The sequence below is a fragment of the Streptomyces sp. NPDC004838 genome (genome assembly GCF_053600955.1).
This window is the reverse complement of sequence record NZ_JBSGAW010000015.1, coordinates 1-192,616: the sequence shown is the minus strand read 5'-3', so window position 1 is coordinate 192,616 and position 192,616 is coordinate 1. Positions and strand designations below refer to the sequence as shown.

The 192,616-nt window shown below is 71.0% G+C and carries 161 protein-coding genes and 9 pseudogenes; 99 read left to right on the top strand and 71 right to left on the bottom strand.

Annotation, left to right across the window (positions count from 1 at the left end; translation table 11 throughout):
• Nucleotides 1-194 precede the first annotated feature (194 nt).
• Nucleotides 195-1,142: pseudogene (locus ACWEFL_RS19250) on the bottom strand (RNA polymerase sigma-70 factor).
• 198 nt (nucleotides 1,143-1,340) lie between these two features.
• On the opposite strand from ACWEFL_RS19250, the gene ACWEFL_RS19245 reads away from it, so the two are divergent.
• Together ACWEFL_RS19245 and ACWEFL_RS19240 are read left to right on the top strand one after the other, a co-directional pair.
• Nucleotides 1,341-1,466, top strand: coding sequence for a hypothetical protein (locus tag ACWEFL_RS19245; protein ID WP_451713808.1), 126 nt, complete (start codon nucleotides 1,341-1,343; stop codon nucleotides 1,464-1,466).
• A gap of 222 nt (nucleotides 1,467-1,688) precedes the next feature.
• Complete coding sequence (locus ACWEFL_RS19240) at nucleotides 1,689-2,075, top strand: MFS transporter (RefSeq protein ID WP_451713805.1); 387 nt, start codon at nucleotides 1,689-1,691, stop codon at nucleotides 2,073-2,075.
• Nucleotides 2,076-2,131: 56 nt separating this feature from the next.
• Here the strand turns inward: ACWEFL_RS19240 and ACWEFL_RS19235 are convergent, their stop codons facing one another.
• Both ACWEFL_RS19235 and ACWEFL_RS19230 read right to left on the bottom strand, forming a co-directional pair.
• Entirely contained in the window at nucleotides 2,132-2,641 is a 510-nt protein-coding gene (locus ACWEFL_RS19235; protein WP_451713802.1) for a hypothetical protein, read from the bottom strand.
• Complete coding sequence (locus ACWEFL_RS19230) at nucleotides 2,638-3,741, bottom strand: DNA polymerase III subunit beta family protein (RefSeq protein WP_451713799.1); 1,104 nt, start codon at nucleotides 3,739-3,741, stop codon at nucleotides 2,638-2,640. The genes ACWEFL_RS19235 and ACWEFL_RS19230 overlap by 4 nt, the downstream gene beginning before the upstream one ends.
• A 466-nt stretch (nucleotides 3,742-4,207) precedes the next feature.
• Between ACWEFL_RS19230 and ACWEFL_RS19225 the strand changes: the two genes are divergently transcribed.
• Nucleotides 4,208-5,230, top strand: coding sequence for a Gfo/Idh/MocA family protein (locus ACWEFL_RS19225; protein WP_451713796.1), 1,023 nt, complete (start codon nucleotides 4,208-4,210; stop codon nucleotides 5,228-5,230).
• A 279-nt stretch (nucleotides 5,231-5,509) separates the two neighbouring features.
• Nucleotides 5,510-7,138, top strand: coding sequence for a PucR family transcriptional regulator (locus ACWEFL_RS19220; protein ID WP_451713793.1), 1,629 nt, complete (start codon nucleotides 5,510-5,512; stop codon nucleotides 7,136-7,138).
• On the opposite strand, the gene gabT is transcribed toward ACWEFL_RS19220, so the two are convergent.
• A complete protein-coding gene (gene gabT, locus ACWEFL_RS19215; protein ID WP_451713791.1) occupies nucleotides 7,024-8,400 on the bottom strand; it encodes a 4-aminobutyrate--2-oxoglutarate transaminase in 1,377 nt (458 codons plus the stop codon). The two genes, ACWEFL_RS19220 and gabT, sit on opposite strands and share 115 nt — an antisense overlap.
• A 209-nt stretch (nucleotides 8,401-8,609) precedes the next feature.
• On the opposite strand from gabT, the gene ACWEFL_RS19210 reads away from it, so the two are divergent.
• A complete protein-coding gene (locus ACWEFL_RS19210) occupies nucleotides 8,610-10,118 on the top strand; it encodes an aldehyde dehydrogenase family protein (protein WP_451713788.1) in 1,509 nt (502 codons plus the stop codon).
• A pseudogene (locus tag ACWEFL_RS19205) lies at nucleotides 10,106-10,564 on the top strand (CoA transferase); the annotation flags it as partial. The gene ACWEFL_RS19210 and the pseudogene ACWEFL_RS19205, both read left to right, overlap by 13 nt.
• A gap of 106 nt (nucleotides 10,565-10,670) precedes the next feature.
• On the opposite strand, the gene ACWEFL_RS19200 reads toward ACWEFL_RS19205, so the two are convergent.
• Together ACWEFL_RS19200 and ACWEFL_RS19195 are read right to left on the bottom strand one after the other, a co-directional pair.
• Complete coding sequence (locus ACWEFL_RS19200) at nucleotides 10,671-11,750, bottom strand: flavin-containing monooxygenase (protein ID WP_451713785.1); 1,080 nt, start codon at nucleotides 11,748-11,750, stop codon at nucleotides 10,671-10,673.
• A gap of 177 nt (nucleotides 11,751-11,927) precedes the next feature.
• Nucleotides 11,928-12,593 (bottom strand): TetR/AcrR family transcriptional regulator, encoded by a 666-nt coding sequence (locus ACWEFL_RS19195; protein WP_451713782.1) that lies wholly within the window; start codon nucleotides 12,591-12,593, stop codon nucleotides 11,928-11,930.
• A gap of 751 nt (nucleotides 12,594-13,344) precedes the next feature.
• Here ACWEFL_RS19195 and ACWEFL_RS19190 point away from each other — a divergent pair.
• The 10 genes from ACWEFL_RS19190 to ACWEFL_RS19145 all read left to right on the top strand — a co-directional run bounded on the left by ACWEFL_RS19190 (nucleotide 13,345) and on the right by ACWEFL_RS19145 (nucleotide 26,309).
• The gene (locus tag ACWEFL_RS19190) at nucleotides 13,345-14,163 is read left to right on the top strand and encodes an ABC transporter ATP-binding protein (protein ID WP_451713780.1); all 819 of its coding nucleotides are present in this window, start codon (nucleotides 13,345-13,347) and stop codon (nucleotides 14,161-14,163) included.
• The gene (locus ACWEFL_RS19185; RefSeq protein ID WP_451713777.1) at nucleotides 14,160-16,697 is read left to right on the top strand and encodes an FtsX-like permease family protein; all 2,538 of its coding nucleotides are present in this window, start codon (nucleotides 14,160-14,162) and stop codon (nucleotides 16,695-16,697) included. Before ACWEFL_RS19190 ends, ACWEFL_RS19185 begins: the two co-directional genes overlap by 4 nt.
• Before the next feature lie 168 nt (nucleotides 16,698-16,865).
• Entirely contained in the window at nucleotides 16,866-17,525 is a 660-nt protein-coding gene (locus ACWEFL_RS19180) for an RraA family protein (protein ID WP_451713774.1), read from the top strand.
• Between the two features lie 5 nt (nucleotides 17,526-17,530).
• Nucleotides 17,531-18,670, top strand: coding sequence for a pyridoxal phosphate-dependent aminotransferase (locus ACWEFL_RS19175; RefSeq protein WP_451713837.1), 1,140 nt, complete (start codon nucleotides 17,531-17,533; stop codon nucleotides 18,668-18,670).
• 155 nt (nucleotides 18,671-18,825) lie between these two features.
• The gene (locus ACWEFL_RS19170; protein WP_451713771.1) at nucleotides 18,826-19,443 is read left to right on the top strand and encodes a TetR/AcrR family transcriptional regulator; all 618 of its coding nucleotides are present in this window, start codon (nucleotides 18,826-18,828) and stop codon (nucleotides 19,441-19,443) included.
• A 246-nt stretch (nucleotides 19,444-19,689) separates the two neighbouring features.
• Nucleotides 19,690-20,496, top strand: coding sequence for an alpha/beta fold hydrolase (locus ACWEFL_RS19165; RefSeq protein WP_451713769.1), 807 nt, complete (start codon nucleotides 19,690-19,692; stop codon nucleotides 20,494-20,496).
• 56 nt (nucleotides 20,497-20,552) lie between these two features.
• Nucleotides 20,553-21,665 (top strand): DUF3500 domain-containing protein, encoded by a 1,113-nt coding sequence (locus ACWEFL_RS19160; protein WP_451713834.1) that lies wholly within the window; start codon nucleotides 20,553-20,555, stop codon nucleotides 21,663-21,665.
• 46 nt (nucleotides 21,666-21,711) lie between these two features.
• A complete protein-coding gene (locus ACWEFL_RS19155) occupies nucleotides 21,712-23,550 on the top strand; it encodes a gamma-glutamyltransferase family protein (protein WP_451713767.1) in 1,839 nt (612 codons plus the stop codon).
• Nucleotides 23,551-23,697: 147 nt separating this feature from the next.
• Nucleotides 23,698-25,095: an MFS transporter gene (locus ACWEFL_RS19150; RefSeq protein ID WP_451713764.1), complete on the top strand. Its 1,398-nt coding sequence runs from the start codon at nucleotides 23,698-23,700 to the stop codon at nucleotides 25,093-25,095.
• Nucleotides 25,092-26,309 carry an FAD-dependent monooxygenase gene (locus ACWEFL_RS19145; protein WP_451713762.1) on the top strand — a complete coding sequence of 406 codons (1,218 nt, stop codon included), beginning with the start codon at nucleotides 25,092-25,094 and terminating at the stop codon, nucleotides 26,307-26,309. Before ACWEFL_RS19150 ends, ACWEFL_RS19145 begins: the two co-directional genes overlap by 4 nt.
• 146 nt (nucleotides 26,310-26,455) lie before the next feature.
• On the opposite strand, the pseudogene ACWEFL_RS19140 reads toward ACWEFL_RS19145, so the two are convergent.
• Nucleotides 26,456-27,001: pseudogene (locus ACWEFL_RS19140) on the bottom strand (ATP-binding cassette domain-containing protein); the annotation flags it as partial.
• A 381-nt stretch (nucleotides 27,002-27,382) separates the two neighbouring features.
• Between ACWEFL_RS19140 and rsgA the strand changes: the two are divergent.
• Entirely contained in the window at nucleotides 27,383-28,501 is a 1,119-nt protein-coding gene (rsgA, locus tag ACWEFL_RS19135) for a ribosome small subunit-dependent GTPase A (RefSeq protein ID WP_451713760.1), read from the top strand.
• A gap of 86 nt (nucleotides 28,502-28,587) precedes the next feature.
• Here the strand turns inward: rsgA and ACWEFL_RS19130 are convergent, their stop codons facing one another.
• From ACWEFL_RS19130 to ACWEFL_RS19120, 3 genes are all read right to left on the bottom strand, one after another.
• On the bottom strand, nucleotides 28,588-28,956 hold the full coding sequence (locus tag ACWEFL_RS19130) for a PPOX class F420-dependent oxidoreductase (RefSeq protein ID WP_451713759.1): 369 nt from the start codon (nucleotides 28,954-28,956) through the stop codon (nucleotides 28,588-28,590).
• A gap of 167 nt (nucleotides 28,957-29,123) precedes the next feature.
• Nucleotides 29,124-29,609, bottom strand: coding sequence for a DUF456 domain-containing protein (locus tag ACWEFL_RS19125; RefSeq protein ID WP_451713757.1), 486 nt, complete (start codon nucleotides 29,607-29,609; stop codon nucleotides 29,124-29,126).
• Between the two features lie 53 nt (nucleotides 29,610-29,662).
• Nucleotides 29,663-30,667, bottom strand: coding sequence for a helix-turn-helix domain-containing protein (locus ACWEFL_RS19120; RefSeq protein WP_451713755.1), 1,005 nt, complete (start codon nucleotides 30,665-30,667; stop codon nucleotides 29,663-29,665).
• 533 nt (nucleotides 30,668-31,200) lie between these two features.
• Between ACWEFL_RS19120 and ACWEFL_RS19115 the strand changes: the two genes are divergently transcribed.
• The 3 genes from ACWEFL_RS19115 to ACWEFL_RS19105 all read left to right on the top strand — a co-directional run bounded on the left by ACWEFL_RS19115 (nucleotide 31,201) and on the right by ACWEFL_RS19105 (nucleotide 35,961).
• Entirely contained in the window at nucleotides 31,201-33,201 is a 2,001-nt protein-coding gene (locus ACWEFL_RS19115) for a protein phosphatase 2C domain-containing protein (protein ID WP_451713753.1), read from the top strand.
• A 230-nt stretch (nucleotides 33,202-33,431) separates the two neighbouring features.
• Complete coding sequence (locus tag ACWEFL_RS19110; protein WP_451713750.1) at nucleotides 33,432-35,174, top strand: pyruvate dehydrogenase; 1,743 nt, start codon at nucleotides 33,432-33,434, stop codon at nucleotides 35,172-35,174.
• Nucleotides 35,175-35,601: 427 nt separating this feature from the next.
• On the top strand, nucleotides 35,602-35,961 hold the full coding sequence (locus ACWEFL_RS19105; RefSeq protein WP_451713747.1) for an ATP-binding protein: 360 nt from the start codon (nucleotides 35,602-35,604) through the stop codon (nucleotides 35,959-35,961).
• A gap of 141 nt (nucleotides 35,962-36,102) precedes the next feature.
• On the opposite strand, the gene ACWEFL_RS19100 is transcribed toward ACWEFL_RS19105, so the two are convergent.
• Both ACWEFL_RS19100 and ACWEFL_RS19095 read right to left on the bottom strand, forming a co-directional pair.
• On the bottom strand, nucleotides 36,103-37,188 hold the full coding sequence (locus ACWEFL_RS19100; RefSeq protein WP_451713746.1) for a DUF2637 domain-containing protein: 1,086 nt from the start codon (nucleotides 37,186-37,188) through the stop codon (nucleotides 36,103-36,105).
• Nucleotides 37,189-37,425: 237 nt separating this feature from the next.
• Nucleotides 37,426-38,271 (bottom strand): (2Fe-2S)-binding protein, encoded by an 846-nt coding sequence (locus ACWEFL_RS19095; RefSeq protein ID WP_451713831.1) that lies wholly within the window; start codon nucleotides 38,269-38,271, stop codon nucleotides 37,426-37,428.
• 301 nt (nucleotides 38,272-38,572) lie between these two features.
• On the opposite strand from ACWEFL_RS19095, the gene ACWEFL_RS19090 reads away from it, so the two are divergent.
• A complete protein-coding gene (locus tag ACWEFL_RS19090) occupies nucleotides 38,573-39,385 on the top strand; it encodes a GntR family transcriptional regulator (protein WP_451713828.1) in 813 nt (270 codons plus the stop codon).
• 289 nt (nucleotides 39,386-39,674) lie between these two features.
• On the opposite strand, the gene ACWEFL_RS19085 is transcribed toward ACWEFL_RS19090, so the two are convergent.
• The 6 genes from ACWEFL_RS19085 to ACWEFL_RS19060 all read right to left on the bottom strand — a co-directional run bounded on the left by ACWEFL_RS19085 (nucleotide 39,675) and on the right by ACWEFL_RS19060 (nucleotide 47,984).
• Nucleotides 39,675-40,193: a protein-tyrosine phosphatase family protein gene (locus ACWEFL_RS19085; protein WP_451713744.1), complete on the bottom strand. Its 519-nt coding sequence runs from the start codon at nucleotides 40,191-40,193 to the stop codon at nucleotides 39,675-39,677.
• 25 nt (nucleotides 40,194-40,218) lie between these two features.
• Nucleotides 40,219-41,010 (bottom strand): hypothetical protein, encoded by a 792-nt coding sequence (locus ACWEFL_RS19080; RefSeq protein ID WP_451713742.1) that lies wholly within the window; start codon nucleotides 41,008-41,010, stop codon nucleotides 40,219-40,221.
• 1,122 nt (nucleotides 41,011-42,132) lie between these two features.
• A complete protein-coding gene (locus tag ACWEFL_RS19075) occupies nucleotides 42,133-43,179 on the bottom strand; it encodes an ABC transporter ATP-binding protein (RefSeq protein ID WP_451713739.1) in 1,047 nt (348 codons plus the stop codon).
• Nucleotides 43,176-44,738 (bottom strand): ABC transporter permease, encoded by a 1,563-nt coding sequence (locus ACWEFL_RS19070; protein WP_451713736.1) that lies wholly within the window; start codon nucleotides 44,736-44,738, stop codon nucleotides 43,176-43,178. The genes ACWEFL_RS19075 and ACWEFL_RS19070 overlap by 4 nt, the downstream gene beginning before the upstream one ends.
• A gap of 44 nt (nucleotides 44,739-44,782) precedes the next feature.
• Nucleotides 44,783-45,844, bottom strand: coding sequence for an iron ABC transporter substrate-binding protein (locus tag ACWEFL_RS19065; protein WP_451713734.1), 1,062 nt, complete (start codon nucleotides 45,842-45,844; stop codon nucleotides 44,783-44,785).
• Nucleotides 45,845-46,292: 448 nt separating this feature from the next.
• Nucleotides 46,293-47,984, bottom strand: coding sequence for a PucR family transcriptional regulator (locus ACWEFL_RS19060; RefSeq protein WP_451713826.1), 1,692 nt, complete (start codon nucleotides 47,982-47,984; stop codon nucleotides 46,293-46,295).
• Nucleotides 47,985-48,323: 339 nt separating this feature from the next.
• Here ACWEFL_RS19060 and ACWEFL_RS19055 point away from each other — a divergent pair, with 339 nt between their 5' ends.
• From ACWEFL_RS19055 to ACWEFL_RS19035, 5 genes are all read left to right on the top strand, one after another.
• Nucleotides 48,324-49,214 carry an FAD binding domain-containing protein gene (locus ACWEFL_RS19055; RefSeq protein ID WP_451713732.1) on the top strand — a complete coding sequence of 297 codons (891 nt, stop codon included), beginning with the start codon at nucleotides 48,324-48,326 and terminating at the stop codon, nucleotides 49,212-49,214.
• Nucleotides 49,214-49,924 (top strand): (2Fe-2S)-binding protein, encoded by a 711-nt coding sequence (locus ACWEFL_RS19050; RefSeq protein WP_451713729.1) that lies wholly within the window; start codon nucleotides 49,214-49,216, stop codon nucleotides 49,922-49,924. The genes ACWEFL_RS19055 and ACWEFL_RS19050 overlap by 1 nt, the downstream gene beginning before the upstream one ends.
• Nucleotides 49,924-52,332 (top strand): xanthine dehydrogenase subunit D, encoded by a 2,409-nt coding sequence (gene pucD / locus ACWEFL_RS19045; protein WP_451713727.1) that lies wholly within the window; start codon nucleotides 49,924-49,926, stop codon nucleotides 52,330-52,332. The genes ACWEFL_RS19050 and pucD overlap by 1 nt, the downstream gene beginning before the upstream one ends.
• A 10-nt stretch (nucleotides 52,333-52,342) precedes the next feature.
• A complete protein-coding gene (locus ACWEFL_RS19040) occupies nucleotides 52,343-53,956 on the top strand; it encodes an XdhC family protein (RefSeq protein ID WP_451713724.1) in 1,614 nt (537 codons plus the stop codon).
• A 243-nt stretch (nucleotides 53,957-54,199) separates the two neighbouring features.
• Nucleotides 54,200-54,574, top strand: coding sequence for an RNHCP domain-containing protein (locus ACWEFL_RS19035; RefSeq protein WP_451713722.1), 375 nt, complete (start codon nucleotides 54,200-54,202; stop codon nucleotides 54,572-54,574).
• 91 nt (nucleotides 54,575-54,665) lie between these two features.
• On the opposite strand, the gene ACWEFL_RS19030 is transcribed toward ACWEFL_RS19035, so the two are convergent.
• Both ACWEFL_RS19030 and ACWEFL_RS19025 read right to left on the bottom strand, forming a co-directional pair.
• Nucleotides 54,666-55,049 carry a CU044_2847 family protein gene (locus ACWEFL_RS19030; RefSeq protein WP_451713720.1) on the bottom strand — a complete coding sequence of 128 codons (384 nt, stop codon included), beginning with the start codon at nucleotides 55,047-55,049 and terminating at the stop codon, nucleotides 54,666-54,668.
• Between the two features lie 113 nt (nucleotides 55,050-55,162).
• Entirely contained in the window at nucleotides 55,163-55,921 is a 759-nt protein-coding gene (locus ACWEFL_RS19025) for a class I SAM-dependent methyltransferase (RefSeq protein WP_451713718.1), read from the bottom strand.
• A 121-nt stretch (nucleotides 55,922-56,042) separates the two neighbouring features.
• Here ACWEFL_RS19025 and ACWEFL_RS19020 point away from each other — a divergent pair, with 121 nt between their 5' ends.
• Complete coding sequence (locus tag ACWEFL_RS19020; RefSeq protein WP_451713716.1) at nucleotides 56,043-57,557, top strand: pyridoxal phosphate-dependent aminotransferase; 1,515 nt, start codon at nucleotides 56,043-56,045, stop codon at nucleotides 57,555-57,557.
• Nucleotides 57,558-57,660: 103 nt separating this feature from the next.
• Here ACWEFL_RS19020 and ACWEFL_RS19015 read toward each other — a convergent pair whose 3' ends face one another.
• Entirely contained in the window at nucleotides 57,661-59,115 is a 1,455-nt protein-coding gene (locus ACWEFL_RS19015; RefSeq protein ID WP_451713714.1) for an MFS transporter, read from the bottom strand.
• A gap of 50 nt (nucleotides 59,116-59,165) precedes the next feature.
• Between ACWEFL_RS19015 and soxR the strand changes: the two genes are divergently transcribed.
• Together soxR and ACWEFL_RS19005 are read left to right on the top strand one after the other, a co-directional pair.
• Nucleotides 59,166-59,612: a redox-sensitive transcriptional activator SoxR gene (gene soxR, locus ACWEFL_RS19010; protein WP_451713713.1), complete on the top strand. Its 447-nt coding sequence runs from the start codon at nucleotides 59,166-59,168 to the stop codon at nucleotides 59,610-59,612.
• A 790-nt stretch (nucleotides 59,613-60,402) separates the two neighbouring features.
• On the top strand, nucleotides 60,403-61,068 hold the full coding sequence (locus ACWEFL_RS19005) for a hypothetical protein (RefSeq protein WP_451713711.1): 666 nt from the start codon (nucleotides 60,403-60,405) through the stop codon (nucleotides 61,066-61,068).
• A 101-nt stretch (nucleotides 61,069-61,169) separates the two neighbouring features.
• On the opposite strand, the gene ACWEFL_RS19000 is transcribed toward ACWEFL_RS19005, so the two are convergent.
• The gene (locus ACWEFL_RS19000; protein ID WP_451713708.1) at nucleotides 61,170-61,334 is read right to left on the bottom strand and encodes a hypothetical protein; all 165 of its coding nucleotides are present in this window, start codon (nucleotides 61,332-61,334) and stop codon (nucleotides 61,170-61,172) included.
• A 470-nt stretch (nucleotides 61,335-61,804) separates the two neighbouring features.
• Here ACWEFL_RS19000 and ACWEFL_RS18995 point away from each other — a divergent pair, with 470 nt between their 5' ends.
• Together ACWEFL_RS18995 and ACWEFL_RS18990 are read left to right on the top strand one after the other, a co-directional pair.
• Nucleotides 61,805-63,013: an AAA family ATPase gene (locus ACWEFL_RS18995; protein WP_451713706.1), complete on the top strand. Its 1,209-nt coding sequence runs from the start codon at nucleotides 61,805-61,807 to the stop codon at nucleotides 63,011-63,013.
• An 18-nt stretch (nucleotides 63,014-63,031) separates the two neighbouring features.
• Nucleotides 63,032-64,696, top strand: a complete 1,665-nt coding sequence (locus ACWEFL_RS18990) for a VWA domain-containing protein (protein ID WP_451713703.1) — start codon at nucleotides 63,032-63,034, stop codon at nucleotides 64,694-64,696.
• Between the two features lie 330 nt (nucleotides 64,697-65,026).
• On the opposite strand, the gene ACWEFL_RS18985 is transcribed toward ACWEFL_RS18990, so the two are convergent.
• Nucleotides 65,027-65,686, bottom strand: a complete 660-nt coding sequence (locus tag ACWEFL_RS18985) for a TetR/AcrR family transcriptional regulator (protein WP_451713700.1) — start codon at nucleotides 65,684-65,686, stop codon at nucleotides 65,027-65,029.
• 304 nt (nucleotides 65,687-65,990) lie between these two features.
• Nucleotides 65,991-67,025 carry an MBL fold metallo-hydrolase gene (locus ACWEFL_RS18980; RefSeq protein WP_451713697.1) on the bottom strand — a complete coding sequence of 345 codons (1,035 nt, stop codon included), beginning with the start codon at nucleotides 67,023-67,025 and terminating at the stop codon, nucleotides 65,991-65,993.
• Between the two features lie 183 nt (nucleotides 67,026-67,208).
• Here ACWEFL_RS18980 and ACWEFL_RS18975 point away from each other — a divergent pair.
• Nucleotides 67,209-67,484, top strand: a pseudogene (locus tag ACWEFL_RS18975) (oxidoreductase C-terminal domain-containing protein); the annotation flags it as partial.
• 120 nt (nucleotides 67,485-67,604) lie between these two features.
• On the opposite strand, the gene ACWEFL_RS18970 reads toward ACWEFL_RS18975, so the two are convergent.
• Nucleotides 67,605-69,845: an MMPL family transporter gene (locus tag ACWEFL_RS18970; RefSeq protein WP_451713696.1), complete on the bottom strand. Its 2,241-nt coding sequence runs from the start codon at nucleotides 69,843-69,845 to the stop codon at nucleotides 67,605-67,607.
• Between the two features lie 256 nt (nucleotides 69,846-70,101).
• Here ACWEFL_RS18970 and ACWEFL_RS18965 point away from each other — a divergent pair, with 256 nt between their 5' ends.
• Nucleotides 70,102-70,857 carry a TetR/AcrR family transcriptional regulator gene (locus ACWEFL_RS18965; RefSeq protein ID WP_451713694.1) on the top strand — a complete coding sequence of 252 codons (756 nt, stop codon included), beginning with the start codon at nucleotides 70,102-70,104 and terminating at the stop codon, nucleotides 70,855-70,857.
• Nucleotides 70,858-71,313: 456 nt separating this feature from the next.
• Here ACWEFL_RS18965 and ACWEFL_RS18960 read toward each other — a convergent pair whose 3' ends face one another.
• The 6 genes from ACWEFL_RS18960 to ACWEFL_RS18935 form a co-directional block, all read right to left on the bottom strand.
• Nucleotides 71,314-72,186, bottom strand: a complete 873-nt coding sequence (locus ACWEFL_RS18960) for an LLM class flavin-dependent oxidoreductase (protein WP_451713692.1) — start codon at nucleotides 72,184-72,186, stop codon at nucleotides 71,314-71,316.
• Between the two features lie 22 nt (nucleotides 72,187-72,208).
• On the bottom strand, nucleotides 72,209-72,646 hold the full coding sequence (locus ACWEFL_RS18955; RefSeq protein ID WP_451713689.1) for an ester cyclase: 438 nt from the start codon (nucleotides 72,644-72,646) through the stop codon (nucleotides 72,209-72,211).
• Nucleotides 72,647-72,683: 37 nt separating this feature from the next.
• Entirely contained in the window at nucleotides 72,684-73,574 is an 891-nt protein-coding gene (locus ACWEFL_RS18950; protein ID WP_451713687.1) for a proline iminopeptidase-family hydrolase, read from the bottom strand.
• On the bottom strand, nucleotides 73,571-74,074 hold the full coding sequence (locus ACWEFL_RS18945; protein WP_451713684.1) for a nuclear transport factor 2 family protein: 504 nt from the start codon (nucleotides 74,072-74,074) through the stop codon (nucleotides 73,571-73,573). The genes ACWEFL_RS18950 and ACWEFL_RS18945 overlap by 4 nt, the downstream gene beginning before the upstream one ends.
• 178 nt (nucleotides 74,075-74,252) lie before the next feature.
• On the bottom strand, nucleotides 74,253-74,384 hold the full coding sequence (locus ACWEFL_RS18940) for an S-methyl thiohydantoin desulfurase domain-containing protein (protein WP_451713681.1): 132 nt from the start codon (nucleotides 74,382-74,384) through the stop codon (nucleotides 74,253-74,255).
• Nucleotides 74,385-74,769: 385 nt separating this feature from the next.
• Entirely contained in the window at nucleotides 74,770-75,552 is a 783-nt protein-coding gene (locus ACWEFL_RS18935; RefSeq protein WP_451713678.1) for a DUF3152 domain-containing protein, read from the bottom strand.
• 309 nt (nucleotides 75,553-75,861) lie between these two features.
• On the opposite strand from ACWEFL_RS18935, the gene ACWEFL_RS18930 reads away from it, so the two are divergent.
• Both ACWEFL_RS18930 and ACWEFL_RS18925 read left to right on the top strand, forming a co-directional pair.
• Nucleotides 75,862-76,518: a response regulator transcription factor gene (locus tag ACWEFL_RS18930; RefSeq protein WP_451713676.1), complete on the top strand. Its 657-nt coding sequence runs from the start codon at nucleotides 75,862-75,864 to the stop codon at nucleotides 76,516-76,518.
• Nucleotides 76,515-77,846: a sensor histidine kinase gene (locus ACWEFL_RS18925; RefSeq protein WP_451713673.1), complete on the top strand. Its 1,332-nt coding sequence runs from the start codon at nucleotides 76,515-76,517 to the stop codon at nucleotides 77,844-77,846. The genes ACWEFL_RS18930 and ACWEFL_RS18925 overlap by 4 nt, the downstream gene beginning before the upstream one ends.
• Nucleotides 77,847-78,055: 209 nt before the next feature.
• Here ACWEFL_RS18925 and ACWEFL_RS18920 read toward each other — a convergent pair whose 3' ends face one another.
• The gene (locus tag ACWEFL_RS18920; protein ID WP_451713671.1) at nucleotides 78,056-79,606 is read right to left on the bottom strand and encodes an SDR family oxidoreductase; all 1,551 of its coding nucleotides are present in this window, start codon (nucleotides 79,604-79,606) and stop codon (nucleotides 78,056-78,058) included.
• Nucleotides 79,607-79,886: 280 nt separating this feature from the next.
• The gene (locus ACWEFL_RS18915; protein ID WP_451713669.1) at nucleotides 79,887-80,258 is read right to left on the bottom strand and encodes a VOC family protein; all 372 of its coding nucleotides are present in this window, start codon (nucleotides 80,256-80,258) and stop codon (nucleotides 79,887-79,889) included.
• Between the two features lie 281 nt (nucleotides 80,259-80,539).
• Here ACWEFL_RS18915 and ACWEFL_RS18910 point away from each other — a divergent pair, with 281 nt between their 5' ends.
• Nucleotides 80,540-81,874 (top strand): amidohydrolase family protein, encoded by a 1,335-nt coding sequence (locus ACWEFL_RS18910; protein ID WP_451713666.1) that lies wholly within the window; start codon nucleotides 80,540-80,542, stop codon nucleotides 81,872-81,874.
• 88 nt (nucleotides 81,875-81,962) lie between these two features.
• On the opposite strand, the gene ACWEFL_RS18905 is transcribed toward ACWEFL_RS18910, so the two are convergent.
• Entirely contained in the window at nucleotides 81,963-82,613 is a 651-nt protein-coding gene (locus ACWEFL_RS18905; RefSeq protein WP_451713663.1) for a hypothetical protein, read from the bottom strand.
• A gap of 601 nt (nucleotides 82,614-83,214) precedes the next feature.
• Between ACWEFL_RS18905 and ACWEFL_RS18900 the strand changes: the two genes are divergently transcribed.
• On the top strand, nucleotides 83,215-84,333 hold the full coding sequence (locus tag ACWEFL_RS18900; protein ID WP_451713661.1) for a winged helix DNA-binding domain-containing protein: 1,119 nt from the start codon (nucleotides 83,215-83,217) through the stop codon (nucleotides 84,331-84,333).
• A gap of 191 nt (nucleotides 84,334-84,524) precedes the next feature.
• On the opposite strand, the gene lysA is transcribed toward ACWEFL_RS18900, so the two are convergent.
• From lysA to ACWEFL_RS18880, 4 genes are all read right to left on the bottom strand, one after another.
• Nucleotides 84,525-85,868: a diaminopimelate decarboxylase gene (gene lysA, locus ACWEFL_RS18895; protein WP_451713658.1), complete on the bottom strand. Its 1,344-nt coding sequence runs from the start codon at nucleotides 85,866-85,868 to the stop codon at nucleotides 84,525-84,527.
• A 52-nt stretch (nucleotides 85,869-85,920) separates the two neighbouring features.
• The gene (locus tag ACWEFL_RS18890) at nucleotides 85,921-86,415 is read right to left on the bottom strand and encodes an SAV_915 family protein (protein ID WP_451713656.1); all 495 of its coding nucleotides are present in this window, start codon (nucleotides 86,413-86,415) and stop codon (nucleotides 85,921-85,923) included.
• 268 nt (nucleotides 86,416-86,683) lie between these two features.
• Nucleotides 86,684-87,331 carry a LysE family translocator gene (locus tag ACWEFL_RS18885; protein ID WP_451713653.1) on the bottom strand — a complete coding sequence of 216 codons (648 nt, stop codon included), beginning with the start codon at nucleotides 87,329-87,331 and terminating at the stop codon, nucleotides 86,684-86,686.
• A 404-nt stretch (nucleotides 87,332-87,735) separates the two neighbouring features.
• Nucleotides 87,736-88,566, bottom strand: a complete 831-nt coding sequence (locus tag ACWEFL_RS18880; RefSeq protein WP_451713650.1) for a response regulator transcription factor — start codon at nucleotides 88,564-88,566, stop codon at nucleotides 87,736-87,738.
• A 99-nt stretch (nucleotides 88,567-88,665) separates the two neighbouring features.
• Between ACWEFL_RS18880 and ACWEFL_RS18875 the strand changes: the two genes are divergently transcribed.
• Nucleotides 88,666-90,345: an AMP-binding protein gene (locus ACWEFL_RS18875; RefSeq protein ID WP_451713648.1), complete on the top strand. Its 1,680-nt coding sequence runs from the start codon at nucleotides 88,666-88,668 to the stop codon at nucleotides 90,343-90,345.
• Entirely contained in the window at nucleotides 90,342-91,964 is a 1,623-nt protein-coding gene (locus ACWEFL_RS18870; RefSeq protein ID WP_451713645.1) for an AMP-binding protein, read from the top strand. The genes ACWEFL_RS18875 and ACWEFL_RS18870 overlap by 4 nt, the downstream gene beginning before the upstream one ends.
• 100 nt (nucleotides 91,965-92,064) lie before the next feature.
• Here the strand turns inward: ACWEFL_RS18870 and ACWEFL_RS18865 are convergent, their stop codons facing one another.
• Both ACWEFL_RS18865 and ACWEFL_RS18860 read right to left on the bottom strand, forming a co-directional pair.
• The gene (locus ACWEFL_RS18865; RefSeq protein WP_451713642.1) at nucleotides 92,065-92,580 is read right to left on the bottom strand and encodes a GNAT family N-acetyltransferase; all 516 of its coding nucleotides are present in this window, start codon (nucleotides 92,578-92,580) and stop codon (nucleotides 92,065-92,067) included.
• A 36-nt stretch (nucleotides 92,581-92,616) separates the two neighbouring features.
• A complete protein-coding gene (locus ACWEFL_RS18860; RefSeq protein ID WP_451713824.1) occupies nucleotides 92,617-93,438 on the bottom strand; it encodes a hypothetical protein in 822 nt (273 codons plus the stop codon).
• 478 nt (nucleotides 93,439-93,916) lie between these two features.
• On the opposite strand from ACWEFL_RS18860, the gene ACWEFL_RS18855 reads away from it, so the two are divergent.
• The 9 genes and pseudogenes from ACWEFL_RS18855 to ACWEFL_RS18815 all read left to right on the top strand — a co-directional run bounded on the left by ACWEFL_RS18855 (nucleotide 93,917) and on the right by ACWEFL_RS18815 (nucleotide 102,018).
• Entirely contained in the window at nucleotides 93,917-94,186 is a 270-nt protein-coding gene (locus ACWEFL_RS18855) for a hypothetical protein (RefSeq protein ID WP_451713640.1), read from the top strand.
• A 74-nt stretch (nucleotides 94,187-94,260) separates the two neighbouring features.
• Nucleotides 94,261-94,581, top strand: coding sequence for a helix-turn-helix domain-containing protein (locus tag ACWEFL_RS18850; protein WP_451713822.1), 321 nt, complete (start codon nucleotides 94,261-94,263; stop codon nucleotides 94,579-94,581).
• 204 nt (nucleotides 94,582-94,785) lie between these two features.
• On the top strand, nucleotides 94,786-95,340 hold the full coding sequence (gene uraD / locus ACWEFL_RS18845) for a 2-oxo-4-hydroxy-4-carboxy-5-ureidoimidazoline decarboxylase (RefSeq protein ID WP_451713637.1): 555 nt from the start codon (nucleotides 94,786-94,788) through the stop codon (nucleotides 95,338-95,340).
• A gap of 25 nt (nucleotides 95,341-95,365) precedes the next feature.
• Nucleotides 95,366-95,764, top strand: a complete 399-nt coding sequence (uraH, locus tag ACWEFL_RS18840; protein WP_451713634.1) for a hydroxyisourate hydrolase — start codon at nucleotides 95,366-95,368, stop codon at nucleotides 95,762-95,764.
• Nucleotides 95,765-95,772: 8 nt separating this feature from the next.
• Nucleotides 95,773-96,747: a factor-independent urate hydroxylase gene (gene pucL / locus ACWEFL_RS18835; protein WP_451713631.1), complete on the top strand. Its 975-nt coding sequence runs from the start codon at nucleotides 95,773-95,775 to the stop codon at nucleotides 96,745-96,747.
• Between the two features lie 85 nt (nucleotides 96,748-96,832).
• Nucleotides 96,833-98,209 carry an 8-oxoguanine deaminase gene (locus ACWEFL_RS18830; RefSeq protein WP_451713628.1) on the top strand — a complete coding sequence of 459 codons (1,377 nt, stop codon included), beginning with the start codon at nucleotides 96,833-96,835 and terminating at the stop codon, nucleotides 98,207-98,209.
• 81 nt (nucleotides 98,210-98,290) lie between these two features.
• A pseudogene (locus tag ACWEFL_RS18825) lies at nucleotides 98,291-98,581 on the top strand (helix-turn-helix domain-containing protein); the annotation flags it as partial.
• Nucleotides 98,582-98,788: 207 nt separating this feature from the next.
• Nucleotides 98,789-100,921: a HEAT repeat domain-containing protein gene (locus ACWEFL_RS18820; protein ID WP_451713625.1), complete on the top strand. Its 2,133-nt coding sequence runs from the start codon at nucleotides 98,789-98,791 to the stop codon at nucleotides 100,919-100,921.
• A gap of 146 nt (nucleotides 100,922-101,067) precedes the next feature.
• Nucleotides 101,068-102,018: a fibronectin type III domain-containing protein gene (locus tag ACWEFL_RS18815; protein WP_451713623.1), complete on the top strand. Its 951-nt coding sequence runs from the start codon at nucleotides 101,068-101,070 to the stop codon at nucleotides 102,016-102,018.
• Between the two features lie 369 nt (nucleotides 102,019-102,387).
• Here the strand turns inward: ACWEFL_RS18815 and ACWEFL_RS18810 are convergent, their stop codons facing one another.
• The 4 genes from ACWEFL_RS18810 to ACWEFL_RS18795 form a co-directional block, all read right to left on the bottom strand.
• Entirely contained in the window at nucleotides 102,388-103,362 is a 975-nt protein-coding gene (locus ACWEFL_RS18810) for an alpha/beta fold hydrolase (protein ID WP_451713621.1), read from the bottom strand.
• A gap of 378 nt (nucleotides 103,363-103,740) precedes the next feature.
• Entirely contained in the window at nucleotides 103,741-106,029 is a 2,289-nt protein-coding gene (locus tag ACWEFL_RS18805; RefSeq protein WP_451713619.1) for an ATP-binding cassette domain-containing protein, read from the bottom strand.
• Between the two features lie 326 nt (nucleotides 106,030-106,355).
• Nucleotides 106,356-107,984: a malate synthase A gene (gene aceB / locus ACWEFL_RS18800; protein WP_451713617.1), complete on the bottom strand. Its 1,629-nt coding sequence runs from the start codon at nucleotides 107,982-107,984 to the stop codon at nucleotides 106,356-106,358.
• A 168-nt stretch (nucleotides 107,985-108,152) separates the two neighbouring features.
• Entirely contained in the window at nucleotides 108,153-108,743 is a 591-nt protein-coding gene (locus ACWEFL_RS18795; RefSeq protein WP_451713820.1) for a nucleotidyltransferase family protein, read from the bottom strand.
• Nucleotides 108,744-109,240: 497 nt separating this feature from the next.
• On the opposite strand from ACWEFL_RS18795, the gene ACWEFL_RS18790 reads away from it, so the two are divergent.
• A complete protein-coding gene (locus tag ACWEFL_RS18790; RefSeq protein ID WP_451713615.1) occupies nucleotides 109,241-109,558 on the top strand; it encodes a DUF5955 family protein in 318 nt (105 codons plus the stop codon).
• A gap of 173 nt (nucleotides 109,559-109,731) precedes the next feature.
• Here ACWEFL_RS18790 and ACWEFL_RS18785 read toward each other — a convergent pair whose 3' ends face one another.
• The gene (locus tag ACWEFL_RS18785) at nucleotides 109,732-110,529 is read right to left on the bottom strand and encodes an IclR family transcriptional regulator (RefSeq protein ID WP_451713612.1); all 798 of its coding nucleotides are present in this window, start codon (nucleotides 110,527-110,529) and stop codon (nucleotides 109,732-109,734) included.
• Nucleotides 110,530-110,849: 320 nt separating this feature from the next.
• Here ACWEFL_RS18785 and allB point away from each other — a divergent pair, with 320 nt between their 5' ends.
• The 3 genes from allB (at nucleotide 110,850) to ACWEFL_RS18770 (ending at nucleotide 114,116) form a co-directional block, all read left to right on the top strand.
• Entirely contained in the window at nucleotides 110,850-112,181 is a 1,332-nt protein-coding gene (allB, locus tag ACWEFL_RS18780; protein ID WP_451713610.1) for an allantoinase AllB, read from the top strand.
• 2 nt (nucleotides 112,182-112,183) lie between these two features.
• Complete coding sequence (alc, locus tag ACWEFL_RS18775) at nucleotides 112,184-113,350, top strand: allantoicase (RefSeq protein ID WP_451713608.1); 1,167 nt, start codon at nucleotides 112,184-112,186, stop codon at nucleotides 113,348-113,350.
• Between the two features lie 160 nt (nucleotides 113,351-113,510).
• The gene (locus ACWEFL_RS18770; protein ID WP_451713606.1) at nucleotides 113,511-114,116 is read left to right on the top strand and encodes a dihydrofolate reductase family protein; all 606 of its coding nucleotides are present in this window, start codon (nucleotides 113,511-113,513) and stop codon (nucleotides 114,114-114,116) included.
• A gap of 42 nt (nucleotides 114,117-114,158) precedes the next feature.
• Here the strand turns inward: ACWEFL_RS18770 and ACWEFL_RS18765 are convergent, their stop codons facing one another.
• Nucleotides 114,159-114,371, bottom strand: coding sequence for a hypothetical protein (locus tag ACWEFL_RS18765; RefSeq protein ID WP_451713603.1), 213 nt, complete (start codon nucleotides 114,369-114,371; stop codon nucleotides 114,159-114,161).
• Nucleotides 114,372-114,517: 146 nt separating this feature from the next.
• On the opposite strand from ACWEFL_RS18765, the gene ACWEFL_RS18760 reads away from it, so the two are divergent.
• A complete protein-coding gene (locus ACWEFL_RS18760; protein ID WP_451713600.1) occupies nucleotides 114,518-115,774 on the top strand; it encodes a sensor histidine kinase in 1,257 nt (418 codons plus the stop codon).
• Nucleotides 115,771-116,472, top strand: a complete 702-nt coding sequence (locus ACWEFL_RS18755; protein ID WP_451713597.1) for a response regulator transcription factor — start codon at nucleotides 115,771-115,773, stop codon at nucleotides 116,470-116,472. Before ACWEFL_RS18760 ends, ACWEFL_RS18755 begins: the two co-directional genes overlap by 4 nt.
• Nucleotides 116,473-116,629: 157 nt before the next feature.
• Here ACWEFL_RS18755 and ACWEFL_RS18750 read toward each other — a convergent pair whose 3' ends face one another.
• A complete protein-coding gene (locus tag ACWEFL_RS18750; protein ID WP_451713595.1) occupies nucleotides 116,630-117,634 on the bottom strand; it encodes a Gfo/Idh/MocA family protein in 1,005 nt (334 codons plus the stop codon).
• Nucleotides 117,635-117,789: 155 nt separating this feature from the next.
• On the opposite strand from ACWEFL_RS18750, the gene ACWEFL_RS18745 reads away from it, so the two are divergent.
• The 11 genes from ACWEFL_RS18745 to ACWEFL_RS18695 all read left to right on the top strand — a co-directional run bounded on the left by ACWEFL_RS18745 (nucleotide 117,790) and on the right by ACWEFL_RS18695 (nucleotide 128,822).
• Nucleotides 117,790-118,509 carry a GntR family transcriptional regulator gene (locus tag ACWEFL_RS18745; protein WP_451713817.1) on the top strand — a complete coding sequence of 240 codons (720 nt, stop codon included), beginning with the start codon at nucleotides 117,790-117,792 and terminating at the stop codon, nucleotides 118,507-118,509.
• A gap of 552 nt (nucleotides 118,510-119,061) precedes the next feature.
• Nucleotides 119,062-120,222, top strand: coding sequence for an ROK family glucokinase (locus ACWEFL_RS18740; RefSeq protein ID WP_451713592.1), 1,161 nt, complete (start codon nucleotides 119,062-119,064; stop codon nucleotides 120,220-120,222).
• 243 nt (nucleotides 120,223-120,465) lie between these two features.
• Complete coding sequence (locus tag ACWEFL_RS18735; protein ID WP_451713589.1) at nucleotides 120,466-121,044, top strand: hypothetical protein; 579 nt, start codon at nucleotides 120,466-120,468, stop codon at nucleotides 121,042-121,044.
• Between the two features lie 792 nt (nucleotides 121,045-121,836).
• Nucleotides 121,837-123,129, top strand: coding sequence for a bifunctional 3-oxoadipate enol-lactonase/4-carboxymuconolactone decarboxylase PcaDC (gene pcaDC / locus ACWEFL_RS18730; RefSeq protein WP_451713586.1), 1,293 nt, complete (start codon nucleotides 121,837-121,839; stop codon nucleotides 123,127-123,129).
• 12 nt (nucleotides 123,130-123,141) lie between these two features.
• Nucleotides 123,142-123,768 (top strand): MBL fold metallo-hydrolase, encoded by a 627-nt coding sequence (locus ACWEFL_RS18725; RefSeq protein WP_451713583.1) that lies wholly within the window; start codon nucleotides 123,142-123,144, stop codon nucleotides 123,766-123,768.
• 110 nt (nucleotides 123,769-123,878) lie between these two features.
• Entirely contained in the window at nucleotides 123,879-124,658 is a 780-nt protein-coding gene (locus ACWEFL_RS18720; RefSeq protein ID WP_451713580.1) for an exodeoxyribonuclease III, read from the top strand.
• Nucleotides 124,659-124,735: 77 nt separating this feature from the next.
• Nucleotides 124,736-125,182, top strand: a complete 447-nt coding sequence (locus tag ACWEFL_RS18715; RefSeq protein ID WP_451713578.1) for a DUF6278 family protein — start codon at nucleotides 124,736-124,738, stop codon at nucleotides 125,180-125,182.
• Between the two features lie 415 nt (nucleotides 125,183-125,597).
• Nucleotides 125,598-126,344, top strand: coding sequence for an amino acid ABC transporter ATP-binding protein (locus ACWEFL_RS18710; protein ID WP_451713575.1), 747 nt, complete (start codon nucleotides 125,598-125,600; stop codon nucleotides 126,342-126,344).
• A gap of 28 nt (nucleotides 126,345-126,372) precedes the next feature.
• Nucleotides 126,373-127,272, top strand: a complete 900-nt coding sequence (locus ACWEFL_RS18705; protein ID WP_451713814.1) for a glutamate ABC transporter substrate-binding protein — start codon at nucleotides 126,373-126,375, stop codon at nucleotides 127,270-127,272.
• A 33-nt stretch (nucleotides 127,273-127,305) separates the two neighbouring features.
• Nucleotides 127,306-127,950, top strand: a complete 645-nt coding sequence (locus ACWEFL_RS18700; RefSeq protein WP_451713573.1) for an amino acid ABC transporter permease — start codon at nucleotides 127,306-127,308, stop codon at nucleotides 127,948-127,950.
• Complete coding sequence (locus tag ACWEFL_RS18695) at nucleotides 127,947-128,822, top strand: amino acid ABC transporter permease (RefSeq protein ID WP_451713570.1); 876 nt, start codon at nucleotides 127,947-127,949, stop codon at nucleotides 128,820-128,822. The genes ACWEFL_RS18700 and ACWEFL_RS18695 overlap by 4 nt, the downstream gene beginning before the upstream one ends.
• 460 nt (nucleotides 128,823-129,282) lie before the next feature.
• Here ACWEFL_RS18695 and ACWEFL_RS18690 read toward each other — a convergent pair whose 3' ends face one another.
• The gene (locus ACWEFL_RS18690) at nucleotides 129,283-130,017 is read right to left on the bottom strand and encodes a hypothetical protein (RefSeq protein WP_451713569.1); all 735 of its coding nucleotides are present in this window, start codon (nucleotides 130,015-130,017) and stop codon (nucleotides 129,283-129,285) included.
• A 434-nt stretch (nucleotides 130,018-130,451) separates the two neighbouring features.
• Between ACWEFL_RS18690 and ACWEFL_RS18685 the strand changes: the two genes are divergently transcribed.
• From ACWEFL_RS18685 to ACWEFL_RS18665, 5 genes are all read left to right on the top strand, one after another.
• A complete protein-coding gene (locus ACWEFL_RS18685; protein ID WP_451713567.1) occupies nucleotides 130,452-130,748 on the top strand; it encodes a hypothetical protein in 297 nt (98 codons plus the stop codon).
• Between the two features lie 768 nt (nucleotides 130,749-131,516).
• Nucleotides 131,517-133,325 (top strand): gamma-glutamyltransferase, encoded by a 1,809-nt coding sequence (gene ggt, locus ACWEFL_RS18680; protein WP_451713565.1) that lies wholly within the window; start codon nucleotides 131,517-131,519, stop codon nucleotides 133,323-133,325.
• Between the two features lie 178 nt (nucleotides 133,326-133,503).
• A complete protein-coding gene (locus tag ACWEFL_RS18675) occupies nucleotides 133,504-134,214 on the top strand; it encodes a glycoside hydrolase family 75 protein (protein ID WP_451713563.1) in 711 nt (236 codons plus the stop codon).
• A 48-nt stretch (nucleotides 134,215-134,262) separates the two neighbouring features.
• Nucleotides 134,263-137,475: a trypsin-like peptidase domain-containing protein gene (locus ACWEFL_RS18670; protein WP_451713560.1), complete on the top strand. Its 3,213-nt coding sequence runs from the start codon at nucleotides 134,263-134,265 to the stop codon at nucleotides 137,473-137,475.
• 19 nt (nucleotides 137,476-137,494) lie between these two features.
• Nucleotides 137,495-138,160 carry an NUDIX hydrolase gene (locus ACWEFL_RS18665; RefSeq protein ID WP_451713557.1) on the top strand — a complete coding sequence of 222 codons (666 nt, stop codon included), beginning with the start codon at nucleotides 137,495-137,497 and terminating at the stop codon, nucleotides 138,158-138,160.
• Here ACWEFL_RS18665 and ACWEFL_RS18660 read toward each other — a convergent pair.
• Entirely contained in the window at nucleotides 138,146-139,441 is a 1,296-nt protein-coding gene (locus ACWEFL_RS18660) for a hypothetical protein (RefSeq protein ID WP_451713554.1), read from the bottom strand. The two genes, ACWEFL_RS18665 and ACWEFL_RS18660, sit on opposite strands and share 15 nt — an antisense overlap.
• Nucleotides 139,442-139,483: 42 nt before the next feature.
• On the opposite strand from ACWEFL_RS18660, the gene ACWEFL_RS18655 reads away from it, so the two are divergent.
• Nucleotides 139,484-139,825 carry a CU044_2847 family protein gene (locus ACWEFL_RS18655; protein WP_451713552.1) on the top strand — a complete coding sequence of 114 codons (342 nt, stop codon included), beginning with the start codon at nucleotides 139,484-139,486 and terminating at the stop codon, nucleotides 139,823-139,825.
• 318 nt (nucleotides 139,826-140,143) lie between these two features.
• Here the strand turns inward: ACWEFL_RS18655 and map are convergent, their stop codons facing one another.
• Nucleotides 140,144-140,911, bottom strand: coding sequence for a type I methionyl aminopeptidase (gene map, locus ACWEFL_RS18650; RefSeq protein WP_451713550.1), 768 nt, complete (start codon nucleotides 140,909-140,911; stop codon nucleotides 140,144-140,146).
• Nucleotides 140,912-140,966: 55 nt separating this feature from the next.
• On the opposite strand from map, the gene ACWEFL_RS18645 reads away from it, so the two are divergent.
• The 7 genes from ACWEFL_RS18645 (at nucleotide 140,967) to ACWEFL_RS18615 (ending at nucleotide 148,532) form a co-directional block, all read left to right on the top strand.
• Nucleotides 140,967-141,221 (top strand): helix-turn-helix domain-containing protein, encoded by a 255-nt coding sequence (locus ACWEFL_RS18645; protein ID WP_451713548.1) that lies wholly within the window; start codon nucleotides 140,967-140,969, stop codon nucleotides 141,219-141,221.
• A gap of 282 nt (nucleotides 141,222-141,503) precedes the next feature.
• A complete protein-coding gene (locus tag ACWEFL_RS18640) occupies nucleotides 141,504-141,896 on the top strand; it encodes a PPOX class F420-dependent oxidoreductase (RefSeq protein WP_451713546.1) in 393 nt (130 codons plus the stop codon).
• Between the two features lie 94 nt (nucleotides 141,897-141,990).
• Nucleotides 141,991-143,676 carry a hypothetical protein gene (locus tag ACWEFL_RS18635; RefSeq protein ID WP_451713544.1) on the top strand — a complete coding sequence of 562 codons (1,686 nt, stop codon included), beginning with the start codon at nucleotides 141,991-141,993 and terminating at the stop codon, nucleotides 143,674-143,676.
• 149 nt (nucleotides 143,677-143,825) lie between these two features.
• Nucleotides 143,826-144,668 (top strand): nitrilase-related carbon-nitrogen hydrolase, encoded by an 843-nt coding sequence (locus ACWEFL_RS18630; RefSeq protein ID WP_451713543.1) that lies wholly within the window; start codon nucleotides 143,826-143,828, stop codon nucleotides 144,666-144,668.
• Nucleotides 144,665-145,945 (top strand): aspartate aminotransferase family protein, encoded by a 1,281-nt coding sequence (locus ACWEFL_RS18625; protein WP_451713541.1) that lies wholly within the window; start codon nucleotides 144,665-144,667, stop codon nucleotides 145,943-145,945. The genes ACWEFL_RS18630 and ACWEFL_RS18625 overlap by 4 nt, the downstream gene beginning before the upstream one ends.
• Nucleotides 145,946-146,116: 171 nt before the next feature.
• Entirely contained in the window at nucleotides 146,117-147,520 is a 1,404-nt protein-coding gene (gene hydA, locus ACWEFL_RS18620) for a dihydropyrimidinase (RefSeq protein WP_451713538.1), read from the top strand.
• 13 nt (nucleotides 147,521-147,533) lie between these two features.
• The gene (locus ACWEFL_RS18615) at nucleotides 147,534-148,532 is read left to right on the top strand and encodes a TIGR03842 family LLM class F420-dependent oxidoreductase (RefSeq protein ID WP_451713537.1); all 999 of its coding nucleotides are present in this window, start codon (nucleotides 147,534-147,536) and stop codon (nucleotides 148,530-148,532) included.
• A gap of 169 nt (nucleotides 148,533-148,701) precedes the next feature.
• On the opposite strand, the gene ACWEFL_RS18610 is transcribed toward ACWEFL_RS18615, so the two are convergent.
• Together ACWEFL_RS18610 and ACWEFL_RS18605 are read right to left on the bottom strand one after the other, a co-directional pair.
• Nucleotides 148,702-150,693, bottom strand: a complete 1,992-nt coding sequence (locus tag ACWEFL_RS18610) for a sulfatase-like hydrolase/transferase (protein ID WP_451713535.1) — start codon at nucleotides 150,691-150,693, stop codon at nucleotides 148,702-148,704.
• A gap of 203 nt (nucleotides 150,694-150,896) precedes the next feature.
• The gene (locus tag ACWEFL_RS18605) at nucleotides 150,897-151,073 is read right to left on the bottom strand and encodes a hypothetical protein (RefSeq protein WP_451713533.1); all 177 of its coding nucleotides are present in this window, start codon (nucleotides 151,071-151,073) and stop codon (nucleotides 150,897-150,899) included.
• Between the two features lie 252 nt (nucleotides 151,074-151,325).
• Here ACWEFL_RS18605 and ACWEFL_RS18600 point away from each other — a divergent pair, with 252 nt between their 5' ends.
• Together ACWEFL_RS18600 and ACWEFL_RS18595 are read left to right on the top strand one after the other, a co-directional pair.
• Nucleotides 151,326-152,051 carry a response regulator transcription factor gene (locus ACWEFL_RS18600; protein ID WP_451713530.1) on the top strand — a complete coding sequence of 242 codons (726 nt, stop codon included), beginning with the start codon at nucleotides 151,326-151,328 and terminating at the stop codon, nucleotides 152,049-152,051.
• Nucleotides 152,052-152,086: 35 nt separating this feature from the next.
• Nucleotides 152,087-153,598 (top strand): sensor histidine kinase, encoded by a 1,512-nt coding sequence (locus ACWEFL_RS18595; RefSeq protein WP_451713528.1) that lies wholly within the window; start codon nucleotides 152,087-152,089, stop codon nucleotides 153,596-153,598.
• A 93-nt stretch (nucleotides 153,599-153,691) separates the two neighbouring features.
• Here ACWEFL_RS18595 and ACWEFL_RS18590 read toward each other — a convergent pair whose 3' ends face one another.
• The 6 genes from ACWEFL_RS18590 to ACWEFL_RS18565 all read right to left on the bottom strand — a co-directional run bounded on the left by ACWEFL_RS18590 (nucleotide 153,692) and on the right by ACWEFL_RS18565 (nucleotide 162,157).
• Entirely contained in the window at nucleotides 153,692-154,714 is a 1,023-nt protein-coding gene (locus ACWEFL_RS18590) for a formylglycine-generating enzyme family protein (RefSeq protein WP_451713526.1), read from the bottom strand.
• A 596-nt stretch (nucleotides 154,715-155,310) separates the two neighbouring features.
• The gene (locus ACWEFL_RS18585; protein ID WP_451713524.1) at nucleotides 155,311-156,177 is read right to left on the bottom strand and encodes an ABC transporter ATP-binding protein; all 867 of its coding nucleotides are present in this window, start codon (nucleotides 156,175-156,177) and stop codon (nucleotides 155,311-155,313) included.
• Nucleotides 156,174-157,298, bottom strand: coding sequence for a FecCD family ABC transporter permease (locus ACWEFL_RS18580; protein ID WP_451713522.1), 1,125 nt, complete (start codon nucleotides 157,296-157,298; stop codon nucleotides 156,174-156,176). Before ACWEFL_RS18580 ends, ACWEFL_RS18585 begins: the two co-directional genes overlap by 4 nt.
• A 9-nt stretch (nucleotides 157,299-157,307) precedes the next feature.
• Nucleotides 157,308-158,141, bottom strand: coding sequence for an ABC transporter substrate-binding protein (locus tag ACWEFL_RS18575; protein WP_451713519.1), 834 nt, complete (start codon nucleotides 158,139-158,141; stop codon nucleotides 157,308-157,310).
• A 465-nt stretch (nucleotides 158,142-158,606) separates the two neighbouring features.
• Nucleotides 158,607-160,352, bottom strand: coding sequence for an ABC transporter ATP-binding protein (locus tag ACWEFL_RS18570; RefSeq protein ID WP_451713516.1), 1,746 nt, complete (start codon nucleotides 160,350-160,352; stop codon nucleotides 158,607-158,609).
• Nucleotides 160,349-162,157 (bottom strand): ABC transporter ATP-binding protein, encoded by a 1,809-nt coding sequence (locus tag ACWEFL_RS18565; RefSeq protein WP_451713513.1) that lies wholly within the window; start codon nucleotides 162,155-162,157, stop codon nucleotides 160,349-160,351. Before ACWEFL_RS18565 ends, ACWEFL_RS18570 begins: the two co-directional genes overlap by 4 nt.
• Before the next feature lie 152 nt (nucleotides 162,158-162,309).
• Here ACWEFL_RS18565 and ACWEFL_RS18560 point away from each other — a divergent pair, with 152 nt between their 5' ends.
• A complete protein-coding gene (locus ACWEFL_RS18560) occupies nucleotides 162,310-162,951 on the top strand; it encodes a MerR family transcriptional regulator (protein ID WP_451713511.1) in 642 nt (213 codons plus the stop codon).
• A 165-nt stretch (nucleotides 162,952-163,116) separates the two neighbouring features.
• Here the strand turns inward: ACWEFL_RS18560 and ACWEFL_RS18555 are convergent, their stop codons facing one another.
• Nucleotides 163,117-163,929, bottom strand: coding sequence for a Ku protein (locus ACWEFL_RS18555; protein WP_451713508.1), 813 nt, complete (start codon nucleotides 163,927-163,929; stop codon nucleotides 163,117-163,119).
• 9 nt (nucleotides 163,930-163,938) lie between these two features.
• Complete coding sequence (locus ACWEFL_RS18550) at nucleotides 163,939-164,706, bottom strand: SDR family NAD(P)-dependent oxidoreductase (protein ID WP_451713506.1); 768 nt, start codon at nucleotides 164,704-164,706, stop codon at nucleotides 163,939-163,941.
• A gap of 133 nt (nucleotides 164,707-164,839) precedes the next feature.
• On the opposite strand from ACWEFL_RS18550, the gene ACWEFL_RS18545 reads away from it, so the two are divergent.
• The 13 genes from ACWEFL_RS18545 (at nucleotide 164,840) to ACWEFL_RS18485 (ending at nucleotide 179,755) form a co-directional block, all read left to right on the top strand.
• The gene (locus ACWEFL_RS18545) at nucleotides 164,840-165,511 is read left to right on the top strand and encodes a TetR family transcriptional regulator (protein WP_451713503.1); all 672 of its coding nucleotides are present in this window, start codon (nucleotides 164,840-164,842) and stop codon (nucleotides 165,509-165,511) included.
• Between the two features lie 133 nt (nucleotides 165,512-165,644).
• Entirely contained in the window at nucleotides 165,645-165,884 is a 240-nt protein-coding gene (locus ACWEFL_RS18540; protein ID WP_451713500.1) for a hypothetical protein, read from the top strand.
• A gap of 569 nt (nucleotides 165,885-166,453) precedes the next feature.
• The gene (locus tag ACWEFL_RS18535) at nucleotides 166,454-167,866 is read left to right on the top strand and encodes an ABC transporter substrate-binding protein (protein WP_451713813.1); all 1,413 of its coding nucleotides are present in this window, start codon (nucleotides 166,454-166,456) and stop codon (nucleotides 167,864-167,866) included.
• On the top strand, nucleotides 167,863-168,885 hold the full coding sequence (locus ACWEFL_RS18530; RefSeq protein WP_451713498.1) for an ABC transporter permease: 1,023 nt from the start codon (nucleotides 167,863-167,865) through the stop codon (nucleotides 168,883-168,885). The genes ACWEFL_RS18535 and ACWEFL_RS18530 overlap by 4 nt, the downstream gene beginning before the upstream one ends.
• Nucleotides 168,882-169,706 carry an ABC transporter permease gene (locus ACWEFL_RS18525; protein ID WP_451713496.1) on the top strand — a complete coding sequence of 275 codons (825 nt, stop codon included), beginning with the start codon at nucleotides 168,882-168,884 and terminating at the stop codon, nucleotides 169,704-169,706. Before ACWEFL_RS18530 ends, ACWEFL_RS18525 begins: the two co-directional genes overlap by 4 nt.
• The gene (locus ACWEFL_RS18520; RefSeq protein WP_451713494.1) at nucleotides 169,703-171,493 is read left to right on the top strand and encodes an ABC transporter ATP-binding protein; all 1,791 of its coding nucleotides are present in this window, start codon (nucleotides 169,703-169,705) and stop codon (nucleotides 171,491-171,493) included. Before ACWEFL_RS18525 ends, ACWEFL_RS18520 begins: the two co-directional genes overlap by 4 nt.
• Nucleotides 171,490-171,642 (top strand): hypothetical protein, encoded by a 153-nt coding sequence (locus ACWEFL_RS18515; RefSeq protein ID WP_451713493.1) that lies wholly within the window; start codon nucleotides 171,490-171,492, stop codon nucleotides 171,640-171,642. Before ACWEFL_RS18520 ends, ACWEFL_RS18515 begins: the two co-directional genes overlap by 4 nt.
• The gene (locus ACWEFL_RS18510) at nucleotides 171,632-172,519 is read left to right on the top strand and encodes an alpha/beta fold hydrolase (protein ID WP_451713492.1); all 888 of its coding nucleotides are present in this window, start codon (nucleotides 171,632-171,634) and stop codon (nucleotides 172,517-172,519) included. The genes ACWEFL_RS18515 and ACWEFL_RS18510 overlap by 11 nt, the downstream gene beginning before the upstream one ends.
• Nucleotides 172,519-173,688 (top strand): aromatic ring-hydroxylating oxygenase subunit alpha, encoded by a 1,170-nt coding sequence (locus tag ACWEFL_RS18505; RefSeq protein WP_451713489.1) that lies wholly within the window; start codon nucleotides 172,519-172,521, stop codon nucleotides 173,686-173,688. Before ACWEFL_RS18510 ends, ACWEFL_RS18505 begins: the two co-directional genes overlap by 1 nt.
• Nucleotides 173,689-173,723: 35 nt before the next feature.
• Nucleotides 173,724-174,938, top strand: coding sequence for an NAD(P)/FAD-dependent oxidoreductase (locus ACWEFL_RS18500; protein WP_451713487.1), 1,215 nt, complete (start codon nucleotides 173,724-173,726; stop codon nucleotides 174,936-174,938).
• On the top strand, nucleotides 174,935-176,902 hold the full coding sequence (locus tag ACWEFL_RS18495; protein ID WP_451713485.1) for a prolyl oligopeptidase family serine peptidase: 1,968 nt from the start codon (nucleotides 174,935-174,937) through the stop codon (nucleotides 176,900-176,902). The genes ACWEFL_RS18500 and ACWEFL_RS18495 overlap by 4 nt, the downstream gene beginning before the upstream one ends.
• 227 nt (nucleotides 176,903-177,129) lie before the next feature.
• Nucleotides 177,130-178,209, top strand: a complete 1,080-nt coding sequence (locus ACWEFL_RS18490; RefSeq protein ID WP_451713483.1) for a PucR family transcriptional regulator — start codon at nucleotides 177,130-177,132, stop codon at nucleotides 178,207-178,209.
• A gap of 250 nt (nucleotides 178,210-178,459) precedes the next feature.
• On the top strand, nucleotides 178,460-179,755 hold the full coding sequence (locus tag ACWEFL_RS18485) for an NAD(P)/FAD-dependent oxidoreductase (protein ID WP_451713480.1): 1,296 nt from the start codon (nucleotides 178,460-178,462) through the stop codon (nucleotides 179,753-179,755).
• Nucleotides 179,756-179,850: 95 nt separating this feature from the next.
• Here the strand turns inward: ACWEFL_RS18485 and ACWEFL_RS18480 are convergent.
• The 8 genes and pseudogenes from ACWEFL_RS18480 to solA form a co-directional block, all read right to left on the bottom strand.
• Nucleotides 179,851-180,093: pseudogene (locus tag ACWEFL_RS18480) on the bottom strand (integrase core domain-containing protein); the annotation flags it as partial.
• A 64-nt stretch (nucleotides 180,094-180,157) separates the two neighbouring features.
• Nucleotides 180,158-181,314, bottom strand: a pseudogene (locus tag ACWEFL_RS18475) (IS30 family transposase); the annotation flags it as partial.
• A gap of 14 nt (nucleotides 181,315-181,328) precedes the next feature.
• Nucleotides 181,329-182,306, bottom strand: a complete 978-nt coding sequence (locus tag ACWEFL_RS18470; protein WP_451713478.1) for a pyridoxal-phosphate dependent enzyme — start codon at nucleotides 182,304-182,306, stop codon at nucleotides 181,329-181,331.
• A complete protein-coding gene (locus ACWEFL_RS18465) occupies nucleotides 182,303-182,713 on the bottom strand; it encodes a RidA family protein (protein WP_451713475.1) in 411 nt (136 codons plus the stop codon). The genes ACWEFL_RS18470 and ACWEFL_RS18465 overlap by 4 nt, the downstream gene beginning before the upstream one ends.
• A gap of 17 nt (nucleotides 182,714-182,730) precedes the next feature.
• Entirely contained in the window at nucleotides 182,731-182,985 is a 255-nt protein-coding gene (locus ACWEFL_RS18460; RefSeq protein ID WP_451713472.1) for a hypothetical protein, read from the bottom strand.
• A 35-nt stretch (nucleotides 182,986-183,020) separates the two neighbouring features.
• Nucleotides 183,021-183,554: an amino acid ABC transporter permease gene (locus ACWEFL_RS18455; RefSeq protein WP_451713469.1), complete on the bottom strand. Its 534-nt coding sequence runs from the start codon at nucleotides 183,552-183,554 to the stop codon at nucleotides 183,021-183,023.
• Between the two features lies 1 nt (nucleotide 183,555).
• The gene (locus ACWEFL_RS18450) at nucleotides 183,556-184,248 is read right to left on the bottom strand and encodes an amino acid ABC transporter ATP-binding protein (protein ID WP_451713466.1); all 693 of its coding nucleotides are present in this window, start codon (nucleotides 184,246-184,248) and stop codon (nucleotides 183,556-183,558) included.
• 140 nt (nucleotides 184,249-184,388) lie between these two features.
• Complete coding sequence (gene solA / locus ACWEFL_RS18445; protein WP_451713463.1) at nucleotides 184,389-185,564, bottom strand: N-methyl-L-tryptophan oxidase; 1,176 nt, start codon at nucleotides 185,562-185,564, stop codon at nucleotides 184,389-184,391.
• A gap of 313 nt (nucleotides 185,565-185,877) precedes the next feature.
• Between solA and ACWEFL_RS18440 the strand changes: the two genes are divergently transcribed.
• Complete coding sequence (locus ACWEFL_RS18440) at nucleotides 185,878-186,024, top strand: helix-turn-helix domain-containing protein (RefSeq protein WP_451713810.1); 147 nt, start codon at nucleotides 185,878-185,880, stop codon at nucleotides 186,022-186,024.
• Here ACWEFL_RS18440 and ACWEFL_RS18435 read toward each other — a convergent pair.
• Together ACWEFL_RS18435 and ACWEFL_RS18430 are read right to left on the bottom strand one after the other, a co-directional pair.
• Nucleotides 186,002-186,526: a hypothetical protein gene (locus tag ACWEFL_RS18435; RefSeq protein ID WP_451713840.1), complete on the bottom strand. Its 525-nt coding sequence runs from the start codon at nucleotides 186,524-186,526 to the stop codon at nucleotides 186,002-186,004. The two genes, ACWEFL_RS18440 and ACWEFL_RS18435, sit on opposite strands and share 23 nt — an antisense overlap.
• 53 nt (nucleotides 186,527-186,579) lie before the next feature.
• Nucleotides 186,580-186,657, bottom strand: a pseudogene (locus ACWEFL_RS18430) (TetR/AcrR family transcriptional regulator); the annotation flags it as partial.
• Nucleotides 186,658-186,778: 121 nt separating this feature from the next.
• Between ACWEFL_RS18430 and ACWEFL_RS18425 the strand changes: the two are divergent.
• From ACWEFL_RS18425 to ACWEFL_RS18410, 4 genes are all read left to right on the top strand, one after another.
• Nucleotides 186,779-188,641, top strand: a complete 1,863-nt coding sequence (locus ACWEFL_RS18425) for a prolyl oligopeptidase family serine peptidase (protein WP_451713461.1) — start codon at nucleotides 186,779-186,781, stop codon at nucleotides 188,639-188,641.
• Nucleotides 188,635-189,858: a metal-dependent hydrolase family protein gene (locus ACWEFL_RS18420; RefSeq protein ID WP_451713458.1), complete on the top strand. Its 1,224-nt coding sequence runs from the start codon at nucleotides 188,635-188,637 to the stop codon at nucleotides 189,856-189,858. The genes ACWEFL_RS18425 and ACWEFL_RS18420 overlap by 7 nt, the downstream gene beginning before the upstream one ends.
• Before the next feature lie 177 nt (nucleotides 189,859-190,035).
• Complete coding sequence (locus ACWEFL_RS18415) at nucleotides 190,036-190,209, top strand: hypothetical protein (RefSeq protein WP_451713456.1); 174 nt, start codon at nucleotides 190,036-190,038, stop codon at nucleotides 190,207-190,209.
• Between the two features lie 286 nt (nucleotides 190,210-190,495).
• Complete coding sequence (locus ACWEFL_RS18410) at nucleotides 190,496-192,019, top strand: AMP-binding protein (protein WP_451713453.1); 1,524 nt, start codon at nucleotides 190,496-190,498, stop codon at nucleotides 192,017-192,019.
• Nucleotides 192,020-192,099: 80 nt separating this feature from the next.
• On the opposite strand, the pseudogene ACWEFL_RS18405 reads toward ACWEFL_RS18410, so the two are convergent.
• A pseudogene (locus ACWEFL_RS18405) lies at nucleotides 192,100-192,336 on the bottom strand (hypothetical protein); the annotation flags it as partial.
• Nucleotides 192,337-192,616: the final 280 nt, after the last annotated feature.

Sequence of the window (192,616 nt, the reverse complement as noted above, 5' to 3'; positions counted from 1 at the left end):
ACAACCCGAGGCCCTTCGTCTGGACGAAGTCCGCTGACGAGATCTTCGAACGCCTCACTGGATATCTGAACCGAATCAAAGACTCAGGACACTAGCGAGGCAATTGAGGAAGCCAAAACAAAGCGGGGCCCTTCCTACTGCCAGGACCGTGCCTGGCACGCCCCACACCTTGATCCCAGCACGCAGCCCGGACGCTATCCGGCGATGCGGCTCAGCCTGGTCTCCTGCTCCACACGCGACAGTTTCTCGGGATTGCGTACGAAGTAGAACCCGGTGATGAGGCCGTCCTCGACCCGCATCGCCACGACACTGTCGATCCGTCCGTCGCGCAGCACGACCAGCCCCGGATAGCCGTTGATCCGGGCCGGATCGAGCGATGTGCCGGCGTCGAACATGTTCAGGCCGGCGGCCAGCAGGCGTGCCACATCGTCGGCTCCCACGACGGGCTCCGGCATGGCCTGCGCGACTCCGCCGCCGTCGCCCAGGTAGACCACGTCCGGCGCGAGGATGTCGAGCAGGTCCCGCAGGTCACCGGAGTCGATCGCCCGCCGAAATGCCCGGAGCGCGGCTCGGGTATCGGCCGCGGAGACCACGGCACGCGACCGGCGCGCCGCGACGTGCGCCCGTGCCCGGTAGGCGATCTGGCGGACCGCGGCGGGGCTCTTGCCGACGGCGTCGGCGATCTCGTCGTACCCGAAGTCGAACAGCTCGCGTAGCACGAACACGGCCCGTTCGGTCGGCGTGAGCGCCTCCAGCACCAGCAGCATTGCCATCGAGACGCTCTCGGCCAACTCGAAGTCCTCGGCCGCGTCCGGCGCGGTCAGCAGCGGCTCCGGCAGCCAGGGGCCGACATAGGACTCTCTGCGTCGGCCGAGCGTATGCAGTCGGTCCACCGCCTTCCGCATAACGATCCGCACCAGGAACGCGCGGTGATCCTGGACCGAGCCGAGATCGTCTCCCACCCACCTCAGCCAGGTCTCCTGCAGGACGTCTTCGGCGTCGTCGGCTCAGCCGATCATCTCGTAGGCGACGGTGAACAGCAGGTCGCGGTGGGCGACGAACGCCTCGGTGGCCACGTCGACATGGCCACCTCCAGCGGTCGGATCAGCCCTTTCCGTCGCCCGATCGCCCTGCTGGCTCATAGTTCGGCTCCTGTCTGTTCTCATCTCACCCGCGCTACACGTATACGACGCCGGTCCCCACCGTTGTGTAACACCCGTGAGCGGTGGCGCACCTCACACGCCCGCCGTTGTCACAGGGATCGGGTCGCGGACGTCCTGTGACTGTCAGGACGCCGCAGACGATACGCGGCACGCAGCACCACGAGTGAGGTGGAAGTCATGGCAACCACGAAGATGCAGGCCACAGGGGCCCATTCGCGCCGCTGGGCCGCACTGTTCTTCATCGGGCTGGCCCAACTCGTTGTCGTTCTTGACGGCACCGTCGTGAACATCGCGCTGCCGTGACTCCAAGGAGACCTGGGATCTCCGACGGCGACCGGCAGTGGATCACCACCGCGTACACCCTCGCGTTGGGCAGCCTGCTGCTGGGCGGCCGGATCGCCGACTACACCGGCCGCAAGTGGAGCTGCCTGATCGGATTGATCGGCTTCGCCGACGCGTCGGCGCTCGGCGGCGCGGCGGACGACTTCGAGATGCTGCTGATCGCCCGCGCTGTCGCTGCTGACCGTGACGTTCACGCAGGCCATGGAGCGCGCCAAGGCGTTCGGGATCTGGGGTGCCATCTCCGCCGCGGGCGGCGCGATCGGGCTGCTGGCTGGCGGGGCGCTGACCGACTACCTGGACTGGCGCTGGTGCCTGGACATCAACATCCAGATCGCCCTGATCGCGGCGATCGGCTGGTACGCGATGCTGACCGAGTCGTGGCACGCGGGCCGCGCCCGGTTCGACATGCCCGGTGTGCTGCCGGTGACCGGCGGCCTGGTCGCGATCGTGTACGGCACCAGCCGGGCCGAGTCCGAGGGCTGGGGGTCGGCGCAGGTCGTCGGTCCGCCGTGCTGCTCGCCGCCTTCGCCGAGAGCCGGGTGCCGCAGCCGCTGCTGCCCTCGCGCGTGATCGCCGACCGTACCCGCGACGGCGCCCCTCGACGGTGAGGGGCGCGTTCCTCTGCGTCATGCGGTGGGACCGGGTGCGGAGGGCCGTTGGCCGGTGTCCCGCTGGGAGATGGCCTCTGCCACCTCGTCGAGGGCAGTGCGCAGGAAGGCGCCGTATGCGTCCTGAGGGAGGTTAGGGGCGTGTTCTTTGGCCGCGTTCATGTGCTCGGTGGCCGCGTCGAAGGATCCGAGTCGGCGGTAGGCGTCGGCGAGGTTGAGGTGGAGGGAGGGGTAGAACCCGGCGATATGGAGGCCGGCGTGGTGCTCCTTGACGCGCTGCTCGGTCACGGCGTCGGCAGCGTCCAGGGCCCGGATGTCCCAGGCGAGGGCCTGGGCGGGATCCTCATAGAGATCCGCGAGATAGTGGGCGAGGGAGCAACGGTGCAGCGGGTCACCGGTGACTCCTATCGCCGACCACAGGCTCAGGAGCTTGTGGCGGGCGGAAGCGATGTCGCCCGTTCGGCCTTCGGCGACGGCTTGGCCGATGGCTTCCATGGTCGGGTCAGGGCTGGCGGGCGCGGTGGTCATGGGAGTTTCCTTGTTGTCGTTCTTCGTTCTCGGGCTGGGTGGTCGAATTTCACGGGCATGGCCAGGGAGGTGAGATCGCCGCGGTCGGCGGAACGGATCGTGACGGGCCGGTCGTTTCCCCTCAGGTCGAGCATCACGTCGGGGCCGATCGCCGTGCTCACGGCGGGATAGAGCGTGGTCGTCTTGAACCAGATCCGGAGAGCCTCGCCCGTCACGGTGGCCGGGAGCGGGAAGCCGGGGTGCTCGTCGTCCGGTGTCGGGACGTTCACTCCGTGATCGGCGACGTGCAGCATGATGCGTTCGCCAGGGTGTTCTTCCAGGGCTCGCAGGAGCAGATCCTTCGAGACCGTCGCGCGGGTGGTGACTTCGCCCAGTGACGCGAGCATCAGCCGATAGTCGGGAAAGTCCTCGGACAGCATCCGGCAATGCCTGTCCTCCCTGTCTGCCGTGCGGAGCCAGATCCCGTGTGGCACCGCTTCGAGTCGGACCATCGGACTGCGGCGGATCTCGGCGATCGCCGCCCGCAGATCGTCGCCGTTGACCGTGCCGGCCCACGTCTGCCCCGGTTCGGCCGGCACCAGGGTCCGGCTGGAGAGCCGGTACCGGTCAGTCGCAGTCAGAACGACCGCCTCATCGCTCGCCTCGATGTGCAGGCCGGCGAGTACCGGCATCCCCGGCTCATGTGCGGTCGCGGTCAGGACCTGCTCGACCGCATCCGCGAGCACGGGACCCTTCAGCGTGGCAAACAGCAGACCGGGCGCGTTGCCGCCGAGTACGGACTTGATGACAGCGGCCTTCCGCAGCGCCGCTGCCGCATCCCCGACGATCTTCGCGACATGCTCATCGAGCAGCCGGGACGCCTCTTCGGCACCGGAGGCGAGGACCGCCTCGACAGCCGCGAGGGGCATAGCGATCTCGCGGAGCTGACGCAGTACCCTCGCCCGCGCCACCTGGTCAGCGCCGTAGTAGCGGTAGCCCGAGACCGGGTCCACTTCGGCAGGAGGCAGCAGCCCGGAGTCGGCGTAGAACCGCAACGCACTGGAGGTCAGACCACTGCATTGGGCAAAGACCCCGATCGGCATCAACTCGGAATTCGGCACCTCGCCATCATCGAGCTTCAACCAACTCGAAGGTCAACGTCGACGTCCGAGCTCACCAACCTCATGGACGGCAACACCCAGGGCGTGTCCGGTCGATCATGCTCGGAGTCAGATGGTGAGAGCTGCGGCGATCGCGGTGCCGAGATGGACGTGACGACCTTGACGTGTCGGCGACTCGGAGAGAACGGCACAGGGAGCTGGTTCACTCGTTCATCACGCTGGAGATCGAATCGGCACCGATCGCGGCCCGGTGCCGTCGGTGGTACATCCGGCCTCGCTGCCCGCCCCATGGGACTGGCGCACACCCTCCCGCGAGGTGTGACAGCTCCTCACCGCTCCGCTGGCGGCTGAGGAGTCCGGCCTATGCTCTCAGCTCACACGTGGTGGTCGAGACCTTTGTTCCGTGGTTCGGACAGGGCTCGGCCGGGGCCGGTCCGGGTGGGGCCGGGGGTGAGGGGGTGGTGGCATGAGCGGGACCGTGCGCTGGGGTGTCGTGGCGACCGGGGGCATAGCCGGCAGGTTCGCCTCGGATCTGCTCCGTATGCGGGAGGACGGTGAGAAGGTGGAGGTCGTGGCGGTGGCGTCGCGGTCCGCGGCGTCCGCGAGGGCCTTCGCGGACCGGTTCGGGATACCCCGGTCGTACGGGGACTGGGCCTCGCTCGCCGCGGACGGCGAGGTGGACGTGGTGTACGTCGCGACGCCCCACTCCGCGCACCGCGCGGTGGCCGCCCTGTGCCTGGAGGCCGGGAAGGCGGTGCTCTGCGAGAAGGCGTTCACCCTGAACGCGGCGGAGGCCGTGGAGCTGGTCGCTCTCGCCAGGCGCCGGAAGGTGTTCCTGATGGAGGCGATGTGGACGTACTGCAATCCGGTCGTCCGCAGGCTGGCCGAGATGGTGGGAGACGGCGCGATCGGTGATGTGCGGGTGATCCACGCGGACTTCGGCCTTCAGGGGCCGTTCGGCGCGGGCCACCGGTTGCGGGATCCCGCGCTCGGCGGCGGCGCGCTGCTGGACCTCGGCGTGTATCCGGTCTCCTTCGCCCAGTTGCTGCTGGGCGAGCCCGACCGGGTCCAGGCGCACGCCCGGCTCTCCCCCGAGGGCGTCGACCTGACCACCGGGGTCCTGCTCGGCTGGGACTCGGGCGCCACCGCGCTGCTCTCCTGTTCCGTCGAGGCCGCCACCCCGGTGACGGCCTCGGTGACGGGCACGACGGGCCGGATCGAGATCCCGCACGGCTTCTTCTACCCGGAGCGTTTTGTGCTGCACCGGGAGGGGCGGGAGCCGGAGGAGTACGCGGTCGGGGGCGACCGTCATTCGCTGCGGCACGAAGCGGCCGAGGTGGTCCGCTGTCTGCGGGCCGGTGAGACGGAGTCGCCGCTGGTGCCGCTGGACGGTTCGCTGGCGGTCATGCGCACGCTGGACGCGGTACGGGACAGGATCGGGGTCCGCTACCCCGGCGAGGAGAACCGGCCGAACCGGCAAGGCGGGTGACCGGCCCCGCGTGGGCGGGCACCTGGGGGGCCGATCCTGACGGCGGCCTACGCGGCCGGTGTCTACGCCGCCCTGCGCGCGGCGACCGGCGCGAAGGGCTCCCGGACGGCCGCCGAGACCGACGCGGTGACGACCGCGGTCTGAGGGCACGGATACGGGCTGAGGGCACGGACGCACCCGGAAGTCGACTCTGCCGGGTGCATACCCTTATGCGGACGGGGCGGCACCACAAGGCGGCCGGCCCAGCGCCGGACCCATGCACGGAGCGAGGTGAATGCCATGGGAGTACCGCTCACCTGGCTGCTACGGCGCCCGGACCTGCGCCTGATGGCGCTGGCCGGGCGCGACGGCCTGGAGCGCGACGTGGAGTGGGCACACAGCATCGAACTCGCCGACCCGGCCAAGTGGCTCAGCGGGGGAGAACTCGTGCTCACCACTGGACTCCGGCTGCCGGAGTCGTCCGAGGCCCGCAGGAACTACGTCCGGCAACTGGCGAAGGCCCGGGTGGCCGCGGTCGGGTTCGGCGTGGGCCTGTCGCACGAGCGCGTACCGGAAGCACTGGTCGAGGCGGCGGAGGAGACCGGGCTGCCCCTCCTCGAAGTGCCCCTGCCCACCCCGTTCGCGGCCGTCACCAAGGCGGTCATGGAACGGCTGGCCGAGCAGCAGTACGAAGGGGTCGTCCAGGCGTCCCGGATCCAGCCCCGGATGACCCGGGCCGCACTGCACGGTGGCGCACAGGCCGTCGTGCGGGAACTCGCCGTCTCCACCGGGACATCGGTCCTCTTCCTGGACCGGGACGGCACACCGCACGCCTCGCACCCACCCGGCACCAGTACGCCGGGCCCCGGCGTGCTCGCCGGGCTGCGTCCCGCGGACCAGGCAGCGGCGGCGGTGAGCTCCGGCCCCGAAGGGGTGGTGGCCGTGCACCAGGTGCGGGTGGGCCCCCGGGCGCACGGACGTCTGGTCCTGGTCACGGACCGGCCCCTCACACCGGTCGACCACCTCCTGCTCGGGCACGCCGCGTCGCTGATCGCCCTGGAGGCGGAGAAACCGCGGCGGTTGCGCGACGAACACAGCCGCGTGTACGGCATGTTCCTGCGGATGCTGCTGGAGGGGGCCGTCCCGACGGCCGCTGCGGTGGAGTACTTCACCGAGGCGGGCTTCCCGGCCCGGGACGGCGTGCGCGTGCTGGCGCTGCGGGGCGGGAACCCGCGCCGTGACCTGGAATCGGCGGGGGAGGAGCTTGACCGGCGTGGCCTGCCCCTGTTCGGCACCGTGCGGGAGGGGGACGCGGTGCTCCTGCTGCCGGCCGGGCACACGGACACGGCACGTACCGTCGCGGACGGCCTGCGCTCCCGCACCTGGGCCGGGCTGAGCACCGTACGGGACGCGGGGGACGTACCGGCGGCCTTCCGTGAGGCCATGAACGCCGCGTCGGCGGCGCGGGCGCGCGGCAGCAGGGACCTCGTCTCCTTCGAGTCGCTGGCCGGGCAGACCCTGATCACCAGCCCCGGGACGAGGGACGTGCTTCGAGCACTCGCCGACGCCCGGCTCGGCCCCCTCGCGGCGTACGACGCCCGGCACGGCAGCGACCTGGTCGCCTCCCTGCGCGCGTTCCTGGAACACAACGGCCAGTGGGAGGCGGCCTCGGCGGCGCTGGGAGTGCACCGCCACACCCTGCGCAACCGCATGGACCGGATCCAGGGAATCCTCGGGGCGGACCTGGAGTCGGCCCATGTCCGAGCCGAACTCCTGCTGGGACTGTCGGTGTGGCAGGAGTCCGGCCGAACCTGTCATACGGCGGACGCGGCCTCCTTGGCGAATGCCTCGCCGATGACGGTGAGCCCCTCGTCCAGCAGGGCGTCGGAGATCGACAGCGGCGGAAGGAACCGCAGGACGTTGCCGTAGCTGCCGGCGGTGAGCACCAGCAGCCCTTCCGCGTGGCAGCGCCTGGCGATCCGGGCGGTGAGTTCGGGGGCCGGGATTCGGTCGCCGAACGGCTCGACCAGCTCGATCGCGATCATCGCGCCTTTGCCGCGCACCTCCCCGATCACCGGGTGCGCGTCACTCAGTTCCCCGAGCCGCTCCCTCATGGTGTCGCCGATCACCAGCGCCCGTTTTGTCAGGTCGCCCGCCTCGATCTCGGCGAAGACACCGAGCGCGGCCTCGCAGGCCACCGGATTGCCGCTGAAGGTGCCGCCGAGGCCGCCGGCCGGTACCGCGTCCATCAGTTCCGCGCGGCCGGTCACCGCGCCGAGCGGCAGCCCGCCCGCGAGGCCCTTCGCCGTGGTGATCAGGTCGGGCCGGACGCCTTCGTGCTCGCAGGCGAACATCCGCCCGGTGCGCGCGATGCCGGTCTGGATCTCGTCGACGATCAGCAGAATGCCCCGGCTCCGGCAGATCTCGGCGACCCTCGGGAGAAATCCGGGAGCCGGCACCACGAAGCCGCCCTCGCCCTGGATGGGCTCCACCAGAACGGCGGCCACGTTGTCGGCGCCGACCTGGCGGTCCAGCAGGTCCGCCAGTGCGTCGGCGGCCTCCTCCGCGCAGTTCTCCGGACCGGTGGGCCAGCGGTAGGGGTACGCCATGGGAGCGCGGTGGACCTCGGAGGCGAACGGCCCGAAGCCCTGCTTGTAGGGCGTGTTCTTGGCCGTGAGGGACATCGTGAGCAGCGTGCGTCCGTGGAAGGCGTGGTCGAAGACGACGATGCCGGGGCGACCGGTGGCGGCACGGGCGATCTTGACGGCGTTCTCCACGGCCTCGGCACCGGAGTTCACCAGGATGCTGCGCTTCTCACCGGGGACGGGAGCGAGCTCGTTGAGCTTCTCGCATACGTCCAGATACGACTCGTACGGGTTGACGAGGAAACACGTGTGGGTGAACCGGCGCAGCTGCGCCGCCGCGCGCTCCGCCACGGCCGGGGCGGAGTTGCCGACCGTCGTCACGGCGATGCCGCTGCCGAAGTCGATGAAGGAGTTGCCGTCCGCGTCGACGATCACACCGCCGCCCGCGGCCTCCACGAACACGGGCAGGGCCGGGCCGACTCCGGCCGGGACCAGGGTCCGCTGACGGGCCAGCAACTCACGCGAGCGCGGGCCGGGGATCTCGCTGACGATCCGCCGTACCTGGGCCAGGTCGGGACCGCCGACAGGCCGGGAAGCACCGGGCATGGGACGTCCTCCGGAATGTGCGGGGATGGGAGGCCGAGCCAAGCACCGCCCCGACCCGCGGGACATGGCCGTAACGGCGTGCCCCCTCCTCCGGCGGCGGGACATTCCGTCCAGTGCGCCGTCCTCCGCACGGTCCCCACAATGACGGCCTCATGAGGCGCGAGCGCCTTGATGGACAGCCCTCGCGGGTCCACGGAAAGGGAAGACCGATGCGAAACAGCACGGACGGCAGCGTGAAGACGGACGCGGTCTCCCGGCCGCCACGGTCCCTGCGCCATCTGGTGGCGGGCGAGTGGCGGCCCGGTGACGGCGATGAGCTGCTCGACATCAACCCGGCACGCCCCCGCGAGACGGTCGCGGTCGGGCGGCTCGCCGGGGAACACGACCTCGACAGCGCCGTCGCCGCGGCACGCGACGCCTTTCCCCGCTGGGCCGCGACCCCGCACCACGCGCGCGGCCGGATCCTCGACCGGGCCGCCGACGTCCTCGACGCGCACGCCGAGGAGTGGGGCGAGGAACTGTCCTGGGAGGAGGGAAAAACCCGGGCCGAGGGTGTCGGCGAGGTGCGGCGGGCCGCGGAGATCTTCCGCTACTACGCGGGTGAGGCGGCCCGTCCCGTCGGTGAGGTGTTCGCGTCACCGCGGCCCGGCGAGCAGATCCAGGTGATCCACCGCCCGGTCGGAGTGGTGGCGGTCGTGACCCCGTTCAACTTCCCCATCGCGATCCCGGCCTGGAAGATCGCCCCCGCCCTCGGCTATGGCAACACCGTGGTGTGGAAACCCGCGAGTGTGGTGCCGCTGCTGGCGATGCGGCTGACCGAGGCACTGGTCGAGGCCGGGCTGCCGGAGGGCGTCCTGTCGCTGCTCATCGGCGGCGGGGGCCTCGGTGGCCGGCTCGTCGAGCACCCGGGGGTGGACGCGGTGACGTTCACCGGGTCGACCTCCGTCGGCCGGGGCCTGATCGCCGCCTGCGGCCGACTGGCGCGGCCCGTGCAGACCGAGATGGGTGGCAAGAACGCGGCCGTCGTCCTCGCCGACGCCGACCTCGAACTGGCCACGAACGAGGTGCTGGCCGGAGCCTTCCGGTCCACCGGCCAGAAGTGCACCGCCACCTCACGCCTCGTCGTGGCGGAACCCGTCGCCGACGAGTTCCTGGCCCTGCTCACCAAGCGAGCCGCCGCGCTCCGGGTCGGTGACCCCCTCGACCAGGACACCGACATGGGCCCGGTGATCTCACTCGGGGCCAGGGACGAGATCCAGCGGGCCGTGGACGCCGCCATCGCCCGCCCCGGCGTCGATGTCCTCACCGGCGGCCGCGCCTACGACGACGACCGCATGGACGGCGCGTTCCTGCGGCCCACCGTGGTCGAACTCACCGGGGACGACCCGCTGTGGCGGGAGGAACTGTTCGGCCCCGTACTCTCCGTCCGGCGCGCCCGCGACCTCCAGGAAGCTCTCCGGCTGGCCGAGGACAGCGAGTTCGGGCTGTCCGCGGCCGTCTTCACCGACGACCTGCGCGCGGTGACCGCCGCCATCGAGCACATCGACGTGGGCGTGCTGCACATCAACTCCGAGACCGCCGGGGCCGATCCGCACGTCCCCTTCGGCGGCGCGAAGCAGAGTGCGTACGGACCGAAGGAACAGGGTCGCGCCGCCCGCGAGTTCTTCACCCGGACCAAGACCGTCTACCTGCGCGGCTCGGGAGGATGGGAACGGTGAGTGGGGCACCCCGGCTACCGCTGTCCGGCGTGCTGGTCGCCGACTTCGGACGCGTGCTGGCTGCCCCGTACGCCACCATGCTCCTCGCCGACCTCGGCGCCGACGTCATCAAGGTCGAGCACCCCGCCCGCGGCGACGACACCCGGGCACGGGGTACCCCGGCCTCGTCTACTGCTCGGTGACCGGCTTCGGGGCGGGGGCGGAGGCGGGGGCGGGAGCCGCCCTGCCCGGCTAGCTACGACCTGCTGATCCAGGCGGTCGGCGGCCTGATGAGCGTGACGGGGCCGGCCCCGGGGGAGCCCGTGAAGACGGGCGTGGCCCTCGTGGACGTCCTGACCGGACTGCACGCGGCGATCGGGGTCCTGGCCGCCCTGCGCCACCGCGAGGCGACCGGCGAAGGACAGCACGTCCAGGTCAACCTCCTCTCATGTCTCCTGTCTGCTGTCCAGCCTGGTCAACCAGGCAGGCGGGTACACCCTGGCCGGGGATGGTCCGGGTGATGTGAGGGGCGGCCCGCCGGAACCGTGGTCGCGGCGGGCCCCCGCGTCCTGGTCAGACCGCCGGGCGGCACCAGGCTGGTTCCGTGGAGGCGATCCAGCGGCGCAGCCTGCGGGCGACATGGATGGCGTCCGTGCCGACGCCGTGGATACCGCCGGAGAGCAGGGACCGCTGGCCTTCGAGGCCCACGAAGGCCAGCCCGGGGTGGATCGTGGACATGCCCGACCGCTGCCGGGGCACACCGCGCTGGTCGAGCGCGCCGATCGGCCGCAGATACTCCACCGCCGGACGGTAGCCGGTGGCGAGGACGACGGTGTCGACGTGCTCGGTGCTGCCGTCGGCCCAGCGGATGTCGGTGCCGTCGGCGGACGTGAACAGTTCGCGGTGGTCCAGGATGCCGCTGTCCAGGGCCTTGCGGTACCGGTCGTCGTTGTCGACGATCACCGCGGACTCGTGCCCCAGCGGTATCAGGGCGCCGATGGGCAACAGCAGTCCGGTTTCGAGGGCCTTCCAGCCCGCCGGACTTTTGGGGGGCCGGAGTTTGGTGTACCTGATCGGGCGTCGGCTGGTCAGGGTGACCCGCGCCTCCCCGGCCAGTTCATGGGCGATCTGCATCGCCGAGTTGGCGCCGCCGACCACGACGATCCGCTGTCCCGCGAACGGTTCGGGGGAGCGGTACTCGGCGGAGTGCAGCACCTTTCCGGTGTACGCGGCGAAGCCGGGTATCTCCGGGCGGTTCGGGTTGCCGAAGGTGCCGGTGGCGGCCACGACGACCGGGGCGTGCAGCACCTCGCCGGTCTCCGTCGTCACGGCGTAGCCCTCGGGTGTGGTGTGGACGGCGGAGACCCGGGTGCTGGTACGGATCTCGCAGTCGAGCCGGGCGGCGTACGCCCGCAGATAGGCCACCATCTCGTCGCGGCGGGGAAGGTGGTCGGCCCGGGCGGGGAACGGCATTCCGGGCAGACACGAGAGCCGGGCGGGGGTGAAGATGGTCAGGCTGTCGTAGTAGTGCGGCCAGGATCCGACCGGCGCGGTACCGGCTTCGAGCACGATCGGTTTGAATCCCTGGTTCCGTAAGGCGTAGGCGGCCCCGAGTCCGTACTGTCCGCCGCCGATGACGATCGCTGTGTCCATGGTCCTCCGCTCCTTCGTACCGGGCCCACGGCACGGGCGGCCCCCGGGCGGGTCCGTCGTGGTCCCGTCCGCCGTCGCGCCGTGGTCCCGCCGGTTGGCGTTGTCGTTGTGGTGTCGCTGTGGTGAGGTTCCGGTGTCGCCGCGGTGAGGTCGCGGTGTCGTGACCCGGCGGCCGGTTCAGCCGCCGGGTGGCCGGGCCGCTCGGTCCGGGGCGGGCAGCCCGGCCTCGACGGCGGCCACCGCGTCGTCGACGAGGCCGGGGAGCGGGGTCGCACCTCCCAGCCGGTGCCAGAGCGCCATGCTGGCCTCCATCACCCCCCAGACCACGTGGAATACGAGTTCGGGGTACGGGTCGTCGGGCGGCAGGCCGGTCCGGTAGGCCAGGGCCTTGACGGCGATGCGCCTCTCCTCGGTCATGTGCCCGGCGAGCCGGGCGGCCAGCGCCGGATGCTCCGTTATCGCCGTGAGCCGGGTGAGCCATTCGTCCCGGTCGGCGTCCCACCGGGCCAGATCGCCCCGCCAGGCGTGGGCCATGGCGCGCGGCGGCGAGAGCCCGGCCGGGGCCGTGACGATCCGGTCCGGCAGGGCCGCCATCCGCTCCTCGTCGTCCGGGTACGGCACCAGAAGAGCGTCCTCCTTCACCGCGAAATAGTTGAAGAAAGTGCGTGCGGAGACTCCGGCCTCCGCGCTGATGTCCTCCACGGTCACCCCATCTAGACCGTGCTCGGTCACCAGCCGCAGGGCCGTGGTCACCAGCAACCGGTGGGTCTGCCGCCGTTTGCGCTCACGAAGACCCGGGGTGCCGTCGCCGGTCCGGCCGCGGGCGCGTTCTTCCGTCGTCACCGTTCCACCGTACGAGCAAGAATGCAGTATCTGCAAGATTTCAGGCTCTGCAATTTTTTCAAATCCCCTACAGAGCAGCCGCGTTGGGCGGCGTCGCCGACACCGGACAGGTGGCCTGCACGCTCTTCGCCGCCGGTCCAGCCGACTTCGCGGAGGCGGACCGCCCATCGCTGTCCGCGAGCGGTTCGGCCGGGTGGACCGCCCGGGTACGAGAACGCCGACGCCTCAAGCCTTGCCGGAGCTGACGCAAGCAGCCCGGATCGACCCTGGCGGATGGAGCCGAGGCCGACTGCGGCGCTGGCATGTGGCTTCGGGTCCAGCAGGGCTCGGCTGTCGGCAGGGCGGAGTATGGCGCAAGTCCCCGCGGCCATGCCGATGAGCGGTGTGCTCCGTCGGCGCATGCCGGGCTTTTCGGCACGGCACGCGGTGCGGCTCAGTCGGTTGTCTTGGGGGCGAGTCCGCCGTAGACGTGGATCTCGGTCGTGGGGATTTGTTCGGTGTCGCGCGGGTCGGCCTGGGCGGCGGCTGTGGCGTCGGGCCGGTGGGAACCCGTACACCCACTTCCCAGGGACTCCACCCCGGGCGCGGAGGGAGTTCCACTCCGTATGCCGTCCGCCTGTTTCCGATGACGCGTCATGTGCACCCCCTACCGCGGTAGCACCCCCACATTGGCTCCCCGGTATGACGCCTGGCGCCCAGCCGAGCGCGCACCCTCACTTCGTCAGCACGAGGCGAACGGGAAGGGCAGAACGTGAGGCTGCGCAACGGCAAGCGGCAGAAGGCGGACCACCGACGGGAGGCTCCCGCGGCTACACCCGGTGTGGCCGTTGAACTGCGCGGCGTCCGGCGGCAGTACGGCCGCGGCTCAGGCGCCGTACACGCACTCGCGGGTGTCGACCTGGCCCTCGCGCGCGGCACATTCACCGCGATCATGGGCCCCTCCGGGTCCGGCAAGTCCACCTTCCTGCAGTGCGCCGCCGGGCTCGACCGGCCGTCGGCGGGGTCCGTTCGGCTCGGTGGCACGGAGATCACAGGTATGAGCGAGAACGAGCTGACCGAGCTGCGCCGCAGCCGCCTCGGCTTCGTCTTCCAGGCGTTCAACCTGCTGCCGTCGTTGACCGTGGAGCAGAATGTCCTGCTGCCCATGCGCCTGGCCGGGCAGCGGCAGGACCGCCGCCGGGCTGCGGCGGTCCTCACGCGGGTGGGGCTGGCCGACAAGGCGCGGCGCCGGCCCGGCGAGCTCTCCGGTGGCCAGCAGCAGCGCGTGGCGGTCGCCCGCGCCCTGGTCACCAGTCCCGACGTGGTGTTCGCCGACGAGCCCACCGGCGCCCTCGACACCGGCACCGCGGCCGAGGTTCTCGGCCTGCTCCGGCACGCGGTCGACTCCCTCGGCGCCACCGTCGTCATGGTCACCCACGACCCGGTCGCGGCCGCCTGGGCAGACCGGGTGCTGTTCCTCGCCGACGGCTCCTTCGCCGACGGACTGGAACGCGGTTCGGCGGAGCAGATCGCGCAGCGGATGAGGGCACTCACCGCCCGTGCGAGCAGGACGGCGGGTGCGGCGGCATGACGCGTCCCAACGGACTCGCCCGCGCGGCCGTCCGCTTCAAGCCCGCGTCCTTCGCGGGGACCTTCGTCGCACTGTTGATGTCCGCACTGATCGTCACGGCCTGCGGAGTCCTGCTGGAGACCGGCATACGCGCGTCGGTGCCGCCGGAGCGATACGCGAAGGCGCCGGTCGTCGCGGCGGCCGACCAGTATGTGCGGGTGGTCACGGGCAGCGGAGAGGACCGCGAGGAGGAGGCGACTCCGCTGCCGGACACGGCACGAGTCGACGCCGATCTGGCGACGAAGGCCGCCCGGACACCCGGCGCGGCCAACGCCATAGCGGACTTCACCTTTCCGGTGCGCCCGGCCGTCGGAGGGGCAAGCGACGGCGAACAGGTCGTCCTGAGCGGTGCGCTGACCGCGCACGGATGGGGCTCGCACGCCTTCACCGGAACCGCGCTCACCGCCGGCTCCGCACCCGGCGAGGGCGAAGTGGTGCTCGACGCGCGTACCGCCCGAACCGCGAAGGCCGCCGTCGGCGACACCGTCACGCTGGACACCGCCGCAGGGCAACGGGAGTTCCGCGTCGCGGGTCTCGCCGAGCCCGGACCCGGTGACACCCCCCGGAAGACCGGCTCCGCAGGCGCCCTCGCCTGGTTCGCCGACGCCCAGGCACCTACGCTCGCCGGCCACCCCGGCAAGGCGGACGCCATCGCCGTGCTCGCGAAGCATGGCACCGACGCCGGCGCCCTCGCCGAATCCGTGAAGAAGTCCCTGGAGGGCTCCGGCGCCCAGGTGCACGTCGGCGACGACCGAGGCGCCATCGAGGACCCGGGCCTCGGCTACGCCAAGGAGACGCTCTTCGGTATCGGTGGATCCTTCGGCGGCATCGCCACCATCGTCGCGATCTTCACTGCGGCGGGGACCGTGGCCCTGTCCGTATCCCAGCGTGCCCGAGAGTTCGCGCTGCTGCGCGCCATCGGAGCGACCCCGCGGCAGATCCGCCGCGCGGTCGCCTCCGAAGCGCTCCTCGTCGCCCCGCTCGCCGGACTCCTCGGCTGCCTGCCCGGCATCGGGCTCGCGCACTGGTGGTTCGGGCAGCTACAGGACCGTGGAGCGATCCCGCAGGCGGTGCGGGTGCACGTCTCGGCGTTCCCCCTGCTCGCCGCCGTCGGCATCGGGCTGCTCACCGCGCTCGGGGCCGGCTGGGCGGCCGGCCGCAGGCCCGCGAAGATCAAGCCGGGGCAGGCGCTGTCCGAGGCATCCGTGGAGCGGCTGCGCCCGGGCGTGATCCGTACCGTTCTGGGCATCGCCGCCCTCGTCGGCGGCACGTTCCTCACCGGCCTCTCCGCCGGCTCCGCAGGCGACGACGCGGCCGGCGCGGCCCTCGGGGTCGTCATGTGCTTCATGCTCGCCGTCGCGCTGCTCGGCCCCCTGGTCGCACGGCTGTGCGCCGGCCTCTTCGGTCTCCCGCTGCGCGGCGCGGGTCCGGCCGCCCAGCTCGCCGCCGCCAACTCCCGCGCCAACTCGCGCCGCCTTGCCTCCGCGATCACACCGATCGTGCTCGCCATGGCCTTCGCCTCGACGCTCGTCTTCATGAACACGAGCGAGACCCATGTCGCCGATGAGCAACTGCGCTCGGGCATCACCGCGGACCACGTGGTCACGGACCCGGCCGGGCTTCCGCTCGACGCGGCCGCCCGTGCCGCCCGCGCACCGGGTGTGGAAGCGGCCGTCGGCCTGCTCGACACCCAGGTGCTGGTCCCGGTGGGCTCCGGAGAGTTCACGTCGCTTCAGGGAGCCAGGACCCAGGGTTTCAGCGGCTCGGGCGCCGAGTTCACGAAGGTGCAGGACCTCGACGTACGTGACGGCAGCCTCGACCGGATCGGCCCGGGCCGGATCGCCGTCGACACAACACTGGCGACCACAGCGGACGTGGGCGTCGGCGACCGGCTTCCGCTCCACCTCCCCGACGGCACCAGAGCCGCCCCCGAGATCGTCGCCGTCTACAACCGCGGCCTCGGCCTGGCCACGGTGACCATGGACCGGGCATCCCTGGCCGAGCACGTCACCTCAGGCTTCGACAGCACCCTCCTGGTCCGCGGCGGCTCGGAGAAGTCGCTCACCGCCCTGGGCGAGGTCACCGACGCCTCCGGCTACGCCACCGAGAAGAATCTCGACGCGAGGCTGGGCGCCTGGACCAACAACACCATGGCCGCGGTCCTCGGCGGCTTCGCCGCCATCGCTGCCGTCAACACCCTGGTGATGACGGTCCTCGACCGTCGCCGCGAGCTGGGCACACTCCGCCTCGTCGGCACCACCCGGCGCCAGGTCCTGACCATGCTCCGGTGGGAGAGCCTGCTGGTCGCCGTCATCGGTATCGTCCTCGGCTCCGCGATCGCCGCGGCCACGCTGATCCCGATGATGCGCGGCATGACCGGCGCCATGCCCTACGTACCACCCCTGGTGTACGGCGCGTTCGCGAGCGCCGCCGGCAGCCTGGCACTGCTCGCGGTCATGCTGCCCGCCTGGGGTGTGCTGCGTCGTCGACCGTAGCCCGTCCGCGACGGGCGGCTCGAGCCGACTCCCCTCAGAGAGCCCGATACCGCCCCGCGCCGGCTCACACCGTCCTCGGCGAGCAGCCCGTCCGCCCGAACCATTGTGGCCGGACAGCTAAGAAGCTATCGTTTGAGAAAGATTTCTCATTTAAGAAAGGAATCTATTGTGTTCATTGCTGCGGCGACGGACGGCGTGTCCGTCGCTCCGGGCTGGGACCGCGTGGCGGCGGCGGAGACCCGCCGTCTGGGGGAGGTGCCGGCCGCCCACGTCGGCGACGCGCTGCGGCGGATGACCGTCATGGACGGCGGCATCCGGCTGATGACCGAGTGCGCCTCATTCCTGGGAAACGCCCTCACGGTGGACGTGCGGTCGGGCGACAACCTCGCCGTCCACCGCGCGCTCGACGAAGCCCGGCCGGGCGACGTCCTGGTCGTCAACGGGCACGGGGACACGACCCGCGCGCTGATCGGCGACCTCATCGGCGAAATCATGGTGAACACCGGGGTCACCGGCGCAGTGGTCGACGGCGCGGTCCGCGACGTCCGGGCGCTGTCCGAGATGGGCCTGACCGTCTATGCGCGGGCGATCACCCCCGCCGGACCCTTCAAGGCCGGGCCCGGCGCCGTCGGAGCCCCGGTGGCGGTCGGCGGCATGGTGGTGGCCGCGGGTGACGTGCTCGTCGGTGACGCCGACGGCGTCGTCGTGGTCCCGCGCCGGCGGGTGACGGAGGTCGTGGACGCGGTCGACGGGATCGGCGAGAAGGAGGACGCGCTCCGCAGGCGTATCCTCGCCGCGCGCCCCGACCATGCGGCGGCGGACCGGTGACCGCCATGGTGCCCGCCTTCCGTATCGAGGAACTGCGCCGCCGTTCGCGGCGCCCGGCGCTCGCCCCGGCGCCGCCGGGGGCCGTCTCCCTGGCCATGGGCGAGCCGGACTTCCCGACACCGCCGGCGGTGATCGGGGCCGCCGTGACCGCCTTGCGCGAGGGCCACACCCAGTACGCCGACCAGAAGGGGTTGCGGGAGCTGCGCGCCGCGCTCGCCGCAGGGCTGCCGGGCCACCCCGGGCGGACGTGGAGCGAGGACGACGTCGTGGTCACTCACGGTGCCACCGCCGCGCTGGCGGCGGTGGTGCTCGCGATGGTCGGCCCCGGAGACCGCGTGGTCATCCCGGAGCCCGCCTACTCGCTCTACGCCGACCTGGTCGTCCTGGCCGGCGGCACCGTGGACTTCGTCCCGCTCGCCCCGGACCTGCACTGGGATCTCGACGCGCTCGCGGCCGTGCTCCCCGGTGCCGCGATGATGATCTTCTCGAACCCGTCGAACCCGACCGGCATCGTGCACCGCAGGGACGAGCTGGAGGCCCTCGGCAAGGTCCTCGACGGCTCCGACACCCTGGTCGTCAGCGACGAGGCGTACCACCGGCTGGTCTACCCGGGGCACGAACCGGCCTCGGCGCTGGAGGTCGAGTCGCTGCGAGACCGGACGGTGTACGTGCAGACGTTCTCCAAGACGTATGCGATGACCGGCTGGCGGGTGGGGTACCTGGCCGGGCCGCGCGCGGTGGTGGACGCGGCGGCGCACGCGCACCGGACCTGCAACGGCTCGTTGAACACGGCGGTTCAGCACGCGGCCCTCGCGGCCCTCGGCCTGCCGGACGGCGTCGTTGAGGCCATGGTCGACAGATACCGGCAGCGGCGCGAGTTCGTGGTCGCGCAACTGTCCGATGTGCCCGGCCTGCACCTGGTCGCGCCGGAGGGAGCCTTCTACGCGTTCCTCCGCTACGACACCGGCCGGCCCTCCGAGACGGTCGCCCGCGAACTCGCCGAGCGGGGGGTGATGGTGCGGGCCGGAGCCGAGTACGGGCCCTCGGGCGAGGGGCACGTGCGGATCTCGTTCGCGGCCTCCGAGGACGATCTGTGGCTCGGGCTGGAACGCCTCGTCCGCTACTTCGGTGCGGTGGGGCCCTGAGATGCCGTGGAGAGGGGCGAGGCGCGGTGCCAGGGCGCGCGAGCCCAGCGAGATCCATCAGAAGCGGCCCAGGCGTGCTGCCTGTGGACGCCTCGGCCGGAGGTGAACCCCGAGGCGATACCCTTTGCCTGCGGTTCGACGAGCGGAGGAGGCCCGTGACCGATCAGCAGGCCGCCCCACGCGGACGGCGCAACCCGCGCAGTGACACCCGGCGCAATCACCGCCGCCTCCTCCAGGCCGTCGGCGAGCTTGCCCGGGAGGCGCCCGACCAGCTCACCATGCAGGCGATCGCGTCCCGCGCGGAGATCGGTCCGGCCACCGCCTACCGCTACTACTCCTCGATGGACGATGTGCTGGCGGCCTATGTGCTCAGTGTCGTGGAGGAGCTCCGGGACTTCAGCGTCACGTCGACCGCCCAGGGGCGGCCGCTGTTCGACGCACTCGTGGACAAGTGGGTGGACCTCCTCGCCGAGCACGGCCCGGCGTTGGTGCAGCTTCGCTCCCGGCGGGGCTACCTGGAGCGGCTGCACGGCGGGAACGAGATCATCGTCGCCCTGCGGGACGCCTGGAGCGAGCCCGTGCGCGGACTGCTCGACGACATCGGCCTCTCGGACGAGACGCTCGAACACGCCCTGTTCCTCAGCAACATGATCTTCGACCCGCGGGAGATCCAGGATCTGCTGCGGGAAACGGGCTTGTCCCGCCGAGAGGTCATCGCCCGGCTGACCGAGGCGTACTGCGGCGCCTTGCGCGGGTGGACGCGGGCAGGCTGACCGCCCCGCCCCGGGTGCCGATGGAGCACCCGTGACTTCCCACCCCCTACCCCGATAGCGCCTTCACATCGGCTCCCGGGTACGACGCCCGGCGCACAGCCGCCCCCGCCCCCCGCACCCTGTACCCCGTCGCCTCACGCCATCGCACCGCCGGCAGCGCCTTCCGTCGGGCGGCCCCATGAAGCGATAAAGATCTCTCAAATTAGAGAGTTATTTCACTTTCGTTGCTTGGATAAGGAGGTCCTGGTGACCACACAAGAACAACGCGAACCCGGCGGAACGGCTGATGCGACCATACGGGCGGGTGATCTCGAAGTCGGGTTGATCGATACCGGTGACGGTGTGCCGCTCGTGCTCGTCCACGGCGGCGAGAGCGATCGCACCCAGTTCGCCACGCTCCGCGCACGACTCGGCACGGGAATTCGGGCGATCTCGTATGATCAACGTGATTCGGGGATCACTGTCAACCCGCCGATCCCCTACACGCTGGGCGTCCTCGCCGACGACCTCGCCGCCCTCCTGGACGCGCTGGGGCTGCGGCGTGCGCACCTGCTGGGTACTTCCTTCGGCGGCGCCGTCGCGCAGCACGCCGCGCTCCTGCACCCCGAACGGGTCCAGTCCCTCATCCTGGTCGCCACCACGCCGAGCTACGCGATGGGCGGCGAGGCGGTCGACGAGCTCCTGGAGATGTCCCACGATGACCGGCAGCACACGGTCGCGGACTTCTTCTTCACACCCGAAGGCCAGGCCGAGCAGCGTGCCCGGCCGGCCCGGACGCTCACCCGCCGCGATCCCGAGCAGAGCTCCCGCCGCCACGACGTCGCCCGACAGCACGAGGTCCGGGACAGCCTCGGGAAGATCACCGCACCCACCCTGATCGTGCACGGCACGGAGGACCGGCTGGCCCCCTACGCCGGCGCACTCCTGATGGAGCAACGGATCCCCAACGCCGAACTGCGTGCGATCGAGGGCGGACGCCACGGGATCGCCGTGGAGTTCGCGGACCGGATCGCTCACTGGGTGCGCGAGTTCCTCCAGGTGGACGCGTCATGAGCGGCAACGCGGCAGACCGCCCCACCCGCCCGGCCGGCCAACGCGGCTCCGTGGCCATGACCGACGGCAGCCGCGAGGTCGCGGACCGGATGGCCGAGGCGGCACGGGCGTGGCTGGACTCCCTGGACGCGGACCAGCGCGAGGTGGCGGTCGGACCTCCACCCGGCGCCGACGGCGAGGCCGAGGCCGAACGCACCCGCTGGTTCTACACACCCACCGACCACGGCGGCCTGACCCTGCACCAGCAGCGCCCGGCCCAGCACCGGTTGGTCATGCGGCTGGTCGCGAGCGGGCTGTCCGAAGCCGGGTACGTCACCGTCGCGACCGTGCTCGGCCTGGAGAACGTACTCGACCACGTCGAGGGCTTCTCGGTGAACTGGGGCAGGGAGCGGACCCGCGATCCCGGCATGTACTACCTGCGGGTCTTCGGCGAGCCCGGCGGGACACGGCCGTGGGGATGGCGGTTCGGCGGCCACCACGTCTCGCTCAACAACCTCGTCGTGGACGGACACGTCGCCGCCACCACGCCCTGCTTCCTGGGCGCCGACCCCGCCGCCTCACCCCTGCTGGGCGGTACGACGCTGCGCCCGCTGGGGGCGGCCGAAGACAAGGCCCGCGAGCTGGTTCGCTCCCTGCGCCCCGAGTCCGCCGCCCGTGCGCTGCTGCTGCCCCGCGCCCCGAACGACATCGTGGCGGGCAACAGCACCCGGATCCACGACCGCGTGATCAAGCGCCGCGAACTGTGGCGCCCCGGCACACACACCCCCGACCGCGCCGAGCACCCTGCCACCGGCCTCGACGGCACGGACCGGCGGGCGCTTGCCCTCACCTCCACACCCACGGGCGTGCCGGGCTCGGAACTCGACGCGGAGCAAAGGGAGTTGCTGCGTTCCCTGCTCGGCAGTCACCTCGGCCGCGTCCCGGACGGGGTCTCCCAGCTGCCCCGCTACGACGACCCCGCGGCGCTGGACGCCGTACACCTCTCCTGGGCCGGCTCGACCACGGCGGGTGAACCGCACTACTACCGCTTGCAGGGTCCGCGGCTGCTCATCGAGTGGACCAACGTCCACCGCGGCGCCAACCACGCCCACGCCGTGTGGCGAGACCCCGAGACCGACTTCGGCGGCGACGTCCTGGCCGCCCACCACGCCGCCCACCACACGCCGTGAGCCGACACGGGGCCACCCTTCGCCATAGGAACGGAATGTGACAGACATGGCCGGTCAACACCCGTCACCGACCGACGCTCCCCCTCACAAGACACGCCCCACGCTGCGCGGCTCCTTCGGCATGTGCGCGTCGACACACTGGCTGGCCTCCGCGACGGCCCAGTCCGTACTGGAGCGGGGCGGCAACGCCTTCGACGCGGCCACCGCCGGCGCCTTCGTGCTGCACGTGGCCGAACCTCACCTCAACGGGCCGGGCGGCGACCTCGTCGCCGTACTCGCGACCGCGGCGGACCCGTCGCCGCGCGTGCTGGCGGGACAGGGCCACGCCCCGCGAGGCGCCACGATCGAGCACTTCCACGCCGAAGGGCTCGACCACGTCCCCGGCGCAGGCGCCCTGGCCGCCGCCGTCCCGGGCGCCGTCGACTCCTGGCTCTGGCTGCTCGCCGAGTTCGGCACCTGGGAACTCGCCGACATCCTGGCCTACGCCGTCGAATACGCGGAGCGCGGTGTTCCCGTCGTACCCCAGCTGGCACGCGTCCTGGCCACGGTGGAGGACCTCTTCCGCCTGCACTGGCCGACGTCGTACGCGCTGTGGATGCCCGAAGGACGAGTCCCCGAACCGGACGCCACCCTCGGCAACCCCGCCTACGCCCGCACCCTGCGCAGGCTGTGCGACGCCGGCACGGCGGACACGACGGAAGCCGCGGGTACCGGAGGGACGAGAGCCGCACGCATCGACGCCGCACGCCGCGCCTGGCGAACCGGGTTCGTGGCGACCGCCGTGGCGCAGTTCGCGGCCGTACCCCACCGGCACTCCTCGGGCGGAGACCACGCCGGAGTCATCACCGCCGCCGACTTCACCGACTTCCACCCGTCCCTCGAGCCCGCGGTCACCGCGGAGTTCAGGGGGGTCACGGTGGCGAAGGCGGGCCTGTGGTCCCAGGGCCCCGTGCTGCTGCAGGCCCTCACCCTCCTTGATCACTTCAACGACGAGCAGATCGATCCGTCGACCGCCGAGGGCGTCCACACCATCACCGAGGCTCTGAAACTGGCCATGGCCGACCGAGAGGCGTACTACGGGCACCTCGATCCGGCAGCCGCGGAAACCGTGGTGCGCCGACTTCTGTCCCCCCGGTACAGCAAGGCGCGCGCCGCTCTGATCGGCGCAGGAGCCTCGACCGCCTTCAAGCCCGGCGACATCGGCGTCGCGCCGTACACACCACCGCTCATCACCCGGGGGCCCGCCCGACAGGCCGACGGCGTGGGAGAACCCACCGTGCAGCAGACCGGGGAGACGCGAGGCGACACCTGTCACATCGACGTCGTCGACCGCTGGGGAAACATCATCTCCGCCACGCCCTCGGGAGGGTGGCTCCAGTCCTCGCCCACCGTGCCGGAGCTCGGATTCGCGCTGGGTACACGACTCCAGATGACCTGGCTGGACCCGGCCGCGCCGTCGCGCCTGGCACCGGGTCGGCGGCCGCGGACGACACTGACGCCGACCCTGCTGCTGCGCGACGGCAGTCCCGTGGCAGCGCTGGGCACACCCGGGGGCGACCAGCAGGACCAGTGGCAACTGCTCTACCTGGTGCGCACGCTGGCGCTGGGCATGGACCCGCAGGAGGCGATCGACGCACCCGCGTTCCACACCACCGCGGTACCCAGCTCCTTCTGGCCGCGGACCTGGACACCCAGGGGACTGGTGATCGAGGAACGGGCCGGCGAGGCGGTCGTCGACGCGTTGCGTGAACGCGGTCACGACGTGACCGTCTCCGGACCCTGGAGCCAGGGCCGCCTGTCCGTCGTCACGCGTGACCCGGACAGCGGCGTCCTGCGGGCGGCCGCGAACCCGCGCGGCGCCCAGGGCTACGCGGCAGGACGATGAGCGGCCGCGCGGCCCGCATCCGCCTCGGTCTGTACACCCGTCGCCGGCTCGGGCCGGCGCGACGGCGACGAGCGGTTCAGCGACGACGGCTGGTTCCGCGACCGCTCCATCGACGGCCCTCACTCGGCAATGACGGAAAGGACCCTCATGACGACAAGTCTGGCTCCCTCACCCCCCATCGGGAAGGCCGCTGTCGGGGCGCTCGGCCTCCTGGCCCTGTCCACCGGCGCCCTGGAGTCGGTCGTGTCACCGACGATCCCGCTCCTGGAGCGCGAACTGGACATGAGCCAGTCCGAAGGGGCGCTGCTCAGCATCGTGCTCCTCATCGCCGGCGCGCTCATCACACCGTTGGCGGGCAAGTTCGGCGACCGCTACGGCGGGAAGAAGGTCCTGATCCGGCTGATGGCGGTGGTCTCGGTCGGCGGCACGGTGTCCGCCCTGGCACCGAACCTCCCCGTGCTGCTGCTCGGCCAGGTGCTGCAAGGGGCGATGGTGGGTGCGCTGCCCCTGTCGTTCATCGTGGTGCGCAAACACCTTCCCGCAGGCGAGTCCAAAGTGGCCATCGGCGTGGTCAGCGGACTCTTCGTAGGGGGAGGGATGGCCGGCATGCTGTCAGCCGGGCCGGTGGCGGAACAGCTCTCCCGGCACTGGATGTTCGCGCTGCCGACGATCGCGGTCGTCGGAGCCACCCTGCTCGTGAACAGGCTGATGCCCTCCGATCCTCCGGGCCCCTCTCGCGACGCCGGGATCGACTGGCCCGGCCTGCTGCTCCTGAGCGGAATGCTGATCACGCTCATGCTCGTACTGGCGCTGGCCCCCGAGGCCGGCTCGCAACCACTCGTACTCGGCGCCCTCGTCGTGGTCCTCGCCGCCTTCGTCACCGGATGGGTGTCCGTGGAACGGCGCGCGGCCTCGCCGATGATCGATCTGCGCATGCTGGCACGGCCCGAGATCTGGAAGGCGTGCGTGCTGACGTTCGTCATCTGCCTCGGCACGTCGACCGCGGTCTTCCTCGTTCCGCAGTTGCTCGACGAGCGCGGCGACGGATACGGATTCGGAGCCAGCGCCACCGAGATCGGCTTTCTCCTGCTTCCCGGCGCCATCGCCGCGACGCTGGCAGGGCCGCTCGGCGGGATCGGCGACCGGCGGTTCGGCTCGCGCGCCGTCGTCAACGCCGGCGTCGTCATGATGGCCGTCTCCCTGGTCGCCCTGGCGGCCGTGCACACCGAGGTCTGGCACCTCGTCGTCGGCAAGGCCCTGATCGCGCTGGCCAACGGCCTGTGCGTCACGGCCATGATGACCAGCACCGCCACCGCCGTCGACTCGGGCGACACCGGCATCGCCACCAGCCTGATCCTGGTGAGCCGCGTGCTCGGCTACGCCGTGGGCGGCCAGCTCGGCGGCGCCCTCCTCACCGCCGCAACCCCCTCCGGGTCGGAGACCGCGGCCGAATCGGCCTACGTCACCGGCTTCGTCCTGGCCGGCGTCGTCACGTCGCTGGCCCTGTTCGTCACCCGCACCATGCACAAAGGAGTCAAGGCATGACCCGCACCCAGCAGCCGACGAGCACACGCGCCACACCCGGGCGCAGCGTCCTGATCTCCGGGGCCAGCATCGCGGGGCCCGCCCTGGCCTTCTGGCTCAACCGCTACGGCTACGCGGTCACGGTCGTGGAGAAGGCCGGCACGCTCCGCAGCGGCGGCTACCCCATCGACGTACGCGGCACCGCACTCGACGTCGTGAAGAGGATGGGGATCCTGCCGCAACTGCGGGACGCACACATCGACCTGCGCCGCCTCACCTTCCTCGAGGGGGACGGCAGGGAGGTGGTCTCGCTCCACCCGCACGCCGTCACCGGCGGTGTCGCGGGACGGGACCTGGAGATACGGCGCGGAGATCTGACCGACGCTCTGTACACGGCCATCCGTGACGACGTGGAGTTCCTGTTCAACGACTCCATCGCCACCCTCGACCAGTCCGACCGCGGAGTCGACGTCACCTTCCACAGCGGCGGTGGCCGTACGTTCGACATGGTGTTCGGCGCGGACGGCATGCACTCACGCACCCGGGAGATGCTGTTCGGCCCGGAAGAACAGTTCCACCGCCACCTCGGCTACTGCTTCGCCATCTTCACCATGCGCAACACACTGGGTCTTTCCCACGAGACCGTGATGTGGAACACCCCGGGCAGGGCCGCGGCCCTCTACGCCGTGGGGGAGGACGACGAAGTACACGCCTTCCTGAACTTCGTCCAACCGGATCCACCCCTCGACGCGTTCGGCGACCTGGAAGCCCAACGGGACCTGCTTGCCGAGGCGTTCGCCGACGCCGGATGGGAGGTTCCGGGTTTCCTGGCCGCCTTGCGCGACGCGGACGACGTCTTCTTCGACGCGGTCGGCCAGATACGCATGCCCCGCTGGACCAGCGGCAGGGTCGCCCTCCTGGGCGACGCCGCCTACGCGCCCTCGTTCCTCACCGGCCAGGGCACCAGCCTTGCCCTCGTGGGCGCCTACATGCTCGCGGGTTCCCTGGCCGATGGGAACCACGCCGAGGGCTTCGCCGCCTACGAACACACCACCCGTGACTTCGTGACCCTGAACCAGAACCTCGTCGGCGAGGGCGGCGCCACCCTCTTCCCGACCACCGCCCAGGCCCTGGAACAGCGCAACGACCGCCTGCGCGACCTCAGCACCATGCCCACCCCGGAACCCCGCCCGGCCCATTCGGCTCTCACCCTGCCCGACTTCGGCGCCCACTGACTCCGCTCGGTCGTACAGCGCCGTTGCCCGAGCGGAAGGTCCCCGGCCACCCCACAAGGGCGGCCGGGGACCGCTCCCGTCGTCAGGTCCGGCTGAGGTCCGGCCGCCGGGCGCCAGGGGCTGAATCCCCGGACCAGCCAGACGGGGGCGTTGCGATGGAAGGCGCGGGCGAACGCGATGCGTTGCCACTGTCCGCCGGACAGGTCGTGTCCTCCCCACCAGGAACGGGCCAGTGAGATGTCCAGGCCATGGGGCAGGTTGGCGATGACGCTGTCGGCGCCGGCGGCCTCGGCGGCGGTGTGTACGGCGGTGTCGCCTTCGGGGCGGGGCCGGCCGAGGGTGATGTTCTCGCGTGCGGCGAGCGGCCAGCGGGTGTAGTCCTGCGGGACGAGCGCGACCTGGGCGAGTGCATTGGCCGGGTCGGCGTCCGCCAGGTCCACCCCGTCCCACCGCACGGACCCCGTCGTGGGGAGGAAGAGGCCGGTCAGGATGCGGGCGAGGGTGCTCTTGCCGGCGCCGTTCTCGCCGACCAGGGCGATGACCTCGCCGCGCTCGAGACCCAGGTCGATGCCGTCGAGCGCGGGGGTGTCGGTGCCGGGGTAGGTGAAGGAGACGTCCGTGGCGGTGATGACCTGCGGCCCGTCCTCGGCGACGGCGGCGCTGCCGCGTCGGGTCGTCCACGGCTTGGCCACGGTGAGAAAGCGGGCCCAGTCCTCCAGGGACAGCGAGGTGCGGTACAGCCGCGCCCCGGCCCGCACCGTCGTCGCAAGAGCTGCCCCGGAGGTCCGTACCGCCAAGGCCGCGGTCCCCGCGACCGCGAGCTAATCGGTGGTGGCGTGCCCTGAGCGGGGTTATGCTGCTGCTCGTTCCAAGGTGCCGCTGTGTGTCGTGGCCGGGGGCGATGTTGGTTCGTTGAGGTGAAGCAGGAGGTGAGGACGTTGATGACGGTCATGGTGACGGGCGCTGCCCGCGTTCAGGAGTTCATCGCTTCCACCCCTGTGGCCTCCGGCTGACACCACTCGACGTTCCGCGCGCAGAGCGCGCTGCCGGGGTCACCCTTCGAAGGGTTTCCCTTGTTCAACGCTTCGTTCAACACTTCTTCCCTTTCTGATGCTCAGCACGCGCCTGCCGTTTACGGCTGGGATGAGGGCTGGGCTGCCGAGTTCGCTCCGTACGCCGCGCAGGGGCTGGTGCCCGGCCGTGTGGTACGGGTCGACCGTGGTCAGTGTGACGTCGCCACCCCCGACGGGGTGATCCGGGCCGACACCGAGTTCGTCGTTCCCCGTGACCCTATGAAGGTCGTGTGCACGGGGGACTGGGTCGCCGTCGATCCCGAGGGCGGTGATCCGCGGTACGCGCGCACGATCCTCCCTCGCCGTACGGCCTTCGTGCGGTCGACGTCGTCCAAGCGTTCCGAAGGTCAGGTCCTGGCCGCCAACGTCGACCACGTCGTCATCTGTGTGTCGCTCGCGGTCGAACTCGACCTCGGGCGGATCGAGCGGTTCCTCGCCCTCGCCTGGGAGAGCGGGGCGCAGCCGGCCGTCGTGCTCACCAAGGCGGACGTGGTGCCGGACGTCACCGGGCTCTCGTATCTCGTGCAGGACGTGGAGACCACCGCGCCCGGTGTGCCGGTGCTGCCCGTCAGCTCTCTGACGGGCGAGGGGATGGACGTACTCGCCGCGATCGTCTCCGGTGGGACGAGCGTTCTGCTCGGTGTGTCGGGTGCGGGCAAGTCCACGCTCGCCAACACACTCCTCGGCCTGGACGTCATGGACGTCCAGGCCGCGAGGGACACCGATGGCAAGGGACGGCACACGACGACGACCCGGAACCTCGTCGTCATGCCCGGCGGAGGGGTGCTCATCGACACCCCCGGACTCCGGGGCGTCGGCCTCTGGGACGCCGGAACCGGTGTGGGGCAGGTCTTCTCGGAGATCGAGGAACTCGCCGCGCGGTGCCGGTTCCACGACTGCGCGCACGACGCGGAGCCGGGCTGTGCGGTCCTCGCTGCCGTCGAGGACGGCTCGCTGCCGCAGCGCAGGCTGGAGAGCTACCGCAAGCTCCTGCGGGAGAACAAGTACATCGTCGCCAAGACGGACGCCCGGGTCCGGAACGAACTGCGCAGGGAGGGGCGGATGCGGGGCGCGATCGGCCGGGCGGCGATCGAGGCGAAGCGCGGCCGGCCGCGGTGAGTCCGGGAGATCGCTGACCGTGGCGCGGGAAACCCGGGTCCCGCGCCGCGGTCGTCCTCCGCGGCCGCGGTGAGGCGCGGAGCGGACTACGGCTCCAGGCCCCAGCTGTGGATCTTCCTCGGGTGGATCCGGATCAGCTCCTCGCTGAAGTGCGGGCCCAAGTCGTGCGGGCCCGTCAGCAGTTCCGCCTCGCCCCGGATGTCCACTCCGCGGACCTTCCACGGACTGATGCTCACGATGTCGTCGACGACGAGCGCGACCTTCGGGTTCGCCTGGAGGTTGCGCCACTTCTTCGTGCTCGCCAGGGAGTGTCCCCCGACGAGGATGGTCCCGTCCGGCTGCGGGAAGAAGCCGACCGGGTTCGCCTGCGGCTGCCCCTTCACATCGACGGTGGCCAGCCGCCCCAGCCGCTGGGACGCGAGATAGTCACGCTCGGCCTCACTGAATTCGGTCATCCGCCAAGCCTCACACGTCACACCGGGTCCCGCATCGGGCCAAGGACCCGGGACGGAGCATTGAAGGGGAGGATTCGGGGCGGAGGATTCGGGGTTGGCGGCGGTGGTCCGGGTCTGCGGGCGGTCCGGGGTACGGAGTATCGGGGCCGGCGGTGCCTCCGGGGCCCTCAGCCCCAGATGACGGCCCCCATCCACGCCCCCATCACCAGCAGACACGCGAACAGCTCCACCAGCACACTCGTCCCCGCCCCCCGCATCGCCGTGCGCGTGGAGGCGGCCGCTTGGCCGTGGCCGCCGAGACGTTGCCGTTCGCAGAGGTAGATCCCACCGACGAACCCCGGAATCGCGCCGATCACGGGCACTGCGAAGAAGCCCACGATCGCCCCCACGCCCGCGAAGGCGGCCATCCGGACAGTGGCGCCGGACTCGCGTATGAGGCGGGTCGGCATCAGCCACAGGATCACCTGGACGACCAGGAACAGCGCCGTGGAGGCGACCAGGAGCACCCAGGCGAGCCGGGTCTGCTCCTGTAGCGACCACCAGAGCATGGCCGCCCATATGAGCCAGCGCCCCGGGACCCCCGGAACGATCACTCCCACCACGCCCAGCCCCATGACCAGGCCGACCAACAGGAGCTGCCATATGCCGCCCATCTGACAAGGGTGCAGTATCCACGCGAATCCCGCAGGTCGCGCGGATACGCCCGTCACCGTGTCTCCCGGATCACCCAGCCCTTCGCGTACGCCTGCCAGCCCAGTTGCAGACGGGTGGTCACGCCCGTGAGTTCCATCAGACCCTTCACCCGGCGCTGAACCGTACGGAGACCGAGGTCCAGCTGCTTGGCGACCCTGACGTCCGTCATGCCCGCGAGCAGCAAGGAGAGGATCTCCAGATCGGTGGCGTCGGGCCCGCCCGGAACCTCCTCGTACCCCGTGACCGCGCCGGACGGCGTCCCCGTGCCCAGGCGCAGCGGCAGCGCCTCGCGCCAGACCGCCTCGAAGAGGCTCAGCAGGGACTCCAGGAGACCGCTGCCGTGGACGACGAGAGCGGAGGGAGCGGTGCCGTGGGCCGTGAGGGGAACCATCGCGAGGGCCCGGTCGGCGACCACGAGCCCGCTGGGGACCCGGTCCACGACCCGCACCTGTTCGTCGCGGCCGAGGGCCGCGATCAGCTCGCCGACGCCTCCCGGCGCGGACAGCGCCGCGCGTTCGATGACGACACGGTGGACGACCCCCCGCGCGGACGCCTGCTCCTCCGACTCGTCTCCCCGGCCGGCATCGGCGGCCGGGTGACCGGCGACGAGGGCACAGACCTCCGCCACGGCCCCCCGCCGGAGCTGGAGAGAGCGGTGCGCCACCGCGCTCTCGCCGGTCACCACCTCCACCAGATCGTGCGCGGCCGACTCGGCCGCCTCGGCGCGGTACTCCTTCACCAGCAGCGAGGCCGCCAGCTCCGCCCGCTCCAGTTCATGGCGCTGCCGAGTGAGCAGTACACCCAGCGCGACGCCGGGAGGCGCCGCCACCCACCGCCCGAGCCGTGCGGACGACCGTGCGGCGAGTCCCTGCCGCTCCAGCCGCCGCAGCGCCCTCTCCGTGTCCGTCTCCGGCAGCTCCAGCCGGTGCGCCAGATCGGAGATCTCGGCCGCCCCCAGTGCGACCAGCGCGCGATACGCCGACTCCTGTCTCTCGTCAAGACCTATAGCTCCCAGCACCAGATCCCTCCCAGCACCAGACCTCCTCAGACCCGCGACTGCTTGCGACCGCCGTCGAACCCCTGTGTCGACCGCGTGTACATGGCCCCTGTGGGATCGCCGTGACGCGTACCGGTCACGGCGGCTTCCCGCCGCGCACATCATCCCCGTATCCCTTGGCGCTCCGCCAAGGTGACATCACGACAGCACCGACACGCCCCGGTTACGGCGCATTCGACGGGTACGGGCACTCGTGCTCGGAGGCGGCCGGGAGGGAATGGGCCCGGAGACGTTTCTCACGAAGTCTCCCCGCCCACGTCCGCGTTCGGCGGTCGCGCGAGTCCCGGACGGTGACGTCCGGGACGTCCGCGACCCGGACTCGCCCCCGCCGTGATCACCGGATACGCCCTGTGCCGGCCACGAGCGGGTCCGCCGGGGGTCCGTTTCCCCTCCGGGTGAACGGGGCCCGGTGGAGCCCTGTTCGGGGGTCTGGCCGCTCATAGGTTTTCGGAAGGCCCCGTTTTCATACGGCCCTCGCGGTGGACAATAAGGGCATGAGTCAGCAGGGGGAGAAGCCCACCACCGGCGAAGACGACTGGTGGAACCGGCTGTACGACGAGTCCGCCCCGGACACGGGTCCGGCGGCGAGTGCGGGGGACACGCTGGACACGCGGTTCGACTCGGCGTCCGACGCCGTGACCGGGCCGGGTCGGCGGTCGGCGCCCGAGGCGGGTCCGTCCGGCTCCGGGGCTTGGTGGGAGGCGGCCCCGGCGGACGACATCGAGGCTCCGGACGACATCCCGGGCCCCCGGACCGCGCCGGAGCCGCCCGCCGCGCGGAGCGGTCCGGCTGATCCCCGGCAGCCCGACGGCGTGGGTGCCCCGGCCCGGTCCGAACAGCCGGGCCCGGATTCCGGGCCGTCGGCGTCGGGCCTGCCCGGCGCGTCCGCCCAGTCGGCCTCCGGTCCGCCCGACGCGTCCGCCCCGCCGCTCGGGTACCGAGCGCCCGAGCCCGGACCGCCGCCTGCCTCCGCCGGGTCGCCCGCCGGTTCCGCCGACCCGCCACGGGCTTCGAGCCCGCCGGACCCGCCGCCGACCGCACCACCGACCGCGCCCGAGGCCGCCGCCCCGGAAGCCGCGCCCCAGGCCGCACCGGAAGCCGCGCCTCAAGCCGCTCCGGAAGCCCCACCTGCCGCCCCGAAGACCGCCCCGAAGACCGCACCGAACGTCCCTCCTCCGGCCCCTCCGGCGGCTCCCGCACCCCCTCCCGCGGCCCACGCGGGCCCCCCGCCGGATCGGCCGCGCACCGAGAGCGCTCCCCGCCCGGCGGCCGAGCCCGGCGCAGCCATCGGCGCGGCGCCCGCACCCGGTGCTCCCTGGGAGCCGCACCCCGCTGCCGCGCCGCCACCCGAACGGCCGGTCGCACCGCCGCCCGCACCGATGGAACCGCCCCCGACGCCGCCCCCGCCCCCGGTGCGGCCTCCACCGCGCGGAACGCCCCACGCGCCCGCGGATCCGCCGCGAGCCACCGCTCCTGCCGCCACCGTCGTCGGCGCGTCGTCCCACCCCGGTTACATCGGGGCCGGTCCGCCCACCTACGACGCCGATCCGACCGCTCTGCCGCCCGCCGACGCGGAGCGGCTGGAGGAACTCGTCGCGGACACCGTGCTCGACGGCGCGCGGTACGGCTCGTACACACTGCGCGCGGCGTCCGTACGAGGGGACTCCGCGCGCTACCGGGGAGAGCCGCGCCGGGACGCGCTGCTGACCGCCCGGTTCGGCACCGGGACCGCCGCACTCGTACTGGTGGCCGTGGCGAGTGGGGCGCGGGCCGCCGAAGGGGCGCATCTCGCCGCGGCCGACGTCTGCCGGTGGATCGGCGGAGCCGTCGGGCGCAGCCACGCGCGGCTCTCGGAGGACATCAGGGCGGGACGGCGCGGGGACCTGAAGTCAGGGCTGCACCGGCTCACCGACCGCAGCTTCGGCAAGCTGCGGGCCGCCGCCGCCGACATGGGGGTGGCTCCGCAGGAGTACACGGCGGGGCTGCGGTGTCTGCTGCTCTCCGCCGACCCCGAATGCCGTACGCGGATCTTCTTCGGCGTCGGTCCCGGCGGCCTCTTCCGGCTCAGGGACGGCGTCTGGCAGGACATCGAGCCCTCGCTTCCCGGCCCGGATTCGGTCTCCGGCGCCCCCGTCGTCGGGTACGGCTCCGCGCGGGCGGGGGACGGCGTTCCGTCAGAGACCCCCGAGGGGGACCGGCTGACCATGAACCTCGGGATCCCGACGCCCCCGTCCCCCTATATGGAGGCAGAGCCTCCGCCGGTTGCCGAACCGTTCCGCTTCCGGGCCTCCGTCGCCCGCCCCGGTGACACCCTTCTGCTCTGCGGTCCGGGGCTCGCCGACCCGATGCGCGGGGAGCCCGCCCTCGCGGGAGAACTGGCCGAGCGCTGGCGGGCCGTCGAGCCGCCGGGCCTGTCCGAGTTCCTCTCCGACGCCACACTGCGCGTGAAGGGGTACGCGGACGACCGCACGGCCGTCGGAATCTGGGAGGCGTGACCGGCACGGGCCCGATCGGCGGCGCGACGGGTACGGGCCCGATCGGCGGGCGAGCCTCCCGGGGCTGCGGGGCTGCGAGCCTCCCGGGGCCGCGGGGGGCGGCCGGGCGGCGGCTCCTTCCCGCCGTGGGGCGGACCACTGGGCGTAACGGGGAGGCGCGATCGCGCCAGGCGTGAATTGATGGAAGTTCAGGCCGTAGGCCGTCCATGCCGAGAAAGGGTGCGCATCCCATGGCCAAGCAGAACGTCGCGGAGCAGTTCGTCGACATCCTCGTCCGCGCCGGTGTCCAGCGGCTGTACGGAGTCGTCGGCGACAGCCTCAACCCCGTCGTCGACGCCATCCGCCGCAACTCCGCCATCGACTGGATCCAGGTCCGGCACGAGGAGACCGCCGCGTTCGCGGCCGGCGCCGAGGCCCAGCTCACCGGCAGGCTCGCGGCCTGCGCCGGATCCTGCGGCCCCGGCAATCTCCATCTGATCAACGGGCTCTACGACGCCCACCGCTCCATGGCCCCCGTGCTCGCCCTCGCTTCGCACATCCCCTCCAGCGAGATCGGCCTCGGCTACTTCCAGGAGACCCATCCCGATCAGCTGTTCCGGGAGTGCTCCCACTACAGCGAGCTGATCTCCAACCCCCGGCAGATGCCGCGGCTGCTCCAGACGGCGATTCAGCACGCGATCGGCCGCAGCGGCGTCAGCGTCGTCTCGCTGCCGGGGGACATCGCCGCCCAGCAGGCACCCGAGAAGTCGATCGAGCACGCGCTGGTCACCTCCCGGCCCTCCGTACGTCCGGGGGACGGCGAGATCGACAAGCTCGTCCGGATGATCGACGAGGCCGAACGGGTCACCCTCTTCTGCGGCAGCGGCACGGCGGGCGCGCACGCCGAGGTGATGGAGTTCGCGGAGCGGGTGAAGTCGCCGGTGGGACACGCACTGCGCGGAAAGGAGTGGATTCAGTACGACAATCCGTTCGATGTCGGCATGAGCGGTCTGCTCGGCTACGGCGCGGCGTACGAGGCCACCCATGAGTGCGATCTGCTGATCCTGCTCGGCACGGACTTCCCGTACAACGCCTTCCTCCCCGACGATGTGAAGATCGTGCAGATCGATGTGCGGCCCGAGCACCTCGGCCGCCGGTCCAAGCTGGATCTCGCGGTCTGGGGCGATGTGCGCGAGACGCTGCGCTGTCTCGTTCCCCGGGTACAGGAGAAGACGGACCGCAGGTTCCTCGACAAGATGCTGAAGAAGCACGCCGACGCGCTGGAGGGCGTGGTCAAGGCGTACACCCGCAAGGTGGAGAAGCACGTACCCATCCACCCGGAGTACGTCGCGTCGGTCCTCGACGAACTCGCCGACGAGGACGCCGTGTTCACCGTCGACACCGGAATGTGCAATGTGTGGGCGGCGCGCTACATCTCGCCCAACGGCCGCCGCAGGATCATCGGTTCCTTCAGCCACGGCTCGATGGCCAACGCCCTGCCCCAGGCGATCGGCGCCCAGTTCATCGACCGGAACCGGCAGGTCGTCTCGATGTCCGGCGACGGCGGATTCTCCATGCTGATGGGCGACTTCCTCACACTGGTCCAGTACGACCTCCCGGTGAAGGTGGTGCTCTTCAACAACTCCTCGCTGGGCATGGTCGAGCTGGAGATGCTCGTGTCGGGACTTCCCTCGTACGGAACCACCAACAAGAACCCCGACTTCGCGGCGATCGCGCGGGCGTCCGGGGCCTTTGGCGTACGGGTCGAGAAGCCGAGGTACCTCGCGGGCGCGCTGAAGGAGGCGTTGAAGCACAAGGGACCGGCTCTCGTCGACGTGGTCACCGACCCGAACGCGCTCTCCATCCCACCGAAGATCAGCGCCGAGATGGTGACGGGATTCGCGCTCTCCGCCAGCAAGATGGTGCTCGACGGCGGTGTCGGCCGGATGGTGCAGATGGCGCGTTCCAATCTGCGCCATGTGCCCCGGCGTTGAGACCCGGGTTGGACCCCCGGCTTGGACCCCAGGCTTGGACTCCCGGCCTTGAAGCTTCCGCCCTGAGACCGCTACTTGGACACGCCGGTCCGAAGCCGATTGCCGTGAGACGCCGACCTCCGGCAATTGGCGTAGACCACATCCGTCCGCTGGGGGAAAAATCCGGCCCCGGCGCGACTTGACCATTTCGTCATGCGTGGCGTGGGCCCGCAGGGGGCAGGGCTCTCCGTGACGGTGTCCGATACGGACAGTGGCACGCGGATAGTCGTGACAGAGGATCCGACGTAAACGGGTGGGGATGATGATAGGGCGTCAGGGAGGGGCCGGGTCCGGGACGGAAGGACACGGCCGACACGGGGGACAGCCTGGAGCGGCCCATGGAAGGGAGCGGCTGCACCGGTACATGGGGTGCGGCGATCTGAAGTCCGTGCCGGAAGTACGGCATGGACTGCGGGAGTTGCTGGGACAGTGGGGCGGCCGGGATACGGCCGACGTGGCGGAGCTGCTGGCGAGCGAACTGGTCACCAACGCCCTGATCCACACGGATCACGGCGCGGTGGTCACGGCGACCGTCGCCTCGGCCACGCTCCGGGTCGAGGTGCGGGACTTCATGGAGGGGCTGCCGGAGCCGCCGGACGGCCGTCCGGACACCGGCGCCGCCGATGTGCTCGACATTCACGGCCGGGGCCTCGCACTGGTGCAGAGCCTCGCGGACTCTTGGGGCGTACGGACGCAGAGCGCGGGCAAAGTGATCTGGTTCGAACTCAACGGCAGGCCCGCCGCCTGACCCGGCGAGTAAGCCGCCGGGCCGCGCGGGCAGGGCGCGTCGGGGGAGTCTCCCTGGCGAGTGAGAACCGAGCCACAAGAAGAAGGGGCCGGTCCGGGGTGTCCCGGACCGGCCTTCTTGGTATGCGTGCGCGTCCGGCGCTCAGCCGAACTGCTGCTCCAGGTCCTTCAGTTTCCGCTCCAGCGAGTCGAGGCGCGGCAGCGTCATCGTGTCGTCCTCGGCGGTGAGGTCGACCATCCGGGGCTCAGCGGAGGCCGGACCCTCGGCCTGACGGGAAGACATGGACCGAAGCGGCGATTGTCCGGGTTCTATGGCAGGCTCCGCTACGGATTTGGAACCCTCCGTAAGGGCCTGGGCGGAACTCCCCGAATTGCTGGAGCCGGAGCCCCCGCCGGAGGCGAGCGCCGGCAGTGCCGGCTCCCGCAGGACGCGGCCGCGGCCCCAGGCGCGGTGCTGCCGGTTCAGGGCCTTGATGCGCGCCCGCTCCAGCTTGGCCTGGTCGCGCGAGCGGACACGGTTCTCCTTCTTCGCCGCCTGGTCCTCGCGAACCTCCTCGACCGCCTCGTCCAGCGTGCGGACGCCCTCCAGGAGCATCAGCGACCAGGCGTTGAAGGTCTCACGCGGAGCCCGCAGCCACCGGACCACACGGATCTGCGGCAGTGGGCGGGGCACCAGGCCCTGCTCCCGGAGGGCGGCCCGGCGGGTCTGCTTCAGGGCGCGGTCGAAGAGGACGGCGGCCGAGAGCGACATGCCCGCGAAGAACTGCGGAGCGCCCGCGTGGTCCAGCCCGCGGGGAGCGTGGACCCAGTTGAACCAGGCGGCGGCCCCGGCGAACGTCCAGACCAGGAGGCGGGAGCCGAGGGCGGCGTCACCGTGGCTGGCCTCGCGGACGGCGAGCACCGAGCAGAACATGGCGGCACCGTCGAGGCCGAACGGGACCAGGTACTCCCAGCCCCCGGAAAGGTTCAGGTTCTGCCGGCCGAAGCCGACCAGACCGTGGAAGGAGAGAGCGGCGGCAACCGCGGCGCAGCAGAAGAGGAGTACGTAGGAAGCCGTGCCGTACAGGGCCTCCTTGCGCCGGCGGCGCTCCTCACTGCGCTCCCAGGAATCCTCGATTTCCGGCTTGCCGGCGGCCTTCTTGCCGCGCTGGAGCACAGCGATCGCGACCAGGACTCCCACGAGCATCACGCCGCCGGGAAGCAGCCAGGTAAGCGATATGTCTCTCATGTATTGGCGTCCCTTACATCTGCATCGCGGTAGGGCGTTTCGGCCGCCATAGTGACCGAAGTCCCGGCGATCCCAGGGGGTTTCGTCGCAAGAGAACGCCAATGGGGCCATACGGCATACGGATAGGTGCGTTTTACTCGAACTGCCGTACGGGCAGCGGGAGTTGCGTACGATTTATATCACCCGGACGGGGTGGCGTGACATCCGCTGCGTGACATTGGTCCCGCGATAGTGGTTTTAGACGCTCGGGAGCAGTCTCGTCACGCGGTCCGTGTCGCGGGTGCGCGGGCACGTGACGCAGGTGTCGTCCGGTCGCAGTGTATAGAACAGGCAGCAGCTCGCCCTGTCGCGGGTGGGCAGTCGCTCACCTTCGGGCCCGGTCAGGACGCGGAAGCCGGGCGCTCCGACGAACGGCTCGACCCTGCCGGGCAGTAGCTCCCGCAGCTCCGCCATGGCCCGCTCCTCCTCGCCGAGGAGGCCGCCGATGTACCAGAGGCTTTCGACGACTTCGTCCGTCACCATGCCCCACAGCGCGCGCCTGCCGCGCCGCATGCGCGGGCCGAAGCCGTCCAGGAGGGGGCCGAGATGATCGGCGACGGCCCCGCGCACCTCTTCGCGCAGTGCCTCTTCGTCCGGTACGACTCGCGCTCCGGGCAGTTGGGCGGCTGGGTCGCCCGGCAGACAGGCGAACTCCGTGACGCGGACCGTCATCCGGCCCGACGCCCGGTGGAAGGCGACCTGCCCCGGCGGCACCCTCGGCACCCGGCGGCACAGAAACCAGGGGACGGTGATCAGCAGGCAGGCGGGCCAGGCGTAGCGGTGCAGTCCGAAGGTGGCGACGACATCCGGGCGGGCCTCCTGGCCGTAGTCCCGGACGATCTGGGCCTCGTCCCAGGAGAGGTACGCGTCGAGTGCCCCGCCGCCGGCCGCCAGTTCGTCCGCGCCCGCCCAGCCGTCGCCCGCGGGCGTCCTCTCGCCCGGCTTCAGCTCCAGGACGCGCAGCGCCGGGTAGACCTCGGCGAGGCGGGCGTACGCGTCCTCGACGGGCGAGGGCGGGGCGGGCAGCAGTGCGGGCAGGGTCATTCCGGGGACCACCGAATCACGATCGTCGTCAGGTAAGGCTTACCTTACCCTGTGCGGCCGATGTTTGAACTGAGGTCCGGTCCGCCTATCGTGCACCCAGGGCCTCGGGCGCAGACATCCGGGCCCGGTACCCCCCGGCCGGAGGAGGACCCGAGTGGAGCAGGCCCCCGCGCGCGACGCCACAGCGCCGCCTCAGCCGTACGCGTCCGAGCCGCCCTCGCCGTATCCCGCCGCCCTCCAGCCCCCCGCGCCTGCCCCGGCGTACGCCGCCCGGTCCTATGCGCAGCGGCCGTACGCCTCCATGCGTCCAACGCCCGCAACGGACGCCGGCCGGTCGTCCGCACCCTCCGGTGCCCCGGTCTCCTCCCCGGTGTCGCCGGGGCGCGTCGGCGCCGGCGGCGAGCCCCGCGTACCGGAACAGGCCCGTGGCGAGCACACTCACAGCGAGCCGCCCGCGCTCTCCATACGCGAGGCGTCCGCCCCGCGCACCGTCCAGCGCCACTCGGTGCGAGGCCAGATCCTGCAAGCCCTGCGTACCGCCCTCGCCGACGGCGAGTTGGCACCCGGCGAGGTCTACTCCGCCCCCGCCCTCGCCGTGCGCTTCGGCGTCTCGGCGACCCCCGTCCGCGAGGCGATGCAGCGGCTGGCGGCCGAGGGCGCGGTGGAGGTGGTCCCCAACCGGGGCTTCCGCGTCACCGTCCGCAGCAGCCGCGAACTCGCCGAACTCGCCGAGGTCCGCGCGCTGATCGAGATCCCGGTCGTGCTCCGGCTCTCCCGTACCGTGTCCGCCGCCCGCTGGGTCGAACTGCGCCCCCTCGCGGACGCGGCGGCGGCCGTCGCGGCGACCGGGGACCGGGCCGCCTACGCCGAGAGGGACCGTGCCTTCCATCACGCCGTGCTCGCCCTGGCGGGCAACGACCAGTTGGTGGAGATCGCGGACGACCTCCACCGCCGCTCCCGGTGGCCCCTGGCGAGCGGCTCCGCCGCGTGCCGCGCCGAACTGATCGCCGACGCGTCGGAACACAAGGCGCTGCTGGACGCGTTGATCGCCCAGGATCCGGCGATCGTGCGCGCTCTGGTCGGGAAGCACTTCAGCGGCCAGTCAGGCACCTGACGCGCCCGCCGCCCGGTCCTCACGGGCAGCCGCCCTGCCCGTGGGCCTGCGTCCGTCGGGGCCGTGCTTGTCGGTCCGTTGCCCGACCTGTGCTTGTCGGTCCGCTCGTTGGTCCGTGTACGTGCCGGTCCGTGTACGTGAGCCTCTGGCCGTGGATCCCGCGCCCGTCGGCTCTCAGAGGCATCCGCACTCAGAGGCAGCCGGCACTCAGGGGCAGTCGGCTCGGAGGGACAGTCGGCACTCAGGGGCAGCCGGCTCGGAAAGACAGTCGGCCCGGACGGCATCGCGTTCACAGCATCGTCGGCGGCTCCAGATCGGTCAGCAGCGCGGCGACATGCAGTCCCGTCAGCAGATACTGTTCGAAGATCTCGTTGTGCAGCGCCCACGGTGAGCGCCGCTGCCGCACCCGGTCGATCGAGTCCGCCGCGTCCAGCCCCATCTCGACCAGGGTCTGCGCGACCACCAGACCCGACCCGTTGTACCCGGTGTAGCACCGTACGAGAACGCTGCGCCCGTCCCGTAACGCCCCGGCGCTCACCAGCGCGAGATCCCGTACGCGGTCGATCTCCCGCGCCGTCAGCGCGTCGTCGGGGATGGGGAGCATCCGGTGCTCGACACCCGCCGGCGGGCCGTGGCCCTGGCGGGTGAACAGGCTGATGACCAGGTCGAATTCATGATTCACGACCACGGGCCGCTTGCGCTCGTCACCGTCGATCCAGATATGGCCGCCCATCCAGAGGCCCCCGGTGATCTCGTCCCAGCGTGAACGCGGGTCCGGTACTTCCCCCTCCTCGCGGCGTGTTCTCACCCGCCACGCACCCCCCTCACTCTCCTCAGGCAGCGGGCTCCGATGGCTCCGCTTGCGGTGACGGGACCGTGGTGGCCAGCCGGCCGGCGAGCCACACCGGCACCCCGCCCAGCAGCCGGTACAGCCTTGTGGCCTCGGCCCGCAGCCGGGCGGCCTCCGGCTCGGGCTCGCAGTCGGCGAGGGCCGCGAGCGCCGGGGCCGCGCCGATCAGATAGCCCAGTTCGACCCGGATGCGCAGTGCTTCGGAGAAGCCGTGCCGCGCCTCCGCCAACTCCCCGTCCCGCAGGGCGAGTCCGGCCTGATGATGCCAGGTGAAGGAGAGCAGCAGCGCGTCGCCCTGCGCGGCGGCCCCGTCGTGCGCACGCCGGTAGGCGGCACGGGCCGCCTGGGGCGCGTCGGCGATGTGTTCGGCGAGCAGACCCCGGCGGAAGTCGAGCAGCGGCCGTCTCGGCGACGTGGGCGGCAACAGGGCCGCCGCCCGGCCGAGCGCGGAGCGGGCCTCGTCGGCCCGGTCGCGTACGCCCAGCTTGGTCGCGGCATAGGCCAGCCTGCCGCGTTCGCCCGCCGCGCCGCCGCGCTCCTCGTCGTCACGGGCCACGGCCTCGGCCGTACGGAGGGCGTCCTCCGCGTCGGCCCAGCCCTCGCCTGTGAACAGACACCGCTCCCCGAGCAGTCCCGCTCTTTGCAGGGCGGCCGCTGGGTCCGCCGTGAACGGAGTCAGCAGAGCCGCCGCGTCGGTCCAGCAGCCGCGCGAGCGCAGCCGCCATACCGCGGTCTGGAGCGGATCGTCACCTGCTGTGGTGCCAGAACCAGACATGGCGGTATGCGCCACTATGCCCTCCCGAGCGCGCCGTTGAGCTGTTGAGTATGGGGAATCTCAGCATGGATAGGCATGCCTGGCCAAGGGTTCTGGTGAATTAATTCACAAACTTTCATCCGTGGGCCGGATCGTGATCGTGTCCGTGGCGGGGGAGATCCACCGGGTGAGTCCGGCCGGAGAGGGGCCGCGGCACCGGGCTGTGGGGGTGCGATCCGCGTCACCGCAGGCCGCCGTGTTTCGGATCCCGGAGCGCCGTCGGCCCGTCTCGCGCGGAGCCGCCGCGACTGGCGCGCCCGCGCGCCGACGGCCTCGTGCCTGCCCGCGCGGCCGGGGCCGCGCGGGCGCGAGGAGAACGCCGCACGGCCTCCGTGACGCCCGAATCCGGTGGTGACGGCGGTCATTCGCCCGGCGCGTCCGCGCTACCGGCGAACCGGCGGTGGGGCGCGGTGGGCTGGGGCGCGGTGCCTGGCGTCGAGCCGTATCGCCCGGAAGGCCGGCCTGGGCCCGACCTCCGTCTCGGCCGGCTGAGAAGGTCCCGGACGGGGTCGCCCCGGGCCCTCCGGCCGGGTCTCATGGCTTCCCGACGGGGGCGACTTCCGGCCGCACCGGTGTGAGGCGCGGGGGCGGGGCGGTGCTCCGGGGGGTCCGGGCCCGACGCGGCTGGGAACCGGCGCGTGGTTTCTTACGGTGTCGTGGTCGGGCGGGACGTGTGTTTCCGGCCATGCGGGTGTGTGAGGTGCGATGGTGCTCTTGCGGGTCAGGCGGTCGGTTGCGGTCGCCCCGGCAATCCGGCCGGACGGACCTCACGGCCTTCCGACGGGGGCGACTTCCGGCCGCACCGGTGTGTGAGCTGCCGGGGGCGGGCGGTGCACGGCAGGTCAGGGCCCGGACGCGGCTGGGAATCGGCGCGTGCGTTTCTCACGGTGCCGGGGTCGGACGGGTCCCGCGCTTCCGGGCGCGCCGGTACGTCACACGCCGGGGTTCGGGGCGGAGCCCGCGACGGCGGCGGAGCCCCGGCGGGCACGGAAGGCCGGCGGGGCGTGGAGTCACGGCACTTCGCGGACGTCCCGGCGAGGCGGACCGCCCCGAGGTCAGCCCGTCGGCACCCGGTGGAACAGGTCAGTCCGTCGGCACCCGGTGGAACGTCGCCTCGCCCGTGACCCGGACCCCCGTCTCGTCACCCGGCGTCACCCCCACCGGCCCCGAGGTGCGTACCGTCACCGTCGCTCCCACCGCGGCGACGTCCACCAGGATCAGCGCGTCGTGGCCGTGGAAGCGGACCTCCGTCACCCGGCCCCTGGCGGCCTCCTCGTCCGTGGAAGGGACCAGCCGCAGCTGCTCGGGGCGCAGCACCACCGTGCCGTCGCCGGCCGGGGCGTCCGCGAGACGGACCGTGCCGAGCGCGGTCTTCGCCCGTGCGCCGTCCGCCGAGCCCGGCAGCAGCACCGCCTCGCCCACGAAGGAGGCGACCCAGGTGTCGGCGGGACGGGCGTACAGCTCCTGGGGTGTGCCCGACTGGACCACCCGGCCGTCGCGGATGACCGCGACCCGGTCCGCCGACGACAGCGCCTCCTCCTGGTCGTGCGTGACCAGCAGCGCCGTCGCCCCGGCCGCGCGCAGAGCGGCGCGGATGTCGGAGCGAAGGCCCGCCCGCAGACCGCTGTCGAGCGCGTTGAAGGGCTCGTCGAGGAGGACGAGCGCCGGCCGGGGCGCCAGCGCGCGGGCCAGGGCCACCCGCTGCTGCTGCCCCCCGGACAGTTCATGCGGCATCCGGTCGCCGAAGTCGCCGAGCCCGACGAGTTCCAGCATCTCGGCCGTACGGGCCCGGCGTTCGGCACGCCCCGCGCCCAGCAGTCCGAAGGCCACGTTCCGGGCCACGCTCATATGCGGGAAGAGCGCGCCTTCCTGCGCGACGATGCCCACGCCCCGCCGCTCGGGCGGCACCTGGACTCCCGGTCCGCTGACCGTGCGCCCGCCGACGACGACCTCGCCGGAGTCCGGCGCGAGAAAGCCGGCGATGACCCGGAGCAGGGTCGTCTTACCGCAGCCCGACGGCCCGAGGACCGCCGCCAGTTCGCCCTCGGGGACGGTGAGGCCGAGGCCGTCGAGCACCCGTGCGCCGCGCCCGTACGAGGTGGTCACCGCGGTCACGCGCAGTCCGGTCATGAGCGCCTTCCGAGCAGGTAGGAGGGGATCGCGGCGATCAGGACGATGGCCGCCGCGTACGGCGCGGCGCCGGCGAAGGCGCCCGCGCCGGTCTCGGTCCACAGCCGGGTGGCGAGGGTGTCCGTCCCGGTGGGGCGGAGCAGCAGCGTCGCCGGGAGTTCCTTCATGATCACGACGAAGGTGAGCGCCGCGCCCGCCCCGATGCCGGGCGCGGCCAGCGGAACGGTGATCTCGCGCAGCACCCGCAGCGGTGAGCGGCCCAGCGAGCGGGCCATGTCCTCCAGCACCGGCGGGGCCTGTAGCACGGCCGCGCGGGCCGAGGCCACGGCGACCGGCAGGAACAGGACGACGTACGCCACGATGAGGAGCGGCAGCTCCTGGTACAGGGGATAGGCGTAGCGGACGGAGAAGAACACCAGGGCGAGCCCCACGGTGATGCCCGGTACGGCGTGCCCCGCGTACACGGACTGTTCGAGCAGCCCGGCGAGCCGCCCCCGGTGACGCGCCGACAGCACGCCCACCGGCAGGGCGAGCAGGGTGGTGACGGCGGCTCCGGCCGCGGCCACCGTGACCGTGGCGAGGGTCGCGGACCACAGGTTCTCCGGGTCCCAGCCGGAGTTGCCGACCGTCAGCCAGTAGCCGAGGGTCGCGAGGGGGAAGGCGACGGCCGCCGCCGCGACCGCGCCGCACCAGGCGAGCGCGGGCACGGTCCACCGGCCGAGCCGGAGCGTGGCGGCGGGGCGGGCCGAGCCCCGGCCCGTGCGGGCGTGTCCGGCGCGGCCACGGGTGCGGTTCTCCGCCAGTACGAGGAGCACGGTCATCGCCACCAGCACACAGCCGAGCACTGCAGCCGGGGTGCGGTCGAAACTGGCCTGGTACGAGGAGTGGATGGCGCGGGTGAAGGTGTCGTACCGGGTGATCGACACCGATCCGAAGTCGGAGAGCACGTACAGCGCGACGAGGATCGCGCCCCCGGCCGCCGCGGGCCGCACCTGGGGAAGGGTGATCCGCAGGAAGGCGCGGAACGGCCCGTTCCCCAGGGACCGCGCCGCCTCCTCCTGCGCCGGGTCGATCCCGCGCAGGGTCGCCGCCACCGGCAGGAAGACATAGGGGAAACAGGCGAAGGTGAGGGTGATCGCCGCGCCGGGCAGCCCCGCCAGCGACGGCGCGGCCGAGATCCAGGTGAAGGCGGCGACATAGCTGGGCACGGCCAGCGGCAGGGTCGCCAGCACGGCCCAGACCCGACGGCCCGGCAGGTCGGTGCGGACGGTCAGCCAGGCCAGCGAGACGCCGATCACCAGACAGCCGGCGACGACGATCGCGGTCAGACCGAGGCTGCGGCCGAGCAGTTCGAGGGTGCGCGGCTCGGAGACGATGTCCCACGCGTAGCCCCAGCCGTGCTCCATGGCGCGTACGCCGAGATAGCCGAGCGGCAGCAGCGCGATGAGCGCCGCCGCCGTGGCGGGGAGCAGCAGAACGAGCGGGGGCCGACGCCGACCGGCCGCCGCGCGGGGCGCGGCAGCCGGGGTGCCCACGGACGGTGGACTTTTCGTGCTCATACGGGTGTCTCTGAACGGTCTCTACGGGTTCTCCGCGCGACCGGTCAGACCATCCCTGCTTCCTTGAGCATCTCCAGAGTCTGCTGGAGGGACTCCAGCTTCCCGAGGTCGATCTCCGGGGCGTCGAGGGAGTCGAGCGCCGGGAGGTCCTTCACCGACGAGGTGACGCCGGCCGCGAGCGGGTACTCCTTGGTCTCGTCGGCGAAGTACGTCTGCGCCTCGCTGGAGAGCAGGAACTCGACGGCCTTCTCGGCGGCGGCGCTCTGGCCGCCGTTCTTCAGGACGCCGACGCCGGCCGCGTTGATCAGCGCGCCCGAGTCGCCGCCGGGCAGGAAGTGGATCTTCGCGGTGAGCTTGTCGGCGCCGACCTCGGCGGCCTTCTCGTACCAGTAGTAGTGGTTGATCAGTCCGAGGGAGACCTCACCGGAGTCCACGGCGTCGAGGACCGCGCCGTTCTTCTCGTACGGCTTGGCTCCGTTCGCCTTGAAGTCCTTGAGCCACTTCAGGGTGGCGTCCTCGCCCTCCAGCACGCGCATGCCGGTGACGAACGCCTGGAAGGAGGCGTTGGTGGGCGCGTAGCCGACCTTGCCCTTCCACTCGGGCTTCGTCAGGTCCTTGACGGTGTCCGGGGCCTTCGGGGCCTTCGTCGGGTTGTACGCGATGACGCGGGCCCGGCCGGAGACGCCGACCCAGTCGCCCTCGCCGCCGCGGTAGGCCGCGTCCACCTTGTCGAGGGACTTCTGGGGGAGCTTCGCGAGCACCTTGGCCTGGGAGAGCGCGCCGAGCGCGCCGGCGTCCTGGGAGAAGAACAGGCCCGCCTTCGTGCGGTCGCCCTCCTCCAGGATCTGGGCGGCCAGCTCGGCGCTGTCGCCGTAGCGGACCTGGACCTTGGTGCCGGTCGCCGTCTCCAGCTTCTCGACGAGCGGGGAGATCAGCTTCTCGTTGCGGCCGGAGTAGATCACGAGTTCGTCAGCGCTCTCCGCCTTGGAGTCGCCCTTCGCCTTCTCGTCCTTCTTGTCGTCCGAACCGCCGCAGGCGGCGAGGACGGGGATGAGCAGCGCGGATATGGCGAGTGCGGTGCCGCGGCGGACGAGCGGACGTCGCATGTGAGCCTCCTGAACAACCCGCGGGGCTCGGGGGAACCGGTTGCGGGGAACAAATACGGACGCCCTAATAAATATGGTGAGGCTTGCCTAACTGTCAATTCCGGGTCAAGTGCGGGTCAATTTCATGTCCAAGTCGTTATCGACCGATAGGGCGCGGACGGGTCGGGGCGTGGTAAATCGCGGAGTCCTGCGGGCGCCGGGAGGAGAGAGGGGAGGAAACGGCTGGAAGGGGGTGAAGGAGCACGGGAGGGGGTGTGGTCGTCGTATCGGGCGCGGCCGAGCCGCGCGGTGTTGAACGGGCGGAGGGTCGCAGAGCCGCGTGGTGTTGAACGGGCGGAGGGTCGCAGAGCCGCGCGGTGTTGAACGGAGGTGCGCCCGACGGAGGCGTCGAACGCGGGAGCACCCGACGGAAGGTGTTGTTCGGTCGGCTCATCCGGAGCGCTGGCGGTCAGCTCATCCGGAGCGCCAGGAAGAAGTCCAGCTTGTCCTCGAGCCGGGCCAGATCGCGGCCGGTGAGCTGCTCGATCCGGCCCACCCGGTACCGCAGCGTGTTCACATGCAGATGCAGCCGGGCCGCGCACCGCGTCCAGGAGCCGTCGGACTCGAGGAACGCCTCCAGCGTCGGGATCAGCTCGGCGCGGTGGCGGCGGTCGTACTCCCGGAGCGGGTCGAGGAGCCTCGCCGTGAACGCGCGGCGCACATCGTCGGGGACGAAGGGCAGCAGCAGCACATGGGACGCCAGCTCGTGGTGTCCGGCGGCGCAGACCCGGCCGGGGCGTGCCGCGGCGACCCGGCGCGCGTGGCGGGCCTCCTCCAGCGCGCCGCGCAGGCCCTCCGCCGAGCTGACCGCGGCGCTGACCCCGAGGGTGAGCCGCCCGTCGTCGCCGAGTCCGGCCGACAGCGGGCCGCGTACCGCCTTCAGGAGCGCGTCCGCGTGGAGGCCGTCCTCCGTGGCGGGCGTGTCCCCGGTGGGCGGCAGAGCCGACAGCGGTACGAGGGCGATCGCCTCACCGCCCGCGTGGGCGACGGCGATCCGGTCCGAGGAGTCGGGACCGGCCGCGGGCTGGCCGGCGAGAATCTCCTCCAGTAGGGACTGGGCGACCGGCCCGGCCTCGAACGCCGGGGCGTCCCGGCCCTCGGCCGCGCCCCACTCGACCCGCGCGACCACGACCTGCCAGTGCGGCGCGTTGCCGACCCCCGGCAGCAGGACCGGAGCGGCGACCCGCAGCCGGGCGGCGATCTCCGCGGGCGCGGCGCCCGTCTGGACCAGTTCGAGGACCTCCTGGGCGAGGCGTCTGCGTACCGTGCGGGCCGCGTCACGCCGGTCCCGTTCCACGGCGATCAGCTGAGTGACGCCCTGGAGCAGGTCGAGACGGGCGGCGGGCCAGTCGCCCGCGTCCGCCTCCACCGCGAGCAGCCAGTCCGACAGCACACCCTCACGCGGATCGCGGGAATCCGTCGCGCCGTTGAGATCGGCGTTCCGGATCGGGAAGAGCGAGTACACGGTCTTCTCCACCGTCGCGCGGTACGGCCCGCGCCGCCCGCCACGGGTGGCCGCCAGATGCTCACCCGCGAGCGCGGCGCTCACCCGGTCCGGCAGACGCACTCCGGGACCGGCGATACGGCGCCCGGTGGGGGAGAGCACCCAGGCGCGAAGATCGAGGTCGGAGCAGAGGAGGTCCAGGACGGCCTCCGGTCCGCCGCCCGCGGGACCCGACGTCATCAGCCGCCGGTGCCGGTCCACGACCGCGGCCAGATCACCGGCCCGCTCGCCCGAGACCCGACGTACGACATACTCGGTGATCGTTGCGAACGCAACGGATTCGCCGACTGCGAACAGTGGCATCTGATGGCGAGAACACGCCGCCACCAGATCCTCCGGAACACTGCCGAGTTCCGCCTCGCCCGCCGCGAGCCCCGCGACCTGCGCGCCCGCGAGAATCCGTACGAACGGCTCCGAGTCCTCGGGCGAGCGCCGCCAGGCGAGGCCGGTCAGCACCAGCTCGCCGCCCGAGAGATAGCGGCTCGGGTCACGCAGGTCGGTGGTCATCACCCCGCGCACCCCGCGCTCCAGCTCATCCCCGCCGGCGAGCAGCCGCAGCCCCAGCGCATCGTTCTCCAGCAGTGCGCGCAGCCGCATTTCGTCGCCGCCGATCTGTCTCGTTCTGTCGTGTCGCAGCCGGTGGCGCATGGCCACGGTTTCCATGGGAGAACAGTGGAGTCACCGGTCTCCGCATTTCGGCATTTCGTCTGAATCTACAAGACGGGGGAGGAGACCAGCCAACTCCTTCATGGTTTCGGTGGCTGCACCGGCCGGAGCACACCAGGTGTACTTGACCGGCATGGCGTGAACTGGACAGGAACAGGTGCGTGAACCGGCGCGGACGGCATTCCGTGCGCGGGAACGGTCCGACGGGACCGACGGAGTCGCGCCGGCCGGGAACCCGGCCGGAGACGCAGCGAGGAGAGAGAGCCGCCCATGGAGTTCCTTCGCCCCGCCGACTGGGACGAGGCGCTCGCCGCCAAGGCCGAGCACCCCGCCGCCGTGCCCATCGCGGGCGGCACCGATGTGATGGTCGAGATCAACTTCGACCACCGGCGGCCCGAGTACCTCATGGACCTGAACCGCATCGGCGAGCTGAGCGAATGGGAGACCGGCGAGAAGACCGTCCGGCTGGGGGCCTCCGTCCCCTACACGGCGATCATGGAGAACCTCCGGGCCGAGCTGCCCGGACTGGCCCTCGCCTCGCACACCGTCGCCTCCCCGCAGATCCGCAACCGCGGCGGCGTGGGCGGCAACCTCGGCACCGCGTCCCCGGCCGGCGACGCCCACCCCGCGCTGCTCGCCGCGGGCGCCGAGGTCGAGGTCGCCTCGGTGCGCGGCAGCCGCCGCATCCCCATCGACGCCTTCTACACCGGGGTCAAACGGAACGCGCTGGCGCCCGACGAGCTGATCCGGGCCGTGCACATCGACAAGGCCGACGGGCCGCAGCAGTACTCCAAAGTGGGCACCCGCAACGCCATGGTGATCGCGGTCTGCGCCTTCGGACTGGCGCTGCACCCGAGGACCCGCACGGTACGGACCGGCATCGGCTCCGCCGCGCCCACACCCGTACGGGCGAAGGCCGCCGAGGAATTCCTGAACGCGGCGCTCGACGAGGACGGGTACTGGGAGAGCGGGAAGGCCATCACGCCGTCCATCGCCGGGCAGTTCGCGCGGCTCGCCGCCGCCGGCTGCCGTCCGATCGACGACGTCCGGGGCACGGCGGGCTACCGCCGCCACGCGGTCGGCGTCATGGCCCGCCGCACGCTGGCGTGGACCTGGGAGTCCTACCGCGGCGAAGTCCGCACGACCGGGGGAGCCCTCTGATGCGTGTCACCTTCACGGTCAACGGCCGCCTGCGGGAGGCCGACGACGTGTGGGAGGGCGAGAGCCTTCTCCATGTGCTGCGGGAACGCCTGGGCCTGCCGGGGTCCAAGAACGCGTGCGAGCAGGGCGAGTGCGGCTCCTGCACCGTCCGACTCGACGGTGTCCCGGTCTGCGCCTGCCTTGTCGCCGCGGGCCAGGCCGAGGGGCGCGAGGTCATGACGGTCGAGGGCCTCGCCGACCATGCCCGGCGGCGCGCCGCGGGCCGCTCCGCCGGGGCCCGCGGGACCCCGTTCCCGGACGCCCGGCGGTCGAGCGCCGCCGCCACCGACGCCGATGCCGCCCTCGGCGCCACCGCCGACACGGGCACGGATCCGGGTCCGGTGCCGACTCCGGGTACGGCGGCTTCCGCGGCCACCGGAACCGGTGCGCCCACCGAAACCGGCGCGACCACCAGGGGCGGCACGCCCACCGGGGACGGCGTCACGCTCTCCCCGATCCAGCGGGCGTTCATCGACGCCGGAGCCGTCCAGTGCGGCTTCTGCACCCCCGGCCTGCTCGTCGCCGCGGACGAACTGCTGGAGCGCGAGACCGGCCCCTCCGACGCCGACATCCGCGAGGCGCTCTCCGGCAACCTCTGCCGCTGCACCGGCTACGAGAAGATCCTCGACGCGGTCCGCCTCGCGGCCGCACGCCAGGAAGGAGCCGGCTGATGGCCCCCACAGGCGCCGCGGGCTCCCCGGCCGGCACCCCCACAGGCATCACCCAGGGCTCCGGCACCAGAGGCGGCATCGGCGAGTCCACGCTCCGCCCCGACGGAATCCTCAAGGTCACCGGAGAGTTCGCGTACTCCTCCGACATGTGGCACGAGGACATGCTCTGGGGCCATACGCTCCGCTCCACCGTCGCCCATGCCGAGATCCGGTCCATCGACGTCTCCGAAGCCCTCGCGACCCCCGGCGTCCACGCGGTGCTGACCCATGACGACCTTCCCGCGCCCGTGACGTACTACGGACTGGAGATACGGGACACTCCCGCGCTCGCCCACGGCAAGGTCCGCCACCACGGCGAACCCGTCGCCGTCGTCGCCGCCGACCACCCGGAGACCGCACGCCGCGCGGCGGCGAGGATCCGCGTCGACTACGCCGAACTGCCGCTGATCACCGACGAGGCGTCCGCCACCGCGCCCGGCGCGGTCCTCGTCCACGAGAACCGTTCCGACCACCACAGCGGCCATGTGCCGCACCCCAACATCGTGCACCGCCAGCCCATCGTGCGCGGCGACGCCGCACGGGCCGCCCGGCGCGCCGATGTGATCGTCAGGGGTGAGTACGTCTTCGGCATGCAGGACCAGGCGTTCCTCGGCCCCGAGTCCGGGCTCGCCGTCCCCGCCGACGACGGCGGAGTGGAGCTGTACGTGGCCACCCAGTGGCTGCACTCCGACCTCCGCCAGATCGCGCCCGTGCTCGGCCTGCCCGAGGACAAGGTGCGCATGACGCTCTCCGGCGTCGGCGGCGCGTTCGGCGGACGCGAGGACCTGTCGATGCAGATCCACGCCTGCCTCCTCGCCCTGCGCACCGGCAGACCCGTCAAGATGGTCTACAACCGGTTCGAGTCCTTCTTCGGCCATGTCCACCGCCACCCCGCGAAGCTCTTCTACGAGCACGGCGCGACCCGCGACGGCAAGCTGACCCACATCAGGTGCCGCATCGTCCTGGACGGCGGCGCGTACGCCTCCTCCTCCCCGGCCGTCGTCGGCAACGCGTCCTCGCTGAGCGTCGGCCCGTACGCCGTCGACGACGTCGACATCGAGGCCCTCGCGCTCTACACCAACAATCCGCCCTGCGGCGCGATGCGCGGCTTCGGCGCGGTCCAGGCGTGCTTCGCGTACGAGGCCCAGATGGACAAGGTCGCCGCGGCACTCGGCATGGATCCGGTCGAGTTCCGGCGGCTGAACGCCATGGAAGAGGGCACGATCATGCCCACGGGCCAGCGCGTCGACTCCCCGGCCCCCGTCGCCGAACTGCTGCGCCGCGTCAAGGCACGCCCGCTGCCGCCCGAGCGCCAGTGGGAGGCGGCGGGCCGCCCGGCCGATGTGCGCGCCCTGCCGGGCGGGCTCTCGAACACCACACACGGCGAAGGCGTCGTCCGGGGCGTCGGCTACGCCGTCGGCATCAAGAACGTCGGCTTCTCCGAGGGATTTGACGACTACTCCACCGCCCGGGTGCGCGTGGAGGCCGTCGGCGGGATCCCGGTGGCGACCGTGCACACAGCGATGGCCGAGGTCGGACAGGGCGGCGTCACCGTCCACGCCCAGATCGCCCGTACCGAACTGGGCGTCACCCAGGTCACCATCCAGCCCGCGGACACCACGATCGGCTCGGCGGGCTCCACCTCCGCGTCCCGGCAGACGTACGTCACCGGAGGCGCGGTCAAGAGCGCCTGCGAGGCCGTCCGCGCGAAGGTCCTGGAGATGGGCCGCCGCAAGTTCGGCACCTACCACCCCGCGTGGGCCACCGCCGAACTGCTACTCGAAGACGGCAAGGTCGTCACCGACGGCGGGGAGGCGCTCGCCGATCTCGCCGATGTGCTGGAGGACGAGGCGGTCGAGGCCGAAGTGGAGTGGCGGCACCGGCCGACGCAGGCGCTGGACCGGGTCACCGGACAGGGCGACGGCCATGTCCAGTACTCCTTCGCCGCCCACCGGGCGGTCGTCGAGGTGGACATCGAACTGGGCCTGGTGAAGGTGGTCGAACTGGCCTGTGCACAGGATGTCGGCAAGGCGCTCAATCCGCAGTCCGTCGTCGGCCAGATCCAGGGCGGCACCACACAGGGGCTGGGCGTCGCCGTCATGGAGGAGATCATCGTCGACCCGGAGACCGCCAAGGTGCGCAATCCGTCCTTCACCGACTATCTGATCCCCACGATCCTCGACACCCCGGCGATCCCCGTCGACGTGCTCGAACTCGCCGACGACCACGCGCCGTACGGGCTCCGAGGCGTCGGCGAAGCCCCCACCCTGTCGTCGACCCCGGCGGTCCTCGCGGCGATCCGGAACGCCACGGGCCTCGAGCTGAACCGGACCCCGGTCCGCCCCGAGCACCTGACCGGCACATGGTGAGGAGACCGGCATGCTGGACATCGCCGAGGAGCTGAACCGGTGGGTCGGACAGGGCCGCCGGTTCGCCGTCGCGACCGTGGTGGCCGTCGGCGGCAGCGCGCCCCGGCAGGCGGGCGCGGCCCTGGCCGTGGACGGCGACGGCACGGCGATCGGATCGGTCTCAGGGGGGTGCGTGGAGGGCGCGGTGTACGAGCTGTGCCGCCAGGCGCTCGAAGACGGCCGGACCGTGCTGGAGAGCTTCGGCTACAGCGACGAGGACGCGTTCGCCGTGGGCCTGACGTGCGGAGGCGTGATCGATGTCCTCGTGACTCCGCTGCCCGCGCGGGCAGCCGCCGCGCCGGGCGTGGATACGCCGGATCCTGTCGTGCCGGGTGCGGATGTGCCCGATGTCGGCATGCCGGGTGTGGATGTGCCCGGCGTCGGCATGCCGGGTGTGGATGTGCCCGGCGTCGGCGTGCCTGACGAAGGCGTGCCCGGTGCCGGTGCGCCGGATCCGCCCGCGCCGACCGGAGGCGTCGAGGCGCTCGGCCGTGGCCCCGGCGCTGTGCCGGACCGTGCACCCGGCCCCGCGCCGGCAGCCACCGTGCCGCGTACGGCCGCCGAGTCGCCGCCGGTCGCCGCCCCGGCCGGACACCGCGAAGTGCTCGCCGCCGCCCTCGCCGCCGCCGCGCGGGGCGAGGCGGCCGCCCTGGCCAGGATCGTCGCGGGGCCGGACAGGCTGCTGGGCCGCGCCCTTCTCGTACGCCCGGACGGCTCGTACGACGGCACCCTCGGCGGACGTCCGGCACTGGACCGGACGGCCGCGGCCGAGGCCGGGGCGCTGCTCCACACGGGCCGTACCGGCACGGTCGTCCTCGGCGAGGACGGCGGCCGCTGCGGCAGTCCGCTGACGCTGCTGGTGGAGTCCAGCGTTCCGCCGCCGCGCATGATCGTCTTCGGCGCGGTCGACTTCGCGTCGGCCCTGGTGAAGGCGGGCAGATTCCTCGGGCACCATGTCACCGTGTGCGACGCCCGTCCCGTCTTCGCCACCAGGGCCCGCTTCCCCGAGGCCGACGAGATCGTCGTGGACTGGCCGCACCGCTATCTCCAGGGCACACGGGTCGACTCCCGTACGGCCTTGTGCGTGCTCACCCACGACCCCAAGTTCGATGTACCCCTCCTCGAACTGGCCCTGCGGCTGCCCGTCGCCTATGTCGGCGCGATGGGATCCCGCCGTACGCACGAGGACCGCGAGCGGCGGCTGCGCGAGGCCGGGGTCGGCGAGCGAGAACTGGCCAGGCTGCACAGTCCCATCGGCCTCGACCTCGGAGCCCGTACGCCCGAGGAGACGGCCCTCTCGATCGCCGCGGAGATCGTCGCCGACCGGCGCGGCGGCAGCGGGGTCCCCCTGTCGGGCGCGCGGATCCCGATCCACCACGACGTCCCGGCCGGGCACGACACTCCGGACCACCACCACACCCCGGCCGGGCACGACACTCCGGACCACCACCACACCCCGGCCGGGCACGACACTCCGGACCACCACCACACCCCAGTCGGGCACGACACTGCGATCCAGCACGACACCCCGGCCGGGCACGACGGCGGGGGACGCCCCACGGGCCGGATCGGGTCCGGTGTCTGACACGGGAAAACCGGTTGCCGGACCCGGCTCGGACGTTGTCTCATGGCCGGGTCGACCAGACACACGTGTGAATGACGCACGCCCTGTAGGTGTTGGAGAGTGGTGCTTGTATGGACCGGTCCGCGCGGAACCGTTCTCGCGACAGAGGAGCGAACTCCGCGCCAGCGGTATGAACTCCCCTGATGCGAGACGGCGTCGAGAGCTGACCCCGTACCCGCGCATCACTCAGGAGTCGTGTCCACCATGTCACGCAACAGATCCCGGCGCGCCCGCACCGAGGCACGCGCCGAGTCCTTCCGCTGCCTCAACTGCGGTCTCGACGTCTCGATGACCGCCGCCGGCACCGGACACCGCAACCACTGTCCGACCTGTCTGTGGAGCCGTCACCTCGACGACACCCCCGGCGACCGGGCGGCCGACTGCGGAGCCCGGATGGAACCTCTCGCCATCTCCGTACGCGGGGACGGCGAATGGGTGATCGTCCACCGCTGCACCGGCTGCGGCGTGCTCCACGCCAACCGCACGGCGGGCGACGACAACGCCCTTCCGCTGACCAGGCTCGCGGTACGCCCGCTGGCACAGCCGCCGTTCCCGCTGGAGCGCCTCGCCGCGCTCTGAGCCCGTGACGGCAGACCCCGGATACCGCGACCGCCGCCCCGGACGGCGGTCGCGGGATCTTTGGCACGGGCGACGGCGACCGGGCGGCGGTTCAGCCGCCGACGGTCTCGTCCGGCCGCTGTTCCGCGGCTCGCTCCCACTCCATCGTGACGGTCAGATTGGCGTCGACGGAGCCCTTGGTGATGAGGGCGATGAGACCGCCCGTCTCCACCCCCACCTGGCAGCCGAACTCCACCGTGAGCCGGTGCGGCTGTGCTCTGCGGAGTGCCGAGGTCACCCCTTCGGCGAAGGCGCCCAGCGCGCCCGTGACCTGTTCGAGGTCGAAGTCGAGGAGGCCGGCCTCCTCCTCGCTCTGCTCGCTGTGCCAGTCCGCCCCACCGGGCCGCGCCGTCCGCGGTCCCACACCGACCGCCTGCACCATCAACCGTGTGCCGTCCGGCAGTTGAATCGCCGTGAGAACATCGTCACCGGCCATCGGATCCCCCCTAGTGTGTCCGTGAATGTGCGGCAGGGTAGCGGGTCGTCGCACCCGCTGTACGCACCGGGCAGCCGGGGGCGTCGGGGGCGTCGGGAGCGTCGCGGCCGAGGTCAGTCGCGCCGCCTCGCCACCACCAGCCGGCAGCGCGGGCTCCCGTCCGCGAGCCGACCCAGCTCCTCCATCGGCCGAAGCTCCACCGTGAACCCGGTCCGCGTGAGCTCCTCGCGAACCTCGGAGAGGGGGAAGGTGCGGTAGTACATGACGAACGCGGGCCGCCACAGCAGATTCCGTACGCGCATGACCGCGTCGAATCCCCACAGCGTCCAGTAGTCGCGCGAGCCGACCCGAGGGGGAGCGGGCAGCGGGAAGGCGAAGACCCCGCCGGGGCGCAGGGAACGGTGGATCTGGGCGAACAGGGCCGGGCGCTCGTGGGGCAGGAAGTGGCCGAACGCGCCGAAGCTCACGGCCAGATCGAAGGCCGGGGCGAACGGCAGGGCGCGGGCGTCGGCCCGTACCCAGGTGACGGCGGGCGACATCGGGACGCCAGGCGACATCGGGCCGCCGGGCAGGGACTCGGCCGTCGCTCTCGCCTCGGCGAGCATGCCCGCGCTGAAGTCGACGCCCGTGACCCGCTCGTCGCACAGCTGCCGCAGCACTCCGACGCCCGCCCCGGTGCCGCAGCAGACGTCCAGCCCGGACCGGAACGGTCCGAGCGGCCGGACGGCCCGGACGAACGGGTCGAGGAGCCGGTCCGGGGTGCGGAACGGGGTCTGGTCGAACTTGGGCGCCAGCAGGTCGTAGCCGTGCTCGACGGAGGAGAGCGCCTGCTCGGACAGCTCTCGGAAAGTGGGGCCGGTTGAGGTGAACATCACCTTCACAGTACCGGCACACCCGCCCCGGGGGTTGAACATCACCTCACCAGAATCCGTACTCGGTGAGGGTCCCTGCGCACCGTGAGGGCCACGACAGGCAGGCAGGGAGGCAGATTTCATGGCCGGCGGCAATGTCACCGCTCTTTTCCGCGCGTCCACGGCGCACAGCCCCTCGTACGCGATGCTCAACCAGGCGGGCGGCGGGCAGGCCGGGGAGATCACCGACTTCTGCGTCCCGCGCAATCCGTACTTCCCGACCCCGGCGATGTTCGACGAGCTGAGCGGGCGGCTGCGGGAGATCCTCACCTCCTACCCGAGCGGCGCGGACGCCGTCACGGCCGAGCTGTGCCAGGTGCTCGGGCTCAATCCACAGACCGTCGCCATGGGCAACGGCTCCACCGAGCTGATCACCTGGATCGATCATCTGCTGGTACGTGAATCGCTGGCAGTCCCGGTGCCGACGTTCGGGCGGTGGACGGAGCAGCCGATGGAGACCGGCAAGCGGGTCGACATGCTGCTGCTGCCGGAGGCGCACGGATTCGCGCTCGACCCGGCGTCGTTCGTACGGTTCGTCAGGAGCCGGGGCTCGCGGGTGGCCGTGATCTGCAACCCGAACAACCCCGACGGCGGCTTTCTGCCCCAGCAGAAGGTCATCGCCCTCCTCGACGAGCTACGGGATCTGGATCTCGTCGTCGTGGACGAGTCGTTCCTGGAGTTCGCGGACGCGGAGCCCGAGCCGAGCGTCGCGGCCGAGGCCGTGCTGCGGACGAATGTGATCGTGCTGCGCAGTCTGGGCGAGAACTTCGGACTGCACGGAGTCCGCTTCGGCTACCTCGTGTCGAACCCGGCGCTCGCCGCGAAGGTGCGGGCCGCGCTGCCCAAGTGGAATATCAACTCCTTCGCCGAGACCGTGGTGTTCATGCTGCGCGAGCACCGCCGGGAGTACGCGCGGAGCCTCCGGCAGGCGCGCCGGGACCGGCAGGAGATGATGTGGCGGCTCTCCCAGCTGCCGGGGCTGACCGTCTACCCCTCGCAGGGGAACTTTCTGTACGTACGCCTGCCGGAGGGCGTCGACGGGATCGTCCTGCGCGACAGACTGCTCGCCGAGCACGGGGTGCTGGTGCGGGAGTGCGGTGACAAGGTGGGCAGTTCGAGCCGGTTCCTGCGGCTGGTGGTCAGGCCGCAGGAGGATGTGGTGCGGCTGATCTCGGCGATGGAGCAGGTGCTGTACGGGCGGAGTGTCCAGATGCCCGAGCCGCCTCCCCAGCCGATGGCGCCGATGCTCTCGGAGGCGTCCGTGGACTCCGCGCCGTCGGTCCAGCCTCCGTTCTCGCCTTCGGCGCGGAGCGTGCAGCAGCAGCACCATCCGGGAAACCGTCCGCAGGCGGTGCCGATGCTGGCGCTGGCGCAGGAGCCCGCCCAGACGCAGGGGCCTGCCCAGACGCAGGGGCCGGCCTCCGTGGGGACCCATGCCGCGCAATTCGTGCATTCCGTGCAGGTGGCGCAGGCCGCGGAGAACGGGCCGTCCGCGGGGGCAGGGCACTTTCCGCCGGGGGCCGCGCGGGCTGTCGCCATGGTCCCCGGCTACACCTCGGGGACGGCGGCGGTCGACCGCCTCGTCGCCGGGGCGTGAGGCGACGGCCCGCGCAGCCGCCGACGCGCCGGGCCGGGCCGGTTCACGCAGTGCCCGTACCACCCCTGGAGGCGAGGACCGAGGGGCCGTGACCGATCCGTCCTCAGACGCGGGATCCGGCCGTCGCGCGGGCTCCCGTGAACGCGCCGACCGCCGTGATGACCGCCACGCCGAAGATCATGTACCGGGCCGAGTCGAGCAGTGCCGAGCCGCCCAGACTGACCAGCGTGCCCGCGATCGCGGAGGTGACGGAGTAGGCGATGAGCTGGGTGGTGTTCAGGGCGGCCGCCGCTTTGCCGCCCTCCCGCTCGTCCCGGGTGCTGCGCAGCGCCGCCACGCTCAGATGAGGGAACGCCACGCCGATGCCCGTTCCCGCGATGAAGAGGAGCACCGCGTGGGCGACGAGGAGCGCGGTGGACGCGTCGTCGGCCTGGAGCGCGCCGTACGCCATCAGGCCCGCGGTGAGGACGACGGGGCCGAGCCGGATGGCCAGGCTCCGGGCCCTCTCCGTGACCAGGTTGACGCTGAACAACTGGGCGACGACCCAGCCGATCGAGAGCGCGGCGCCGAGGAGCCCGGCGGTCAGCGGGCCGAGGCCGCCGAGTTCCTGTCCGAACAGCGGGATGAAGGTCTCCGTCATCACGCCCGCGCAGACGACGGCGACCGTCAGATAGACCCACTTGAGGTTGTTCCCCGCACGGTAGGTGAGCCGGGGGAGCACGGTCGCCGTCCCGCGCCTCTCCCGCACGACGAACAGCGCGATCAGCGCCGCGCCGACCAGGATGGAGGCGACGGTCGCGAAGCCCCGGGGCAGCGTCGAGCTGAGGCTGAAGGAGGCGGCCGCGAGGGTGAGGAGCGCCAGCGAGGACCAGGGGACCGGCGCGGGCTTCCCGGCGGCCGGCTTCTCCCGGGGCAACGCTTTGGGTGCGAGCGCGGCGAGGGCGAGCGCGGCGACGAGCAGGAGCCCGTAGGCCCATCGCCAGGCGCCGAGTTCGGCGAAGACCCCGCCGAGCGCCGGCCCCACCAGGGTTCCGATGCCCCACATCGCCGAGATCAGCCCCGCCGCGAGCGTCCACAGCCGCTCGGGCAGCGCGCCGCGGATCACGGCGTAGCCGAGCCCCGCGAGCAGACCGCCGCCGAAGCCCTGCACCACCCGGCCGAGGATCAGCGTCTCCATCGACGGGCTGACCGCGTTCAGGGCCGCTCCGAGGGCGAAGACGACGAAACCGGTCACATAGGCGCGGGCGGCCCCCATCGATCCCAGGAATCGGCTGACCAGCATCGAGGCGATGACGGCGGCCATGAGGAATCCGGTGGCGACCCACGCGTAGTAGTCGGCGCCCTGGATGTCGTCCACGATGGACGGCATGAGCGCGGCCGTGAAGTAGAGGTTCATCGCGTAGAGCGCGACACCGCCGGCCAGGATGAGAACGGCGGCCAGATGCGGAGGCTTGAAGAGGGCGCCCCAGCCGCCTTCCGTGCGTTCCTGCTGCTCGGAGCTGGTTTCCGGGGGCTCTGACGGCCGTGCCGTCGCCTCGGGATTCGGTGAGTCGGTCATGGCGACCTACGCTATGAGTTCAAGCGAACTTGAAGTCAAGGCGGATGACGGTGAAGGCTCCGACAGACCTGCTGACCGTCGGGGACGTGGCCCGCCGGGCGGGGATCGCCACCTCCGCGGTGCGCTTCTACGAGGACCGGGGGCTGATCGCCTCCGAGCGGACGGAGGGCAATCAGCGGCGCTACCGGCGGCATGTGCTGAGGCGCATCTCGCTGATCATGGTGGCCAAGCGGATGGGCATCCCCCTCTCCGAGGTGGGAGAGGTGTTCGCGTCGCTGCCGGACGGCCGTATGCCTGCCAAACGGGACTGGGACCGTATCTCCCGTCGCTGGGCCGGTCTGCTGGAGGCGCGGAAGCGGGCGATCGAGGAACTCCAGCGCGAGATCAACGGCTGCATCGGCTGTGGCTGTCTCTCCCTCCAGCGGTGCCGGGTGCTGAACCCGGAGGACGAACTGAGCGCGGAGGGCTCGGGCCCGCGCCGCCTGCCCCCGGACTGACCCACGGCCGCCGTGAAGGTCTCTGTCGACGCCCGAGAACGCCTGAGAACGTCGGTGAACGTTCCGTTGCCCTTGCCGGAATCCGGAACCGGATTCCCTTGTTCCTGGCGGGCCGGTAGGCTCCGCCTCGCTCGCGTATCCGACGATCCGTCAACCACGTTTGCCCGTACATGAATTCAGGCCGGACGGGAGATGGCGGATGGGTAAACGATGAGCAAATGCGAACACGGACTCGATGCCTGGGGATACCTTGCACCCCATGAGTCCGACTGACGTCACTCCTACCCCCTCACGCCGCCCGGCGGCGCGCCCCGCGAGCCGCCGCGAGGCACCCCTCACGCGGTCGCCCCGCGCCACCGCCCCGGTCACGTCCGGCCGCCCGGCCCCGGTGGCACACACGGCCCGCTGAGGCCGCGACAGACTCGGTGACCACCTCGCGATCACGCGATCTTTCACGTCATTCTCCACGACGGACAATCCCCCCATGGTGCTGCGCATGCTCTTTCCCATCAGTGACACAACTCGATTCCGGACCAATGGAGAAGCATTCGGAAGAGAAGTCCGGCTCGGTTCCGGAACCCTCGGTACTCAATCCGACGATCGATCCACAGGCCGCGCATATCCCGGTGAATACACCATTCGACCGCTCGTCGGCGGAAGCGCTCACGCCACCGCCACCGCTGAAGGAAGCGCCCCGCGAACCATTGGCGCGACCGCTCTGTCCGGTCGTATGGTTCGGTAGCACTGAATGTTCGGTTGGCATCACACAGCGTTGACACCAGGGACAGAGATGACCAATGAGCCGGAAATTCCAGCGCAGCTGGGCAGGCCCGAGCGCATGTGGCAACGCGCCGTCGTACTCGTACTGATCGCTGTCACCAGAACCGCGAGGCCCGTATTCCGGTTGGGTGACTGTGAACTGTCCTGTTCCCATTCCAACGGCGGCTGGACCCTCGCTCTACGGCCCGACGGAAAGGCGATCTTCTACGGTCAGGACGTCGACTGCAGCGACACCACCTACCGGGGCGACAAGCCCGTCGATCTGTTGGTGAACGCGCCCGACTGGCTGCCCCTGGAACAGCTCAGGGAACTCAACGAAAGCTATGAGCTGGGTTATCTGTACTGGTGGGAGCGGGGCCAGTGGGGCCGCGCGCCTTATCCCGGATTCGTCGCGGACGACGGTCTCGCCGCCTCCTGCGACGGATACGCGGGCATCTTCGACGACCAGTCCCTCGCCGACAGCTTCGCCGACGCCGGTTACCGGGACCCGGAGGCCGCCGGCCGTTTCGTCGAACGGGTCGCCGAGGGCACGGTGAACGCGTCCGTGCTGAAGGAGTTGATGGACTCCGCCTCCGAGCCGAGCCCCCTCCCGAGGGAGTCACGGGTGCCCAACGCCCTGGAATGGGCGGCGCGTCTGGGAGTCGCGGAGCGCCCGCCCGCCGATAGTTCCCGCTGAGGCTGCTCCCTCGGTCACCCCGCGCCGACGGTCCCTCGGTCACCCCGCGCGCCGGTCGGCCGCCCCCGTTCCATAGGGGGCGGCCGCCTTCGGCGTACGGGTCAGGACTGGACGGCGGCCCCCGAGGAGAGCAGCGCCTCGGCGTCCTCCACTCCCCACGCGGCGAGCACCTCTGCGGTGTCCCGGCCGGGCGGCGGCACGCCGGGGCCGGGGCCAGGCGGACCGGACCGGACCGAATCGGGTACCGGGGGTGTCCAATCGGACATCGCACGTTTCGCCTCGGCGCACCGACGGCCGTGGGGCGGCCGGCGCGACGCCTGACTTTCGTCGGTCGACCACCGCCCGGCGTCATGCCCCGCCGGAGAGTACGGCCACCGCCGGGACGGAGCCGAAAGACGCATGTCCGCCTGTTGTGATCTCATAGGGCGAACCCATCGGTTGGCCAACGGCCAGGGAGATCACCCATCAGCCTCGCAGTGCCGCCGTCCCGCCACGGTCTCCCTGTCTCCGGAGCAGGCGGACACGACGAGGTGAGACATTCGTCGGCAGCCGATCCGCGCGGGCGCGATGAGGCGCGATGAGAGGGGACACGGGCACGTTCCCTCTCATGTCTCAGCACGTCCTCGCCGGTCGGAAGGCCAGGTGAAGGCGGGATCCAAGGAGACGGGAAAGTCATGGCGCCGGAGGGAAGGGCCGTCTCGTCGGTCGGCCGGGCGTCGTAGGGAGGGATTCGAACGTGGACGTACGGGACGCACAGGACGCGCAGGACACGGCCAAGAGGCTGCGGGCGATCGGCGACGAGCTGTCGGACCGTTTCTACGAGCGTGCCGACGTGGTGCGGACGCTGGTGGTGACGCTGCTGGCCGGGCAGCACTCGTTGGTGCTCGGCCCGCCCGGAACCGCGAAGTCCGAGATGGCGCGGGAGCTCACGGGCAGGATCGAGGGGGCGGCCTACTGGGAGATCCTCCTGTCGAAGTTCACCGCGCCGACGAGGATGTTCGGTCCCATCGACGTCGCCGCGCTGGCCCGTGGTGAGTACCGCCAGGTCTACGACGGCCGCGCCACGACCGCGCACATCGCGTTCATCGACGAGATCTTCAAGTGCTCCACGGCCGCGCTGAACGAGACGCTGGGCTACCTCAACGAGCGGATCTACCACCCGGAGAGCGGCGGCCAGCCGATCCACTGCCCCCTGATCGGGGCCATCACGGCGAGCAACGAACTGCCCGGCGGCGAGGATTCGGCCGCGATCTACGACCGGCTGCTGGTACGGATCGAGGTCGGATACCTGGCCGACCCCTCGAACTTCGCCGCGCTGGTACGCTCCGCCGTCAGCCGCCCGGCGGCACCGGCACGGACCACCGTTGAGCTGGCCGCGCTGCAGCGCGCCGTGACCGAAGCCGTCCCGGCCGTGGACGTCCCCGACGCGATCGTGGACGCGGTGTGCACGCTGAGGGCCGCCCTGCGACGCAGGGAACTCATCGCCTCCGACCGCCGCTGGCGGCAGGCGGTGGGCCTGCTCCAGGCGTCCGCGTACCTCGACGGCCGCCCGGCGGTCGCCGAGACCGACCTGTCCGTGCTGACTCATGTGCTCTGGGATTCCCCCGCCGAACGCCCGGCCGTCGAGCGCGAGGTGCTGCAACTGGTCAACCCCGACGCCAAGGAGGCGCTCGACCTGGCCGACGCCATCGAGGAGCTGGAGGCCCAGCTGGACGCCATGGCCGGGCAGTCCCGCGAGGCGCTGAGCGACTGGGTCATCAAGAAGGCCCACAACAAGCTCGCCATGGCGGGGAAGCGGCTGGAGAAGCTGCGCGAGGAGGCGGCGAGCGCGGGCCGCTCCACCGCCGCCATCGACCGGATCACCGGCCGCCAGCGCGCGGTCCGCGCCCGCGTACTCACCGAGGCCCTCGGCGTGGACGCGAGCATGATGCAGGCCCAGCTCTGACCCCGGAGGGACAGGACCATGGGCAGGACACCGAGCGAGCCCGACGAGCCGTCGAGCCGGTCCGGGAAGCGGCCGGACCCGTCCGCCGCCGCTCCCGAGCGGCACAAAGCGGCCGTGGTCGCGGACCGGTTCGACCGGATCACCTGGCGCGACACCTACGAACAGTCGGCCGGACTGCGCGAGCTGGCGGAGGAACTGAACGAGCGCCACGCCTATGCCACCGACCTGCTGACCGACGCGTTCCTGGCCGCCTACAAGGTCCGCCCGCGGGTGCGCGAGCGCGAGGAGATGGACCCCACCCGGCTGGTCAACCACCAGGTCATCAGCTCACTGGTCGAGTCACCGGAGTTCGCCGGACTGCACAGGGAGACGGCCGGCGACCCCTACGCCGCCGCCATGGCCGTACTCGCCCAGGCCGCCGCGCTGCGCCGGATCCTGGAGCGCTCCAGGGACGCCCGGGAACGGGCCGAGGAGGCGAAGAAGGCCCGGCAGGACGCCGAAGGCGCGGCCGCCGCCGCGGGCGAGGCGCTCCAGCGGGCCGCCGATGAGGGCGGCGAGGGCGGTGAGGGCGGTGAGGGCGGTGAGGACGGTGAGGATGACGCGGGCGGCGAGGACGGCACCGCAGCGGACCCGGCCGCCGACGCCGCACGACAGGCCGCCGAGTCCGCCGAGTCCGCCGCGCGGCGGGCCGCCGAGGACGCTTCACAGGCCCTCGCTGCGGCGGCCCCCGGTATCCGTGCCGCCGCACGGAACGCGGCGGCGAAGGCAGCCGAGGCCGTACGGGAGGAGGCGGCGATGATGCGGGCATGGGGCGTCGGCCCCGGCGAGCTGGAGCGGATGCCGTTCGACCGGCGCGCCCGTCTCGCGGAGCGGCTGCGCGGCGGCCGTCTCGCCCAGTGGACCGAGCTGATCGGTCGCTTCCGGCAGATGGCCGGCGGCGAGCGCGCCCGCAAGGTGGAGAACACCGCCGGGGAACTGGTCGGCGTCACGCTCGGCGATGACCTCTCCCGCGTCATCCCCTCCGAGCTGGCCAACCTCGGCCTGCCCGAGCTGCGTGCGGTGTTCGCCGCGCGCTACGCCGCCGGGGAGCTGATGCTCTACGACAGCCAGGGAGAGCAGACCACCGGCCAGGGCGCCGTCATCGCGTGCGTGGACACCTCGCACTCCATGTACGTGGAAGGGCCCGGCGGAGTCACCCGCGAGGCGTGGGCCAAGGCGTGCGCCTTGGCGCTGCTGGATCAGGCCCGCCGCGCCAAGCGCGACTTCGTCGGCATCCTGTTCTCCTCCGCCGACCGGCTCCAGGTCTTCCGCTTCCCGGCCGACCGGCCCGCCGACATCGCCGCGACCCTCGACTTCGCGGAGACCTTCCTCGGCGGCGGCACCAGCTATCAGGCGCCGCTGACAGCCGCCCGTGAACTGCTGGAGGAGGAGTTCGACGACGCCGCCCGCGCACGCGGTGACATCGTGATGATCACCGACGACGAATGCGGCGTCACCGAGGAGTGGATGCGCGGCTGGAAGGAGGCCAAGCACCGGTTGGGCTTCCGGGTCTTCGGCGTGGCCATCGGCGCCCCGCAGGCCGCCGGAGCGGTCTCGGTTCTGGAGGCCCTGTGCGACAACCTGCGCTCCATCGAGGACCTCACCGACGTCCACGCCGCCGCGGATCTTTTCCGTGTGATCTGACCCTTCCTCCTCCCGGAGCGGAGCGCCGGGGCCTCGGCCGGGGCCGGGTGGGAACCCGTACCCGACACCGGAGGGCCGTCCCCTTCCCGGAGAGGGGCCCATCCCTTTCGCGCAGAGGCGGATTCCCGAAGGGGTGGATGCCCGAAGGGGCGGATTCCCGAAGAGGCGGACGCGTACCGCCGCCCGCTCCTCGTCGCCGGTGTCCTCGCCGGAATCCCGTCGCTCGGCGCGCGGACCCGGCGTCGGGCGGCCGGTCGGCGGCCGGTCGGCGTCCGGTGGTCCGCGAAGGCCAGACCACGGTCAGCGCGGCCCCCCGGCGGCGTGGCCGGATCAGACGTCGGCCGGTGTTCCCGTCAGCCGCGATCTGCTGCTCAGCCCGTGCCGTACGAGGGACTGGGCCGTGCGCACCGTCACCTCGATCGAGTCACGCCCCGGATTCCACCACTCCGCCGCCCAGTTCAGCGCGCCGATCACCAGTCGCTGGGCGGTGCGCCGGTCGAGGTCGGCCCGGATCTCGCCCGCCTCGTCCGCCGCCTGGATGAGCCCGCGCCACAGGGTGCCGTACTTGGCGTCCTCACTGCTCTGCCGGGAACGGATCTCCTCCGGGATCTGGCCGGAGTTGCGGATGATCGCCGTCGCGAAGTCCGAGAGTTCCAGGGCGACTTGGAGATGGGCCTCAATGGCCGTGGCGATCCGGTCCATGGGAGCGGTGTCGCCGGGCAGGTTCTCCAGTGTGTCGGCCACGTGCTGGTGGAGCCGCTGGATGCCGACCCACATGACCTCTTCGATCAGCTGCTCGCGCGAGGGCCAGTAGTAGTAGATCGCCGGAGCCTGCAACTGGGCTTCCACGGCGATGTCGCTCAGCCGGGTCCCCGCGTAACCCTTCTTGCTCAGGACATGAGCCGCGGCGTCAAGGATGCGCTCCCGGGTCCGGTTCGACTTGAGGTCGTCGCCGCTTCTCGTCTTCGACTTCGTGGCTTTTCTGGACACGGCCCGATCGTACGGGGCGCGGCTCCGCCTGTTTCGTGGCCGTTGTACGTCGGCGGCTTCCGGTGCGGCGGGTTCGGCTGTCACGGGTCCGGGCTCCTCCACGGCTCTGCTGCACACCCCTTATCTTAATATAGATTAACCCGCAGAGGTGTCGGGGTGCGGCATCCCGAGGCGGCCGGGGCGGGCCGACCGAGGCCCGTTGGCGCGCCTGCGTCCCGCTCGCCTGGGAGCGTTGCCCGGAGCGACCCACGGATCCTTCGTACGTCGGCCCCGAGCCCCGGACCCGCCCCTCGGCGTCCCGCGCTCAGGCCGCCGCCGAGTAACTCCGTACGCCGTCCGCCGCTTCGTCCGTGACGAGCATCCCCTGGTCCGCCAGGAGGTCCAGATGCGCGTCCGTCTCGATCACGGCGAGCATCTGGCTCATGGTGTCCAGTTCGTCGAGCTTGCGCAGCCGGCGGGTCCAGGGCAGGGCGCGGGCCACCGCGTACGCGGTGTCCGCGCCGTCGCGGACCTCCTTCAGAGCCGCGTCGAGGCGCTGTTCGTGATGGACGAGGAGTTCGTCCACGCGCGTGTGCACGCTCGCGGTCACGGGGCCGTGGGCGGGCAGCAGCAGGGTGTCGGGCATGTCCTGGACGAGCCGCAGGGATTCCAGATAGCTGCGGAGCGGCTTGGGCTCGGGCACGGACTCCAGCGCGAGCGACGGGGTGATGTGCGGCAGGACGTGGTCGCCCGCGAAGAGGAGTTCGCCGACGGCGTCGCGCAGCACGATGTGCCCGGCGGTGTGGCCGGGGGTGGCCAGGACGTCGAGGGCGCGTACGCCGAGGTCGACCCGCTCGCGGTCGTCCAGCCAGGAGTCGGGCGACCCCCAGGGCATCGCCTTCTCCTCCTCGGTGAGTTCGATGGCGTCGACGCGGTCGGCGATGTCGGACGCTCCGCAGCGGCGCAACTGCGCGGTCTGCGGCCGGAACAGGCCGTCTTCGGGGGAGTAGCGCTCCAGCGAGGCGCGTGACCCCCGGCCGAGCAGGACCGGTATGCCATGGGCGTCCCGCAGAGCCACGGCGTTGCTGTAGTGGTCCCAGTGGACATGGGTGACCACGATGCGGCTGATGTCGGAGATCTTGTGGCCGAGGGAGCCGAGCGCGCCGGAGAGGTGCTTCGTCGTATCCTCGCCCGCCCAGCCGGGGTCGACCAGGACGAGGCCGTCGTCCGCCGCGACGAGAAAGGCGTTGACCGCGCGCAGCGAGTCGCCCGGAAGGGGAAGCGGGATCCGGTGGACTCCCGTCCGCACGAAGTGGGCGCCGGGCTCCGTCCAGTCGTCGGGCTGTTCCGGGATCGTCATCTGCCAGCTCCTCGTGCTGTTCAACCGGTGTTCTTTCCGCCCCAGTCTATGTTTGAATTTATTTTCGAAAAAAGAGGGGTCCGTGTCCGGTGAGGATCTCCGGGCCGAGAACGCCGAGGTGGACCGGCTACTTTCGGTCGATCGCGATGCCGTTCATACGGCTGCGTCCCCTACTTCTGGTCCGACTGGTACGGGACCCGGATCCAGTTCGTCGGAGCGATCGCGTCCGACGAGGTCAGGGTGGTGGGCGGCAGCCCCGACGACGGGCGGTTCGTCGCCCTGTACCGCGAGGGCGGCCGGCTGGCCGGCGCTCTCACGATGAACGGCCAGACCGAGATCGTGAAGTACCGGAGGCTGATCCTCGGCGCGGCCTCCTGGGACGAGGCGCTCGCCTTCGCCGCCGGGCGGCGATTCGGGGGCGCGGTCCTCGGCGAAGCCGTCGGCAGGCTCTCCGCGTGAGCCGTCCCGTCCGGCCGGTTGCCGTCCCGTCCGGCCGGGATCCGGCGGCGTGCCGCGTGACCGTGCCCGCCTCCGGCGTGGTGGAGGCGGGCACAGAACGGGGGCGCGATCCCTGGGGGGTCAGACCTCCGTCCGGTCCTTCGTGTACGGCGGCACGGCTGTGAGTCCGGGCGCGGTCGAGGGCTCCGCGGGGCCGCTCTCGCTGAGGCCGAACCGATCGTGGAACTTCCGCAGGGCGGGGGGCGCGTACCAGGCCGAGCGGCCGAGCAGGCGCATCGCTGCGGGGACGAGTACACCGCGTACGGCGACGGCGTCGATGAGGATGGCCAGTCCGCTGCCCAGGCCGAACATCTGCATGAAGCTGATCTCGGCCGTGCCGAAGGCGAAGAAGCTGACCGCGAGCAGGCAGGCGGCGGCGCTGACGATGCGTCCGGTGTGCCCGAGGCCGTTGGCCACGGCGGACTCGTTGTCCTCGCCCAGGTCGTGGAGTTCCTTGATGCGGCTGGTGACGAACACCTCGTAGTCCATCGAGAGACCGAAGGCGATGCAGAACATCAGCACGGTCATCGAGATCTCCATCGGCTGTGCGGTGAAGCCCAGCAGGGAGGAGAGGTGACCGTCCTGGAAGATCCACGTCATGACGCCGAGGGTCGCCCCCAGGCTGATCATATTCAGGACCAGCGCACGCAGCGGCTGCACGATGCTGCCGGTGAAGAGGAAGAGCAGCAGGAAGGTGGTGAGGGCGACCAGGGCCACGGCGATCGGGAGCCGACTGCCGATGGAGTCCTTGGAGTCGACCAGTTCGGCGTCGGCTCCGCCCACGAGGGGGTTCGCCCCGGTGGGCGGGTCGACCGCCCTGACCTCCTTCACGAGGTTCTGGGACGCGTCCGACCTCGGTGACAGGTCGCTCACCACATTGATCCGCTGCGCGTCGGGCCGGCCGAGGGCGGCGTTGCCGGGGCCGGTCGCCGCGGACTGTCCGCCCGCGTAGGTCCCCGCGCTGGTCTCGACGCGGACGACGCCTTGGAGCCCGGACAGTTCGCGTGCGTACGAATCCAACGAGACCCTGCTCACGGGCTCGTCCATGACGATGTGGAGGGCCGCGTCGTCGTTGCCGTTGAAGTTCTCCCGCAGTGCCGTGGCGACCTGGCGGCTCTCGGCGCCCTCGGGCAGTACGCGTTCGTCCGGCGTACCGAAGGTGATGCCCAGCAGCGGGCTCGCCGCCAGCAGCAGGACCGCGAGCACGGGCAGCGCGGTGAACACGGGCCGCCGCATGACGGTGCGGGCCAGCCGTCCCCACATGGGGGCCCGAGAGTCGGAGCGCCCCGGCTTCGCCCACGGCATCCGACCGCTGTTGACCCGGTGCCCCAGGACGACGAACAGGGCCGGCATCACGAACAGCGTGCTGATGGCCGCGATGGCGACGACGCCGACCCCGGCGAAGCCGAACGAGCGGAGGAAGTACTGCGGGAACACCAGGAGAGCCGCGAGCGCCGCCGCCACTGTCGCCGCGGAGAACGCGACCGTGCGGCCCGCGGTGTTCACCGTCGTCCGGACGGCGTCCTCCACACTCGCCCCCGCCGCGAGCTGCTCCCGGAAGCGGCTGGTCATCAACAGGGCGTAGTCGATGCCCAGCCCGAGGCCCAGCGCCGTGGTGAGGTTCGTCGCGGAGACGGAGACGTCGGTGATGCTGCCGAGGATGGAGAGCTGCGCGAAAGTGCCGGTGATGGCGATGATCGCGATGATCAGCGGCAGCAGGGCCGAGACCAGGCTGCCGAAGACGAACAGGAGCAGCACCAGGGTCAGCGGAATGGCGATGATCTCGGCCAGGACGAGATCGTCGACCACCTGTTTCGACATCTCGCCGCCTACGGCGGCGCTGCCTCCGGCCTGGACCGTGAGCGACTTCTCGTACGTTCCGGTGTACGCGTCGAGGATGGCCTGGGTGTTCTCTTCCCGCTGTGTCTCGTCGCCCTTCACATGGGCGAGCACCAAGGCTTCGCGGCCGTCCTCGGAACGGAGGTCGGGGCTGTTCGTCTCCCAGAACGAGATGACGTTCGCGAGGTTCTTCTCTTCCTTGAGATCGGCCACCAGAGCCTGGCCGCTCTCCTTGGCGGCCGGGGTGTCGATACGGCCTTCGGGGGTGCGGACCAGCAGGATCAGGTTCGTCTCTCCGCCGAACTTCTCGTCGATGACTTCCGCGGCCCGGGTGGACTGGGAGGCCGGGTCGTTGAAACCTCCCCCCAGCAACTTGGTGAATGCGCCGCCGCTCAGCACACCCATCAGCGCCACGGCCACGACGGCCACGATGAGTACCAACCGGGACCGGCGAATCGCCAGTTCGGCCATGCGTTCAAACACGCACGATCTCCTTTGCGTCCTTGCGGTGAAAACGACATGAAGCGGCCGGGTGCATGGGCGAGCCGGCGAGTTGCTCTGCTGAGACTCTTCGCGCCGTCGGAGGGCGGGTGCGCTGTCGCAACTTCCCGCCGCCGCAACGACGTTAGATGAGACCCAAGAAGATTTGGCAGAGCTAGATTTTTCTGACAGTGTCAGATTTTTCTGACGCCCCTAGATTTTCTTACGCCTGACGGGGTTCCTGTCGTACGGTCGGCGCATGGCAGCAGACGAACAAGCGACGGCCCGCCACTCCCTGCGTGAGCGACGTCGGGCCGCCGCCACCCAAGAGATCCTGGACGCCGCCGAGCGCCACATCCGCGAAAACGGACCCGCGGCCCTGTCCCTGCGAGCGGTCGCCCGGGACCTCGGAATGACCGTGCAGGCGCTCTACCACTACTTTCCGAGCCGGGACGCCCTCGTCACGGTGCTCATCGCCAAGGCGTACGACGACCTGGCCGACGCTGTGCAGGCCGCCGTCGACACCGCGACGGAGGACTCCGCCGTGCCCCGTCTGGTGGTCGCGGCCGAGAGCTACCGCCGATGGGCCATCGCCCATCCCGAGCGATTCCAGCTCCTGTACGGAACGCCGCTGCGGTACTACGCCGCACCCGTCGCCGGCCCGACCACTCAGGCGATGCGCCGGATGAGCGCCGTCTTCCAGCACGAGCTGTTCAGCGGGTTCACCGCGGCGCAACTCGCCGCGGCCGACATCCCCGCGCTCTCGCCCTCACTCCAGGCGCATCTGGAACATCTGGCAGTGAACGGTCTGGGAGATCTGCCGCCCCCCGCGACCGCTCTCCTCATGAGCGCCTGGGGGCATATGCACGGCCTCGTCGTCCTGGAGACGTTCGGGCACACCGCTTTCATCGGTGACCACCAGGCCGAGATCTTCCGCATGGCGATGCGGAACATGTTCGAAGACATCCGCGGCCGGATCCCCGCGCGCGTGAGGAAGCCGCGTCCGGCCGGCTGAGACCGTGGTGGCGGTGGCTCGTCGGCCGTCCGTCCCCGCTCGCCGGCCCCACCGCCGTGGTCGGGGCCGGTCCTGACGGCCCACCCGGTCCGGACCTCGGGCGGGCGCCGGACCCACCGCGGGACCGTGCGGACCGGGCCGAGGTCCGGCGGTCGCGTTCTGGCGGCCCCGGCCCCGGCTTCGGCCCGGGTCCGTCCGCAGCGCAGGTACACGGGTTCGGTACGCGGCTGCGGTACGCGGCTTCCGCACCGGCAGGCGGCGTCAGCGGGGCACACGGCCTCGGAACATGGCGACAGACTCCGCGATCCCGGACGGCCGGACCACGCGTGTCCCGGAATGCCGGACCGGCGCCTCTGTCGCGCGCGGAGTGGGCTGTTTCACGGGCCTGCTGCGGCGAACGGTTTCGGTCGCCGGTGGTGTCGAATATCCGAGGATGCTCCGTTTGCGTCTCGACCTTCAGGGAACGAGCGGGCGGACCTCGTGGGCCACGAACCGGATGAACCCGGCGGGGTCGGGTTCGACCGCAGTGGTTCCGACGATCACGGTGTCGGCACCGGCGTCCGCGAGCCGCCGCACGGCCTTGGCGACGGTTTCCGCGCTGACCCCGTCGGCGTACTCCGGCGGCAGGTCAAGCCCGAACGAGCCCAGTTCGGCCTGGAGCCGGGCGGTTGCCCCGGGGCCCGCCGCGGCGGCGATATAGACGGCGAGGTGATGGTGATCGGTCCGTCCGGCTCGGGCACGGCCCTTGTCGATCAGCTCTCGTGCTTTGGCCACGTCCTCCGGCGACGTGGGGAAGGGGAGCACCGTACCGTCCGCGAGTTCGCCGGACAGTTCCAGCGAGCGTGGGCCCCGCGCGCCGACCAGGACCGGCGCAGGGTTCGCCGGCGGCCACTCGAGCTGGACCTCGTCCAGGTTGACGTAGCGTCCGGCATGGGTCACCCGTTCCCCGCGCAGCAACGGGCGGATCGTGGTGAGGTGCTCGCGCATGAGCGTCAACGGAGAAGCGGCCTTGACGCCGGCCTGAGCCATCCAGTCCTGGCTGCCGTGGCCGATGCCGAGCCGGAACCGGCCGCCGGACATCCGTTGCAAGGTGGCGGTTTCCATCGCGGTCATGGCGGCGTTCCGCATGGGCGCGGGCACGACGCCGATGCCGACGGTGAGCCGCTCCGTCCAGGCCAGCGCGGCGGCCGCACTGGCGATCCCGCTCTGGTAGAAGCAGTCCTCCCACAGCCACAGCTGTTCCAGACCCGCTTCCTCCGCCGTGAGCACGGTTTCCCGGAGCTCTTCCGGTGGAAGAGCGGGCCGGTAGAGAGCACCGAGTGCGGTCATCGAGGCAACCCCTTTTCCGTTTTCACCGGTCTGCCGGCTGTTCCGGCACGAGCTGATATCCGAGTTGCCGGTACATGCTCGTCTCGGCGAGGTATCCCCAGCACTCGACGATCTTGCCGTTCTCGAAGCGGTCGATGCCCACTCCGCCGAACTCCGCGAACCGGCCCGTGGCGGGAATGCCCATGAAGTCGCCGGTGAGCGTGCCGCGGGCGACCCAGCGGGTCAGTACCCGGTCTTCCTCCGCGATCTGGTCCTCGATCCGGATGACCAGATCCGGGAACGCGTGCCGGTAGGAGGAAATCGTCTTCCGGAGAACGTCCACGCCGTCGCGTGACGCTCCCGCGCCGTCGTCGTGATCGACGAGGTCCGGCGAGACGAGTTCGTCCAGCTCCGCGACGTCCGCGTCGCCGTTGATGATGTCGAACACCCGGCGCGACATCTTCTTGTGCTGTTCGTTCATGACGGAACGCTCCTTACGTCGGTGCGGTGTGTGCACTTCACTTGCGCGAGCGCGCTTCGACCCGGGTCAGGTAGTCCGCGATGATCGCCGCGTTCTCCCGGCGGGTGGGCTCGTCTTCGAGGTACACCATGTGGGTGGCTCCGGCTTGCGTGATGTGTTCGGAGTCCGGGATCCGGGCGGCGATGTCGGCCAGATGCGAGGGCACGCATTCGTCGAATTCGCCGCCGAGCACGAGTGTCGGGACCTCGATGGCGTCGAGGCGGTCGAAGATGTCCCAGTCGCCCAGGGTTCCGTTGCAGTGGTGATCGCCGTACCCGAGCATGGTCTCGATGGTGAGCAAGCAGGCGCCGTCCAGCGTGAGCGGCACGGGCGGAGCCGGGTTGCGCAGGCCGTACACGGTCCGATGCTCGGCGAGCGCGACCTGGTAGTCGGGGTCGTCGGTGGTTCCGGCCAGTTCGCGGCCGTAGACGCGGTCGAGGACATCGCCCGGCAGTTTCGCCATCAGGTCGCGTACCTCGGCGCAGAACCGGGGCACGCTCGCGAGGCCGCTGGCGCAGACGAGGCTCGTCCAGTCCGGCTTGCGTTCGGCGGCGAACTGGAGGCCGAGCATCGCTCCCCAGGAATGCCCGTACACGTGCGGACGCCGCAGGCCGAGGCCGCTGATCACGGCGGCGAGCTCGTCGAGGAAACGGTCGACGGTGAGCAGGGCCGGATCGTCGATCGGGGTGGATCTCCCGACGCCGAGCTGGTCGTACCAGATCACTTCCCGGTCGGCCGCGAGCTCTTCGAAGGCGGGGACGAGTATGTCGGAGGGGAATCCGGGACCGCCGTGCACCATGAGCAGCGGGACCCCGCCGGAGCCCGACCTCCGGTACCAGACTTCCCCGCCCGGCACCGCGATCCGGCCTTCGGTCGAGTTCTTCGTCATGGGCGTTCCTCTCGGTCGCCGGGCAGATCCTGGGGAAGGATCATGTCCTCGATGATCTTGATCTGCTCGTGTGCGTCGCCGTTCGCCACTGCCCGCGCCACGTGGTTGTGATAGTCCGTCGTCCGCACGATCTTCCCGTTGCGGACCTCCGACACCTGGATGTTGGGATGCACCACCGTGTGGTCCCCGATCCGTGAGACGAACGTCCACTGCACCACCACGACGTGCGGATCGGCCGTCTCGTGGACGACCACATCCCGGTATTCGATGTCGTGGTACAAGCGCGGCATCCCGCCGGCGCGGAACTGCGGATCATCCAGCTGAGTGCGCTGCGCCGTCTTCCCCTCGAACACCGTCGGCTCGGGCAACGTGAACGGCAGCGTCACCACCACATCGTCGGAATGCAGATCCAGCGCCCGCTCGAAATCCCCTCGGCTGGCGGCCGCGATCAACGCCAGCACAACCTCCCGCGGGCTCATCTCCGCGTCCCCTTCGGCCATTTCTCCTCCTGGTGGTGGTTTCTCGGTCCGCAGCCGGGATCCGGTGCCCGGCCCTCGCCCGTTCGATCAGCTTCTTCCACCCGATCCCACGACGGTCAGCGGACGGGTTCGGCCTTGCGCCGTGCCCGTTCGCGCTCGGTTTCCTCGGCGAGTACGCGCCACTGGCGGGGATCGACGGTCACGCCACGTGCCGCTCGAGGGCTCGCGGCGGCATCGGTTTCCCGATATGAGGGTCGCCGCCACCGCCGGTGCCGAGCACGACAGCCCCCAGAGCGAAGTCTTCGACGTCCTCGACGGTGAGGTCACGCACCGGATCGCCTCCTCGTGTCCCGGTTGTCGCGCAGTCAACCACCACGACGAGACGGCCGTCACTAGGCGCTCTGCTGAGCTTTCGGCGGTTGTCTGGGCAGCCCGCCCAACCCCGGCCGGGTCACTTCCGCCCGGTCACCGCGTGCACCGCCGGCCGGACGGCGAGCCGCCGGTCGGGGCATGCCCGGTACAGACGCCGGTACGAGTCCGGCCCCGCACCCACCGCCCCCGCCCTCGGGTTCCAGCGGTCATCGCAACACCCGGAGTTCGGGGTCGCGTCGGCCCTCGGGATCCGAACCTCCTCCCGTGGGAGGGCTCCCATGGGAGGGAGACGGGAGACGACCAAGGTGGGCTCAGGGCTGACTCGGGCCGGCCAGGGCCGGCTTTCATGGCACCGGCGGGCCGTCGATCAGCCTTCCGTCCTCGTCGTACACCCAGGGGTTCGCCCGACAGCCCTCGAGCCCCTTGATCTGCTGCATCATCGCGGGCGCGGGCTCTCCGGGGCCGGGGCAGCCGCGGTGACCGTAGCCGAGGACATGGCCGGCCTCGTGATTGATGATGAGCGCGTGATAGTCGTGGGCACGCCCCCGGTACTGCTCGCTCAACTCGATCCAGCGCCGTACGTTGACCACGAGATCGGGGGCCTTGGCGCAGTTCACCTGGCCGCCGGTGTCCAGATTCCAGGCGCCGCACAGCCTGTCCGTCGTCCCCGGCGAGACCACGTGCACCAGCATGTCGTACGGCGGTGAGGCGACCCGCTGGAACGACGCCACGCCCTGCCGGGTCCAGCCACGGCGGTCGCGGAGGATCCCGTCGATCTCGGCCGCGACATCGTCGACGTCCAGGCCCGTGCCGTCCTCCAGCTTCACTCCGTACCTGACGAGCCTGCCTTCGGTGCCCGCCCGTCGGCCGGTTCCCCTGGCCCAGGTGTACGTACCGGGCCCGTTCTCGAGGTACGCGGGCGGGCGCGGCTCCCCGGATTGGCGGGGCCGGTCGGACGCGGCGGCCGACGACGGCGCGGAGGCGGAGCCGGTCGGCGCCGGAGCCTCCGGTTCCGCGCTCGCCGGTCCGGCATGGCCCTGCCCGGAAACCGGCCGGTCGGCGGACGGCGTCAGCAGCGTGAGCGCGCCCCAGATCAGAGCGCCGCCGCAGAGGAGTGCGGCCGGCACCCGGAAGCCCCCGACGCCGGGGGAACCGCGTCCGCGCCGACCCGCGCGCATCGCGCGCGCCGAGCGGTCCGCTCCGTCCGCACGGTGACGGCTGCCGCCTCCGCGGCTTCCGCGGCCTGTGCGGTGTGGGCCGGTGGGGCGCCGGCGATGGGGCATGAGGGTCCAGCCTTTGCGAACGGGGACGATCGGTGCTGGACACCAGTGCACGTCAGAGCATGTGCGACGGCCGTGAGCAAAGACGCTCACGCTCTTTTCACATCGGACGCGGATACTTGGAGCGGTTCAACGGGTGAGGAGCGGACAGGACATATGAGGGTGCTCGTGGTTGAGGACGAGGAGCTGCTCGCCGAGGCGATGGCCGAGGGGCTCCGTGACGAGGGCATCGCGGTGGACGTGGTCCACGACGGCGAGGCGGCGCTGGAGAACCTGGCCGTGCACGCGTACGACGTGATGGTCCTCGACCGTGATCTACCGCTGGTCCACGGCGACGAGGTCTGCCGCCGTACCGTCGCCTCCGGCGCGGATGTACGGGTCCTCATGCTCACGGTCTCCACCACCGTGGCCGAACGGGTCGCGGGTCTCGGTCTCGGCGCCGACGACTATCTGACCAAGCCCTTCGCCTTCGCCGAACTCGTCGCCCGGATCCGCGCCCTGGGCCGCCGCTCCCGGCCCGCGGTGCCGCCGGTGCTCGAACGGTCGGGCATCCGCCTCGATCCGCACCTCCGGCAGACGACGCGGGACGGCAAGTACATCGCCCTGTCGCGCAAGGAGTTCGCGGTCCTGGAGGAACTGCTGCGGGCCGAAGGGGCCCCGGTGTCCGCCGAGGCGCTGCTGGAGCGTGCCTGGGACCAGAACGTCGACCCGTTCACCACGGTCGTACGGGTCACGATGCGCTCCCTGCGGCGCAAGCTCGGGGGCACGCCCGTCATCGAGACCCTGACCGGCGTCGGTTACCGTATCCAATGATTCTTCGAGCGCTCGGCGGCAGTCTCAGGGTCCGGCTCACGGTCGTCTTCGGCCTGATGTTCTTCGTGGCGGGCGCGGCGATCTTCGGCGGGGCGTTGATCCTCGTCGGCAACAGCATGGAGTACACGCTCAAGTTGCCCTTTCCGTCATCGAGCGCGCCTCCGGAAAGGCGATCACCGTTCCCCGACCTGGAATCTCTGCCTCCCGAAGACGAGTCGGCGTTCTCCGGATCGGATCCGACGCCCCAAGTCACGGATCCTCCGCAGAGATGGCCGGCACAGTCCGGCGGGCCCGTGCTGATCGACCCGGTCTCCCGAGAGCTGGTCCTCGACTCCATGCAGAGGAATCTGATGGCCAAGGGCGGTCTCGCCGTCCTCGGGGTGGGCGTCGTCGCCACCACCATGGGCTGGCTGGTCGCCGGCCGGCTGCTGCGGCCGCTCAACCGCATCACCTCGACCGCCGAGCGCATCGCCGGCCGCACCCTGCACCGGCGTATCGATCTGGACGAGCCACCGGGCGAGGTCAAACGTCTCGCGGACTCCTTCGACAGCATGCTCGACCGTCTGGACCAGGCATTCGCCGGACAGGACCGGTTCATCGCCAATGCCGCGCATGAGCTGAAGACCCCGCTGGCGGTGGGCCGGACCCTCGTCGAGGTCGCCGTGGCCCGGCGGGGCGCGCCGCCCGAGGTGCGACAGCTCGCGGAGAACCTGCTCGCCGTCAACGAGCGCCACGAAAGGCTCATCGACTCCCTGCTGACTCTGGCTCGGGCGGAGAGCACGGTCACCGAGCGGCTTCCCGTCGACCTCGGGGAGATCGCCGCCGCGGTGATCAGCCACAGCGCGCCGAGCGCGGAGGGGAAGAACATCGCCTTCGAGGCCGTGCTGGGGTCCGCGCTCGCCATGGGCGATCCCGTACTGCTCGAACAACTCGTCCGCAATCTGGTCGACAACGCCGTCAAGTACAACGTCGGCGACGGCTGGATCCTCGTGGAGACCGGGAGAGAGGAATCGGGCGCGTACATCACCGTCGCGAACACGGGTGCTTCTATCAGCGAGCACGAAATCCCGGTGCTCTTCGAGCCGTTCCGCCGCCTCACCGACCGGGTCGGGTCAGCGCGCGGCAGCGGTCTGGGGCTCTCCATCGTCCGCGCGGTCGCCCGTACCCACAACGGCGACGTCACCGCCGCGCCCCGCGCGGGAGGCGGCCTCCAGGTGACCGCGACGGTGCCCGCCCCGGAGGGGCTCGTCCGCACGTTCCGGCAGCCGGGGCCGGCCGAGGCGAACATGCCGCTCCGGGTGGGAGACCGCGCGCGCTCGGCTCGTTGAGACCGGGATCACCGGGCGGCGGCCCGCCGCGAAGACCCCGCCGCGAAGCCCCCTCCGCCTGCCGGGGTCTTCCGGCCGCCTGCTGTGATCGTGCCGCCCGTCGCGCCCGGTCGCGCCGCGCCGTTCACGGAGCCGGCCTGACGCCCCGGTCCGGACGGTCGACGCCCCGGTCCGGCGGCGGCCGCACACCGCCGTCCGTCAGCCGCCCGTCAGCCGCGCGGCCGCGGCCGAGACGGCACGCGCCCTGCCGCGCCGGCCGCCGCCGCCGACGCGGTTCTGGCCGCCGTTCGGGCGATGTTGCGGGCCATACCGCCGAACACCACGGCGTGGAAGGGCGACACGCTCCACCAGTACGCGTGCCCGAGCAGTCCCCGTGGATGGAACACCGCCCGCTGCCGATACCGGGTGCTCCCGTCCGGGGCCCGCTCGGCGCGCATCTCCAGCCAGGCGAGACCCGGCAGCCGCATATCGGCGCGCAGCCGCAGCAGCCGGCCCGGCTGGATCTCCTCCACGCGCCAGAAGTCCAGCGAATCCCCGGTCCGCAGCCGCGCCGCGTCCCGGCGGCCACGGCGCAGCCCCACTCCGCCGATCAGGCGGTCCAGCCAGCCGCGTACCGCCCAGGCGAGCGGGAAGGAGTACCAGCCGTTGTCGCCGCCGATGCCCTCGATGACCTGCCACAGGGCCTCCGGCGGGGCGTCCACGGTCCGCTCGCGCCGGTCGGTGTAGAGGCTGCCGCCCGCCCAGTCGGGGTCGGTGGGCAGCGGGTCGCTGGGGGCGCCCGGCGTGGAGGCCGACGACCAGCGGGTGGTGACGTCCGCGTCCCGGACGCGGCGGAGCGCGAACGTCAGCGCGGTGTCGAAGGACAGCGGATGTCCGGGCGGATCGGCGACGTACTCCTTGATGTCGTGCTCACGGCAGACGACTTCATAGCGCAGGGACTCGGCGAGAGGCCGTGCGATCGCGCGCGGTACGGGGGTCACCAGGCCGATCCAGTGACTCGACAGCCCCGGGGTCAGCATGGGCACCGGCAGGATCAGCCGGTGGGGGAGTCCCGCGACCTCCGCGTACCGCAGCATCATCTCCCGGTACGTCATGATGTCGGGTCCGCCGATGTCGAAGGCGCGGTTCACCTCGTCCGGCATGGCGGCACCGCCCACGAGATAGCGCAGCACATCGCGGACGGCGATGGGCTGGATACGCGTGCCGACCCAGCTGGGGGTGACCATGACCGGCAGCCGCTCGGTGAGATACCGCAGCATCTCGAACGACGCCGAACCGGAGCCGATGATGACCGCGGCGCGCAACACCGTCGTCGGCACACCCGACCGGAGCAGGATCTCGCCCACTTCGGCCCGCGAGCGCAGATGGGGCGACAGCTCCCGCTCCGGGACGCCCGTGGGGGTGAGGCCGCCCAGATACACGATGCGCCGCACACCGGCGGCACGGGCTTGCTCGCCGAAGGTCCGGGCGGCCTCGCGGTCGGTCTCCTCGAATCCGGGACCGCCGCCCATCGCGTGGACCAGGTAGTACGCCACATCGATGCCCCGCATCGCGGCGGCCACCGAGGGGGCGTCGGTCATATCGCCGCGCACCACCTCGGCCCGGCCCGCCCACGGGTGGTCCCGCAGGGCCTCGGGCGACCGGGCCGTACAGCGCACCCGATGCCCGGCCTTGAGCAGTTCGGGCACCAGCCGGCCCCCGATGTACCCCGTCGCACCGGTCACCAGACAGTGCGACGCCGACTCGGCGCCCTCACGCATCGGGGCCTCCCGTTCTCCTCGTGGGGCCGATGGTTCCACTGTCTCGCGGTGCTCGCGCTTTCGCGCTTTCGCGCTTTCGCGCGTTCCGCATCCGCTGCCGCGAGTGCGCCCCACCGGCCGTACGAGAAGAAGGGGAGGCCCCGGCCCCGCGGCCCGCCCCGCAGGGCGACCCCGAGCCATGACCGGAGCCGTACCCCTGCCGGAGTCGGGGAACGCGCCCCGCCGCCCGGAGGAAGCCCCCCTCAGACGGCGGATCGCAGGGGCGACGCCGCCCGCGGCGTCAGCTCTCCTCCAGTACGGACAGGATATTCCCCGCGGGGTCGGCGAACCACGCGATGAGCGGGCCGCCGCCCCTGAAGATGCCGTTCTCATCGGTCTCGATGCCGTCGTAGCGCAGGAACTCCACGCCCCGGTCGGCCAGTTGGCCGACCGCCTGCTCGATGTCGGCCACGGGGAAGTTGAGGATGGTGTACGTGGCCGGGGTGTGGTCGGGCTTCGGGTACACCAGGGTGTCCCGGTCGCCCGCCAGATGCAGCGTCAGCGTCCCGTTCTCCTCGGACACCCGCAGGCCGAGTGTCCCGCCGTAGAACGCCTTCGCGGCGGCGATGTCGTCCACCGCGAAGCCGCTGAATGCCTTGGTCGTGCCGAACATGTCGTCGCTCGCCTCGCTTCTCGCTCGGTGCTGCCGTCACTGCCGTTACTGCCGTTACTGCCGATCCCTCCTGATTCTTCTCCACTGGTGACCGGACGGCCTGCGGAAACTCATCGCCCGCCGGGACGGCCGCGCGCACCGTCCGTCTCATGGGTCGCATGGATCCGTGAACTAAGTGTTGTACGCATCTAGATGTGAGGCTATGGTCCTCGCAATCGCGCACCGGGCCCGGCGCCGCGCAGCCGCAGAACCTCCCTCAACGGATTCAAGGAGCTGTGCCCATGTGCAACGACCCCAACACTCCGCCGCCGTCACCCCAGGTCACGCGCCGCGGCATCATGGCGGGCGCCGCCGCGCTCGCCGGAGCGGCGGCGCTCACCGGGGCCGCGACGGGCACGGCCGCCGCCGACGACGGCGAGCGCAGGGGTTCGGGTTCCTCACGTCACGGCTCCTCGCGTCCGCCGCGCGGCGGGACGCTGATCGTCGAGGGCGGCACCCTGCTCGACCCCCTGACGGGACGTGTCACCGAGGACGCGGTGGTCGTCATCGAGGACGGCACCGTACGCGTCGCCGGCACCCGCACCGCGACCCGTAAGGACGTCGCCGCCGTACGGAAGGAGGCCAAGGTCGTCCAGGCGTACGGGCGCTGGATCCTCCCCGGACTGGTGGACACCCATATCCACCTCGGCAACACGACCGACGCGCACCGGGCGCTCCGCTCCGGCGCGACGAGCATCCGCAGCGGAACCACCCCCTTCTACCAGGACCTGGCGCTGCGCGAACTCGCCCGCTGGACCCCGCAGCGCGTCCCGAGGATCCGCGCGGCGGGCGTATTCGTCACCCCGAAGCTCGGCGAAACGATCCTCGCCGACCCCGATCTCGCCCCGCTCGCCCTCCTCAAGGACGGCGTCCGCACCCCCGAGGCGCTGCGCCGCGTGGTCGAGGTCAATCTCTCCCGCGGGGTCGACGTCATCAAGACCCGCGTCAACGAGCGCGCGGGCTCGCCCACCGAGAACCCCCTCACCCAGGTGTACGACCGCGAACAGCTCTCCGCGACCGTCGCCGCCGCGCGGCGCGGCGGCGCGACCGTGCTCTGTCACAGCTACAGCGAGAAGGGCATCCACGACGCCGTGACGGCGGGCGTCACCAGCATCGAACACGGGGTGTATCTCAGCGAGCGGACCATGGGCGAGATGGCGAGACGCGGCACGTACTTCACGCCCACCCTCGCCGCCATGGCGAGTCTGGCCGCCGACCCGGACCCCGTTCTCGCCGAGCGCGGACGCGTCTTCCTGCCCATCGCCCAGCGGGCCGTGCGCAGGGCGAGCGAACTGGGCGTACGGGTCGCCGCCGGAACCGACTCCTCCAGCGGCGCGGTCGACCCCATCGGCCGCGAGGTCGAGCTGATGCGCGAGGCGGGCCTCTCCGCCCTCGACGCCATCCGCACGGCGACCACGAACGCCGCCCGGCTGATCGGTCTGGAACGTACCGCGGGGCGGCTGAGCCGCGGCTTCCGGGGAGACGTGGTCCTGGTCGACGGTGACCCGCTGCGCGATGTGTCCGTACTCAAGTCCCCGAGCACGGTGATCGGTTACGGCTTCACGGTCGACGCCTGACGCTCGCCCGAGGGCCCGGTCCCGTCGGCTCCCGGCCGCCGGAACCGGGCCCGTCCTCCGCCTCCGCGTTGTCCGGGGACTCCGGCCGTCACCCGGCCGGAAGGCCGCCGTCGGCACCGATCAGCTCGACCCGCAGGGTGGGCATCAACTGGTCCACCAGCCAGGCGATCTCATCGGACCGCTCCAGGTTCTGCCAGGTGGCGGTCGCGACGATCACACTCCGGATGCCGGGCACGGACACGGCGTATCGGACGGACCCGCTGGCCTCCCGCCAGAGCCCCAGCATCTGTTTGGTCCGCACCAGCGTACGGACGCGTACGGCGGACCCCGCGGGCAGATCGGGATACGTCACGTCGGTCCCCTTGTTCGGGTCCGCGCCCGCCCACTCCAGCAGCAGCTCTCCCATCTGCTCGCGTCCGGGCCGGGGCCCGTTCTCGTCCCGGTACGAGTCGATCACCAGCTCGGTGAGAGCCTCACCCGTCTCCGCGTAGCACACCGCCACCATGACCGGCTCGTCGGCGTTGAGGTCGACGGACCGCGCGACGATGTCCTCGAAGAGCGCTTTCGGTTTGATCGTCATCGTGCGCGCGCCGGCCTGTTTCACGATCCGCGCGGCCAGCGCCTCCGCCTCGGCCCGCGTTCCCGTGTCCAGCGTCAAATCGAGCCACCCCGGACCGAGTTCGACGCTGCACGCGAACTCCTCGGTTTCCAGGGGGTTGCCCTTGTCCTGTGCGGTCATCCCTCGTTCCTACCAGAGAGCGCGGCCCGCCGTACCGTCATCCGGATCACCGCCCGAGAGGTTGGCGCGCATGTCGTGACGGGTGTGGCGGGTTTAGGAGGGTTCGCCTCCACCGGGTGGGACGCCCCGCACCGAGGGCCTCTCGCGGCGGGCCTCGGCAACCGTCGCGCCGCACTGGTTGGCACATGAGTTCGCGCCAGCGGCGCGGGGGCCGACGGGCCGTTCGCCGCGGCCGTCCACCGGCCGCCCCAGCGCCCTCCGACCGGACGGCGACCGTCCCTCGCCCGCGGCCCGCGCGGGGAGCGGCCGGTCGGTTCCGCGCCCTTGTCTCGGTGCCCGTCCGCGTCCCCGTCCGCGTCCCCGTCCCCGTCCGCGTCCCCGTCCGCCGCAGCCGTCTGGCCCTCGGTCGCCCCCGGTCGGTTTCCGATGCGTTTCCCCGGCGGGGCATGGCATGCTCGTCGGCGGGCGCGGCTCCCGGCCGCCCGGCGGCGAAAGCGTGTCGAGGACGGCGAGTGACCGGAAGGCGCGCGCTGGAGCGCCCCGTGGGGGTCCCCCCGGACGGAGTCCGGGGGAGAACCGAGCCGAAAAAGGGGGAAACCCGGTGTATCCCGTACTCAGCGACCGCGCCCTCAACCGCGCCACCCTCGCCCGTCAGCTCCTGCTGCGGCGCGTGCCGAGGTCCGGGATGTCCGTCAAGGGCGCCGTCGAGCATCTCGCCGGGCTCCAGGCCCAGAACGTCAAGCCGCCCTACTACGCCCTCGCGGCCCGGCTGGCGGCCTTCGACCCCGAGGAGCTGTCCACGCTGATGGCCTCCCGCGAGGTCGCCCGGCTGGTGACCCTGCGCTCCACCGTCCACACCCACTCCGCCGACGACTGTCTCACCCTGCGTCCGCTCGCGCAGACGGGCGGGCCCGACCGTGAGTTGAGGATGTTCCAGGCCAGGGGAGGTCTGGCCGGGGTCGACATGGACCGGCTCCGTCGGCTCACGCGCGAGCTGGTCGAGGAGGAGCCGAGGACGATGAGGCAGCTCCGCGAGGCACTGCTGCTCCACTGGCCGGACGCCGATCCGTCCTCGCTCTCCGTCGCCGCCCGCTGCGTGCTGCCGATGGTGCAGATCACACCGCGCGGGCTGTGGGGGAGGAGCGGCCAGGTGCGGCTGACGACCGCCGAGCAGTGGTTCGGACGCGGCCCCGAGCCGGCCGCCTCGGCCGACGAGGCCGTACGGCGCTATCTGACGGCCTTCGGGCCCGCGTCCGTCAGGGACATGCAGACCTGGTCGGGGCTGACCCGGATGCGGGACGCCTTCGAACGGCTGCGGCCCCGGCTGGCCGTCTTCCGCGACGAGAAGGGCGTGGAACTCTTCGACCTTCCGGACGCGCCCCGGCCGGACGAGGACACCCCCGCTCCGCCGCGTCTCCTGCCCGAGTACGACAATCTCCTGCTCTCGCACGCCGACCGCCGCCGCTTCCGGGGCCTCAAGGACTACAGCGGCCTCACCCGGCGGGGGAACCAGCCCTACAGCGTCCTCCTCGTCGACGGCCTCCTCGCGGGAATCTGGCGGCTCACCGAGGCGGGGGACGCCGCGACCCTGACCGTGCAGAGTTTCGTCCGGCTCACCCGCGCCCAGCGCGACGCGGTCGCCGCGGAGGCGGAGCTCACGCTCACCGCCCTCTCCGCGGCGACCGCGTACGACATCCGGCTCGGCACCGTCGCGGAGTGACCGGCTCACCTTCGGCACGGTCGCGGAGTGACCGTGCCGAACCGCCGTGGAGCGACGGCCCACGGGCCGAGGACGGCCCCACGGCCGTGGCGACGGCGGCCCACCAGCCGGGCAGGCACCGCGGCCAGGGGCTTCCGTTCGGATCACGCGAGGATCACGCGAGCCCCGCAGGATCCGAACGACGAGAGGCCCTACAGGCCCACGTCCCGGCTCCGATGGTCGTCGAACGTCTCCCTGCGCATCAGCAGCCGCGATCTTCCCGACGCCACCGCCACCACCGGCGGCCTGCCCGTCATGTTGTAGCCCGACGCCATGGACACGTGGTACGCGCCCGAGGCCGGCACCGCCAGGACGTCACCGGGGCGTACGTCCTCCGGCAGCTCGGCCGACTCCGCGAGGACGTCGCCCGCCTCGCAGTGCCGTCCCACCACCGTCGTCGCGCGCATCGGCGCGTCCGACGACCGCCCGACCATCCGCACGGTGTAACGGGCCCCGTACAGGGCGGGCCGCGGATTGTCGCTCATACCGCCGTCGACGGCCACGAACACCCGGCCGCCCGTACGCTTCACCGCCAGGACCCGGTAGAGCGCGATCCCGGCCGGGGCCATGATCGAGCGGCCGGGCTCCAGGGTGATCCGGGGCAGCGGATAGTCGAACTCGGCGCAGCGGCGCACCAGTTCGTCATGGATGCGGCGGCCGTACGCGGCGGGCGCGGGCGCCGGGTCGCCGGGCAGATACGAGACGGCGAAGCCGCCGCCGAGGTCGAGTTCCGGCAGGGTGATCCCGTAGCGGTCCCGGATTCTGGCCATGAACGCGACGACGCGCCGGACCGCGCGCGCGTACGGCTCCGGGGACGCGATCTGGGAGCCCAGATGGCTGTGCAGCCCGATGAGTTCGAGGCGCGGCTGGCCGAGGATTCGGGCCACGGCTTCCTCCGCGTCCCCCTCGGCGATGGAGAGGCCGAACTTCTGTCCCTCCGCGCCGGTGCGGATCTTCTGGTGCGCGCCCGCCTCGATGCCCGGCAGCACGCGCACCATCACCTGCTGGGCCTCCGGGCCCGGCACCTGCGCGGCGAGCCGGGCGATCTCGCACGCCGAGTCGATGACGATACGGCCGACGCCGATCCGCAGCGCGGTCCGCAGATCCTGCGGCGACTTGGCGTTGCCGTGCATCACGATCCGCTCCGCGGGGAAGCCCCGCGTGGCCGCGAGCTCCAGTTCGCCCGCCGAGCAGACGTCGAGACCGAGGCCCTCGCCCTCCATCCAGTCGACGACGGCACGGCACAGAAACGCCTTGGCCGCGTAGACGATGTCGGCGTCCGGCAGGGCCCGTCGCCAGGCCCGTGCCCGCGAGCGGACCTCCTCCTCGTCCAGGACATAGGCGGGAGTGCCGTACCGCTCGGCGATCTCCATGAGCGGGACGCCGCCCACGGCGACGTCCCCGCCGGGCGCCAGGACGGCGGACGCGGGCCACACCGAAGGCGTTGCGAGTTCGGGTATCGACACAGGGACCGGAACCGCTGGTACCGCCGTCATCCGTGCACCTCCATGAGTATCGGGAGCGGACGTCGTACGCGAAGAGCCGACGTCAGTCGAGAAAGGCGTGGACCGCGGTGACCGCCGACCAGACGAAGGCGGCGGCCCCGGTCACCCGGAGTACCCCCATGGCTTCCGGATCCCATCCGGAGCGGCGGGCGCACGGCTGTACGGGCGGCGCGGTGTGTTCGCGGCGCACGGGTCGCGCCGGCCGCGCGGGACGGCCGGACACCGGGTCCCCTTGCGGCGCGAGGGCGGGGGCGGTGAGCTGAGGGTCCACCGTCAGCGTCGTCACCCCGAGCGGTTCGGCGAGCGTACGCAGGGCGGGCGCGGCGAGCCTGATCCACCGCTGGTCCTCGCCGAGGACGGCGGCGAGCCGCTCCCTGCTGGTGAATCCCACCGCGGTGCGTACGCCGAGCGGTGTGCGCATGAAGCGCAGTTGACGTCCTCCGGCGGAGCCGAGCCGAACCGGCACGTACAGCGGCCCCGCCGGGCGGAGTTCGTCGGGGTCCGCGGTGTCCGCGTCCTCACGGGTGAGTGTGCTCATGGTGTCCTCCGCCGGTGGTCGGGCAGTTCCCCGGGCGCTGTCGCCCGAGGTGGCGCGGGCGCTGCCGCCCGGCACTCGAAGCTATGCCCGCACGGCGGCCGGAAGGCCGGTTCATGACGCGCCGCTGATCGTGAGGGGGCGGTATTTGACGCACTCCTAGCGGATCCGGTCCGCCGGGCCCGGCGAAACTCCCGGCTGGTCGAACGCTTGTGCGATCACATGGGGAGGCGGAAGTGGACAGGGGCACAGCTGCTGTGGCGGGGCCGGTTCAGTCCCCGCGCCCGGTGGCCGCGACCGTCACGCCGAGCCCGATCATCGCGAATCCGCCCGCCCCGCCGACCATCGACAGCCGCCGGTCCGAGCGCGCGAACCAGCTGCGGGCCGCCGCCGCGCCGAGTCCCCACAGCGTGTCCGTGACCAGACCGATCCCGATCGGAACCAGCCCCAGCAGCAGCATCTGCGCGGGCAGATTGCCCGCCGAGTGATCCACGAACTGCGGCAGCACCGCCGCGAAGAACACGATCCCCTTGGGGTTGGTCACCCCGACCACGATCCCGTCCACCACCGTGCGCACATCCCCTCGCGCGGGCTGGGCGGAGGTCTCGTCCACGGCGGCGACCCTCATGTCCTTGCGGTGCCGGAACGCCTGCACCCCGAGATAGACCAGATACGCCGCGCCCGCGAGCTTCACCGTCACGAACACCGTGACGGACCGCTCCACGAGCGAGCCGACCCCGAGCGCGACGGCCACCACCAGCAGATACGAGCCGAAGACATTGCCGAACGCGGTGGCGATGGCGGTACGCCGCCCGTGCGCCAGCGCCCGCCCGATGACGAAGAGCACGCTGGGGCCGGGGATCACGATCACGAGCAGCGACATCGCGGTGAACGCGAGAAGACGGTCGGCGGATATCATCCGGCCATTACACCCCCGGTACCGACGGCCGATCCAGTGCCGTGACCGCGGATTTTCACCGCCGGACCCCTCCGGCCGCTCCTTCCGCCCACAGCCCGTGCCCCGGTGCCGCACGCGCGTCGGCGCGACACCCGTGCGATACGGCGACGGCCGGGCGGCCGAAACACCGAGATCGCCGCCTGCCGGGAGCAGGGGGACGGGAGCGGCCGGGAGAGCCGGACCGTACGCGGGAACCGGTCACGGCGGCCGGGCAGCGGCCCGCCCCGACCGGGCGCGATCCGCGCGCCGCCCAGCGGACAGAGCCGATACGGCTGACAGAACCGATCCGGCTGACAGAACCGATACGGCGGACAAGACCGATCCGGCTGACAGAACCGATACGGCGCAAGCGCCATCGGCAGCCCTCACGGCAGCAGCCCCGCCCGCCGCGCCGCCACCACCGCCTCCAGCCGCGTATGCGCGCCCAGCTTCCGCATCGCGCCCCGCAGATACCCCTTGACCGTCTCGGGCCGCAGCCCCAGCCGCTTCGCCGCCGCCGCGTTGGTCGAGCCGGACGCCACACACGCCAGCACGTCCAGCTCCCTCGGGGCGAGCTTCACCGGCCCGGCGTCCGGCGCGGTCACCCCGCCCGCCGCGGCCAGCCGGTCGCACACGTCGAGCAGGGTCTCCCGCAGCGCCGGATCCGCGACCAGAGGGGCCAGCGAGCGCAGTTCGCCGTGGACCTCGCGGACCTCCTCCCACGCGCCGTGACCCGCCACCGGCTCCCGTACGAGCGCCAGCAACTCCCGTGCCTCGTCGCGGACGACGAGCGCCTGTTCCACATCGCGCGCCGCCGCGACCGCCGCGTCGAACATCCGGTCGCCGAGGGGGACCGCGTGCCGCAGCGCGCCGTACAGGACCCCCCGCACCTGGCGGCGTACGACGACGGGGACCGCGACCACCGAGCGTAGCCCCTCCGCCGAGACCGGCCCGTCGTACTCATGGCTGATGTGCCGCGCCTCCGGATAGTCGGTCACCGCGCACGGGCGGGAGAGCGCGATGGACTTTCCGCCCAGGCCGTTCCCCGTGTTGATCCCGAGCCCGTGCAGCGCCTTCGTCTGCGCCCCGCTGACCTGGCCGATCCTCAGTCGCTGCGTGTCGTGCAACAGCCCTCCGAACACGACCGGCAGCCCGGTCGCACGGCGCAGCCGCAGCAGCGCGGCATGCATCTCCACCGCCTCGGCCGGATCGGACATCGCGCCTGCTTTCTCTTCCCCCACCCCCGATCGGGGGTGGTGAGACGTACGTCACTGATTACACGATGCTACTGAGTGCTGTGGCAATGAGGAGGGCACATGTCGGCAAGCGGCGCGACGGAGGAGTTCCGGGCGGCCCGGGACTTCCTGCTGCGACACCGGGAGGACTACCGGGGTGCGTACGACGGCTTCACCTGGCCCAGACCCGAGAACTTCAACTGGGCGCTGGACTGGTTCGACCGGATCGCGGAGGACAACGACCGCGTCGCGCTCCACATCGTCGACGAGGACGGCACGGAGACCCGGCTCTCGTTCGCCGAACTGTCCGCCCGCTCCGACCGGGTCGCGAACTGGCTGCGCGAGCGGGGCGTAAGGGCCGGGGACCGCATGGTCGTGATGCTCGGCAACCAGCACGAACTGTGGGAGACCGCCCTCGCCGCGATGAAACTCCGCGCCGTCGTCGTCCCCGCGACCCCCCTGCTGGGCCCGCACGATCTGCGGGACCGCGTCGAACGCGGCCGGGCGGCCCATGTCCTCGTACGGTCCGAGGACGCCCCCAAGTTCGCCGAGGTGCCCGGGGATTACACGCGCATCGCCGTCGGCGACCGGGTGGAGGGCTGGATTCCGTACGCGGACTCCCACCGCGCCGACGCGGACTTCGCGCCCGACGGCATCACCCGATCCGACGACCCGCTGATGCTGTACTTCACCTCCGGCACCACCTCCCGACCCAAACTCGTCGAGCACACCCATGCGTCCTACCCCATCGGTCATCTCGCCACGATGTACTGGATCGGGCTCAAACCCGGCGACGTGCATCTGAACATCTCCTCGCCGGGCTGGGCGAAACACGCCTGGTCCAACCTCTTCGCGCCGTGGAACGCCGAGGCGACCGTCTTCGTCCACAACTACAGCCGTTTCGACGCGGCCCGGCTGATGGCGGAGATGGAGCGGGCACGGGTAACGAGCTTCTGTGCCCCGCCGACGGTGTGGCGGATGCTGATCCAGGCGGACATCACCGCGCTGCGCACCCCGCCGCGCGAGGTCGTCGCCGCCGGTGAGCCGCTGAACCCCGAGGTCATCGAGACCGTGCGCCGCGAGTGGGGCGTCACCATCCGGGACGGCTTCGGCCAGACCGAGACCGCGGTGCAGGTCGCCAACAGCCCCGGCCAGCTCCTCAAGGCCGGTTCCATGGGCCGGCCCAGCCCCGGCTACCGCGTGGAACTGCTCGACCCCGTCACCGGTGAGCCCGGCGTGGCCGAGGGCATGATCTCCCTCGATCTGTCGGCACGTCCCGTCGGGCTGATGACCGGCTACCACGGAGATCCGGAGCTCACGGCCGAGTCCATGGCGGGCGGCTACTACCGCACCGGGGACATCGGCTCGCGCGACGCCGACGGATACATCACCTACATCGGACGCTCCGACGACGTCTTCAAGGCGTCCGACTACAAGATCTCGCCGTTCGAGCTGGAGAGCGCGCTCCTGGAGCACGACGCGGTCGCGGAAGCGGCCGTCGTGCCCGCGCCCGACCCGCTGCGAGGCGCCGTCCCGAAGGCGTACATCGTCCTCGCGGAGGGCTGGGAACCGGGACCGGACACCGCGAAGATCCTCTTCGCGCACTCGCGCTCGGTCCTCTCCCCGTACAAGCGCGTCCGGCGGCTGGAGTTCGCCGAACTCCCCAAGACCGTATCCGGCAAGATCCGCCGGATCGAACTGAGGCGGCTCTCGGCCGAAGGGCCGGCCACCGCCGACTACGACGAGGGGGACCTCAGATGACCACCGTCACCACGGAGACGCTGTCGTACGAGCACGGCACCGGGGCGACCGCGCTGCTCGGCGACACGATCGGCCGGAACCTCGACCGGGCGATCGCCGCCTACCCCGACCGTGAGGCACTCGTCGACGTTCCCACGGGCGCGCGCTGGACGTACGCCGAGTTCGGCGCGGCCGTCGACCGGCTGGCGCGCGGATTCATGGGCATCGGCGTCGCCAAGGGGGACCGCGTCGGCATCTGGGCGGTCAACTGCGCCGAGTGGGTGCTCGTCCAGTACGCCACCGCCCGCATCGGCGCGATCATGGTCAACATCAACCCCTCCTACCGCGCTCAGGAGTTGCGGTACGTCCTCGGCCAGGCCGGGGTCTCGGTGCTGTGCGCCTCCCGGCGGCACAAGTCCAGCGACTACCGCGCCCTGATCGAGGAGGTCCGGCCCGACTGCCCGCAACTGACCTCCGTCCACTACATCGAGGACGGTTCCTGGGACACCCTGCTGAACGCGGCCGACGCCGTCACCCCGGCCCAGCTCGCCGCCCGCGAGGCGCAGTTGTCCTGTGACGACTCGATCAACATCCAGTACACCTCCGGCACCACCGGCTTCCCCAAGGGCGCGACCCTCTCCCACCACAACATCCTCAACAACGGCTACATGGTCGGGGAGATGATCGACTACACCGAGCGGGACCGGATATGCCTGCCCGTGCCCTTCTACCACTGCTTCGGCATGGTGATGGGCAATCTCGCGGCCACCTCGCACGGCGCCTGCATGGTCATACCGGCCCGCTCCTTCGACCCGGAGGCCACCCTCCGCGCCGTCGCCGACGAACGCTGCACCTCCCTGTACGGCGTCCCCACGATGTTCATCGCCGAACTGAACCTGCCCGACTTCGCCTCGTACGACCTCACCTCGCTCCGCACCGGCATCATGGCGGGCTCGCCCTGCCCGGTGGAGGTCATGAAGCGGGTCGTCGCCGAGATGCACATGGAGGAGGTGTCGATCTGCTACGGCATGACCGAGACCTCACCGGTCTCCACCCAGACCCGCGCCGACGACGACCTGGAGCGGCGCACCGGCACGGTCGGCCGGGCGCTCCCGCACATAGAGATCAAGATCACCGACCCCGTCACCGGGGTGACCCTGCCGCGCGGCGAGGCCGGGGAGCTGTGCACCCGCGGCTACAGCGTGATGCTCGGCTACTGGGCCGAACCGGAGCGGACCGCCGAGGCCGTCGACTCGGGCCGCTGGATGCACACCGGCGATCTGGCCGTCATGCGCCCCGACGGCTATGTGCGGATAGTCGGCCGGATCAAGGACATGGTCATCAGAGGCGGCGAGAACGTCTATCCGCGCGAGATCGAGGAGTTCCTGTACGGCCACCCGAAGATCGCGGACGTCCAGGTGGTGGGGGTCCCGGACGAGAAGTACGGCGAGCAGATCCTCGCCTGCGTGATTCCGCGCGATCCGGCCGATCCGCCGACGCTGGACGACATCACCGCCTTCTGCCGCGAACAGCTCGCCCACTACAAGATCCCGCGCAGGCTGGAGGTCCTCGACGCCTTCCCGATGACGGTCAGCGGCAAGGTGCGGAAGGTCGAGCTGCGGGAGCGCTACAGCGCATGACCGGAGCGGTGCGGTCGGGCCCGGCCAGGTGCGGTCCGGCCCGAGCCGCTCCGCTCCGGTCATGTCCCGCCCTGCCCTGTCCTGTCCTGTGTTGTCCGCATTACGGTCGCGGCAGCTCCCTGCGCATGGACACCCTCGGCCAGCGGTCCAGGCCGTGCTCCTTCTCCATACGCCTGATCTCCCGCAGCCCCTCGGTGAGTTCGGCCTCGCCGAGGACGCGGAAGCCGAGGCGTGTGTAGTACGGCGCGTTCCACGGGACCTCGGAGAACGTCGTCAGAGTGAGCGCCCCGAGGCCGTCCGCCGCGGCGCGCGAGGCCACATGGTCGATCAGGCCGCTGCCCAGCCCCCGGCGGGCGGCGGCAGGATGGACCGAGACCTGCTCGATATGGGCGGCGCCGTCGATCTCGTCGTGGATCAGATACGCGACCGGGCGGTCGTCGTCCCCGGCCGCCACCCATGCCCGGCCGGCCCGGCGGTAGTGCTCCAGCAGGTCGAGCGCCGGGGGTTCGTCGTCGGCGATCTCTCCCATGCCGAGAGCCCGGAACGGCTCACCGGCCGCCCGTTCGATGTCCTGGAGGAGGGGCAGCTCGGCGGCTTCCGCCGGTCGTACACGCATACGCATACGTGAAGTATCGCGGACCCCGGCACACTGTCACGGACCGGCGCCCGCGGCGACGAGTTCGTCGGCTGCGCCGTTCAGCGGCTGCGGACTTCCCGTGAGGTCCATGACGAACAGCGGAACCCCCAGTTCGTCCGCGCGGGAGCGCGCGTCGTCGGTGTACCCCGCGAGCGAGAAGAAGACGGTGGACGCCGCCCCGCTCAGCCCGTTGAGCCAGAGGCACTCCACATCGCGCGGGGTGGCGGTCCGGGTCGAGGGCTCGACCTGGGCGATCAGTCCGGGACCGTACAGATCGACGGAGGAGGAGAGCCGGGTGGATGGCTCGGCCTCGGGCGGATGGACCTCCTGCTGGACCACATCGCGGAACCCCAGCCAGGTCAGATACAGCTCCGCCGCCGTCACGGCGTCGCGGACGGTGCGGATGGTGATGGGGCGGAAGGCGGGGCGCGGGTTCGTCGCCGTACGCGGCAGCGGGATGTGCGACGCGCGGGCCGGGATCCCGGCGGGCGGCAGGTCCTTGGGCGACACCCCGGCCCGTGGCGTGCCCGGCGGGGTGAGCGGGCGGTCGTCCGTCGAGGAGGGGACGGCGGCGCCCGCCGGGCGCACCGGAATGCGCAGCAGCGCGCCGCACGGGCAGCCCAGTTCGGGCTGCGGCCAGTGGCCTTCGCGGGCGCAGTGCCCGCAGCGGACCGTCACCCAGTCGTCGTTCCAGGTCCGCCGCAGGATCCGCTCCGGCGGGGCGCCGCGCACCAGCGGAGGAGCCAGCGGCTCGCCGCACTCGCAGGGAAAGACCGGGGACGCGTACAGATGCTCGCGCAGACAGGACGGACAGCGCACCGGCACCGCGTCGGCCATCGCAGTGCCCCTTCCCGTCGCCCCGGCTCGCTTCTGCTGCCGTCGTCCCATGGTCCACCACCGGCCGGTGGTTGGGGAGAGCATTCGGACAATCCTCTCAGCGGATTCTCCGACATCGACGTGGCCGGCGCGTCGGAGCCCATGACGCCGGGCCGTCGGCCACGTGTGCAGCCCCGACCGACGGGCCGGACCGTACGCCACCGAGTCTGCCCCCGCACCTCTGCCGATCGCCGCGGGGAGTCTGTCGAGGGGGAGTCCGTTAGGGTCGTGTCGGGTGGCCGGGGCGCAGCGACGCGGAGGGACCGCCGGATGTCCGAGCCGTCTCTCCCTGAGCCGTCTCTCTCCGAGCCGGAGGGAACGGGCCGGAACACGGTGGGCCGGGCGTTTCGCGCCCTGCCGGGAGCATGTGTTCCGACGTGTCCTCTCGGCCGGATGGCTGAGAGAACGCGCGGGTCGGATCCGATGACATGGGGGCACGGTGCGGTTGAGAGTCGAGTTCACGACCGAGCCCTTCGACCTCGAGGAAGCGCCCGCCCACGCGGTGGTCGCCCGTGAGGTGATCACGGCGGCCGAGCTGGACGCCGTGGACATCGGACCGTTCGGCAACACGGCCGAGGGCGGCGCGGACGCCGTGCTCGGAGCCGTCGACGCGATGGTGCGCCGCTCGCTGGAGGCCGGAGCCACACGGATCTCCCTCCAGATCAATGTGGTCACAGGGAACACTTCATCCGGGGAGGGGCGGCCGTGACCCCGTCCGAGGCGACTCCGCCGGAGACGGCGGAGCATCCGCTGGCCCGTGCCGTCAGACCGCTGCTCGACGCGATGGGCGCCGAGATGGTCGGCCCCGCGCAGGCGGAGGCGGACGATGTGGTCCTCGCCTGGGAGGGCGAGGACGTTCTCGCCGTACGGCTGCCGCCGCTCTCCGAGTCCCTCGACCGCATCCTGGCCGCCCTGGAACGCAGCCACGGCATGCCGCTGGCCGCGCTGGACCGCAGGGCGAAGCAGCTGGTCGTGCGGAATCTGGAGGCGCGCGGCGCGTTCTCGGTACGGCATGGGGTGGAGACCGTCGCCGAGGCGCTGGGGGTCAGCCGCTTCACCGTCTACAACTACCTGAACAGGGAGAACGCGTCCAAGGACGACTGAGTCCGGTACGGCGGACCTCCCTGCCTCGCCTTGTCGCCTTGTCGCGTTGTGCCCGTGCCCGTCCTGGTACCCGTACGCGTGCATGCCCGGCCCTCCGGACGGCGGCCGACGCCGATTCTTCAACAAAGTGTTGACGTGTTGTCGTCGAACGCGTTAGCTGTGCGCAGCCGTTCGACGCACAGCGAAACAGCCGCGGAGGTCCCCGTGACGTCGAGACCACAGCGCCTTCCGGGAGGGACGCCCGAGTCCTCCGGAGGGCTCGGGCGGTTCAACGCCACACCGGAGACCGACGCGCTCATCGCGCTGCACGAGGTGTGCGCCAGCGCGGCCTGGGGCAGGGGAGTGCTCGCCCACCGCCCGTACGCCACGGCCGAGGCCGTTCTCGCCGCGAGTGACGCCGCCCTGGCGCGGCTGACGGACGCGGAGCTGACCGAGGCGATGGCGGGACACCCGCCGATCGGCCGGCCCGGCCTCGGCGACCCGGTCTCCTCCCGCGAACAGAGCGGGATGACCCGCGCCCCCGACGCTCTCAAGGAAGAGATGCGGGAACTGAACCTGGCCTACCAGGACCGGTTCGGCCATGTCTTCCTGATCTGCGCCACCGGCCTGACGGGCGATGAGCTGCGCGACGCGCTCAAGGCCCGGCTCGGCAACACGCCGCGGCGGGAGCGGGAGACCGCCCGCACCGAACTGGGCAGGATCAACCGCATCCGGCTGACCCGTCTCCTGGACGGCCCGTACCCGCAGCGGAACAAGTAGCGGAACAGGCAGAGGAACAGAGCGTATGAGCAGGGAAACCACCGCTTCGGTGTCCACCCACATCCTGGACACCGCCACCGGACGCCCCGCCGTCGGCGTCACCGTTCTGCTGTCGGCCCGAACCGGAACCGGCGCACCCTGGACGGCGCTCGGCAGCTCCGCGACGGACGAGGACGGACGCTGCCGGGATCTTCCGGCGCTGCCGGCCGCTGCCACGCGCGTACGCCTGGAGTTCGGGACCGAGGCGTACTTCCTGACCGGGCGGGCCGAGGCGCGGCAGGACGCCCCCGAGGTGGGGGACGGCGCGGCGGCCGGAGTGTTCTTCCCCGAGGTGGCGGTCGCCTTCGCCGTCGTGCCGGGCGAGCACTACCACGTACCCCTGCTGCTCGGTCCGTTCGGCTACACCGTCTACCGAGGGAGCTGATAGTCCCCATGACCGCGACTTCCCGACCCGCCGCCCGCCCGGTGACGCTGGGACAGAACCAGTACGGCAAGGCCGAGAACCGCGTCGTCAGAATCACGCGGGACGGCGACGTCCACCACATCAAGGACCTCAACGTCTCCGTCGCGCTGAGCGGCGACATGGCGGACGTCCACCTCAGCGGCTCCAACACCAACGTCCTGCCGACCGACACCACCAAGAACACGGTGTACGCGTTCGCCAAGGAGCACGGAATCGAGTCCGCCGAACAGTTCGGCATCCGTCTGGCGCGCCACTTCGTCACCTCTCAGGAGCCGATCCACCGGGCCCGGATCCGTATCGAGGAGTACGCCTGGGAGCGCATCGCGCCCTCGGGCGGCGGCCCCCGGTCCCAGGGCGCGGACGGCCCCCGGTCCCGTGGCGCGGCGGAGGGAGGGCACTCGTTCGTGCGCGAGGGGCGGGAGACCCGCGTCAGCCAGATCACCTACGACGGCGCGAGCTGGCAGGTCGTCTCCGGGCTCAAGGACCTCACGGTGCTGAACTCGACGGACTCCGAGTTCCGGGGGTACGTCAAGGACCCGTACACCACGCTCGCCGAAGCCCACGACCGGGTCCTCGCCACCGATGTGTCCGCGCGGTGGCGCTACCGCTGGACCTCGGACGACGATCCCGCGCCCGCGTGGGACCTCGTGTACGAGGAGGCGCGGAAGCACATACTCCAGGCGTTCGCCGAGACGTACTCCCTCTCGCTCCAGCAGACCCTGTACGAGATGGGGGCGCGGGTCATCGAGCACCGAGCCGAGATCGACGAGATCCGGTTCTCGCTGCCGAACAACCATCACTTCCTGGTGGACCTGGAACCGTTCGGCCTCCGGAACGACAACGAGGTCTACTTCGCCGCCGACCGCCCCTACGGCCTGATCGAGGCGACCGTGCTGCGGGACGGCGCCGAGCAGGCGATCCCGGTCGACCTGACCTATCCGTGACCGCGCCGAGTGTCCACCCCGCCGTACGGGCCGCGGTACGAAACCGGGCAACCGCGGCCGCACTCCAGCAGAGACAAGGACCCCCATGGCCGTTTCGCGCACCGTCATCGAGAACTGCGCCATCGCGACCGTGGACGCCGATGACACCGAATACGCCCGCGGGCATCTCGTCGTCGCCGGCAACCGGATCGAGTCGGTGGGCGCGGGCGACGCCCCACAGGGACTGGAGAACGTGGTCCGCAGGATCGACGGCGCGGGCCACCTCGCCACCCCCGGCCTCGTCAACACCCACCACCACTTCTACCAGTGGATCACCAGGGGCCTCGCCACGGACCACAACCTCTTCGACTGGCTCGTCGCGCTCTACCCCACCTGGGCCCGTATCGACGAGCCGATGGTCCGCGCGGCCGCGCAGGGTTCCCTCGCCATGATGGCCCGCGGCGGAGTCACCACCGCGATGGACCACCACTACGTGTATCCCCGGAACTCGGGCGACCTCTCCGGCGCGATCATCGGCGCGGCGGGCGACTTGGGCGTCCGCCTCACCCTCGCGCGGGGTTCCATGGACCGGGGGGAGTCGGACGGGGGCCTGCCACCGGACTTCGCCGTCGAATCCCTCGACGCCGCCCTGGCCGCCACCGAGGAGACCATCGACAGACACCACGACGCCTCGTTCGACGCGATGACCCAGATCGCGGTCGCCCCCTGCTCCCCCTTCTCCGTATCGACCGAACTGCTCCGCCAGGGTGCGGAACTGGCGCGGCGCAAGGGCGTACGCCTGCACACGCACGGCTCGGAGACCATGGAGGAGGAGCGATTCTGCAAGGAACTGTTCGGCGTCGGCCCGACCGACTACTTCGACTCCACCGGCTGGCTCGGCGACGACGTCTGGATGGCCCACTGCGTCCATATGAACGACTCCGACATCGCCGCCTTCGCCCGCACCGGAACGGGCGTCGCACACTGCCCGTCCTCCAACGCCCGGCTCGCGGCGGGCATAGCCCGCGTCCCCGACATGCTGGCGGCAGGCGTCCCCGTCGGCCTCGGCGTCGACGGCACGGCCTCCAACGAGTCCGGCGAACTCCACACCGAACTGCGCAACGCCCTGCTCGTCAACCGCCTCGGGACCCACCGCGAGGCAGCCCTGACCACCCGTCAGGCCCTGCGTCTCGGCACCTACGGCGGCGCGCGGATACTCGGCCGTGCGGCGCAGATCGGTTCGCTGGAGGCGGGCAAGCTCGCCGACCTGGTGCTCTGGAGGCTGGACACGCTCGCCCACGCCTCCATCGCCGACCCGGTCGCCGCTCTGGTCCTCGGCGCGCCCGCCCCGGTGACGCTCTCCCTCGTCGGCGGGAAGGCCGTGGTCGAGGACGGCCGCCTCACCACGGTGGACGAAGACGCCGTCGCCCGTGCCACGCGGGAGCAGGCCCGGCGTCTCGCACGGATCGCGGGGCGCGGCTGAGCGGCGGTCGCGAACACGGCGTCAGCGCGGGGTGGTAGGCGTACGGGAGCGTGGTTCCCACGCGAACGCGGTTCGAGCGCCCAGCTCATCGCACACGCGGCGATGAGCACCCGTACCTTCGCCCGGCGCTTCCGCGAGGGGTTCGGTCGCCGGCGCTTCCGCGAGGAGATCGGTCCGAGCCCCGGCCGCTGGCCGGCCCAGCAGCGGCTGCGGCGGGCGCGGCACCTGCTGGAGTCCGGCGACCTGCCGGTGGAACGGGTCGCCCACGAGGCCGGCTTCGCCACCGCCACCGCCACCACCTCGCTGCGGAGGCACCTGGCGGCGGAGGCGGGGGTCGACCCGTCGGCGTCCCGGCGCACATTCCGTGCATCGGGTTCGACCGCGGGCGGCGTCGGGGAAGCGTCACGATCCGCCGGCCGAGGGCACGATCCGCCGACTGAGAGATCGTGCACTCAAGCGCACGCGGCGACATCACCCGCGGGCCGACGATCCGACGCACAGACAGCCGAAGCGCCCGTCGGACCCGGAGTCAGAACCCGGGCTGTGCCGCGTGCATCCTCACTGTCAGACCCTCGTGCCATGCTCTGGAACATGGATCTTGACCGGATTTTCGCGGAACTGGACGGCGTGCGCTGGGCCGGACTGGAGCACGCCTACGGTGACGCGGAGGACATTCCCGACATGCTGCGGGGGCTCGCGGGCGACGGTGAGCAGTCGTCCGAAGCCCTCGACGAACTGTGGGGCAGCGTCATCCACCAGGGCACGGTGTACGGCGCGACCGTGGAGGCCGTGCCGTTCCTGGCGCGGCTGGCCGCCGCCGGAGTCCGTACCGGTGATCTGCTGGTCCTGCTCGGAGCGATCGCCGAGAGCACCGACGAGTTCCGGCTGCCGCTGCCGGGCGCCTGCCGGGCCGCCGTCGCGGCCCAACTCCCCCTGATCCTGCCGCTCTCCGAGGCCGAGGACCCGGCGGTGCGCCGCGCCGCGGTATGGGCCGCGGGGCGCACCGAGCACACCTCGACCCTGCCCGCGCTGCGGCGGCGCTGGGCCGAGGAACGGGAGCCCGGCGTGCGGGCCGAACTGCTCGCCGCCCTCGCGCACACCGACCCCGTCGGCACGGCGGCGACGGCCACGGCGTCGCTCGCCGACGACGAGCCGGCCGAACTGCGCATCGTCGCCGTGATGGCCTGTCTGGACGCCGGGCTGCCCTGGTCCTCCGCCCACCGCGACACCGTGCTCTCTCTCCTCCCCGCCGATCCGGTGGTCTCCGGCCGCTTCGACCAGTACCGGACCGAGCCGCTGCGCCACATCGTCCAAGAACTGCTGTACCGCGACACGGCGGACGACCGCGCCGGTGCGTACGAGCTGATCGAGGCCGCGCTCCGCCTCACCGATCCCGACGCCCGCGGCGAGGCGCTGTGGGCGGCCGAGCACGCCTGTCTGATCTCCCGTGGCGCGCCCCCGAGGCTGGCCCCGGCGCTGCTCTCGCTGCTCAACGATCCCTCCTTCACCCATACCGCTTCGCTGCTGCCGGTCCTCGACAAGCTCGGCGGCCACGCCGCGCCGGGCGCGCCCGCGCTGGCCGCTCTCGCGGCCGCCGGGGGCGAACTGGCCGACCGGGCGCTCGAAGTCCTCGCCCGGCTGGACCCGGAGCAGGCGGCCCCGCTGCTCGCCCGCGACCTCGGCGACCGATCCCGTACGCTCGCGGCGATCTCCGGCATACCGGGCCTCCGCACCCCGGCCCCGGTTCCCTACGCGCCGGAGCTGCTCAACGCGATCCGGATCCAGCTGACCGCCATCGCCGGAGCCGAGCGCCTTGAGGGCGCCGAACCGGGGCGGCTGACCGGGCTGCTGGCGAGCTGGGGCCCCCGCGCGTCGGCCGCGCTGCCCGAGCTGACCGCTCTGTTCCACCGGTCCCCGTCCCGTTACGCACGGGCGCTCGCGGCGGTCTGCCCGCCGGAGCACCGCGACCGGACGGCCGCTCTGCTGCGGCGGGCCGCCGACTCGGGGTCCGCCGAGGACCGCTACGCGGCGGCCGAAGCCCTGCGCGCGCTGACCGGCGAGACCGGCCCGCTGGTGAGCGCGCTCAAGGAGGCGCTGGGGGACGAGGTGCGCTCCGGAATCCCGAGTACGGCCGGGTCACTCGGCGCGGAGGGCGCCGTCCTGGTCCCGTATCTGCGCTCGGCTCTGACGCCCCTGGGCGTCAACCGGACCGAACCCGTCATGAAGACCGATGCCGAGATCGCCCTCGCCCTGTGGCGGCTGACGGGCGAGGCGGACGAGACGCTGACGGTGCTCGGCGGAGTCATGGCCGAGGCGGCGGACGGCATGTGGATGCGATGGGCCGTCCGCAGCAGCGCCCGCGCCGCCGCCGAACTCGGCCCGGCGGCCCGGCCGTTGGTCCCCGCGCTGGAGACCCTGCTGTCCAGACCCGAACATGCGCCGACGGCGATCCTGGCGCTGCACGCGATAGCCGACGCACCGAAGGGCGCGGCGGATATGCTCCTGACCGCCGCGGAACTGGACACCGACTCGTCGACCGCGCTGGAAGCCCTGCGGGCCATCGGCGTCGAGGGCCTGTCCGCCGATGAGACGGACCGGCTGAGAGCCCTGGCCGAACGGGATCTGCGGGTCGTGACCTCGGGAGCGGACCCGGAGATCATCCGGGCGGACGAGCGATTCCGGGCAGCGGCGAGAGAGCTGCTCGCGGGCTGACCGCTCCCGGTCCGGCACGAAGGGCGGTCGGCGGCCGTGCCGTGAACCGGCGGGGTCGTCGATCGGTGCGTACGAAGCTCTTGCCGTCGGGGCCAGATCCGGCCATATTGGTCTGGACCATTGCCCTCGCCCGCGGAGGCCCGATCGTGCAACGTCCCCCCACAACCGCCGCGTTGGTCTGCGCGGCCGTACTGCTCCTCGCCGCCTGTGGAGGTGAGGAGAAGGACACCGAACCCCCCACCACACCGTCCGGCGTGACCGCCCAGGCGGGCAGCGCCACTTCCGTCCACGTCATGTGGAAGCCCGCCACCGACGACACGTCCGTCGCCGGATACGAGGTGTTCCAGAAGGAGAAGAAGGTCAAGAGCCTGCCCGCCGACAAGACCATGGTCGACGTGGACGGGCTCAGCCCCCAAACCGCGTACACCTTCACCGTACGGGCCCGCGACGCCGCCGGGAATCTCTCGGAGCACAGCCCCGCGATCGCCGTCACCACTCCGGCCCCCACGCCGGACGACAAGAAGGCCCCCACCCGGCCGACCGGACTCCGTGGCAAGCTCGACGGAGGCAGTGCGGTCGTCCTCACCTGGGGGAGGTCCTCCGACGACACCGAGGTGACCTCCTACGACGTCTACCAGGAGGACTCCCGTATCCACAGTGTCTCCGGCACCGAGACGACCGCCCGCGTCACCGGGCTGCGTCCCGGAACCGTCTACACCTTCACCGTACGGGCCCGTGATGTCGCCGAGAACTCGTCCCCGGACAGCAACACGGTCGATCTGACGACCCCCGCCGCCGCGGGCAAGGGCCCCAGCACCGCCCCCACGGACCTCAGCGCCGCGGTCCGCAAGGGCAGCATCGACCTGACCTGGCTGCCGCCGCGCGCCGACGGACCGATCAAAACCCATGAGCTGTATCTCAACGGGAAGTTGGCGACCACCATCGTGTGGGGCGCCGAACCCCCGACGGGCAAGGCGAACTACACGATGACGGTCACCGATCCGCCCGGCACCCGTTACAGCGTCAAGCTTCGCGCCAAGCTCCCCGACGGCAAGTGGGGCGACTTCTCGGCGCAGCGGACGGTGGTCGTCCGCTGAGAGCCGTCCCGTCGTCCCCGGCGGACCGACGCACGATGTCGCACGCGGTGCGCCGCACGGCGGAAGACCGTCCGTCCTCGTGGGGCGCGTGTGCGGGCGATCCGGCGACGCGGCCTTGCGGCGGGACCGCCTCCCCTGGCCGCCGGGCCGAGGGGAGCGGGTGACCATCCCCGTGCGCCCGCCAGGATGACGGGACAGCCCCGAGAGCTGTGACCGGGGGCGTTCGTCGGCGGACCGCCTCCGGTCACAGCGCCGAAGCTCCTGTCTCCCGTGCCCCGCCGGGCGCGTGTGCCGGGCGGGAGCGGCCGGGTTCGCCTGCGCTGTCCCGATGGGCCACCGCCGGACCCGGCTGCCGCGGGGTCGTCGGTCTCAGCCGCGGCTCTTCCGCTGGCGGTAGCCGGTCACGGCGAGCGCCGCGCACGCGGCCAGTACCACGCCCGCGGCGCCGCCGACCCCGGCGAGCGCGATCGCGCGGGAACGGTTCTCGGTCGGGGCGGCGCCCTTGACCGGGCCGGACGCGCTCTTCTCCGCGGCGTCGCGGATCGTCCTGGCGACGACACCGGGGTGGGTCAGCATCGCCACATGGGAGGAGTCGACCTCGACCACACGCGATCGGGCACGCTTGGCCTCGAAGCGCTCCAGATCGGGCGCGATGGCCTTGTCCTTCTTGGCGACGACGGACCAGGACGGAATGTCCTTCCAGGCGGCGGCCGTGGCCTTCGTCTCGAACGCGGCGCTCGCGATGGGCCGTTGCTCCACCGCCATCAGCCGGGTCATGGACCGGGGCAGGTCGGCCGCGAACACGCTGTGGAACCTGTCGGTCTTGATGTAGAGGTCGGTGCCGCGGGTCGTCCCGTCGGTGAACGGCACGGAGGCGAGCGCGGGCTGCAGTTCGCTGCCCGAGAACTTCGCGGCCAGTGCGCCGAGGGTCTCGCCCTTGTCGGGCATGAAGGCCGAGACGTACACCAGGGCCTTGACGTTGGGGTTCCCTGCGGCGGCGGCGCTGATGACCGCGCCGCCGTAGGAGTGGCCCACCAGCACGATCGGGCCGTCGATGCTCTTGAGCACACTCGCCGTGTACGCGGCGTCGCCGGTGAGGCTGCGCAGCGGGTTGGCCGGTGCCATGACCTTGTAGCCGTCCATCATGAGCCGCTCGGCGACCCCGCTCCAGCTCGACGCGTCGGCGAACGCGCCGTGGACCAGCACCACCGTCGGCCTGGCCTTGCCGGCGGTGCCCGCACCTCCGGTGTTCCGATCGGCTATGGCGGGGTCGGCGGTTATGAGGGGGCCGGCGGTGAGCGCCGCGGTGCCGACCGCCAGCGCGAGTGCGCCGGCACGGGACACACGGCGACGGTTCGGGCGCCGGATGGGAGTGGACACGGTCATGGGTGTCTCTCGCTTCTGTGGGGGGAGGGGGTCGATCCTCAGCGTTTTCCGGCCGGACCCGTCACGCACCTCTCCTGTAGCGAGAGAGTGACGGGGAGAGCCCGGTCGGGTGACCTGCGCCGTGGCCACGCGCCGGGCCCCGCCGTAACCACGCGCCGGGCCGCCGGGCCACGGCTCCCGCGCCCTCCCCTGGACGGACGGCGGACAGGCAGCCGGGCAGCCGGAAAGGCCGGCCCGCAGGAGCGTTCCCGCGGACCGGCCCGCCGCCTCCGTGAGCGAGCGCCTCCGTGAGCGAGCGGCCTCGGGCCCCCGCCGGAGGCCCGGAGCCGCTCGCCCTCAGTTCGCGCCCACGTACTGGCGCAGATGCTGCGCCGTGAGCGTGTCCGACGACGCCACGAGATCCGTCGGCGTACCCGTGAACACGACCTGACCGCCGTCGTGCCCACCGCCGGGACCGAGGTCGACGATCCAGTCGGCGTGGGCCATCACCGCCTGGTGATGCTCGATGACGACGACCGTGTTCCCCTCGTCGACCAGCCGGTCGAGGAGGGCGAGCAGCTTGTCCACATCGGCCATGTGCAGACCGGTGGTCGGCTCGTCGAGGATGTACGTCGAGGACTTCTCCGCCATGTGGATGGCGAGCTTGAGCCGTTGGCGCTCGCCGCCGGAGAGCGTGTTCAGCGGCTGGCCCAGCCGCAGATACCCCAGGCCGACATCGCTGAGCCGGCCCAGGATGGCGTGCGCCTGTCCGCTGGGGAAGAACTCGTACGCCTCCGCCACCGACATGCCCAGCACCTCGCTGATGTTCCTGCCGCGCAGCAGATACGTGAGCACCTGCGGGGTGAACCGCTTGCCCTCGCACTCCTCGCACACCGAGGCCACCCCCGCCATCATCGCGAGGTCGGTGTAGACGAGTCCGAGCCCATTGCAGTTCGGGCAGGCGCCCTCCGAATTGGCGCTGAAGAGCGCGGCCTTGACGCCGTTCTCCTTGGCGAAAGCCGTGCGGATCGGGTTGAGGAGACCGGTGTACGTCGCCGGGTTGGAGCGGCGGGAGCCGCGGATCGGCGACTGGTCGGCCACGACGACCCCTTCGCGGTCGGCGAGGTAGCCGTGGATCAGCGAACTCTTGCCGGAGCCGGCGACTCCGGTGACGACGGTGAGGACTCCGAGGGGGATGTCGACACTGACGTTCTTGAGGTTGTGCAGATCCGCGTCCTTGACGGACAGCTGTCCCCGCGGAGTGCGGACCGTCCCGCGCAGGCGCGCCCGGTGCTCCAGATGACGACCGGTGAGCGTGTCGGAGGCCCGCAGTCCGGCGACGTCGCCGCTGAAGCAGATCTCGCCGCCCGCCTCGCCCGCTCCCGGACCGAGGTCCACCACATGGTCGGCGATCGCGATCACCTCGGGCTTGTGCTCGACCACCAGGACGGTGTTGCCCTTGTCGCGCAGAAGGAGCAGCAGTTCGTTCATGCGCTGGATGTCGTGCGGATGCAGCCCGATGGTCGGCTCGTCGAAGACGTAGGTCACATCGGTGAGGCTGGAGCCGAGGTGGCGCACCATCTTCACACGCTGCGCCTCGCCGCCGGAGAGCGTGGAGGCGGGCCGGTTCAGGCTCAGATAGCCGAGCCCGATCTCGACCAGGGACTCCAGGAGCTGGCGCAGACTCGCGAGCAGCGGCCCGACTCCGGGGTCGCTGATGGTGCGGACGAAGGCGGCGAGGTCGCTGATCTGCATCGACGAGCACTCGGCGATGTTCACTCCGTCGATCCTCGAGGAGAGGGCGGCTTGGTTGAGCCGGCTGCCCTCGCACTCGGGGCAGTCGGTGAAGACCACCGCGCGGTCGACGAAGGCCCGGATATGGGGTTGCAGCCCCTCCCGGTCCTTGACCAGCCAGCTCCGCTGGATCTTGGTGACGAGTCCTTCGTAGGTGAAGTTGTTGTTGCCCACCTTGACCTTGACGGCCGACTTGTGGAGGAAGTCCTCCCACTCCTGGGCGGTGAAGTCGGCGAGCTTCTTGTCGCGGTCGTAGAAGCCGGAGGCGACCATGATCGACCAGGGCCAGGAGTCGACGGCGTAGCCGGGAACGAGGATCGCCCCCTCGTTCAGCGACTTCTCCCGGTCCACGATCTGGTCGATGTCGATGTCCGACACCTGCCCGAGCCCCTCGCACCGGGGGCACATGCCCTCGGGCACATTGAAGCTGAAGGCTCCGGAGGTGCCGATGTGCGGGGTGCCGAGGCGGCTGAAGACAATCCGGAGCATGGTGTACGCGTCGGTGGCGGTGCCCACCGTGGAGCGCGAGTTCGCGCCCATGCGCTCCTGGTCGACGACGATGGCGGCGCTCAGATTGTGCAGTCCGTCGACGTCGGGGCGGCCCTGGCTCGGCATGAACGACTGGATGAACGCCGTGTAGGTCTCGTTGATCAGCCGCTGTGATTCGGCGGCTATGGTGCCGAAAACCAGGCTCGACTTGCCGGATCCGGAGACTCCGGTGAAGACCGTCAGGCGACGCTTGGGCAGATCGATGTCGACATCGCGGAGGTTGTTCTCACGGGCTCCTCGGACCTGGATCACGGTGTGGCTGTCGGCGGGGGACGGCTGACTGCCGGGCCCGGCAGTGGACATGGGGATTCCCTCTTCCTGGCGTACTGGCGACGGCGCGGGCCTCCCGGTCACCGGCCGAAGGCGACCCGCGGGGAGGCAGACCCCCGAGCCTACGAGAACTCATCGCGGACCGTGGCTCCCGGCAGCCTGCCCGACCCCGACCCCGGCCCCCACCTCGCTCCCGCCCCCGCCGCGCACCGATGCTCGCCCCCGCCCCCGCCGCGCTCCCGTGCCCGCTCCGTACGCCCGCGCCGCCCACGACGGCGACCCGCGGTCCGCCCATGCGCGCGTCATGGCGGCCCCCGCGCCCGGGGGACGGGCCCGGACGCGGGGGAAGAGGGTGGAAATCAGCCGGTCAGCTGCTCATAGGCGGAGAGCGTCAGGAAGTCCTCGTACTCCTCGTCGAGCGCCACCTTCAGCAGCAGATCATGGGCCTGCCGCCAGTTGCCCGCCCCGAATGCCTCGTCGCCCAGCTCGGCGCGGATCGCTTCGAGCTCCGTCGCCGCGATCTCACGGGCGAGTTCCGGGGTCGCGCGCTCGCCGTTCTCGAAGACGACGCCCGCGTTGATCCACTGCCAGATCTGGGAACGGGAGATCTCGGCGGTCGCCGCGTCCTCCATGAGATTGAAGATGGCGACCGCGCCGAGGCCGCGCAGCCATGCCTCGATGTAGCGGATGCCGACCTGGACGGCGTTGCGCAGTCCGTCGTACGTGGGCTTCGCGTCGAGCGAGTCCACGGCGATGAGGTCACCGGCCGCGACGGACACGTCCTCGCGCAGACGGTCCTTCTGGTGCGGCTTCTCGCCGAGGACGGCGTCGAAGGAGGCCATCGCGATCGGCACCAGGTCGGGGTGCGCCACCCAGGAGCCGTCGAAGCCGTCGGCCGCCTCGCGGTCCTTGTCGGCCTTGACCTTCTCGAAGGCGACCCTGTTGACCTCGGCGTCGCGCCGGGAGGGGATGAAGGCCGCCATACCGCCGATGGCGTGGGCGCCCCGCTTGTGGCAGGTCCGGACGAGGAGTTCGGTGTACGCCCGCATGAACGGCGCGGTCATCGTCACCGCGTTGCGGTCCGGGAGGACGAACCCGGGGCCGCCGTCACGGAAGTTCTTGACGATGGAGAACAGATAGTCCCAGCGGCCCGCGTTCAGCCCGGCCGCGTGGTCGCGCAGCTCGTAGAGGATCTCGTCCATCTCGTAGGCGGCGGTGATCGTCTCGATCAGGACGGTCGCGCGGACGGTGCCCCGAGGGATGCCGACGTACTCCTGCGAGAAGACGAAGACGTCGTTCCACAGTCGCGCCTCCAGATACGACTCCGTCTTCGGCAGATAGAAGTACGGGCCCTTGCCGAGGTCCAGCAGCCGCCGTGCGTTGTGGAAGAAGTAGAGCCCGAAGTCGACCAGCGCGCCGGGGATCGCGGTGCCGTCCTCCGCACGCAGGTGACGCTCGGTCAAGTGCCAGCCGCGCGGGCGCATCACCACCGTCGCCAGCTCGCCGTCGGGCTTGAGGGCGTACGCCTTGCCGGTGCGCTCGTCCGTGAAGTCGATCCGGCGCTCGTACGCGTCGATCAGATTGAGCTGGCCGAGGACCACGTTCTCCCAGGTGGGGGCGGAGGCGTCCTCGAAGTCGGCGAGCCAGACCCGCGCGCCCGAGTTCAGCGCGTTGACCGTCATCTTCCGGTCGGTCGGGCCGGTGATCTCCACCCGGCGGTCGTCGAGGGCCGCGGGCGCGGGGGCGACCCGCCAGGAGTCGTCCTCGCGGATCGAGGCCGTCTCGGGGAGGAAGTCCAGCGTCGAGGTACGGGCGATCTCGGCGCGGCGCTCGGCGCGGCGGGCGAGCAATTCGTCGCGGCGCGGGGTGAAACGCCGGTGCAGCTCCGCAACGAACGCGAGGGCGGCTTCGGTCAGCACCTCCTCCTGCCGGGGCAGGGGCTCGGCTTCGACGACGACGGCCGACGGCGGCTGCGCTGGTGCGGACATGAGCTGTCACTTCCTTCAGCGGACGAGGCAAGCGGTAGAAAATGGATATTAGTTTCCTCATCGTGGAAGTTCAAGGTCTGTTGATATCGAGAAACCGGAGCCGGGCACACCGGGACGCGGGCCTTGCGGCGCGGACGCTCGGCCCTGACCCGTTCCCTCCTGACCCACTCACTCCAGACGGTTCAGATCCCGCGCCGTGTCGATGTCGTACGGCTCGGCGACGTCCCCGCACTCGACGAGTACGAGCGACGAGGCGTGCTCCCGCAGATAGGCGCGGGCTCCCCGGTCGCCCTCCGCGCTCCGCGCGATATCCGCCCACCGGTCCGCGCCGAACAGGACGGGATGGCCGCGCTCGCCCCGGTACGCGGCCGCCGCCAGCGCACTCCGGGAGCCGTACGCCGACCGGACGCGGGCCACCGCCGCCGCGCCGATCCCCGGCTGGTCGACCAGGAGGACCAGCACCGCGTCCGCCGAGGAGCCCGCGAGGGAATCGAGGCCGGCGCGCAGGGACGAGCCCATGCCCTCCTCCCAGTCGGGGTTGTCGACCAGCACACAGGCCGCGAGCCCCGCCGGCGCCGTCTCCTCCCGTACCCGGTCGGCCGCCGCGCCCAGCACCACATGCACCGGCTCGCAGCCGCCCTCGCGCAGTACCCGGACCGCGTGCTCGACCAGCGGGCGGCCCCGGTGCCGCAGCAGCGCCTTCGGTCTGCCGCCGAGCCGCCGCCCGCCGCCCGCCGCCAGCAGCAGTCCCGCGACCACCGGCTCCCCCGGGGATCCCTCCGGCGGCGCTTGCCGCGCCTCGCCCGGCGGTTCGTACGGCAGTCCGCCAGGCGACTCGTTCCGGATTCCCCTCGACGGCTCGCCTGACGGTTCGGCCGAGGGTTCGGCCGACGGTTCGGCCGAGGGGTCGCTCGATGGCTCTGCGATGGGATGCGTCATAGAGACTCCTTACCGCAGACATGGCTGAACCGGGGGTGGTCGACGGCCGCCCGCCGCCCCTCGCGACCGGGCGGGGGAGGGGCGCCGTCGGCCTGGAGAGGGGCGGGTGCCGCCCGGCGGTGGGCCCTGCCGGTGTGCCGGTCCTCGCCGTCAGGGGCGGCGCCGGAGGGTGGATGTCGTACAACCGACATCTCGAATTCCGTCCGCGGAGTGGCGCGTACCACCCTTGATGGCGTTAACTTGCCCGCAACTCTGGGTGGTTGAGTATCGACTGTGAGTCGTCGAGCCGTCCCGGAGGGCGTGTGAGGGGGAGAGCTTTGTTGCGGAGCGTGGGGCAGACGCGGGTGACAGGGAGCGGGGAGGACCCCAGGGCGGCGGAGTTGCACGCCGCCGTGTCACGGCTCCGCCGTGAACTGGCCGCCCACCCCGGCAGGTTCTCCGACCGGGACATCGCGGAGGACGAACTGGCGGTACTGGACGCGATGGTGGCGAGCGGTACCCCCGAGATTCCCCGGATGCGCCGCTCGCTACTGCTGATCGCGGGCGCGATCGGCTCGGTGAGCGCCCTCGTGCCCGGGTTGATGGAGGTACGCAAGGCCGTGGATCTCTTCGGCGAGGTGCCCCGCCAGCGGTAGCCGTGCAGGCTGCCCTTATTTGTGGCTCGGTTCTCCCCCGGACTCCGTCCGGGGGGGGACCCCCACGGGGCGCTGGAGCGTGTGTCGACGGTCGACCGTGCTCGGAACAGGCGTACGCGCGGGAAGCGGCACGGAGCAGACGCGACGCGCCAGGAACGAGGCCGCCGAGACGGTCAGCCCGTGCCGGTGCTCGCCAGTGCCGCCGACAGATCACGAGCGACCTCCTGGAGCACGGGCACGATCCGCTCCGTGGCCTTCTCGGTGACCCGGCCCGCCGGACCCGAGATCGAGATCGCGGCGGCCGTAGGGGAGCCGGGCACTGAGACCGCCAGGCAGCGGACCCCGATCTCCTGCTCGTTGTCGTCCACCGCGTAACCCGTACGCCGTACCAGTTCCAGCGCTTCCAGAAATCCCTCGGGCGTGGTGATCGTCTTCTCGGTGGCGGCCGGCATCCCGGTCCGGGCGAGCAGGGCCCGCACCTCGTCCGCGGGGGCCGCCGCGAGCAGTGCCTTGCCGACTCCCGTGGAGTGCGGCAGCACCCGCCGGCCGACCTCGGTGAACATCCGCATCGAGTGCTTCGACGGCACCTGTGCCACATAGACGATCTCGTCGCCGTCGAGCAGCGCCATGTTCGCCGTCTCGCCGGTCTCCTCGACCAGCCGGGCGAGATACGGGCGGGCCCAGGTGCCGAGCAGCCGGGAGGCGGACTCGCCGAGCCTGATCAGCCTCGGCCCGAGCGCGTAACGCCGGTTGGGCTGCTGCCGCACATAGCCGCTGGACACGAGCGTCCGCATCAGACGGTGGATCGTGGGCAGCGGAAGTCCGCTGCTCGCGGAGAGTTCGCTCAGCCCGACCTCGCCCCCCGCGTCGGCCATTCTTTCGAGGAGATCGAAGGCGCGCTCCAGGGACTGCACGCCACCGCTGTTCGCGGTCCTGGCGGCGTCGGAGGAGGCGGCGCTGGACGTCGGCACGGGAGGCGGGTCCTTTCGGGCGGATGGACAAGGGAGCAGCCTACCGGGCGGCCGTGCCCGGCACATCGCTCTCGGGCCCGGAGTCTTCGCCGGTCAGGGGGGTACGTCCGGAGCCGGCGATCGAGTCCGCCAACCCGGCGGCCCCTTTCCGGCGCCCCTGTCGATCCACGCTACCTTCTGCCCTGCGGGATTCCCATTCCGCTCAATGGAAATATTGATGCCTTGACGGTCCGATCGTCACCGGCGAGACTCCTTCAACAGTTCGTTGAAGGAGTGGTCGGCAGAGGGAGCGGCGGGGTGGCCGGGCGGACGGTACGGATATGAACGAGGTGACCCTGGTGCTGCGTTCGACGCGAGTGGTCACCCCGGAGGGCACACGGCCCGCCTCGGTCGCCGTCTCGGGCGACCGGATCACGGCCGTACTCCCGTATGGCACGGAGACGCCGACGGGGGCCCGGCTGGAGGACGTCGGCGAGCACGCCCTGCTCCCCGGACTCGTCGACACCCATGTTCATGTGAACGACCCCGGCCGGACCGAGTGGGAAGGCTTCTGGACCGCCACCCGCGCGGCGGCGGCCGGCGGCGTCACCACCCTGCTCGACATGCCCCTCAACTCCCTTCCGCCCACCACCACCGTCGGCCGGCTGCGCGCCAAACAGGACGCGGCACGGTCCAGGACACACGTCGACACCGGCTTCTGGGGCGGCGCGGTCCCGGACAACGTGCGGGAGCTGCGACCCCTGTACGACGCCGGGGTGTTCGGCTTCAAGTGCTTCCTCTCGCCGTCCGGCGTCGAGGAGTTCCCCGAACTCGGCCCGGACCGGCTCGCCCGGTCGATGGCCGAGATCGCGGACTTCGACGGACTGCTCATCGTCCACGCGGAGGACCCACGCCACCTCGCCTCCCAGCGGTCCGGGCCCCGGTACGCCGACTTCCTGGCCTCCCGCCCCCGGCGCGCCGAGAACACCGCCGTCGAGCGGCTGATCGCGCAGGCACGCAGATTCGACGCCCGCGTCCACATCCTCCATCTCTCGTCGGGTGACGCGCTGCCGCTGATAGCCGCCGCCAAGGACGACGGCGTACGCGTCACGGTCGAGACCTGCCCCCACTTCCTCTCCCTCACCGCCGAGGAAGTCCCGGACGGGGCGACGGAGTTCAAATGCTGCCCGCCCATCCGGGAGGCCGCGAACCGGGAATCGCTCTGGTCGGGCCTGGCCGACGGCACGATCGACTGCGTCGTCTCCGACCACTCGCCCTGCACCACCGAACTGAAGACCGCCGACTTCGCCTCCGCCTGGGGCGGCATCTCCTCACTGCAACTCGGCCTCCCCGTGATCTGGACACAGGCACGCGCACGCGGGCACACCCTCGACGACGTCGTCCGCTGGATGTCCACCGGCCCCGCGCGGCTGGCCGGGCTCGGCCGCAAGGGCGCGATCGAGGCCGGACGGGACGCCGACTTCGCGGTCCTGGCCCCCGACGAGACCTTCACCGTCGACCCGGCCCGGCTCCACCACCGCAACCCGGTGACGCCGTACGCGGGCCGGACCCTGTACGGAGTCGTACGCGCCACCTGGCTGCGCGGCAGACGCGTCCAGGGGAACGGGACCCTCACCGCGCCCGTCGGCCGACTTCTCGAAAGGAACGACTGAGCATGTCCGTCCCTTCCGGCCCCGCCGTCCCTCCCATCTCTTCTGTCCCTCCCGTCCCTCCCGTCCCTCGCTTCACCGGTGACGCCCGTCCGTACGGCGGCGGCGACCCATACGCCGACTACCGCACCGCGGACTTCCCCTTCGCCCACCACACCGACCTCGCCGACCGGCGGCTGGGCGCGGCGGTCATCGCCGCGAACGACGAGTTCTTCGCCGAACGCGAGAATCTGCTCAAGCCCGCGGCGGCGGAGTTCGACCCCGGTCTCTTCGGCCACAAGGGCAAGGTCATGGACGGTTGGGAGACCCGCCGCCGCCGAGGCGTCCATGCCGAGCACCCCCACCCGGCGGACGACGACCACGACTGGGCGCTCGTACGGCTCGGCGTGCCCGGAGTCGTACGCGGCATCGTCGTCGACACCGCGCACTTCCGGGGCAACCATCCGCAGGCGGTCTCGATCGAGGCGACCGCCATGGGCGGATCGCCGTCGCCCGGCGAACTTCTCGCGGCCGGCGTGCCGTGGACGGTGCTCGTCCCCCGGACGGCCGTCGGCGGACACGCGGCGAACGGCTTCACCGTCGCCGTCGAGCGCCGCTTCACCCACCTCCGCGTCAACCAGCACCCCGACGGCGGCATCGCCCGGCTCCGTGTGTACGGCGAGGCCGTCCCCGATCCCGGATGGCTCGCCGCGCTCGGCACCTTCGACCTGGTCGCGCTGGAGAACGGCGGCCGGGTCGAGGACGCGTCCGACCGCTTCTACTCACCGGCCACGAACACGATCCGGCCGGGAGCCTCCCTCAAGATGTCCGACGGCTGGGAGACGCGCCGCCGCCGCGACAAGGGCCATGACTGGATCGGCTACCGGCTGGCCGAGCGGGCCGAGATCCGCGCGATCGAGATCGACACCGCGTATCTCAAGGGCAACAGCGCGGGGTGGGCGAGCGTGTCCCTGCGGGACGGGACGGAGGGCCCCTGGACGGAGGCGGTGCCGCGGACGCGGCTGCAGCCGGACACCAACCATCGCTTCGTGCTGACGGTTCCCGTCCTCGGGAGCCGGGCCCGCGTCGACGTCTATCCCGACGGGGGCATCTCCCGGCTGAGGCTCTTCGGAAGTCTCACCCCCGATGCCGAGGCCCGCCTGCGGGCACGCCACCGCTCCCTGACCGACTGACACGGTCCGTCTGACACGGTCCGGGCGCGCCCTGGCGGGAGGCCGACCGCACGGATTGCCCGACGTGGGGTCGGACGGAACGATGAGTTTCGAGGCGACGGAGGGTCTGTACCGGCGACCTCGTTCCCACCTCCGCGACAGGAAAGCGCAGGCGTAGCCCATGGCTCTCTCCGTGACCACCTTCCTCACCCTCGACGGCGTCATGCAGGCCCCCGGCGGCCCCGAAGAAGACCCCAGCGGCGGCTTCGACCTCGGCGGATGGTCCGTTCCCTACGGGGACGAGGATTTCGGCGCGTTCATGACGGAGGTCTTCGACCGGGTGGGCGGATTTCTGCTCGGGAGGCGTACGTACGAGATCTTCGCCGGGTACTGGCCGAAGATGACCGACCCGGCCGACCCGATCGCCTCGCGGCTCAACTCCCTCCCGAAGTACGTCGCTTCGCACACGCTGGAGAAGGCCGACTGGGCCGGAACCACCATCATCAGGGGCGACCTCGTCAAGGAGGTCGCCGCGATCAAGGAGCGTACGGACGGAGAACTCCAGGTCCACGGCAGCGGTGCGCTCGCCCAACACCTCATGGCCCACGATCTCGTCGACACGCTCCATCTGCTGACCTTCCCCGTCGTCCTCGGCAAGGGCCGCCGCCTGTTCGCCGAGGGCGCGGTCCCGACCGCGTTCCGGCACACCGGGGCCCGGCTCACCGGCAAGGGCGTGGCCATCCACACCTACGAACTCGCCGGCCGACCGGAGTACGGCTCCTACTGATCAAGCTGATCAAGCTGATCAGGCTGATCAAGCACCGGGGCGCTACTTGCAGTTGTCGGCGGCCAGTACCACCGCGACGCCCGCCACCGCGATCACGATGTTGGTGAAGAGTCCGTGGTCCTTCATGAAGTCCACGTGGTCCGTGAGGAAGCGGGTGAAACCCATGAAGCTGAACCAGCCCGTCAGCTCCCGGAGCACCCCGGCCACGCCCAGGATCGCCAGCACCGAGCCGATGGTCTCGAGAATCTTCTTCATGCGGCCGATCGTCGCTCCCCGCGCGTCGGCGGCGCGTCGGCCCTCGGAATGCGATGCGTGATCCAAAGTCTGAAGTTCGCCGACTTTGGTAGCTTCCCGCGGCCGGGGAGCGGCGCTATGGTCCCCGGTTGCGTAACTTCGTCGGTATGACGCGTACGGAGTACCCCTGGCTGCTCCCGTCGGCCATGGCGGACCCGGACTTCTTCGACCCCGAGCCGGTGGGCGGGCAACGGGGCGAGGAGGCCGGCCGCCGGTGGGGCAGGCCGCGGCGGACCGTGCGCGACTGGGCCGTCGACATCACCGCCTTCCTCTTCGCCGCGTTCTTCGGGCTGATCGCGACCGAGGTCAGCGAACAGGTCAACAGAGACCATCCCGTCGTGCTGTTCGACCAGTTGGCGGGGGCCGCCGCCTGCTGCGCGCTCTGGCTGCGCCGCCGCTGGCCCGTGCGACTGGCGGCCGTCCTGGCCGTCGTCACCGTCGCCACACCGGCCGCGGCCGGCGCTCTCCTGGTGAGTCTGTTCAGCCTCGCGGTGCACCGGCCCTTCCGGCCCGTCGGGATCGTCGGCGCGCTGGCACTCGTACTCGGCGCGATCCAGCCCTTCGTACGCCCCGACCCGGACTCCACCGTTCTGGCGTCGGTCATCACGGGCGTGATCGCCCTCCTGATGGTGACCGGCTGGGGCATGCTCGTGCGCTCGCGGCGGCAGCTCATCATCGCGTTCCGCGAGCGCGCACGGCGGGCCGAGACCGAGGCGGAACTCCGCGCCGAGCAGGCCCAGCGGCTGGCCCGTGAGGCCATCGCGCGGGAGATGCACGATGTGCTCGCGCACCGGCTCACCCTGCTGAGCGTCCACGCGGGCGCGCTTGAATTCCGGCCGGACTCACCGCCCGCCGAGGTGGCGAGAGCCGCCGGAGTGATCCGCGACAGCGCACACGAGGCGCTTCAGGATCTGCGCGAGATCATCGGTGTGCTGCGCGCACCCGACGAAGGGGACGGCGCCGACCGGCCGCAGCCGACGCTCGCGACTCTGGACGCGCTCGTCGCCGAGTCGCGTGAGGCCGGGATGAAGGTCACCCTCGACAACCGCATCCACGATCCGGCCACCGTCCCCGCCGCCATCGGGCGCACCGTGTACCGCATCGCCCAGGAGGGCCTGACCAACGCCCGTAAACACGCGCCGGGAGCCGAGGTCACCGTCGAGGTGCGCGGCGGCCCCGGCGACGGGGTCGTCGTCGGCATCGGCAACCCCGCCCCGGAGGACCACGTCGAGCCGGTGCCCGGATCCGGACAGGGGTTGATCGGGCTGACGGAACGCGCCACCCTCGCGGGCGGCAGGCTGGAGCACGGATCGACTGGTGACGGCGGTTTCCGTGTGCGGGCCTGGCTACCGTGGGCGGCATGACTATCCGGCTGCTCGTCGTCGACGACGATCCCCTCGTACGCGCGGGACTCTCCTTCATGCTCGGCGGGGCCGACGGCCTGGAGATCGTGGGGGAGGGGGCGGACGGCTCCGAGGTCACCGCCCTGGTCGAACGGCACGCCCCGGACGTGGTGCTGATGGACATCCGGATGCCGAAGGTCGACGGGCTGACCGCCACCGAGGAACTGCGCCGTCGGCCGGGCGCGCCCGAGATCGTCGTGCTCACCACCTTCCACGCCGACGAGCAGGTGCTGCGTGCCCTGCGGGCCGGGGCCGCCGGGTTCGTACTGAAGGACACCCCGCCCGCGGAGATCGTCGCCGCGGTACGCCGGGTGGCGTCGGGCGATCCCGTACTGTCACCGGCCGTCACCCGGCAGTTGATGAAGCATGTGGCGGACCAGGCGCGGGCGGCGCACGGCCGCGGGGCGGACCCCCGCAGAAGCGCGGCGGCGGGCCGGATCGCGTCCCTCGCCGAAAGGGAGCGGGAGGTGGCGGTCGCCGTCGGCCGGGGCCAGTCCAACGCGGACATCGCGGCGGCCCTCTATATGAGCGTGCCGACGGTGAAGACGCATGTCTCGCGCATTCTCGCCAAACTCGGCCTCAACAACCGGGTCCAGATCGCGCTCCTGGCGCATGACGCCGGTCTGCTGGACGAGGAGCCGGAGGCCGGGCCCGCCTGAGTGCCGTCCCCGCACGGCACCCCCATGCGGCCTGGGTCCGGGCCCGGACCCAGGCCGCAGACTCGGACCGGAGCCCGGAGCCCGGAGCCCGGACTGCGGACTCGGACCGGAGCCCGGACCGCTGCGCACGCCTCACCTCCGGGACCACACCGCGCGGTCAGCCGACCCGGATCTCCTCCACGCGCACCGGCCTCCGTTCCCGCCGTGACACCTCACACGCCTCCGCGATCCGCAGCGCGGCCAGCGCCTCCCGCCCGTCGCACGGATTGCCGGTCTCCCCGAGCACCATCCGGACGAACGCGTCCAGCTCCGCCTCGTACGCGGGCGCGAACCGTTCCAGGAAGCCCGGCCACGGCTTGGCAGCGGGCGGCGGGCCGTGCGGCTCGGTCGAGCTGATCGGCGTACGGTCGTCGAGGCCCACCGCGACCTGGTCGAGTTCGCCGGCCAGTTCCATCCGTACGTCGTAGCCCGCGCCGTTGCACCGCGTCGCCGTCGCCGTCGCGAGCGTTCCGTCGTCCAGGGTCAGCAGCGCGGCGGCCGTGTCCACATCGCCCGCCTCGCGGAACATCGTGGGGCCCGCGTCCGAACCGGTCGCGTACACCTCCACGACCTCACGCCCCGTCACCCAGCGCAGAATGTCGAAGTCATGGACCAGGCAGTCCCGGTAGAGGCCGCCGGAGAGCGGCAGATACCCGGCGGGCGGCGGCGCGGGGTCGGAGGTGATCGCGCGTACGGTGTGGAGCCGGCCGAGCCGCCCCGAGCGCACCAGCTCACGGGCCACGCCGTACCCCGTGTCGAAACGGCGCATGAAGCCCACCTGAAGCTGGGTGCCCGCGGACTCGACCTCGTACAGCGCGCCCAGCGTCCCCGGCAGATCCACCGCGATCGGCTTCTCGCAGAAGGCGGACAGCCCGGTGCGGGCCGCGCGTCCGATCAGCTCCGCGTGGGCGGCGGTCGCCGAGGCGATCACCACGGCGTCCACACCCCAGGCGAAGATCTCATGGGCGCTCGGCGCCGCGGTCGCCCCCACCCGCTCGGCCACCGCCGCCGCGCGCGCCGGGTCGGCGTCCGCCACGACCAGCGAACCCACCTCCCTGTGCCGGCTGAGCACACCCGCGTGGAAGGTGCCGATACGTCCCGTACCGATGAGTCCGATGCGCATGCGCCAAAAATGGGGTCGAGCCGGCCGCCCTGTCAAGACTTTGTCCTGACAACCGAACTACACGCCTTCCCGTCAACTGGAGAGACGATTACGCTCACTCCGTGCCCAAGCAGCCCAGACCAGAGACGGACACGTCCCTGCCGCTCCAGTTGAGCGTGGATCGCACCAGCCCGGTCCCGCTCTACTTCCAGCTGTCCCAGCAGCTGGAATCGGCCATCGAGCGCGGGGTTCTCATCCCCGGCAGTCTGCTCGGCAACGAGATCGAGCTGGCCGGAAGGCTCGGTCTGTCCCGGCCGACCGTGCGTCAGGCCATTCAGTCGCTCGTCGACAAGGGACTGCTGGTCCGCCGCCGTGGCGTAGGCACCCAGGTGCTGCACCGCCAGGTCAAACGCCCGCTGGAGCTGAGCAGCCTGTACGACGATCTGGAGGCTGCCGGCCAGCGGCCGGCCACGGTCGTCCTGCGCAACACCGTGGAGCCGGCCACCGCGGAGGTCGCGGCCGCCCTCGGGGTCGCCGAGGGCGGCGAGGTCCAGGCGATCGAGCGGCTCCGCTACGCGCACGGGGAGCCGATGGCGCTCCTCGTCAACCATCTGCCCGTCGGACTGCTCCCCTGCGAAACCGAACGGCTCGAGGCCACCGGTCTGTACCGGATGATGCGGACGGCGGGGATCACCCTGCACAGCGCCCGTCAGTCCGTCGGGGCGCGGGCCGCCACCGGGGCGGAGGCGGGCCTCATCAACGAGAAGGAGGGCGGACCGGTGCTGACCATGGAGCGCACCACCTTCGACGACACCGGACGCGCCGTCGAATTCGGATCGCACATCTACCGCGCCTCGCGGTACGTGTTCGAGTTCCAGCTCCTCGTCCGCCCGTAGCCTCTCGGCCATCCTCCCCGCATCTCGGGACGTGCCGCGTGCGTACGCCCACCCGGCGCCGGACGCACCCCTCGCGTACCCCTGGCGCGCCTCCCGCGCACTCCTCGTGAGCCTGCGGACCCCTCGCGCGCGGCTGGACCGCCCCCTCCCCTCACGCGAGACGGTCTGTTACGTCATAATGTCCGGACAAAATATTCCCGATTCCCGGTGACGACCACCCGGAGGCGGCCCCGGAGCGGGCTGTACAGCCGACGGGCGTACGGCGGCGGGAGCCGTGGCGTACGGCCGCACACGAGCCGGGCTCGGGCTTCCTCGGCGCGCCGACGCCCGACGACGGGCCCACACTGAACGGATCCGAACCACACGGCACCGCACATGACCACGCAGCATCACACAGCACCGCACGGCACCACACGGCACCGCATATGCGGCGGCCCCCGCACCCGCTCCCTTCACACGAGCCCCATCCGGGGTACCGGATGGCAGAATCAGAGGGTCCGGCGGGCCGCCCGGCCCCGGACACGACATCCGCCCCCGAGACCCCGCAGGGACATGAGCACCTACCGCGACTTCGCGCACCGCGGCTCCGCCCGCGCCACCGTCCTGCGCACCGTGGGAACGCGTGAGCGGCGCTCTCATCTGACCGCGCCACGCGTCCCCACCGTCGGGATCGACATCGGCGGTACGAAGGTCATGGCGGGAGTCGTCGACGCGGACGGGATCATCCTGGAGAAGCTCCGTACCGAGACGCCGGACAAGTCCAAGAGCCCCAAGGTCGTCGAGGACACGATCTGCGAACTCGTGCTGGACCTCTCGGACCGGCACGACGTGCACGCCGTCGGCATCGGCGCGGCGGGCTGGGTGGACGCCGACCGTTCGAAGGTGCTGTTCGCTCCGCATCTCGCCTGGCGCAACGAGCCTCTGCGGGACGCCCTCTCGGCCCGGCTCGCCGTACCCGTGCTCGTCGACAACGACGCGAACACCGCCGCCTGGGCGGAGTGGCGCTTCGGCGCGGGCCGGGGCGAGGACCATCTCGTCATGATCACGCTCGGGACGGGCATCGGCGGCGCGATTCTGGAGGACGGGCAGGTCAAGCGGGGCAAGTACGGGGTCGCGGGTGAGTTCGGGCATATGCAGGTCGTGCCCGGCGGGCACCGCTGCCCCTGCGGCAACCGCGGCTGCTGGGAGCAGTACAGCTCCGGCAACGCGCTGGTGCGCGAGGCCAGGGAACTGGCCGCCGCCGACTCCCCGGTCGCGCACAGCCTGATCGACCGGGTCGGCGGCGAAGTCGCCGACATCACCGGGCCGCTGATCACGGAACTGGCCCGTGAAGGCGACGCCATGTGCGTCGAGCTGTTCCAGGACATCGGGCAGTGGCTGGGCGTCGGCATCGCCAATCTGGCCGCTGCGCTCGATCCGTCGTGCTTCGTCATCGGCGGCGGGGTCAGCGCGGCGGACGATCTGCTCATCGGACCCGCGCGGGACGCGTTCCGCCGCCATCTCACGGGCCGCGGCTACCGCCCCGAGGCCCGTATCGCCAAGGCCCAGCTCGGCCCCGAGGCCGGCATGGTCGGCGCGGCCGATCTGGCGCGGCTCGTGGCCCGCCGCTTCCGCCGCGCCAACCGGCGGCGGGTCGAGCGCCACGAGCGGTACGAGCGCTACGCCCAGGTCCTCCGCAACTCCACGGCACCCCGCCCGTCGAGGGGGCAGTAGACGGGGGAGCGGTGAACGGGGGAGCACCCGGCCGGGGGGACTTCAGGGTTCGCCCGTGACGGCCCGCCCCCGCGAGTGCGGGCGGGAGACCCCGTGCACCGGCCCCTACCCCGCCCCCGCCCGGCCCGCCTCCGGGTGGACGGCGCCCTTTCGTTCACCCATGGCCGGCCACCGTCCGCGGAGGGCCCCGCACCGCGCCCCGTAGACTTCAGTTCCGCCTGACCCCACCCAGGAACCGCAGTCATGACCGTGCCCCGCCAGCTCGTGTCCACGGACGAGAGCTTCCGACCGCCCGAAGGGCGTCGGCATATGATCGTCCGCCGGTGGCTGACGGCGATCACCATCCTGCTGCTCGTCGGCGTTCCGGCGGGCTACCTCGTGGTCTCCGCCGAGCAGAGCCGCGACAGCGGGCGGGACAAGGCCGCGGAGTCGTCGGCCACGGGACTGCGCGCGAGCTGGCCGTCCCAGATGAAGCGGCGGGTCTTCGAGGTGCCGATCCCGCCGGAGGCCCAGCGAGTCGCCTACTTCGAGACCAGCAACTGGAAGACCAGCAGGCTGTACGTGCAGTTCACCACGACTTCCGCCGGGCTCGATCTGTTCCTGGAGGAGATCGGCAGCAGCCGCGCCGCGCTCCAGGACGGGGTCGTCGCCATCGGGAAGCGGGACGCCGAGACCGTCGGCTGGGACTTCGCGCCCGGACGGCATCCCTGGGCGGGCGCCGTCAATCCGCAGCCGAGACCGAGACCCACCCAGCACATCACCGTCGACATGACCAGCACCGACCGCCCCAGGGTGTACGTCGTCTCCACCACCACTCCCTGATCGCGGTCGGCTGCCCGCCATAGATCTGCCCCTACGAGCAGGGGGAACCGGTAGCGTTGTACGGACGTGGCCGTACACCCCTGGGGGCAGCCGTGAATTGTCCGCGGTGCGGTGCCACCGTCGTGCAAGGGCCTGACGGCAGCTGGTCGTGCGGAATCTGCGGGAGCGGGGGCGGGGGCGGCTAGTGGCAGAGGGCATTACGCGGGTGATGTGCAGCCGGTGCATGAACCTCACCGGGCTGTCCGGCCCCAACGGGGGGTACGTGTGCGGGCTCTGTCTGTACTCGGTCGAGCCGAACGGGTACAGGCAGGTGCGTGCGAGGGGGCAGAAACGTGCGGCAGAGGCCCGCCGAGCCAGGGCACTCGCCCGCAGGAGAGCCGGGACACCGGCCACGGAGGCCGACCGTGGGCCGGCCGAGCCCGCCGAGCCCGCCGAGCCCGCCGAGCCCACCGAGGGAAGCTGACCCGCCGGCCGCGACGCGGGCCTACCTGAGCGAAGGCGTCTGCACAGCGGTCGCAGGCGGGGCGGCCGGGGCGGCCGGGGTACTCGTGGGCGACCCTGCCTCCGTCGCCGTGGCGCAGGTCCGGGGAGCGCCCGGAGGAGTGCCGGGCGGCCCCCCGAGGCCAGAGCCCACCCAGCACATCACCGCCCCAGGGTGTACGTCGTCTTCACCGCCACTCCCTGATCGCAGTCGGCCGACTGATGATCGACCGCTGGTGATCGAAACCGACTACCGTTGACCGGGAGTGATCGCGGGGGTACCTGCCTCTCCGCACGGCCCCGGTCACTACCGTGGAGCGGGTGAGTGAAACGCAGACGCCCGCGCAGACCCTCCAGTACCGGATCGACGGTCCGGACGACGCACCCGTGCTCGTCCTCGGACCCTCTCTCGGGACGACCTGGCACATGTGGGACAGACAGATCGCCGATCTCTCCCGCGAATGGCGGATCTTCCGCTACGACCTGCCGGGCCACGGCGGCGCCCCCGCCCACCCCGCCACCACGGTCGGAGAACTCGCCGGCCGACTGCTGACCACCCTCGACGGACTCGGCATCCAGCGCTTCGGGTACACGGGCTGCTCCATCGGCGGCGCGATCGGGATCGAGCTGGCGCTGCGCCATCCGCACCGCGTCGCCTCGCTGGCGCTGGTGGCGGCCTCGCCCCGCTTCGGCACCGCGGACGAGTTCCGCCGGAGCGGTGTCATCGTCCGTACGAACGGACTGGAGCCGATAGCCCGCAGCGCCCCCGAGAGCTGGTTCACCGGCGGCTTCGCCGCCTCCCAGCCCGCGATCGTGGAATGGGCCGTCCAGATGGTGCGGACCACCGACCCCGGCTGCTACATCGCCGCCTGTGAGGCGCTCGCGGCTTTCGACGTCCGTGCCGACATCGGACAGGTCGGCGTCCCCACCCTCGTCCTCGTCGGCTCGGAGGACCAGGTGACCGGCCCCGCCGAGGCCCGCACCCTGGTCGCCGGGATACCGGACGCACGGCTCGCACTGGTGCCGGGGGCCTCCCATCTCGCTCCCGTGGAACAGCCCGCCGCGGTCACCGACCTCCTGGTCCGGCACTTCGCCGGAACCTCCCAGGACACCCTGTCCGCGATCCCCGTCCCGCAGCCGACCTCCGCACCCGCGACCTCCGCGCCCGTCGCCCCGATTGCGGAGATCGAGCCCGCCGCGCCCGAACCCGTGCCGTCCGGCCGCCCGGACCCGTACGAGGCGGGGGCGAGGATACGCCGGGAGGTCCTCGGAGACGCCTATGTCGACCGCGCGACGGCGGATGCCGACGGGTTCACCGCCGACTTCCAGGAACTGGTCACCCGCTACGCCTGGGGCGAGGTGTGGACCCGTGAGGGACTGGACCGGCGCACCCGCAGTGTGATCTCGCTGACCGCGCTGGTCTCCGGCGGCCACCTCACCGATCTGGCGTCCCACACCCGTGCCGCCCTCCGCAATGGCCTCACGCCCGACGAGATCAGGGAAATCCTGATGCACACCGCCGTGTACTGCGGTGTTCCGGCCGCGAACGCGGCCTTCGGCGTCGTCAGGACCGTCATTCAGGAGGAGACCACCCCCGGTGCGTAGCAGGATGGGGATATGAAGCTGACCAAGAAGAAACACTCCTGCGTCCGGCTGGAGAAGAGCGGAGCCACCCTCGTCATCGACCCCGGCGCCTTCAGCGAGGAGGACGCCGCCGTCGGAGCCGACGTCGTGCTGATCACACACGAGCACGCCGACCACTTCGACGAGGGCAGGGTCCGCGCGGCCCTCGAGGCCGGAGCCGAGGTCTGGACCCTGAAGAGCGTCGCCGACACTCTCTCGGCGGCGTTTCCCGGACGTGTGCGGACCGTCGGTCACGGCGATACGTTCAGCGCGGCGGGCTTCGCCGTCCAGGTCCACGGCGAAATGCACGCCGTGATCCACCCGGACCTCCCCGTGATCACCAATGTCGGATTCCTGGTCGACGGTTCGATCTTCCACCCCGGAGACGCCCTCACCGTGCCCGACCAGGTGGTGGACACCCTGATGCTTCCCGTGCAGGCGCCCTGGAACAAGATCTCCGAGGTGATCGACTACGTGCGGGAGGTGAAGCCCCGGCTGACGATCGACATCCACGACGCCCTGCTCACCGATCTCGCCCGCCCCCTCTACGACCGGCATGTGAGTACGCTCGGCCGTACGCAGCACGAACGACTGGCCCCCGGCCAGAGCGCCGCCGTCTGACCGGCCCCGGGACCACCGCGGGCCCGGCCCCGCGGCCAGGAACCCGTGCTCAGGCCCGCCCGGCGGCCGTCACGGCGAGACTGTCAGCGCCCGGCACTAGGCTTCATCCCATGCGCATCGCCACGTGGAACGTCAACTCGATCACCGCCCGGCTGCCCCGACTGCTGGCCTGGCTGGAGAGCAGCGGTACGGATGTGCTCTGCCTCCAGGAGGCCAAGTGCACCGCCGAGCAGTTCCCCGAGAGCGAGCTGCGCGAGATCGGCTACGAGTCGGCGGTCCACGCCGACGGCAGGTGGAACGGGGTGGCGCTGATCTCCCGCGTCGGTCTGGAGGACGTGGTCAAGGGCCTCCCCGGCGGACCGGAGTACGAGGGTGCGCAGGAGCCGCGCTCCGTCTCCGCGACCTGCGGCCCGGTCCGTCTCTGGTCGGTCTATGTGCCCAACGGGCGGGAGATCACCCATGATCACTACGCCTACAAGCTGGCCTGGCTGGCCGCCCTCAAGGCGGCGGTGACCGAGGACGCGGCAGGTGACCGCCCGTTCGCGGTGCTGGGCGACTTCAACATCGCCCCCGCCGACGACGATGTGTGGGACCGCTCCGTCTTCGAGGGCAGTACGCATGTCACCGAACCGGAGCGGGCGGCGCTCGCGGCGCTCCGTGAGACGGGACTGTCGGATGTGGTGCCCCGGCCGCTCAAGTACGACCACCCGTTCACGTATTGGGACTATCGCCAATTGGGCTTCCCGAAGAACCGCGGGATGCGTATCGACCTCATCTATGGCAACGGACCGTTCACCGCGGCGGTCAAGGACAGCTATGTGGACCGCGAGGAGCGCAAGGGCAAGGGCGCGTCGGATCATGCGCCCGTCGTAGTCGATCTGGACAACTGATGTCGATCCGGACAACTGATGTCCCCTGACGCGCGTCCTGTAGTGCTGAAGGCTTCAAGGATGCGAGGCTTACCGGTATGAACATCCCTTTCTTGGACAACTGGCTCAAGCGGCACGGCGCCGAAGAGGAGAGAGGCCGTGCCGTCGCGCAGGACGACCCGGAGCGCGCCGCGGCGATCGCCGAATTGTTCGCGGAATGCGAGCTGTTGCGTGTCCGGGTGGAACGGCTCGGGCTTGAACTGGACGACTCTCCCGCCTCCTTGGCCGCGCTGGACCAACTGCCGCCGCGCTGGCGGGACGACCCGGAAGAGCTGCCGTGGATCGGCAACGACGCGGGCCTCTACCTCGGCACCGTGATCGTCCGTACGGTCACGGGTGCTTCCTGGCATGTCTGGCCGGGAGGCCACCCCGTGGTGCGGCTCGCCTCCGGCCGGGAGATCGGCGTGGTGGAGGCGGGTCTGGAGTGGGCGGTCAACGGCGCGCCCGAGCTGTCCCAGGTCTACGCGGAGGCCGCGGAAGCCTGATCCCGCCCCGGACCGCCTCCCGCTCCGGCTCTCCGTCCCGTCCTGCCCGCCGACTTACCGCTCAAATGAACGCCCCGACCCTGCCGACCGCCCCGGGCCTCTGTGTGCCCGGGTCCGCACCCGCACCCGCACCGGTGCCGCTTTCCGCACCGCCCCCGCTTCCGCGCCCTGCTCCCGTCTGGGAGCATCCCGGACCCCGCGCCGCGATGACGGCGAGGCTCGTGCTCCGCGACCTGTGCGGCTCCCGTGTGTACGCCCGTACAGGTGACCGATCCCGAATCCCGTACCTGAGCCGATACTTCGGCCAATAAATACGGCTTATGCCCTATTTATGCGTGTCGCGTGTGAAGTCCCTTATTGGGATGGATAGTTTGCGCTGACATCGACACCAGCGACGAGTGGGGCAGGGCAGCGTATGGCAGTCGTCGATCCGTTGATCGAGCTGCGGGATGTGAACAAGTACTACGGGCGGTTGCACGTTCTCCAGGACGTCAACCTCTCCGTGGGACGCGGGGAGGTGGTGGTGGTCATCGGCCCGTCGGGCTCGGGCAAATCGACCCTCTGCCGCACGATGAACAGGCTGGAGACGATCGAGTCCGGCCGCATCACCATCGACGGAGAGCCCCTGCCGCAGGAGGGGAAGGGACTCGCCAGGCTCCGCGCCGACGTCGGCATGGTGTTCCAGTCCTTCAACCTCTTCGCCCACAGAACCGTGTTGGCCAATGTCTCGCTCGCCCCCGTCAAGGTCCGGGGCCGCAAGAAGGACGACGCGAACCGGCGCTCACACGAACTGCTGGAGCGGGTCGGCCTCGCCTCGCACGCGGCCAAGTACCCGGCCCAGCTCTCCGGCGGCCAGCAGCAGCGGGTCGCCATCGCCCGCGCGCTGGCCATGGAACCCAAGGCCATCCTCTTCGACGAGCCGACCTCCGCCCTCGACCCCGAGATGATCAACGAGGTCCTGGAGGTGATGCGGCAACTCGCCCACGACGGAATGACCATGGTCGTCGTCACCCACGAGATGGGATTCGCACGCTCCGCCGCCAACCGCGTCGTCTTCATGGCCGACGGACGCATCATCGAGGACCGCGCCCCCGACGCCTTCTTCACCAGCCCGGAGAGCGACCGCGCGAAGGACTTCCTCTCCAAGATCCTCAAGCACTGAAGGGGGCGGAGCAACCATGCCGACAACCATGCGCACCCGACGCGTCCTCATGGCCCTGGCGCTCGCCCTGACGGCCGTGGCCTGCGGCAAGGAGGGCAGCCCGCCCGTCAAGGGCCCGCAGCCCGACCGACTGCCGGCCTACCAGGTCGACACCGGCTTCCGGCTCGACGACTCCCCGACCTGGCGCAAGGCGAAGCAGCGCGGCCACTTCGTCGTCGGCGCCAAGGAGGACCAGCCCTACCTCGGCGAGAAGGACCCGGCGACCGGTGTGTACTCCGGCTTCGACATCGAGATCGCCAGAATGGTCTCCGCCTCGCTCGGCCTCGACCCGGCGAAGATCAGGTTCCGTACGATCGCCTCGGCCAACCGCGAAACCGCCCTCCAGAACGGCCAGATCGACTACTACGTCGGCACCTACACCATCAACACCAACCGCAAGAAGCTCGTCGGGTTCGCGGGCCCCTACTACCTCGCCGGACAGTCCCTGCTCGTGAGGGCAGACGAGCACGACGTCGACGCCCGGGACCTCGCCGGCGAACGCGTCTGCTCGGCCGCCGGATCGACCCCGTACCAGCGGATCCAGCGGGACTACCCGAAGGCCGACCTCGTCTCGTACGACACCTACTCCATCTGCGTCGACAATCTGCTGACCTTCCAGGTCGACGCGGTCACCACCGACGACGCCATCCTCATCGGATACGCGGCCAAAGCCCCTGAAGAGCTGAAGATCGTCGGCAAGCCCTTCTCCGAGGAGCCGTACGGCATCGGCGTCCCGCGCCATGACAACGCCCTGCGCTTCGCCGTGGACGACGCCATCGAGGCCAACGAGAAGAACGGCAACTGGAAGAAGGCGTACGACGCCACCCTCGGCCTCTCCGGGGTCCCGGCACCCGAGCCGCCCCCGATCGACCGCTATCCGGCGAGCTGAGAAAGACAGCAGGCAAGGACCGAAGCGCACGACATGAACGTACTGACCGACAACTTCTCCCTGTACCGGCAGGGTTTCCTCGGCACCGTCGAGCTGACCTTCTACTCTTCGCTGCTCGCCCTGGCCCTCGGCTTTCTGATGGCGTCCTTCCGGGTCTCGCCCGTCGCCTCCCTGCGCGGTTTCGGCACCGCCTGGGTGACCGTACTGCGCAACACCCCGCTCACCCTGCTGTTCTTCGCCGTCGTGCTGGGACTGCCGCGCTTCGGAGTGGTCTTGCCCTTCGAACTGTTCGCGGTCCTCGCCCTCGGCTGCTACACCTCCGCGTTCATCTGCGAGGCGCTGCGCTCCGGCATCAACACCGTGCCCAAGGGGCAGGGCGAGGCGGCACGCAGCCTGGGCATGACCTTCGGACAGACCCTGAGCGGTGTGATCCTGCCGCAGGCGTTCCGTACCGTCATCCCGCCGGTCGGCTCCACACTCATCGCGCTCGCCAAGAACTCCGCGATCGCGGGCGCGTTCAGCGTCACCGAACTCCTCGGCACCTACAAGACCCTCAGCGAGCTGGGCTACAACATCGTCTGGACGTTCGTCTGGATCGCCGTGGGCTACCTGATCATCACCCTGTCCATCAGTGCGCTGTTCAACGTGCTGGAGAAGCGCTACGGAGTCGCCGGATGACCGATTCCACCGCCCTCTACGACATTCCGGGGCCGGCCGCCCGCCGACGGCACCGGCTCTACGGGATCGTCTCGACCATCGCCATCCTGGCGCTGTTCGGCTGGATCCTGTACCTCCTCTTCGACACCGGCCAGTTCACCGCTGCCAAGTGGACTCCCTTCGCATACAAGGGAATTCAGGAGCTGCTGCTGAAGGGCCTGGGCAACACGCTCAAGGCGTTCGCGTACGCGGCCGTGCTCTCCATGCTGCTCGGCGGAATCCTCGCCACCGGCAGGCTCTCCGAACACCGGGCCGTGCGCTGGGTCTCCACGGCGCTGGTGGAGTTCTTCCGCGCCATGCCCGTCCTGGTGATGATCTTCTTCATCTTCGTGGCGCTGAAGGTGCAGCCGCTGCCCGCGCTGGTCGCCGGTCTCACGCTCTATAACGGTTCGGTGCTCGCCGAGATCTTCCGTACCGGCGTCAACTCCGTGGAACGCGGCCAGCGGGAGGCCGCGTACGCGCTGGGCTTGCGCAAGACGCAGGTCATGACGCATGTCCTGGCTCCCCAGGCCGTACGTGCCATGCTCCCGGCGATCATCAGCCAGCTGGTCGTCGCCCTGAAGGACACCTCGCTCGGCTATCTCATCACCTATGAGGAATTCCTCCACGCCGGAAAGCTGATCGCGTCGAACCTCGACTACGATTTGCCGTTCATCCCCGTGGTGATGGTGATCTCGCCGATCTACATCGGGATGTGCATGCTGCTCTCCTGGTTCGCCAACCGGCTGGCCAGAAGGCAGCGTCGCGATCCGAAGACCGAGGCCGTGGACATCCCCCCGGCCGAACCAGGGACGCTGCTGTCCGAAGGTCCCCCCGCGACGGGGAGGGCGTAGTACACGGGCGGCAGTTCATGGGGCACGGCCCGAACCCCTCGCGAGGGGAACCCCGGCAGCAGCCGGTGATCACTTCTGGTACGGCGGGACCGACAGCAGGACGGTCGGCCGCGGACGAGGAGAAGGTCAGCTGCGCGTCGGCGGAGTCGTGCTCGGTGGAGAGCGGGTCGACGGTGTCGACGACCACAGCGAGGCGGTGGCGGCCATGACGTCACCGGCCGTGGAGCACAGCTCCGGGCCGGCGGCGGACGGCTTGCCCGGCGTCCCGCGGTGGAAGGCGTACGGCACATCGCCGACCGGCTTGCCGAGGCCGAGCGGGCCCTCGTCGCCAGGACACGCGACGAGGGCGCCGCTCTCCTTGGAACCGGTGGCCGTGGGGCACGGTCACGCCCAACCGCGCGTCCGCCGTACGGAGGCGAACCGCTCCGCCTGCCGGACGGCGTCGAACGGCAGGCCGTGATCAGCGGGAGACGCTCGGCGCGGGCAGCGGGGTCTGGGCCACGCGGGTCACATCGGCGACCAGTTCGACCACATCGGGGCCGTACGCCTGGGAGTTGACCACCTTCAGCAGCAGACAGAACGAGTTCGCGCCGCCGTGTCTACGGGCCAGCTTCTCGTGGTTGCGGGCGAGATAGCGGGTGGCCGCCTGATTGGTGATCGCCCGCTGGCCGCAGAAGAGGAAGACCGGCCGTGCTTCGTCCCCGGTCGTCAGCCGGGCCAGGAACACATACTCGGCGACGCCCGGCTCGATCCGGTAGAACTCCGAACCGATGCGGAACGCGCCCTGGTCGGGCCCCGGTTCGGGGTCGGTGTTCACCCGGACCCCCGGCAGCAGGCTGCGTAGATGAGCAGCCATGCGCCGATTCGACACGGGCCCTCCGACGCAGAATTCCGTCCTGTCCCCGATGCCCTGCTGGGCCAGGTCGTGCCAGAGGATCTGGGCATGCGCCCCGCAGTCCTTGATCAGCGCGGAGAGTTCCAGCAGGGCGAAGACGTCGAAGCGGTGCACGGAACCGTCCCGGCCCGCTTCACGGTTGACCACGAGCAGCGACTCGGAGTTCGACGGCAGCCCGAAGAACTCCTGCTTCCGCCGGAGCCTGCGCCGCCAGATCGCGGTCCGGGCGAGCCAGCCGGCCGAGGCGCTGATCCCCGCGGCGATCAGCCCGAGCACGATGTTGCGTATGTCGTCATCCATGGGCGCGCATGCTAGCGCTGTGGCCGGAGGCGTTCACCGGCCCGCGACGTCCTCCACGGCATTTCTCCCCGTGTGCCCTGCGGGCACGGGCGGTACCCCGGTGTCGTCGGGCCGCGCGAGTACGGCGCTGCGATGTCGGACCGCGCTACGGCGCGTGCGAGCCGCGGACCTCCGCCTCGCGCCGCGGCCTTGCCGTCGGCCGCCCCGCCCGCGCCGAACTCTGCACAAAGATCCGCACCCTCGACCCCCGAACTGTCACCGGCCTCCTCGCCGGCGTCCTGGGGTGGGGTACCGCCTCTCTAGTTGAACGTGTTCAAATATTGGGGTGTCCATGGCGCACCCGCGCCCTTCGCGGGTTCCGCCTTGCCCGTCCGACCGCAGCGGAGAGAGCCGACGTGATGAGATTCGCGTGCACCCCCAGTACGGCGTGGAGAGTGGCCGCCGTTTACATCGGACTTGTCACGGTGGCCGGGCTGATCTCGGGCATGACGACGAATCCGGAGGCCAACTCCTGGACGCAGGATGTCTCCCTGCCGGGTTTGGTCCTGCTGTTCGTCTTCGTCGCCCAGCCGCTCGACGTCGTGTTCGGGCACCCCGAAGGGGTGATGCCGGAACCAGTCGGCTCCGTGATCGTGTACGCACTCTCCGCCGTGGTGAACGTCCTGCTGGTGTGGGGTCTCGTGGCCTCCTGCCGCGTGGTCCGGGCGGAGTGGCGGCGACATCCGAGGTGAGTCGGCTGCTGCGCATGCAGGTCGGGGCGGCCTGACCATATCTCGGAGTGGCAGGTGACCAGGGTGGCGTCGATGCCGGGGTCGGCGGGGGTGCCTCTACGCCGTGTTGAGGCGGTCGGCGGATGGTCGTCGCCCGTCAGCGACCCGTTGTGTTTCGGCCATTGGCGATGGGTCCGCCGTGGCGTACAGCGCCCCCGACGGAGCAGTGGGAGTCGGCTCCGACCAAAGCTGTTCGACCGGCGGGCCGGTGGGGCCCGCGTACCGGTACGGACGGCGGGCGGAGGCCGTCGGGGCGGGGCCGGGGGATCCGCAGGTGACCCAACGGTGACCAGTCGGTGACCCGTTGCGAGAGGCGGGCCGCATCTCGCCGTTCCCCGTGCCCCGTTCGCCGGGCCCAGGCGAAGTTCCCAGGTCCGGTGGACTTCGTTGAGGGCAGGCTGCCCCGCCGACCGCGGGGACACGCCTTCCGGGACCCCCGCCGCGTCGGGGATGTCCCAGACCTGGAAGAAGCGCTTCCACGGCGCGGGGCGCAGGGTGCGCGCGTACCATGGATCGGGTACGGGCGGCGGTCCGCCGCCGGGAGGAGCACCGATTCCGGCGGACTCCAGGAGCCTCCCGGCGCGCCCCGTGTGCCGGCCGCCCCCGCATCTTTCAGGCCCTGTCGCCGATACTGCCGGGGCCTGTCCTCCGACGCGGTCCTGACGCCGTCGGGGCGGTGCCGTTACGCTGCGCTGGCTTGCGCTGACTCCCCGTCGACCGGAGGTACGGATGCGTCGCCCCACCGCGCGGACAGTCTCGGTCCTGGCCACCCTCGCGGCCGTGGTCTCGATGGGCGTGGCCGCCCCGCCCACCCACGCACCGCCACCGAGAACCCCGGTGAAGACGCCGGTGGCCGTCGGTCACGGCGGTGCTGTCGCCAGTGTCGACGTGGACGCATCGGCGGCCGGGATCGAGGTGTTGCGGCGCGGCGGCAACGCCGTGGACGCGGCCGTGGCGACCGCCGCCGCCCTCGGCGTCACCGAGCCGTACTCCGCGGGCATCGGTGGCGGCGGCTACTTCGTCTACTACGACGCCGGGTCCCGTACCGTCCACACCGTCGACGGCCGTGAGACCGCACCGCGCTCCGCCGGCCCCTCCCTCTTCCTGGAGAACGGGAAGCCCATCCCGTTCGAGGAGGGCCGGACCAGCGGACTGGGCGTCGGCACCCCCGGCACCCCGGCCACCTGGGAGACCGTGCTGGACGCGTGGGGCAGCAGGAACCTCGCCCAGCTGCTGAAACCGGCCGAGCTGCTGGCGAAGGACGGCTTCACCGTCGACGCCACCTTCCGCGCCCAGACCGAGGCCAACCAGGCGCGCTTCGCCGACTTCCCCGACACGGCCCGGCTCTTCCTGCCCGACGGGCAGCCCCCGGCCGTCGGCTCGGTCTTCAAGAACCCGGACCTGGCCCGCACCTACCGGGAGATCGCCCGAGAGGGGACCGAAGCCCTCTACGAGGGCGACATCGCCCGCGACATCGTGCGGACCGTCCGCAAGCCCCCGACGGCCGAGGGCATCACCCGTGTCGTACGGCCCGGCGATCTGACGACCGGTGATCTCAGCTCCTACGACACGATCCGGCGCACGCCCACCAAGGTGTCCTACCGGGGGCTCGACGTCTACGGAATGCCTCCGTCCTCCTCGGGCGGTACCAGCGTCGGCGAAGCGCTCAACATCCTGGAGCGCACCGATCTGTCCAAGGCCGCCGAGGCGCGGTATCTGCACCGGTTCATCGAGGCCAGCCGGATCACGTTCGCCGACCGGGGGCGCTGGATAGGCGACCCGGCGTTCGAGGACGTACCGGTGAAGGGGCTGCTCTCCCAGCGGTTCGCCGACTCGCGCGAGTGCCTGATCAAGAACGATGCCGTGCTGCCCAGTCCGCTCGCGCCGGGGGACCCGCGCCACCCCGTCCCGTGCGGCGCTTCCGGGGCGGCCGTCCCGACCGCGTACGAAGGGGAGAACACCACCCATCTGACGGCCGCCGACAAATGGGGCAACGTCGTCGCCTACACGCTGACCATCGAGTCGACCGGCGGCAGCGGCATCACCGTCCCCGGACGCGGCTTCCTCCTCAACAACGAACTCACCGACTTCTCCTTCGCCCCGGCGAACCCGGCCGTCCACGACCCGAACCTGCCGGGCCCCGGCAAGCGGGCCCGCTCGTCGATCTCCCCGACGATCGTCCTCGACCACGGGCGTCCGGTGCTCGCGCTGGGCACGCCGGGCGGCGCGACCATCATCACCACCGTCATCCAGGTCCTGACGGGCCGCCTGGACCGGGGCCTGCCCCTGGTGGACGCGATCGCCGCGCCACGTGCCAGCCAGCGCAACCAGCCGACGACGGAGCTGGAGCCCGCGCTGTGGAACAGCCCGCTCCGCGCGGAACTGGAGAGGATCGGCCACGCCTTCCGGCTGAACCCGGAGATCGGCGCGGCCACCGCCGTCGAGCGGCTGCCCGACGGCCGCTGGCGCGCGGCGGCCGAGAAGGTCCGCAGGGGCGGCGGTTCCGCGATGGTCGTCCAGCCCGCCGCCGGGCCCTGACGGCCGTACCCCGTCCGGCCCTATCCGCCTGCGGCCCGCCCGGCAGCCAACTGTCGGGCGGGCCGCAGACGTTGCCCAAGTGGCCGGATCGGCGTGGTCAGGTGGCCTGATCGGTTGTCACCCGGAGTGGGTAAGGACGTTTTTCCGCGCGGAAACCGCACAGAAAGACGAACCTGACATGCACTCTCGTACCCTCGCCCTCGCCGCTGTGTCCGGAGCGGCTCTCCTCGCCGCCGCGCTGCCCGCCACGGCCAGCCCCGCCCGGCACGACGCAGTCGCGCCGGAGGCCCAGGGCGTACAGGAGGGGACGGTCGGCGCGGCCGAGTTGCTGGCCAAGCTGACGAACTGCGACCGGATCTCCAACGGCAAGTACCGGAAGGACGCCGGGAAGGCGGCTACAGTGCCGGTCTGCGGCAAGAAGGGCGCCGTGTACTGGAAGGCCGACATGGACATCGCCTGCGACGGCCAGGTCACCGCCGTCTGCAACAGAAAGACCGATCCCTGGTTCCTGCCCGATACGGCCTTCCACCAGTCCAACGGCAAACCGCTGAACTCCGGGAAACTGCCGTACGTCGTCGTCCCGACCCCCAGCGACATCTGGAAGTACTCCGGCTCCGGCATCAAGGGCGGTGGGGTCGTCGCCGTCATTTACAAGAACAAGGTCCGGTACGGAGTCGTCGGCGACACCGGCCCCCGCAAGATCATCGGCGAGGCGTCGTACGCGATGGCGAAGTCCCTGGGCGTCGACCCCGACCCGGTGTCGGGCGGGGTCTCCTCCGGAGTGACCTACATCCTGTTCAAGAACTCCAAGGTCAGGCCGATCGAGAGCCACAGCGCCGCGGTAGCCCTCGGGGACTCGCTGGCGAGGAAGTTCCTGCGGGACAATTAGCCCCACGTCCGCGGGCGGGGAAACGGATGACGGGGGTCGGGGGAACGCATGACGGGGGATCATATGACGGCGTCCGGGAAGATCGGTGACGGAACGCTGGAACGGCTCCGGATCCTGACGGAGCACCATGTCGTCGGGATCCGGGCGGGGGCGGCGGGGTCCGGCGCCGCCGGGGCCTTCTGCGGCACCGGGTTCCTCGTCTCCCCGGACACCGTGCTCACCTGCGCCCATGTCGTGGCCGGACGTCGAGGGCTCACCGCGACCGTCGACGGCCGGCCCGTCGCCGCCGAGATCGTGCGGATGGCGCCCGAGACCAGCGGAGGCGGCAGGGTCTACGGCTACCCCGACCTCGCCGAACTGCGGCTCGCCGAACCGGCCGACGGCCGGGACGGCGTCTGGCTCGACACCGCGGCCCCTCTCCAGTCGGCCTCCGTCTCCGTCCACGGCTTCAGCGACCACACCCTGGAACCCGGAGTCCGGCCCGACACGCTCCGGCTGGAGGTCGCCGGACGCAGCGGCCGGTACATCCGGCTCCAGTGGGACCAGGTGGTGCAGGGATTCAGCGGCGGTCCCGTGCTCAACACGGCGACGGGACGCGTCTGCGGGATCCTCAAGGCGTCCCGCGGTGAGAAGAACGCGCTCGGCGGCTGGCTCATCCCCGTCGACGCGGTCGAGGACTGCTCACCGGGCCTGCTGGAACGCAACCACGGGACCCACCGGCCCGGCACGGTCTGGTTCGACACGGCACGGGAACGCCGGCGCAGGCAGAACGCCCTCTTCGGCCCCGACCCCGGAGTCCAGTACGCCGAAGGCCGGCACTCCGGAGGCCGGTACCCCGGTGACCAGGACGCCGACCGCGCCGGCACTCCGGCCGCCCCCGCGCCCGCCGTCCCCACCCCGCCCGCCACCCCCGCCCAGTTGCTGTCGCACGGCGCGATGCCCTTCGTCGAACGCCCCGAACTCGGCGAACTGCACCAGTGGTGCCGCGAGGCCCCCGACCAGCTCCTCCGGCTGCTGTACGCACCGGGCGGCTCGGGCAAGACCCGGCTGTCCGCCGAACTCTGCCGCGAACTGCGCGACGACGGCTGGATCGCGGGCTTCGCCGGACGGGACGCCTTCAAGGACCCGATCGACCGGGCCCGCCGGCTGGAGGACGTCACGGACGCGCTCATCGCCGGATTCCCCGTCCTGGCCGTCTTCGACTACGCCCAGGCACGGCTGGACGACATCACCACCCTCCTCGCCCACGTCCACCGCAACCGGCCCGTCGGCCCGTACACCCTCCGCGTACTGCTGCTGGCCCGCTCCGAGGAACCGCTGTGGCCGGCGCTGCGCGAGGAACTCGACGGAAGCGGCATCAGGGACTGGGCCCTGCACGGCGCCAGCGTGCGCAGGCTTCCCAGCGGCATCGCCGCCAAGGAGCCCGGAGCGCTGGCCACGGAAGCCTTCGAGGAGTTCGCCCGGCTGCTGAACTGCCCCCAGATCCTTCCTCCCGCCTCCCTCGACCGCCGCGCCGGGGCGCAGGACTCGCTCCTCGGCGTACTGGCGACCGCGCTCGACGCCGTTCTGACCCTGAGCCGGGGCGAGACCTGGGCGGAGGACGACGACCCTCTCGAACGGATCTGCGGCCATGAGATCCGGGGCTGGCACGCCCTGCTCGAAGACCGGCTCGGCCGCGAGGGCCCGCTCGCGGGCCGCAGCGGACAGCGGCTCGCCCAAGGCATCCTGCTGATACCCACACTCGCCCCGCGCCGTGGCCGCCGACAGCTCACCGCGCTCATCGCCCGGGTGCGCGAGGCGGCCTTCCCCGGCCTGCCGGCGCTCAACACGCCCGCCCTGTACACCTGTTTCCGCGAGCTGTACCCCTCGGACGGCGACCGCGTCGCCCCCCTGGAACCCGACCGGATCGGCGAGATCCTCGTACGGCGCGTACTCCGGCAGCCCGAGAGCTCCGGAGACGAAGTCGGCTATCTCACCGCGGTCCTGGATCCGGGCGACCTCCGGGGCGACCATACGGCGGCGGTGCTGGACACCCTCGACGTCCTGGCCCGCGCCCGTGGCTGCACCGCCGTGGGCCGCGTCGCCGACCACCCCGCCCACGCGATCATCGACGGCGCCCTGGAAGAAGTCGTACGCGAGCACCCCCGGCTCCTGCCCGCCCTCACCACCACCGGGGCGCGGGTACCCCACGCCGAACCGCTCGCGGAGCTGATCCGGCCCCTGATCCAGGACTGCGACGCCGACCTCCTCCACCGGATCGAGGCCCGGCTGCCCGGCCACCCCTCCAGCCTCTCGCCCGTCTCCGCGTCCGTACTCGAACGCCTGCTGGCACTGCCGGACACCACGGTCACCGTGGAGAGCACCCTGATCCGCCTCCGTCGGCTGCTGCGCCTCAGCCTGCGGCTGGAGGAGAGCGGACGCGGCCCCGAGGCGCTGCGGGCGGCAGACGAGGCCGTCCTGCTCGGCCGCGATCTCGTCAGACACTCCGCCGCCGGGGATCCCTCCGCTCTCTCCGCCCCGCACGCCCCGATCGACCCCTTCGACCTGCTCGTGCCATCCGACCTGCTCGACCCTTCCGAACTGCTCGCTCCCGTCGACGGGCACCTGCCCGAGTACGCGGCGGCGCTGCACAATCTGAGCCTCGTCCTCCACCGCGCCGGCCGCACCCCGACCGCCCTCGAACACGCCGTCGAGGCCGTGGCCATCTACCGGCGGATCGCCGACCGACACCCCATGGGGACGGCTGGAGCCCTCAGCACCCTGGCGCTGCTGCGCCTCAGCGACGGCCAGGTCAACGGCGCGGCCGCCGACGCGGCCGAGGGGGTGACACGCTGCGCGCGGGTCCCGGAGGGGGAGGCCCGAGAGGACGTGCTGCTGACCTGTCTGGAAGTCCTCGCCGAGTGCCGTCACCGCACCGGACTGACCGAACTGGCCCTCACCTCCGGCGCCGAAGCCGTGGAACTCCTGCGGGAACTGGCCGAAAGGCGGCCGGGCCGCTACCTCGCCCGGCTGCCCGACACCCTGCAGCGCCACGGGCTCGGGCTCATCAGGGCGGGCCGTGACACCGACGCGTACCTCGTCCTCCGAGAGGCGGCCCACCGGCGCGCGGCCCTCCCGCTGCACGCCTCGCCACGGCTGCGCGAACAGCAGACGACAGCACTGTCCGTGCTGGTGCCCCTGAGCGCCGAACTCGACGGATTCGCCCACGAGCACGCATCCTGGCTGGAGATGCGGGCCGCGACGGAGGACCGCAGCAGGTGAGAGAGAGGAACGCTTCCGCATGGACGACGCCACGTCAGCACAGGCCGTGCCCGCCCCCATTCGGCGCCGGAAGGCCGTCGAGGTCTTCCACAACCGCTTCGGCACGCTCTTCGACGACGAGGTCGAATCGGCGTCCGGGGCCGCGGGCAGGTATCTGCGCTGGCAGTGGTCCCAGGAGGGAGTGGTCGTCGTGCCCACCGGACCGGACGGCTACGCCTTCGTGCCGACGTACCGCTACCCCGTAGGCGAGGTGTCGCTCGAATTCCCGCGAGGCGGCTGCGAGAGCGGCGAACCGCCGGCCCGCGCCGCCGAACGGGAACTGCTGGAGGAGACCGGCTACCGGTGCGAGGAACCGCGCGCGCTGGGAGTGATCCACGCCGAGACGGGCCTGATCGAATCGAAGGTCCATGTCTTCGTGGCCCGGATCACCGCCCCGCGGGCCGCCGCCAGACCGGAGACGATGGAGTCCTTCGCCGAACCGGTCTGGGCGTTGCCCGGCGAGATTCCGGCCTGGCTCAGAAAGGGCGCGGTCACCTGCGGTGTGACGCTCGCCGCGCTCGCGCTCGCCCAAGGAGCGGCGAGCGCGGCCCCGGCGATCGCTCTCCCGGCGACCGCTCTCCCGGCCGCCGGGGAAGCGGGTGCCGGGGAAGCGGGTGCCGCCGCCGCGGGATCAGCCGCCGTATGACCCGGTGATGACACGCTGCCGCATCCGCCTGTCGTCGAGCGGCTCGATCCCGGCCGCGCGGTCCGCGGCCGGGACACCGCGGTCCACCACGGTGAGGTCGAGATACCTCCCGCCGTCCCCGTGGCCGCCGCTCGCGGAGCGTCCGCCCTGGCCGTGCCGGGCGGGGGATCCGTACGGCCCGGACGGGACGTCGAGTCCGGCTCCGAGCGCCCCCGTCAGCGCGTCCTCGGAGATCCCGAACCGCATCAGATTCCGCCGTCCGTCCAGTACGGCCCTCGCCCGCTCGTCCGTGCCCCGGAAGGCACGGTCGAACGCCTCCTGCATCCAGACGCTGAACTCGGCCATCGCCTCCGTCAACCGGGCCGTGTCGGGCGACTGCCCCCGGCGCAGCAGCGCGAACTCCTCCACGACGGCTTTGCGGGAGGGCTGCTCGGCGGCCTCCAGGAACACCTCGACGGGCAGTCGGCCGAGCAGGAAGCCGTCCAGCATCCCGGCGGGCAGCGCGGTCAGCTCGGCGACCGTACGGCCTGGGGTCCCGACCTGCGCCTCGGTACTGAGCGGAGCGGCCGTGCCCGCCCCCAGCACGGTCGGCAGCGCCTGCCGGTACGCTTCCCCGGCGGCCAGGTCGACGGCCCCCAGGGCCAGTACGACCTCGGCGCTCCGGTGCCCCGACTCGGCCCGATAGACGTCCTCCCAGTCCCTGATCCCCTTGTAGAACAGCGGCTCCTGACCCGCCATGAAGTCCCGTGCCGCCTCCAGGGTCCTCCGCGTCTCCCCCTCGGCCCGGCCGGCCTGCGCCTCCACCAGGCTCAGCACACCGGACTTGAAGGCCGCCGCCACGGAACCGAAGTCATAGGCGACGGCGTGCCCCGCCGTCCTGCGGTCCATCTCCTCTGCGTACGCGATGCTCGGCACGTGCTCCACGTCCCGCGACTCCTGTGACGCCCTCACCTCCCGCAGCGTCTGGCCGTCCCGGCGGGCGACCCTGATCCGCCCGTTCTCCAGCAGCTGCCCGAGGTCGGACCGTACGGAGCCGACGGCCTCCTCCGGCGTCACCAGGGCCCGGAACAGAGGGGTGTTGAGGGACTGCGAGTCGCCGATGAGCAGGATGTCGGAGAGGAGTACGTGGAACAGGACCCGTGCCCGGAGGTCCTCGGCCTTCGCGATGGGGGACTGGCGGTGGATCTCGACATCGGAAAGGTAGATCTTCTCCATGAACTGTTCCCCGTTCGGCGCGAGTTGAGGTCCCCAGCATGACCGTTCGCCGCGCGCTGCGCTCATACTGCTCCTTGGAAGGTGCCGTCTTGTTACGAGGAGTTCCGCGTGTCCGAGCTGGTCCGTGCCGAGATGCCCGATGGAACGCCGATGTGGGTGCGGGTCGCCGACGACGACGAAGGCCCGAGGGACACCGGCTTCGGAGACAACCTGTCCCGTCGGCTGGACGATCTGCCGCGAACCCTGGAATCCCTGACCCGCAGCGTCCGCGAAGGGCTGCGCAACGCCGCGCCCGACGAGGTCGCCCTCGAATTCGGCATCGAAGTCGCCGTGAAGAGCGGCCAGTTGGTGAGCGTACTCACCGAGGCCGGCGGTTCGGCCACACTCAAGGTCACGGTCACCTGGCGCAACGACTCCGAAGCGCGGGCCACGGTGACGCCGACGGAATGACGTACCCCGGCGGTGACAGGACCGCCGGGGACCTGAGCGGCGGGGCCACGAAGCCGGGGGCGTGACCGCGCGGGTGGGTGCGGCGCGGGGGTTCGGGATATCGGGCCGCCCACGCGGAGCCGCACCCGCCGACGGTGAACGACCTCGCCTGCGGTGAACGACCTCACGAGGCCAGTGCGGCCGAGTCGCTGCGGCTGACTCGGCCGCTGATCCTCTCACCCGGCGGGACTCGCGGCCGATGGCGCCAGAAGCCGAGCGCGGTTCACCGAGTCCGCTCAGAGCGAGCCGCTGAGAGCGAGCCGCTGAGAGCGAGCCCGCTCAGAGCGCTGTGAGCACACGCGGTCCGGCGTCCGTGATCGCCACCGTGTGCTCGGCGTGCGACGCCCGGCTGCCGTCGTTCGTGCGGATGGTCCACCCGTCCCGCGCCGTGTAGTGGCCGTCGGTGCCGCCCGCGATGACCATGGGCTCGATCGCCAGAACCATCCCGTGCCGCAACGGCATCCCCCGCCCCGCGCGCCCCTCGTTCGGTACGCCGGGGTCCTCGTGCATACGGCGCCCCACGCCATGTCCGCCGAAACCGTCCGGGATGCCGTACCCCGCGGCACGGCACACCCGGCCGACGGCATGGGCGATATCCCCGATGCGGTTGCCGACGACGGCCGCCGCGATGCCCGCGTCCAGGGCCTCCTCGGCGGTGGCTATCAGCCGCTGGTCCTCCGGCCGGCCCCGGCCGACGGTGAAGCTGACGGCCGCGTCGCCCACCCAGCCCTGCAGGATCGCACCGCAGTCGATGCTCACCAGATCGCCGTTCCGCAGCCGGTAGCCGTCCGGGACGCCGTGCACGATCGCGTCGTTGACGGAGGTGCAGAGCACGGCGGGGAAGGGGACGGGGGCCCAGTCCGGGCGGTAGCCCAGGAAGGGCGACCCCGCACCGGCTTCGTCGAGGACCGCGCGGGCGGCCCGGTCCAGTTCCAGCAGGCTGACGCCCACGCCGGCGGCCTCACGCGCGGCCGTGAGCGCCTGGGCCACCACGCGTCCCGCCTCGCGCATCGCCTCGATCGATGTATCGGTCTTGATCTCCACCATGCCCATGACTGTACCGATCAGGCCGGTATTTCAATACCGGCATTACAATACCGTCATGGTCCGTACCCCCCTCACCCCGGCAGAGCGCGAACGCGGCGAGCGGCTCGGCCGGCTGCTCCGTGCCGAGCGCGGCGAACGCAGCATGGCGGAGGTGGCCGCCGCGGCCGGGATCTCCGCCGAGACCCTGCGCAAGATCGAGACGGGCCGCGCCCCGACCCCCGCCTTCTTCACCGTCGCCGCACTCGCCGCCGTCCTCGGACTCTCCATGGACACCCTGGTGACCCACTGCGCCCTGGCTCCGGCGGCGTGAGCCGTCCCGCCGTCGCGGGCCGGGTCCGCGTGCGCGATGGCTCGCCGCCGACGGCGAGCAGGCCCCGGTCGTACGGCGACGGTCGGTGCGGGCGGCCCCCACGTCCCGGACCTTCGCCGCGCGGCGGGAGAACTCCCCGGCCCGGCTGCCGACCGACGCCCCACGCTCCGTACGCGGACGCTCCGTACGCGGACTTTCCGGGCGCACGATTTCGGCCATGACCCGGGTGCCCCGCATGGGCGGTGAGCGCGCCTTCGGGGTGCCGCGGCGTACGCTCACGGCGTGACTGCCAAGGACTTCGCCTCCGCCCGGTACATCAGCGTGACGACGTTCCGGAAGAACGGGACCGGCGTCGCGACCCCCGTCTGGTTCGCCGAGGACGGCGGGAAGCTGTACGTCTGGACCAACAGCGACTCCTGGAAGGTCAGACGGCTCCGCAACGACGGCCGGGTGTCGGTGAGCGTGTGCGACGCGCGCGGCCGTATCGCCCCCGGCGCCCTGAGCGCCGAAGGTACCGGGGAACTCCTCGACGAGGCCGGAACGGTCGCCGTCCGCAAGCTCGTGGCCCGCAAGTACACCTGGCAGTTCTGGCTGGTCGACTGGCCCGCGACGCTCGTACGGCGGGGGAAGCGGCCCCACGCCGGGATCGCGATCACCATCGGACAGCGGGCTTGATCGACGCGTCTTAATCCATGCGTAGCAGCCTCGTGACACGGCTGCGATGCAATTCACTGTGTGACTCTCCGGACACCGGACAGGGGCGGCGACGATGGCGGTGCATCAGCTACCGGTGGAAACCGGTGTGTTCGCGCGGTATCTGAAGGGGCTGACCGCGCAGCTCGACCGGAACGGCGGCTGGTACGGCGTCTTCCTGCAGCGCGACCCCGAGGGCATGCGCGACTGTCTGGACGGTGTGGAGGTCCCGCCCTGGGACGTCGTCGAGGCGCTGCTGCACGATCTCACGGCGGCGCGCGGATCCGGTTTCGCGGAGCGCGAGCGGTTTCGGGCGCGCGGGCTCCACGCGGCCGCCGTGAGCGCGTACGACCGGCGGCCCGGCGGTCGCGAGAACCTCGCGGACAGCCTGGAGCTGATGCGCGGTGAACTGATCCACGCGGCGGCGCGGGCGGACGGCCTGGCGCGCCGTCTGGCCTCCGAGCCGGAGGGCACCCAGGCGGCGGAGGATCTGGCGTACGAGCTGACCTGGACGCGGGACGACCACGCGCGGGCGGCGGCGCGGATCACCGAACTCCGCTCCCGGCTGGCCTCCTTGGCCGCCGTTCCGGAACAGGGCCGTAAGCGGCGCGGGCGCGCCGTGCCCGCTTCGGGCCCGCGCTCCGCGCCGACGAGGCCCGGTCGGGCAGCCGCGTCCGACGCCTCGGGCCCCCCGCCCGTCGCCGCGCCCACGCATGAGCGGGACGACTCCGGTGCCGGTACCGGGGATTCGGCGCACCGGGCGCGTCCGGTGAGCCGCCCGGCCGACCCGGAGGAACAGCCCCCGAAGCCGCCCCGCGGGCCGCACCCCCCGAACACCCCCGCGCCTCGCTCCGGCCGGATCGCCGGGTCGTACAACCGCCGGGTCCCCGGACCGTACGACCGCGACCCGACGCCGCACCCCGCCGGGCACGCCCCCGGCCCCGCCCCGGACGAGACCCCCGCGCCATCCGCCCGGCGTCCGGCGGCCGAACCGCCCGCACCGGCGCCCGACCCCGCCACGGACCCGTCCGCCTCCGCCCGTAAGCCCAAGCGCAGACGCCTCCTGGGCGCGCGTTACGCCGGGATCGAGGACACGGCGGCGGACGCCCCCGACGTATCCGCGCCCCCGCCCGTCGCGGGTGACGCGCCCCGTGGCGCCCGCTACCGGGGCGCGGGAATCCTTGCCTCACGGCCCGCCGCGGCGGGTGCGGGTCCCCGGGCCGACGACGAGGCGGCCGTCCAAGCCGCTCGGGGGACCGTCGAAACCCTCGTACGTCTCCGGGCCGAGAACCGCGGCGGCGAGGCGCACGTCGTGCTCTGCCAGGCCGCCGCGCTGCCCGCGCCCTGGCTGCCCGTCCTCGCGGACGAACTGGACCGTGCGGAACTCGGCGCCGACTGGACCACCTTGCTGTGGGACGCGGCGTCACAGCCGGTGCCCAGGCTCATGGACATCGTCGGGGCGCTCTCCACGGCCGGCCGCACCCACGACAGCGCCCAGCTCCTGCGCCACGGCGTCACCCGGCCCGCCGACGAGTTCGCCGTCGCGCTGCTGGCCCTGGAGGACGCGGGCCGCGGCGACGAGGCGAAGTCCCTGCTCACCGTGTATGCGCGGCAGCACTCCGCCGAGGACTGCACCCGGATCGCCGGCCACGATCCGGCACTGTTCGTCCCCCGGCTGCTGGACGCCGCGCGTGCCCACTCGCGCTCGCACGAGCGCGATCTGAGACACGCGCTCCGGGGCGCGGGCCACCTGGCCGACTGACCGGCTGAGCCGTACGGGTGAATCGAGATCGATGCAGCGGGTTGACGGCGATGGTCTTGCCCCAGTCTGTGACGGGGCCTAGGTTCTCCAACTACGCCACGTGTCTACGTGCGTAGAGGCTCGCTGACGCCCGGTCGAAGGAGCAGCTCATGGCCCATGTCGTACGCGCCGCACTCGTCCAGGCGACCTGGACCGGCGACACCGAATCGATGATCGCGAAACACGAGGCGCACGCCCGTGAGGCGGCCCGCCAGGGCGCCAAGGTCATCGGGTTCCAAGAGGTGTTCAACGCGCCCTACTTCTGTCAGGTGCAGGAGCCCGAGCACTACCGCTGGGCCGAACCCGTCCCGGACGGCCCGACCGTCCGGCGGATGCGGGACCTCGCCCGCGAGACCGGCATGGTGATCGTGGTGCCGGTGTTCGAGATCGAGGGCGCGGGCTTCTACTACAACACCGCCGCGGTGATCGACGCCGACGGCTCCTACCTCGGCAAGTACCGCAAGCACCACATCCCCCAGGTCAAAGGCTTCTGGGAGAAGTACTACTTCAGGCCCGGCAACGCGGGCTGGCCCGTCTTCGACACCGCCGTCGGCAAGGTGGGCGTCTATATCTGCTACGACCGGCACTTCCCCGAAGGCTGGCGCCAACTCGGCCTCGCCGGAGCGCAGTTGGTCTACAACCCGTCCGCCACCTCGCGTGGCCTCTCCGCCTACCTCTGGCAGCTGGAGCAGCCCGCCGCCGCCGTCGCCAACGAGTACTTCATCGCCGCCATCAACCGCGTCGGCCGGGAGGAGTACGGCGACAACGACTTCTACGGCACCAGCTACTTCGTCGACCCGCGCGGACAGTTCGTCGGCGAGGTCGCCGACGACAAGGAGGAGCAACTCCTCGTCAGAGACCTCGACTTCGAGCTGATCGACACCGTACGGCAGCAGTGGGCGTTCTACCGCGACCGCAGGCCCGACGCGTACGAGGGACTGGTGCGGCCGTGAACAGCCTGTACGACCGCCACCGGGCCGTCATCCCCGACTGGGCGGCGCTCTACTACCGGCAGCCCATCGAGCTCACCCACGGCGAGGGCCGCCATGTCTGGGACGCGGAAGGCAACCGCTATCTCGACTTCTTCGGCGGCATCCTCACCACCATGACCGCCCACGCGCTCCCCGAGGTCACCAAGGCGGTGAGCGAACAGGCCGGGCGGATCCTCCACTCCTCCACGCTCTATCTCAACCGCCCGATGATCGAACTCGCCGAGCGGATCGCCGCCGTCTCCGGGATCCCCGACGCCCGCGTCTTCTTCACCACCTCCGGCACCGAGGCCAATGACACCGCCCTGCTGCTCGCGACCGCCCACCGCCGATCGAGCCAGATCCTGGCGATGCGCAACAGCTACCACGGCCGTTCCTTCTCGGCCGTCTCCATCACCGGCAACCGCGCCTGGTCGCCCACGAACCTCTCCCCGGTCCAGACGCTGTACGTCCACGGCGGCGTGCGCACCCGCGGCCCCTACGCCGGACTCACGGACTCGCGGTTCATCGAGGCGTGCGTCGCCGATCTGGAGGATCTGCTCGGCCACACCCACGACGTCGCCGCGCTGATCGCCGAACCCGTCCAGGGCGTCGGCGGGTTCACCTCGCCGCCCGACGGGCTGTACGCGGCCTTCCGTGAAGTCCTCGACCGGCACGGCATTCTGTGGATCACCGACGAGGTGCAGACCGGCTGGGGCCGTACCGGCGACAACTTCTGGGGCTGGCAGGCCCATGCGCGCGGCGGCCCGCCCGACATGCTCACCTTCGCCAAGGGCATCGGCAACGGCATGTCCATCGGCGGGGTCGTCGCCCGCGCCGAGATCATGAACTCCCTCGACGCCAACTCCATCTCGACCTTCGGTGGCTCCCCGGTCACGATGGCCGCGGGCCTCGCCAACCTCTCGTATCTGCTGGAGCACGACCTCCAGGGCAACGCACGCCGTGTCGGCGGGCTGCTGATCGAGCGGCTGCGCGGTATCGCCGCGGGCGTGCCGGCCGTACGGGAAGTGCGCGGACGCGGCCTGATGATCGGGGTCGAACTGGTCCGGCCGGGCACCGACCGGGCCGCTCCGGAGGCGGCGGCGACCGTACTGGAGGCGGCTCGCGAGGGAGGGCTGCTGATCGGCAAGGGCGGCGGACACAACACCAGCGCCCTGCGCATCGCCCCGCCGATGTCGCTCACCGTCACCGAGGCGGAAGAGGGCGCGGCCATCCTCGAACAGGCCCTCAACAGCATCTAGCACCGGCGAACGTGTCCGGTCACAGCACCGGCACGGCCGGCCGACGCCATGGCGGAGCCGGCCGGTACGCGTCGGCCCTCCGGGCACAGGCCCGCACCCGCGACCCCGGCCGGGCCCGACCCGTGACCACCGACTGCACCGACTCGTACGTACGAGAGGGAGCGCACCAGTATGAGCAGCACCCGCACCCTGATCCGCGGCGGACTCGTCATCACCGCGGCGGACGAGATCCACGCGGACGTACTGATCGAGGACGGCCGGATCGCCGCGCTCGCCGCGCACGGCAGCGCCGCCGCCGAGCCCTGGACCGCCGACCGTGTCATCGAGGCGGTCGGCAAGTACGTCATTCCGGGCGGGGTGGACGCGCACACCCATATGGAGCTGCCGTTCGGCGGCACCTTCGCCTCCGACACCTTCGAGACCGGGACCAGGGCCGCCGCCTGGGGCGGCACCACCACGATCATCGACTTCGCCGTCCAGTCGGTCGGCCACTCCCTGCGCGAGGGACTGGACGCCTGGTACGCCAAGGCGGACGGCAACTGCGCCATCGACTACGGCTTCCACATGATCCTCTCCGACGTCCACGAGTCGTCGCTGAAGGAGATGGACCGGCTGGTGGAGGAGGGCATCACCTCCTTCAAGCTCTTCATGGCCTACCCCGGCGTGTTCTACAGCGACGACGGCCGGATCCTGCGCGCCATGCAGCGGTCCGCGTCCAACGGCGGGCTGATCATGATGCACGCCGAGAACGGGATCGCCATCGACGTGCTCGTGGAGCAAGCCCTGGCGCGCGGGGAGACCGATCCGCGCTACCACGGCGAGGTCCGCAAGGCGCTGCTGGAGGCCGAGGCCACCCATCGGGCCATCCAGCTGGCACGAGTCGCCGGGGCGCCGCTCTACGTCGTCCATGTCTCCGCGGAGGAGGCCGTCGCCGAACTCGCCGCCGCCCGCGACAAGGGACTCGACGTCTTCGGCGAGACCTGCCCGCAGTATCTGTTCCTGTCCACCGACAATCTCGCCGAGCCGGACTTCGAGGGCGCGAAGTACGTGTGCAGTACGCCGCTGAGGCCGAGGGAGCACCAGGCGGCCCTCTGGCGCGGACTGCGCACCAATGACCTCCAGGTGGTCTCCACCGACCACTGTCCCTTCTGCTTCGTGGGGCAGAAGGAACTGGGCCGCGGCGACTTCTCCAAGATCCCCAACGGGCTGCCGGGCGTGGAGAACCGCATGGACCTCCTCCATCAGGCCGTACTGGACGGGCACATCACCCGCCGCCGCTGGATCGAGATCGCCTGCGCCACCCCGGCACGCATGTTCGGCCTCTATCCGAAGAAGGGCACCATCGCGCCGGGCGCGGACGCCGACATCGTCCTCTACGACCCGCACGCCGAGCAGGTCATCTCGGCCGACACCCACCACATGAACGTGGACTACTCGGCGTACGAGGGCCGCCGGATCACCGGGCGCGTCGACACCGTGCTCTCGCGCGGGAAACTCGTCATCGACCGGGGCGAGTACACCGGCCGGGCCGGCCACGGGGCCTTCGTCCACCGCTCCACCTGCCAATACCTGTAAGGAGAGTCCCCGCATGGACTTCGGCCTCGTCCTGCAAACCGACCCGCCCGCCTCCCAGGTCGTCAGCCTCATGAAACGCGCGGAACGCAACGGCTTCCGCTACGGCTGGACCTTCGACTCGGCCGTGCTGTGGCAGGAGCCGTTCGTCATCTACAGCCAGATCCTCGCGAACACGCAGAAGCTCCACGTGGGCCCGATGGTCACCAATCCGGGCACCCGCACCTGGGAGGTGACCGCCTCCACCTTCGCCACCCTGAACGAGATGTACGGCAACCGGACCGTCTGCGGCATCGGCCGCGGCGACTCCGCCATGCGGGTCGCCGGCCGCAGGCCCAACACCCTGGCCCGGCTCGGCGAGGCCATCGAGGTCATCCGCGACCTGGCGGAGGGCCGCGAGGCCGAGGTCGACGGCAACCCGATCCGCATCCCGTGGATCAAGAACGGCAAGCTGCCCGTCTGGATGGCCGCGTACGGCCCCAAGGCCCTCGCCCTGGCCGGTCAGAAGGCCGACGGCTTCATCCTCCAGCTCGCCGACCCCTACCTCACCGAATGGATGGTCAAGTCCGTTCGGGAGGCGGCCGCGGCGGCCGGCCGGGACCCGGATGCCCTCACCATCTGCGTGGCGGCCCCGGCGTACGTGGGTGACGACCTCGCGCACGCCCGCGACCAGTGCCGGTGGTTCGGAGGCATGGTCGGCAACCACGTCGCCGACCTGGTCTCCCGGTACGGCGAGCACTCCTCGATGGTCCCGGAGCAGCTGACCGAGTACGTCAAGTCCCGGCAAGGCTACGACTACAGCCACCACGGCCGCGCCGGGAACCCGTCCACCGACTTCGTCCCGGACGAGATCGTCGACCGCTTCTGCCTGCTGGGCCCGGTCGAGGCCCACATCGAGAAACTCCGGCACCTGCGCGACCTCGGTGTCGACCAGTTCGCCGTGTACGACATGCACGACGCCCGGGAAGCGACCATCGACGCGTACGGCTCCCACATCATCCCGTCGCTCAGCTGACACTCGCCGGCGGCGCAGGAGCCGGACGCGGGTACGGACACCGAAGGCAACGCCTCGGAGAAGGACGGTCACCGTGCCGCCGTCGCCCACCACCATGAGGCCAGGGAGACGCCTCCCGCCGCATCTGCTCGTCTGAACACACCTGTACTGGAATGCCTGCACAGCGCGGTCAGGGGTGATCGTCCCCGACGCCGCCTGCTGCGAAGACGAAGACGGGGCTGGCGGGTGTGTAGGTGCCGTCGAGGACGAACGTCAGATAGCGGCCGGCGCTGCGGAGGTATTCGTTCTCGTCGAGTGCGGCCTTCTGTACCGCCGCGGAGGCGGCGCGGGCGGCTTCGAGGGGGATGAAGGTGAGGGCGTTGAGTGCTTGGAGGCGTACCCGGGCGTCGTTGTGGTGTTCCAGGGTGTCGGTGAGGAACGCGACCGCCCTGTCGGTGGTGTGGCCGAGGTGGATCAGGGTCTCCGCTGCTGCGATCCGGACCTGTGGTGACGGGTCGTCGGTGAGGGTGCGGGCGAGGCGACGTGCCGCCGGGGCGGCCTCGGGGCCGAGGATGAGCAGGCCCTGTGCGGCCCAGTAGCGCATGGCCTCGTTCTCGTGGCTCAACAGGCCGGTGTACTCGGGAAGATGCCGCTTCCTTCGGGTGATCGCCCGGCCTGCGAGGTCGAGGACGCGGCGCAGCGGGTACGCGCCGGGCACGCGGCTGGCCTCCCAGCCTTCAAGGGGGCTGCCTTCGGGGATGAAGCCGTTGTCGTGGATGTCGATCAGGTGCTGGTCGAGGGCTCGGCCGAGGCGGCGGCGAGTGGCATCGTGCGCGGGATCGCCGGCGAGGTTGTGGACTTCGTCGGGGTCGGTGTGCAGGTCGTACAGCTCCTCGGCCGGCTTGGTCCTCCAGAAGCGGTCCTGTACGGCGGTGAGGGCGCCGTCGATGTGGGCCTGTTCCCAGGACTGGTAGCCGCGGGCCAGCCATGCGAATGCCTGGTGCTGCCCCCATGGCCGGTGGGGGGTGTAGTTGCGCAGGTAGCGGTAGCGGTCGTCGCGGACGGTGCGGACCATGTCGTAGCGCTCGTCCATGCGGTCGCGGCCGCCGAAGGCGTAGCGGGCGGGCCGATGACGGTGTACGCCGAGGAAGGGCTTGCCCTGGACATGCCGGGGTATGTCGACGCCGGCGAGGGCGAGGACGGTCGGTGCGTAGTCCACGGAGGTGACGGCGCCCTGTTCCACCGAGCCGGGCGGGCGCGGTGCGAGGTGTTGCCACGCGGCGGGGAAGCGGACGATCAGGGAGGTGCGAAGGCCCTCGTCGTAGCAGTACCGCTTGGAGCGGGGCAGAACGCCTCCGTTGTCGGAGTAGCAGAAGACGATGGTGCTCTCCGCGAGGCCCGCCGCTTCCAACTCCGCCAGACGAAGGGCGACTCGGGAGTCCATGGTTTCCATGGCGTCGTAGTAGTGGGCGAAGTCCTTGCGGATCTCCGGGGTGTCGGGCAGGTAGTCGGGCAGGGTCACGTCCTGTGGACGGGTGCGGCCGTCGACGGCCCGGATGAGCGTGGATTCATGGGTGCTCATGTCGTTGAAGACGGCGAAGAACGGTGCGTCGGCGGGTCTGTTCCGCCAGTGTGCCGACTTGCTGGACTCGTCCCAGGTGGCGGCCATGTCGACCAGCGCGTTGTAGTCGGTCTTGTCATTGTTCGTGGTGTAGTAGCCCGCCTCACGCAGGTACCGGGGGAAACCGTGCAGGAAGTCCGGGATCGCGGCCTGGGCCCGCATGTGCTGGGCCGGGCCCGCGGTGGCCGGGTGGACGCCGGTGAGCAGCGCGAACCGGGAGGGTGCGCAGACAGGGGCGGCGGAGTAGGAGTGCTCGTACCGAATCCCCTCGCGGGCCACCTGGTCGAGCGTGGGGGTCCGGGCCACTGCGTCGCCGTAGGCGCCGATGAAGGGGTAGTGGTCTTCGGCGACCAGCCACAGGATGTTCGGCCGCACTCGTCCGCCGGGCCGGCCCCGGTCCGGGGCTCGGGTGTCGGCGGCGGTCGGCGTGGCGGCTGCGGTCGTCGGCGCGGCTGCGGTCACCGCGACGGCGGCGACGAGTCCGCCCAGGCCCCGCCGGGAGAGACCGCGGCCGGGCGCGGCAGAGCCGGGGGAATCCGCGGTACGACGGAATGTGGGCACGGGTTCGCTCCAGGGGGTTTGAGGTGAAGACGGTCTGTTCAGGTCTTGGCGCAGTGCGCTCCATTTCCGGGCAGGGCGCCGAGACATGCCCGAGAGGTAGGAAGGGCGGGGCGAGAACATCAGGCAGGCGGTCGGTTCGTTGAGAGCCGGCCATCGACAGAACCCGCCGCGGTGGTGCGGGTCCGCCGCGGCCGGCACGCCCGTCACGTGCTGACGTAGGTGTACCGCAGGTTGTCAGTCGCTCCCGAGGAACTGCCGCCGCCGGGAATCAGCTTGGCTGCCGTGGCGATCGCGTTCTCATCCGAAGTCGCCGCTTTCTGCGTGTTCTCTGGGAATCCGCGGTATTCGGGGGCGGTACGAAACGGTGTGATCAGGTTCATTCCGTGACAGAGGTGGCTCATTATTCCCAGAGAACTCCCGGAACTCCCCGGTAGCCACGGCCTCCTCGGGCGCGCCGCAGGTTACCGTGGGAGTCACCATCTACCGCCTCCGGCGCGTACGGCTCCCCTCCGCGGCTGCGGAGGGGAAGGGCGGTCCGAGCCCGTCCGTGTCACCGGACCGTGCCGGTCCCGCCGGCCGGGAACTCATCACCCGCGCCGCGAGGCGACCACTGCTGTCCAGGATGCCGAACGATGACCACTCCACTTCCCGCGGCCGACGGCAACCTGCTCGTTGTCGACGACGAGCAGACCGTCCGGGAGTTGCTGCCGACCGCACTGCGCTACGCGGGCTTCACCGTGGACACGGCCGCCAACGGCGAGCAAGCCCTGGACCGGGCGGCACAGCACCCTCCCGACCTGGTTCTGCTGGACGTCATGCTTCCCGACATGGACGGCTTCGAAGTCATCCGGCGCCTGCGGGAGCAGCCGAACCCGGCCGCCGCCAGCCGACCGGGCCCCGTTCCAGTCATCTTCCTCACCGCCCGCGAGGCAACCCGGGACAAAGTCAACGGACTTCTTCTGGGCGGTGACGACTACGTCACCAAGCCATTCGATCTCGAAGAATTGATCGCACGCATCCGGGCAATCCTGCGGAGGACCAAGGGAAACCCTCGGTCGACATTGGTGATCGCCGACCTCGAACTCGACCCCGAGGGTCACCAGGTCACCCGAGCAGGCGTTCCCGTACGGCTGTCGCCGACCGAATTCAGACTCCTCCGATTCCTCCTCTCGAACCCCGGAAGTACGGTGTCCAAGCCGCAGATCCTGGAACACGTCTGGCGATACGACTTCGGTGGAGATCCGAGCATCGTGGACAGTTACATCAGTTATCTGCGACGCAAGATCGACAACGGAGGGCCGAAACTCATCCACACGGTCCACGGGGTCGGCTACGTCATGCGCGATCCGCGCACGTGATTCCGTGCGTAGCGGCGTCGCGGATCCGGTCGGCCGTGAACCGGTACTCTCTGCGCGCGCGCCTGTTGTTCCTCGCCGCGGCGCTGCTCACCATCGGCCTGCTGGCCAACGGGCTCTTCGTGAGCAGTGCGCTGAAAGGACATCTGATGGAGCAGGCCGACACCCGGATCAAGAACACCGCGGAGGTCTGCGCCCGGCCCTTCGTCGCCACCCTGGAAATCCCGCAGGCCCAGAAACTCACGGCACAGTGGAATCAGTTCAACAATCCGGTGGTCGTCTACGTGAACGATCAGGGCGAAGTCCTGCGCAGGCTGCCCCCCAACCTGACACCGCCCGGTGGTGGCCCCAAGCTGCCCGCTCTCGACGCTCGGTCCCTCGACGTGAGGCGGGGCGAACCGTTCACCGCCGACTCCCTGGACGGGTCTGGTCGCTGGCGTGCCGTCGCGGTGCCCTACAGATCGTCCGCCACTCTCCCGGGCAGCGGCGTCGAGGCACCCAGCAAGGTGGTCGTGGCTGCGTCGCTCAGCCAGGTGGACGACGCCGTGAGCCGGATCCGGACCTTCTCGGTCACCGGAGGCAGCGTCCTGGTCTGCCTCCTCACGCTGGTCGGCTGGCTCGCCGTACGCTCCGGCCTCCGCCCGCTGACCCGCATCGAGGAGACCGCGGCGGCAATCGCTCATGGCGACTTCTCCCGCCGCGTTCCGACACTGGCCGGACCTCGTACCGAAACGGGCCGGCTCACGGAGTCACTCAACGGGATGCTCGTCCAGATCGAGACTGCTTTCCAGGCCAGGGCGGAGGCCGAGGGGCGGATGCGTCGCTTCGTGGCCGATGCCAGTCATGAAATGCGTACTCCACTGGTCGGTATCAAGGGTTACACGGACCTGTACCGCATGGGCGCCCTCCCGACTCGGCAGAACGTCGACGAGACCATGGAACGGATCGCCCGCGAGTCCGAGCGACTGGGCCGGCTCGTCGAGGACATGCTGCTGCTCGCGGTGCTCGACGAGAGCACCTCCCTCGCGCGGCCCTGGCCCGCCGGCGCGCCGAGTCCGTATCCACTGGACCCGGCGCCCATGGATCTGCGCACCCTCGCCGTCGATGCGCTCCACGACATACGGGCGATGGCTCCGGCCAGGTCCGTGCACCTGACCGGCCCGGACGCAGGCAAGGCCACATTGGCCCCCGCTCTGGCGGACGAGGCGCGTCTGCGTCAGGTGGTCAGCAACCTGGTCGGCAACGCGCTGCACCACACACCGCCCGACAGCGGCATCCGTGTCGGCGTCGGCTCGCTGGACGGCCACGCCGTCATCGAGATCGAGGACTCGGGCCCGGGCCTGACGGCGGATGAGAAGGAGCGGGTCTTCGAGCGCTTCTACCGCGCGGACAACTCGCGCAGCCGCGCGGCAGGCGGGGGCTCCGGACTCGGCCTCGCCATCGCCCACGCACTCGTCACCGCGCACGGCGGCCGCATAGAGTTGCGGTCGGAACCCGGCGAAGGGTGCTGCTTCCGAGTCTTGCTGCCACGGCTTCGCATCGAGACCTGACTCCGTCGGCCGAATGGTCCGGACACACCGCCGACGGCGATATCCGCCGGTGCCGAGCCCAGCGGCGGTGATTTCCTTACAGCGTGGGCGGATTCAGTCTTCCGTACGCGGGTCGGAACCGTCCCGTACGATGCGGAAGCCGCAGTTGCCGACGGAGGAATCCGGGGTGTTGGCCGAACGGGCGGCGACACGGTACCGATTGCAGTAGGACCGGTGGCACAAGTAGGAGCCACCACGGATCACCCTGGTGTTGCCACTGGACGGGCCCTGCGGCGCGCGCAGCGGGGAATGGGCGTAGTACGCCGGTGAGTACCAGTCCCCGCACCACTCCCAGACGTTGCCGGCCATCTCGTACAGTCCGAAGTCGTTCGGAGGGAAGGACCGCACGGGGGCCGTGGTCAAGAAGCCGTCCCTCAGGGTGTTGTGGGTCGGGAAGGTGCCGTGCCAGATGTTGCAGCGGTCCTCTCCGTCCGGGGCCAGCTCATCCCCCCACGGGTAGCGCGAGCCACCGCGTCCCCCGCGCGCCGCGTACTCCCATTCCGCCTCGCTGGGCAGCCGGGCCCCGGCCCAATGGCAGTACGACACCGCGTCGTGCCACGACACATGAACGACGGGGTGGTCGGGGACGTCCTCCCAGCGGGAACGCCTGCCACCCGGGTGCGCCCAGTCCGCGCCCTCCACGTTGAGCCACCAGGAGGCCCCGGCCGCACGGCCGAGGACGTCGTGTGCGCGGGCGCGCAGCGCGAGGTGGAACACCGCGGACGAGCCGTATCGTTCGGCATCCGTGCGGTAGTCCGTCTCCGCCACGAACTCCGCGAACTCCGCGTTGGTGACCGCGGTGGCCCCGATGGCGAACGGGTCCAGCAGCACCGTGTGCACCGGGGACTCGCCGTCGGAGGCGTAGCCCTCGCCGAACGCGTCCCCCATCCGGAACCTGCCTCCTTCGAGGTGCACCAACCCCCGATCCGGCTCCGCGCCCGAGGCGTCCACGACGGGCCTGCCCGCGGCGACCAGGTCAGCCGGCTCACGGCCGGGCCCGCAGCACACACCCACACCGTCTCCTCTCCCCGGCGGCGTAACCCCGCATCGGCGCACAGTGATGAATGTATACGCCATTGACTGACGTGGCGACAGGCTGGCGTCAGCCTGCTCGCGACCCGGCGCGAGCGCGCCCGGTGCCCGGGTCTGCCGGAAGTCCCGGGGACGTTCCAGGTGCGATGACCTCTTCGGGACAGCGTGGTCACGGATCGGCCGGAGAGTTCGGCGCGGAGCCGGTGCGCCGTTCGCGCGGGCCTGACCCAGGGGAGCGGCGACCATGTGCTGCGGCACCAGTCCCAGCCGAGCCGTCGTGAGTCACCCCCTTGATCACGATGGCCCGTGCGGCACAGAGTGCGATCAGTGAAGTCATCGGGGGAGTGTCGCATCAACGGCTCTGGCCTGTAGCCTGTGGTGACAGAACGTCATCGCCGATGTGCCTGGTCCGAGTTCCGAGGAGAGCAGTCGGCGACGCACGGTCGAGCGGGACGGACACGGTATCGACGGTCGCGGCACCCGTGCTGGTCTGGGAGTGTCGCTGCCGGCCACGGCGACTACCTACCGTCACCACCGCATGTGAGACAGGGCCGATTACCGCACGGAGCCCGTGATCACCGGGGGTTGTGTGGACTCCTGAAGATCGTGCGGTGGCCGCAGGTCATAGCGTAGATCCTGGGTCAGCTCGGCCGGTGGCTTGTGTCGGCTGACCTTTCACAGACATCGTTCCCGACAGCCGTGCGGACGTCCTTGCCGGCTGCCGGGCCGGAGGTTCGCGGGAGCGTTGGTGAGAAGGCCAGGAGGAGTTGCCCGGTGGTGGGGTGGGTGAGGTGCGCGCATTCGACATGGAAGATGTCCCGGACCAGCTCAGGGGTGAGTACGTCCGCTGGAGGTCCGCCCGCGACGATACGGCCTGCTTTGAGGACGTAGACGCGGTCGCAGTAGGTGGCGGCGAAGTTGAGGTCGTGTAGCACGCACAGGGTTGTGCGTTCGAGTGTCCGGACGAGTTCGAGGAGGTCGAGGGCGGCGTGGATGTCGAGGTGGTTGGTCGGTTCGTCAAGCAGGAGAAGTGGACTGTTCTGCGCGATCGCGCGGGCGACCAGGACGCGTTGCTTCTCGCCGCCGGACAGGGTGCCGATCTGTCGCGATCGGTAGTCGAGAAGATTCACACGTGCGAGGGCATCCGTGACGGCGGCTCGGTCGGCCGGACCGGTCCGATCGAACGGTCCCTGCCAGGGCGCACGCCCCAGCGCCACGATGTCTTCGACGGTGAAGTCGAAATCGGTGACCGGTTCCTGGTGCACGAGTGCGGCACGGCGCGCGATCTGTCGCTGGCTGAGGGATCGCACATCGTCTCCCCCGAGCACGACATGGCCGGCGATGGGATCAACGGCGCGGAAGACGGTGCGCAGCAGCGTGGTCTTGCCGCTGCCGTTGGGACCGACGAGCCCGACACGCTCGCCGTCGCGCACCTCCAAGTCGCAGTCAGAGGTGATCGGCACTCCGCCGAGTTCGACGCTGACACCAGTGAGTTGGAGCCGTGTCATCGCTCGGCCCCCTGACGGCGGAGCAACCACAGGAACAGCGGCGCGCCGAGAACGGACGTGACGATCCCGATCGGCAACTCCTCGGGGCTGATGACGATGCGGCACAGCAGGTCGACGGCGATGAGATAGATCGCGCCGACAAGTACGGCGATCGGCAGCACCCGGCGGTGATCGGGGCCGACGATGAGCCGGACGAAGTGAGGGATGACCAGTCCCACGAACCCGATGCCTCCGACGAGGGCGACGAGCACGCCTGTCACGAGCGACGTGCTGACCAGGAACATCCACCGGAGCCGGTGCACGGCGAAGCCGAGGGAGAGCGCGGCATCGTCACCGAGCGCCATGGCGTTCAGGGCGCGGCCTTGGACGAGGAGGTAGACGCAGCCGATCAGCACGACCGCGGTGGGAATCGCGAGATTCGACCACTTGGCCTGCCCGAGTGAGCCAAGCAGCCAGAACATCACCGATCGTGTCTTCTCGGGATCGTCGGAACGGAAGATCACGAAGCTGGTCAATCCGGTGAACAGATACGACAGCGTGACTCCGGCCAGGACCAGGCGAGGGGGTGCGTATCGCCCGTCCCGTTGCCCGAGCGAGAGCACGGCGACGGTTGCGATGAGCGCCCCGACGAACGCGGCCGTCGAGGTCGGCAGACCTGCGAGGACGGCCATGCCGAACGTGATGGTGATCGAGGCCATGAGGCCCGCACCGGCCGAGACGCCGAGAACGTAGGGGTCGGCGAGCGGGTTGCGCACGGTGGCCTGCAAGACCGCGCCGACGAGCGCCAGACCTGCCCCCACGGCGACGGCGAGCAGCACACGGGGAACGCGCAGATTCCAGACGATCTGATCGTCGACACCGCCGACATGTGGCGAGTCGCCGACGAGGCGGTGCCAGATCACGTCGACCACGGTTGTCAGCTCGATGCTCACCGACCCGAACGCGATCCCGAACGCCGCCGTCGCCACCAGCACCGCACACAGTGCGGGGACGACGATCCAGAGCGGGACCGCTCGCCGCTGCTCGGGCGCCGGGCGTTGATCCTCGACCGCTGTCGTCGTGTCGCCTGCCGCGCGTCCAGCGGTGTCACTGACCGGCACCGGGCCGGAACGTGGACTCACCTGTCGCTCCTACTCGAAGGCTTCGGGGTGCAGGAAGCGAGCGAACTCCTCGACCTGATACACCGGGCGGACACCGGTCCTGGCAGCGGTGTCGGGGCTCACGAGGTGAATCCGGTTGTTCTTCACCGCATCCGTGGTCGGGAAAGCCTGCCGGATGTAGTCCACGGGATCATCGACGGGAGCGTTGGGGAAGAACAGGATCGCCTCGGGGTTCGCGGCGGTGATCTCTTCCTTGCTCATGATGGAGAACGGCCTGCTGGGGTCGTTGAAGAGGTTCTTCCCTCCGGCACGCTCGACGATGTCGACGTCCAGCCCGCTGTGGAAGACCCACAGGTCCGATCCGATCAACGTGACGTAGGACACGCCGACGGGCTCCTTGCCGTCGACTCGCTTGGCGACGTCATCGAGCCGCTGCCGCAGACGATCGATGAGTTCCTGTGCGCCGTCCGAGGCTCCCATCAGCACACCGAAGTTCTCGATCTCGGCGAAGGTGTCGGTGACTTCGGCGTTCACCGGCTTGGCGTCGCAGCCACTGGCCACGACATAGGTGGCGATGCCTGCCTCGTCCAGTTGCTCGATCGAAGGGGTGCCCTCCTCGCCGTTCAGGGTCCGCCCCTGCTCGGCGATCACGAGATCAGGCTGCAGCGCGAGCAACGCCTCACGACCCGGAAGCGCGTCTCCGATGTCCGGGAGTTCGCCGAGTCGAGCGGCGAACTCCGGTGCCGGATCGGCGAACACCCTGACGACTCCGGTGACACGATCCCCGACGCCTATCTCGAACAGCGTATCGACCGACCCCGCCCCGATGACGACCACGCTTTTGGCCGGGGCGTCAAGACTCACTGTGCGACCGCAGGACTGGACTTCGACCGCGCCCTCTCCAGACGGTGCGGTGGCCTCGTTCGACGGGCCTCCACCGTCGGCGCCGCAACCGACCGTCGCGGCCATGATGCCCGACGCCACGAGAGCGAGCACGCCTCTTCGCCGACAGCGACGAGACGGGACAGGGAATTGCACAGGCATGGGTTACCTACTGAGAGTCGGGGTTGGTCGGGACGGGGTTGTGGATGGATGACGGTCCGCTGATCAGCGTCCCCGGATCGCGGGAATGACCCGTGTGCCGAGCAGTTCGACGGCGTCGGCGACGCGAGGAGTGGAAAGGCTCGCCAGGTCGATGCCCGCCTGATCCGCGAGACGCGCCAGATCGGGTGTCCGCCGCGTCTGGTGCCGGAGGGAGACTCACCGGTCTCGCGGTCCGGCACCGGATCGCCGGACGTCAAGACTCCGATCTCCACACCTCTGTTGTGTTCACGATGCTGTCGTTCCGATGCGCCAGTACCGCGCCCGTTCGTACTGCCGACTGATGCGCGCGAACGTGCCGCCGGTGAGCAACAGCTCCGCGGGCGCACCGGTCTCCGCGACTCGGCCCGCTTCGAGTGACACCACATGGTCGGCCGCCGCCAGGGTCGCGGGGCGGTGGGCGATCACGATGACGGTGCGATCGGGGTCGGCGCCGAGGTTGGCGATGGCCTGGGTGATCGCGGCTTCGTTCTCGGGATCGAGCGCGGAGCCGGCTTCATCGACGAGCACGATCCGTGCCCGTTTGAGCATGGCGCGGGCGATCGCGACGCGCTGGCGTTCACCACCGGACAGTTGGGCGCCGGCCTCGCCCACGCGGGTGTTCCAGCCGCCGGGGAGGCGTTCGATCACCTCGTCGAGGCGGGCCGCACCGGCCACGTCATGGAGTTCGGCCCATGTTGCGTCGGGTCGGGCGAGACGCAGGTTGTTCTCGATGGTGTCATCGAAGAGGTAGACGTCCTGGAAGACGATGGCGATCTCATCGAGCAGGGCGTCCGGATCGAGGTCGCGGACATCGGTGCCGCCGATGCGCACTGCTCCCGCGTCGACATCGAAGAATCGAGCGATGAGCCGGGTCACCGTGGTCTTCCCCGAGCCCGAAGGACCGACCAGTGCGGTGGTGGTGCCCGGTCGGCAGGCCATCGAGACGTCCCGCAAGGCAGGGGCGTCACCACCGGGGTAGGTGAAGGTGACATCGGTGAACTCGACGACGGGCTTGTCGATCCCGCGCACCGGGTCGGCCGGCACAGGCAGCGCGGGGGTGGCGAGGAACTCCTCGATACGGGCGATCTTGTTCGTCATCGCTCGCAGGGCGCCGATGAGGTCGATGAGGTTGCCGAGCGGTTGCAGGAACCGGGCGGCCAGCATGAGCAGCGCGATCGCCTCGGCGACCTCGACGCGTTCGCCGAGCATGAGTCCGGCGACCAGCGCGAGCACGGCGACGAACCCGGCCGCGACCACGCCGGTGTAGACGAAGAACGGGCGGCGGGCGCGCGCCATGCCGTCTCGGTACGTTTCGCGGTGGTCGACCAGCGCGGCGTGCATCCGGGGCGTGCCCTCGGCGTGGCCGGCGGCGCGCAGGACGGGCTGGGCTTGGCCGAGTTCGATCGCTCGGCCGGCGACGTCGGCGGATGCGCGCTCCAGTTCGATCTCGGCCTCGGCGGCGACTCGTGCGGCACGTCGCAGCACCCAGGAGGCCACCAGCGCGATCACACACAGCAGCAGCGCCACCCGCCAATCGACGGCGAACGTGATGACCACGGCTGTCGCAGGCAGCAGTGTCGAGGTGATCACCGGCTGCCCGATCGTCACCGCCAAGTGCGCCGCGTCGCCCACGTCCGCGGTCACTCCCCGCGCGAGGCGCGCTTTGTGTTCGGCGGTGAACCACCCCAGCGGCAGCGTGCTCGCCCTGCGCATCAACCGTCGGCGCAACTGGGCCGCGAGCGCACCGCCCGCGGCGTAGCCCACCGGGTCGGCGATGATGCTCAGCACCCCATAGGCGATCGCGCCGACGGCGCCGAGTACCAGCCACGGCGTGGCGGCGGCGAGGTCGGGCTCGGGGCGCACCACAGCGTTCAGGATCGGGACGAGCAGACCGAGCAGCAGACCTTGCAGGACCGCCTGCACCGCGGTCAGCGACCACAGACGGGCCAGCAGCCGCGGATCGGGCCACAGATGGTAGAGCCGGCGGATCATGTGGGGATTCCTTCCTGCGCGGCCCACATCCGGGCGTACAAGCCGTCGCGTGCGAGCAGTTCGTCGTGGCGGCCCCGCTCGACCAGCCGACCGTTGTCGAGTACGAGAATCTGGGCGGCCCCGACGATCGTGTGCAGCCGGTGGGCGATCACGATCACCGTCTTGCCGACCGCCAGGCGTGCCAGCGCCTCCTGGACCGCCGTCTCGCTGTCGGGGTCAAGTGCCGCGGTCGCCTCGTCCAGGACGACGATCGGTGCTCCGGACAGGATCGCCCGCGCGATCGTCAGCCGCTGGCGCTCGCCGCCGGACAGACCGCCCCCGCCTCCGTCGAGCGGCGTGTCGTACCCGTCGGGCAGAGCCTCGATCACGTCGTGGATGTGCGCGGCTACCGCGGCCTGACGGACATCTTCGTCGGTGGCTCCGGGCCTTCCGATGCGGATGTTCTCGGCCACACTGTCGCGCAGCAGCGCGACGTCCTGGAACACCAGCGACATCGACGCCAGCAGGTCGGCCGAGCCGATCGCGCGCACGTCGACGCCGCCGATCCGGACCGCGCCGTCGGTCACGTCGTAGAAGCGCGGCAGCAGGCTCGCCAGGGTCGTCTTGCCTGCGCCCGACGGCCCCACGATCGCGGTCACCGTGCCCGGCGGGCAGACTGCGCTGACACCCTCGACCGCACGGGTCACCCCGTCGTAGGAGAACGAGACGCGATCGAACTCGACGCCGTGACCGCGTGGCGCTTGCGGGCTCTCGGGTTCCGGCAGCGGCGGGCGGGACAGCAGCCGCTCGATGCCGGCCGCGCCCATCCGGCCCTTGCGCACCCCTTGGGCGGCGGACACGGCCGGGAGGATCGAGGTCGGCAGCCCGACCGAGACGACCAGGAACGCCACCAGGTCCGCCACGGTGAGAGACCCGTGGGCGATGAACGCCAGCCCCGCGGCCGTCACGGCGGTGAGCACCGCCATCTCCGAACCGAGCAGCCGTGTGGCCGCCGAGCTGTAACGCACCTCGGCGACCCACGCCGCGAACGCCTCGGCGTACTCGTCCACAGCGTCGTCGAAGCGGCGCAGCACGCGACCTCCGGTGCCGAACGCCTTGACCACCTGGATGCCGTCGGCGTACTCCACACTCGCGGCGCTGATCCGCCGCTCCGCGGCGATCAGCCGGTTCACATGAGTCGTCATCGACCGCATCGAGACGCGGTAGCAGACCCCCATCAGCCCCATCACGCCCAGCACGATCAACGCCATCGAGACGTCCACGAAGAACAGATAGGCACCCGAGACGGTGATCACCGTGACCGCTCCGGTCAGTTGGCCCAGGGCGTGGGCGATGACCTCGTGCATCTCCTCCAGGTCGCCGGTCATCGCCCGCTTCACCCGACCCGAGCCCGAAGCCCGGAACCATCCCAACGGCAACGCGCCGAGATGGCGCACGATCCGCACACGCAGGGCGTGCAGGATCGCCGCGTCCGCGTAGTGCCCCAACCGGGAGGACTGAACCAGCAGCACCAGCCACAGGCCCGCGCCAACGGCTCCGATGCCCACCCAGGACCAGACCGCCGTGGTGGCGTCCGAGGGATCATCGAGCATGATCCGCGCGATCTCGGCCGCGGCGATGTACGGCACGATCCCCGCCGCCGCGGAGAGCGCCGACAACAGGCCGCACACGATCAGGTGCGACCGGATGGGAGCGAACAGTCGAGCCAGAGCCCCGGGCTCGGCGAGCCCGACCGGCTCCTCGGTTTCCGCGGAGGACTCCATCGCGGACGTGGAATCCGCGCGTGTGTCCGCTGTCGTACTCACCTCTGGGCTCCTTCTGTGAAATGCCGCCGTCGCCGCTGGACCGCGGCCGGACTCCCGCGTCCTCGTCACCACGAAGCTCGGAGGTACTTAGGTATGCCTAACTACGCGCTTCAATCTTGAGTCTTAAAGGGGACTTGATGTCAAATGGACTCATGAGCGATCCACTCGGCGTTTCGATCGGCAAGGCGGCGGCCCTCTACGACATGGCGCCGTCGACGCTGCGATGGTGGGAGTCCCAGCGAGTACTTCCCCAGCCGCCGCGGATCAACGGGCGGCGGCTCTACACCGAGACGGAACTGCGCCGCGTCGGCCTCGCCTATCTGTGCTGCGTGACCGGTGTCATGCCCCTCGAACAGGCCGCCGTCGTGACCTCCGGCAGCCGAAACGACCGGTGGAGGAGCATCGTGAAGCGCCACGTCGGGTTGATCGAGGAGAAGATCGACGAGCTGAAGAGTGCTCATGAGTATCTGATGCATCTATTGGAGTGCCCAGACGACGACATCGTGGAGGAGTGCCCGTGGCTCGACGGCGAGCTGATGAGTCACACGCCGCGCGGGCGTGTCACGACACGGGGACTGGTCGCCGCGGCACAGTCGATCCCTCGTCGCACCGCGACACCCCGAGACCGTGACGAAACCGCGGCACCGCGTGATGAAACAGACGCCGCACCGAGTCGATGCATCGTCTGCGCGGACCCGCTCTCCCAGCCGACGACAGGCCGACGCCGCCGCTACTGTTCACGGGCCTGCCAGCAGCGGCACTACCGACAGAAGGCACGCCGGCCTTCGGCATAGCCGTGCAACGGGTCTGTCGGGTCGGCTCAAGTTCTTCAGATATCGCCCAGCGCGTACGCGTGAAGATGGTCGGGTACCCGGGGATATCTCCACCTGGGCTCCCGCAGATCCGTAGAGGGGAGTCTCCCGTCAGCTCTTGTCGCTCTGGACACTTGACGGCCGGTTTCACCCAGATCCAGTGCGCGAAGTACCGGCCCGCGCCCGCCACGCCGGGCCAGCAGGCTTGACGCGGCCTCCTCCGGCGTCGGGCCTGCGGACGTGGCAGGCATCTGCGGTGCCAGACCCGGCCACGCCCGGCCACTGCTCGAAGGGCGGCCCGGGATCGTGCGGCCACGGCTCGATGCCTTCAGGTACCGGGGCAGGGGTCGGGTCCGTCCAGGCGGGCAGCCTTGTGCGGCGGTACTCGGCGAAGTCCGTGGCCAGCACCTCCTCCAGGCGGACGGCGTCGACATCGTCCAGTCCGAGCGGTTCTCCGATGGCGTCGGGTCGGTACGGGAGCGGAACCAGGCCGCGTGCTCTTTGCTTGCTCAGGAGGACAGGCCACACGCGTGCGGGGCCGGAATGCACGAACCGGCCGGGAGGAAGGCCGCTGGGCAGGGTAAACGACATGGCCGCACCGTAGACCGGGGCACCGTCGCCTGGTGTCAGCGGTGTGTCCGGCCTCGTCGGACCGCCGAACGCGATCGTCAGGGGTGCGATCTCGTCCAGTTCGCTCGGCTCGACGATCACGTACGCGTCGCCGGTGTCGTACGCCTTGGCGATGTCCTCCGGTGGCACTTCTTCGTTGGTGCGCTCGTTGACGCGTCTGTTGCGCATCCGGTCGGTGGGGTCGCGCTGGAGCTGGTGGAAAACGGAGTGACGCCCGGCAGGAGGCTGGTCGTGGAGATCTCGGGCACCGGCTGGCGGCTGATCGCCTGGCAGTCGACCCGCCGTCAGCAGATCAACGCCGGCCTGCTCCCTGCGTCGGGCGTCCAGCATGCGTGGGGGCTACTTTGCCTGGAAGCCGCCGTCGATGTTGAGGATCGCGCCGGCGACGAAGGAGGACTCGTCGGACAGGAGCCAGTGGATGCCCGCGGCGACCTCCTGGGGCAGGCCCATGCGGCCGATCGGATGCATCGCGGTGATGATGTCCTCGTCGTACTGACCGAGCGAGATGGCGTTGGCGATGATGTCGGTCTTGATCGCGCCGGGGGCGACCGCGTTCACGCGAACGCCCTGGGAGGAGTACTCCAGGCCCGCGGTCTTGGTCAGGCCGACGACCGCGTGCTTGGTGGCCGCGTACGGGCCGCTCCACGGGATGCCGTTGAGGCCGGCGATGGAGGCCAGGTTGACGATGGTGCCCCCGTGGCCGTCGGCGAGCATCTCCTGGATCTCGCGCTGCAGGCACAGGAACAGGCCCATCACGTTCGTGGACAGCATCTCCTGGAACCTCACCGGGTCGGCGTCGGCGATCGCGGCGGTCTCGTGGGCCAGACCGGCGTTGTTGACCGCGTGGTCCAGGCGGCCGTAGTCGGCCAGGACCGAGTCGAACAGGGCCTTGATGCTCTCCGGCGAGTCCATGTCCGCCACCACGAACGAGGCACTGCCGCCGTCCTTGGTCAGCTCCTCGACCGCCCGCGCACCCACGTCCGCACGTCGCCCGCTCAGGACGACATGCACGCCGTCCGCGACCAGCAGCCGCGCGGTCTCCTTGCCGATGCCCGTAGCACCGCCGGTGATGACTGCAACCTTCTTGTCGCTCTTGTTGCTGCTCATGATGTGGATCTCCTCTGGGAATCGCTTACGCACGTCCAGTCCCGACCCCTTAACGGACCGGCGGTCTCTTGAGATGAAACATAAAAGACCGTCGGTCTAATGTCAACAGACCGACGGTCTGTAGGATGGGGTGATGGCAACCTTTCAACGTGCTCGCAGCGATGAGCAGCGGGAGATCCGCCGGCAGGCGATCCTGGACACCACGGCCGCGATGCTCGACGAGATGCCGGTCGCCGAGGTCAGCCTCAACGAGCTGAGCCGACGCGTCGGCCTGGCCAAATCCAACGTGCTGCGCTACTTCGAATCGCGCGAGGCCATCCTGCTGGAGCTGCTGGACAGCGCGTGGAAACAGTGGACGGCCGAACTGCCCGACCGGCTCGCCGCCGGAATCGACCCCGACCACCCGGTGGGCCGGCGTGGCGACGCATTCGCGGCCGTGTTCACCCACTCCCTTGCGGAGCACCGGGTGCTGTGCGACCTGCTCAGCGCGCAGGCCGGTGTCCTGGAGCACAACGTGTCCGCGGAGGTCGCCGCCCGGTACAAGAAAGCGGCCATCGGCAATGTCGTCGCGCTGGGCGATCTGGCGCGACAGTACCTGCCCGAACTGGGCGACGGGGCGGAGCGGCTCAGCGCGCAGGTCTACATGGTGGCCGGCGCCGTCTGGACCCACGCCCGGCCCTCCCCCGGCATGCTCGCCGCCTACGACACGGACCCGTCCCTGGCCGCGCTACGCATGGACTTCACCTCCTCTCTGCGGGGGATGGTGGCGACCCTCATCGCCGGCACCCTCGCCGGTACGGCGTAGGCGTCGGGAAGCTCGGCCAGGTCCGGGGCGGCAGTCCACCGACAAGAACATCGGTCAGCGGGCGACTTCCTGGTTTGTCAGCACCAGTAGGGCCCGCACCAGCGCGGTCGCCCACGTCAGATCCGTGCGGACCTTGCCCAGAACCCTCCGGTTCGCCGTCCCCCAGGAGGGCCGCCGGACCCCGGCGTCGGACCAGATCACCTACACCTACGACAGCCTCGGCCGCCTCATCGGCGACCGGACCACCGACGTCGTCGACGGTTCCGCCGGATCGTCCGACGTCGCTTCCCTCTCCTACGGCTACGACCTCGACGACCGCCTCACCACGAAGAACACCACCGGCACCGCCGGAGCCGCGGCCCGCACCTGGTGAGCGGCCGTGATCCGCTCCAGCTCCCACGCCCTCCCAGGCTCTCCCGGCACACCGGCCCGGCGACGGATCGTGGGAGCAGTTCGCAAGCGCAGCGGAACCCGAGGACGGCCCCGAACGACATGCCGGACGGTCTTCGCCGTGGACACCGGCCGACGGCTGGCGCGAGCAGCTCTCCCAACCCTCACATCAGACCTGTGATCAGCAACTTCACCATGCGCACCACTGAATGTTGCGTCCGATCTTCACATGATGCATCAACTGATGCATGCTTCTGCGGGACTGTGATGTCAGACTCAGCTTCACATCGGGCCCCCGATGAGCGGATTTGTGCTTCTGCGGGCCTCGGTGTCCTGTCAGGTCGGAACAATCCAGGAGCCATGATGAGCGGTCACCGTATAGCGGCCCCGTCTGTTCGTAGGGTTTCTCGTCGGAGTCTGCTGCGCGGTTCGGCCGCACTCGGTGCCGTCCTGGCCGGCGGCGCGGGGCTTGCCTCCTGCGGACGTCAGCCGGAGAAGTCTGCAGGGGGGCCAACCGGCGCACCACGGCGGGGAGGCCACCTACGGGTGGGAATGGTGGGTGCGGGCAAGAACGAGTCGTTCAACCCGGCCCAGGCCGCATCGGCACTGATCAACGTGGCGATGTGCTGCGCCGTCTTCGACTCTCTGCTCAACATCACCCCGAGCGGCCGGCTCAAGCCCATGCTCGCCACGTCATGGTCGGCCGACGCGGCATCGAGGACATGGACCTTCCGGCTCAGAAAGAGCGTGCGCTGGCACGACGGCACCGAGTTCACCGCGGACGACGTCCTCTACTCCCTGCGCTGGATGGCCGAACCAGGCAACGGCATGAACGTCAACGTGGCTGCGGTGGACCTCGACCGGGTGAAGAAGACCGACCCGTACACCATCACGATTCCGTTGAAGCAGGCCGACCCGCTCTTCCCGTACAGCCTCGTCAGGGCCTGGATCATCAAGGACAGGACGACCGACTTCACCAGGCCGGTCGGCACCGGGCCCTTCGTCTTCGGCTCGCTGGCCCAGGGCGAGCAGTCCACCTGCCGACGCAACCCCGCCTATTGGGACACCGGGAAGCCCTACGTCGACCAGCTGACGTTCCGCTCGCTCGGGGACGACACCGCCCGACTCAGCGCCCTGCTGGCCGGGGAGATCGACATCATGGCGCAGGTCCCCGCAGCGCAGGCGAAGACGCAGCTGCAGGGAGACGTGAGACTGATACGCAGTGTCGGCGCCGGCGCGCAGTGCTTCTACATGGCTGTCGATCAACATCCGTTCGACGACGTCAGAGTGCGCCAGGCGATGCGACTGCTCGTCGACCGCCAGGAGCTGGTCGACGTCGCCCTCCTCGGCTTCGGCACGGTCGCGAACGACCTGTTCGGCAAGGGCATGCCCTACTACGACGCCGCCCTGCCGCAGCGCACCCGCAACGTCCGCGAAGCGAAAAAACTGCTCGCCGCGGCGGGCCACTCGGCGGGTCTGACTCTGAAGCTGGAGACCTCCCCGGTCGCCCCCGGCATGGTGGAGGCCGCGACGCTCTTCAAGCAGCAGGCCAAGGACGCGGGCGTCACGATCGACATCACCAAGGTCGACCCGACATCGTACTTCGACCCGACCCGCAAGTACTTGAAGATGCCGTTCGCGCAGTCTGTCTGGCAGGGGCTCTACACCTTGGGCGATTTCTACAGCACGTCCCTCGTCACCGGCGCTATCGGGGACGAGACCCATTGGGCGAACAAGCACACCGACGCCCTCGTGGCGGCCGCCATCGCCACCTCCGACCCCGCTGCCGCGCAAGCGGCCTGGGCAAAGGTCCAGGCCGAGCAGTACGACAAGGGCGGCTACATCTGGTGGGGCAACGTCGACAATATCGACGCCGCGTCGAACAAGGTCGGCGGCTTTGTCCCCAACCCGTACAGCAACCTCGGTCTCCCGACCGGGCTCACCGAAGCCTTCCTGGCCTCATGACCGCTGCAGCGACGGATATCGAGACCGCTCCGGCGAAGAACGCGCATCCGCTGGTCCGCCTCGCAGCACGTCGCGTACTCGAAGGCGTCGTCACGGTGTTCGCACTGTCCGTCCTCGTCTTCATCGCCACCGCGGTACTTCCCGGCGACGCGGCCAGCTCGATGCTCGGAAAACAGGCCACCGGTCCGGCGCTCAAGGAACTGCGCCACGACATGGGACTGGACCGTCCCCTCATCGAACAGTACGGACAGTGGCTGTACGGCCTGCTCCACGGCGACCTGGGAAACACGGCCGCCGGCTATGCGGCGGGCGGGCGTGTCAGCGTCTGGAGCCAGATCAGCGGCAAGCTCGGCAACTCGCTGATCCTCGCCGGCGCGGCCTTCGTGCCGATCGTCGTGCTGTCGGTGCTCGTCGGTGTGTTCACCGCGCTGAAGGCCGGACGCTGGCAGGACCAGCTGCTCACCACGGTGACGGTGGTGCCCGCCGCGCTGCCGGAGTTCGTCCTCGGGACGGGCTTGCTCGCGGTGCTGTTCACCTGGCTGGACATCCTGCCGCCGGTGTCCCTCGTCCCGCCGGGCACAAGCCCCCTCTCCACCGCCACCATTCTCGTGCTGCCGATACTCACCCTGGTCGGAGTCACGGTCGGCCCGGCGGCCCGCATGATCAGAGCCGGCATGCTGGAGGCGCTGGAAGCCGACACCGTGAACATGGCCCGTCTGAACGGACTGAGTGAAGGCCGGGTGGTACGGCGTTACGCGCTGCGCAATGCCCTGGCCCCGAGCATCCAGGTTTTCGCCCTGATCGCCCAGTACCTTGTCGGCGGCCTGCTCATCGTCGAGAACCTGTTCGGATATCCGGGGATCGGCAAGGAACTCGTGGACGCCGTGACCATTCACGACAACCTCGAAGTCCAGTCCGTGACGATGCTGCTCGCCACGTTCTACGTGGCAGTGACCATCGTGGCAGACCTCCTCGTCATGATCGTCGTACCGAAGCTCAGGACGGGAGCCCCGCGATGAACACCCTCCTCACACGTGCCCGCCGGTGGATACCCGCATCCCCCTCCGGCAAAGCCGGGCTCGTCATCCTCGCCGTGGCCGTCGCGGTCGCCCTGTTCGGCCCGCTGGCCGCTCCGTACCGACCGGACCTCACCGTCGGCGTCCCCTACACACCACCCAGCCAGGCCCACTGGCTGGGGCTGGACTTCCTCGGCCGGGACGTCATGTCCAGAGTCCTGCACGGGGGCCTGACCGTCGTGTCCTACGCCGGCATCGCCACCCTCGTCGCCTACGCGGTCGGACTCCTGGTCGGCTTGTTCGCCGGCTACACCCGGACCTGGCTCGAAACCGTGCTGATGCGATCCACCGACGTCCTCCTCGCCTTCCCCGCGCTGGTCTTCCTGATCCTGCTGGCCACCGCCTTCGGACCGGGCATCACGGGCATCGTCGTCGCCACCGCGATCATCCAGCTGCCACCGATCATCCGCATCGTGCGCTCGGCAACCCTGGAGCAATCCGTCCGCGGCTACGTCGAAGCAGCCGTCGCCCGCGGCGAGAGCACCTTCTCGGTGCTGCGCCGGGAGATCCTGCCGAACATCGCGCGGCCCCTCTCCGCTGATGTCGGCCTGCGGTTCAGCTGGTCGGTACTGCTCATCGCCAGCGTCAACTTCCTCGGTCTGGGACTGCAACCACCTGCCGCCGACTGGGGCCTGATGGTCTCGGAGAACCGAGGCGGCATCGCAACCAACCCGGCCGTGATGCTCGCTCCCGCGGCCATGCTGGGGGCTCTCACACTGGGGATCAATCTGCTCGGTGACGCGCTGGCAGGAGGCAAGGAGTGACCACCACCCACGAAACCGTCCTCGACGTCCAGAACCTCCGGATCGTCCTCGACTCCGGAACCGCGATCGTCGACGGAGTCGACCTGCACCTTCGCCGCGGCGAGATCCTCGGCATCGTCGGCGAGTCCGGCAGCGGCAAGACCACGACCGCACTGGCCCTGCTCGGCTTCGCCCAGCGCGGGGCCCGCATCACCGAGGGCACGGTGACCATCGCCGGGCAGGACCTGCTCGCCCTGGAAGCGTCCGCCCTCCGGGACGCGCGCGGCAGAGTCGTCTCCTACGTACCGCAGAACGCCGCCCAGGCACTCAACCCCTCACTGCGGATCGAGGGCTCACTCACCGACGTGCTGCGCCGCCGCCGGGGCGAGAAGCACGCGGACGTGCTGTCCTTGCTGTCGGCCGTGGATCTGCCGACGACACCGGAGTTCGCCAGACGTCTGCCGCACCAACTGTCCGGCGGCCAGCAGCAGCGGGTCACCATCGCCATGTCGCTGGCCTGTGAACCCCCCGTCATCGTGATGGACGAACCCACCACCGGACTCGACGTCGTCACCCAGCGCAGTGTGCTCACCGAGATCGCCCGAATGCGCGCCGACGAGGGTACCTCCCTGGTGTACGTCTCACACGACCTCGCCGTCGTCTCCCAGATCGCCGACCGGATCGCGGTGATGTACGCCGGCCGCATCGTCGAGCAGGGACCCACCTCCGAACTGCTGACACGCCCCAAGCACCCCTATACCCGCGGGCTGTTGCAGTCGATCCCCGACCACCGGCGCCGGGTACGCCTGGCCCCGATGCCGGGCACCGCGCCCGGACTCGAGGACCGTCCCGGCGGATGCCCGTTCGCTCCGCGGTGTGAGCAGAAGACCGACGACTGCACCGCGGCCCTGCCGCTGCTCGAACCCGTCACCGAGCAGCACGACGTGCGGTGCACGCACTGGCGCCGAACCGAACCGCCGTTGGTCCGCGCCACCGTCGAGCGTCGGCCGGCCGACTCGGCACCCATGGTGTCCGTCCGCAATCTCCGGGCCACGCACCGCGGACGGCACGGGACGGTCGTCGCCGCCGAGGACATCTCCTTCGACCTCGGGCGGGCCGAGTGCCTCGCGCTGGTCGGCGAGTCGGGCAGTGGGAAGACCACCATCGCGCGCTCGATCGTGGGCCTGCACCGATCCGACCGGGGCAGCATCCTGCTCCACGGCCAGGAGTTGCCGCCGCGGATCCGCGACCGCACCCTCGACCAGCGGCGCGCAATCCAGTACGTGTTCCAGAACCCGTTCCAGTCGCTCAACCCGCAACGGCGCATCGGGGAGGATCTGGCCCGCCCCGGGCAGGTGCTGCGCGGTCTCTCCCTCACCGAGGCCAAGGCCGAAGTCGGCAGCCTCCTGGAACGAGTGCGACTGCCACAGCGCGTCGCCGAGAGGTATCCGGCGCAACTGTCCGGGGGAGAGCGGCAGCGAGTCGCGATCGCCCGCGCCCTCGCGGCCCGGCCGGACATCCTGGTGTGCGACGAGGTCACCTCCGCCCTGGACGTCTCGGTGCAGGCCGCCGTACTCGAGGTCCTGGCGGAGCTCCGCGACGACTTCGGCGTCTCGATGCTGTTCATCACGCACGACCTCGGCGTCGTGTCCGTGGTGGCGGACCGGGTCATCGTTCTCGAACAAGGTCGCATCTGCGAGGACGGACCGACCGAGCAACTGCTGCGCACACCGGAACACCCCTACACCAGACGACTGGTAGACGCGGCGCCCACCCTGTCGGACCTGGCCCCGGAGTCCCGGTCGTGACCGCATCCCCCGACGAGATCAGCTGTTACATCGCGGCGCGGGAAGCCGATTTCACCTCCCGCACCCCCGATCTGCCCTTCACCCGGGGCGAGTACGGCGACCGCCTCGCCCGCCTGCGCAAGAAGATGGAGGTGCCCGATGCCGCATGACATATTCCGCCAGGCCCCGGTGACGGGCCCCGACGGCTACGCACTGCACACCGTCACCTCCGGCGACGGCAACCGTGTGCTGATCGGCCTGCACGGCGGCCCGGGCGGGTCCGGCGGGGACTACCTCAGACCGCTGCACCGGCTGGCGTCCTCCGCCCGCACGGTGGTGACCTTCGACCAACTCGGCACCGGCCGGTCCGAAACACCGCCCGCCGACCACGCCTGGACCCTCGACACGGCGGTCGCGGACGTCGACGCGGTCCGCCGTGCCTCCGGCGCCGAGCGGATCGACCTGCTCGGCCACTCCTACGGCGGCATGCTCGCGCTCCAGTACACCCTGGACCACCCGGACCGGGTCGGCCGCCTCGTCCTGTCCAACACGGCCTCCAGCAGCGCACGGATCACCCTGGAAGCCATCGCGCAGCTCTCCACCATCATGCCGCCCGCGAAGGCATGCGCCGCAGTCACCGCGGACGCGCTCGGAGAGCACGACTGCCCGGACTACCTCGACGCGGTCGCGAAGTGGCTCGGCCGCTACGGGACGGCGGACAAGGAGGCGCTGGCCGACCTGACAGCCGAATCCCTCGATCTCGGCCCCGCCGGCCGCGGACTGTGGGGCGACCGGATGTGGTTCGCCAACGGGGCCGTGCGCGGCTGGGACGTCGAACCGCGACTCGGCGAGATCACGGCACCGACACTGATCGTCCACGGCGGCAGCGACATGTCCTCGCCTGAAACCAACCGGGCCATCGCCCGGGGCATCCGCCACGCCGAGTGGCTCACCATGAACAACAACAGCCACGACATGTTCGGAGCAGGGAACGTGGCCACCTACCTGACGATCATCAACGGATTCCTGAACGGATGGGAGCAGTGATGACAACCGCAGCAGAAGGCGTCTCCTACAGCCGGACCGTGCGCGACCACATCGAGCGGGGCGTCGGCATACCGCGGGAGCTCTACCTCTCGCAGGAGCTCTTCGCCAAGGAGATGACCGGGATCTTCGGACACAGCTGGCTGTACGCCGGCCACGAGTCCGAGCTGGCCCGGCCCGGACAGTACATGACCGTCGAGTGCGGCACCGAAAGCGTGATCGTGGCCCGGGGACGGGACGGCGGGCTGACGGCCTTCTCGAACGTGTGCAGGCACCGTGGCGCGCGCCTGGTCGACCCCGGATGCGGAACCAGCGCACGGTTCGTCTGTCCCTACCACCAGTGGACGTACCGCCTCGACGGAACGCTGCAGGGCGCGCCCCGGATGCCGGACTCGTTCGACCCCGCACGCCATCCCCTGCCGACCGCACATGTCGAGGTGTGGCACGGCCTCGTCTTCGTCCATCTCGGCGAGGCCGCCCCGGAGCCCGTCGCGGATCTGCTCGGCACGGGCGAGGAGCTGATGGCCGCCTTCGGTATCGCCGGCACCAAGGTCGCGCACACGATCACCTACCAGGTCGAGGCGAACTGGAAGATCGTCTGGGAGAACGCCCAGGAGTGCTACCACTGCAATGCCAACCATCCCGAGCTGATCAAGACGTTCGACGTCGCGGGGCTGGACGGTGTCGGCCGGATCGAGACGAAGGCAACGCCCAGTGGTGACCCGCGGGTGGTGCACGGACGTTTCCCCCTGCGCCCAGGAGCCGTGTCGCTCACCCTCGACGGCCAGTACGCGTCCTGCAAACCGCTCGGCGCGTTCGACGCGGGACTGGCACCCTACACCGCGTCGATCCACATCAAGCCGACCTTCGGGCTGGTCGGCTGCCCCGACTACGCCGTCGTGCTCTGCGAGCGCCCCGTCGCCGTCGACCGCACGGAGGTCCGGATGAGCTGGCTCGTTCGCGACGACGCCACCGAGGGCACCGACTACGACCTCGACACGCTCGTCAAGGTGTGGAACGAGACCAACCTGCAGGACTGGGCGCTGTGCGAACGCGTGCAACTCGGCGTCCGCTCACAGTCCTACGTGCCCGGCCCGCTCTCCGCCGACGAAACCGCCGTCGTGGACTTCTACCGCGCATACGCGGATCTCCTCGAGGCCCAAGATCTCTGAACCGGACAGGACAACAAAACATGAAGTCTGATTTTGTGGATGCTGACGTCGTAATCGTGGGAGCCGGCGTCCTCGGCACCTCACTCGCCTATCACCTGCTGCAACGCCGGGGCGGAAGCGTCGTCGTGCTCGACGCCGGGGCCCCCGCGTCGGCGACCAGCGGCGCCGGCGGCGGATTCGTCGGACTCTGGGGAGCCGGCTACGCCGACTTCTTCACCGGTGACGACGTCAGGATGGAGCAGTACGGCATCGACTTCTACCGGCGGCTGTCCGACGACGGCGCCGACATCGACTGCAAGAACAACGGAAACCTCTTCCTCGCCACAAACCACACAGGGTGGTCCAAGTGGGTCGAGCCGGTCCTGCGCCACCCGCTCGCGCCGGAGGGAACCCGCGACCTCGAACCACGCGAGGTCGCCACACTCACCGGTGACGTCATCCCCGCCGGCAGCGTATCCGGCGGAGTGCTCCACCCCGGCGGCATCCAGATCAGCGCCGGCCGCGCCACCCGCGCGCTGGCCGCACGCGTCCGCGACCTGGGCGGGGAGATCCGCGAGAGGACCAAGGTCACCGCTCTGCTCACCTCGGACGGCGCTGTGACCGGTGTGCAGACCGCCTCCGGTCCCGTACGCGCGCGCACCGTCGTGCTCGCCTGCGGCGCCTGGTCGTCCGAGCTGCTCAGCCCGTTCGCATACCGCCCACCGCTGCTGCGCGTCGTCGCGACCCGGGTGATCTCCCGACCCTCCGGCGTCCCGGACACGATGCCCACCGTGATGGTCCCCGACCTCAACGGCCTGTGGCTCCGCTCCCACCGCGGCGGACTCACGTGGGGCAACGGCGACGGCTACGAGGCATCGTACGACCTGGACGACACGGTCGGCGCGACGAGCCAACCACGCTTTCCCGAGCTGGTCGACCGCCTCACCACGGTATTCGCCCCGAAGTTGCGCAAGCTCGTGCCGGCCCACGACATCTCCGTCGACTGGTGGGTCCAGGGCATCCCGTGCATGACCCCGGACCGACGCTTCCTCGCCGGACCGGTCCCGGAAGTCGACGGCCTCTACTTCCTCGGCGGCGACAACGAGGCCGGAGTCACCCATGGCCCCGGCCTGGGAGCGATGATGGCCGACATGATCCACAGCGGCGGATCGAATGGGATCGACCCGTCCCCCTACCGCCTGGACCGATTCAGCAGCGGGCAGTTCACGACCGAACGCGAGGTCGCCGCCGCGATGCCGGAGCGCCGATGAACATGGGACCGACCACCTCGCACGCGGACGTCACCGCATATGTCGAAGAGTTCTTCGCCCGGATGCGCGGTGCCGGGGACTTCGTCATCACCACCGCCACCGATCTCGACCTCGCACCCGACGGAGGGCGGATCGCTTTCACCGCGGTCGTCGACATCGCCGGCGAGCCGGACCCGGTGCGGCACATAGCGGTCATCGACACAGCCACGTCAGAACTCGTACATCTGGGACCGGGACACGCACCGCGCTGGGACCCGAGCGGGGGTCGGCTGGCCTGGCTGACCGACAGCCACATCACCGTCCGTGAGCTCGACTCCACGTCCCAGCCCAGCTCCTTCCCGACCGAGGGCCTCCCCGAGTACCTTCTCTGGCGCCCCGACGGGGCCGCCCTGCTGGCAGGCGTCGCCGAGTACGGGGCGGCTCGCTCGGACGTCGACGGGTCAGGTTTCATACGGGCCGACGCGGCCGAGCGGCAGTCCGGCGTGCCCGTGATCGAGGCCGGCCGGGCCCAACCGCGTTCGGGCGGGCGCGGCCTGTGGCTGCTGGATCCCGCGTCCGGAGAGAGCACCAGAGTGTCGCCGCCCGAGGTCACCGTCTGGCAGGCCGTTTGGGCGGGTGAGTCGTCGATCCTGTGCGTGACCTCCGACGACCCTTCCGAATCCGACTGGTACGGTGCCGAGCTGGCCCTACTCGACCCGGCCGGCCGCACACTTCGTCCGCTGCTCTCCGGCGACGACCAGACCGCGCTCCCCGCCGCGAATCCCTCGGGCACCCGTCTGTCCGCGGTGATCGGAGCGATGAGCGACCGCGGTCTGTACACCGGCGACCTGGTCCTGATCGACCCCCACGACGCGACACACACCACGGTTGCCACCGGCGGTGTCGATGTCACCAGCCAGCACTGGGAGAGTGACACCACGATCGTGTTCGCCGGCCAGCGCGGGCTGGACACCGTGATCGGGCGGCACCACGCGGACACACGCGCGACCGAGGTACTTGCTGTCCTGACGGCAAGCTGCGGGGCGACAACACCGCAGATCACCGTCGGCTCGGGCGTCATCGCCTGCATGACGAGCGGGTACGGCAGCCCTCCCGCACTGACCCTCCTGGAACCCGGTACGGCTCCCCGCGAACTCCTGAGCTTCACCCACGACGGCACCGATCATCTCGCGGCTGTGGGCGGCACGATCGAGCGCATCGCATGGCAGGCTCCCGACGGCGTCACCATCGAGGGCCTGCTCGTCAGTCCTCCCGGGCCCGGCCCGCACCCCCTCGTCATCAACATCCACGGCGGCCCCGTCTGGGCCTGGCGGGACGAATGGTCCATGCACTACGCCCACACACCGCTGCTCGCGAGCCGCGGCTACGCCGTCCTCCACCCGAACATGCGCGGAAGCAACGGCCGGGGCCAGAAGTTCATCAAGGACGGACTGCTCGACATGGGCGGAGCCGACACCGACGACTTCGTCTCCGGGATCGACGCGCTCGCGGCGAGCGGCCGGGTGGATCCGGCACGCGTCGCGGTCACCGGCAACAGCTACGGGGGGTTCATGGCGGCGTGGCTCGTCGCCACGACGGACCGCTTCGCCGCCGCGATCGCCCGCTCGCCCATCACGGACTGGGTCAGCCAGCACTACACCTCCAACCTCCCCGGCCTGAGCCGGATCTGCCTCTCCGGCCATCCCCTCGACCCCCAGTCGAGCTACCGCACCCGCAGCCCGCTCTACCTGGCCGATCGCGTACGGACCCCAATCCTGCTCATGGCGGGGGCCCACGACCTCGCAACCCCTCCGGAACAGGCATCCATGTTCCACCACGCCCTGGCCGAGCACGGCGCCGACAGCACCCTGGTGATCTACCGGAACGAGGGACACGGCGTCCGGGGGAGCGCGGCAGTCGTCGACCAGTGCGCCCGCATGATCGACTTCCTCGACAAACACCTCGCGGCCGATGGAGAACTGTGATGCGGAAGCGGCGGCCTTCTTTCGTTGCGTTATCTGACGAGGTTCGAAACGATGGGCGTGGGAGTGCGAGGCAACGAGGTGGCGCGGTGGTCGGTGGCGGCATTCAGGCGGTTGTGGACGCGTTGGCGGCGCGTCTGGGCCGCTCCGTGGCCGTCGACGACCCCGCCATCCGCCTGATTGCCGCGAGTCGCCATTTCGGCGACGAGGATGCTATGCGGGTGCGTTCGGTGCTGGATCGCCAGGTCCCCGCCGAACTGCAGCGGCGGGTGCTCGCCGACGGTATCGCGGAGTGGACCGGCCCGGGGATCCTGAACGGCGACGCACGGTACGACTTCGCCCCGAGGCTGTGCTGCCCCATCCGCTGCAACGGGATGCTGCTCGGCTTCCTGTGGCTGATCGAGTCGGTCGGCACCGTCGAGGACGTCGCCCCCGATCTGATCGCTCTGGTGGAGGAGGCCGCGGACACCATCGCGGTCATCCTCTACCGCCAGATGCTGCTGCACGAGCGGGAGCGCTCGCAGGCCGCATCCTCGCTGCGCCTGCTGCTCTCCCCGGACCAGGAGGACCGGGCCCGCGCGGTCATCGAGATCGAGGAGGACTCGCTGCTCGCCAGCACCGCCCACACCGCCGTCCTCGTCGCCGAGATCGACAGGAATTCCGACGACGGCGCAACGGTCATGCTGGAGGCCGCGGCCGAGTACGTCGAACGCAGGCTCGCGCCGAGATCGATGCTCGGGTTCGTCCGCGGACGACGTCTGGTCATACTCGTCAGCGGCGCGCGGCCACTGCACGACAAGGCGGCGCGCGAACTCGCCTCGCAACTGCACGACCGCTTCGTCCAACTGGCCGGCTCGGCCGGCTACCGCTGCGCCGTCGGTATCGGTGGCAACGCGCAGGGGCTCGAAGGCGCGGCCGACTCCTACCGGCAGGCGACCACCGCGATGCGCGCCGCACTGCTCCTGCCCATGTTCGGGAACGTGACGTCCTGGGCCTCGCTGGGCCCGTTCGCGCTGCTGCTCAGGGTCGACTTCGACCAGCTGGCCGAGGACCTGCCGTTCCCCGGTGTGCGTGATCTGCTCGGCGAGCCGGAGCATCAGACTCTCGTCTTGAGTCTGGAGGAGTTCCTCGACCGCGCGGGCGACGCCACTGGGACGGCCGCTGCCCTGCACATCCACCGGACGACGCTCTACCACCGGCTCAAGCGCGTCGAGGCCATCACCGGACTGGACCTCGACAACGGCCTGGACCGGCTGACGCTGCATCTGGCGTTGAAACTGAGCCGGCTCAACCCCGGCCGCCCTTCCTGAATCCGGCGGCGGATCGTCTCCGGCAGCCAGCCATGACCGGCCGGAAGTCGAGTGCCCGGTGCCGCATCAGACACGTTCGTCATGTGTAGAACAAGGTCGGCGAATCGCGCGACATTGCGAGCTATTTCGCCGAGTTCGCCGTCGTTAGCATGGTAATCGAACCGGCCTGGACGGGTTCTTTGAACCCGCTTCCTCGAATGCCCAGCTGTTCGGCTGAGGCCCAGCCGCTACCCGAGCCCGGAGGCAGGAAATGCATGGTTCCGCGATCGTCATCGGCGCAGGTGTGATGGGGTCCTCGATCGCCCTGGAGCTGGCGAGATCCGGGTGTCGTACCTGGGTTGTCGACAAGGCCCGTGCAGTCGGACACGGTTCGACGAGCGCCTCCAGCGCGATAATGCGGTTCAACTTCTCCACCTGGTCGGGTGTCGCCACGGCCTGGGAGTCCAAGTTCCACTGGGAGAACTGGGCGGAGCACCTCGGCGCCGGCAGCCAGAACCTCGCCGAGTACGTCCGCTGCGGTCTGGTCTTCCTCGATGCCGATGTCGCTCCGCGCTCCCTGTACCTGCCGCTGTTCGACGACATCGGCGTCCCCTACGAAGAGTGGGATGCCGACCGGCTCGCCAACGAGGTCTCAGGCGTCGACACCGGACGGTACTGGCCGCCCAAGCGTCTCGACGACCCACGCTTCTGGGACGACGCCGCCGACCGGCTCGGGGCCGTCCTCACGCCGGACGCCGGCTTTGTGCCCGACCCGCAGCTGGCCGCCGCGAACCTCGCGGAGGCCGCCGCACGGCACGGTGCAACCTTCGTGCTGGGCAAGGCGGTCGTGGAGATCATACGCCGCGATGGCCGAGCGGCAGGTGTGGTCCTCGACGACGGGACGCGCATCGACGCCGATATCGTGGTCAACGCTGCCGGGCCGTGGTCGAGCCGGGTGAACCAGCTGGCAGGCGCCGGCGGAGACTTCGCGGTGTCGCTGCGGCCGCTGCGTCAGGAAGTCCACCACCTCCCGCCCGCTGCCGCGGGCGGAGCCCGCGCACCGAAGGCGATGGCCGCCGACATCGACCTCGGAACCTATATGCGTCCCGAGGTCGGGGGAGGCTTCCTCGTCGGAGGAACGGAGCCGGAGTGCGATCCGCTCCAATGGGCCGACGACCCCGACGCCGTTGACCTCCATGTGACAGGCGACCTGTTCAACGCTCAAGTCACCCGGGCCGCACGCCGGTTCTCGCAACTGGCCGTGCCCAACCGCCCAAGGGGCATCGTCGGCATCTACGACGTGTCCGACGACTGGATCCCGATCTACGACAAGACCGACGTCCCCGGCTTCTATGTCGCCATCGGCACCAGCGGAAACCAGTTCAAGAACGCCCCGCTCGTAGGCCAGTTCATGGCCTCGATCATCGAGTACTGCGAACTCGGCGGCGACCACGACGCCAAGCCGGTGACATTCACCGGGACGTACTCCGGGCACCGGATCGACCTCGGCGCCTTCTCCCGCCTCCGCCGATCCGCCGAGCGCACGACCGGAACCGTCATGGGATGACAGAGCCTGCGTCAGCGAGGCCCCCGTTGACCACCGACTGGGGTACCACTAAAAAACCGTCATATCTGGCCTTGCCCCCGGATCCTGGACACGGTTTATGCGGCTGGTGTCAGCGTAGTTGATGTCGTTCTGGACGCTGTCTCGTAGGCGATCGGGGTGCGGTGTCCGAGGCGGGAGTGCCGGCGTCGGGTGTTGTAGCGGTGGAGCCATCGGAAGGCGTCGAGTCGGGCCTGGCGCTCGTTGGGCCGGCTCTTTCGGCCCTGGAGTGTCTCGCGTTTGAATGTCGCGTTGAAGGATTCGGCGAGTGCGTTGTCCGCGCTGGAGCCGATCGCGCTCATGGACTGGCGGACGCTGGCTCTGCGGCAGGCGCCGGCGAAGTCCCGGCTGGTGTACTGCTTGGACTCAACCGGTCGTTGCAACACCGGCTTCCTGGAGTGATAGGTGCTCGTTGAGGGCTTCAGCGGGGGTCTTCCAGCCGAGCGTCTTGCGGGGCCTGTCGTTGAGGGTGAGGGCGACGACCTGGAGTTCCTCGACGCCCCAACGAGACAGATCCGTGCCCTTGGGAAAATACTGCCGCAGCAGACCGTTCGTGTTCTCGTTCGTACCCCGCTGCCAAGGACTGTGCGGGTCCGCGAAATACACCTGGAGCCCGGCATCGAGCCGGAGTTGAGCGCGCTGAGCCAGTTCCGTGCCCCGTCCCACGTCAGCGACCTGCGCAGCTGCTCGGGCAGGGTGGTGACGGTGGCGGTGATCGCGTCCTTGACGGCCGTGGCGCCACGGCCTGCGAGAGCGGGCCCGTTCTTGGTGCGTGGTTCGGTTCCGAAGCCCTCCATCCGGGGCAGGTGCAGCAGCATCGTGAACCGTGTACTGCGCTCGACCAGCGTGCCGATCGCGGACCGGCCCGTCCCGATGATCAGATCGCCCTCCCAGTGGCCCGGGACTGCTCGGGCCTCCGCCTCGGCAGGTCGTTCCCTGATCAGCACGTCGGCGGTGACGTGGCCGCGGACGTGCTGCCGCGTCCGCTCCCGTGGGACGCGCAGCGAGCGCCCGGTGCGCAGGCAGGCCACCAGCTCGCGCTTGAGCGCCCCGCGGCCTTGCACGTCGAGGGCCTGGTAGATCGCCTCCGGCGAGATGCGCATGGACTCATCCTCGGGGAAGTCCACCCTGAGCCGCTGCGATATCTGCTCCGGACTCCGCGCAGAGGCCCAGCGGCGATCCTGCCGGCGGGGCTTGTTCCGACCTTTCCACGGCGGCACCTGCGGCCCCTCGGTGACCTGGCCGTCCACGGCGTGGACGGCCCCAGCCAGCCGGTCCTGGACGTACTCGCGCAGGCGGTCGTTGGCAACGAGCTTCGCCTGCTTGGGTCTGCGGGCACGCCGCTCCGCGTGCCACTGAGCCACCGAGGCCCGGTACTCCAGGTCGTACGTGCGAGTGGACGCGTTGCGCCGTAGTTCCCGCGAGACCGTCGAGGCCGAACGGCCCAGGCGTCGTCCGATCTCGCACACGCCGACGTCCTGGGCTCTCAGCAGGGCGATCTTCTCCCGCTCCGCAAACGACAGGTTTGCCGGGACCGTCACCGCAGCGGCTGGACGCCCGGGACCTGCGTTGTGGAGTGCCAGGTGGTGAACTCGGACAGAGCCACGTTGCCGCCGCACACGACAAGGCCGAGCCGGCAGTCGCCTCCGATCCGCGAGACGACATCGCGCGCGGCCGGAATGAGACAGCCGGCCGCGGGCTCGGCCCAGATGTTTCCGTGCTCGGCCAGGTCGAACGCTCCCCTGATGGCCTCGTCGCCGGTGGTGACCAGGACGTCCTCGACGAGCGATGTCACATGGTCGTAGGCGAGTTGCGAGACGGTCGGCGCGTTCAGTGTGGAAACAGCCGACGAGGGTTCGAACGTCACTGGGTGACCCGCGCTGAGTGCCCGGGTCATCGCATCGCCCCCGCCTACCTCGACACCCCAGATCCGGACCTGGGGAAGCAGTCCGCGAACCGCGGTCGCCACCCCCGAGATCAGCCCTCCTCCGCCGATACTCACCAGGACATCGGTCAGCCGGGTTGCGTCGTGGGCGAGTTCGAGACCCACCGTTCCCTGTCCGGCGAGGACGACGGGGTCGTCGAACGGATGGACAAGGGTCATCCCGCTGTCGTTGAGCCGGGTCACGAGGGCGAAGGCCGCGCCGGTGTCCGCTGTCACCCGCACGGTCGCACCGGCGCCCTCAGCGAGGGCGATCGCACGTGCGGGCGCGGATCGCGGCATCACCACCGTTGCGTCGATCCCGAGGTCGCGCGCCGTCATCGCGAGGGCGATCCCGTGGTTGCCCCCGCTCACGGTGACGACGCCACGATCCCGCTCCGCGGCGGTGAGCGACAGGAGCTTGGCGGTCACCCCGCGTGCCTTGAAGGAGCCGGTGCGCTGGAGGGATTCCAGCTTCACCACGGTGGGGGCGCCGAGCAGCGCGGAAAGTCCCGGGCTGGCGACGGTCGGTGTCCTGACCACATGCTCCCGGATCCGCTCCGCCACGCGTATGACGTCCGCCAGCGCGATCACGCGGCACCCGCGTTCGCCTGGGCGCCGGTGTACGCGGTGGCCTGCAATTCGAAGACGATCCCTGCCGGGACGAGGGTGAGGGCCAGTGTCGTACGGGCCGGGGCCCGCTCCGGCCACTTCGCACGGAACGCGGCGTCCCACCCGGGATGGTCGGCTCGATCGGCGAGGAACGCCTCGACCCGGATGACCGACCGGGCGGTCAGCCCCTGGGCGGCGAGGACATCGTCGAGGAAGGCCAGGACGTCGTCGACCTGTTCGGCGAACCGGCGCGGCTCCCCGCCCAGTGCGCGTGGTGAGACGAGGCCCGCGGTGAACAGTAGGCCGCCGGCCGTGACAGAGGCCGCGATGTGATGGCCGAGGCGGTCGTCGGTCCGGTGCCCGACGGCTGTCGTGACGCTGGTGTTCATGGCAGTTACGTTCCTTCTCAGTTGCGGGCAGGGCCGGCGAGGCCGGGGTCCATGCCGTTGGATTCCAGGATCGACGTGATCTTCCCGTCGGTGAGCAGCTGCTGGAGGTCGGCGTTGAGCGCTTCGGTCAGGGAGGCGTTCCCCTTCACGATCGCCAGTACGACGTTGCTGTCCGCTTCGGAGGCCCGGACCTCGGGCGTCGGCTGCATCTGGGTCACCTTGAGCGTCGGGTTCTGCTGTGCGCGGTGGCCGGCCTCGGCGTCCGTGAGCACGGCGACGTCGAGCCGCCCGTTCTGGAGGTCGGTGATCAGACCGTCGGACGCCTGATAGAGCTTGACGTTCGAGCCGAGTGCCTGCTGAAGTTCCTCGTTCCACAGGTAGCCCTGGATGACCCCGATGCTCTTGCCCTCAAGGCCATCGGCGGGATCACCACGATGATGGCCTGGGGGAGAATCACCCGCGCATAGCTTGCCGCGCGGGGGAACGCGAGAGCCCGCGCCGCGTCCCACTGCCCGGCCGGTACCGCGTTGAGGCCCGCGCGATAGATCTCGGCCAGGTGCGCCGCGGCGACCAGGCCCAGGCCGATCGACGCGGCCTGGTACGTGCTCAGGGTCACCGTGCCGCTGCCGATGCCGTAGTAGATGATGAACAGCCACACCAGGGGCGGTACGGCCCGCAGCACTTCGATGACCGCCACCGCCGGCCAGGTGAGGACCTTGACGCCGGAGCGCCGCAGGATCGCCAGGGGCAGTCCGAGCACCGCACCGATGGCGAACGCGGACGCGGTGATGGTGACGGTCTGCGCGATGCCCTGGGCGAGGGTGCTCAGGATGCCGCTCATGTCAGCGGTCCCGTACGGCGGCGAGGAACCGTTGGGTCCGCTCGTGCTGCGGATCGCCCATCAGCAGGGCGGCCGGGCCCTGCTCGATCACCCGGCCGTCGGCCATGAACACGATGCGGTCGGCCACATCGGCGGCGAAGCTCATCTCGTGCGTCACGATGATCATCGTCATGCCCTCGGACGCGAGGCGGCGCATGGTGTGCAGTACTTCGGCACCCAGTTCCGGGTCCAGCGCCGAGGTCGGCTCGTCGAACAGCATCACCTTCGGGTCCATCGCGAGCGCGCGGGCGATGGCGATGCGTTGCTGCTGGCCGCCCGAACATTTCGCCGGTTTGACGTCGCAGTGACCGGCGAGTCCCACGTGTGCCAGTTCCCGGATGCCGCGCTCGCGGGCCTGGCTCCTGCTCACGCCGAGGGTGTGGACCTGGGCGAGCATCACGTTCTCCAGTGCCGTCAGATGCGGGAACAGGTTGAAGGACTGGAACACCATGCCCACATCACGCCGCAGGGCGTCCAGGGCCCGGCGACCGCCCTTGTCGGGCCGGACCTCGGTGCCGTCGAGGAGGACGCGCCCGCTGCTCGGCGGCTCCAGGAAGTTGACGCTGCGCAGGAGGCTGCTCTTGCCCGCGCCGCTGGGTCCGATCAGGGCGACGACCTCGCCCTGCCCGACCGACAGCGAGACATCCTGCACCACTTCGCGGCCCCGGTAGGAGACAGAGATGCCCTCAAGCCGTAGCAACGGCGGGCGGGCGGCCGAGCCGGCGGGTGAGGCTGCTGTCCCCGCTTGCTCTTGGTGAGGACGTGCCATCGTGGCTCCTTCGGTGGTGCCCCGGGTCAGCCCTGAAGCCGGAAAGTGGGTTCTCTGTCCGGATCGGTGAGCGCGGGACGGTCCGCTCGAAAGCCGTCGATCGGGTACTTGGAGCGGCCGTCAACGGCGAGTTCAGCGAGGATCTCGCCCAGGAGGCTCGCGAACTTCGCGGCGTGTCCGGCGCCTATGCCCACCGTGATCCGGGGGTGTCCCGGCAGTTTGTCCAGGATGAAGTCACGGTCGGCCGGCAGGTCGTAGACGCAGGTCTTGCTGACGAGTTCCGGCCCGAGAGCCCGGGGAAGGTGGGTTCGCAGAAAGTCCGCGAGCAGCTCGGTCTCCTCGGGGAGTGGTTCGTGAGTGCGCGAGTCGACGGTGACCCAGCGCCCGGACAGGTCGCGTGCCACCTTGACCGCCACCTCGCCGTACACCGGGAAGCCGTAGAAAAGGCGCTCCCCGTGCCAGATCCAGATGGGGAACCGGTCGGGCGCGAATTCACGGAGGTTCGGCGTCGCGAAGTAGCCGACCTGTTCCTGGCTGAGGGTGATTTGCCAGTCGACGCCGAGCGAGGGAAGCAGCTCACCCGCCCAGGAAGCCACGCACAGCACGACCGACTCGGTGGTGAACGTCCCCGCCGTGGTCTCGACCCGGACATGGGTGTCGGTCTCGTCGATGCCCGTCACCCTGGTCTGGGGGAGGAACTCCACACCGCGCCCGCGGGCGAGCGCGATGTGTGCCGCGCACGCCTTGCGGATGTCGAGGATGCCACCGTCTTCCTGGTACATTCCGACGACATCGTCGTCGATGCGCCACTGCGGCCACCGGGAGCGGATGGCCGCGGCGTCCAGGTCCTCCCACCCGATGCCCTCAGCCAGGGTGTCCCGGTAGTTCGCCAGCTCCGCCTCGCCTTCCGTGCCGATCCGCGCGAGATCCAGGCCACCGGTCCGGTAATACAGCTGGACCCCGGATTCCTCCTCGACCTCCTCCCAGGCCGAGAACATCGCGGGCGTCAGCGCGCTGTAGTGACGTGCGTGATAGGAGTGCCGAATGATGCGGGAGTGGTCTTCCGAGGCACCTTGGGTGTGGCCCAGCTCAAACTGTTCGATCACCAGAACATCGGTGGCGCCGGCCTTGGCGAGCCGGTACGCGGCGGCCGTCCCGAGGGCACCTGCGCCGATCACGATGTGCGAATAGGACTTCTTCATGTCGCGGCTCCCGGTGGTGAGATGCCACGATTATTCGAGGTACATGGTCTGTGGCCCTATGGACAGGTGTAGGGCATCGGCGGTCACGCACGCTGCATCTGTCGATTTCCGGGTTCCTCCAGCAGGGCCGGTGAGCCGGGCGAGCTTGATGCCGAGGTGCAGTGCGAGCCGGTCATGGCGAGGCCCCCGCCGGGATCGAATTCTCTCTGGCCGCCGCGCAGCGGCTTGAAGGCGACCTCCTGTACAGCGGGCCGGACGGGCTGTCCGTGCTCGGGATGCTCTACCTCAAAGCGGCGATGGCTGCGGCCGTGGCATCGGAGAACGACCGGGACCCTGGACGGTTCACCGGCTCAAGCGCGTCGAGGCCATCACCGGACTGGACCTCGACAACGGCCTGGACCGGCTGACGCTGCATCTGGCGTTGAAACTGAGCCGGCTCAACCCCGGCCGCCCTTCCTGAATCCGGCGGCGGATCGTCTCCGGCAGGTCGCCAAGACCGGCCGGAAGTCGAGTGCCCGGTGCCGCATCAGACACGTCCGTCCTGGAGTGAAGCGTTCCGGCCGCCTCACCGCGCGCCGGTGCCGGTGCCGGTGCCGCGCGGGCCCGTCAGTCCGACGGTTCCAGTGAGGCGCAGCGGCGGTCGAACGCGCCTTGGGCCCGGGGTAGGTCGCCCGAGGTGATGAGGTCCGGCAGCAGGCCCGGACCGGGCAGGTGAGGAGGTGCGCCTCGTCGGCCGCCTGCTTGTCGTCCAGGCCCTCGCGCAGGACCTGTTCGTGCAGGATCGTGGTCCAGTCGGCGAGTGAGGCGATGAACTCCTGGTAGGGCTCGGGCTGTTGTGCGGCGAGGCCGATTGCGCAGAAGAAGTTCCGGATCCGGGCGTCGGATTCCGGTGAGGTGGACGGTTCCCACAGTCTGCGCAGCAGTTGCGCGCGGCCGATGTCCGGCGCGTCGGCGGAGTGCACGCGCTGTTCCTTCGCCCGCAGTTGCCGGAGGACTTCGGCGAGAGCCGTTCGCGGGAGCCGAAGTGGTGGAGGAGCATCTGGTGGCTGGTCCCGATCGCCTCGGCGAGGCTCCGGAGTGACAGATCCTCCATGCCGCGCTCCCCGACATGGGGGACGACCCTGGTGAGCAGCTCGGTTCGGGAGTCTTGACGGCTCGTGTACCGATGGTACACGCTGCGCTTTGTACCAATGGAACATGAAAGGAGGCCCCTCTTGTCCGATTCCCGGATCTTCGTGCACAGCGCGGATCTCTCCCCGGACGGACGGCGGGTGGCCTGGGCCGCGCAGTGGGCCGAGGGAACGGCCGACCGGGTGGAACTGCGGCTGGGCACCGTCGGCGAGCCCGGTTTCCGTGCGGTGAAGCACGGTTCACGCGACACCGATCCCGCCTGGTCGCCCGACGGGCGGCGGATCGCGTTCGTGTCCGACCGCTCCGGAACACCCCGGCTCCATCTGCTGGACCCGGAGTCCGGCGAGGTGGTCCAGGTCGCCGAGACGCCCGTCGTCCAGGGGCCGGTGTGGAGCCCGGACGGCCGACGGCTCGCCTGGACCGCCCCGCCCCCGCGTCCCGCCCGTGACCCGGCCGCGCCCTACCGCGTCACCCGCGCCATCCCCTGGGCGGACGGGATCGGGCTTCTCGACGACGCCCTGACCGACATCTGGTCGGCCGACGTGGAGACCGGGGAGGTGCGCCGGCTCACCGATGACGAGTACCTGAACCGGGACCCGGTGTGGGGACCCGGCGGTATCACCTATGTGGCGAGCTTCCCGCCCGGCTCACCGGCTCCCTCCGACCAGGTGCGCACGGTGACCGAGGACGGCCAGGTCACCGACCGCGGCCCCGTGGTGCCGGATGTGGCCGTGGCCCGGCCGCTGGCGGACGGCCGCGTCGTCCACGGCTCCGCCGGAATGCTGCACCCGGCGTCGACCGGCGATCTGCGGATCACCGGCCCCGAGGGGACCCGCTCGCTGACCAAGGGTCTGGGGCTCGACCTGCACGGAGGGTTCCACTCCGACCTGCCGAGCATGCTCGGCGAGACGCCCGTCGTCCTCGCGGACGCGACCCACGCCGTGGCGCGGGTGCACAACGGCGGCACCCTGGAGATCCACCGGTTCGCCCTCGACGGCCCTCCCCGGTCCCACCCCCTGGTCACCGGGCCCCGTACGGCCCATCCGATCGCGCTGCGCGCCGGACGCCTGCTCCACACCAGCGCGACCGCCGCCACCCGGCCGGATCTGTACGTGACGGACGTCGCCACCGGAGAGGAGGCACGTGTCACCTTCCTCGCCGGCGATCCTGAGCACGAGGTGGAGCACCTCGCCGTCCGCTCCGCCGACGGGACCGCGATCGAGGGCTGGTTCCTCCGCCCCACCGGGGCGAGCGCGCCGTACCCCACGGTGCTGATGATCCACGGCGGCCCGAAGCTGGCCTTCGGCGAGGTGTTCAACGCCGACGCCCACCGCCTCGCGGACCACGGCTACGGCGTGCTGATGATCAACCCGCGCGGCTCCCGGGGATACGGTCCCGAGTTCTCCGCCGCCACCATGAGCGCCTGGGGCGAGAGCGACTTCCCCGACTTCATGGCCGCGGTGGACCACGCCGTCGGCGAGGGCCTCGCAGACCCCGACCGGCTCGGCGTCTGCGGCCTGTCCTACGGCGGCTACATGACCTGCTGGATCACCTCCCACACCGACCGCTTCCGGGCCGCCGTCGCGGAGAACCCGGCCGTCAATCTGCACAGCCTGTACGGGACATCGGACTTCGGTGTGCCCCTGGTCTCCATGATCACGGACAACTCCCCGCAGCGCATGGCCGAGTGCTCGCCCCTGACCCACGCCCACCGCAGCACCACACCCACCCTGCTCGTCGTCTCCGAGCACGACCACCGCTGCCCGCCCGAACAGGCCCGCCAGTACTACACCGCCCTCACCACGGCCGGCTGCCCGGTCGAGATGCTGATACTCCCCGGCGTCGGCCACGACGGGTCGATCTTCGGACCGCCCGCCATCCGCGAGGCCCAGGACGATGCCCTCGCGGAATGGATGGACCGCCACCTCAAGGAGCGCTCGTGCTGACACTCGCCGGAGCCACCCTCATCGACGGAACCGGGCGCGACCCCGTCGACAAGGCGAGCGTCGTCGTCGACGGGCCCCTGATCCAGGACCGCGCGCCGTCCGGACGGACGCTGGACCTCACCGGGCTGACCCTGCTGCCGGGGCTCATCGACGCCCATGTGCATCTCTTCGGCGCGGGGCACTCCCTGGCCGACGTCGGCGCGGGCTCCGTCTCGGCCGCCGAGGTCGCCGCCGGCATGTTCCACGCCGCCGGTCAGGCGCTGCAGTCGGGCTTCACCACCCTGCGCGACTGCGGCGGCACCGACGGAGGGCTGGTACGCGCCATCGCCTCGGGCCGGATCCCCGGACCGCGGCTGCTGGTCGCCGGGCCGATCCTGGCCCAGACCGGCGGCCACGGCCACCTCGGCCCGGAGTTCGACGGCGGCGAACCCTGGGCCGTACCGGGCCTCGGACAGCTCGCACTGGCCTGCGACGGCCCCGACGAGGTCACCCGGGCGGCCAGGACCGCCTTCCAGCGCGGCGCGGACTTCCTCAAGATGTGCGTCACCGGAGGCGTCATCTCCCACTCCGACGCCCTCACCGACACCCAGTTCACCGACGACGAGATCCGCGCGGCCGTCCGGGAGGCGCAGGCCCGCGGCACCTATGTCACCGTGCACGCCCACAACGCCGAGGGCGTGCGGATGGCGGTCCTCGCCGGGGCACGCTGCGTCGAGCACGGGAGCCACCTCGACGAGGAGACCATAGCCCTGATGGCCCGTCACGGCACCGCGCTCGTGCCGACGCTGACCGTGGCCCGGCTGCTGGCCGAGGACGCCGCGAGCGTGGGAGTGGGCGCGGACATCGCGGCCCGGGCCGACGGGCTCGGGGCCGCCATGGCCCACTCCCTGCGCATGGCCGCGGCTGCCGGCGTACCGATCGGCTCCGGCTCCGACCTGCTCGGCACCGCACCCCGGTGCCACGGGCGGGAGCTGGTGCTCAAGGCCGAGCTGACGGACCCCATGGCGGCCATCGTCTCCGCCACCTCCGTCAACGCCCGGATCCTCGGCCTGGACGACCGCCTCGGCACCGTCCGGCCGGGCAGAACGGCCGACCTCGTCGCCGTCGACGGCGATCCGCTCACCGACCCCGGCCTCTTCGCCGACCCCTCGCGCGTGGTGCTGGTCGTCAAGGACGGCCGGATCGTCAAGGACACGCAGGGCCTCTTCACCCCGTGACCGCCGTGGCCCCCGACCTCGACCTCGGCCCCGGCCCCGGCCCCGGCCCCATAGAGAGCCATACCACCATGACACCAACCACCCCAAGCGCTCCGCCCGCCGACGCCGCGCCGCAGAGTCCTGCCGAGTTACGCACTGGTCGGCGACGTCGCCGCCGTCGCGCTCCTCGCACTCCTGATGGGGGCTCAGCCGCTGTCGGCCGGCCCCCTGGTGGGATGGCTCACCGACCGCTCCGGCCGACGCAAGCCCTATGTGGTCGGCTCGACGGTGGTGATGTGCTGGGGAATGGCGGTGCCGCTGATCTGGCCCACCTGGCCCGCGATGATCGTCTTCGTGGTGTTGCTGGCGTAAGGAAAGGCGGTGGCCCTGTTGTACGACCGAGCCCCCCCTGGACGAGGGTCGCCCAGCGCTCCTTCCCCACGCCGGCCCGTCGGCGTTCGCCTGCCCGACGGCAGGTGGGCTTCCTTCCGTGCGGGGTCCGTCGCCGAAGGCCGTACCCCGTCGCCAGGACCGAGGCCATCCGCGCCCGCGTGTTCGGTGCCGCCCGGTCTCGGGCAGGCGGGGAACCGTAGTCAGTCCTTTCCATTCCCCGATGTGGTGCTCCCCGCACCGATCAGAGCCGCCCACGGAGGCAGCGTTGTTCTTTCCTCTCACCATCCGTGACTTCCTCGACCGGGCGACCACGGTCTATCCGGACCGGGTCGCCGTCGTCGACGAGCCCGACCAGCCCGCCGCGTCCTGGGGCTCGATCACCTACGCCGAACTGGGCCGGCGGGCCCGCAGCCAGGCCGCGACCCTCGACGATCTGGGCGTCCCCGTCGGCGCAAGGGTTGCCGTCGTCTCCCAGAACTCGGCCCGGCTGCTCACCTCGTTCTTCGGGGTCTGCGGCTGGGGGCGTGTCCTGGTCCCCGTCAACTTCCGGCTCACAGCCGCCGAGATCCGCTACATCGTGAGCCACTCGGGTGCGGACGTGCTCATGGTCGACCCCGCCCTGCGCGGCCTGCTCGACGAGGTCGACTGCGAGCACACCTTCGTCCTGGGCGAGGACGACGAGAAGATCTGGGCGAGCGAGTCCGAGCCGCGGCCCTGGGCGGCGGACGAGACGGCGACCGCGACCGTCAACTACACCTCCGGCACGACCGCGCGCCCCAAGGGCGTGCGGATGACGCACCGGAATCTGTGGGTCAACGCCAGCGTGTTCGGATGGCAGGCGTCGGTCGACGACCGTGACGTCTATCTGCACACCCTCCCGCTCTTCCACGTCAACGGCTGGGGCCACCCCTTCGCCGTCACCGGCATGGGCGGCAGGCACATCATCATCCGGCAGATCGACGGCGCGGAGATCCTGCGGCGGATCGCCGAGCACGGCGTCACCTATCTCTGCGCCGCCCCCGCCGTCGTCGCCACCATCCTGGGCGCGGCGGAGACCTGGGAGGGCGAGATCCCCGGCCGGGACCGGGTCCGGATCATCGTCGCCGGCGCGCCGCCGCCCACCCGCACCATCGAGCGCGTACGGCGGGATCTGGGCTGGGAGTTCATCCAGATCTACGGTCTCACCGAGACCGCGCCCCTGCTGACGATGAGCCGGATGCGCTCCGAGTGGGACGACCTGGAGCTGTCGGAGCAGGCCCGTCTGCTGGGCCGCGCGGGCGCCCCCGCCCTCGGCGTACGCCTGATGACCGACGACGACGGCGAGGTGCTGGCCCGGTCCAACCACAACCTCGACGGCTACTGGGACAATCCCGAGGCCACCGCCGAGGCACTGGCGGACGACTGGTTCCACACCGGCGACGGCGGGACCGTCCGGGACGGCTATCTGACCATCGCGGACCGCAAGAAGGACGTCATCATCACCGGCGGTGAGAACGTCTCGTCCATCGAGGTCGAGGACGTACTGATGTCGCACCCCGCCGTCCGGGAAGCCGCGGTGATCGGCATCCCCGACGAGAAGTGGGGCGAACTCGTCACCGCGCTGGTCGTCGCCGACGCAGGGGCGTCCGCCGAGGAGCTGATCGCCCACTGCCGCGGACAGCTGGCGGGATACAAGTGCCCGAAGAAGGTGGAGTTCCGCGATGAGCTGGTCCGTACGGCGACCGGCAAGCTCCAGAAGTTCAAGCTCCGCGAGCCGTACTGGCAGGGCCACGACCGCCAGGTCCACTGAGGACCGCACCACGTGAGACGTCCCTCCGCCGTTCTCAGGACGGTGGAGGGACGTTGTGCGGTGGCGGGGGCCGCCCGGCGTCAGGCCGTCTCGGCGGCCAGCGCGCGGACGACCCGGGACGGGCTCGGGCGGCCCAGATGACCGGCCATCCACAGACTCGTACGGACCAGGGCGTCCAGATCGACTCCGGTGCCGACTCCGGTGCCGACTCCGGTGTCGATGCCGAGGCCGTGCAGCTGCCAGACCAGATCCTCGGTCGCGAGGTTGCCCGTGGCGCTCTCGGCGTACGGGCAGCCGCCCAGCCCGCCGTTGCCGGCCGCCCTGTGCACCCAGCGGCCCGTCCGGGCCGAGATCGATCTGCTCGAACAGGTGGCTGCCCGGGTGACCGCAGCTCGCCGCGGGGCCCAGCAGCACTTCCCCTACGGCACCGGCCCGGTCCTGGGAGACCTGATGCCGGCCGGGGGACGGGGCCGGCGGCCTGCTGCACGTCGAACCAGGGACACTAGTGTCCTGAGTCTTTGATTCGGTTCAGATATCCAGTGAGGCGTTCGAAGATCTCGTCAGCGGACTTCGTCCAGACGAAGGGCCTCGGGTTGT

Bases quoted from the DNA above. Each gene is read 5' to 3' on its own strand.
- ACWEFL_RS19245 (WP_451713808.1), top strand. From the start codon at position 1,341: ATGGCAACCACGAAGATGCAGGCCACAGGGGCCCATTCGCGCCGCTGG.
- ACWEFL_RS19235 (WP_451713802.1), bottom strand. From the start codon at position 2,641: ATGACCACCGCGCCCGCCAGCCCTGACCCGACCATGGAAGCCATCGGC.
- ACWEFL_RS19225 (WP_451713796.1), top strand. From the start codon at position 4,208: ATGAGCGGGACCGTGCGCTGGGGTGTCGTGGCGACCGGGGGCATAGCC.
- ACWEFL_RS19220 (WP_451713793.1), top strand. From the start codon at position 5,510: ATGGGAGTACCGCTCACCTGGCTGCTACGGCGCCCGGACCTGCGCCTG.
- gabT (WP_451713791.1), bottom strand. From the start codon at position 8,400: ATGCCCGGTGCTTCCCGGCCTGTCGGCGGTCCCGACCTGGCCCAGGTA.
- ACWEFL_RS19210 (WP_451713788.1), top strand. From the start codon at position 8,610: ATGCGAAACAGCACGGACGGCAGCGTGAAGACGGACGCGGTCTCCCGG.
- ACWEFL_RS19200 (WP_451713785.1), bottom strand. From the start codon at position 11,750: ATGGACACAGCGATCGTCATCGGCGGCGGACAGTACGGACTCGGGGCC.
- ACWEFL_RS19185 (WP_451713777.1), top strand. From the start codon at position 14,160: ATGACGCGTCCCAACGGACTCGCCCGCGCGGCCGTCCGCTTCAAGCCC.
- ACWEFL_RS19175 (WP_451713837.1), top strand. From the start codon at position 17,531: ATGGTGCCCGCCTTCCGTATCGAGGAACTGCGCCGCCGTTCGCGGCGC.
- ACWEFL_RS19160 (WP_451713834.1), top strand. From the start codon at position 20,553: ATGACCGACGGCAGCCGCGAGGTCGCGGACCGGATGGCCGAGGCGGCA.
- ACWEFL_RS19155 (WP_451713767.1), top strand. From the start codon at position 21,712: ATGGCCGGTCAACACCCGTCACCGACCGACGCTCCCCCTCACAAGACA.
- ACWEFL_RS19150 (WP_451713764.1), top strand. From the start codon at position 23,698: ATGACGACAAGTCTGGCTCCCTCACCCCCCATCGGGAAGGCCGCTGTC.
- ACWEFL_RS19145 (WP_451713762.1), top strand. From the start codon at position 25,092: ATGACCCGCACCCAGCAGCCGACGAGCACACGCGCCACACCCGGGCGC.
- ACWEFL_RS19130 (WP_451713759.1), bottom strand. From the start codon at position 28,956: ATGACCGAATTCAGTGAGGCCGAGCGTGACTATCTCGCGTCCCAGCGG.
- ACWEFL_RS19125 (WP_451713757.1), bottom strand. From the start codon at position 29,609: ATGGGCGGCATATGGCAGCTCCTGTTGGTCGGCCTGGTCATGGGGCTG.
- ACWEFL_RS19115 (WP_451713753.1), top strand. From the start codon at position 31,201: ATGAGTCAGCAGGGGGAGAAGCCCACCACCGGCGAAGACGACTGGTGG.
- ACWEFL_RS19110 (WP_451713750.1), top strand. From the start codon at position 33,432: ATGGCCAAGCAGAACGTCGCGGAGCAGTTCGTCGACATCCTCGTCCGC.
- ACWEFL_RS19100 (WP_451713746.1), bottom strand. From the start codon at position 37,188: ATGAGAGACATATCGCTTACCTGGCTGCTTCCCGGCGGCGTGATGCTC.
- ACWEFL_RS19095 (WP_451713831.1), bottom strand. From the start codon at position 38,271: ATGACCCTGCCCGCACTGCTGCCCGCCCCGCCCTCGCCCGTCGAGGAC.
- ACWEFL_RS19090 (WP_451713828.1), top strand. From the start codon at position 38,573: ATGCGTCCAACGCCCGCAACGGACGCCGGCCGGTCGTCCGCACCCTCC.
- ACWEFL_RS19080 (WP_451713742.1), bottom strand. From the start codon at position 41,010: ATGTCTGGTTCTGGCACCACAGCAGGTGACGATCCGCTCCAGACCGCG.
- ACWEFL_RS19075 (WP_451713739.1), bottom strand. From the start codon at position 43,179: ATGACCGGACTGCGCGTGACCGCGGTGACCACCTCGTACGGGCGCGGC.
- ACWEFL_RS19070 (WP_451713736.1), bottom strand. From the start codon at position 44,738: ATGAGCACGAAAAGTCCACCGTCCGTGGGCACCCCGGCTGCCGCGCCC.
- ACWEFL_RS19065 (WP_451713734.1), bottom strand. From the start codon at position 45,844: ATGCGACGTCCGCTCGTCCGCCGCGGCACCGCACTCGCCATATCCGCG.
- ACWEFL_RS19060 (WP_451713826.1), bottom strand. From the start codon at position 47,984: ATGCGGCTGCGCGCACTGCTGGAGAACGATGCGCTGGGGCTGCGGCTG.
- ACWEFL_RS19055 (WP_451713732.1), top strand. From the start codon at position 48,324: ATGGAGTTCCTTCGCCCCGCCGACTGGGACGAGGCGCTCGCCGCCAAG.
- ACWEFL_RS19050 (WP_451713729.1), top strand. From the start codon at position 49,214: ATGCGTGTCACCTTCACGGTCAACGGCCGCCTGCGGGAGGCCGACGAC.
- pucD (WP_451713727.1), top strand. From the start codon at position 49,924: ATGGCCCCCACAGGCGCCGCGGGCTCCCCGGCCGGCACCCCCACAGGC.
- ACWEFL_RS19040 (WP_451713724.1), top strand. From the start codon at position 52,343: ATGCTGGACATCGCCGAGGAGCTGAACCGGTGGGTCGGACAGGGCCGC.
- ACWEFL_RS19035 (WP_451713722.1), top strand. From the start codon at position 54,200: ATGTCACGCAACAGATCCCGGCGCGCCCGCACCGAGGCACGCGCCGAG.
- ACWEFL_RS19030 (WP_451713720.1), bottom strand. From the start codon at position 55,049: ATGGCCGGTGACGATGTTCTCACGGCGATTCAACTGCCGGACGGCACA.
- ACWEFL_RS19025 (WP_451713718.1), bottom strand. From the start codon at position 55,921: ATGTTCACCTCAACCGGCCCCACTTTCCGAGAGCTGTCCGAGCAGGCG.
- ACWEFL_RS19020 (WP_451713716.1), top strand. From the start codon at position 56,043: ATGGCCGGCGGCAATGTCACCGCTCTTTTCCGCGCGTCCACGGCGCAC.
- ACWEFL_RS19015 (WP_451713714.1), bottom strand. From the start codon at position 59,115: ATGACCGACTCACCGAATCCCGAGGCGACGGCACGGCCGTCAGAGCCC.
- ACWEFL_RS19005 (WP_451713711.1), top strand. From the start codon at position 60,403: ATGACCAATGAGCCGGAAATTCCAGCGCAGCTGGGCAGGCCCGAGCGC.
- ACWEFL_RS19000 (WP_451713708.1), bottom strand. From the start codon at position 61,334: ATGTCCGATTGGACACCCCCGGTACCCGATTCGGTCCGGTCCGGTCCG.
- ACWEFL_RS18990 (WP_451713703.1), top strand. From the start codon at position 63,032: ATGGGCAGGACACCGAGCGAGCCCGACGAGCCGTCGAGCCGGTCCGGG.
- ACWEFL_RS18980 (WP_451713697.1), bottom strand. From the start codon at position 67,025: ATGACGATCCCGGAACAGCCCGACGACTGGACGGAGCCCGGCGCCCAC.
- ACWEFL_RS18965 (WP_451713694.1), top strand. From the start codon at position 70,102: ATGGCAGCAGACGAACAAGCGACGGCCCGCCACTCCCTGCGTGAGCGA.
- ACWEFL_RS18960 (WP_451713692.1), bottom strand. From the start codon at position 72,186: ATGACCGCACTCGGTGCTCTCTACCGGCCCGCTCTTCCACCGGAAGAG.
- ACWEFL_RS18955 (WP_451713689.1), bottom strand. From the start codon at position 72,646: ATGAACGAACAGCACAAGAAGATGTCGCGCCGGGTGTTCGACATCATC.
- ACWEFL_RS18950 (WP_451713687.1), bottom strand. From the start codon at position 73,574: ATGACGAAGAACTCGACCGAAGGCCGGATCGCGGTGCCGGGCGGGGAA.
- ACWEFL_RS18945 (WP_451713684.1), bottom strand. From the start codon at position 74,074: ATGGCCGAAGGGGACGCGGAGATGAGCCCGCGGGAGGTTGTGCTGGCG.
- ACWEFL_RS18930 (WP_451713676.1), top strand. From the start codon at position 75,862: ATGAGGGTGCTCGTGGTTGAGGACGAGGAGCTGCTCGCCGAGGCGATG.
- ACWEFL_RS18925 (WP_451713673.1), top strand. From the start codon at position 76,515: ATGATTCTTCGAGCGCTCGGCGGCAGTCTCAGGGTCCGGCTCACGGTC.
- ACWEFL_RS18920 (WP_451713671.1), bottom strand. From the start codon at position 79,606: ATGCGTGAGGGCGCCGAGTCGGCGTCGCACTGTCTGGTGACCGGTGCG.
- ACWEFL_RS18915 (WP_451713669.1), bottom strand. From the start codon at position 80,258: ATGTTCGGCACGACCAAGGCATTCAGCGGCTTCGCGGTGGACGACATC.
- ACWEFL_RS18910 (WP_451713666.1), top strand. From the start codon at position 80,540: ATGTGCAACGACCCCAACACTCCGCCGCCGTCACCCCAGGTCACGCGC.
- ACWEFL_RS18905 (WP_451713663.1), bottom strand. From the start codon at position 82,613: ATGACCGCACAGGACAAGGGCAACCCCCTGGAAACCGAGGAGTTCGCG.
- lysA (WP_451713658.1), bottom strand. From the start codon at position 85,868: ATGACGGCGGTACCAGCGGTTCCGGTCCCTGTGTCGATACCCGAACTC.
- ACWEFL_RS18890 (WP_451713656.1), bottom strand. From the start codon at position 86,415: ATGAGCACACTCACCCGTGAGGACGCGGACACCGCGGACCCCGACGAA.
- ACWEFL_RS18885 (WP_451713653.1), bottom strand. From the start codon at position 87,331: ATGATATCCGCCGACCGTCTTCTCGCGTTCACCGCGATGTCGCTGCTC.
- ACWEFL_RS18880 (WP_451713650.1), bottom strand. From the start codon at position 88,566: ATGTCCGATCCGGCCGAGGCGGTGGAGATGCATGCCGCGCTGCTGCGG.
- ACWEFL_RS18875 (WP_451713648.1), top strand. From the start codon at position 88,666: ATGTCGGCAAGCGGCGCGACGGAGGAGTTCCGGGCGGCCCGGGACTTC.
- ACWEFL_RS18870 (WP_451713645.1), top strand. From the start codon at position 90,342: ATGACCACCGTCACCACGGAGACGCTGTCGTACGAGCACGGCACCGGG.
- ACWEFL_RS18865 (WP_451713642.1), bottom strand. From the start codon at position 92,580: ATGCGTGTACGACCGGCGGAAGCCGCCGAGCTGCCCCTCCTCCAGGAC.
- ACWEFL_RS18860 (WP_451713824.1), bottom strand. From the start codon at position 93,438: ATGGCCGACGCGGTGCCGGTGCGCTGTCCGTCCTGTCTGCGCGAGCAT.
- ACWEFL_RS18850 (WP_451713822.1), top strand. From the start codon at position 94,261: ATGGGCGCCGAGATGGTCGGCCCCGCGCAGGCGGAGGCGGACGATGTG.
- uraH (WP_451713634.1), top strand. From the start codon at position 95,366: ATGAGCAGGGAAACCACCGCTTCGGTGTCCACCCACATCCTGGACACC.
- pucL (WP_451713631.1), top strand. From the start codon at position 95,773: ATGACCGCGACTTCCCGACCCGCCGCCCGCCCGGTGACGCTGGGACAG.
- ACWEFL_RS18830 (WP_451713628.1), top strand. From the start codon at position 96,833: ATGGCCGTTTCGCGCACCGTCATCGAGAACTGCGCCATCGCGACCGTG.
- ACWEFL_RS18820 (WP_451713625.1), top strand. From the start codon at position 98,789: ATGCTCTGGAACATGGATCTTGACCGGATTTTCGCGGAACTGGACGGC.
- ACWEFL_RS18805 (WP_451713619.1), bottom strand. From the start codon at position 106,029: ATGTCCACTGCCGGGCCCGGCAGTCAGCCGTCCCCCGCCGACAGCCAC.
- aceB (WP_451713617.1), bottom strand. From the start codon at position 107,984: ATGTCCGCACCAGCGCAGCCGCCGTCGGCCGTCGTCGTCGAAGCCGAG.
- allB (WP_451713610.1), top strand. From the start codon at position 110,850: ATGAACGAGGTGACCCTGGTGCTGCGTTCGACGCGAGTGGTCACCCCG.
- alc (WP_451713608.1), top strand. From the start codon at position 112,184: ATGTCCGTCCCTTCCGGCCCCGCCGTCCCTCCCATCTCTTCTGTCCCT.
- ACWEFL_RS18770 (WP_451713606.1), top strand. From the start codon at position 113,511: ATGGCTCTCTCCGTGACCACCTTCCTCACCCTCGACGGCGTCATGCAG.
- ACWEFL_RS18765 (WP_451713603.1), bottom strand. From the start codon at position 114,371: ATGAAGAAGATTCTCGAGACCATCGGCTCGGTGCTGGCGATCCTGGGC.
- ACWEFL_RS18760 (WP_451713600.1), top strand. From the start codon at position 114,518: ATGACGCGTACGGAGTACCCCTGGCTGCTCCCGTCGGCCATGGCGGAC.
- ACWEFL_RS18755 (WP_451713597.1), top strand. From the start codon at position 115,771: ATGACTATCCGGCTGCTCGTCGTCGACGACGATCCCCTCGTACGCGCG.
- ACWEFL_RS18750 (WP_451713595.1), bottom strand. From the start codon at position 117,634: ATGCGCATCGGACTCATCGGTACGGGACGTATCGGCACCTTCCACGCG.
- ACWEFL_RS18740 (WP_451713592.1), top strand. From the start codon at position 119,062: ATGAGCACCTACCGCGACTTCGCGCACCGCGGCTCCGCCCGCGCCACC.
- ACWEFL_RS18735 (WP_451713589.1), top strand. From the start codon at position 120,466: ATGACCGTGCCCCGCCAGCTCGTGTCCACGGACGAGAGCTTCCGACCG.
- ACWEFL_RS18725 (WP_451713583.1), top strand. From the start codon at position 123,142: ATGAAGCTGACCAAGAAGAAACACTCCTGCGTCCGGCTGGAGAAGAGC.
- ACWEFL_RS18720 (WP_451713580.1), top strand. From the start codon at position 123,879: ATGCGCATCGCCACGTGGAACGTCAACTCGATCACCGCCCGGCTGCCC.
- ACWEFL_RS18715 (WP_451713578.1), top strand. From the start codon at position 124,736: ATGAACATCCCTTTCTTGGACAACTGGCTCAAGCGGCACGGCGCCGAA.
- ACWEFL_RS18710 (WP_451713575.1), top strand. From the start codon at position 125,598: ATGGCAGTCGTCGATCCGTTGATCGAGCTGCGGGATGTGAACAAGTAC.
- ACWEFL_RS18705 (WP_451713814.1), top strand. From the start codon at position 126,373: ATGCGCACCCGACGCGTCCTCATGGCCCTGGCGCTCGCCCTGACGGCC.
- ACWEFL_RS18700 (WP_451713573.1), top strand. From the start codon at position 127,306: ATGAACGTACTGACCGACAACTTCTCCCTGTACCGGCAGGGTTTCCTC.
- ACWEFL_RS18695 (WP_451713570.1), top strand. From the start codon at position 127,947: ATGACCGATTCCACCGCCCTCTACGACATTCCGGGGCCGGCCGCCCGC.
- ACWEFL_RS18690 (WP_451713569.1), bottom strand. From the start codon at position 130,017: ATGGATGACGACATACGCAACATCGTGCTCGGGCTGATCGCCGCGGGG.
- ggt (WP_451713565.1), top strand. From the start codon at position 131,517: ATGCGTCGCCCCACCGCGCGGACAGTCTCGGTCCTGGCCACCCTCGCG.
- ACWEFL_RS18675 (WP_451713563.1), top strand. From the start codon at position 133,504: ATGCACTCTCGTACCCTCGCCCTCGCCGCTGTGTCCGGAGCGGCTCTC.
- ACWEFL_RS18670 (WP_451713560.1), top strand. From the start codon at position 134,263: ATGACGGGGGATCATATGACGGCGTCCGGGAAGATCGGTGACGGAACG.
- ACWEFL_RS18665 (WP_451713557.1), top strand. From the start codon at position 137,495: ATGGACGACGCCACGTCAGCACAGGCCGTGCCCGCCCCCATTCGGCGC.
- ACWEFL_RS18660 (WP_451713554.1), bottom strand. From the start codon at position 139,441: ATGAGCGCAGCGCGCGGCGAACGGTCATGCTGGGGACCTCAACTCGCG.
- map (WP_451713550.1), bottom strand. From the start codon at position 140,911: ATGGTGGAGATCAAGACCGATACATCGATCGAGGCGATGCGCGAGGCG.
- ACWEFL_RS18645 (WP_451713548.1), top strand. From the start codon at position 140,967: ATGGTCCGTACCCCCCTCACCCCGGCAGAGCGCGAACGCGGCGAGCGG.
- ACWEFL_RS18635 (WP_451713544.1), top strand. From the start codon at position 141,991: ATGGCGGTGCATCAGCTACCGGTGGAAACCGGTGTGTTCGCGCGGTAT.
- ACWEFL_RS18630 (WP_451713543.1), top strand. From the start codon at position 143,826: ATGGCCCATGTCGTACGCGCCGCACTCGTCCAGGCGACCTGGACCGGC.
- hydA (WP_451713538.1), top strand. From the start codon at position 146,117: ATGAGCAGCACCCGCACCCTGATCCGCGGCGGACTCGTCATCACCGCG.
- ACWEFL_RS18615 (WP_451713537.1), top strand. From the start codon at position 147,534: ATGGACTTCGGCCTCGTCCTGCAAACCGACCCGCCCGCCTCCCAGGTC.
- ACWEFL_RS18605 (WP_451713533.1), bottom strand. From the start codon at position 151,073: ATGAACCTGATCACACCGTTTCGTACCGCCCCCGAATACCGCGGATTC.
- ACWEFL_RS18600 (WP_451713530.1), top strand. From the start codon at position 151,326: ATGACCACTCCACTTCCCGCGGCCGACGGCAACCTGCTCGTTGTCGAC.
- ACWEFL_RS18590 (WP_451713526.1), bottom strand. From the start codon at position 154,714: ATGGCGTATACATTCATCACTGTGCGCCGATGCGGGGTTACGCCGCCG.
- ACWEFL_RS18585 (WP_451713524.1), bottom strand. From the start codon at position 156,177: ATGACACGGCTCCAACTCACTGGTGTCAGCGTCGAACTCGGCGGAGTG.
- ACWEFL_RS18570 (WP_451713516.1), bottom strand. From the start codon at position 160,352: ATGATCCGCCGGCTCTACCATCTGTGGCCCGATCCGCGGCTGCTGGCC.
- ACWEFL_RS18560 (WP_451713511.1), top strand. From the start codon at position 162,310: ATGAGCGATCCACTCGGCGTTTCGATCGGCAAGGCGGCGGCCCTCTAC.
- ACWEFL_RS18555 (WP_451713508.1), bottom strand. From the start codon at position 163,929: ATGCTGGACGCCCGACGCAGGGAGCAGGCCGGCGTTGATCTGCTGACG.
- ACWEFL_RS18550 (WP_451713506.1), bottom strand. From the start codon at position 164,706: ATGAGCAGCAACAAGAGCGACAAGAAGGTTGCAGTCATCACCGGCGGT.
- ACWEFL_RS18545 (WP_451713503.1), top strand. From the start codon at position 164,840: ATGGCAACCTTTCAACGTGCTCGCAGCGATGAGCAGCGGGAGATCCGC.
- ACWEFL_RS18535 (WP_451713813.1), top strand. From the start codon at position 166,454: ATGGTGGGTGCGGGCAAGAACGAGTCGTTCAACCCGGCCCAGGCCGCA.
- ACWEFL_RS18530 (WP_451713498.1), top strand. From the start codon at position 167,863: ATGACCGCTGCAGCGACGGATATCGAGACCGCTCCGGCGAAGAACGCG.
- ACWEFL_RS18525 (WP_451713496.1), top strand. From the start codon at position 168,882: ATGAACACCCTCCTCACACGTGCCCGCCGGTGGATACCCGCATCCCCC.
- ACWEFL_RS18510 (WP_451713492.1), top strand. From the start codon at position 171,632: ATGCCGCATGACATATTCCGCCAGGCCCCGGTGACGGGCCCCGACGGC.
- ACWEFL_RS18505 (WP_451713489.1), top strand. From the start codon at position 172,519: ATGACAACCGCAGCAGAAGGCGTCTCCTACAGCCGGACCGTGCGCGAC.
- ACWEFL_RS18495 (WP_451713485.1), top strand. From the start codon at position 174,935: ATGAACATGGGACCGACCACCTCGCACGCGGACGTCACCGCATATGTC.
- ACWEFL_RS18485 (WP_451713480.1), top strand. From the start codon at position 178,460: ATGCATGGTTCCGCGATCGTCATCGGCGCAGGTGTGATGGGGTCCTCG.
- ACWEFL_RS18465 (WP_451713475.1), bottom strand. From the start codon at position 182,713: ATGAACACCAGCGTCACGACAGCCGTCGGGCACCGGACCGACGACCGC.
- ACWEFL_RS18455 (WP_451713469.1), bottom strand. From the start codon at position 183,554: ATGAGCGGCATCCTGAGCACCCTCGCCCAGGGCATCGCGCAGACCGTC.
- solA (WP_451713463.1), bottom strand. From the start codon at position 185,564: ATGAAGAAGTCCTATTCGCACATCGTGATCGGCGCAGGTGCCCTCGGG.
- ACWEFL_RS18415 (WP_451713456.1), top strand. From the start codon at position 190,036: ATGGGGGCTCAGCCGCTGTCGGCCGGCCCCCTGGTGGGATGGCTCACC.